This is a genomic window from Nocardioides exalbidus, assembly GCF_900105585.1.
Lineage (GTDB): Bacteria > Actinomycetota > Actinomycetes > Propionibacteriales > Nocardioidaceae > Nocardioides > Nocardioides exalbidus.
In genome coordinates this window covers 3,444,482-3,671,336 of record NZ_FNRT01000002.1, presented here as the reverse complement: position 1 = coordinate 3,671,336, position 226,855 = coordinate 3,444,482, and the positions used below count along the sequence as shown (strand labels likewise).

The 226,855-nt window shown below is 71.9% G+C and carries 217 protein-coding genes, 4 tRNA genes and 2 pseudogenes (2 of these 223 cut by a window edge); 83 read left to right on the top strand and 140 right to left on the bottom strand.

Translation table 11 applies throughout. From position 1 onward, the window contains the following. The 19 genes from fmt to BLV76_RS17805 all read right to left on the bottom strand — a co-directional run. Positions 1-267: the beginning of a methionyl-tRNA formyltransferase gene (fmt, locus tag BLV76_RS17895; protein WP_090972912.1), read on the bottom strand. Its footprint begins 666 nt before the window's first position; 267 of the gene's 933 nt are visible here — the first part of the coding sequence; its start codon is at positions 265-267; the stop codon falls past the left edge of the window. Positions 268-280: 13 nt separating this feature from the next. After that, on the bottom strand, positions 281-826 hold the full coding sequence (gene def / locus BLV76_RS17890; RefSeq protein ID WP_090970801.1) for a peptide deformylase: 546 nt from the start codon (positions 824-826) through the stop codon (positions 281-283). A gap of 48 nt (positions 827-874) precedes the next feature. Next, positions 875-2,884, bottom strand: a complete 2,010-nt coding sequence (locus tag BLV76_RS17885; protein ID WP_090970799.1) for a primosomal protein N' — start codon at positions 2,882-2,884, stop codon at positions 875-877. Positions 2,885-3,009: 125 nt separating this feature from the next. After that, positions 3,010-4,212 carry a methionine adenosyltransferase gene (gene metK, locus BLV76_RS17880; RefSeq protein WP_090970798.1) on the bottom strand — a complete coding sequence of 401 codons (1,203 nt, stop codon included), beginning with the start codon at positions 4,210-4,212 and terminating at the stop codon, positions 3,010-3,012. A gap of 70 nt (positions 4,213-4,282) precedes the next feature. Beyond that, positions 4,283-5,500, bottom strand: coding sequence for a bifunctional phosphopantothenoylcysteine decarboxylase/phosphopantothenate--cysteine ligase CoaBC (gene coaBC / locus BLV76_RS17875; RefSeq protein WP_090970796.1), 1,218 nt, complete (start codon positions 5,498-5,500; stop codon positions 4,283-4,285). Positions 5,501-5,513: 13 nt separating this feature from the next. Further along, on the bottom strand, positions 5,514-5,822 hold the full coding sequence (gene rpoZ / locus BLV76_RS17870; RefSeq protein ID WP_090970793.1) for a DNA-directed RNA polymerase subunit omega: 309 nt from the start codon (positions 5,820-5,822) through the stop codon (positions 5,514-5,516). Positions 5,823-5,837: 15 nt separating this feature from the next. Continuing rightward, positions 5,838-6,455, bottom strand: coding sequence for a guanylate kinase (gmk, locus tag BLV76_RS17865; RefSeq protein ID WP_090970791.1), 618 nt, complete (start codon positions 6,453-6,455; stop codon positions 5,838-5,840). After that, positions 6,452-6,775: an integration host factor, actinobacterial type gene (gene mihF / locus BLV76_RS17860; RefSeq protein WP_090970789.1), complete on the bottom strand. Its 324-nt coding sequence runs from the start codon at positions 6,773-6,775 to the stop codon at positions 6,452-6,454. The genes gmk and mihF overlap by 4 nt, the downstream gene beginning before the upstream one ends. A gap of 131 nt (positions 6,776-6,906) precedes the next feature. Continuing rightward, the gene (locus tag BLV76_RS17855) at positions 6,907-7,866 is read right to left on the bottom strand and encodes a Gmad2 immunoglobulin-like domain-containing protein (protein ID WP_090970786.1); all 960 of its coding nucleotides are present in this window, start codon (positions 7,864-7,866) and stop codon (positions 6,907-6,909) included. A gap of 133 nt (positions 7,867-7,999) precedes the next feature. After that, complete coding sequence (locus BLV76_RS17850; RefSeq protein WP_090970784.1) at positions 8,000-8,434, bottom strand: hypothetical protein; 435 nt, start codon at positions 8,432-8,434, stop codon at positions 8,000-8,002. Continuing rightward, a complete protein-coding gene (gene pyrF, locus BLV76_RS17845) occupies positions 8,431-9,255 on the bottom strand; it encodes an orotidine-5'-phosphate decarboxylase (RefSeq protein WP_090970782.1) in 825 nt (274 codons plus the stop codon). Before pyrF ends, BLV76_RS17850 begins: the two co-directional genes overlap by 4 nt. After that, positions 9,252-10,091: a nitronate monooxygenase gene (locus BLV76_RS17840; protein WP_139306620.1), complete on the bottom strand. Its 840-nt coding sequence runs from the start codon at positions 10,089-10,091 to the stop codon at positions 9,252-9,254. The genes pyrF and BLV76_RS17840 overlap by 4 nt, the downstream gene beginning before the upstream one ends. Positions 10,092-10,099: 8 nt before the next feature. Next, positions 10,100-10,903: an iron-sulfur cluster-binding protein gene (locus tag BLV76_RS17835; protein WP_090970778.1), complete on the bottom strand. Its 804-nt coding sequence runs from the start codon at positions 10,901-10,903 to the stop codon at positions 10,100-10,102. Further along, the gene (locus BLV76_RS17830; protein ID WP_090970776.1) at positions 10,896-11,969 is read right to left on the bottom strand and encodes a quinone-dependent dihydroorotate dehydrogenase; all 1,074 of its coding nucleotides are present in this window, start codon (positions 11,967-11,969) and stop codon (positions 10,896-10,898) included. Before BLV76_RS17830 ends, BLV76_RS17835 begins: the two co-directional genes overlap by 8 nt. Then, the gene (gene carB, locus BLV76_RS17825) at positions 11,966-15,292 is read right to left on the bottom strand and encodes a carbamoyl-phosphate synthase large subunit (RefSeq protein WP_090970774.1); all 3,327 of its coding nucleotides are present in this window, start codon (positions 15,290-15,292) and stop codon (positions 11,966-11,968) included. Before carB ends, BLV76_RS17830 begins: the two co-directional genes overlap by 4 nt. Beyond that, positions 15,292-16,446, bottom strand: coding sequence for a glutamine-hydrolyzing carbamoyl-phosphate synthase small subunit (gene carA, locus BLV76_RS17820; protein WP_090970772.1), 1,155 nt, complete (start codon positions 16,444-16,446; stop codon positions 15,292-15,294). The genes carB and carA overlap by 1 nt, the downstream gene beginning before the upstream one ends. 107 nt (positions 16,447-16,553) lie before the next feature. Further along, positions 16,554-18,191, bottom strand: a complete 1,638-nt coding sequence (locus tag BLV76_RS17815) for an ABC-F family ATP-binding cassette domain-containing protein (RefSeq protein WP_090970770.1) — start codon at positions 18,189-18,191, stop codon at positions 16,554-16,556. A 168-nt stretch (positions 18,192-18,359) separates the two neighbouring features. Further along, on the bottom strand, positions 18,360-19,550 hold the full coding sequence (locus BLV76_RS22915) for a helix-turn-helix transcriptional regulator (RefSeq protein WP_217630384.1): 1,191 nt from the start codon (positions 19,548-19,550) through the stop codon (positions 18,360-18,362). A 46-nt stretch (positions 19,551-19,596) separates the two neighbouring features. Next, positions 19,597-20,298, bottom strand: coding sequence for a hypothetical protein (locus tag BLV76_RS17805; RefSeq protein WP_090970766.1), 702 nt, complete (start codon positions 20,296-20,298; stop codon positions 19,597-19,599). 96 nt (positions 20,299-20,394) lie between these two features. On the opposite strand from BLV76_RS17805, the gene BLV76_RS17800 reads away from it, so the two are divergent. Then, the gene (locus tag BLV76_RS17800; RefSeq protein ID WP_139306619.1) at positions 20,395-21,114 is read left to right on the top strand and encodes a DUF3060 domain-containing protein; all 720 of its coding nucleotides are present in this window, start codon (positions 20,395-20,397) and stop codon (positions 21,112-21,114) included. On the opposite strand, the gene BLV76_RS17795 is transcribed toward BLV76_RS17800, so the two are convergent. After that, on the bottom strand, positions 21,115-21,510 hold the full coding sequence (locus tag BLV76_RS17795; RefSeq protein ID WP_090970762.1) for a VOC family protein: 396 nt from the start codon (positions 21,508-21,510) through the stop codon (positions 21,115-21,117). Positions 21,511-21,553: 43 nt separating this feature from the next. On the opposite strand from BLV76_RS17795, the gene BLV76_RS17790 reads away from it, so the two are divergent. Next, the gene (locus tag BLV76_RS17790) at positions 21,554-22,291 is read left to right on the top strand and encodes a VOC family protein (protein WP_090970759.1); all 738 of its coding nucleotides are present in this window, start codon (positions 21,554-21,556) and stop codon (positions 22,289-22,291) included. 8 nt (positions 22,292-22,299) lie between these two features. Here the strand turns inward: BLV76_RS17790 and BLV76_RS17785 are convergent, their stop codons facing one another. Genes BLV76_RS17785 through pyrR form a run of 3 tightly spaced genes read right to left on the bottom strand, consistent with a single transcriptional unit; the run spans position 22,300 to position 25,072 of the window. Further along, positions 22,300-23,568 carry a dihydroorotase gene (locus BLV76_RS17785; RefSeq protein WP_090970757.1) on the bottom strand — a complete coding sequence of 423 codons (1,269 nt, stop codon included), beginning with the start codon at positions 23,566-23,568 and terminating at the stop codon, positions 22,300-22,302. Beyond that, on the bottom strand, positions 23,568-24,506 hold the full coding sequence (locus tag BLV76_RS17780) for an aspartate carbamoyltransferase catalytic subunit (protein ID WP_090970755.1): 939 nt from the start codon (positions 24,504-24,506) through the stop codon (positions 23,568-23,570). Before BLV76_RS17780 ends, BLV76_RS17785 begins: the two co-directional genes overlap by 1 nt. Continuing rightward, complete coding sequence (gene pyrR / locus BLV76_RS17775; protein ID WP_090970753.1) at positions 24,503-25,072, bottom strand: bifunctional pyr operon transcriptional regulator/uracil phosphoribosyltransferase PyrR; 570 nt, start codon at positions 25,070-25,072, stop codon at positions 24,503-24,505. The genes BLV76_RS17780 and pyrR overlap by 4 nt, the downstream gene beginning before the upstream one ends. A gap of 150 nt (positions 25,073-25,222) precedes the next feature. Here pyrR and BLV76_RS17770 point away from each other — a divergent pair, with 150 nt between their 5' ends. After that, positions 25,223-25,798, top strand: a complete 576-nt coding sequence (locus tag BLV76_RS17770) for a class I SAM-dependent methyltransferase (RefSeq protein ID WP_175539730.1) — start codon at positions 25,223-25,225, stop codon at positions 25,796-25,798. Positions 25,799-25,802: 4 nt separating this feature from the next. Here the strand turns inward: BLV76_RS17770 and BLV76_RS17765 are convergent, their stop codons facing one another. Beyond that, on the bottom strand, positions 25,803-27,083 hold the full coding sequence (locus BLV76_RS17765; protein ID WP_090970748.1) for an acetyl-CoA C-acetyltransferase: 1,281 nt from the start codon (positions 27,081-27,083) through the stop codon (positions 25,803-25,805). Between the two features lie 142 nt (positions 27,084-27,225). Here BLV76_RS17765 and BLV76_RS17760 point away from each other — a divergent pair, with 142 nt between their 5' ends. Together BLV76_RS17760 and BLV76_RS17755 are read left to right on the top strand one after the other, a co-directional pair. Continuing rightward, positions 27,226-28,560 carry a 3-oxoacyl-ACP reductase gene (locus tag BLV76_RS17760; RefSeq protein ID WP_090970746.1) on the top strand — a complete coding sequence of 445 codons (1,335 nt, stop codon included), beginning with the start codon at positions 27,226-27,228 and terminating at the stop codon, positions 28,558-28,560. After that, positions 28,560-29,447, top strand: a complete 888-nt coding sequence (locus BLV76_RS17755; RefSeq protein ID WP_090970744.1) for a MaoC/PaaZ C-terminal domain-containing protein — start codon at positions 28,560-28,562, stop codon at positions 29,445-29,447. Before BLV76_RS17760 ends, BLV76_RS17755 begins: the two co-directional genes overlap by 1 nt. Positions 29,448-29,457: 10 nt before the next feature. Here the strand turns inward: BLV76_RS17755 and BLV76_RS17750 are convergent, their stop codons facing one another. Together BLV76_RS17750 and BLV76_RS17745 are read right to left on the bottom strand one after the other, a co-directional pair. Beyond that, on the bottom strand, positions 29,458-30,327 hold the full coding sequence (locus tag BLV76_RS17750; protein ID WP_090970742.1) for an acyl-CoA thioesterase: 870 nt from the start codon (positions 30,325-30,327) through the stop codon (positions 29,458-29,460). Then, positions 30,327-31,271, bottom strand: coding sequence for a PAC2 family protein (locus tag BLV76_RS17745; RefSeq protein WP_090970740.1), 945 nt, complete (start codon positions 31,269-31,271; stop codon positions 30,327-30,329). Before BLV76_RS17745 ends, BLV76_RS17750 begins: the two co-directional genes overlap by 1 nt. 119 nt (positions 31,272-31,390) lie before the next feature. On the opposite strand from BLV76_RS17745, the gene BLV76_RS17740 reads away from it, so the two are divergent. Next, positions 31,391-32,611 (top strand): thiolase family protein, encoded by a 1,221-nt coding sequence (locus BLV76_RS17740; RefSeq protein ID WP_090970738.1) that lies wholly within the window; start codon positions 31,391-31,393, stop codon positions 32,609-32,611. Next, the gene (locus BLV76_RS17735) at positions 32,608-34,680 is read left to right on the top strand and encodes a 3-hydroxyacyl-CoA dehydrogenase NAD-binding domain-containing protein (RefSeq protein WP_090970736.1); all 2,073 of its coding nucleotides are present in this window, start codon (positions 32,608-32,610) and stop codon (positions 34,678-34,680) included. Before BLV76_RS17740 ends, BLV76_RS17735 begins: the two co-directional genes overlap by 4 nt. 160 nt (positions 34,681-34,840) lie before the next feature. On the opposite strand, the gene BLV76_RS17730 is transcribed toward BLV76_RS17735, so the two are convergent. Then, a complete protein-coding gene (locus BLV76_RS17730) occupies positions 34,841-36,328 on the bottom strand; it encodes an amino acid permease (protein ID WP_090970734.1) in 1,488 nt (495 codons plus the stop codon). A gap of 128 nt (positions 36,329-36,456) precedes the next feature. Here BLV76_RS17730 and BLV76_RS17725 point away from each other — a divergent pair, with 128 nt between their 5' ends. Further along, on the top strand, positions 36,457-37,005 hold the full coding sequence (locus BLV76_RS17725) for a SigE family RNA polymerase sigma factor (RefSeq protein WP_090970732.1): 549 nt from the start codon (positions 36,457-36,459) through the stop codon (positions 37,003-37,005). Next, positions 37,002-38,069 (top strand): hypothetical protein, encoded by a 1,068-nt coding sequence (locus BLV76_RS17720; RefSeq protein WP_090970730.1) that lies wholly within the window; start codon positions 37,002-37,004, stop codon positions 38,067-38,069. The genes BLV76_RS17725 and BLV76_RS17720 overlap by 4 nt, the downstream gene beginning before the upstream one ends. A gap of 10 nt (positions 38,070-38,079) precedes the next feature. Here BLV76_RS17720 and dxs read toward each other — a convergent pair whose 3' ends face one another. From dxs to BLV76_RS17650, 13 genes are all read right to left on the bottom strand, one after another. Next, entirely contained in the window at positions 38,080-39,984 is a 1,905-nt protein-coding gene (gene dxs / locus BLV76_RS17715; protein WP_090970729.1) for a 1-deoxy-D-xylulose-5-phosphate synthase, read from the bottom strand. A gap of 16 nt (positions 39,985-40,000) precedes the next feature. Beyond that, positions 40,001-40,942, bottom strand: a complete 942-nt coding sequence (locus BLV76_RS17710; RefSeq protein ID WP_090970727.1) for an SMP-30/gluconolactonase/LRE family protein — start codon at positions 40,940-40,942, stop codon at positions 40,001-40,003. Further along, positions 40,939-41,811, bottom strand: a complete 873-nt coding sequence (locus BLV76_RS23200; protein WP_245734738.1) for an NUDIX domain-containing protein — start codon at positions 41,809-41,811, stop codon at positions 40,939-40,941. Before BLV76_RS23200 ends, BLV76_RS17710 begins: the two co-directional genes overlap by 4 nt. 20 nt (positions 41,812-41,831) lie before the next feature. Next, positions 41,832-42,248 carry a hypothetical protein gene (locus BLV76_RS17695; RefSeq protein ID WP_217630383.1) on the bottom strand — a complete coding sequence of 139 codons (417 nt, stop codon included), beginning with the start codon at positions 42,246-42,248 and terminating at the stop codon, positions 41,832-41,834. Between the two features lie 31 nt (positions 42,249-42,279). Then, positions 42,280-42,873, bottom strand: coding sequence for a GNAT family N-acetyltransferase (locus BLV76_RS17690; RefSeq protein WP_175539729.1), 594 nt, complete (start codon positions 42,871-42,873; stop codon positions 42,280-42,282). Positions 42,874-42,883: 10 nt separating this feature from the next. Next, the gene (locus BLV76_RS22910; RefSeq protein ID WP_217630382.1) at positions 42,884-43,408 is read right to left on the bottom strand and encodes a hypothetical protein; all 525 of its coding nucleotides are present in this window, start codon (positions 43,406-43,408) and stop codon (positions 42,884-42,886) included. A gap of 12 nt (positions 43,409-43,420) precedes the next feature. Next, complete coding sequence (locus tag BLV76_RS17680) at positions 43,421-43,825, bottom strand: YjbQ family protein (RefSeq protein ID WP_090970723.1); 405 nt, start codon at positions 43,823-43,825, stop codon at positions 43,421-43,423. A gap of 3 nt (positions 43,826-43,828) precedes the next feature. Next, positions 43,829-44,128 (bottom strand): thiamine-binding protein, encoded by a 300-nt coding sequence (locus BLV76_RS17675; protein ID WP_090970721.1) that lies wholly within the window; start codon positions 44,126-44,128, stop codon positions 43,829-43,831. Positions 44,129-44,144: 16 nt separating this feature from the next. Then, on the bottom strand, positions 44,145-44,861 hold the full coding sequence (locus tag BLV76_RS17670; protein WP_090970719.1) for a thioredoxin-like domain-containing protein: 717 nt from the start codon (positions 44,859-44,861) through the stop codon (positions 44,145-44,147). 191 nt (positions 44,862-45,052) lie between these two features. Beyond that, a complete protein-coding gene (gene acnA, locus BLV76_RS17665; RefSeq protein WP_090972904.1) occupies positions 45,053-47,746 on the bottom strand; it encodes an aconitate hydratase AcnA in 2,694 nt (897 codons plus the stop codon). A 163-nt stretch (positions 47,747-47,909) separates the two neighbouring features. Further along, positions 47,910-48,260 (bottom strand): hypothetical protein, encoded by a 351-nt coding sequence (locus tag BLV76_RS17660; RefSeq protein ID WP_090970718.1) that lies wholly within the window; start codon positions 48,258-48,260, stop codon positions 47,910-47,912. A gap of 21 nt (positions 48,261-48,281) precedes the next feature. After that, complete coding sequence (locus BLV76_RS17655; RefSeq protein ID WP_090970716.1) at positions 48,282-49,478, bottom strand: class I SAM-dependent RNA methyltransferase; 1,197 nt, start codon at positions 49,476-49,478, stop codon at positions 48,282-48,284. Continuing rightward, the gene (locus BLV76_RS17650; protein ID WP_245734736.1) at positions 49,475-51,523 is read right to left on the bottom strand and encodes an APC family permease; all 2,049 of its coding nucleotides are present in this window, start codon (positions 51,521-51,523) and stop codon (positions 49,475-49,477) included. Before BLV76_RS17650 ends, BLV76_RS17655 begins: the two co-directional genes overlap by 4 nt. Before the next feature lie 56 nt (positions 51,524-51,579). On the opposite strand from BLV76_RS17650, the gene BLV76_RS17645 reads away from it, so the two are divergent. Then, on the top strand, positions 51,580-52,242 hold the full coding sequence (locus BLV76_RS17645; RefSeq protein WP_090970712.1) for a potassium channel family protein: 663 nt from the start codon (positions 51,580-51,582) through the stop codon (positions 52,240-52,242). Positions 52,243-52,302: 60 nt separating this feature from the next. Continuing rightward, positions 52,303-52,974, top strand: coding sequence for a potassium channel family protein (locus BLV76_RS17640; protein ID WP_090970710.1), 672 nt, complete (start codon positions 52,303-52,305; stop codon positions 52,972-52,974). Positions 52,975-52,977: 3 nt separating this feature from the next. Here the strand turns inward: BLV76_RS17640 and BLV76_RS17635 are convergent, their stop codons facing one another. From BLV76_RS17635 to dut, 4 genes are read right to left on the bottom strand one after another with little or no spacing between them, the layout of a single operon-like run. After that, positions 52,978-53,724: a DUF3159 domain-containing protein gene (locus BLV76_RS17635; RefSeq protein ID WP_245734735.1), complete on the bottom strand. Its 747-nt coding sequence runs from the start codon at positions 53,722-53,724 to the stop codon at positions 52,978-52,980. Beyond that, positions 53,721-54,089, bottom strand: a complete 369-nt coding sequence (locus BLV76_RS17630) for an OB-fold nucleic acid binding domain-containing protein (RefSeq protein WP_090970709.1) — start codon at positions 54,087-54,089, stop codon at positions 53,721-53,723. Before BLV76_RS17630 ends, BLV76_RS17635 begins: the two co-directional genes overlap by 4 nt. A 5-nt stretch (positions 54,090-54,094) precedes the next feature. Then, positions 54,095-54,718 carry a DUF3710 domain-containing protein gene (locus BLV76_RS17625; protein WP_090970707.1) on the bottom strand — a complete coding sequence of 208 codons (624 nt, stop codon included), beginning with the start codon at positions 54,716-54,718 and terminating at the stop codon, positions 54,095-54,097. 28 nt (positions 54,719-54,746) lie between these two features. Beyond that, entirely contained in the window at positions 54,747-55,229 is a 483-nt protein-coding gene (dut, locus tag BLV76_RS17620; protein WP_090970704.1) for a dUTP diphosphatase, read from the bottom strand. Positions 55,230-55,256: 27 nt separating this feature from the next. On the opposite strand from dut, the gene BLV76_RS17615 reads away from it, so the two are divergent. The 3 genes from BLV76_RS17615 to BLV76_RS17605 all read left to right on the top strand — a co-directional run bounded on the left by BLV76_RS17615 (position 55,257) and on the right by BLV76_RS17605 (position 57,067). Next, on the top strand, positions 55,257-55,709 hold the full coding sequence (locus BLV76_RS17615; RefSeq protein ID WP_245734734.1) for a DUF3093 domain-containing protein: 453 nt from the start codon (positions 55,257-55,259) through the stop codon (positions 55,707-55,709). 22 nt (positions 55,710-55,731) lie between these two features. After that, the gene (locus BLV76_RS17610) at positions 55,732-56,067 is read left to right on the top strand and encodes a DUF4235 domain-containing protein (RefSeq protein WP_090972898.1); all 336 of its coding nucleotides are present in this window, start codon (positions 55,732-55,734) and stop codon (positions 56,065-56,067) included. 340 nt (positions 56,068-56,407) lie between these two features. Beyond that, positions 56,408-57,067, top strand: coding sequence for a helix-turn-helix domain-containing protein (locus tag BLV76_RS17605; RefSeq protein ID WP_139306618.1), 660 nt, complete (start codon positions 56,408-56,410; stop codon positions 57,065-57,067). 82 nt (positions 57,068-57,149) lie between these two features. Here BLV76_RS17605 and BLV76_RS17600 read toward each other — a convergent pair whose 3' ends face one another. The 3 genes from BLV76_RS17600 to BLV76_RS17590 form a co-directional block, all read right to left on the bottom strand. Beyond that, the gene (locus tag BLV76_RS17600) at positions 57,150-57,440 is read right to left on the bottom strand and encodes a DUF4193 domain-containing protein (RefSeq protein WP_056600397.1); all 291 of its coding nucleotides are present in this window, start codon (positions 57,438-57,440) and stop codon (positions 57,150-57,152) included. Positions 57,441-57,640: 200 nt separating this feature from the next. Continuing rightward, positions 57,641-58,456 (bottom strand): inositol monophosphatase family protein, encoded by an 816-nt coding sequence (locus BLV76_RS17595; protein ID WP_245734733.1) that lies wholly within the window; start codon positions 58,454-58,456, stop codon positions 57,641-57,643. Beyond that, complete coding sequence (locus BLV76_RS17590; protein WP_090970698.1) at positions 58,453-59,568, bottom strand: ferrochelatase; 1,116 nt, start codon at positions 59,566-59,568, stop codon at positions 58,453-58,455. Before BLV76_RS17590 ends, BLV76_RS17595 begins: the two co-directional genes overlap by 4 nt. 43 nt (positions 59,569-59,611) lie before the next feature. On the opposite strand from BLV76_RS17590, the gene BLV76_RS17585 reads away from it, so the two are divergent. Further along, positions 59,612-60,934, top strand: coding sequence for a D-arabinono-1,4-lactone oxidase (locus BLV76_RS17585; RefSeq protein WP_090970696.1), 1,323 nt, complete (start codon positions 59,612-59,614; stop codon positions 60,932-60,934). A 115-nt stretch (positions 60,935-61,049) separates the two neighbouring features. Next, entirely contained in the window at positions 61,050-62,315 is a 1,266-nt protein-coding gene (locus BLV76_RS17580; protein WP_090970694.1) for a glycosyl hydrolase family 18 protein, read from the top strand. A 63-nt stretch (positions 62,316-62,378) separates the two neighbouring features. Here BLV76_RS17580 and BLV76_RS17575 read toward each other — a convergent pair whose 3' ends face one another. Continuing rightward, positions 62,379-63,014: a trimeric intracellular cation channel family protein gene (locus tag BLV76_RS17575; protein ID WP_090970692.1), complete on the bottom strand. Its 636-nt coding sequence runs from the start codon at positions 63,012-63,014 to the stop codon at positions 62,379-62,381. A gap of 137 nt (positions 63,015-63,151) precedes the next feature. On the opposite strand from BLV76_RS17575, the gene sepH reads away from it, so the two are divergent. Together sepH and BLV76_RS17565 are read left to right on the top strand one after the other, a co-directional pair. After that, positions 63,152-64,135, top strand: a complete 984-nt coding sequence (gene sepH, locus BLV76_RS17570; RefSeq protein WP_090970690.1) for a septation protein SepH — start codon at positions 63,152-63,154, stop codon at positions 64,133-64,135. After that, positions 64,132-64,965 carry an MOSC domain-containing protein gene (locus tag BLV76_RS17565; RefSeq protein WP_090970688.1) on the top strand — a complete coding sequence of 278 codons (834 nt, stop codon included), beginning with the start codon at positions 64,132-64,134 and terminating at the stop codon, positions 64,963-64,965. The genes sepH and BLV76_RS17565 overlap by 4 nt, the downstream gene beginning before the upstream one ends. Before the next feature lie 3 nt (positions 64,966-64,968). Here BLV76_RS17565 and BLV76_RS17560 read toward each other — a convergent pair whose 3' ends face one another. Further along, positions 64,969-65,784 carry a sulfurtransferase gene (locus tag BLV76_RS17560; protein ID WP_090970686.1) on the bottom strand — a complete coding sequence of 272 codons (816 nt, stop codon included), beginning with the start codon at positions 65,782-65,784 and terminating at the stop codon, positions 64,969-64,971. A 35-nt stretch (positions 65,785-65,819) separates the two neighbouring features. Between BLV76_RS17560 and BLV76_RS17555 the strand changes: the two genes are divergently transcribed. Continuing rightward, complete coding sequence (locus BLV76_RS17555) at positions 65,820-66,281, top strand: hypothetical protein (RefSeq protein ID WP_090970684.1); 462 nt, start codon at positions 65,820-65,822, stop codon at positions 66,279-66,281. A gap of 26 nt (positions 66,282-66,307) precedes the next feature. Then, positions 66,308-66,961 (top strand): thymidine kinase, encoded by a 654-nt coding sequence (locus BLV76_RS17550; RefSeq protein ID WP_090970683.1) that lies wholly within the window; start codon positions 66,308-66,310, stop codon positions 66,959-66,961. A gap of 65 nt (positions 66,962-67,026) precedes the next feature. Here the strand turns inward: BLV76_RS17550 and BLV76_RS17545 are convergent, their stop codons facing one another. From BLV76_RS17545 to BLV76_RS17535, 3 genes are all read right to left on the bottom strand, one after another. Next, positions 67,027-68,163: an alkaline phosphatase family protein gene (locus BLV76_RS17545; protein ID WP_090970681.1), complete on the bottom strand. Its 1,137-nt coding sequence runs from the start codon at positions 68,161-68,163 to the stop codon at positions 67,027-67,029. After that, positions 68,160-68,741 carry a DUF5998 family protein gene (locus BLV76_RS17540; RefSeq protein WP_090970679.1) on the bottom strand — a complete coding sequence of 194 codons (582 nt, stop codon included), beginning with the start codon at positions 68,739-68,741 and terminating at the stop codon, positions 68,160-68,162. The genes BLV76_RS17545 and BLV76_RS17540 overlap by 4 nt, the downstream gene beginning before the upstream one ends. A gap of 77 nt (positions 68,742-68,818) precedes the next feature. After that, positions 68,819-71,539, bottom strand: a complete 2,721-nt coding sequence (locus tag BLV76_RS17535; RefSeq protein WP_245734732.1) for a bifunctional acetate--CoA ligase family protein/GNAT family N-acetyltransferase — start codon at positions 71,537-71,539, stop codon at positions 68,819-68,821. A gap of 132 nt (positions 71,540-71,671) precedes the next feature. Between BLV76_RS17535 and BLV76_RS17530 the strand changes: the two genes are divergently transcribed. From BLV76_RS17530 to BLV76_RS17515, 4 genes are read left to right on the top strand one after another with little or no spacing between them, the layout of a single operon-like run. After that, a complete protein-coding gene (locus BLV76_RS17530) occupies positions 71,672-74,215 on the top strand; it encodes a DNA gyrase/topoisomerase IV subunit A (protein WP_090970677.1) in 2,544 nt (847 codons plus the stop codon). A 4-nt stretch (positions 74,216-74,219) separates the two neighbouring features. Next, positions 74,220-74,942: an LppX_LprAFG lipoprotein gene (locus BLV76_RS17525; protein WP_139306617.1), complete on the top strand. Its 723-nt coding sequence runs from the start codon at positions 74,220-74,222 to the stop codon at positions 74,940-74,942. Continuing rightward, positions 74,939-76,672 (top strand): MFS transporter, encoded by a 1,734-nt coding sequence (locus tag BLV76_RS17520; protein WP_090970672.1) that lies wholly within the window; start codon positions 74,939-74,941, stop codon positions 76,670-76,672. The genes BLV76_RS17525 and BLV76_RS17520 overlap by 4 nt, the downstream gene beginning before the upstream one ends. A 43-nt stretch (positions 76,673-76,715) precedes the next feature. Next, positions 76,716-77,210 carry a beta-class carbonic anhydrase gene (locus tag BLV76_RS17515; protein WP_217630381.1) on the top strand — a complete coding sequence of 165 codons (495 nt, stop codon included), beginning with the start codon at positions 76,716-76,718 and terminating at the stop codon, positions 77,208-77,210. Positions 77,211-77,213: 3 nt separating this feature from the next. Here BLV76_RS17515 and BLV76_RS17510 read toward each other — a convergent pair whose 3' ends face one another. After that, positions 77,214-79,286, bottom strand: coding sequence for a DNA gyrase/topoisomerase IV subunit B (locus BLV76_RS17510; protein ID WP_090970668.1), 2,073 nt, complete (start codon positions 79,284-79,286; stop codon positions 77,214-77,216). Between the two features lie 294 nt (positions 79,287-79,580). Between BLV76_RS17510 and BLV76_RS17505 the strand changes: the two genes are divergently transcribed. Continuing rightward, positions 79,581-79,835 (top strand): DUF7455 domain-containing protein, encoded by a 255-nt coding sequence (locus tag BLV76_RS17505; RefSeq protein ID WP_217630380.1) that lies wholly within the window; start codon positions 79,581-79,583, stop codon positions 79,833-79,835. An 85-nt stretch (positions 79,836-79,920) separates the two neighbouring features. On the opposite strand, the gene BLV76_RS17500 is transcribed toward BLV76_RS17505, so the two are convergent. Then, positions 79,921-80,469: a TetR/AcrR family transcriptional regulator gene (locus BLV76_RS17500; protein ID WP_090970664.1), complete on the bottom strand. Its 549-nt coding sequence runs from the start codon at positions 80,467-80,469 to the stop codon at positions 79,921-79,923. Between the two features lie 110 nt (positions 80,470-80,579). Between BLV76_RS17500 and BLV76_RS17495 the strand changes: the two genes are divergently transcribed. From BLV76_RS17495 to BLV76_RS17485, 3 genes are all read left to right on the top strand, one after another. Then, positions 80,580-82,058, top strand: coding sequence for an MFS transporter (locus BLV76_RS17495; RefSeq protein WP_245734731.1), 1,479 nt, complete (start codon positions 80,580-80,582; stop codon positions 82,056-82,058). A 68-nt stretch (positions 82,059-82,126) separates the two neighbouring features. Continuing rightward, entirely contained in the window at positions 82,127-82,603 is a 477-nt protein-coding gene (locus tag BLV76_RS17490; protein WP_090970662.1) for a DUF456 domain-containing protein, read from the top strand. Positions 82,604-82,613: 10 nt separating this feature from the next. Next, complete coding sequence (locus BLV76_RS17485; RefSeq protein ID WP_090970660.1) at positions 82,614-83,441, top strand: DMT family transporter; 828 nt, start codon at positions 82,614-82,616, stop codon at positions 83,439-83,441. A gap of 18 nt (positions 83,442-83,459) precedes the next feature. Here the strand turns inward: BLV76_RS17485 and BLV76_RS17480 are convergent, their stop codons facing one another. Further along, complete coding sequence (locus BLV76_RS17480) at positions 83,460-84,005, bottom strand: hypothetical protein (RefSeq protein WP_090970659.1); 546 nt, start codon at positions 84,003-84,005, stop codon at positions 83,460-83,462. A gap of 83 nt (positions 84,006-84,088) precedes the next feature. Between BLV76_RS17480 and BLV76_RS17475 the strand changes: the two genes are divergently transcribed. After that, entirely contained in the window at positions 84,089-85,240 is a 1,152-nt protein-coding gene (locus BLV76_RS17475) for a CapA family protein (RefSeq protein ID WP_090970657.1), read from the top strand. Here BLV76_RS17475 and BLV76_RS17470 read toward each other — a convergent pair. After that, positions 85,237-86,292 carry a M28 family metallopeptidase gene (locus tag BLV76_RS17470; RefSeq protein ID WP_090972892.1) on the bottom strand — a complete coding sequence of 352 codons (1,056 nt, stop codon included), beginning with the start codon at positions 86,290-86,292 and terminating at the stop codon, positions 85,237-85,239. The two genes, BLV76_RS17475 and BLV76_RS17470, sit on opposite strands and share 4 nt — an antisense overlap. 82 nt (positions 86,293-86,374) lie before the next feature. Here BLV76_RS17470 and BLV76_RS17465 point away from each other — a divergent pair, with 82 nt between their 5' ends. From BLV76_RS17465 to BLV76_RS17450, 4 genes are read left to right on the top strand one after another with little or no spacing between them, the layout of a single operon-like run. Continuing rightward, complete coding sequence (locus tag BLV76_RS17465) at positions 86,375-87,403, top strand: ABC transporter substrate-binding protein (RefSeq protein WP_175539728.1); 1,029 nt, start codon at positions 86,375-86,377, stop codon at positions 87,401-87,403. Between the two features lie 11 nt (positions 87,404-87,414). Then, the gene (locus BLV76_RS17460) at positions 87,415-88,437 is read left to right on the top strand and encodes a FecCD family ABC transporter permease (RefSeq protein ID WP_175539727.1); all 1,023 of its coding nucleotides are present in this window, start codon (positions 87,415-87,417) and stop codon (positions 88,435-88,437) included. Continuing rightward, positions 88,434-89,510 (top strand): FecCD family ABC transporter permease, encoded by a 1,077-nt coding sequence (locus tag BLV76_RS17455; RefSeq protein WP_245734730.1) that lies wholly within the window; start codon positions 88,434-88,436, stop codon positions 89,508-89,510. The genes BLV76_RS17460 and BLV76_RS17455 overlap by 4 nt, the downstream gene beginning before the upstream one ends. After that, positions 89,507-90,280, top strand: coding sequence for an ABC transporter ATP-binding protein (locus BLV76_RS17450; protein ID WP_090970652.1), 774 nt, complete (start codon positions 89,507-89,509; stop codon positions 90,278-90,280). Before BLV76_RS17455 ends, BLV76_RS17450 begins: the two co-directional genes overlap by 4 nt. Positions 90,281-90,308: 28 nt before the next feature. On the opposite strand, the gene BLV76_RS17445 is transcribed toward BLV76_RS17450, so the two are convergent. The 5 genes from BLV76_RS17445 to BLV76_RS17425 form a co-directional block, all read right to left on the bottom strand. Continuing rightward, positions 90,309-90,923, bottom strand: a complete 615-nt coding sequence (locus BLV76_RS17445; protein WP_090970650.1) for a TetR/AcrR family transcriptional regulator — start codon at positions 90,921-90,923, stop codon at positions 90,309-90,311. Between the two features lie 7 nt (positions 90,924-90,930). Beyond that, positions 90,931-92,226, bottom strand: a complete 1,296-nt coding sequence (locus BLV76_RS17440; RefSeq protein ID WP_217630379.1) for an SGNH/GDSL hydrolase family protein — start codon at positions 92,224-92,226, stop codon at positions 90,931-90,933. Between the two features lie 146 nt (positions 92,227-92,372). Next, the gene (locus BLV76_RS17435) at positions 92,373-93,863 is read right to left on the bottom strand and encodes an RNA polymerase sigma factor (RefSeq protein WP_090970647.1); all 1,491 of its coding nucleotides are present in this window, start codon (positions 93,861-93,863) and stop codon (positions 92,373-92,375) included. 117 nt (positions 93,864-93,980) lie between these two features. Beyond that, the gene (locus tag BLV76_RS17430; protein ID WP_090970645.1) at positions 93,981-94,562 is read right to left on the bottom strand and encodes an HhH-GPD-type base excision DNA repair protein; all 582 of its coding nucleotides are present in this window, start codon (positions 94,560-94,562) and stop codon (positions 93,981-93,983) included. Positions 94,563-94,605: 43 nt separating this feature from the next. Beyond that, positions 94,606-95,007: a universal stress protein gene (locus tag BLV76_RS17425; protein ID WP_090970643.1), complete on the bottom strand. Its 402-nt coding sequence runs from the start codon at positions 95,005-95,007 to the stop codon at positions 94,606-94,608. A 126-nt stretch (positions 95,008-95,133) separates the two neighbouring features. Here BLV76_RS17425 and BLV76_RS17420 point away from each other — a divergent pair, with 126 nt between their 5' ends. Continuing rightward, positions 95,134-95,619, top strand: a complete 486-nt coding sequence (locus BLV76_RS17420; RefSeq protein WP_245734729.1) for a hypothetical protein — start codon at positions 95,134-95,136, stop codon at positions 95,617-95,619. A gap of 19 nt (positions 95,620-95,638) precedes the next feature. On the opposite strand, the gene BLV76_RS17415 is transcribed toward BLV76_RS17420, so the two are convergent. Both BLV76_RS17415 and BLV76_RS17410 read right to left on the bottom strand, forming a co-directional pair. Then, complete coding sequence (locus tag BLV76_RS17415; RefSeq protein WP_090970641.1) at positions 95,639-97,102, bottom strand: glutamate-cysteine ligase family protein; 1,464 nt, start codon at positions 97,100-97,102, stop codon at positions 95,639-95,641. 72 nt (positions 97,103-97,174) lie between these two features. Continuing rightward, positions 97,175-98,131, bottom strand: coding sequence for a DUF4192 domain-containing protein (locus BLV76_RS17410; protein WP_090970639.1), 957 nt, complete (start codon positions 98,129-98,131; stop codon positions 97,175-97,177). Positions 98,132-98,270: 139 nt separating this feature from the next. Between BLV76_RS17410 and BLV76_RS17405 the strand changes: the two genes are divergently transcribed. Then, positions 98,271-99,575: a DNA polymerase IV gene (locus BLV76_RS17405; RefSeq protein WP_090972888.1), complete on the top strand. Its 1,305-nt coding sequence runs from the start codon at positions 98,271-98,273 to the stop codon at positions 99,573-99,575. 4 nt (positions 99,576-99,579) lie between these two features. Here the strand turns inward: BLV76_RS17405 and BLV76_RS22905 are convergent, their stop codons facing one another. The 3 genes from BLV76_RS22905 to BLV76_RS17390 all read right to left on the bottom strand — a co-directional run bounded on the left by BLV76_RS22905 (position 99,580) and on the right by BLV76_RS17390 (position 102,129). After that, the gene (locus tag BLV76_RS22905) at positions 99,580-100,425 is read right to left on the bottom strand and encodes a 5-oxoprolinase subunit C family protein (RefSeq protein WP_090970637.1); all 846 of its coding nucleotides are present in this window, start codon (positions 100,423-100,425) and stop codon (positions 99,580-99,582) included. Further along, positions 100,422-101,015 (bottom strand): 5-oxoprolinase subunit B family protein, encoded by a 594-nt coding sequence (locus BLV76_RS22900; RefSeq protein ID WP_090972886.1) that lies wholly within the window; start codon positions 101,013-101,015, stop codon positions 100,422-100,424. Before BLV76_RS22900 ends, BLV76_RS22905 begins: the two co-directional genes overlap by 4 nt. Before the next feature lie 397 nt (positions 101,016-101,412). Beyond that, positions 101,413-102,129 (bottom strand): LamB/YcsF family protein, encoded by a 717-nt coding sequence (locus BLV76_RS17390; RefSeq protein ID WP_090970635.1) that lies wholly within the window; start codon positions 102,127-102,129, stop codon positions 101,413-101,415. A 186-nt stretch (positions 102,130-102,315) separates the two neighbouring features. On the opposite strand from BLV76_RS17390, the gene BLV76_RS17385 reads away from it, so the two are divergent. Next, positions 102,316-103,278, top strand: a complete 963-nt coding sequence (locus tag BLV76_RS17385) for a sigma-70 family RNA polymerase sigma factor (RefSeq protein WP_090970633.1) — start codon at positions 102,316-102,318, stop codon at positions 103,276-103,278. Between the two features lie 18 nt (positions 103,279-103,296). Here BLV76_RS17385 and BLV76_RS17380 read toward each other — a convergent pair whose 3' ends face one another. The 3 genes from BLV76_RS17380 to BLV76_RS17370 all read right to left on the bottom strand — a co-directional run bounded on the left by BLV76_RS17380 (position 103,297) and on the right by BLV76_RS17370 (position 105,684). Next, a complete protein-coding gene (locus tag BLV76_RS17380) occupies positions 103,297-104,598 on the bottom strand; it encodes a glycoside hydrolase family 3 protein (RefSeq protein WP_090970631.1) in 1,302 nt (433 codons plus the stop codon). A gap of 61 nt (positions 104,599-104,659) precedes the next feature. Next, complete coding sequence (gene coaE / locus BLV76_RS17375) at positions 104,660-105,253, bottom strand: dephospho-CoA kinase (protein ID WP_090970629.1); 594 nt, start codon at positions 105,251-105,253, stop codon at positions 104,660-104,662. Then, positions 105,250-105,684: a MarR family winged helix-turn-helix transcriptional regulator gene (locus BLV76_RS17370; RefSeq protein WP_090970627.1), complete on the bottom strand. Its 435-nt coding sequence runs from the start codon at positions 105,682-105,684 to the stop codon at positions 105,250-105,252. Before BLV76_RS17370 ends, coaE begins: the two co-directional genes overlap by 4 nt. A 101-nt stretch (positions 105,685-105,785) precedes the next feature. On the opposite strand from BLV76_RS17370, the gene BLV76_RS17365 reads away from it, so the two are divergent. After that, on the top strand, positions 105,786-107,648 hold the full coding sequence (locus BLV76_RS17365; RefSeq protein ID WP_090970624.1) for an ABC transporter ATP-binding protein: 1,863 nt from the start codon (positions 105,786-105,788) through the stop codon (positions 107,646-107,648). Between the two features lies 1 nt (position 107,649). Here the strand turns inward: BLV76_RS17365 and BLV76_RS17360 are convergent, their stop codons facing one another. Then, positions 107,650-108,927, bottom strand: a complete 1,278-nt coding sequence (locus tag BLV76_RS17360; protein WP_090970622.1) for an aspartate aminotransferase type Ic — start codon at positions 108,925-108,927, stop codon at positions 107,650-107,652. A 31-nt stretch (positions 108,928-108,958) separates the two neighbouring features. After that, positions 108,959-109,909 carry a GlxA family transcriptional regulator gene (locus BLV76_RS17355; protein ID WP_090970620.1) on the bottom strand — a complete coding sequence of 317 codons (951 nt, stop codon included), beginning with the start codon at positions 109,907-109,909 and terminating at the stop codon, positions 108,959-108,961. Between the two features lie 93 nt (positions 109,910-110,002). Between BLV76_RS17355 and BLV76_RS22665 the strand changes: the two genes are divergently transcribed. Continuing rightward, positions 110,003-110,161, top strand: a complete 159-nt coding sequence (locus BLV76_RS22665; protein ID WP_175539725.1) for a hypothetical protein — start codon at positions 110,003-110,005, stop codon at positions 110,159-110,161. A 2-nt stretch (positions 110,162-110,163) separates the two neighbouring features. On the opposite strand, the gene BLV76_RS17350 is transcribed toward BLV76_RS22665, so the two are convergent. Both BLV76_RS17350 and rpsA read right to left on the bottom strand, forming a co-directional pair. Further along, complete coding sequence (locus BLV76_RS17350; RefSeq protein ID WP_090970618.1) at positions 110,164-112,116, bottom strand: CASTOR/POLLUX-related putative ion channel; 1,953 nt, start codon at positions 112,114-112,116, stop codon at positions 110,164-110,166. A 142-nt stretch (positions 112,117-112,258) separates the two neighbouring features. Next, positions 112,259-113,740 carry a 30S ribosomal protein S1 gene (gene rpsA, locus BLV76_RS17345; RefSeq protein ID WP_090970616.1) on the bottom strand — a complete coding sequence of 494 codons (1,482 nt, stop codon included), beginning with the start codon at positions 113,738-113,740 and terminating at the stop codon, positions 112,259-112,261. A gap of 378 nt (positions 113,741-114,118) precedes the next feature. Here rpsA and BLV76_RS17340 point away from each other — a divergent pair, with 378 nt between their 5' ends. Continuing rightward, positions 114,119-118,873 (top strand): Ig-like domain-containing protein, encoded by a 4,755-nt coding sequence (locus tag BLV76_RS17340; protein ID WP_090970614.1) that lies wholly within the window; start codon positions 114,119-114,121, stop codon positions 118,871-118,873. Here BLV76_RS17340 and BLV76_RS17335 read toward each other — a convergent pair. Beyond that, positions 118,870-119,766, bottom strand: coding sequence for a phosphotransferase family protein (locus BLV76_RS17335; protein WP_245734728.1), 897 nt, complete (start codon positions 119,764-119,766; stop codon positions 118,870-118,872). The genes BLV76_RS17340 and BLV76_RS17335 overlap by 4 nt on opposite strands. 156 nt (positions 119,767-119,922) lie before the next feature. On the opposite strand from BLV76_RS17335, the gene BLV76_RS17330 reads away from it, so the two are divergent. Both BLV76_RS17330 and BLV76_RS17325 read left to right on the top strand, forming a co-directional pair. Then, positions 119,923-121,881 (top strand): Ig-like domain-containing protein, encoded by a 1,959-nt coding sequence (locus BLV76_RS17330; RefSeq protein ID WP_090970612.1) that lies wholly within the window; start codon positions 119,923-119,925, stop codon positions 121,879-121,881. Between the two features lie 108 nt (positions 121,882-121,989). Beyond that, positions 121,990-122,808 (top strand): class I SAM-dependent methyltransferase, encoded by an 819-nt coding sequence (locus BLV76_RS17325; RefSeq protein ID WP_090970610.1) that lies wholly within the window; start codon positions 121,990-121,992, stop codon positions 122,806-122,808. Here BLV76_RS17325 and BLV76_RS17320 read toward each other — a convergent pair. From BLV76_RS17320 to BLV76_RS17295, 6 genes and pseudogenes are all read right to left on the bottom strand, one after another. Further along, complete coding sequence (locus BLV76_RS17320) at positions 122,746-124,971, bottom strand: transglutaminaseTgpA domain-containing protein (RefSeq protein WP_090970609.1); 2,226 nt, start codon at positions 124,969-124,971, stop codon at positions 122,746-122,748. The two genes, BLV76_RS17325 and BLV76_RS17320, sit on opposite strands and share 63 nt — an antisense overlap. Next, positions 124,968-126,140 (bottom strand): DUF58 domain-containing protein, encoded by a 1,173-nt coding sequence (locus BLV76_RS17315; RefSeq protein ID WP_139306616.1) that lies wholly within the window; start codon positions 126,138-126,140, stop codon positions 124,968-124,970. The genes BLV76_RS17320 and BLV76_RS17315 overlap by 4 nt, the downstream gene beginning before the upstream one ends. A 17-nt stretch (positions 126,141-126,157) precedes the next feature. Beyond that, positions 126,158-127,135, bottom strand: a complete 978-nt coding sequence (locus BLV76_RS17310) for an AAA family ATPase (protein ID WP_090970605.1) — start codon at positions 127,133-127,135, stop codon at positions 126,158-126,160. Beyond that, positions 127,132-128,015: pseudogene (locus tag BLV76_RS23195) on the bottom strand (PorA family protein). The gene BLV76_RS17310 and the pseudogene BLV76_RS23195 overlap by 4 nt, the downstream one beginning before the upstream one ends. Before the next feature lie 68 nt (positions 128,016-128,083). Continuing rightward, entirely contained in the window at positions 128,084-129,241 is a 1,158-nt protein-coding gene (locus BLV76_RS17300; protein WP_090970601.1) for a hypothetical protein, read from the bottom strand. Between the two features lie 5 nt (positions 129,242-129,246). Continuing rightward, positions 129,247-130,413: an acyltransferase family protein gene (locus BLV76_RS17295; protein WP_175539723.1), complete on the bottom strand. Its 1,167-nt coding sequence runs from the start codon at positions 130,411-130,413 to the stop codon at positions 129,247-129,249. A 152-nt stretch (positions 130,414-130,565) separates the two neighbouring features. Between BLV76_RS17295 and BLV76_RS17290 the strand changes: the two genes are divergently transcribed. Further along, a complete protein-coding gene (locus BLV76_RS17290; RefSeq protein ID WP_090970597.1) occupies positions 130,566-131,699 on the top strand; it encodes an acyltransferase family protein in 1,134 nt (377 codons plus the stop codon). Here the strand turns inward: BLV76_RS17290 and BLV76_RS17285 are convergent, their stop codons facing one another. After that, positions 131,700-132,551: a 2OG-Fe(II) oxygenase gene (locus tag BLV76_RS17285; protein WP_175539722.1), complete on the bottom strand. Its 852-nt coding sequence runs from the start codon at positions 132,549-132,551 to the stop codon at positions 131,700-131,702. It lies immediately after the preceding gene. Between the two features lie 178 nt (positions 132,552-132,729). Here BLV76_RS17285 and BLV76_RS17280 point away from each other — a divergent pair, with 178 nt between their 5' ends. The 4 genes from BLV76_RS17280 (at position 132,730) to BLV76_RS17270 (ending at position 137,320) form a co-directional block, all read left to right on the top strand. Further along, a complete protein-coding gene (locus tag BLV76_RS17280) occupies positions 132,730-133,815 on the top strand; it encodes a glycosyltransferase (RefSeq protein WP_217630377.1) in 1,086 nt (361 codons plus the stop codon). Beyond that, entirely contained in the window at positions 133,779-134,201 is a 423-nt protein-coding gene (locus BLV76_RS22895; RefSeq protein WP_217630376.1) for a methyltransferase domain-containing protein, read from the top strand. Before BLV76_RS17280 ends, BLV76_RS22895 begins: the two co-directional genes overlap by 37 nt. 71 nt (positions 134,202-134,272) lie before the next feature. Beyond that, a complete protein-coding gene (locus BLV76_RS17275; RefSeq protein WP_139306615.1) occupies positions 134,273-136,216 on the top strand; it encodes a hypothetical protein in 1,944 nt (647 codons plus the stop codon). Next, complete coding sequence (locus BLV76_RS17270) at positions 136,217-137,320, top strand: glycosyltransferase family 4 protein (RefSeq protein WP_090970592.1); 1,104 nt, start codon at positions 136,217-136,219, stop codon at positions 137,318-137,320. Here the strand turns inward: BLV76_RS17270 and BLV76_RS22655 are convergent. After that, positions 137,308-137,481 carry a hypothetical protein gene (locus BLV76_RS22655; RefSeq protein ID WP_175539721.1) on the bottom strand — a complete coding sequence of 58 codons (174 nt, stop codon included), beginning with the start codon at positions 137,479-137,481 and terminating at the stop codon, positions 137,308-137,310. The two genes, BLV76_RS17270 and BLV76_RS22655, sit on opposite strands and share 13 nt — an antisense overlap. A 41-nt stretch (positions 137,482-137,522) precedes the next feature. Beyond that, a complete protein-coding gene (locus BLV76_RS17265; RefSeq protein WP_139306614.1) occupies positions 137,523-139,274 on the bottom strand; it encodes an MmpA family trehalose lipid delivery protein in 1,752 nt (583 codons plus the stop codon). 23 nt (positions 139,275-139,297) lie between these two features. Between BLV76_RS17265 and BLV76_RS17260 the strand changes: the two genes are divergently transcribed. From BLV76_RS17260 to BLV76_RS17250, 3 genes are read left to right on the top strand one after another with little or no spacing between them, the layout of a single operon-like run. After that, the gene (locus BLV76_RS17260; protein WP_217630375.1) at positions 139,298-140,005 is read left to right on the top strand and encodes a class I SAM-dependent methyltransferase; all 708 of its coding nucleotides are present in this window, start codon (positions 139,298-139,300) and stop codon (positions 140,003-140,005) included. Positions 140,006-140,051: 46 nt separating this feature from the next. Further along, positions 140,052-141,299, top strand: a complete 1,248-nt coding sequence (locus BLV76_RS17255; RefSeq protein WP_245734726.1) for an oligosaccharide flippase family protein — start codon at positions 140,052-140,054, stop codon at positions 141,297-141,299. Further along, on the top strand, positions 141,296-142,567 hold the full coding sequence (locus tag BLV76_RS17250) for a lipopolysaccharide biosynthesis protein (protein WP_090970588.1): 1,272 nt from the start codon (positions 141,296-141,298) through the stop codon (positions 142,565-142,567). Before BLV76_RS17255 ends, BLV76_RS17250 begins: the two co-directional genes overlap by 4 nt. Here BLV76_RS17250 and polA read toward each other — a convergent pair. Next, on the bottom strand, positions 142,526-145,228 hold the full coding sequence (gene polA, locus BLV76_RS17245) for a DNA polymerase I (protein WP_090970586.1): 2,703 nt from the start codon (positions 145,226-145,228) through the stop codon (positions 142,526-142,528). The two genes, BLV76_RS17250 and polA, sit on opposite strands and share 42 nt — an antisense overlap. A 41-nt stretch (positions 145,229-145,269) precedes the next feature. Here polA and BLV76_RS17240 point away from each other — a divergent pair, with 41 nt between their 5' ends. Continuing rightward, positions 145,270-145,707, top strand: coding sequence for a hotdog fold thioesterase (locus BLV76_RS17240; RefSeq protein ID WP_090970584.1), 438 nt, complete (start codon positions 145,270-145,272; stop codon positions 145,705-145,707). Between the two features lie 16 nt (positions 145,708-145,723). Here the strand turns inward: BLV76_RS17240 and BLV76_RS17235 are convergent, their stop codons facing one another. From BLV76_RS17235 to BLV76_RS17205, 7 genes are all read right to left on the bottom strand, one after another. Continuing rightward, positions 145,724-146,278, bottom strand: a complete 555-nt coding sequence (locus tag BLV76_RS17235; RefSeq protein ID WP_175539720.1) for a GNAT family N-acetyltransferase — start codon at positions 146,276-146,278, stop codon at positions 145,724-145,726. 117 nt (positions 146,279-146,395) lie between these two features. Beyond that, positions 146,396-147,094, bottom strand: a complete 699-nt coding sequence (locus BLV76_RS17230; RefSeq protein WP_245734725.1) for an ABC transporter ATP-binding protein — start codon at positions 147,092-147,094, stop codon at positions 146,396-146,398. Between the two features lies 1 nt (position 147,095). Beyond that, positions 147,096-148,043 (bottom strand): ABC transporter ATP-binding protein, encoded by a 948-nt coding sequence (locus tag BLV76_RS17225; protein ID WP_090970579.1) that lies wholly within the window; start codon positions 148,041-148,043, stop codon positions 147,096-147,098. After that, a complete protein-coding gene (locus BLV76_RS17220) occupies positions 148,036-149,175 on the bottom strand; it encodes a branched-chain amino acid ABC transporter permease (RefSeq protein ID WP_090970578.1) in 1,140 nt (379 codons plus the stop codon). Before BLV76_RS17220 ends, BLV76_RS17225 begins: the two co-directional genes overlap by 8 nt. Continuing rightward, positions 149,172-150,143 carry a branched-chain amino acid ABC transporter permease gene (locus tag BLV76_RS17215; RefSeq protein WP_090970576.1) on the bottom strand — a complete coding sequence of 324 codons (972 nt, stop codon included), beginning with the start codon at positions 150,141-150,143 and terminating at the stop codon, positions 149,172-149,174. The genes BLV76_RS17220 and BLV76_RS17215 overlap by 4 nt, the downstream gene beginning before the upstream one ends. A gap of 100 nt (positions 150,144-150,243) precedes the next feature. Beyond that, a complete protein-coding gene (locus BLV76_RS17210; protein ID WP_090970574.1) occupies positions 150,244-151,395 on the bottom strand; it encodes a branched-chain amino acid ABC transporter substrate-binding protein in 1,152 nt (383 codons plus the stop codon). A gap of 252 nt (positions 151,396-151,647) precedes the next feature. Beyond that, positions 151,648-152,280 (bottom strand): ANTAR domain-containing response regulator, encoded by a 633-nt coding sequence (locus tag BLV76_RS17205; protein ID WP_090970572.1) that lies wholly within the window; start codon positions 152,278-152,280, stop codon positions 151,648-151,650. Positions 152,281-152,317: 37 nt separating this feature from the next. Here BLV76_RS17205 and BLV76_RS17200 point away from each other — a divergent pair. Both BLV76_RS17200 and BLV76_RS17195 read left to right on the top strand, forming a co-directional pair. After that, a tRNA-Leu gene (locus BLV76_RS17200) sits at positions 152,318-152,400 on the top strand. A gap of 38 nt (positions 152,401-152,438) precedes the next feature. Next, positions 152,439-153,218 carry a transcriptional regulator gene (locus tag BLV76_RS17195; RefSeq protein ID WP_090970570.1) on the top strand — a complete coding sequence of 260 codons (780 nt, stop codon included), beginning with the start codon at positions 152,439-152,441 and terminating at the stop codon, positions 153,216-153,218. Positions 153,219-153,221: 3 nt separating this feature from the next. On the opposite strand, the gene pyk is transcribed toward BLV76_RS17195, so the two are convergent. From pyk to BLV76_RS17135, 12 genes are all read right to left on the bottom strand, one after another. Beyond that, positions 153,222-154,667: a pyruvate kinase gene (pyk, locus tag BLV76_RS17190; protein WP_090972878.1), complete on the bottom strand. Its 1,446-nt coding sequence runs from the start codon at positions 154,665-154,667 to the stop codon at positions 153,222-153,224. Positions 154,668-154,775: 108 nt separating this feature from the next. Then, positions 154,776-156,251 carry a glutamate synthase subunit beta gene (locus BLV76_RS17185; RefSeq protein ID WP_090970569.1) on the bottom strand — a complete coding sequence of 492 codons (1,476 nt, stop codon included), beginning with the start codon at positions 156,249-156,251 and terminating at the stop codon, positions 154,776-154,778. Further along, on the bottom strand, positions 156,244-160,794 hold the full coding sequence (gene gltB, locus BLV76_RS17180) for a glutamate synthase large subunit (RefSeq protein ID WP_090970567.1): 4,551 nt from the start codon (positions 160,792-160,794) through the stop codon (positions 156,244-156,246). The genes BLV76_RS17185 and gltB overlap by 8 nt, the downstream gene beginning before the upstream one ends. Positions 160,795-160,936: 142 nt before the next feature. After that, a complete protein-coding gene (gene lgt / locus BLV76_RS17175) occupies positions 160,937-161,839 on the bottom strand; it encodes a prolipoprotein diacylglyceryl transferase (protein WP_245734724.1) in 903 nt (300 codons plus the stop codon). Next, positions 161,839-162,444 (bottom strand): SCO family protein, encoded by a 606-nt coding sequence (locus BLV76_RS17170; RefSeq protein WP_139306613.1) that lies wholly within the window; start codon positions 162,442-162,444, stop codon positions 161,839-161,841. Before BLV76_RS17170 ends, lgt begins: the two co-directional genes overlap by 1 nt. Further along, complete coding sequence (trpA, locus tag BLV76_RS17165) at positions 162,431-163,237, bottom strand: tryptophan synthase subunit alpha (RefSeq protein ID WP_090970563.1); 807 nt, start codon at positions 163,235-163,237, stop codon at positions 162,431-162,433. The genes BLV76_RS17170 and trpA overlap by 14 nt, the downstream gene beginning before the upstream one ends. Beyond that, on the bottom strand, positions 163,234-164,526 hold the full coding sequence (gene trpB / locus BLV76_RS17160) for a tryptophan synthase subunit beta (RefSeq protein WP_217630374.1): 1,293 nt from the start codon (positions 164,524-164,526) through the stop codon (positions 163,234-163,236). Before trpB ends, trpA begins: the two co-directional genes overlap by 4 nt. Next, a complete protein-coding gene (gene trpC, locus BLV76_RS17155; RefSeq protein ID WP_090970561.1) occupies positions 164,523-165,320 on the bottom strand; it encodes an indole-3-glycerol phosphate synthase TrpC in 798 nt (265 codons plus the stop codon). The genes trpB and trpC overlap by 4 nt, the downstream gene beginning before the upstream one ends. A gap of 43 nt (positions 165,321-165,363) precedes the next feature. Then, positions 165,364-165,564, bottom strand: a complete 201-nt coding sequence (locus BLV76_RS17150) for an HGxxPAAW family protein (RefSeq protein ID WP_090970559.1) — start codon at positions 165,562-165,564, stop codon at positions 165,364-165,366. A gap of 66 nt (positions 165,565-165,630) precedes the next feature. Next, positions 165,631-166,248 (bottom strand): Trp biosynthesis-associated membrane protein, encoded by a 618-nt coding sequence (locus BLV76_RS17145; RefSeq protein ID WP_090970557.1) that lies wholly within the window; start codon positions 166,246-166,248, stop codon positions 165,631-165,633. After that, positions 166,241-166,603: a phosphoribosyl-AMP cyclohydrolase gene (hisI, locus tag BLV76_RS17140; RefSeq protein ID WP_090970555.1), complete on the bottom strand. Its 363-nt coding sequence runs from the start codon at positions 166,601-166,603 to the stop codon at positions 166,241-166,243. The genes BLV76_RS17145 and hisI overlap by 8 nt, the downstream gene beginning before the upstream one ends. After that, positions 166,600-167,430, bottom strand: a complete 831-nt coding sequence (locus BLV76_RS17135) for an aminotransferase class IV (RefSeq protein WP_090970553.1) — start codon at positions 167,428-167,430, stop codon at positions 166,600-166,602. Before BLV76_RS17135 ends, hisI begins: the two co-directional genes overlap by 4 nt. A gap of 149 nt (positions 167,431-167,579) precedes the next feature. On the opposite strand from BLV76_RS17135, the gene BLV76_RS17130 reads away from it, so the two are divergent. The 3 genes from BLV76_RS17130 (at position 167,580) to BLV76_RS17120 (ending at position 167,855) form a co-directional block, all read left to right on the top strand. Further along, a tRNA-Gly gene (locus BLV76_RS17130) sits at positions 167,580-167,652 on the top strand. A gap of 38 nt (positions 167,653-167,690) precedes the next feature. After that, positions 167,691-167,761: transfer RNA gene (locus tag BLV76_RS17125), tRNA-Cys, on the top strand. Positions 167,762-167,780: 19 nt separating this feature from the next. Beyond that, a tRNA-Val gene (locus tag BLV76_RS17120) sits at positions 167,781-167,855 on the top strand. A gap of 231 nt (positions 167,856-168,086) precedes the next feature. Here BLV76_RS17120 and BLV76_RS17115 read toward each other — a convergent pair. Together BLV76_RS17115 and BLV76_RS17110 are read right to left on the bottom strand one after the other, a co-directional pair. Next, positions 168,087-168,713, bottom strand: a complete 627-nt coding sequence (locus BLV76_RS17115) for a sulfotransferase family 2 domain-containing protein (protein ID WP_281246170.1) — start codon at positions 168,711-168,713, stop codon at positions 168,087-168,089. 41 nt (positions 168,714-168,754) lie between these two features. Beyond that, on the bottom strand, positions 168,755-169,381 hold the full coding sequence (locus tag BLV76_RS17110; RefSeq protein ID WP_175539718.1) for a sulfotransferase family 2 domain-containing protein: 627 nt from the start codon (positions 169,379-169,381) through the stop codon (positions 168,755-168,757). Between the two features lie 61 nt (positions 169,382-169,442). Between BLV76_RS17110 and BLV76_RS17105 the strand changes: the two genes are divergently transcribed. Beyond that, on the top strand, positions 169,443-170,477 hold the full coding sequence (locus BLV76_RS17105) for a glycosyltransferase family 61 protein (RefSeq protein WP_175539717.1): 1,035 nt from the start codon (positions 169,443-169,445) through the stop codon (positions 170,475-170,477). Between the two features lie 30 nt (positions 170,478-170,507). Here BLV76_RS17105 and BLV76_RS17100 read toward each other — a convergent pair whose 3' ends face one another. Both BLV76_RS17100 and BLV76_RS17095 read right to left on the bottom strand, forming a co-directional pair. After that, positions 170,508-171,503, bottom strand: coding sequence for a potassium channel family protein (locus BLV76_RS17100; protein WP_090972871.1), 996 nt, complete (start codon positions 171,501-171,503; stop codon positions 170,508-170,510). A gap of 95 nt (positions 171,504-171,598) precedes the next feature. After that, a complete protein-coding gene (locus tag BLV76_RS17095) occupies positions 171,599-172,564 on the bottom strand; it encodes a YihY/virulence factor BrkB family protein (RefSeq protein WP_090970547.1) in 966 nt (321 codons plus the stop codon). Positions 172,565-172,626: 62 nt separating this feature from the next. Between BLV76_RS17095 and BLV76_RS17090 the strand changes: the two genes are divergently transcribed. Both BLV76_RS17090 and BLV76_RS22650 read left to right on the top strand, forming a co-directional pair. Beyond that, the gene (locus BLV76_RS17090; protein WP_090970545.1) at positions 172,627-174,288 is read left to right on the top strand and encodes an acyl-CoA dehydrogenase family protein; all 1,662 of its coding nucleotides are present in this window, start codon (positions 172,627-172,629) and stop codon (positions 174,286-174,288) included. Between the two features lie 119 nt (positions 174,289-174,407). Further along, positions 174,408-174,725 (top strand): hypothetical protein, encoded by a 318-nt coding sequence (locus BLV76_RS22650; RefSeq protein ID WP_090970544.1) that lies wholly within the window; start codon positions 174,408-174,410, stop codon positions 174,723-174,725. 46 nt (positions 174,726-174,771) lie between these two features. Here the strand turns inward: BLV76_RS22650 and pgm are convergent, their stop codons facing one another. Next, positions 174,772-176,415, bottom strand: coding sequence for a phosphoglucomutase (alpha-D-glucose-1,6-bisphosphate-dependent) (gene pgm, locus BLV76_RS17080; RefSeq protein ID WP_090972869.1), 1,644 nt, complete (start codon positions 176,413-176,415; stop codon positions 174,772-174,774). A 115-nt stretch (positions 176,416-176,530) separates the two neighbouring features. On the opposite strand from pgm, the gene BLV76_RS17075 reads away from it, so the two are divergent. The 4 genes from BLV76_RS17075 to BLV76_RS17060 are packed head-to-tail and all read left to right on the top strand — an operon-like array spanning position 176,531 to position 178,871. Continuing rightward, the gene (locus BLV76_RS17075; protein ID WP_090970542.1) at positions 176,531-176,887 is read left to right on the top strand and encodes a YciI family protein; all 357 of its coding nucleotides are present in this window, start codon (positions 176,531-176,533) and stop codon (positions 176,885-176,887) included. Then, positions 176,884-177,243: a YciI family protein gene (locus tag BLV76_RS17070; protein WP_090970541.1), complete on the top strand. Its 360-nt coding sequence runs from the start codon at positions 176,884-176,886 to the stop codon at positions 177,241-177,243. Before BLV76_RS17075 ends, BLV76_RS17070 begins: the two co-directional genes overlap by 4 nt. 42 nt (positions 177,244-177,285) lie before the next feature. Then, positions 177,286-177,642 carry a YciI family protein gene (locus BLV76_RS17065; RefSeq protein WP_090970540.1) on the top strand — a complete coding sequence of 119 codons (357 nt, stop codon included), beginning with the start codon at positions 177,286-177,288 and terminating at the stop codon, positions 177,640-177,642. Between the two features lie 47 nt (positions 177,643-177,689). Continuing rightward, positions 177,690-178,871: an RNA polymerase sigma factor gene (locus BLV76_RS17060; protein WP_245734722.1), complete on the top strand. Its 1,182-nt coding sequence runs from the start codon at positions 177,690-177,692 to the stop codon at positions 178,869-178,871. A gap of 66 nt (positions 178,872-178,937) precedes the next feature. On the opposite strand, the gene glgC is transcribed toward BLV76_RS17060, so the two are convergent. Continuing rightward, a complete protein-coding gene (glgC, locus tag BLV76_RS17055; RefSeq protein ID WP_090970537.1) occupies positions 178,938-180,191 on the bottom strand; it encodes a glucose-1-phosphate adenylyltransferase in 1,254 nt (417 codons plus the stop codon). 73 nt (positions 180,192-180,264) lie between these two features. Between glgC and glgA the strand changes: the two genes are divergently transcribed. Continuing rightward, the gene (glgA, locus tag BLV76_RS17050) at positions 180,265-181,452 is read left to right on the top strand and encodes a glycogen synthase (RefSeq protein ID WP_090970535.1); all 1,188 of its coding nucleotides are present in this window, start codon (positions 180,265-180,267) and stop codon (positions 181,450-181,452) included. Positions 181,453-181,594: 142 nt separating this feature from the next. Here the strand turns inward: glgA and BLV76_RS17045 are convergent, their stop codons facing one another. Beyond that, positions 181,595-182,965, bottom strand: coding sequence for a cation:dicarboxylate symporter family transporter (locus BLV76_RS17045; protein WP_090970534.1), 1,371 nt, complete (start codon positions 182,963-182,965; stop codon positions 181,595-181,597). 161 nt (positions 182,966-183,126) lie between these two features. Between BLV76_RS17045 and BLV76_RS17040 the strand changes: the two genes are divergently transcribed. Next, positions 183,127-184,722, top strand: coding sequence for a sensor histidine kinase (locus tag BLV76_RS17040; protein ID WP_245734721.1), 1,596 nt, complete (start codon positions 183,127-183,129; stop codon positions 184,720-184,722). Then, positions 184,719-185,420: a response regulator gene (locus BLV76_RS17035; protein ID WP_090970530.1), complete on the top strand. Its 702-nt coding sequence runs from the start codon at positions 184,719-184,721 to the stop codon at positions 185,418-185,420. The genes BLV76_RS17040 and BLV76_RS17035 overlap by 4 nt, the downstream gene beginning before the upstream one ends. Here the strand turns inward: BLV76_RS17035 and BLV76_RS17030 are convergent. Further along, positions 185,413-186,849: a glycine hydroxymethyltransferase gene (locus BLV76_RS17030; RefSeq protein ID WP_090970528.1), complete on the bottom strand. Its 1,437-nt coding sequence runs from the start codon at positions 186,847-186,849 to the stop codon at positions 185,413-185,415. The genes BLV76_RS17035 and BLV76_RS17030 overlap by 8 nt on opposite strands. 364 nt (positions 186,850-187,213) lie before the next feature. On the opposite strand from BLV76_RS17030, the gene BLV76_RS17025 reads away from it, so the two are divergent. From BLV76_RS17025 to BLV76_RS17010, 4 genes are all read left to right on the top strand, one after another. Beyond that, positions 187,214-188,932 carry a nitrite/sulfite reductase gene (locus tag BLV76_RS17025; protein WP_090970526.1) on the top strand — a complete coding sequence of 573 codons (1,719 nt, stop codon included), beginning with the start codon at positions 187,214-187,216 and terminating at the stop codon, positions 188,930-188,932. Then, on the top strand, positions 188,929-189,087 hold the full coding sequence (locus tag BLV76_RS17020) for an eL43 family ribosomal protein (protein ID WP_090970524.1): 159 nt from the start codon (positions 188,929-188,931) through the stop codon (positions 189,085-189,087). The genes BLV76_RS17025 and BLV76_RS17020 overlap by 4 nt, the downstream gene beginning before the upstream one ends. Continuing rightward, entirely contained in the window at positions 189,084-189,827 is a 744-nt protein-coding gene (locus BLV76_RS17015) for a phosphoadenylyl-sulfate reductase (RefSeq protein ID WP_090970522.1), read from the top strand. The genes BLV76_RS17020 and BLV76_RS17015 overlap by 4 nt, the downstream gene beginning before the upstream one ends. An 88-nt stretch (positions 189,828-189,915) precedes the next feature. Continuing rightward, positions 189,916-190,659, top strand: a complete 744-nt coding sequence (locus BLV76_RS17010; RefSeq protein ID WP_090970521.1) for a sirohydrochlorin chelatase — start codon at positions 189,916-189,918, stop codon at positions 190,657-190,659. Here BLV76_RS17010 and BLV76_RS23470 read toward each other — a convergent pair whose 3' ends face one another. From BLV76_RS23470 to BLV76_RS17000, 3 genes and pseudogenes are all read right to left on the bottom strand, one after another. Further along, entirely contained in the window at positions 190,660-190,767 is a 108-nt protein-coding gene (locus BLV76_RS23470) for a DNA alkylation repair protein (protein WP_217630500.1), read from the bottom strand. Between the two features lie 109 nt (positions 190,768-190,876). Beyond that, positions 190,877-191,275, bottom strand: a pseudogene (locus tag BLV76_RS23465) (DNA alkylation repair protein); the annotation flags it as partial. 97 nt (positions 191,276-191,372) lie between these two features. Beyond that, positions 191,373-192,455, bottom strand: coding sequence for a class I SAM-dependent methyltransferase (locus tag BLV76_RS17000; protein WP_175539716.1), 1,083 nt, complete (start codon positions 192,453-192,455; stop codon positions 191,373-191,375). 115 nt (positions 192,456-192,570) lie between these two features. Here BLV76_RS17000 and BLV76_RS16995 point away from each other — a divergent pair, with 115 nt between their 5' ends. Both BLV76_RS16995 and BLV76_RS23185 read left to right on the top strand, forming a co-directional pair. Continuing rightward, on the top strand, positions 192,571-194,430 hold the full coding sequence (locus BLV76_RS16995) for an alpha/beta hydrolase (RefSeq protein WP_245734719.1): 1,860 nt from the start codon (positions 192,571-192,573) through the stop codon (positions 194,428-194,430). Then, a complete protein-coding gene (locus BLV76_RS23185; RefSeq protein ID WP_245734718.1) occupies positions 194,358-194,684 on the top strand; it encodes a glycosyltransferase in 327 nt (108 codons plus the stop codon). Before BLV76_RS16995 ends, BLV76_RS23185 begins: the two co-directional genes overlap by 73 nt. Here BLV76_RS23185 and BLV76_RS16990 read toward each other — a convergent pair. From BLV76_RS16990 to BLV76_RS23175, 12 genes are all read right to left on the bottom strand, one after another. Continuing rightward, complete coding sequence (locus BLV76_RS16990; protein ID WP_090970519.1) at positions 194,621-197,830, bottom strand: ATP-binding protein; 3,210 nt, start codon at positions 197,828-197,830, stop codon at positions 194,621-194,623. The genes BLV76_RS23185 and BLV76_RS16990 overlap by 64 nt on opposite strands. Before the next feature lie 25 nt (positions 197,831-197,855). Beyond that, entirely contained in the window at positions 197,856-198,227 is a 372-nt protein-coding gene (locus BLV76_RS16985) for a DUF3037 domain-containing protein (protein ID WP_090970517.1), read from the bottom strand. Further along, on the bottom strand, positions 198,178-199,026 hold the full coding sequence (locus tag BLV76_RS16980; RefSeq protein ID WP_245734717.1) for a HipA family kinase: 849 nt from the start codon (positions 199,024-199,026) through the stop codon (positions 198,178-198,180). Before BLV76_RS16980 ends, BLV76_RS16985 begins: the two co-directional genes overlap by 50 nt. Beyond that, entirely contained in the window at positions 199,023-199,877 is an 855-nt protein-coding gene (locus BLV76_RS16975) for a PPK2 family polyphosphate kinase (protein ID WP_090970515.1), read from the bottom strand. Before BLV76_RS16975 ends, BLV76_RS16980 begins: the two co-directional genes overlap by 4 nt. A gap of 24 nt (positions 199,878-199,901) precedes the next feature. Beyond that, on the bottom strand, positions 199,902-200,600 hold the full coding sequence (locus BLV76_RS16970; protein WP_245734716.1) for a GNAT family N-acetyltransferase: 699 nt from the start codon (positions 200,598-200,600) through the stop codon (positions 199,902-199,904). Positions 200,601-200,610: 10 nt separating this feature from the next. Next, on the bottom strand, positions 200,611-201,099 hold the full coding sequence (locus BLV76_RS16965; protein ID WP_090970514.1) for a phosphoribosyltransferase: 489 nt from the start codon (positions 201,097-201,099) through the stop codon (positions 200,611-200,613). 15 nt (positions 201,100-201,114) lie between these two features. After that, positions 201,115-201,831, bottom strand: a complete 717-nt coding sequence (locus BLV76_RS16960; protein WP_090970512.1) for a regulatory protein RecX — start codon at positions 201,829-201,831, stop codon at positions 201,115-201,117. Further along, complete coding sequence (gene recA / locus BLV76_RS16955) at positions 201,831-202,883, bottom strand: recombinase RecA (protein WP_090970510.1); 1,053 nt, start codon at positions 202,881-202,883, stop codon at positions 201,831-201,833. Before recA ends, BLV76_RS16960 begins: the two co-directional genes overlap by 1 nt. 129 nt (positions 202,884-203,012) lie before the next feature. Further along, the gene (locus tag BLV76_RS16950; RefSeq protein ID WP_090970508.1) at positions 203,013-204,290 is read right to left on the bottom strand and encodes an MFS transporter; all 1,278 of its coding nucleotides are present in this window, start codon (positions 204,288-204,290) and stop codon (positions 203,013-203,015) included. A gap of 7 nt (positions 204,291-204,297) precedes the next feature. Further along, positions 204,298-204,492, bottom strand: a complete 195-nt coding sequence (locus tag BLV76_RS16945) for a DUF3046 domain-containing protein (RefSeq protein WP_090970506.1) — start codon at positions 204,490-204,492, stop codon at positions 204,298-204,300. Further along, the gene (locus tag BLV76_RS23180; protein ID WP_090972863.1) at positions 204,489-205,106 is read right to left on the bottom strand and encodes a class I SAM-dependent methyltransferase; all 618 of its coding nucleotides are present in this window, start codon (positions 205,104-205,106) and stop codon (positions 204,489-204,491) included. Before BLV76_RS23180 ends, BLV76_RS16945 begins: the two co-directional genes overlap by 4 nt. Next, a complete protein-coding gene (locus BLV76_RS23175) occupies positions 205,103-205,657 on the bottom strand; it encodes a DinB family protein (protein ID WP_090970504.1) in 555 nt (184 codons plus the stop codon). The genes BLV76_RS23180 and BLV76_RS23175 overlap by 4 nt, the downstream gene beginning before the upstream one ends. 43 nt (positions 205,658-205,700) lie before the next feature. Here BLV76_RS23175 and BLV76_RS16930 point away from each other — a divergent pair, with 43 nt between their 5' ends. Next, the gene (locus BLV76_RS16930; RefSeq protein WP_175539715.1) at positions 205,701-206,180 is read left to right on the top strand and encodes a GNAT family N-acetyltransferase; all 480 of its coding nucleotides are present in this window, start codon (positions 205,701-205,703) and stop codon (positions 206,178-206,180) included. A gap of 19 nt (positions 206,181-206,199) precedes the next feature. Further along, complete coding sequence (locus BLV76_RS16925; RefSeq protein WP_090970500.1) at positions 206,200-207,171, top strand: YihY/virulence factor BrkB family protein; 972 nt, start codon at positions 206,200-206,202, stop codon at positions 207,169-207,171. 9 nt (positions 207,172-207,180) lie between these two features. On the opposite strand, the gene BLV76_RS16920 is transcribed toward BLV76_RS16925, so the two are convergent. From BLV76_RS16920 to BLV76_RS16905, 4 genes are read right to left on the bottom strand one after another with little or no spacing between them, the layout of a single operon-like run. Further along, positions 207,181-208,797 carry an AMP-binding protein gene (locus BLV76_RS16920; RefSeq protein ID WP_090970498.1) on the bottom strand — a complete coding sequence of 539 codons (1,617 nt, stop codon included), beginning with the start codon at positions 208,795-208,797 and terminating at the stop codon, positions 207,181-207,183. A 44-nt stretch (positions 208,798-208,841) separates the two neighbouring features. Continuing rightward, positions 208,842-209,648 (bottom strand): ABC transporter permease, encoded by an 807-nt coding sequence (locus BLV76_RS16915; protein WP_090970496.1) that lies wholly within the window; start codon positions 209,646-209,648, stop codon positions 208,842-208,844. A gap of 1 nt (position 209,649) precedes the next feature. Further along, positions 209,650-210,462: an ABC transporter permease gene (locus BLV76_RS16910; RefSeq protein ID WP_090970494.1), complete on the bottom strand. Its 813-nt coding sequence runs from the start codon at positions 210,460-210,462 to the stop codon at positions 209,650-209,652. Continuing rightward, positions 210,462-211,388, bottom strand: a complete 927-nt coding sequence (locus BLV76_RS16905) for an ABC transporter ATP-binding protein (protein WP_425433733.1) — start codon at positions 211,386-211,388, stop codon at positions 210,462-210,464. Before BLV76_RS16905 ends, BLV76_RS16910 begins: the two co-directional genes overlap by 1 nt. A 123-nt stretch (positions 211,389-211,511) precedes the next feature. Here BLV76_RS16905 and BLV76_RS16900 point away from each other — a divergent pair, with 123 nt between their 5' ends. Next, positions 211,512-212,222 (top strand): YqjF family protein, encoded by a 711-nt coding sequence (locus tag BLV76_RS16900; RefSeq protein WP_090972861.1) that lies wholly within the window; start codon positions 211,512-211,514, stop codon positions 212,220-212,222. Between the two features lie 15 nt (positions 212,223-212,237). On the opposite strand, the gene BLV76_RS16895 is transcribed toward BLV76_RS16900, so the two are convergent. From BLV76_RS16895 to BLV76_RS16880, 4 genes are read right to left on the bottom strand one after another with little or no spacing between them, the layout of a single operon-like run. Further along, the gene (locus BLV76_RS16895; protein ID WP_217630373.1) at positions 212,238-213,128 is read right to left on the bottom strand and encodes a homocysteine S-methyltransferase family protein; all 891 of its coding nucleotides are present in this window, start codon (positions 213,126-213,128) and stop codon (positions 212,238-212,240) included. After that, a complete protein-coding gene (locus tag BLV76_RS16890; protein ID WP_090970489.1) occupies positions 213,125-213,418 on the bottom strand; it encodes a virulence factor in 294 nt (97 codons plus the stop codon). Before BLV76_RS16890 ends, BLV76_RS16895 begins: the two co-directional genes overlap by 4 nt. Before the next feature lie 14 nt (positions 213,419-213,432). Then, positions 213,433-214,584 carry a PQQ-dependent sugar dehydrogenase gene (locus tag BLV76_RS16885; protein ID WP_245734715.1) on the bottom strand — a complete coding sequence of 384 codons (1,152 nt, stop codon included), beginning with the start codon at positions 214,582-214,584 and terminating at the stop codon, positions 213,433-213,435. Positions 214,585-214,619: 35 nt separating this feature from the next. Then, positions 214,620-215,840, bottom strand: coding sequence for a D-arabinono-1,4-lactone oxidase (locus BLV76_RS16880; RefSeq protein ID WP_090970486.1), 1,221 nt, complete (start codon positions 215,838-215,840; stop codon positions 214,620-214,622). A 119-nt stretch (positions 215,841-215,959) separates the two neighbouring features. Here BLV76_RS16880 and BLV76_RS16875 point away from each other — a divergent pair, with 119 nt between their 5' ends. The 4 genes from BLV76_RS16875 to BLV76_RS16860 are packed head-to-tail and all read left to right on the top strand — an operon-like array spanning position 215,960 to position 219,174. Next, positions 215,960-216,334: a YciI family protein gene (locus BLV76_RS16875; RefSeq protein ID WP_090972856.1), complete on the top strand. Its 375-nt coding sequence runs from the start codon at positions 215,960-215,962 to the stop codon at positions 216,332-216,334. A gap of 32 nt (positions 216,335-216,366) precedes the next feature. Then, a complete protein-coding gene (locus tag BLV76_RS16870; RefSeq protein WP_217630372.1) occupies positions 216,367-217,644 on the top strand; it encodes an RNA polymerase sigma factor in 1,278 nt (425 codons plus the stop codon). Positions 217,645-217,651: 7 nt separating this feature from the next. Next, positions 217,652-218,476, top strand: a complete 825-nt coding sequence (locus tag BLV76_RS16865; protein WP_090970484.1) for an SCO6745 family protein — start codon at positions 217,652-217,654, stop codon at positions 218,474-218,476. An 11-nt stretch (positions 218,477-218,487) separates the two neighbouring features. After that, entirely contained in the window at positions 218,488-219,174 is a 687-nt protein-coding gene (locus BLV76_RS16860) for a hypothetical protein (RefSeq protein WP_090970482.1), read from the top strand. Here the strand turns inward: BLV76_RS16860 and BLV76_RS23375 are convergent. Further along, positions 219,120-220,007 carry a LysR family transcriptional regulator gene (locus tag BLV76_RS23375; RefSeq protein WP_175539714.1) on the bottom strand — a complete coding sequence of 296 codons (888 nt, stop codon included), beginning with the start codon at positions 220,005-220,007 and terminating at the stop codon, positions 219,120-219,122. The two genes, BLV76_RS16860 and BLV76_RS23375, sit on opposite strands and share 55 nt — an antisense overlap. A 70-nt stretch (positions 220,008-220,077) precedes the next feature. Between BLV76_RS23375 and BLV76_RS16850 the strand changes: the two genes are divergently transcribed. Continuing rightward, positions 220,078-220,815, top strand: coding sequence for an SDR family oxidoreductase (locus BLV76_RS16850; protein ID WP_090970480.1), 738 nt, complete (start codon positions 220,078-220,080; stop codon positions 220,813-220,815). Between the two features lie 35 nt (positions 220,816-220,850). Here the strand turns inward: BLV76_RS16850 and BLV76_RS16845 are convergent, their stop codons facing one another. Further along, the gene (locus BLV76_RS16845) at positions 220,851-221,630 is read right to left on the bottom strand and encodes an SDR family oxidoreductase (protein ID WP_245734713.1); all 780 of its coding nucleotides are present in this window, start codon (positions 221,628-221,630) and stop codon (positions 220,851-220,853) included. 43 nt (positions 221,631-221,673) lie between these two features. Next, positions 221,674-222,027, bottom strand: a complete 354-nt coding sequence (locus BLV76_RS16840) for a hypothetical protein (RefSeq protein ID WP_090970477.1) — start codon at positions 222,025-222,027, stop codon at positions 221,674-221,676. A 109-nt stretch (positions 222,028-222,136) separates the two neighbouring features. Here BLV76_RS16840 and BLV76_RS16835 point away from each other — a divergent pair, with 109 nt between their 5' ends. Then, positions 222,137-222,928, top strand: coding sequence for a MerR family transcriptional regulator (locus BLV76_RS16835; RefSeq protein WP_090970475.1), 792 nt, complete (start codon positions 222,137-222,139; stop codon positions 222,926-222,928). 6 nt (positions 222,929-222,934) lie between these two features. Here BLV76_RS16835 and BLV76_RS16830 read toward each other — a convergent pair whose 3' ends face one another. The 3 genes from BLV76_RS16830 to BLV76_RS16820 form a co-directional block, all read right to left on the bottom strand. Continuing rightward, positions 222,935-223,921 carry an aldo/keto reductase gene (locus tag BLV76_RS16830; protein WP_090970473.1) on the bottom strand — a complete coding sequence of 329 codons (987 nt, stop codon included), beginning with the start codon at positions 223,919-223,921 and terminating at the stop codon, positions 222,935-222,937. Between the two features lie 79 nt (positions 223,922-224,000). Beyond that, positions 224,001-224,609, bottom strand: coding sequence for a flavin reductase family protein (locus tag BLV76_RS16825; RefSeq protein WP_090970470.1), 609 nt, complete (start codon positions 224,607-224,609; stop codon positions 224,001-224,003). A gap of 202 nt (positions 224,610-224,811) precedes the next feature. Next, the gene (locus BLV76_RS16820; protein ID WP_090970468.1) at positions 224,812-225,363 is read right to left on the bottom strand and encodes a hypothetical protein; all 552 of its coding nucleotides are present in this window, start codon (positions 225,361-225,363) and stop codon (positions 224,812-224,814) included. A gap of 261 nt (positions 225,364-225,624) precedes the next feature. Here BLV76_RS16820 and BLV76_RS22220 point away from each other — a divergent pair, with 261 nt between their 5' ends. The 3 genes from BLV76_RS22220 to BLV76_RS16810 all read left to right on the top strand — a co-directional run. Beyond that, on the top strand, positions 225,625-226,005 hold the full coding sequence (locus BLV76_RS22220) for a hypothetical protein (RefSeq protein ID WP_139306611.1): 381 nt from the start codon (positions 225,625-225,627) through the stop codon (positions 226,003-226,005). 75 nt (positions 226,006-226,080) lie between these two features. Beyond that, positions 226,081-226,455: a DUF2256 and DUF3253 domain-containing protein gene (locus BLV76_RS16815; protein ID WP_090970466.1), complete on the top strand. Its 375-nt coding sequence runs from the start codon at positions 226,081-226,083 to the stop codon at positions 226,453-226,455. A gap of 104 nt (positions 226,456-226,559) precedes the next feature. Further along, positions 226,560-226,855, top strand: the 5' end (the start) of a protein-coding gene (locus BLV76_RS16810) for an HNH endonuclease (protein WP_139306610.1). Its footprint extends 1,057 nt past the window's final position; the window shows 296 of its 1,353 coding nt (coding positions 1-296); the start codon lies at positions 226,560-226,562; its stop codon lies beyond the right edge, outside the window.

The following is a 226,855-nucleotide window of genomic DNA, read 5'->3' as shown; positions in this document are numbered from 1 at the left end:
CGCGCCGTAGGCGACGACGGGGCACGCGTCGGGCCGCAGGTCCGCGAGGGACGCCTGGAAGCCGGCGTCGCGCGGGTGCTCGGGCTTGAGGACCGGTACGCCGATCTCCTCCGCCCGCAGCGCGACGGGACTGGCGACCAGCTTGCGGCCGCGACCGCTGGGGGCATCGGGACGGGTCACGACCCCGACCAGCTCGTGGCGGCTCGCGGCGATCGCGTCGAGCGCGGGCACGGCGACCTCGGGGGTGCCGGCGAAGACGACCCGCATCACCATCCTCCCGTCATCGGCCGAGGCCGAAGGTGCTGTGCGGGCTGACCCGGACGGTCGGCTTCTCGAGCCCGAACCACTCGGACTCGCGGATCTCCTTCATCGCCGCCTTGCGGGCGTCGGTGTCGAGCTTGTCGATGAAGAGGATGCCGTCGAGGTGGTCGGTCTCGTGCTGCATCGCACGCGCGAGCAGCTCGGAGGCCTCGATGCGTTGCGGCTCCCCGTGCATGTCGAACCCGGTCGCGATGACCGACAGCGCCCGCAGGCAGTCGTAGGTCAGCTCGGGCAGGGACAGGCAGCCCTCGGCACCGTCCTGGGTCTCGTCGGAGAGCGTGAGCGACGGGTTCACCAGGTGGCCCACCTCGCCGTGGACGTTCCACGTGAAGACCCGCAGGCCGACTCCGATCTGCGGGGCCGCCAGCCCGGCTCCCGGGGCGGCGAGCATCGTGTCCGTGAGGTCGGTGACGATCTGGCGCAGCTCACGATCGAAGCTGTCGACCTCGACCGCGCGCTGGCGCAGCACGGGATCCCCGAACAGGCGGATGGGCTGGACGGCCACGGAACTCCTCAGGCTGGGTGCGGCGGACACCCAAGTCTAGGGAGCCGGTCAGATGCTCAGCGGATCGACCTGCACCCGGACGGGCTCGAGCTTGCGGGCCGATCGGACCCGCTGCATGGCGCCGAGGGCTGCGGACAGCTCGTCGCCGTGGCGCCGCGGCACGCGGAGCACGACCCGGTGCTCGTCGGCCACCGCCACCGGCCCGAGCACCTCCGTGCCCTCCGGCGGGTCGAGGAGGTTCAGCACGTCGTCGAGCGCCCCGATGTCACCGGTCACGGTGGCGATGCGAGCAGCGGGTGGGAGATGGGCCTGGGCGCGCTCGGCGACCTCGCGGCGGGCGAACCCGGCGGGGTCCCAGCGCACGAGTGCCTGGAGCGCCGGGTGCGACGGCTCGCCGACGGCGACCACGTGACCGCCGGGCCGCACGAGCGCAGCCGCGTTGAGCCAGCGGCGCAGCGCCTCCTCGTCGGCGCGGAGGTCCTCGCGGGCCAGGGTCAGCCACGTGTCGAGGACGACGACCGCCGCGTAGCCCTCCGTGGCGACCGGCTCGGCCCCGACGGTGGCCACCACGATGTCGGGGGCGGCGCCGACCTGCTCGACCACCCGCTCGCCGCTCGAGCTCCGGACGGTGGTGCCGGGGAACATCCGCCCCAGCTCCTCAGCCGTGCGCGCCTCGCCCCGCACCGGGGCACGCAGCCCGCGACCCCCGCAGGTGGGGCACGACCAGGCGCCCTCGACGTGGCCGCACCAGCGGCAGTGGGGCGGGACGGTGGGGCCGTCGACCGCGAGCGGGCCGGTGCACGCCGTGCACCGGGCGGGCGACCGGCAGGTGTCGCACGCCAGGGACGCGGCGTAGCCCGCGCGCGGCGTCTGCACCAGCACCGGCCCGCTCCCCAGGCCGCTCCTGATCGCGTCGTAGGCCGCGCGCGGCACCCGGGTGCCGACCTGGCGGTCCTCGGCGGGCACGGCCTCGACCCGGACCCTGCGACGCAGCACGTCACGCGGTGTGACGAGCTCGTGGGCCCACCCGGTCGCGAGGAGCTGGTGCGCCTCGGGCGTCCGGGCGACCCCCGCGACCAGTGCAGCCGTGCCCTGCTGCTCGGCACGGGCGACGAGCACCTCGCGGGTGTGGGGGTAGGGCGCCCGCGGCTCCGCGTGGAGGTCGTCGCCGTCGTCCCAGATCACCACCAGGCCGAGGTCGTGGACCGGCGCGAAGGCCGCCGACCGGGTGCCCACGACGATCCGCCGCGCGCCGCGCGCCACGGCGAGGAAGTCGCGGTAGCGCCTCGAGGGACCGCCGTCGGCCGTGAGGCAGACGTGGTGGCCCTCACCCAGCAGGGCGAGCAGCGCGGCGTCGACCCGGGTGACGTCGCGGCGGTCAGGCACGCAGACCAGCACCCCGCGCCCGGCGGCGTACGCCGACGCCACCGCGTCGGCGACCATCGCCGGCCAGTCGTCGGCGGGCGCGGCCGACCAGACCGCCCGGGGCGAGTCCCCGTCGGCCAGCCGGCGGAGGAAGGCGCCCGCGTGCTCGACCTCGCCCCACGTCGTGGGCGCGCGACCGGCGAACGCGGGGGCCGGCGTCGACGCGGCCTTCTCGGCCGTGGCGTGGCGGGGCGGCACGGCGAGGCGCAGCACGTCGGACCGGGCACCGGCATAGGTGCGGGCGAGCGTCCCGCTGAGCGCGGCGACCTCCGGCGAGAGCACCGGCTCCGGGCTGACGACCCGGCGCAGTGGCTGCAGCTGCCCGGTGTGGTCGGTCTCGCTCGCCCGCCCGACGACGAACCCGTCGACGTCCTGGCCGGCGAAGCGCACCTTGACCCGTGCCCCGGGGACGGCGGACTCGGCCATCGCCTGGGGGACGGCGTAGTCGAACGGGCGGTCGAGGTGGGCGAGCGGGATGTCCACCAGCACCCGGGCCACCGGGTCTGTGGCGGCGGGCTCCCACGACGCCGCGGTGCGCCGCCGGGTGGCGGCCGCCTTCGCCCTGGCGTCGTCCACCGCGGCGCGAAGCCCCGGAAGCATGTCTGCCTCCCGGGCCTCGCGGTCGCTGCTCATGGGCCGCATTCAACCAGCGGCCACCGACGGGCCGTCAGCCGATCCGTGCTCGCCGCGATCCCTGACCGGGACGCACGTGAGCCCCCACCGAAGTGGGGGCTCACGGGTGATCTGGTGCAGCGGGCTCAGATGCCGGCGGCGGCCTTGAGCTTGTCGGCGCGGTCCGTCGACTCCCAGGTGAACTCGGGGAGCTCGCGGCCGAAGTGGCCGTAGGCCGACGTCGCGGCGTAGATCGGGCGGAGCAGGTCGAGGTCGCGGATGATCGCGGCCGGGCGGAGGTCGAAGACCTCGAGCACGGCGGCCTGGATCTTCTCGTCGTCCACGACGCCGGTGCCGAAGGTCTCGATGAAGACGCCGACCGGGGCGGCCTTGCCGATGGCGTAGGCGACCTGGGCCTCGCAGCGGCGGGCGAGGCCGGCGGCGACGACGTTCTTCGCGACCCAGCGCATGGCGTAGGCGGCGGAGCGGTCGACCTTCGACGGGTCCTTGCCGGAGAAGGCGCCGCCACCGTGGCGGGCCATGCCGCCGTAGGTGTCGACGATGATCTTGCGGCCGGTCAGGCCGGCGTCGCCCATCGGACCGCCGATCACGAAGGTGCCCGTCGGGTTGACGAGCATCCGGTAGCCCTCGGACGGGATGTCGAACGTGGCGAGCACCGGGTCGATGACGTGCTGCTTGATGTCGGCCTCGAGGGTGGCGTGCTCGATCTCGGCGTCGTGCTGGGTCGAGAGCACGACGGTGTCGATGCGCAGCGGCCGGTCGTCCTCGTCGTACTCGATCGTGACCTGGGTCTTGCCGTCGGGGCGGAGGTAGGCGAGCGTCCCGTCCTTGCGGACCTCGGTCAGCCGCTGCGCGAGGCGCTGGGCGATGGTGATCGGCAGCGGCATCAGCTCGGGGGTGTCGTCGCAGGCGTAGCCGAACATCAGGCCCTGGTCGCCGGCGCCGCGCTTGTCGAGCTCGTCGTCGGAGGAGCCGACGCGGGACTCGTGACCGGCGTCCACGCCCGCGGCGATGTCGCTGGACTGGGCGCCGATCGCGACCTGGACGCCGCACGTGGTGCCGTCGAAACCCTTCTCCGAGGAGTCGTAGCCGATGTCGAGGATGGCCTTGCGCACGATGTCGGCGACCGGCGCGTAGGCGGTCGTGCGCACCTCGCCGGCGACCACGACGAGGCCGGTGGTCAGCAGCGTCTCGACCGCGACGCGCAGGTTCTCCCGGTCGGAGTCCTCGGTCATCAGGTAGTCGAGGACGGAGTCGCTGATCCGGTCGGCGATCTTGTCGGGGTGTCCCTCGGTCACGGACTCGGAGGTGAACAGGCGTCCAGCCACAATGCTCTCAATTCTTGAGTGGAACGGTTGGGTACAACGTACCGGCGGACCAGCATCCGGGACACGCGTCTCAGTCGGCGAATCGCCGGAGGACCTCGTCCCAGATGACGTGCGCAAGTGCGGTCTTGCTGCCGCGCGGAACCTCGACGGCCGCGCCGTCGGCGGCGAGGACCACGGCCTCGTTGTCGGCGCTGCCGAAGACCGCTCCCCCACTGACGTCGTTGACGACGAGCAGGTCGCAGGCCTTGCGGGCGAGCTTGGCCCGGCCGAGCTCGAGCACCGAACCGGTGGCGTCACCGGTCTCCGCGGCGAACCCGACGATGACGGCGTCCTCGCGGGCCCGGTCGTGGGAGATCTCGGCGAGGATGTCGGGGTTCTGCTCGAGCTCGATGGCCGGCGCCGAGCCGTCGTCGGCCTTCTTGATCTTGGCGTCGCTGACCGCGGTGGGGCGGAAGTCCGCCGGCGCGGCGGCCATCACGACCGCGTCGGCGGTGGCGGTCGCGGCCACCACGGCGTCGCGCAGCTGCTGCGTCGTCTCGACACGTACGACGCTGACGCCGGCCGGGTCGGGCAACGTCACGTTGGCGCTGACCAGGGTCACGTGCGCGCCGCGCGAGGCCGCGGCCCGGGCAAGGGCGTAGCCCTGGAGGCCGGAGGAGCGGTTGCCGAGGAACCGCACCGGGTCGAGGTACTCCCGGGTGCCGCCCGCGGACACGACGACCTTGCGGCCGGCGAGGTCCTGCGAGGCGTCGGCACCCCGGTCGAGGACGCCGAGGACGAGCTCGAAGATCTCGGCCGGGTCGGGCAGCCGGCCCTTGCCGGTGTCGGCCCCGGTGAGCCGGCCGTCGGCCGGCTCGAGCACGACCGCGCCGCGGCGACGCAGCGTGGCCACGTTGGCCTGGGTGGCCGGGTGCTCCCACATCTCGGTGTGCATCGCCGGCGCGAAGACCACGGGGCAGCGGGCGGTGAGGAGCGTGTTGGTGAGCAGGTCGTCCGCGAGGCCGTGCGCGGCCTTCGCGAGCAGGTCGGCGGTCGCCGGGGCGACCACGACGACGTCGGCGGACTGGCCGATGCGGACGTGCGGCACCTCGTGCACGCGCGTCCACACCTCGGTCGCCACCGGCTTGCCGGACAGCGCCGACCAGGTCGGCGCGCCGACGAACTCGAGCGCCGAGGCCGTGGGCACGACGGTGACGTCGTGCCCCGACTCGGTGAAGCGCCGGAGCAGCTCGCAGACCTTGTAGGCCGCGATCCCCCCGGAGACGCCCAGGACGACCCTGACGGTCATCGAGAGCCTCGTGTCACTCCGTGGCGTCGGCAGCGGCCTCGGCGGCAGCGGCCTCGGCGGCGGGGTCGATGTCCTCGCAGGTGAGCAGGTCGTCGTTGATCTCGCGGAGCGCGATCGACAGCGGCTTCTCCTGCACGTGGGTGTCGACGAGCGGACCGACGTACTCCAGCAGGCCCTCGCCGAGCTGCGAGTAGTAGGCGTTGATCTGGCGCGCGCGCTGGGCGCTGTAGAGCACCAGCTTGTACTTGCTGTCGGTCTTGCTGAGCAGGTCGTCGATCGAGGGGTTGGTGACGCCCTCGGCGGCGATGGTGGGAGAAGCCACGGTGCAGGTGCCTCGCTAGTCAGATGGGGGCTGGACGGGAGAAGCGGGTCCAACCATCAAGGCTACCAACTCGTCGGCTGCAGCGTGAACTTCGTGGTTGACGATGGTGACGTCGAACTCGCTCTCGGCGGCGAGCTCGGCGCGCGCCGTCTCGAGCCGGCGCTCGCGCTCGGCCTCGGTCTCGGTGCCGCGACCGACGAGGCGGCGGACGAGCTCGTCCCACGTGGGCGGGGCGAGGAAGACGAACAGTGCCTCGGGCATGGTCTCGCGCACCTGGCGCGCACCCTGGAGGTCGATCTCGAGCATCGCCGGGTGGCCGGAGGCCAGTGCGAGGTCGACCGGTCCGCGAGGCGTGCCGTAGCGGGCGGCCTTGTGGACGACCGCCCACTCGAGGAGGTCACCCTTCTCGACCATGGCGTCGAACTCCGCGTCGGAGACGAACCAGTAGTGGACGCCGTTCTCCTCGCCGGGTCGCGGCGCACGGGTCGTCGCCGACACCGAGAGCCAGACCTCGGGATGGGTCTCGCGGACCGCGGCGGCGACGGTGCCCTTGCCGACGGCGGTGGGGCCGGCGAGCACGATCAGGCGCGACCGACGGGTGGGGTTGACTGCGGCGGTGGGGCTGTCGGTCACGACGCGTCGGGGCCGAACTCACGCTCGAGCGCGGCGACCTGCTTCACGCCGAGGCCGCGCACGCGGCGGCTCTCGGCGATGCCGAGGCGCTCCATCACCTGGCGCGCGCGCACGCGGCCGAGGCCCGGGACGGACTGGAGCAGCTCGACGACGCGCATCTTGCCGATGACCTCGTTGGTCTGGCCCTCGCGCAGCACGTCGAGGATCGAGCCGCCGGAGTTCTTCAGCCGGTTCTTCACCTCGGCCCGCTCGCGTCGGGAGGCCGCAGCCTTGTCGAGGGCTGCCTGGCGCTGCTCGGGCGTCAGAGGGGGCAAGGCCACGAAAGATGTCCTTCAGGGTGGGTCCGGCGGAGGTTCGGCTCAATCTAGCCAGATCGCCTGTGGGCAGGCAATCGCGCCCGCCAGATGCGCTCGGGGAGGTGACGTGCGTGACAGCGCCGGCCCCACCGGCCTCACTCGACGACGATCGTGCGGGTGTCGACCTCCGGCCCGTCGCTGCCGTTCGCGATCCCGACCGGGTCGTCCGTGCGCGCCTCGACGACGTACGTACCCGGCTCCCACCCGGTCGTGTCCAGCTCGTAGCGCCACGGCCAGAGCCGCCCGCAGCACTGCTCGGCGCCGGTGCCGTCCTCGAGCACCACCTCACCGCCCGTCGTCACGACGCGGATTCCCACCGTGGCCTCGAACGACTCGGCCAGGCCCGACACCACGACCCGGCCGCGGACGCTCGCGCCCTCCGGGGGATCCAGAACGACGACCTTGCCCAGCACCCCCGACTGGTCGGCCGCGAGGTAGGTGTCGCCCGGACCGGTCGCGGGCACGCCCAGCAGGTCGGTCACGGGCTCGCCACGAGGCCCGACGTGGAACCTGACCGGGGCCACGGTGCCGCCCACCGACTGCAGCGTCCACACCACCTGCTGGATGGCGAGGTGGGCCGCCCGCATCGACGTGCCCGGGGGTCGCCGCGTGCTGCGGACGTCGGGGAGCCGGACGTCGTAGAAGCCCTCGTCCCCGTCCCACCACAGCCTCACCGCGACGGGTGCACCGCCGCCCCAGAGCGACCTGTGGTCCGGATCGGCCGGGGCACCCACCGTCGCGGCGCGAGCCGCACGCAGCAGGTCGCGCCTGCCGGCGAAGGGCGACCGCTCGGCGGCGAGCAGCAGCTCCCCCGTGCGCGCCCGGCGCCCGGCGAACCAGACCAGTCCACGCAGGTCCGACGGCAGCCGGGCGGCGGCCGATGACGCGGCCGTGCCGTCGGGCGGCACGGCGCTCGACGTGTCGGTCGGCGTCTCCGGCGCGGCCGACGACGACCCGGCCGACGACGACCCGGCCGACGGCCGTTCGGGCTGGGTGGCCCCCTTCTCCGAAGATCCGCACCCGGTGAGGACCACGACCAGCACCAGACCCAGCACCAGACCCGGCAGTCGACCCCGTGGCCGTGGCGGGCGCGGTGCGGAGGTTGCGACGGCGACGCGGTCCCGGTCGGTGCTCATGGTGGTGGGACGCGCCAGGAGACAGCCCGGTTGACCCGGCCGACCGTCTCGCTCACCGCGAGAGCGGCGTCCCGCACACGTCGAGCGCCTGCTGCTCCACGGCCGCCATCGCCTCGACGGTCCGCTCCGAGCCCACGGCACGGGCGGCTGCCTCGATCTCGTCGCGGGCGTCCTGGTCGAGCCCGGCGGGAGGCTGCTCCGCGCTGTAGGTCGACGGGTCGACGTCGTGGGCGGCGAGCACCTGCTGGAGCTCGTGCAACGGGTCGACCACGTCGGCCCAGTCGTCGGCGATGTCGCGAGGCGCCTTCCCCGCGAGGTCGTCGTAGGCGTCGAGCGCGTCGAAGAGCGCACCCGTGTCGTCGGAGGCGGCGATCTCCGTCAGCTCGGCCTGGTGGTCCTCGACGGCGCTGCAGTAGCCGTCCTGGGGGTCGCCCGAGCAGCCGGTCAGCAGGCAGGCCGCCAGCGCGCCGGCGACGAGCAGCCTCACGCGCCGAGCTCGTGGACGGCGTCGTTGCCCCGGCGCGCGGCGTCACGCAGCGTGGTGACGTCGGGTCCGGCCCGCAGCACCTCGCGCGACGAGCTCGGGAGCGCCCACCGGGCGGCGCTGCCGAAGATCCGCAGCATGTCGGCGGTGGTGCCGCCCTGGGCGCCGTAGCCCGGCACGAGCAGCGGCCCGTTGAAGTCCAGGTCCTCGGCGGTCTCGCCGATCGTGGCGCCGACGACGGCGCCGAACGACCCGACCGGTGCGGCGCCCGCGTTGGCGTGGCGGAGGTGGTCGAGGATCGTCCCGGCCACCGTGCGCTCGCCGTCGCGGGCGTGCTGGACCTCCGGGCCCTCCTTGTTGGAGGTCAGCGCGAGCACGAAGAGCCCCGCACCGTGGGCCCGGCAGGCGTCGACCATCGGGTCGAGGGAGCCGAACCCGAGGTACGGGCTGGCGGTCAGCGCGTCCGAGGCCAGCGGCGAGGTGGGGTCGAGGTAGGCGTCGGCGTAGGCCTGGCTCGTCGAGCCGATGTCGCCGCGCTTCGCGTCCATCAGCACGAGCGCGCCTGCGGCACGCGACTCGGTGACGACCCGCTCGAGGACGGCGATGCCACGGCTGCCGAAGCGCTCGTAGAACGCACTCTGCGGCTTCACCACGCTGACCACCGGCGCGACCGCCTCGACGACGGTGAGGGCGAAGCGCTCCAGCGAGGCGACGTCGTCGGCGAGCCCCCACTCCTCGAGGAGGGCGGCGTGCGGGTCGATGCCGACGCAGAACCGGCCGCGCTCCTCGATCGCGTGGGCGAGGCGGGTGCCGAAGGTGGTCATGCGGTCTCCTCTGGGGTGTCGGCTGAGGGAGGGGTCGAGAGGGAGGCCCGGAGCCGGGCGACGGTGGTCGGGTCGTGGAGCAGGGCGGTGCCGACCTGGACGGCGGACGCACCGGCGTCGAGGTAGGCCCGGGCGGAGGTCACGTCGTGGACGCCGCCGCAGCCGATCGTGGGCACGGCGGGAAGGGCGTCACGGACCGTCGCGACGCAGCGCAGCGCGATCGTGGCGATCGCCGGGCCGCTCAGCCCGCCCGGCCGACCGTCGGCGAAGGCGGCCGGGACGGCGTTGCCGACGACGATGGCCGTGGCTCCCGCCTCGTGGCAGGCCCGGGCGCCCTCGACGATCCGCGAGACGTCCGGGCGCAGCTTCGCGAGCAGCGGTCGGTCGGCCGGGAACTCGCGCCGGACGGCGGCCACGACGCTCGCGGCGTGGTAGGGCTCGCGGACCTCGAAGAGGCCGGCGCCTGCCTCGTCGGGTGCCCCGACGTTGACCTCGAGGCCGGCCACCCCGGGTGCCGTGCTGAGCCGGCCCGCGAGCTCGGCGTACTCCCCCATCGTCGCGCCCGCGATGGACACGTGGACGCGGACGCCGGCGCGCACCAGCCACGGGAGCTCGGTGGCGAGGAAGTGCCCGAGCCCGGGGTTGGGCAGGCCGACGGCGTTGACCAGGCCTCCGGGGACCTCGGCGACCCGCGGGCCGGGGCCGCCGGGTCGAGGGTCGAGGGTGAGCGAGCGGGTGACGAGGTCGAGACCTGCGAGCCCGGCGTGACCGGAGAACGGCTCGAGCTCGCGCCCGGTGCCGCCGCAACCGGCGGCGACCATGACGGGTCCCGGCACCTGTGCGCTCACAGCGACGCCCACCTGACGCGGTCGCCCCGGACGACCGGGCCCTCGGTGCAGGCGCGCACGACCCGGTCGACGCCGTCCTCGCCCACGACGGGGAGCGGGCAGCCGTGGCAGAGACCGGTGCCGCACGGAGTCGGCGACTCGACGGCGACCTGGCTCCAGGCGCCGGCCGACTCGGCGGCTGCGGCGACCGCGTGGAGGACGTGGTGCGGACCGGCGGCGTAGACGACGTCGGCGTCGCTCCGGCCGACCAGGTCGCCCACGTGGTCGGCGACGGTGCCGCGCACCCCGACCGAGCCGTCGGCGGTGAGGACCGTGACCGCGCGTGCGGAGCGCCGCGCCTCGAGTGCGGAGAGCAGGTGCGCCTCATCGGGTGCGGACACGGCGAGCGACACTGAGCAGCCGCGCTCGCGGAGCCGTTCGGCGAGCGGGAAGAGCGGTGCCGCGGCGTACCCCTCGCCCACGAGCAGGCACGACACGGCGTCCTTCGGCAGCGCGAACGGCCGCCCCAGCGGACCGGTGATCGCGACCTTCGCACCCACCGGCTGCGCCGCCAGCCACGCGGTGCCGCTCCCCCGCGTCTCCATCACGACGTCGAGGGTGGGTCCGAACGCGCTGCTCGCGCGGACCCGGTGCACCCAGAAGGCGCGCCGGGCGACGTGCCCGTCGGCGGTGAGGGCCACGAAGTTGCCGGCCCGGAAGCGCTCCGGCACGCCCGGTGCGGTCAGCGTGAGGTGCCGGTAGCCGCCGACCCGCTTGGTGGCGACCACCTCACCCTGCACGTGCACCGGGCCGTCAGGCATCCGTGGCGTGCCCCGTGACGACTGCCGACGCGGGGCCCGACGCGAGTCCGGTGACGATCCTCCGCGGCCACAGCGGACCCTCGTAGACGAATGCGGTGTAGCCCTGCAGCAGGTCGGCACCGGCGGCGAGCCGGCGGCGGGCGTCGTCGACGGAGGTGATGCCGCCGACCCCGACCAGGGTGAGGTCGGCACCGACCCGGTCCCGCAGCAGGCGTACGACGTCCTCCGACCGCTGGGTGAGCGGCTGTCCGCTGAGCCCTCCCGCGCCGATCGCCTCGACCTCGGCCGACGGGCTGGCGAGCCCCTCGCGGCTGATGGTGGTGTTGGTGGCGATGATCCCGTCGAGCCCGCTCGCCAGGGCGAGGTCGGCCACGGCGAGCACGTCGTCGTTGCTGAGGTCGGGGGCGATCTTGACCAGCAGCGGCACCCGGTGGTCGGGCCGCACCTGGTCGGCCCGACGGCGTACGGCAGCGAGGATCGGCTCGAGCTTCTCCACGGCCTGGAGGTTGCGCAGGCCGGGCGTGTTGGGCGAGGAGACGTTGACGACGAGGTAGTCCGCGTAGGGCGCGAGCAGGCCGGCGGACTTCTCGTAGTCGCGGGCAGCCTCGTCCTCGGGCACGACCTTGGACTTGCCGATGTTCACCCCGAGCAGGGTCGTCCCGCCGCCTGCGCGCCAGGCGGCGAGCCGCTTCGCCACGACCTCGGAGCCGTGGTTGTTGAAGCCCATGCGGTTGACGATCGCCCGGTCGGCCTTGAGCCGGAAGAGCCGCGGCTGGGGGTTCCCCGGCTGCGCCTCCCCCGTCACCGTCCCGATCTCGACGTGCCCGAAGCCGAGGGCGGCGAGCCCGTCGATGCCGACGGCGTTCTTGTCGAAGCCGGCGGCCAGCCCGAGCGGGTGCGGGAAGGTCAGCCCGAGCGCCCGCACCGGGGCGGACGGCAGCCGCACGGCCCGCCCGGTGAGCGGGGCCGCCGCCCGGATCGTCCGGAACGCGGCATGGTGGATCCGCTCCGGGTCGATCCGGGTGAGTGCCTGCTCGAAGAGGAGGTCGTAGGCCCGCACGGTCACGCGTTCCGGTTGTCGGCAGCCAGCTTCGCCCAGTCCTGCAGCGACCGCACGCCGATGTCGCCGCGGCGCATCGCCTCGAGCCCCTGCACGGCCGCGCCGAGGCCCTGGATCGTGGTGATGCAGGGGATGTCGGTGAGCACCGCCGCCGTGCGGATCTCGTAGCCGTCGGCGCGCGGGGACCCGCCGCTGGTGGCGCCGTGGGGCGTGTTGATCACCAGGTCGACCTCGCGGTCGAGGATCCGGCCCACGATCGTCGGCTCGCCGTCGGGGCCCTCGCCCTCGGACTGCTTGCGGACCACGGTGGACTCGACGCCGTTGCGGCGCAGCACCTCGGCCGTGCCGGCGGTCGCGAGGATCTCGAAGCCCATGTCGGCGATCTGCTTGACCGGGAAGATCATGTGCCGCTTGTCGCGGTTGGCGACCGACACGAAGACCTTGCCCGAGAGCGGCAGCGAGCCGTAGGCCCCCGCCTGCGCCTTGGCGAACGCGGTGCCGAAGACGGCGTCGAAGCCCATCACCTCACCGGTCGAGCGCATCTCCGGGCCGAGCAGCGCGTCGACGGTGCGGCCGTCGACGGTCTTGAAGCGGTCGAACGGCATGACCGCCTCCTTGACCGCGATCGGCGAGCCGTCGGGCAGGTGCCCGCCGTCGCCCGTCGCCGGCAGCACGCCGGCCGCGCGGAGCTCGGCGATCGACTCACCGAGCATCACCCGCGCCGCCGCCTTCGCCAGCGGGGTCGCGGTCGCCTTGGAGACGAACGGCACCGTGCGCGACGCGCGCGGGTTGGCCTCGAGGACGTAGAGCACGTCGGAGGCCAGCGCGAACTGGATGTTGAGCAGGCCGCGCACGCCGAGCCCGCGGGCGATCGCCTCGGTCGAGCGGCGGATCCGCTCGATCTCCTCACGACCGAGGGTGATCGGCGGCAGCGCGCAGGAGGAGTCGCCGGAGTGGATGCCGGCCTCCTCGATGTGCTCCATCACGCCGCCGAGGAAGAGCTCCTCACCGTCGAACAGGGCGTCGACGTCGATCTCGACCGCGTCGTCGAGGAACCGGTCGACGAGCACCGGCTGGCGCTCGTTGATCAGCCCGTTGGCGACGTACTTCTCGAGGTAGGCCTCCAGCGCCGCGTCGTCGTAGACGATCTCCATCCCGCGCCCGCCGAGGACGTAGGACGGCCGGACGAGGACCGGGTAGCCGATCTCGTGGGCGATCCGCTGCGCCTGGGGGTACGACGTCGCGGTGCCGTGCTTGGGCGCCGGCAGGCCGGCGTCGGCGAGGACGCGACCGAAGGCGCCGCGCTCCTCGGCGAGGTGGATCGCCTCGGGCGTGGTGCCGACGATCGGCACGCCGGCATCGGCGAGGCCCTGCGCGAGGCCGAGCGGCGTCTGGCCGCCGAGCTGGCACACGACACCGGCGACGGGGCCGGCCTGCTGCTCGGCGTGGACGATCTCGAGGACGTCCTCCAGCGTGAGCGGCTCGAAGTAGAGCCGGTCGGAGGTGTCGTAGTCGGTGCTCACCGTCTCCGGGTTGCAGTTGACCATGATCGTCTCGTAGCCGGCCTCGGCGAGCGCGAGCGAGGCGTGCACGCAGCTGTAGTCGAACTCGATGCCCTGGCCGATGCGGTTGGGCCCGGAGCCGAGGATGATCACGGCCTCCTTGCCCTCGGCGCGCGGCTGGACCTCGGTCTCCTCGTCGTAGGACGAGTAGTGGTAGGGCGTCTGGGCGGCGAACTCGGCCGCACAGGTGTCGACGGTCTTGTAGACCGGCCGGATGCCGAGGGCGTGGCGGACGCCGCGGACGACGTCGGCGGACAGGCCGCGGATCTTGCCGATCTGCTCGTCGGAGAAGCCGTGGCGCTTGGCCAGGCGGAGCAGGTCGGGGGTGAGCTCGACCGCGTCGATCACCTGGACGGCGACCTCGTTGATCAGCGCGAGCTGGTCGAGGAACCACGGGTCGATCTTCGTGGCGTCGAAGACCTCCTCGGGCGTGGCACCGGCCCGGATGGCGTCCATGACCTTCTTCAGGCGACCGTCGTGCGGCACGGCGACCTCCGCGAGGAGCGCGTCCTTGTCGAGGTCGACGTGCTCCTTGTGCCAGTCGAACGGCGCGTGCTTGCTCTCGAGCGAGCGCAGCGCCTTCTGCAGCGCCTCGGTGAAGTTGCGACCGATCGCCATCGCCTCGCCGACCGACTTCATGTGCGTGGTCAGCGTCGGGTCGGCCTCGGGGAACTTCTCGAACGCGAAGCGCGGCACCTTGACCACGACGTAGTCGAGCGAGGGCTCGAACGACGCCGGGGTCTCGCGGGTGATGTCGTTCTGGATCTCGTCGAGCGTGTAGCCGATGGCGACCTTGGCGGCGATCTTGGCGATCGGGAAGCCGGTGGCCTTCGAGGCGAGCGCCGACGAGCGGGAGACGCGCGGGTTCATCTCGATGACGATCAGCCGGCCGTCGGCCGGGTTGACGGCGTACTGGATGTTGCAGCCGCCGGTGTCGACGCCGACCGCGCGGATGATGTCGATCGCGAGGTCGCGCATCTTCTGGTACTCGCGGTCGGTCAGGGTCATCGCGGGCGCGACGGTGATCGAGTCACCGGTGTGCACGCCCATCGGGTCGAGGTTCTCGATCGAGCAGACGATGACACTGTTGTCCTTGCGATCCCGCATGACCTCGAGCTCGTACTCCTTCCAGCCGAGGATCGACTCCTCCAGGAGCACCTCGGTGGTCGGGCTCGCGGCGAGGCCGGCGCCGCCGATGCGGCGCAGGTCGGCCTCGTCGTAGGCCATGCCGGAGCCGGTGCCGCCCATGGTGAAGGACGGGCGCACGACCATCGGGTAGCCGAGCTCGTCGGCTGCGCCGAGCAGGTCGTCCATCGAGTGGCAGATGACGCTGCGGGCCGACTCGCCGCCGAGCTGCTCGACGATCTTCTTGAACTGCTGGCGGTTCTCGCCGCGCTCGATCGCGTCGATGGACGCGCCGATGAGCTCCACGCCGTACTTCTCGAGGACCCCGGCCTTGTCGAGGGCCATCGCGCAGTTGAGCGCGGTCTGGCCGCCGAGGGTCGCGAGGAGCGCGTCGGGGCGCTCCTTGGCGATGACCTTCTCGACGTAGTCGGGCGTGATCGGCTCGACGTAGGTCGCGTCGGCGAACTCGGGGTCGGTCATGATCGTGGCCGGGTTGGAGTTGACCAGGATGACCCGCAGGCCCTCCTCGCGCAGCACCCGGCACGCCTGGGTGCCGGAGTAGTCGAACTCGCAGGCCTGGCCGATGATGATCGGCCCGGAGCCGATGACCAGGACGCTCTGGATGTCGGTGCGCTTGGGCATCAGAGGGTGCCTCCCATCAGGTCGCTGAATCGGTCGAAGAGGTACGCCGCGTCGTGCGGGCCGGCGGCCGCCTCGGGGTGGTACTGCACGGAGAAGGACTTCAGCGCACCCGCGGCGTCGCGGAGCTCGAGACCCTCGACGACGTCGTCGTTGAGGCAGACGTGGCTGACCGCCACCTCGCCGAACTCGGTGGTCGTGGTGCCCTCGAGGGGCGCGTCGACCGCGAACCCGTGGTTGTGCGCGGTGACCTCGACCTTCCCGGTCGTGCGGTCCATCACCGGCTGGTTGATGCCGCGGTGGCCGTACTTCAGCTTGTAGGTGCCGAAACCGAGCGCGCGGCCGAAGAGCTGGTTGCCGAAGCAGATCCCGAAGTAGGGGATGCCGGCGCGCAGCGCGCCCTGGAGCAGCTCGACCTGGCCGGTGGTCGCGGCCGGGTCGCCGGGCCCGTTGGAGAAGAAGAGGCCGTCGGGGCTGACCGCCTGCACGTCCTCGAGGGTCGCCGTGGCGGGCAGGACGTGCACCTCGATGCCACGCTCGCTCATCATCCGCGGGGTGTTGGCCTTGATGCCGAGGTCGAGGGCGGCGACGGTGAACCGCTTCTCGCCCTGGGCGGGGACGACGTAGGCCTCCGGGGTGCTGACCGCCTCGCTGAGGTTCGCACCGGCCATCTCGCCGGACTGCCGCACCCGCGCCAGCAGCTCCTGCGGGTCGGTCTCGGTGCTGGAGATGCCGACGCGCATCGCGCCGCGCTCGCGCAGGTGGCGGGTCAGGGCACGGGTGTCGACGCCGCTGATCCCGACGACGCCCTGGTCGGCGAGGTCGTCGGCGAGCGTGCGCACGCTGCGCCAGCTGCTCGGCACGCGAGCAGGGTCGCGCACGACGTAGCCGGCGACCCAGATCCGCGAGGACTCGGGGTCCTCGTCGTTCATGCCGGTGTTGCCGACGTGCGGGGCCGTCATCACGACGACCTGCCGGTGGTAGCTGGGGTCGGTCAGGGTCTCCTGGTAGCCGGACATGCCGGTCGAGAAGACTGCTTCGCCGAAGGTCTCGCCCTCGGCACCGAACGACTCACCGCGGAAGGTGCGCCCGTCCTCGAGGACCAGCAGTGCTGATCGGGTCGGGGCAGTGGTCAGATTCCTGGCAGGCAGAGCCATGCCGTACCTCCTTCTCCGCCTCACGGGACGGATCGTTAAAGGATGTTCGAGCCGCCGCCGACACTACCAGCGCCGGAGGCCTCCCCCGGCATCGCGTCCACGACACGTCACCACGGCGTGAGCGCGAGCCCCGGGCCCTCCCAGCGGCGCCGCAGCCAGCGGTCGTGGGAGGCCAGCACGACGCCTCCGGGTGCCGTCGCCAGCGCCTCCTCGAGCTCGCCGGCGAGCGCGAGCGACAGGTGGTTGGTCGGCTCGTCGAGCAGCAGGAGGTCGGGCGACGCGGCGATCGCGATCGCCAGCCCGAGCCGCCGGCGCTGGCCGACCGACAGGCTGCCGACGGGCGTGCGGTGGTCCCGCGGGTACAGCAGCCCGAGGTCCCGCAGGCGGGGCGGGTCGGCGAGGTGCGCCACCCCGGCGTCGTACGACGACAGCGCGGAGCGCGACGGGTCGCTCACCTCCGGGTCCTGGGTGAGCTCGCGGACGGTGCGCGCGGACACCTCGACCGAGCCGCGGGTGGCCGTGAGCCTGCCGGAGAGCACGCCGAGGACCGTCGACTTGCCCGAGCCGTTGGGCCCGGTCAGGAGCAGGTGCTCCCCCGCCCCGAGGTCCAGCCGAGCGAGGCGGGCGCGGCCCGCGACCTCGAGGTCGCGGACCTGGAGCAGCCGTCCGGACGCCGGCGCCGTCAGGTCGCCCCGGAACACCAGCGGTGCGGGAGGCTTGCGGACCTGCTCGCGCTCGGCGACCTCGAGCCGGCGCTGGGCGTCCTTCTTGCGCCGGGCGAGCGCCTGGTCGACCCGGCTGCCCTTGAAGGCGTAGATGAACTTGTCGCCGTCGGTCGGACCCCGGTCGTGCGCGATCGATCCGGTCCCGATCCGGGTGGCGTCGCGCAGCCGGCCGATCTCCTCCTGCTGCGCGAGGTAGGTCTCCTCCCAGCGCCGCCGGGCATCGGCGCGGGCGGCCTCGTAGTCGCTCCACCCGCCCCCGAACCGTCGGCCGCCCTGGCCGTCGGTGCCGAGCTCGCCGGCGTCGAGGTCGACCAGGTCGGTGCACACGTCGTCGAGCAGCACGCGGTCGTGGCTGGCGAGCAGCACGACGCCGGGGAGCTCGCGGAGGAATCCGGTGAGGACGTCGATCGCGTCGTCGTCGAGGTGGTTGGTGGGCTCGTCGAGCAGCAGGCACGTGGGTCGCGTGGTCATGATCGTGGCGAGAGCGAGCCGGGTGCGCTGTCCTCCCGAGAGCGTGCCGACCCGGCGGGAGGGATCGATGCCGTCGAGTCCGAGCCGGGCTGCCGCCACCTCGGCGCGGCGGTCGGCGTCCCACGCGTCGTGGGCGACCGCGAGCTCGAGTGCGCCGGCGTAGGCCGCGTCACCGTCCGGCGTGCCGAGGGCGGCGGCGAGGCGCTCGACGTCCGCGACCGCGTCCCGCAGCGGGGCGAGCGTCCGGGCGAGCACGTCGGCGATGCTCGCCCGGTCGGGGAACGGCGCCTCCTGCCCGAGGAGCACGAGGTCGTCGGGCGCCACGATGGAGCCCGAGACCCGGGCCCGCGACGGCAGCCGTCCGGCGACCGCGCGCAGGAGCGTCGACTTGCCGACGCCGTTCTCGCCGACGAGGCCGATGCGGCGACCGGGCTGCGCGACGAGGTCGACGCCGGCCAGGACGGTGCGGTCGGGATAGGTGACCGACAGGCCGGTGACTGTCAGCGGTGCGCGCGAGCCGGCAGTGGGTGCAGAAGAGGGTGATGGCATGCGGACGTCCTCGGGAGTCGAGAGGGACTCGCCGGGCTGAGGGCGCACCTGGGAAGGAGGCGGTGCGCCGCCGCGGACGCGAGTCGGGTCAGTCCTGGATCCACATGATGCCAACCAGCCTAGACGCCGCCCTGCGCCCGGCCAACCGAATTCCGAGGGACTGCGCGGTCAGGCCTCGGCCGCGCGGTCGGAGTCCTGGTGCTGCCACCACGTCGCCGCTGCCCGCACCCGACGGTTCGACCCGCCGTGGTCGCCGAGGTCGAGCTTGTCGAAGATCGAGCGCAGGTGCTGCTCGACGGTCCGCTCGCTGAGGAAGAGCTCGCCCGCGATCGCCGCGTTGGTGGCGCCGCCGGCCATCGCGGCCAGGACGTCGTTCTCCCGCGGGCTGAGGCCGGGGACGCCGGTGGTCACGGGACGGGGCGCCGGGGCGTGCGACCAGTGCTCGTAGCGGGCGAGCCCGACGGCGGTGGCCGCGAGGACGCCGACAGTGATGACGGCGACCGCGACGATGCCGAGGGTGAGCTGGGCCTCGACGGTCGGGCCGGCGATGCCCACGCCCAGCAGCACGACCGTGGCCGCGGCCCAGGTGAAGGCGATGACCCGCACGGCAGGACGGTCGGGCGACGACGAGGCCCAGGCGACGAGGGCCGCGAGCAGGCCGATCGCGACGGTGTACGCCACGCTGCCGGCGGTCGGGTCGACGTCACCGGGGTTGCGCAGCACCGCGAGGGCGTAGCAGCAGACGACCAGGCACGGCGCGCACGACGTCACGGCTGCTGCGCGGGCCAGCCGCCCACGGTCCACGACCGAGGCCCGCCTGGCCCGGAGCGCGACCGCGACGGTGGCGGCGACGAGCGCGAGGTTCCACGCGGCGAGCAGCACCTCGGCGACGTACGGCACCACGTGGGTCCATGCCTCGGGCGCGGCGGTCTCGATGCCCGCGAACGGCACGACGGGGCGCACGAGGAACGCGCCGGCGAGGGTGGCGACCGCGGTGCCCGCTGCGAGGACGCGTGCCCAGCGCTCGAGGCCGGCCAGCGACAGCCCCACGACGGCCAGCAGGGCGTTGACCGGCACCCAGCCGACCGACCAGAGGCCGGCCGCGACAGGCGTCGGGGTGGAGCTCGCCCACGCGCCGAGGAGCAGGAGCGCCACCAGGGCGGCCGCCAGGCCCACCAGCCAGCCACGGAGAGGGGCCTGGCAGCGACCGGCGAGCCACGTGACCGCGCCGGACGCGAGGGCCAGCGCGAGCACCGAGACCGGGTGGGTGACGAACGTGCGCTCGCCACCGAGCCACAGGACGAGGTTCGCGCCCACTCCCCCTGCGGCCAGCAGCACGACCAGCCACCGCCACGACACGGCAGCAGTATGCCCATCGCCGAGCGGTGCCGGGGCCAACCTCCGCTCAACCACGACGCGCCACCCGCCGCAGCCCGGCCCAGCCGAGACCGATCCAGACGACGCGCTGGACCAGGCTCAGGGCCGGCACCAGCGGGTGGTGGAAGGGCACCGCGAACTGGGCGACGACGAGTGCGAGCACCAGCGCCGGCACCCACCACCGCAGCCCGCCGGAGAGCGCCGCCCCGACGACGGCGAGCAGCACCCCGAGCGCCACCGCCGCCATCGAGCCGAGGACGTAGGGCAGGAACGCGTCGAAGTGGTCGTTGTAGGCCGCGAAGAGGGCGCGCCCCTCCTGCTCGCCGACCACCGCGGGGTCCGCGGCCCAGGCGAAGGGCAGCACCTCGGCCGTGATGACCAGGGCGAAGACGAGCCCGCCCAGCAGGTGCAGCACGCAGCCGACCATCGAGGCGACCATCGAGGCACCTGTGGCGCGGCCGGCCCCGAGGACGGCGAGGAACACCGTCGCGGTCACCGTCCCGAGCGCGTAGGCCGGTCCCCCGACGAGGACGTTCATCGGCCAGTACGCCGACCCGAGGGGCGCGATGTCGTCGTAGCGGATCACGCCGTCGAACGGCGGCTCCCACATCGTGAAGGCCACGACGGCGACCTGCGAGAGGACGAGCAGCGCGAAGGCCACCCGGGCCGCGGGCACCAGGTCGGGGCCGGGCGACCGGACCGGGGCGGGCGGGGCATCGATCATCGTCATGGCAGCCACGGTGGTCCCCCGACCGGTTCGCCGGGATCCGTGCCAGCACGCAACCTGCAGGTTTCCGCCGTGGGAGGGCAGGGCACCATGGCCGACATGCACTCCATGACGCCTGCCCTGTCCCGTGCCGCTGCGAGTCTCGCCGGCGCCCTCACCGTCACCGTCGTCTCCGGCGCCGCCCTGATCGCCGTCTCCGCCCCGGCACACGCCGACACCGTCGTCCTGGACTGCGCCGGTGGGCCCGTGACCATCCCGTCCACGCTCGACGACGTCACGCTCACCGGGACCTGCACCGACGTGCGGATCGACGCCTCCAACATCACGGTCGTGCTGCCGGCCGCGACGTCGCTCACGGTGACCGGCGCCAACCTCGAGGTCACCGCCACGGGTGACGTTGGCACCGTCGACCTGGCCGGCGGGAACAACTCCCTGTCGGCGCCCACCGCCGGTGACGTGGTCATCCGCGACGGCAACAACGAGGCGACCTTCTCCGGCGGCGTCGCCACCGCGACGCTCACCGGCGGCAACAACACCGTCAAGGCGTCGTCCGCGACCACCGTCCTGCTCAAGGGCGGCAACCAGGCGGCTAAGGTCGGCACGGCCGGCCCGGTCACGATCAAGGGCAGCAACGCGACCTACAAGGGCACCAAGGCCTCGAAGCTCGTGATCCGCGGCGCGAACAACGGCGTCAAGGTGACGAAGCTGCCCGTGCTCAGGATCGTCGGGGCCAACAACACCGTGGCCGTCGAGAAGGGCAGCACCAAGGTCAGCATCAAGGGCGCGAACAACCGCGTCCGCGTCAACAAGCGCGCCTGATCAGGCCACGAAGACGCAGAAGACGTGGCCCTCGGGGCTGGCGTAGGCGCGCAGCGGCTCGTCCGGGTCGTCGGTCCGGTCGAACCGCAGCTCGCCTCCCAGCGCCAGCACGCGCTCGTGCGTCGCCTCGAGCGACTCGCGCGTCGGCACCGTGGTGTCGAGGTGGGATACGGACGGATGACCCGGCTCCGGCCACCGGCTCCCCGGCAGGGCGTCGACCTCCTGGATCGCCAGGCACCGTCGGCCGTCGGCGTGGGTGAGCACCAGCCAGTCCGACGTACCGCTCTCGTCACCCGGGCGGTAGACGAGTCCGAGCAGCTCGCGCCAGAACCCGGCCTCCCGTCGCACGTCGACCGCGTCGAGGACCGTGTGCAGCAGCTGCGGGACGTCGCTCACCCTGCGACTGTACGACGACCGGGTCCCGCGCCATGATCACGTCATGACTGCCCCGACCGGCTGGATCCAGGTCTTCCTCGACACCCCCGCCGACCGGTTCGAGGGTGCCGTCGCGTTCTGGTCGGACGTCACGGGCTGGCTGCCGTCGGAGCGGCGCGGCGAGGACGGCCAGTTCCTCACCCTTCAGCCCCCGGCGGGTCCGGCGTACCTCAAGATGCAGGCGGTCCCCGGCGCACCGGGTCTCCACCTCGACCTCGACCACTCCGACCGCGCCGCGGCGATCGAGCACGCTCGGGGCCTCGGCGCGACGACCGCCTGGGTCTACGAGGACGTCGAGGTGATGCGCTCCCCCGGCGGCTTCACGTTCTGCCAGACGCTGCTCGACGCGGGCCTCGGGACGGAGCTGGTCCGCGACGGCGCCACGATCCTCGACCAGGTCTGCCTCGACGTGCCGCAGTCGCACTGGGAGCAGGAGACCGCGTTCTGGCGCGACCTCACCGGGCGCGAGCTGCAGGAGGCCACGGCGCCCGGCTTCGCCCGGCTCGTCACACCCGGCCAGGTGCGGATCCTGCTCCAGCGGCTCGACGAGGTCGACGGCGCGGTCCGGGCCCACCCCGACCTCGCCACCACCGACCGCGCGGGCGACACCGACCGGCACGTCGGCCTCGGCGCCGACGTCGTGGGCGTGCACGCGTTCTGGACCGTGCTGACCGCGCCCGGCGGGCAGGTCTACTGCCTCACCGACCGCGACCCGTCGACGGGAGTCGTGGCGCCCCGCTGACGCCGGGCTCAGGCCAGCACGCCGTCGCGCACGGTCACCCGGCCGCCGTAGACCGTGTGCACGACGCGGGCGCCGAGCTCGCGGCCGTGCCACGGGTTGTTGCGCGACAGCGAGGCCGAGGCCTCGCGGTCGACGGTGACCGTGGCGTCGGGATCGACGAGCACGACGTGGGCGGGCGACCCGGGTGCGAGCGCCTGCCCCTGGTCGGCGAGACCGGCGATCCGGGCCGGCGTCACCGACATGACTCGTGCGACGTCGGCCCACGAGAGGTCCGGCACCGCGGTGCGGACGACGCCGAGCGCGGTCTCGAGGCCGAGCATCCCGAAGGCCGCGTCGACGAACGCGTGCTCCTTGTCGTGGCGCGCGTGCGGGGCGTGGTCGGTCGCGACGGCGTCGATGGTGCCGTCGGCCAGCGCGGCGCGGAGTGCCTCGACGTCCTCCTGCGGGCGCAGCGGCGGGTTGACCTTGAAGGTCGGGTCGTAGCCGGTGAGCAGGTCGGTCGTGAGCAGCAGGTGGTGCGGCGTCACCTCGGCGGTCACCGAGATCCCCTGGGCCTTCGCCCAGCGGACGACCTCGACCGAGCCGGCCGTCGAGACGTGGGCGACGTGGACCCGCGAGCCGGTGTGGCGCGCGAGCATCACGTCGCGCGCGACGATCACCTCCTCCGCGATGCCGGGCCAGCCGGGCAGGCCGAGGCGACCGGACAGCTCGCCCTCGTGGCAGCACGCCGCCGGGCCTGCGAGCGCCGGATCCTGGGAGTGCTGCGACACGACGCCCCCGAAGGCCTTGACGTACTCGAGCGCACGGCGCATCACGCGGGCGTCGTGGACGCACCTGCCGTCGTCGGAGAAGACCGTGACCCCGGCGCGCGAGCGGTTCATGAGGCCGAGCTCGGCGAGCTCCTCGCCACCGAGCCCACGCGTCACGGCACCGACCGGCTGCACGTGGACCAGGCCGGCCTCACGGCCGAGCTCCCAGACGCGGGTCGCGGCCTCGGCGGTGTCGGTGACGGGGCTCGTGTTCGCCATCGCCAGGACGGCGGTGTAGCCACCGAGCGCGGCAGCCTGCGAGCCGGTCAGGATCGTCTCGGCGTCCTCACGACCCGGCTCGCGGAGGTGGGTGTGCAGGTCGACGAGCCCGGGCAGGGCGACCAGGCCCTCGGCGTCGATGGTCGCGGCACCGGCCGGCGCGGAGTCGACGAGGACCCCGGCGTCGTCGACGTACAGGTCAGCGCTGGTCTCGCCGAGCAGCGAGGCGCCCTTGATCACGAGCGACATCAGGCGTTCTCTCCTTGCAGGTCTCCGGCGAGCAGGTGGTAGAGCACGGCCATCCGGATCGCGAGGCCGCTGGAGACCTGCTCCAGGACGACCGACTGCGCGGCGTCGGCGGCGTCGGCGGCGATCTCCAGGCCGCGGTTCATCGGGCCGGGATGGCAGATCGGGACGTCCGGCTTCAACAGCGCGAGGCGGTCGCGGGTGAGCCCGTAGCCGACGGTGTACTCCCGCGCGCTCGGGAAGAAGGCGCCCGACATCCGCTCGCGCTGGACGCGCAGCATCATCACCGCGTCGGCGGTGGGCAGCACGGCGTCGATGTCGTACGACGTCTCGAACCCGGCCGCGGCCGACCACGCGCCGACGCCGCTGGGCATCAGCGTCGGCGGCGCCACGACCGTCACTCGCGCGCCGAGGCGCGTCAGGCACTGGATGTTGGAGCGGAAGACCCGGCTGTGGGTGAGGTCGCCGATGATGGCGACGTGGCGGCCCTCGAGGGAGCCGAGCCGGCGCTGCAGCGTGTAGGCGTCGAGGAGCGCCTGCGTCGGGTGCTCGTGCATCCCGTCGCCGGCGTTGACCACCGACGCGTCGACCCACTCGCTGACCTGGAGCGCCGCGCCGCTGGCGGGGTGGCGGATCACGAGGCCGTCGACGCCCATCGCGCACACCGTCAGGACGGTGTCGCGCAGGCTCTCGCCCTTGGACGTGCTCGACCCCTTCGCGCTGACGTTGATGACGTCGGCGGAGAGCCACTTGCCCGCGATCTCGAAGGACGAGCGGGTGCGCGTGGAGTCCTCGAAGAACATGTTGACGACCGTGCGACCGCGCAGCGCCGGCAGCTTCTTGACCTCGCGGTTCTGCACGTCGTGCATGTCGGCGGCGGTCTCGAAGAGCTGGTGGATCTCGTCGGTGGTGAGGTCGTCGATGGAGAGCAGGTGCTTCACGAGATGGTCACCTCGTCGCTGCCGTCGACCTCGCTGAGCCGGACGCTGACGCGCTCGGCCAGGGCGCTCGGGAGGTTCTTGCCGACGTGGTCGGCGCGGATCGGGAGCTCGCGGTGACCGCGGTCGACCAGCACCGCGAGGCGTACGGCGCTCGGGCGGCCGAGGTCGGCGAGGGCGTCGAGCGCGGCCCGGATCGTGCGGCCCGAGAACAGGACGTCATCCACGAGGACGACGACCTTCTTGTCGATCCCACCGGGCGGCAGCGCGGTCTTGTGCGCGCGCCGCGTCGGCTGCGAGCGCAGGTCGTCGCGATACATCGTCACGTCGAGCTCACCCACCGCGACGGGGGCGCCCTCGACGGTCGCGATCCGCTCGGCGATGCGCCTCGCGAGGGGTACGCCGCGGGTGTGCAGGCCGAGCAGCACCAGGTCGGTGGCGCCCTTGTTGCGCTCGAGCAGCTCGTGCGAGATCCGGGTCAGCGCCCGGGAGATGTCACGGGCGTCGAGGACGGTGCGGTCGGCCCTCGTGCTGTCGGTGCCGGGGTCTGCTTCTTCGGGGGCAGGCATCTGCGCGCCGGACCTCCTTCTCCGCCTCACGGGACGGCTCGTTAAAGGATGTCGATCGGGTCCGACCCTAGCAGCGGGCGGGCGGCGGGGTGGTCCGGAGTAGCGTCGGTGGGGATCGGTACTTTCCGGTCCGCAGGTCAGGAACTCCACATGGGCATCGGCTACGCCGCCGCATATCGCGCGCACCTCACCCCCTGGGAGAAGGCGAGCCGGCGGCAGCGGCCCGTCCTCGAGGTCCTCCTCGACCGCGAGGAGGCCGATCGGCCCGACCGCACGCGTCGGGCCCTCGACCTCGGCTGTGGGCGGGGCGCCCACACCGCGCTGCTCGTCGAGCGCGGGTGGGACGCGATGGGGGTCGACTCCGTGCGCCAGGCCGTCGACGTGGCGGTGCGGCGCAACGGCCTCGACGACGCCCGGTTCGTGGTCGGGGACGTGCGACACCTCGTGCACTCCGGCGTGGGCGTGGGCTTCGACCTGTTCCTCGACGTCGGGTGCTTCCAGAGCCTCGACACCGCGGGCCGCGCGATGATGGCCGACAACGTCACGGCCCTCGCCGCGCCCGCTGCCACGGTCCTCGTGCACACCAGTGCCACCCGCGCGCGGCCCGGGTGGGGCCCCCAGGCCTCGCTCGAGGACCTCCAGCGGTCCTACCTCGGCTGGGACGTGGCACAGGTCGCCGACGCGCGCACCGTCGCCGGGACCTGGTTCCGCCTCACCCGCGGCTGAGCGGTCAGCGCTCCAGGATCGCGACCACGCCCTGGCCGCCGGCCGCGCAGATGGAGACCAGCGCACGTCCACGGCCCTTGTTCGCGAGCAGCTTGGCCGCGACCGGGACGATCCGGCCGCCCGTCGCCGCGAACGGGTGGGCGGCGGCCAGCGAGGAGCCGGTGACGTTCAGCTTGTCGCGGTCGACCTCACCGAGCGGCGCGTCGAGACCGAGGCGCTCCTTGCAGAAGACCGGGTCCTCCCAGGCGGCCAGCGTCGAGAGCACCTGCGAGGCGAACGCCTCGTGGATCTCGTAGAAGTCGAAGTCCTGGAGGGTGAGGCCGTTGCGCGCCAGCATCCGCGGGACGGCGTACGCCGGTGCCATCAGCAGGCCCTCGTGGCCGTTGACGTAGTCGACGGCGGACGTCTCGGCGTCGACGAGGTGGGCCAGCACCGGGAGGCCGCGCTCCTCGGCCCACTCGTCGCTCGAGAGCAGCACCGCGGAGGCGCCGTCGGACAGCGGCGTGCTGTTGCCCGCCGTCATGGTGGCCGCCGAGCCCTTGCCGAAGACCGGCTTGAGCGTGGCGAGCTTCTCGACCGAGGAGTCCGGGCGCATGTTGTTGTCGCGCTCGACCCCGCGGAAGGGCGTGACCAGGTCGTCCTGGAAGCCCTCGTCGTAGGACCGGGCGAGGTTGTGGTGCGAGCGGACGGCGAGCTCGTCCTGGGCCTCGCGGGTGATCCGCCACTCGAGCGCGGTGAGGGCGGCGTGCTCCCCCATCGACATGCGGGTGCGGGGCTCGCCGTTCTGCGGGATGTCGAGCCCGATGTCGCCGGGGCGGATCGCGCCGAGGGCCTTGAGCCGGCTCGCGGTGTCCTTGGCGGCGTTGACCCTCATCAGCTTCCTGCGCAGCTTGTCGCTGATCGCGACGGGCGCGTCAGAAGTGGTGTCGGTGCCGCCCGCGACACCGGCGTCGATCACGCCGAGCGCGATCTTGTTGGCGACCTGGATCGCGGCCTGCAGCCCGGTGCCGCAGGCCTGCTGGATGTCGGTGGCCGGCGTCTCCGGGGCCAGCTTCGAGCCCAGCACCGACTCACGCGTCAGGTTGAAGTCACGCGAGTGCTTGAGCACGGCGCCGGCCTCGACCTCGCCGAGGCGCTCCCCGCGCAGGTCGAAGCGGTCCACCAGCCCGTCGATCGCCGCGGTGAGCATCTCCTGGTTGGAGACGCCCGCGTAGACCGTGTTGGAGCGGGCGAACGGGATGCGGTTGCCGCCGACGACTGCGACGGGCCGGGTGGTGGGCTGCATGTTCCTATCCTTGCCTGTGGAGGGCCTCCCGCCAACGGGGTGAGGGGCTCGTCACGAAGAGTGGACCCAGAGTGTAAACCTGAGTTACATAGTGCCGTCCGTCCGAGATCCACAGCCCCGACCACAGAGGGACCTGCCACCCATGAGCGATCGTTACCAGGGCTTCGTGTCCACCCCCGTCGGCCAGCTGTTCGTGAAGAACCTCGGCCTGCCCAACCCCACTACCCTCGAGCGCTGGACGGGCGGGGGGACGCTCGTCGACGGGCTCGTCGTGCTCGGCGGCGACGGTCGGCTCGGCGACGTGCTGCCGACGACCCTCGACGGCCTCGGCATCGCCTCGGCGACCGGGCTCGAGGAGGGCGCACGCGCGAAGGCGCTCGTCTTCGACGCCACCGGCATCACCGACACGACCGGGCTCGTCGCGCTGCGGGAGTTCTTCACCCCGCTCCTGCGTCGCCTGGAGACCTGCCCGCGCGTCGTGGTCATCGGCACGCCGCCGGAGACGACCACCGGCGCCGAGCGGATCGCGCAGCGCGCGCTCGAGGGCTTCACCCGCTCGCTCGGCAAGGAGATCGGCCGCGGCGGCACGGTGCAGCTGGTCTACGTCGCCCCTGCCGCCGACGGCGCGATCGACTCGACGCTCGCGTTCCTCCTCTCCCCCAAGTCGGCCTACGTCTCGGGGCAGGTCGTGCGCATCGGCGCCCACGGCTCCACCGCGACCGACCACGTCGCCGACTGGTCGCAGCCGCTCGCCGGCAAGGTCGCCCTCGTGACCGGGGCGAGTCGAGGCATCGGCGCGGAGATCGCACGCGTCCTGCACCGCGACGGCGCGACGGTCGTCGGCGTCGACGTGCCGCAGGCAGCCAGCGAGCTGCAGGACCTCATGGCCGAGCTCGACGGCGACCACCTCGTCCTCGACATCACCAACAAGGACGCCCCGCAGCGCATCGCCCACCACCTGCGCGAGCGCCACGGTGGCGTCGACGTCGTCGTGCACAACGCCGGCATCATCCGCGACAAGAAGCTCGCCAACATGGCCGAGGACCGCTGGAGCAGCGTCATCGCAGTCAACCTCACCGCCCCCGAGCTGATCAGCCGCGAGCTCCTCGACTCCGGGGTGGTCAACGACGGCGGCCGGATCATCGGTGTCGCGTCGATCGCCGGCATCGCGGGCAACGTCGGCCAGACCAACTACGCGACCTCCAAGGCCGGGGTCATCGGCCTGGTCGAGAGCCTGCGCGACGAGCTCGACCGCGGCATCACCGTGAATGCCGTGGCGCCGGGCTTCATCATCACGCAGATGACGGCGGCCGTACCGTTCGCGACCCGCGAGGTCGGCCAGCGCCTCAACGCGATGTCGCAGGGCGGGCTGCCGGTCGACGTCGCCGAGACCATCGCCTGGTTCGCCAGCACCGGCTCGGGCGCCGTCAACGGCAACGTGGTGCGCGTGTGCGGCCAGATGATGCTGGGCGCCTGATGCCCGGCACCAAGCTCCTCACCGGCGAGCCCGGCGACCTGACGACCCTGGTCCGGGCGGCGCTGCCCGTCGTGCCCGGCGTCAACCGGCTGCCCGGCGTGCGCAAGGGCCCGGCCTCGGCCTTCGACGGCCTCGCCTACGCCCGCGAGGCCGTCGGGGTCGAGCGCGCCCGCGTGGAGGCGTACGCCGGTGTGTGCGGCTTCCCCCGCAAGGACGTCGTACCCCTCACGTATCCGCACCTGCGCGCCTTCCCGCTCCACATGGCGATCATGAGCGACCCGGCGTTCCCCTACCCCGCCATCGGGATGGTGCACGTGGAGAACGTGATCACCGCGCACCGCGCGATCGGCGTCGGCGAGCGCCTCGACGTCACCACAGCGGTCGGCGAGCCCCGGCCGCACGCCCGCGGCGTCCTGCTCGACTTCGTCACCACCGTCTCGGCCGCCGCGGGCGGGGACACGGCGTGGGAGTCCACGTCGACGTACCTCCGGCGGGGACGGACCGTCGACGGCGACCCGGCGCCCGGCCTCGAGGTCCTCGACCCGCCGACCGGCGGCGTCCGGTGGCGGCTGCCCGCCGACCTCGGGCGGACCTACGCCGCCGTGTCGGGCGACGCCAACCCGATCCACCTCTACCCGCTGACGGCTAGGGCGCTGGGCTTCCGCCGCCAGATCGCGCACGGCATGTGGACGCTCGCGCGCTCGGTCGCCGCCATCGAGAACCGGCTTCCCGACGCGGTGACCGTGGAGGTCGCCTTCAAGAAGCCGGTGTTCCTCCCCGGAACGGTGTCCTACGCAGCGCGGCAGGACGACACGGGCTGGACCTTCGCGATGACCAGCCCGAAGGACGGCTCGCCCCACCTGCTGGGTCGTACGACGCCCGCCTGAGGCAGCGCGCCTACCTGCCGCGTCCGTCGTGGAGCCGGATGAGGCCCTCCTGGGCGACCGTCGCGACCAGGTCGCCGTCCTGGGAGAAGACGCGGGCGAGCGCGAGCCCGCGACCCCCGCCGGCGAACGGCGAGAACTGGTCGTAGAGCCACCACTCGTCGGCTCGGAACGGCTTGTGGAACCAGATCGTGTGGTCGAGCGAGGCGGGCACGAGCCGCGGCGACCCGAGCGTCACCCCGTGCGGGACGAGCGAGGCGCCGAGCAGCGTGAGGTCGCTGGCGTAGGTGAACGCCGCCTCCTGGAGCGTCGGGTCGTCGGAGAGCCGACCGGCGACGCGCGCCCAGATGCGGGCCTGGGCGGGGTGGTCCGGGTCGGCCGGCAGTCCCTGGCCGCTGACGCCGACGTAGCGCAGGTCGAGCGCCGACCACTCGCGCTCCCAGTCCTCGCCCTGCTCCCTGCCCTGTGCGCGCACCAGGTCGACCAGGGGCACCGCCTGCTCGGGCGGGACCACGTCGGGCATCCGGTCCTGGTGCTCGAAGCCGTCCTCGGGCACCTGGAAGTTGGCGGTGAGGTAGTAGATCGGGCGGCCGTGCTGGCGTGCCGAGACCCGTCGGGTGACGAACGAGCGGCCGTCACGGATGCGCTCGACGTCGTAGACGATCGGGACCGTGGTGTCGCCCGGGCGCAGGAAGTAGGAGTGCAGCGAGTGCAGGACGTAGCCGTCGTCGACGCTGCGGGTGGCCGCGACCACGGCCTGCCCGGCGACCTGCCCGCCGAAGACCCGCTGGCGCTCGGTCCTCGCCTGGGCCCCGCGGTAGAGGTCGACCTCGAGGCGCTCGAGGTCGAGGAGCTCGGCGAGCTCCCCGGCGCTGCCCGCCATCAGCGCTCCTCCCAGCCCGGGTCGTCGCCGTCGTTCTTCGACTGGTCGTCGAGGTCGGCGAGGAACGCCTCGAAGGCGCTGCCGATCTCCTCGCCCGTCGGGAGCGGCTCGTCGCCGGCCAGGAGGGACGAGCCGGCGGCCTCGGCCTCGCGGAAGGAGTCGTACTGCTGCTCCAGTCCGCGCACCACGTCGCCGACCTCGTCGTGGGAGGAGAGGTAGCGGTCGACCTCGGTCTCGGTGATCTCCGCGGACTCGCGCAGGTCGCCGAGGTCGATGGTGAGGTGCCCGCCGATCTCGAGGTGCTCGAGCAGGACGAGCGCGGCCTGGGGGTACTCCATCTGCGCGAGGTAGTGCGGGATGTGGGCGACGAAGCCGAGGGCGTCGAGGCCCCACTCGCCCAGCCGGATCTCGAGCAGCGCCTGCGCGCTCGCCGGGACGCGGAGCTCGCCCTGCCACGGGCTCTCGCCGGGGACGAGGTCGGGCCGGTTGGCGTGGGGCGTGATCGCGATCGGGCGGGTGTGCGGGACGGCCATCGGCACGGCGCCGAGGCTCACCACCCGGGCCACGCCGAAGTGGTCGACGACCTCGCGGACCGCGCGGGCGAAGGCCTCCCAGCGGATGTCGGGCTCGGGTCCGGTGAGCAGGAGGAAGGGCGTGCCTCCGGTGTCGCGGAGCGCCCGGACGACCAGGCGGGGCGCCTCGTAGTCGACGTAGTGGTCGCGGACGAAGGTCACGGGAGGCCGGCGCGCGCGGTAGTCGTGGAGCGCGTCGACGTCGAAGGTCGCGACGACCTTGCCGTCGGAGAGCTCGGCGAGGTGCGAGGCGGCGAGCTCCGCAGACTTGCCCGCGTCGAGGAATCCGGTGAGCACGCAGACCATCGTCAGGTCACCGGCGTCGGCCAGCACCTCGGCGTCGTCGACGATGTGCACGAGTCTGTCGGCCATGGGCCAAGCCTATTCGCAGGTGCCGCGTGACCGGGCACACACCCACCCCGGTGGTCATCGCTTGTTACTCATGGGTAGCCTGAGCTGACCCTGTCACCCGAGAACCGTGGGAGTACACCGTGCCCCGTCCCCAGCGTGAGGTCGTCTTCGTCGACGGCGTGCGCACCCCGTTCGGCAAGGCCAAGGGCCAGTACGCCGAGACGCGCGCCGACGACCTCGTCATCAAGTCCATCCGCGAGCTGATGCGGCGCAACCCGTCGCTGCCGCCCGAGCGGGTCGACGAGGTCGCGATCGCGGCCACCACCCAGATCGGCGACCAGGGCCTGACCCTCGGCCGCACCGCCGCCCTCCTCGCGGGGCTGCCGCAGAGCGTCCCCGGCTACTCCATCGACCGCATGTGCGCGGGCGCGATGACCGCGGTGACCAGCACCGCGTCGGGCATCGCCTTCGGGGCCTACGACGTCGCCATCGCCGGCGGTGTCGAGCACATGGGTCGCCACCCGATGGGCGAGGGCGTCGACCCCAACCCGCGGATCCTGTCGGAGCGGATCGTGAACCCGGACGCCCTCGTCATGGGCAAGACCGCGGAGAACCTCCACGACCGCTACCCCACGATCACCCGGCAGCGCGTGGACGCGTACGCCGTGCGCAGCCAGCAGAAGACCAAGGCCGCCTACGACGCCGGCAAGATCCAGCCCGACCTGGTGCCCGTCGCGACCCGCTCCGCCGAGGCCGGCTGGGGCCTGGCCACGCTCGACGAGCCGATGCGCCCCGAGACGACCATGGAGTCGCTCGCCGGGCTCAAGACGCCGTTCCGCTCGCACGGCAACGTGACCGCGGGCAACGCCGCCGGCATCAACGACGGCGCGACCGCCGCGCTCCTCGCCGACGAGGAGACCGCACGCGAGCTCGGCCTGCCCGTCAAGATGCGCCTGGTGACCTACTCCTTCGTCGGCGTCGAGCCCGAGGTGATGGGCGCCGGCCCGATCCCGGCGACCGAGAAGGCGCTGAGGCTCGCCGGCCTGACGATCGACGACATCGACGCGTTCGAGGTCAACGAGGCGTTCGCCGTGCAGGTGCTCGCCTTCCTCGAGCACTTCGGCATCGCCGACGACGACGAGCGGGTGAACCCCTACGGCGGCGCGATCGCGATGGGGCACCCCCTCGCGTCGTCCGGCGTACGCCTCATGAACCAGCTGGCGCGCCAGTTCGAGGAGCGCCCCGAGGTCCGCTACGGCCTCACCACCATGTGCATCGGCATCGGCATGGGCGGGACCGTGATCTGGGAGAACCCCCACTGGACCGGCAGCACCTCCGAGTCGACGGGAGACGACAAGTGACTGACATCTTCGAGCGGGCGCGGGGCATCGTCTCCGACGCCGAGCGCGTCACGCAGGCCCACCTGCGCAAGGTGACCCTGCCGGGCGTGACCTTCGGCCTGATCACCCTCGACAACGGCGAGGACCACACCAAGCCCAACACGTTCGGCCCGGGCTCGCTGCTCGCGCTCAACGAGGCGATCGATGCCGCGCTGGCCGACGACTCGGTCGACGCGATCGCGGTGACCGGCAAGCCGTTCATCCTGGCGGCCGGCGCCGACCTCATGTCCATCCAGGGTGGCGGCCCCGACGCCGTCCGCATCGTCGGCGAGCTCGGCCACGCGACCTTCCGCAAGCTCCAGGACGGCGGCAAGACGTCGTTCGGCTTCATCAACGGCCTGGCCCTCGGCGGCGGCCTCGAGGTCGCGCTGCACTGCACCTACCGCACCGTCATGGACTCCGCGCCGGCCCTCGGCTTGCCCGAGGTCATGCTCGGCCTCGTGCCCGGCTGGGGCGGCGCCTACCTCGTGCCCAACCTCGTCGGTGCCGACAAGGCGGTGACGCTGATCCTCGAGAACCCGCTCAACCAGGGCAAGACGCTCGGCGGTCAGGCGGCGTACGACTTCGGGCTGGCCGACGCGGTCTTCAACGGCGCGGACTTCCTGGAGCAGTCTCTGCTCTGGGCGGCCTCCGTCGTGCGCGGCGAGACCACCGTGACCCGCCCCGACGTCGACCGTGGGGAGGCGTGGGACGCCGCGATCGAGCGGGCCCGGGGCATCGTCGAGGCCAGGACGGGCGGCGCCTCCCCGGCGGCCGCCAAGGCCGTCGAGCTGATCGCCGCGGCGCGCGACACCGACCGTGACGCCGGCTTCGCGGCCGAGGACGACGCCCTCGAGGCGATGTCGCAGACCGCCGAGCTGCTCGCCTCGCTCTACTCGTTCGACCTGGTGCAGAAGCGCGCCAAGCGACCGGCCGGCGCGCCCGACAAGTCGCTCGCACGGCCGGTGACCAAGGTGGGCATCGTGGGTGCCGGCCTGATGGCCAGCCAGCTCGCGCTGCTCTTCGTACGCCGCCTCGAGGTGCCCGTCGTGCTCACTGACCTCGACCAGGAGCGGGCCGACAAGGGTGTGGGCTACGTCCACGCCGAGATCGACAAGCTGCTCGCCAAGGGCCGGATCAGCCAGGACAAGGCCAACCGCCACAAGGCCCTCGTGTCCGGCGAGACCGACAAGCAGGTCGCCTTCGGCGACGCCGACTTCGTCATCGAGGCCGTCTTCGAGGAGATGTCGGTCAAGAAGACCGTCTTCGCCGACGTGGAGAAGGTCGTCTCGCCCGAGTGCGTGCTGGCGACGAACACCTCGTCGCTCTCGATCACCGAGATGGCGTCCGACCTCGAGCACCCCGAGCGGGTCGTCGGGTTCCACTTCTTCAACCCGGTCGCGGTGATGCCGCTGCTGGAGATCGTCCGCGGCGAGGCGACCGACGACGCCACCCTGGCGACGGCGTTCGCGACGGGCAGGACGCTGAAGAAGACCACGATCCTGGTCAACGACAGCCCGTCCTTCATCGTCAACCGGTTGCTCGGCCGCTTCATGAGCGAGGTCGGCCGCATCGTCGACGAGGGCACCCCGGTCTCCGTCGCCGACGGCGCGTTCGCCGGCATCGCTCCGATGCCGCCGTTCGTCCTGCTGTCGCTGGTCGGCCCCGCCATCGCGCTGCACAACAACGAGACGCTGAAGGGTGCGTTCCCCGACCGCTTCTACGTCTCCCCCGCGCTCGAGCGGATCGTCGCGGCCCGCAAGGCGTCCTACTACGGCCCCGACGGAGCCCTCGACCCCGCGGTCGAGGAGCTGCTCGTCGTGCCCGAGTCGCCGGTGGTGCTCACCTCTGAAGAGGTCCGGGAGAAGACCCTCGCCGGCCTCGCCGAGGAGGCGCGCCTGATGCTCGACGAGGGCGTCGTCGCCGCGCCGCAGGACATCGACCTGGCGATGATCACCGGTGCCGGGTTCTCGTTCTGGAACGGTGGCCTGACCTTCATGCTCGACGTGAAGGGGATCTCTGAGAAGGCGACGGGCAAGCGCTTCCACTGAGCACACCGAGCACCTTGGGGCGGTGCCCCAGCCACATTCCGTACGTCCCGAATGTGGCTGGGGCACCGCCCCTCGGCGTGTCGGCGTACGACGCGCCCGTGGGCGGTGACCAGGCCACATTCCCCGGGCGCGGAATGTGGCTCACTCACCGCTCGGGGCCTCAGTCACGCCGGGAGTAGTCCTTCGCCGGCTCGCCGGCACCCTGACCGACGCGGCTGTGCCGGTAGCCGTAGCCGAAGTAGATGGCGAAGCCGAGGGCCATCCAGACGAGGAACCGCAGCCACGTCTCGGCGGTGAGGTTCAGCATCAGGAAGAGGCAGATCGCCGCGGACAGCCACGGCAGGAACGGCGAGAACGGCACGCGGAACGACCGCTCGAGGTCGGGACGGTTCTTCCGCAGGATCGGCACGGCGATGGAGACGAGGGCGAATGCCGACAGGGTCCCGATGTTGACCATCTCCTCGAGCTTGCCGATCGGGGTGAGCGACGCGACGAGCGCGACGACCAGGCCGATGGCGAGGGTGATCCGGACGGGCGTGCCCGTCCTGGGGTGCACGTGGGCGAGCGCGGTGGGCATCAGCCCGTCGCGGCTCATCGCGAAGAACACGCGCACGGCACCGATCATCAGCGTCATCACGACCGTCGTCAGGCCGGCGACCGCACCTGCGGAGATGAGGGTGGCGTAGCCGTCCTTGCCCTGGTCGATGAACGCGGTCGCGAGCGCCGCGTCGGGGTTGATGTCGTCGTACTTCACCATCCCGGTGATCACCAGCGCCACGGCGACGTAGAGGATCGTGCAGATGACCAGCGAGGCGATGATGCCCCGCGGCAGGTCCTTCTGCGGGTTGCGCGCCTCCTCGGCCGTCGTTGCGACGACGTCGAAGCCGATGTAGGCGAAGAACACGAGCGAGGCGGCGAACAGGATGCCGGCGACGCCGTAGACCCCCGGGGCACCGAAGACGGTCTGGATCAGCGGGGTGTGCAGCCAGCCCTCGCCGGTCGTGCCCGGAGCGCTGGCGGGGACGAAGGGCTTGTAGTTGTCGGTGTCGATGAACTGGATGCCCGCGACGATGACGAAGAGCACGATGAAGAGCTTGAGCGCGACCAGCACGAGGTTGACCCGCAACGACTCCTTGATGCCGAAGGCGACCAGCACGGTCAGGATCGCGACCAGCAGGAACGCCGGCAGGTCGAAGGTGTCGCCGTAGCCGAGGCTCTCGGGCCAGCCCAGCCCGATCTCGCCGAGGAACGTCTCGAAGTACGACGACCAGCCCTGCGCCACGACGGACGCGCCGAGCATCAGCTCGAGGATCAGGTCCCAGCCGATGATCCACGCGATCATCTCGCCGAGGGTCGCGTAGGAGAACGTGTACGCCGACCCGGAGACCGGGACCGTCGAGGCGAACTCGGCGTAGCAGAGGGCCGCCAGGCCGCAGCAGATTGCGGCGATGACGAAGGAGAACACCACGCCGGGCCCGGCGTAGGCCTGCGCCACCCGACCGGTCAGCGTGAAGATGCCGGCGCCGATGATGACGCCGATGCCGAACACGGTGAGGTCGAGGGCGGAGAGGTTCTTCTTGAGCTTGAACTCGGGGTCTTCGGTGTCGGCCATGGACAGCTCGACGGACTTGGTGCGCCAGATGCTCATCCCAGCAACGTAGACCCGAGATGCCTCCTCCGTCACTCAGGCCACGCGTGTTGCGGACGCGGACGAACCATTCGGGGTGGTGGGATCGTCGGTAGTGGTGACCCGCTCCCGAGAAGTCAGGACCACCGATGCCACGACGCGACCAGGCGGCGTTCGCCGAGTTCGTCGCTGACCGCTCCGCCTCGCTGCACCGCACGGCGTACCTCCTGGTCGGCGACCGGGGCCTGGCCCAGGACCTGCTCCAGGAGGCGCTCACCAAGACGTACGTCGCGTGGCCGCGGCTGCGCGACCCCGGCAAGGCCGAGGCCTACACCCGCAAGGCGCTCACCACGACCGCGATCACGTGGTACCGCCGCCGCAGCTGGGGCGAGCGGCCCGTCGACTCCGTGCCCGACTCCGTGGCCGACCGCCCCGCCGACGGGCTCGCCGACGACGTCGCGACCCGTGACCTGCTCTGGCAGGCGCTCCAGGGGCTCCCGCCCCGCCAGCGCGCAGCCATCGTGCTCCGCTACTACGAGGACCTGACCGAGGCGCAGACGGCGGACGTCATGGGCTGCGCCGTGGGCACCGTCAAGAGCCAGGTGTCCGCCGGCCTCCGCACGCTCCGCACCCGCCTCGGCGACAGGGTCACCGACTCCGACCTCGTCCCCCTCGACCTCCTGGAGGTGACCCGATGACCGGGCTGCTGACCGACCTGATGCACGAGCGCGCCGACCGCCTCGACCGACCCGAGGTCGACCTCGCCGCCATCACCCGCGACGGCGACCGGGTCGTACGACGCCGGCGCACCGCCGTCGTCGGCGGCGTGGCCGCGGCCTCCGTCCTCGCCGTCGTCACCGGCGCCGCGCTGTTCGGCGGTGGCCGCTCTGCGGACAGCGACGTCGCCTCGACCGGTCCGGTCGGCCAGGTCGACCTGCTGAGCTGGACGAGCGGACGGGTGCTGCACACCGGGAGCGGCGCGACGGTCGAGCTCGACGCGGACGTCCGGGCATGGGTCTGGGTGGGCGACTCGGTCGTCTACACCGACTCGTCCGACCGGGTCCACCTCTGGCAGGGCGGCACGGAGCGCGTCATCGGCAGGGCGATGCCGCAGGGCGACCTCGCCGAGCTGGTCACCGACAGCACGTTCGTGGCGTGGGTCGACACCGACCGCCGACTGGTCCGCTACGACCTCTCCGACGGCACGCTCGTCCAGGCACCGTCGATGCCGGGCAACAGGCTCCGGGTCACCGCGATCGACGGGGCGACGGTGTACGCCGCCGACTCCGACGGGGTCTACGCCTGGCAGCCGTCCGACCCGGGTGCCTACCGGACCCTCGGCACCGACCCCCGGAGCGTCGTCCTGGACGCCGAGAACGGCACCCTCGTGCGCACGGCGCCCGGCAGGACCGTGGTGCTCGAGCGGGACGGTGACACGCTCCTCGTCGCGGCACGCGAGTTCGCCGACCTCTCACCCGACGCCGGGCTGCTGTCCGTGGAGGACGGCGATCGCGGAGTGGTCGTCGACACCGACAGCGGCCTCGAGAGGGCGCTCGACCACGGACACGAGTGGGCGATCGGCTACGAGTGGCTCGACCCGACGACGATGGCCGTGCTGGCCTTCGACGGGATCGACGACGAGGACTCCATGGACGGCTACCTGCTGACCTGCGACGCAGTCTCCGGTGCCTGCGCCGAGGGAGAGCACCTGGGTGCGCTCGGCCAGTGGCAGCTGCCGACGGGAATCCACTTCGGCCCCTGAGCGCCGCCCGTCAGGCCGGGTGGTCGACCTCGACCAGCGACAGCCCGCGGTCGAGGGCGGCCACGTCGGCCACGATCTCGCGGGCGAGGGTCGGGGCGTCGAGGCCGATGCGGGCCAGGATCGCGTCGCGCTTGGCGTGGTCGAGGAACTCCTGCGGGATGCCGTGCAGCCGGAACGGCGTCCGGACACCGGCGTCGTTGAGCGTCTGCAGGAGCACCGCCCCGCACCCGCCGACGCGGCCGTTGTCCTCGACGCTGACCACGAGCCGGTGCTCGGCGGCGAGGGCGACGATGGCGGGGTCGACCGGCTTGACCCAGCGGGGGTCGACGACCGTGACGCCGATGCCCTGGTCGGTGAGGCGGGAGGCCACCTCGACGGCGGTCGTCGCCATCGAGCCGACGGCGACCAGCAGCACGTCCTGCTCGCCCTCGCGGACCAGGACGTCGGCCCGGCCGGCGCGGTCGATCGCGGGGACGTCGGCGGGCGGCGGCCCCTTCGGGAAGCGCACCACCGTCGGCCGGTCCTCGACCAGCACGGCCTCGTCGAGGAGCTCGCGGAGGCGGGTGACGTCGCGGGGCGCGGCGAGCTCGAGGCCCGGCACGACCTGCAGGATCGACATGTCCCACATGCCGTTGTGGCTGGCGCCGTCGTCACCGGTGACCCCGGAGCGGTCGAGGACGAACGTCACCCCGCACCGGTGCAGCGCGACGTCCATCAGCACCTGGTCGAAGGCGCGGTTGAGGAAGGTGGCGTAGACCGCGAAGACCGGGTGCAGCCCGCCCATCGCCAGGCCTGCGGCGGACGTGACGGCGTGCTGCTCGGCGATGCCGACGTCGAAGGTGCGCTCGGGGTACTTCTGGGCGAAGGCGTCGAGCCCGACCGGGTGCATCATCGCCGCGGTCACGGCGACGACGTCGTCGCGGCGGGCGCCGACCTCGAGGATCGCCTCGGAGAAGTGGTCGGTCCAGATCTTGCCCTTGGGCTTCTCCGCACCGGTCTGCACGTCGAACGGCCCGGGCGCGTGGAACTGGTCGGCCTCGTGGCGCAGCGCGGGGTCGTAGCCCTGACCCTTGCGGGTGATCGCGTGGACGATGACGGGGCCGTCGAAGCGCTTGGCGTTGGCCAGTGCCTGCTCCATCGCGGCGCGGTCGTGGCCGTCGACCGGGCCGACGTACTTCAGGCCGAGGTCCTCGAAGAGGCCCTGGGGCGCAAGGGCGTCCTTCATGCCCTTCTTGACCGCGTGGAGCGCGTCGTAGGCCGCGTGGCCGACACCGGGGACAGCGTTGAGGCGCTTCTTGACCAGGTCGAGGACCTGCTCGTAGCGCGGGTTGGTGCGCAGCGCGGTGAGCGCGGTCGCGAGGCCGCCGATCGTCGGGGTGTAGGAGCGCTCGTTGTCGTTGACGACGATGACGAGGCGGCTGTCCTTCGCGATCGCGATGTTGTTGAGGGCCTCCCACGCCATGCCGCCGGTGAGCGCGCCGTCGCCGATGACGGCGACGACGTGCCGGTCCTCGCCGCGGATTGCGTAGGCCTTGGCCAGCCCGTCGGCGTAGGACAGCGAGGTCGAGGCGTGCGAGTTCTCCACGATGTCGTGCTCGGACTCGGCCTGGCTCGGGTAGCCGCTGACGCCGCCCTCCTTGCGGAGCGTGCCGAAGTCGGCGTGCCGTCCGGTCACGAGCTTGTGGACGTAGGACTGGTGGCCGGTGTCGAAGACGACGCGGTCGCGCGGGGAGTCGAAGACGCGGTGGATCGCGAGCGTCAGCTCGACGACGCCGAGGTTGGGCCCGAGGTGCCCGGAGTTGGTCGCGACGGTGCGGATCATCAGGTCGCGGATCTCGGCGGCCAGCTGGTCGAGCTGGTCGGCCGAGAGTCCGTGGAGGTCGCTCGGCGACGCGATCGAGTCGAGGAGTGCCATAGCGCCCGAGTCTATTTCATGGCAGGTCGAGGACGGCCACCGCCGGCTCGTGGAGGCTGCCCATCCACACCCGGCCGTCGTGCTCCCGGACGCCGGTCACCATGTGGTAGCCCGGCCCCTGCCCGGGCTGGGGCAGGTCGAGGTCGTGCACCAGCCGGCCGTCGTCGTCGTACGCCTGCACGCGGATGGTCACCTTCGGCTTCGGCTGGAACGCCTCGGGGATCTTCGTGACCGCCCGGCGGAGCACCATCGGGGCGGTGCCGAGCCGCTCGACGAGCGGGTCGACCGGGCTCGCGATCGTGACCCACACCAGCCCGTCGCTGCCACGGCTGATGTTGTCGGGGTAGCCCGGTAGGTCGGTGACGAGGTGGTCGCGCTCGCCCGCGCGCGACCCGGTCAGCCAGAGGCGTACGACGGTGCGGCCGCGGCACTCGGCGACGGCGACGTAGGACTCGTCGGCGGCCAGCGCGACGCCGTTGGAGAACCGGAGCCCCTCCAGCACGACGGTCACGGTGCCGTCGGGGTCACGACGCAGGACGCGGCCGGTGTGGGTGTCCTGGACGAAGTCGTCCTTCCACGCGAAGACGCCGAAGTGGAGGGAGGAGTCGCTGAACCAGATCGTGCCGTCGGCGGCGACGGCCGCGTTGTTGCAGAACGCCATCGGCGTGCCGTCGACCTCCCCGACGACCACCTCGACGGCGCCCGAGCCGACCGAGACCCTCAGCACGCCACGCTGGGCGTCGCAGACCAGGAGGTCGCCGCCCGGCAGGATCTCGATGCCGAGCGGCCGGCCACCGGTGTCGGCGACCCGCCGGGTGCTGCCCGTCACCGGGTCGAGCGCCCAGATCGCACCGTCCTCGGTGCCGGTGTAGACGAGGCCGTCGGGCCCGACGACGACGTCCTCGGCCCCGGGTCCGGGAACGGGGTGCACGGTGAAGGATCCTCGGGAGTCGGTCATGGCGCCATGCTGGCGTAGAGATCACTGCGGAGGAAGGCCGGGACGATTCCCTCGCCGCCCTTGGTCAGCCGCAGCCCGCCGACGGTGGCGGGGTCGACGAAGACGATCTGCCGACCCTCCCTGCAGTCGATGTCGGCGTCGGCGAGGTCGACCGCGGCGGTGTAGACCCACATCCGGTCCCAGGTGCCGTAGGAGGCGCGGTGGTCGGTGGCGAACACCCCGACCTCGTGCACGTCCGCGGCGTCGAGGCGGACGCCGGTCTCCTCCTCGAGCTCGCGCAGCGCACCCTCCAGAGGTTCCTCGCCTGGCTCGAGGTGGCCACCGGACAGGCCCCAGCAGTCGGGGTCGATGCGGGGGTTCGAGTCGCGCTCCTGGAGCAGGATCCAGCCGCGGCGGTCGACGAGGACGACACCGGCGAACCCGCGGGCGTCGGGCGGTGGTGCGGGCGTGTGGTCGACCGCCCAGGCTCGTACGGCGTCGAGCGCGATCGCGGTCGAGTCGACGATCGCCAGGCCCCCGACGGTCGCCGGGTCGACGAAGACGATCTGCCGGCCCTCCTGGCAGTCGACGTCGTCGTCGCCGAGCTCGGTGGGCGCGACGAAGACGTGGTAGCGGAACCGGCCGTGCGGCGACTCGACCTCGTGCTCGCCGAGGTCGTCGACGTCCTCCACCACGATGCCGGTCTCCTCCGCCAGCTCGCGCAGCGCGCCCTGCCGGGCCGTCTCGCCGGCCTCGATGCCGCCACCCGGGAAGCACCAGGTGTCGGGCCACACGGGCGCGTGCTCGTCACGCTCCTGCATGAGGAACCAGCCCCGCGGGTCCACGAGGGTGAGGCAGACGTAGTCGGTGCGGACGGTCGGATCGGACATCCGGCGACCCTAGCCACGGCCTACATGCGGACCCGGTAGCGACGCCCGCGGAGCGCGTCCTCGACGAGCCCGACCTCGCGGCGTACGCCGAGCAGCCGCGCGTCCTCCAGCCGGAAGGTCTGCACCGCGGCCTCGACGACCGCCTGCTCGGCTACGTCCTTGAGGTCGCCGCGGATCTCGCTGAGCCCGCGACGGGTCGCCAGCTGCTGGGCCTCGACGTGCAGCACGGCGAAGCGCGCGAGGACGACGACGTGCCGCCTCAGCCCGGAGAACCGCCGGTAGTCGGGCGGGCACAGGTCGAGCAGCCAGCTGGCGGCCGTGACCTCCCAGTCGGGGGCGTCCGGAGGGCGCACCTGGCGCGGCCAGCCGGGTGGCGCGACCCCCGCGTGGCCCAGCGGCGGCGTCGGCCGCTTGCGGGGCTGCGGGGACGGGAACACCTCCCCAGCCTATCGAACACGTGTTCGATCGTCAGGTGATGCCCAGGGCCTTCTCGACCTCGGCGAGGTCGGGGTCGCGGAGCCCCGTCGAGTCGTGGCGCCACCAGACGTCCGGGTAGACGACGCGACCGCTCAGCCAGTCGGGCCGCTCGCCGAGGAGCACCACCTGGAGGGCGGGCGCGGGGACCCGGAGCGACGGCGGCTCGAAGCCGTGGCGCGCGCCCGGCTCGAAGCCGCGGGCGCCGTAGTAGGCCGGGCTCCCCTCGAGGAAGAGCGCCGGGCGGCCCACGCCTCGCGCCGCGTCGATCGCCGCGGCGACCAGTGCCGTGCCGATCCCTCGGCCCTGGTGCGCCGGCGCGACGCTGAGCGGCGACAGCATGCCGGCGTCCACGAGCTCGCGGCGCGCGTCCACCCAGCAGTGGCTGATCCCGACGTGGCCGACGACCTCGCCGACGAGCACCGCGACCCGCTCGGCGAGGAGGAGGTCGCCGGAGCGCACCTCGGCCCAGAGATCGGCGACCTGCGCCCCGCGCGCGGCGTCGTCGGCACCGAAGGCCGCGGACACCACGGCGAGCACGGCATCGGCATCGTGTGGCCCTGCGGGGCGGATCTCGACGTCGGTCACGGGTGTCACGCTATCCACCGACGCGCTCGCGCAGCCCGGCCGCGAGGCCGCTGATCGTGAGGGCGTCGAAGAACCCACCGGCGTACCTCGCCAGCCGGCGCCGCCTCACCGGTCCGAGCCGCAGCCGGAGGTGCACCCGCGTGCCGCGACCGTGCTGGGCGAGGTGCAGGCACCAGGTGAGCTCGGTGCGTCCGCGGCGCGAGGTGTAGAGCAGGAGCGAGGGCCGCTCGATGGCTGCGAGGGTGAATGTCGCGTCGGTACCGCCCCAGTCGGGGATGACGTCGCCGACGTGGTGCTCGAGGAGGCGCGGCTCGATCCGCCTCAGGGCACGCCGGGAGGGCGGCACGAATCGCTCGACGCGGGCCGGGAGGTACCACCCGGCGCGGCGCTTGCCGAGCTGGACCAGCCACGGCCACACCTCGTCAGGTGCGGCGTCGAGGTCGAAGGCGCGGTCCATCACGACGTCGGCGGCCACGAGGTCGTCCCCCGGCAGCGCGGTCTCGCGCTCGGCCTGCGTCGGCGCCGCCCAGTCCACCTGAGGCGCCCGTCATCCCGCCAGGAACGACCAGCGCACCTCGCGCCGGGCGTTGTCGACGTTGAGGTCCACCAGGCAGATGCTCTGCCACGTCCCGAGGGCGAGCCTGCCCCCGAGGACCGGCACCGAGCAGGACGGCGGCACGATCGCCGGCATCACGTGCGAGCGACCGTGGCCGGGCGAGCCGTGCCGGTGCCGCCAGCGGTCGTCGGCGGGCAGGAGGTCCGCGAGTGCCGCGAGCAGGTCGTCGTCGGACCCGGCGCCGGTCTCGATGATCGCGAGACCTGCCGTCGCGTGCGGCACGAACACGTGGAGGAGGCCGTCCCCCTCGCCGCTCACGAAGTCGGCCGCGTCGCGGGTGAGGTCGAGGACGACCTCGTCCCCGCCGGTGCGGTAGGTGCGGGTCTCGCTGCGCACGGCTCAGTCCGCCAGCGCGTCGTTGATCCGCTGGACCTTGGCGGCCAGCTGGCCGTCGTACCCGGGTCGGATGTCGGCCTTCAGCACCAGTCCGACGCGCGGGGAGACCGCCGCGACGACGTCGACGGCCTGCTTGACCACGGCCATCACCTCGTCCCACTCCCCCTCGATGTTGGTGAACATCGCGTTCGTCTCGTGGGGCAGCCCCGACTCGCGCACGACGCGGACGGCGGCCGCGACCGCCTCGGTGACCGACCCCGTCGGGTCGCTGGACGTGGGCGAGATGGAGAACGCGACGATCATGCGACCACGCTAGCGCTCAGGCGTTGGTGCCCTCGCCGGGGAGCGCGCCCTGCGGGTCCGGCGTACCTCCCTCGCAGGACACGCCGAACTCGGGCGCGGTGTGGCCGTCGCCGTACTCCTCGATGAAGAGCGGGAGCCGCCGGTCGCCGGCACCGTCGAGCTGGAGCTGGGCTCCCCACACCGTGACCACGACCGGTGAGGGCAGGCCGTCGCGCGGGGACATGATGCCGTTGTCGGGCAGCAGCGCGGCCAGCGCATCGACGTCCCCGGCCGGGAGGTCGGGGTCGTAGGTGATCCAGGTGGTGCCGTGCTCGAGGTCGTGGACGGCGTTCTCCTCGCGGACCGGCTCGTCGTAGACGCCGCACGCGAGCCAGATCGGCGCGTGCGCCCCGCCGACCGGCGGGTCCTGGGGGTAGTCGACGTCGTCCGTCGTGTGGGTGCGGTCCGTGACGTCCCACGTCTGCACGAGGCTCAGGTCGAGCGCGCGCTGCGCCTCTTCCTCGCCCCGCAGTGCCTGGTCGATCAGCGGCGCGACGAGCGCTGCGCCGAGCACGAGCGCCGCGCCGGCGGTCGCGAGCACCAGCGGAAGCCGGGAGCGGTCGGCGGGTGCCTGCTCGACCACCTCGGCGTCGCCGACCGGCCCTGGCACGGGGGCGGGCACGGGGGTGGGCTCGAGGTCTGGATCGACCGGCGGCTCCAGCTCGACCTGCTCGGGCCGCTCGTCGTCGTTCACGGCGTCAGGCTACCGACGCCCTCCCCGCCCGGCAGCGCCGCCCGGAGCCGCGCCAGGCCGCCGATGAATCTCGACAGTGGAGCCCGCGGCCCGACCTACCGGCACCTGGCTCCACTGTCGGCACCCCGAGACGACGACGACCGCGTCCGGGAGGTCCCGGACGCGGTCGCGTCGTCAACAGGTGCGTGCGGTCAGCCGCGCAGGAGGTTGCGCAGGACGTACTGCATGATCCCGCCGTTGCGGTAGTAGTTCGCCTCGCCGGGGGTGTCGATGCGCACCACGGCCTCGAACTCGCTGGTCTCGCCGAACGACTGGTCGGTGCCGGGAGCCGGCTCGACCTTGACGGTGACCATCTTGGGCGTGGTGCCGTCGTTGAGCGCGGTGATGCCGGAGATCGAGATGATCTCGGCACCGGTGAGGCCCAGGTCGTCGGCGGTCTTGCCCGCGGGGAACTGCAGCGGGATGACGCCCATGCCGATGAGGTTCGAGCGGTGGATGCGCTCGTAGGACTCGGCGATGACGGCCTTGACGCCGAGCAGTGCGGTGCCCTTGGCGGCCCAGTCGCGCGAGGAGCCGGAACCGTACTCCTTGCCGGCCAGGACGACCAGCGGCGTGCCGGCGGCCTGGTAGTTGGCGCTGGCCTCGAAGACGCTGGTGACGTCACCGTCGGTCGTGGTGAAGTCGCGCGTCACGCCACCCTCGGTGCCGGGCGCGATCTGGTTGCGCAGGCGGATGTTGGCGAACGTGCCGCGGATCATGACCTCGTGGTTGCCACGGCGCGAGCCGTAGGAGTTGAAGTCACGCTGGTCGACGCCGTGCTCGGCGAGGTAACGGCCCGCGGGGCTGTCCTTCTTGATCGCACCGGCCGGGCTGATGTGGTCGGTGGTGACCGAGTCGCCCAGCTTGAGCAGGACGCGCGCCGCCGTGATGTCGGTGACCGGCTCCGGCTCGTGGGGCATGCCGTCGAAGTAGGGCGCACGACGGACGTAGGTGCTGTTCTCGTCCCACTCGAACGTGTTGCCCTCGGGGGTCGGGAGAGACTGCCAGCGCTCGTCGCCGGCGAAGACGTCCTGGTAGGAGTCGTTGAACATCTCCGAGTTGATCGCCTGGGCGATCGTGGTCTCGATCTCGGAGGGGCTCGGCCAGATGTCCTTGAGGAAGACGTCGTTGCCGTCCTGGTCCTGGCCCAGCGCGTCGTTGAACAGGTCGAGGTCCATCGACCCGGCCAGCGCGTAAGCCACCACCAGCGGCGGGGACGCGAGGTAGTTCATCTTGATGTCGGGGTTGATCCGACCCTCGAAGTTGCGGTTGCCCGAGAGCACCGAGGTGACCGCGAGGTCCGCCTCGTTGACCGCGGCGCTGACCTCGGGGATGAGCGGGCCGGAGTTGCCGATGCAGGTCGTGCAGCCGTAGCCGACGAGGTTGAAGCCGAGCTTGTCGAGGTACGGCGTCAGGTCGGCGCGGTCGTAGTAGTCCGAGACGACCTTCGAGCCGGGCGCGAGCGTGGTCTTGACCCACGGCTTGCGGGACAGGCCCTTGTCGACGGCGTTCTTGGCGAGCAGCGCCGCGCCGATCATGACGCTCGGGTTCGAGGTGTTGGTGCAGGAGGTGATGGCGGCGATCGTGACGGCGCCGTGGCCGATCTCGAACTCCTGGCCGTCGAGGCTGACGGTCGCCTTCGCGTCCTTGTCCTCGGTGTAGTCGGCGAGCGCCTTCTGGAAGCTCTCCTGGGCCTTGGTGACCTCGACGCGGTCCTGCGGACGCTTCGGGCCGGCGAGGGAGGGCACCACGGTCGACACGTCGAGCTCGAGCTGCTCGCTGTAGCGCGGCTCGGCGCTCGGGTCGTGCCAGAGGCCCTGCTCCTTGGCGTAGGCCTCGACGAGCGCGAGCTGCTCCTCCGAGCGGCCGGTGAGCCGGAGGTAGTCGACGGTCTGCTCGTCGATCGGGAAGACCGCGATGGTCGAGCCGAACTCCGGGCTCATGTTGCCGATCGTCGCGCGGTTGGCCAGCGGCAGCGCCGAGACGCCCTCGCCGTAGAACTCGACGAACTTGCCGACCACGCCGTGCTCGCGGAGCATCTCGGTGATCGTCAGCACGAGGTCCGTGGCGGTCGAGCCCTCGGGCAGCTCGCCCGACAGCTTGAAGCCCACGACGCGCGGGATGAGCATGGAGACCGGCTGGCCGAGCATCGCGGCCTCGGCCTCGATGCCGCCGACGCCCCAGCCGACCACGCCGATGCCGTTGACCATCGTGGTGTGGGAGTCGGTGCCGACGCAGGTGTCGGGGTAGGCCACGCCGTCGCGGACCATCACGACGCGCGCGAGGTGCTCGATGTTGACCTGGTGGACGATGCCGGTGCCGGGCGGGACGACCTTGAAGTCGTCGAAGGCGCCCTGGCCCCAGCGCAGGAACTGGTAGCGCTCGCGGTTGCGCTCGTACTCGATCTCGACGTTGCGCTCGAAGGCGGCGGGCGTGCCGAAGACGTCGGCGATGACGGAGTGGTCGATGACCATCTCGGCCGGCGCGAGCGGGTTGATCCTGGTGGCGTCGCCGCCGAGCTCGGCCATGGCCTCGCGCATGGTGGCGAGGTCGACGACGCAGGGGACGCCGGTGAAGTCCTGCATGATCACGCGGGCGGGCGTGAACTGGATCTCCTGGTCGGGCGCGGCGCTCGCGTCCCAGCCGGCGATGGCCTTGATGTGGTCGGCCGTGATGTCGGCGCCGTCCTCGGTGCGGAGCAGGTTTTCCAGCAGCACCTTGAGCGAGAAGGGCAGGCTCTCGACGTCGAGGCCCTCACCCTTCACCGCGTCGAGGCGGTAGATCTCGTAGGACTGTCCGTCGACGTCCAGGGTGCCCTTGGCACCGAAGCTGTCCTGACTGGCCATCAGCCACATCTCCTCGGGAGTTCAGGGGGTTCGCGACCATCCTGCCGTCGCGGCCCGAGCGGCGGAAAGGAAGGCGAACCTAACTTGGGGTGGTACTTGTTATCTCGATGTCAAGATACATGACGTCAAGGAGTGATTCCAGCGGAACACGCGGGGCCGCCGCTCAGCCGCTCACCTCGTCGAGGCGCTGCAGCAGGTCGTGGGCCGCGAGCTCGACGTCCTTGTGCCGCCACTCGGCCGCCCGGTAGACGCAGGCGATCAGCCCGCTCCGGTGCACGCGGCGCAGGTCGCCGTACACGAACGCGTGCCGGGCCTTGGTCTCGTCGTTCGCACCCTCGGTGAGCCCGAGGAACCACGAGCCGTAGTCCTCCCAGGAGTGCTTCTCGAGGTAGGCGTTCTCGGCCTCGGCGTTCGGTTGGACCTCGCCCCAGTCGCTGTCGAGGACGTACTGCCTCGTCTTGATCAGCTTCCGCGCGTGGGCGACGGCTGCCGTGTTCACCGCGTAGGTGGCCATGCCACCCACACTCCCCTGCCCTCAGGCGCGGGACAAGAGGGCGACGCACTCCACGTGGTGGGTCATGGGGAAGAGGTCGAAGGCGCGGACGGCGGTGAGCTCGTAGCCGTGCTCGGCGAAGATCGCCACGTCGCGGCCGAGCGCGGCGGGGTCACAGGCGACGTACGCCACCGCGCGCGGGCGGCGGTCGACGACCTGCTCGACGACGGCGCGCCTGGCGCCCTCGCGGGGCGGGTCGAGGACGACGAGGTCGAAGGGCTCGTCGTAGCCCTCGCGCAGCACCTGGTCGGTCGGCCCGCACTCCACCACCGCCGGCTTCAGCGCGGCGAGGTTGCCGCGTGCGTGCTGGCAGGCCGTGCGGTCGGCCTCGACGGCAACGACGCGAGCACCGGTCGCGGCCCCCACGAACCGCGCGAACAGCCCGACACCGGCATACAGGTCGAGGGCGCGTTCCCCCGGCGCCGGCTGGAGCAGGTCGAGGACCGTCTCGACCAGGACCCGCGGTGCCTCGGGGTGGACCTGCCAGAACCCGTCGCCCGCGACCGTGAAGGAGTGGCTCTGGCCCGCCGCGTCGACCGTGTGGGTGACCGGCTCTCGTGACGGGCGCTGGACGCCCTCCTCGGGCCGCGCGTCGCCGGGTCGCGCCTCCTCGGCGGCGATCAGGCAGTCGTCGACGGGAACCAGCGCGTGGGAGCGGTGGGCGCGCATCGCCGGACGACCGTCCGGGAGCGCGGCGTAACGCTGGCGGGTGCGCCAGCGCAGGCCGTCGTCCGGCCTGCCGGGCACCGGGACACCTTCGACCTGCAGCCCCTCGACCAGGGGCGACGACGCCTCGAGGCGGCCGAGCCGGACCAGCTGCTCGCGGACGACGGACGTCTTGAGGTTGCGCTGGGCAGGGACGGCGACGTGCTGGAAGTCGCAGCCGCCGCACATCCCCGGCCCCGACAGCGGGCAGGGCGGGACGACGCGGTCCGGCGACGGCGTACGGACCTCCACGGCGTCACCGCGCCAGAACCGGTCGCCGTCGGTGCCCTCCGTGATCTCGAGGACGACCCGCTCGCCGGGCAGCGCGTGGCGGACGAACACGACGCGGGCCTCCGGCTCCGGGAGGCGTACGACGCAGTGGCCGCCGTGGGCGACCGGACCGACCTCGGCCTCGAAGCGCTCGCCGACGCGGGAGCGCCCCCGGGCCCTGCGCGGGCGGTTGGTGCGGGTCACGAGTCACCGGGTCGGCGGGTGCCACGGAGGGACGCCCGCCCCCGCCGCAGGTCGCCGGCCAGGACCCGGCCCTCGTTGGCCCTCTCCCGCTCCTGGGCGGCCTGCGAGGACCGCAGCTGGTAGGGCACGGAGATCACCATGACGCCGGGCGTGAAGAGCAGGCGGCCCTTGAGCCGCAGCGCGGTCTGGTTGTGGAGCAGCTGCTCCCACCAGCGGCCGACGACGTACTCCGGGATGTAGACCGCGACGACGCCACGCGGGTTGGCGTTGCGGATCTCCTGGGTGTACTCGACGATCGGCCGCACGACCTCGCGGTAGGGCGAGTGCAGCACCTTGAGCGGGATGTCGAGGTGCCGGTCGTCCCACTCCTCGAGGAGCCGGTTGGTGGCCTTGGCGTCGATGCTGACGTAGATCGCCTCGAGCACGTTGGGGCGCGTGGCCCGAGCGAACGCGAGGGCACGCAGGGTCGGCTTGTGGAGCTTGGACGCCAGCACGATGGCGTGGACGCGGGTCGGCATGACCTTGTCCTGCTCGTCGGCCGCGAGCTCGAGCTCGACGCGCGCGTAGTGGCGCCCGATGGCCTTCATGAGCATGAAGAAGAAGGCCATCGCCAGGATCGTGATCCAGGCGCCGTGGATGAACTTCGTGATCAGCACGATGACCAGGACGACCGCGGTCATGCCCAGGCCGAAGGTGTTGATCGCGCGCGAGCGGAGCATCCGGCGCCGGACCGCGGGGTCCTTCTCGGTCTTCAGGTGGCGCGTCCAGTGCCGGATCATGCCGAGCTGGCTGAGGTTGAAGGAGACGAAGACACCGACGATGTAGAGCTGGATCAGCTTGGTGGTCTCGGCGTCGAAGGCCCAGATCAGCAGGATCGACATGGCGGCGAGGAAGACGATGCCGTTGCTGTAGGCCAGCCGGTCACCGCGGGAGCCGAGCGAGCGGGGTGCGAGGCCGTCCTGGGCGAGGATGGAGCCGAGCACCGGGAAGCCGTTGAACGCGGTGTTCGCGGCCAGCACCAGGATGATGCCGGTGACCGTGAGCACGAAGTAGAAGCCCGGCGAGAAGTGGTCGAACACGCCGGCGGCGATCTGGGCGATCACCGGGTGCTGCTCGTAGCTGTCGGGCACGGCCCCGCCCGCCGCCGTGCGCAGCCGGTCGAGCTCGTGCGGGTCGACGTACCTGATCGCCATCTGCTTGGCGAGCACGATCACGCTCATCATCATCGAGATGGCGATCAGCCCGAGCAGGAGCAGCGTCGTGGCCGCGTTGCGACTCTTGGGCTTGCGGAAGGCGGGGACGCCGTTGCTGATCGCCTCGACGCCGGTCAGGGCAGCACAGCCCGAGGAGAACGCGCGGGCGAGCAGGAACATCAGCCCGACCTGGGTCAGCGGCCCCTCCCAGCCGGGCTGCGGCTCGATGACGAGGTCGGCGCTCTCCGCCTGCGGCAGGTCACCGGCGAGCAGGCGGATCAGGCCGAACGCGCACATGCCGAGGATGGCGAACATGAAGAGGTAGGTCGGGACGGCGAAGAACGACCCGGACTCCCGCACGCCGCGCAGGTTCACCGCTGTCAGGAGGACGACGGCGACGATCGCCACGGTCGCCTCGTGCCCGATCAACGGGTTGATCGCGCCGGCGGCGTACTGCGCGGCCGAGGAGATCGACACCGCGACGGTGAGGACGTAGTCGACGAGCAGCGCGCTCGCGACGGTCACGCCCGCGTTGCGGCCGAGGTTGACGGTGGCGACCTCGTAGTCGCCGCCGCCGGAGGGATAGGCGTGCACGGTCTGCCGGTAGCTGGCGACCACGGTGAGCATGACGAGCGCGACGGCGATGCCGATCTTCCACGACCAGACGTAGGTCGAGGCGCCCGCGACGGCCAGCATGATGAAGACCTCGTCGGGTGCGTACGCCACCGACGACAGCGCATCGCTGGCGAAGACCGGGAGGGCGATCCGCTTGGGCAGGAGGGTCTCGCCGAGCTGGCTGCTGCGGAGCTTGCGCCCCAGCAGGATCCGCTTCGAGACATCGCCGACACTCACAGGCGGGAAGCCTAGACCCGCCCACCCCATATTCCACGCTGGGATACGGTTCTGGCGTGCACGTCGTGATCATGGGTTGTGGCCGCGTCGGTTCGACGCTTGCCCGCAGCCTCGAGGACCGCAACCACACCGTGTCGATCATCGACAGCGAGCCCGACTCGTTCCGTCGCCTGGGCCCTGAGTTCAACGGCGACAAGATCACCGGCTACGGATTCGACCAGCAGGTGCTGGAGAAGGCAGGGATCCGCCGGGCCGACGCGTTCGCCGCGGTGTCGAGCGGTGACAACTCCAACATCATCGCGGCGCGCGTCGCGCGCGAGACGTTCGGCCTCCAGCAGGTCGTCGCCCGCATCTACGACCCCGGCCGCGCCGAGGTCTACCAGCGCCTCGGCATCACCACCGTCGCGACGGTCAAGTGGACCTCCGACCAGATCCTGCGCCGGATCCTGCCCGCCGGGGCCGAGCCCGACTTCCGCGACCCGTCGGGCACCATCCGGGTCGACCACGTGCCGATCCCGGAGGCCTGGATCGGCAACCGCACGGTCGAGTTCCAGATGCAGTCGCGCTGCCGCATCGCATGGATCGACCGGCTGGGCGAGGGCATGCTCCCGACCCGCGAGTCCGTGCTCCAGGAGGGCGACATGCTCCACCTGGTGATGCGCGAGGAGCACGCGGCGCACGCCTACTCCGTGCTCGAGGCCGGCCCGGAAGCCGACTGAGACCCCGACCAGAGCCTCACCCGAGACCGAGCCGAAGACTGAGCCAGGAGCACTGCACACATGCGCGTCGCCATCGCCGGAGCCGGAGCCGTGGGTCGTTCGATCGCCCGCGAGCTGATCGAGAACGGCCACCAGGTCCTGCTCATCGACAAGAGCCCCTCGTCGATCCGCCCCGAGCGCGTCCCCAACGCCGAGTGGCTGCTCGCCGACTCGTGCGAGCTGTCCTCCCTCGCCGAGGCCCAGCTCGGCAAGTGCGACGTGGTCATCGCCGCCACCGGTGACGACAAGGCCAACCTGGTCACCTCGCTGCTCGCCAAGACCGAGTTCGGCGTTCCGCGCACGGTCGGCCGGGTCAACCACCCCAACAACGAGTGGCTCTTCACCGAGGCCTGGGGCGTCGACGTCAACGTGTCGACCCCGCGCATCATGTCCGCGCTGGTCGAGGAGGCCGTCTCGATCGGCGACCTGGTCCGGCTGTTCACGTTCCGTCAGGGCAACGCCAACCTCGTCGAGATCACGCTGTCGCCCGACTCCCCCTTCGTCGGCACGCCGGCCGGGCTGGTGCCGTTCCCCGAGAACTGCGCGCTCGTCACGATCCTGCGCGACGGGCAGGTCTACACGCCCGAGGCCGAGCAGCCGCTCGAGTCCGGCGACGAGCTGCTCTTCGTGGTGCCTGCCGAGGTCGAGACCGAGCTCGAGCAGCTGCTCTCGCCCGGTCACCACCCGGGCTGAGGCCTAGCTCGTGGTCGCCTCGGCGGCCACCGGGGTCCGGTTGCGCGACAGCAGCCAGACCATCGCGCCGAGCGCGGCGAGCTGCAGCGGCCAGCCGAGCACGATCTTGAGCACGCCGAGCGCGGCGACGGCAGTGTCGGCGTCCATCCCGCCGTTGCTCCCGGCGAGCCAGATCGGCGCCTGGATCGCGACCCGCAGGAGGCACGGGACGACGAGGAGCCAGGTCAGCCGGCTGCACAGCCTCACGACCTGCTTGTCGGAGTGCCAGGCCGTCGGGTCGCCGGTGATGCTGCCGACCATGAACCCCACCAGCGGCCAGCCGATGAGGCACGTGAAGGCCAGCACCACGGCGTACCCGCCGTTGTAGAGCAGGCCGGGCAGGAAGTAGGCCAGCGCCTGGTCCTGCTCGGAGCCGCCGGACGCGGCGGAGCGGTGGACGAAGTACCAGCCGATGCCGATGCCGAAGAGCGCGTTGAGGACGAACTGGACCGTCGAGCGCTGGACCAGCCGGATCGCGAGGAGCACGAGGGCGGCGCCGATGCTGACGTAGAGCGCGAGCTGCAGGTCGCGCATCGAGAGCCAGGTCGCCGTGAACAGGATCGTCGGGACGGCGGCCTCCGCCATGCCCCGGCGTCCGCCGAGCGCCTTCGAGAGCTGCTGGCGCACGACGGCCTCGACGGTGTCGGTGCCGGCGACGGGCTTCTGCTCGGTCGCGTCGGCGACCTCGCTGGCGTCCTTCTCCCCCGTCACGGGCGCAGCTCGTAGCGGGGGTTGAACATGAGGGGTACGTCGCCCTGCCGGCCGATGCAGCCCGACACGGTCACGTTGCGGCCGGGGTCGACGCCCGTGATGCGGCGGCGGCCCAGCCACACCACCGTGATCACGCCGGAGCCGTCGTCGAGCTCGGCCTCGAGGGCGGGCACGCCGCCGCGCGGGCGGAGCGTGACGGTGCGGAGCACCCCGCCGACGGTCACCTGCTCACGCTCGGGGGCGTCGGCGATGGAGAGGGTCTCGCCCTCAGTCGATCTGTGGGTCTCGCGGAGGTCGCGCTGGAGCTGGTCGGAGCTGTCGGCCCACTTGGACAGCGCCTGGCGCAGGCGGCTCTTCTCGGCCACGGCCCTCACCTCACCCGGCGGGCGTCGTCCGGCAGGCGCACGGGCAGCGGCTCGCCGACCGGCATCGCTCCCTCACCACGGCGTACGACGACCTGCGCGAGCGCGTCCTCCCACTCGGTCGTCTCCTCCGGCTCGAGTGCCGGACGGCCGAGGAACGAGGCGCGGAGCATCCAGCGGTCGCCATTGATCCCCAGGATCCGGGAGGGCTGGACGGCTGCGGTGCCGTCGGGGCGGGTCACGGGCATCTGGCACACGAGCTCGGTCCCCCAGCGGCCCTCCCGCTCGGTGGCCTGGCCCCCGCGGCGGACCATGTCCTCGGCGATCTGGGGCCGGACGTCGGACCAGAGGTCGCCGTTGCGCGGGGCGGCGAAGGCCTGGAACTCCAGGGCCCCGTCGGAGCCGGCCAGCATCACGGAGCGGACCTGGCCGCTCTGCTCGTCGACCTGGAGGCGGAGCTCGCGGTCGGCGATGGCCGGGACGAGCACCGAGCCGAGGTCGGCGCGGTCGATGCCGTCGCCGTCGACCTGGGAGAAGTCGAACGGACCCGTCGAAGGATCGACCGGCTCGACGGCCTCGGTGGACGCCTCCTCGGTCGGGGCGGTGGCCTCTGCCTTGCGGCGGAACTTCACGACAGCATCTCCTTGTCAGCGAACCGGCTCACGGACGCGCACCGGTACCCGTAGAACCGTAGCCCCCGTCACCGCGCACCGACTCCGGCAGCACCCCCACCTCGACGAACCGGGCGCGCTCGAACCGCTGGATCACCAGCTGGGCGATCCGGTCGCCTCGCTGCAGCGCCACGGTCTCCGCGGGGTCGTGGTTGATGAGCATGACCTTGATCTCGCCCCGGTAGCCGGCGTCGACCGTGCCGGGCGTGTTCACGATGGAGAGCCCGTGACGTGCCGCGAGCCCGGAGCGGGGGTGCACGAGCGCGACGTAGCCGTCAGGAAGCGCGATCGAGAGACCGGTCGGCACGAGCGCCCGCTCGCCGGGAGCGAGGCTGACGTCGATCGTGGTGTGCAGGTCGGCTCCGGCGTCGCCCGGGTGGGCGTAGGTGGGGAGCGGCAGGTCCGGGTCGAGGCGGACGACGTCGATGTCGAGATCGACTCGTCGCCCAGGGTCGAGGTCGTGGTCGGGCACGAGGAGTGAATCTATAGGCTCTGCGCCGTGGACTACGCCGAACGCCTCACCGTTCCGCTGCGCTGGTGGGTGCAGGGAATGATGCTGGTGGCGTCCGTCTGGCTGGCCGTGCTGGTCGCCACCCCCGACAACGAGATCATCGCCTGGCTGGTCACGGCCGCGGCCTTCGCGGCCATGGTGACGCTGTTCGTGCGCTACGGCGGCGCCCGCGTGTCCGTCGACCGGACCACCTTCCGGGCCGGTCGGGCACAGATCGCCCTGGAGTACCTCGGCACCGCGACCGCCCTCGACGCGGACGGCGTACGACGCCAGGCCGGCGTGGACGCCGACGCCCGGGCGTACCTCCTCCTGCGGCCCTACCTCAAGCGCGGCGTCATGGTCGAGATCACCGACCCCGCCGACCCCGCGCCGTACTGGCTGGTCAGCTGCCGTCGCCCCGACCTGCTCGTCTCAGCCCTAGAGGCGGCCCGGACCAGCTGAGGCGCTGGGTAGGGTGGTCGTCATGGCCAAGAAGAGCTCCGCGGATTCGAACAGCAAGGTCTACTCGGCGTTGTCGCTGGTGGCCGCCCTCGGCGCCGCGAGCGTGGTCAAGAAGGCGCTGAACACCTCCTGGCGTGCCGCGACCGGCAAGAACCCGCCCGCCAACCCCGCCGACCCCGACGTGAGCATCGGCGAGGCGATCATGTGGGCCACCCTCAGCGGCACGCTGATCGGTGTCGCCCGCATGCTGGCCACCCGCCGTGCCGCGCACTACTACGCCCGCTCGACCGGCCACCTCCCCGGACAGCTCAAGAAGGACGGCCAGGACGCCTCCCGGGCGCCCGCCCCCGAGTCCTGAGCGGTCCTCGGCCCGCCGCTGCCGGCCCGGGCCCGTCGAGCCCCACCGCGCGCCCTTGCCGATGAGTCTCTGAGCGACTCACGGCCTCTTCGCCCTGTCTCCATCCCCCGCGCCCTCCGCACTTGCCCGTGAGTCTCTGAGCGACTCACGGGCAAGCGTGCGGAAGGAGGGCCGTGGAGGAGCCCGAGCCGGCCCTTCGCGGGACCGTTCCGGGCCACCAACCGTCCACAGGGCGCCGTTGCAAGCCGCTCGCACCGCAGCTGTGGAGAACGCGGCGCCACTGTCGCCGGGCTGCTTTGTCATGGGTCGTACGACGACCACGACGAGGCAGGAGCGACAGGTGAACGACACCCACGGCGATCATCCGGGCAAGGACGACGAGGCGACCGCGGCAGGGCCGGATCCCGCGACGTGGGACTCGATGGCCTGCTGGACCGAGGCGGAGCGCGAGTACTGGTTCCTGGGGCCGCGCTCCGGCGGCATGCCCGGCATGGTGCGACGGATCAGGCGGATCCTCGACGTCTCCCAGCGCGGGCTCGCAGCGCTGCTGGGGGTGTCGCAGTCGGTGGTCGCCCGCTGGGAGACGGGACGGACGTGCCCGCGGGTGCGCGTCGTCGAGCGCATGCTCGGGATGGCGCGGCTCCGGGCGACGGTGCACGACGAGGACACCGGCGAGCAGGTCGGTCCGATGCGCGCCGACTGCGCGCGGAAGCACGGCGGGAGTCGCTTCCCGGCCCACACCGACCTCCGGGCCACCGGCTGGTGGGTCCCCCGCGCCGAACGCTCGATGACGACCGTGGCCTACTTCACGATCAGGGACCGGTCACGTCGGCGACGCGACCCCTCGATCCGCTACCGCACCGGCCTGGCCAAGGCCTGGGAGAGGCGGACGTGGGGCGTGCCGGACGACCACCCGGCCCTCCACCAGCTCGCCGCCGAGGCCGAGCACCTCGACGAGCTGCGGGAGGCACGACGGCTGGCCCGGCAGCGAGCGGCCTGACAGCCGCGTCAGGGCCCGGGCGCGACACAGCGCCCGCCCCCGCGCGGAGGACGAGCGCTGTCGCGTTCGAGGTGGTGCAGTCTCAGATGCAGTCGCGGCAGATGAGCTTCTTCTCATCGGCCAGCTGCGACCGGTGGTGCACCAGGAAGCAGCTCATGCACGTGAACTCGTCGTCCTGCCGCGGCATGACCTCGACGGCAAGCTCTTCGTGCGAGAGGTCCGCGCCGGGGAGCTCGAAGGACTCGGCCGCCTCGGTCTCGTCCTCGTCGACCTTGCCCGAGTTCTTGTCGTGGCGGCGGGCCTTGAGCTCCTCGATGCTCTCCTCGCTCTGGTCCTCCTCGGACTTGCGCGGTGCGTCGTAATCGGTAGCCATCGAATCCCTCTCCCCATGCTGTGGCTCGCTCTCGCCGGATCGCGGCGGGGACGAGACCAGTTGTGCTCGTCGTCGGCGCCAGATTGTGCACCATGAACCGCCTCCGTGGTGAGCCGGTCCGCGACGTGTCGCATGAACAGTGGGGGCCGTCTCACTATTCCCCCGTGCGGACGACGGATCCGACCACCTGTTCGGGCGACTCAGCGCGCGAGGAAGCCGGTCTCCTGGAGCACCTCCACGAAGGCGTCCCACCCGTCGGCGGGAGTCGCCACGACGACGCTCCGCTCGGGCCACCCGTCGAGGTCCATCGTGCCGGGGAGCACGTCGAAACGGCCCCCCGCCTCGCGCAGGACGACCGCCGCGGCGGACCAGTCCCAGGGCATCGGCCCCTCCTCGACGTACGCGTCCCCCGACCCGTCCGCGACGTGGCAGATGTCGAGCGAGCTCGAGCCGATCCGCCGGATGTCGCGCACACGCGGCAGGAGCGAGGCCAGGCAGGCCGACTGGTGCGCGCGCACCTCCGGCCGGTAGCCGAAGCCGGTGTGGACCAGTCGCTGCCCCACCGGCGGGCTGGGCTTCACCGAGATCGGCTTGCCGTCCCGCGTCGCACCGTGCCCGACGGCCGCGGCGTAGACCACGTCGACCCCGATGCCGACGACGGCTCCAGCCACGAGCTCGCCGTCGACCTCGGCAGCCACCGAGACCGAGCAGTCGCGCAGGCCGTAGAGATAGTTGACCGTGCCGTCGATCGGGTCGACGATCCAGCGCACGCCACTGGTGCCCGCGTGGTCGTCCCCCTCCTCGCCGAGGATCGAGTCGTCGGGACGCAGCTCGAGCAGGCGGGTGCGCAGCAGCTCCTCGACGGCCCGGTCGGCTCGGGTGACGACGTCGGTCGCGCTCGACTTGGTGTCGGCCACGTCGACGCCCTCGTCGCGCATCCGGCGGGCCAGCGTCGCGGCCTCGCGCCCGACCGTGAGCGCGACGTCGCGGAGCTCGGCCCACACGGAGGCGCTCACGAGTCCATCCCGCACAGTGCCGGCCGGGGACCCTTGGGGTTCGGGCAGCAGCCCACCCCGCAGCGGTCGGGACCGGCCATCATCGAGCCCAGCGCCGGACGTACGGGCGACTCACCTCGCTCCGCCGCCGCTCGCTCGAGGACCAGCTCGCGCACCATCGCCACGAACCTCTCGTCGACCCCCGCCGTCGCGGCGCGGACAGCCTGGATGCCGAGGCGCGACGCGGTCGCCATGGCCTCCGTGTCGAGGTCGTAGATGACCTCCATGTGGTCCGACACGAAGCCGATCGGGACCATCACCACCTGGTCGACCCCATCGGTCGCGAGCTCCTCGAGGTGGTCGTTGACGTCGGGCTCGAGCCACGGCGTCGACGGCGCACCCGAGCGCGAGCAGTAGACGAGGTCGTGGCGGTGCACCCGCCCGGTCGCCTCGCGCACCCGCCGCGCCACCTCCTCGACCGCGCTGCGGTGCTGGGTGACGTACGCCGGTCGCGGCTGGCCGGCCGGGTCCTCCGAGCCGCTGGTGTCGTTCATCTCGGTCGGGATCGAGTGCGTCACGAACACCAGCCGCGCCGAGTCCCCGCCACCCGGGAGCGTCGCCAGCGACGAGAGCACCGCGTCGACCGCGGGCTCGATGAAGCCCGGGTGGTTGTAGTACTGCCGGAGCCGGTCGAGCACCGGCGCCCCGGGCGTCTCCGCGACCGCGTCGGCGAGGTTCTCGCGGTACTGCCGGCACGACGACCACGACGAGTACGCCGACGTCGTGAAGACCGCGGCGCGCTCGACGCCGTCCGCCGTCATCTCGGCCAGCGTGTCCGCGAGGTACGGGTCCCAGTTGCGGTTGCCGAAGTAGATCGGCAGGTCGATCCCGTGCTCGGCGAAGTCCTTCTCCAGCGCCGCGATCAACGCCCGGTTCTGGTCGTTGATCGGGCTCTTGCCACCGAACAGGAAGTAGTGCTCCCCCACCTGTGCGAGGCGCTCGCGCGGGATCCCCCTCCCCCGCGTCACGTTCTCCAGGAACGGGACCACGTCGTCGGGCTTCTCGGGTCCCCCGAAGGAGAGGACGAGGAGGGCGTCGTAGGGCAGGACGTCGGGGGGACCCGCGGGATTCATGTCGCCAGCGTAGACACGGCCCACGATCCTCTAGCGTGCGGGCATGAGCACCCCCGTGCAGGGACACCGATGGCGCAACTGGTCCGGCCTCGAGGAGGCCGTGCCCCGTCACGTCGAGACCCCGACGTCGGTCGACGCGGTCGTCGACGTCGTACGCCGCACCCGCGAGCGCGGCGCAACGGTAAAGATGACCGGGACCGGTCACAGCTTCACCGGGATCGCCGCACCCGAGCACACGCTGCTCCGCCCGGAGGGCCTGTCCGGGATCCTCCACGTCGACCGCGAAGCCATGACGGTGACCGCCCGCGCGGGCACCCCGCTGAAGGAGCTGAACCTCGCGCTCGAGGGACTGGGCCTGAGCCTGCACAACATGGGCGACATCGCCGAGCAGACCCTCGCCGGGGCGACGTCGACCGGCACGCACGGCACCGGTGGGACCGCGGCCGGCCTCGCCGCCCAGCTCGCCGGGCTCGAGCTGGTCACCGGGACCGGCGAGGTCGTGCGCGCCTCGGCGACCGAGAACCCCGACGTCCTCGAGCTCGCCCGGGTCGGCCTGGGCGCCCTCGGTATCCTCACCAGCCTGACCTTCCACGTGGAGCCGCTCTTCGTGATCGAGGCCCACGAGCAGCCGATGACGTGGGACGAGGCGCTGGGGTCGTACGACGAGATGGTGGCGGCCGCCCACCACGTCGACATGTACTGGTTCCCCCACACCGACCGGCTCATGGTCAAGCAGAACGTGCGCACCGACCTCGACCCGGGCGAGCAGGAGCCGCCCTCGGCACTCGCGGCCTGGTGGGAGGACGACTTCGTCTCCAACACCGTCTTCGGCGGCCTGTGCCGGGTCGGGTCGCTCGCCCCGGGTCTCGTCCCGCGGATCAACCGGGTCGCCGGGCGGGCGCTCTCCGAGCGCCGCTACAGCGACCTCGCGCACCGGGTCTTCGTGACGCCGCGCCGGGTCCGCTTCCGGGAGATGGAGTACGCCGTCCCGCGCGAGGTCGGCCTCGACGTGCTCCGCGAGTGCCGCCGGGTGATCGAGTCGAGCGACTGGCGGATCGCCTTCCCGATCGAGATCCGCACCGCGCCCGCCGACGACATCGCGATGTCGACCGCCCACGGCCGCGACAGCTTCTACCTGGCCTTCCACGTGCCGCAGGACACCGACCACGTGGCGTACTTCGGCGGCCTCGAGCCGATCCTGCGCGAGGCGGGTGGGCGCCCGCACTGGGGGAAGGTCCACACGCGCACGGCCGCGGACCTGGCGCCGGCGTACGCCCGCTTCGACGACTTCCTGGCGCTGCGCGACCGGCTCGACCCGGACCGGCTCTTCGCCAACGCCTACCTCCGTCGCGTGCTGGGCGACTGACCGGGCACCGCCTCCCGGGCCCTTCACGTGGCGGCCGATCCGCAGTACGGTCGAGGTGCTTGTTTTGTTACCTCAATGAACTAACTCCGTCTCGGAAGCACCACCAGGAGCCCTCATGAGCCATCACGCACCCACCCGTCCCCTGCGCGCGGCCGTGACCGCCGTCGCCGCCACGCTGACCGTGGCAGCCGGCGCCCTCACGGCCCTCGGCGGTCCGTCCCAGGCCGCCGACACCGCAGCACCCACCGCGGCCGCCGCGCTGCCCGATCACGTCCTCACCGGCTACTGGCACAACTTCGACAACGGCTCGGGCGTGATGCGCCTGCGCGACGTGCCACAGCAGTACGACATCGTCGCCGTCGCGTTCGCCGACGCCGTCACGACCCGGGCGGGGGCCATCGACTTCACCCTCGACCCGGCGCTGGGCTCCGCCCTCGGCGGCTACGACGAGGCCGCCTTCAAGGCCGACATCGCCACGCTGCACGCCCAGGGTCGGCAGGTGATCATCTCCGTCGGCGGCCAGAACGGCACCGTCCACCTCGACGACGCCGCCGCCGGTCAGGCCTTCGCCGAGTCGACCGTCGCCCTGATGGACGAGTTCGGCTTCGACGGCGTCGACATCGACCTCGAGAACGCGCCCAACCTCGAGCACATGACCGAGGCCCTGCGTGCGATCGACGCGGCCGAGCCCGGCTACACGCTCACCATGGCACCGGAGACGATCTACGTGCAGCCCGGCGGTTCCTACCTCGCGCTGATCGACCAGGTCGCCGACCTGATCACGGTCGTCAACACGCAGTACTACAACTCCGGGAGCATGCTCGGCCGCGACGGCAAGGTCTACAGCGCCGGCACCGTCGACTTCCAGACCGCGCTCGCCGACATCCTGCTCGACGGCCACCTCCGCGCCGACCAGGTCGGCCTCGGGCTGCCGGCGACGTCCCAGGCGGCCGGCAGCGGCTACGTCGCCCCCGACGTGGTCAACCAGGCCCTCGACTGCCTGGCCACCGGCCAGCGCTGCGGCAGCTACATCCCCGCCGACACCTACCCGACGATCCGCGGCGCGATGACGTGGTCGATCAACTGGGACGCCACCAACGGCTACGCCTTCGCCACGACAGTCGGCGGGCACCTCGACTCGCTGGGCGACGGTGGTGGGGTCACCACGCCGCCCACCACTCCCCCGACCACCGACCCGACCGACCCGCCGACCACGCCGGCCGGGTGCGACGGCGTACCGGCCTGGACCGCCGCGACGGCGTACAACGGCGGCGCCGTCGTGTCCTACGCCGGCCACCGCTGGCAGGCGCGGTGGTGGACGCAGGGCGAAACCCCGAAGGTGCAGGACTGGTACGTCTGGACCGACCAGGGCGCCTGCTGACGCCGGCACCGGGTGCGCGCCTTGCCCGTGAGTCTCTGGGAGACTCACGGGCAAGGGCGCAGGTCAGACGCTCGCCGGCCCCCTGGGCAGCGGTGCCCGCCAGCCGCGCACGAGCCCGAGCAGGCGCCAGCCGAGGCAGGTGGTTGCCCCGGCGACCACGACGACGATGAACGGCAGGTCGCTGCGGTCGAGCAGCACCGCCACCGCCGCGCCCGCGAGCGCCGGGGTGGCGTAGAGGACGCCCTCGAAGATCACCGGTACGCGACCGGCGAGGACGTCGCGGATGACGCCGCCGCCGATGCCGGTGACCATGCCGAGGAGGGCGGCCGGGAGCGGGCCGAGGCCGTAGTCGACGGCCTTGAGCGCGCCGGTGACGCAGAAGAGCGCGAGCCCGCAGGCGTCGAACAGCGTGACGAAGCGCTCGACGCGACCGATGGCCGGGTGGAGGAAGAACGTCAGCACTCCCGCGGTGACCGGCACGAGCAGGTAGCGCCAGTCGGCGAGCGCGGCCGGCGGGGTGGCGCCGATGAGCACGTCGCGGATGAAGCCGCCGCCGAGACCGGTCACCCCGGCGAGCACGGTGGCAGCGAAGAGGTCGAGGTTCTTGCGCACGGCGACGAGCGCGCCGGTCACCGCGAAGACGAAGATGCCGACGAGGTCGAGCACGACGAGCGTGGTGGCGTAGTCGGTGTCGAGCACCAGCCGAGATTAGGCCCACTCGATCGACCCTCGTCACACGGCGCGCGTACCCGGACGGCACGGTCCGCTGGCGTAGGGTCGTCCGAACGGATGACACCCTCGTCCGGCCCCACCACACAGGCAGGAGCCCGCCGTCCATGGCCAAGCTGACGTTCACCGGACGCAGCGGGGACGGCAAGCGCCTGCTGCTGGTGGACGAGTCGGGCCAGGAGCACACCCTGGCCATCGACACGAAGCTCCGCCGCGCCCTCACCGGCGCTCCCGACACCACCGGCCACCCGAACGGCCAGTTGGAGATCCCGATGGAATCAAGCCTGCGCCCCCGAGACATCCAGACGCGCATCCGCGCGGGCGAGTCGCCCGAGGCGGTGGCCCACGCCGCCGGCACGTCGGTCGAGAAGATCATGCCGTTCGCCGCCCCCGTGCTGGCCGAGCGCGCCCACGTCGCCGAGCGTGCCCAGCTCGCGTCCGTGCGTCGCCGCGCGACCGAGTCCGGCGCCCGCACGCTCGGTGAGGCCGTCACCGCGCACCTGCGCGCGCACAACGTCGACCCGAGCTCCGTCGAGTGGGACGCGTGGCGCCGCGAGGACGGCCGCTGGACCCTCACCGGGCTGTACGACGTCGCCGGCCGGCTCGGCACGGCGACCTTCTCCCACGACCCGCGCGGCAACTTCGTCACCGTCGACGACGAGGACGCGCGCTGGCTCGTCGGCGACGCGACCCCCGCCGCCGCCTCCGAGGCGCCCGCCGAGCCGGCGGCGTTCGACGACCTCGCCGTGGCCCGCCAGCGTCGGCTGAGCGCGGTCGAGGAGGACGTCCCCCTCGGCGACGACGCCCTCGAGATGGTCGGTGACGCCGAGGTCGACACCGCCGCGGACGCGGACGAGGTGTCCGCCACCGAGACCACGATGGAGCTCACGGGTGCCGACCTCGGCACCGAGCAGCCCGTCGAGGCCTACCTCGACGACGATGCTGCCGCGGAGCCCGCAGCGCCCGCCGAGGCCGAGCAGGAGCCGGCCACCGAGGCCCCCGAGCCGCGCCGCCCGGCCAAGAAGCGTGGCCGCGCCTCCGTGCCGAGCTGGGACGAGATCATGTTCGGCGGAGGGCCGAGCGAGCGGTGAGGTTGCTCCAGCTCAACGTCCACCCCCTCAAGTCCGGCGCCATCCGATCGGTCGACTCCGCCACCGTGCTGCCGCGCGGCCTGGCCGACGACCGGTCGTGGATGCTCGTCGACGCCGAGGGCCGGCTGGTCTCGGCGCGCGAGGTCCACGACACCTTCCGGATCGTCGCGGACACCCCGACCACCGACCAGTCCGTCGCCCGTGACCTGAGGCTCCGCGCGGCCGGCCTCGACGACCTCGACCTCGACGTGCCCGACGGCGAGCCCGTCGCCGTACGCCTGCACTCGCAGGACCTCTTCGGCGTCCCTGCTCCCGACGCGGACGACTGGCTCGCGGCGGCGCTGGGCCGGGACGACGTACGCCTGGTCTGGTGCCACGAGCCCGAGCGGCGCCACCTGCAGCCGGAGTTCTCGCGACCCGAGGACTTCACGGCCTACGCGGACTCCTTCCCGGTGACGGTGGCGACGCTCGCCTCGCTGCGCCAGCTCAACGACTGGATCACCGAGCGCGCCCTCGAGCTCGGCGAGGAAGTGCCCGAGCCGCTGCCGATCGAGCGGTTCCGCGCCAACCTCGTCCTCGACGGCGACGAGCCCTTCGCGGAGGACCACTGGACCTCGCTCGAGGTGGGCGGCGTGCGGTTCCGGGTCGCGAAGCCGACCGGCCGCTGCGTGATGACGACGATCAACCTCAAGACGCTGGAGACCGCGAAGGAGCCGATCCGCTCGCTCGCCCGGCACCGGCTCGTGGGCGGCAAGACGCTGTTCGCGGCCCACCTCGTGCCGGAGACCCGCGGACGGATCAGCGTCGGCGACGACGTCTGGGCCGACTGAGCCTCAGCCCGTCTCGACCGGGCGGGCGGGATCCGTGATCCAGCCGCTCCAGCTGCCGGGGTAGAGCGCGGCCTCGATCCCGGCGACCCGCATCGCGAGGAGGTCGTGGGCGGCGGTGACGCCCGATCCGCAGTAGGCCGCGACCGAACCGGCGGCGTCGGCGCCGACCCGGCCGTACGTCGCCCGGAGCTCGTCGGCGCTGCGGAACCGTCCGCGCTCGTCGAGGTTGTCGGTGGTCGGCACGTTGACCGCCCCCGGGATGTGGCCCGCGACCGCGTCGACGGGCTCCGTCTCGCCCCGGAACCGCTCGGGCGCCCGCGCGTCGATCAGCACGTCGACGTCGCGGACCGCGCCGGCCTCGACCACCGCGGCGCCCTTGTCCGCCGCGACCGCGAAGTCGCCGGGCGCAGGACTCGTCTCCCCCGCCTCCGCACCGTGGCCGTCCTCGAGCCAGGCCGTCCAGCCGCCGTCGAGGACCCGCACGTCCGGGTGGCCGTGGTGGCGCAGCAGCCACCACGCGCGAGCGGCGGCCCGGCCCTGCCAGTCGTCGTAGACCACGACGGGACGGTCGAGGCGGACGCCGACGCGGCGCATCGCCGCCTCGAAGTCGGCCTCGGCGGGTAGCGGGTGCCGTCCACCATCGCCGGGCGCGGCGGCCAGGTCGCGGTCGAGGTCGACGTACGCCGCCCCGGGGACGTGACCGGCGACGAAGACCTCGTGGCCGGGAGGGCCGCCCATCTGGTAGCGGACGTCCAGCACGGTGACTCCACCGAGCACCTCGGCCAGCTCGTCGGGACTGATGAGGGGGCCGTCGGTCATGGAAGCAGCCTGCCACGTCGTGGGAGGCTGCCGGCATGGAGTACGACTGGGCGCGAGGCGACGTCATCCAGGCCGACGGCGTCGAGGTGGCACGCGCCTCCCGCTCGTGGTTCCGCGAGCGCGCAGAGGTCGAGATCGGGCCGGAGGTCTGGGAGTTCAGGTCCAACGGTTGGGGCGGCAGCGAGCTCACCGCGAGCCTGGCGGGGACGGTCCACTACGGCGCCCGGCGATCAGGGTTCCTCACCTCCCGTTGGACCATCTCGGTCGGGGACGAGCTCGACCTGAGGACTGCCGGGTTGTTCTCCTCGCGCCTGACCCTGTCCCGTGCCGGCACACCCATCGGTGAGGTGACGCGGTCCGGAATCTTCACCGGGCGGCCACGACTGACGGTGTCCGAGCCGCTCGACACGCGCGCCGGGTGCTTCGTGCTCTGGGTGTCCTACGTGGAGCTCAACCGCCAGTCGAGCGACGGCGGCGCGGCCGCCGCGGCGACCTGACCGGTCTGTGGCAGGATCGCCGCGACATGGCTGAACTGCACTTCTTCACGGGCACGATGGACTCCGGCAAGTCGACGCTGGCGCTCCAGACCAACCACAACCACGCCGCCCGGGGACGCGTCGGCCGGATCTTCACGACCCACGACCGGGCCGGGGCGGCGGTGCTGTCCAGCCGGCTCGGGCTGACCCACGACGCCCTCGAGGTCGACGCGGACTTCGACTTCTGGAAGTACGTCGTCGACACCCTGACCCGTGGCGGCCGGATCGACTACCTGATCTGCGACGAGGCCCAGTTCTACGCGCCCGAGCAGATCGACCAGCTCGCCAAGGTCGTCGACGAGCTCCAGATCGACGTCTTCGCCTTCGGCATCCTCACCGACTTCCGCACCGCGCTCTTCCCGGGCAGCGCCCGGCTCGTCGAGCTCGCCGACCGGATGAACGTCCTCCAGGTCGAGGCACTCTGCTGGTGCGGCAAGCGGGCCACCCACAACGCCCGCACCGAGAACGGCGCGATGGTCGTCGAGGGCGAGGTGATCGTCGTCGGCGACGTCGACCAGGCCGACGAGCCGCCCGCCGACGTGGCGTACGAGGTCCTCTGCCGCCAGCACCACCGTCGTCGCCTCACCGCGGCGCGCGCCAAGGCCGTCAGCCTGGCCCCCGAGCCGCTGCCCTTCGGCTGACGCGCTCTCCTTGCCGATGAGTCTCCAGGAGACTCACGGGCAAGTCGGCCGATCAGCCGACCCGCTCAGCCGACCAGGATCGGGATCAGCATCTCCGCTGGCGTGAGCGAGCCGTGGAGCCCGACGAGGGTGTCCTCGTAGGCGAAGTCGCGGGTCGAGACCACCGCCGTGTCGCCGTGGCAGGCGACGACCACGTCCCCGAGGCGCGGCAGCACGCCGGGGTCGACCGCGCCGAACCAGCCGGTCGAGATGGCCTCCTCGCGCGTCAGCACCGTCGCCCGGTCGCCGAGGACCGACCGCCAGGTGGCGGCGACGTCGTCCACCGCGCCGGCCGAGCAGTAGAGGTGCCGGAACCTCGCCTCGCCACCGATCAGCGCCACCCCGTCGCGCAGGCCGTCGGTCTCGTCGACGTCGACCCGCGAGCCACGCGGGCTGTCGACCATCCCGTGGTCGGCCACCACCAGCAGCCGGGTCGAGGACGGCAGCGCGTCGCGCATCTGCTCGGCCTCCGCGTCGACCATCGCGAGCTGCTGCAGCCACTGGGTCGAGGCCACGCCGAACTTGTGCCCGGTCCAGTCGAGGTCGGAGTCGTAGACGTAGGTCAGCGAGGGCTCGTGGGCGGACGCCGAGACGGTGGCGGCGATCCGCTCCCCCACGCGGTCGGCGCCGACGTAGGTCGCCCCGCGCTGGGACGCGACCGTCAGGCCGGTGCCGTCGAAGTCACGCTTGTTGACCGAGGTGACGTGCACGCCCGCGTGGGCGAGCCTCCCCAGGGCCGTCGGGTGCGGCTGCCACTCCAGGGGGTCGATCCCCTTGTCCCACCACAGGTGGTTGAGCAACCGGTCCGTGCCCGGGATCCGGGCCGTGAAGCCCACCAGCCCGTGCGTGCCCGGCGGCAGGCCGGTGCCGAGCGAGGTGAGCGAGGTGGCCGTCGTCGAGGGCACGCCCGCGGTGCCGGTGGCGCCGTCGACGAGCAGGGAGGAGAGGTACGGCGCCGCGTGGGCGTAGCGCGCCAGCAGCTCGGCCCCCATCCCGTCGACGAGGAACACGACGTAGGAGGGAGCCGGCGGGAGCTCGAGGCCGACCGGGTGGCCGTCGAGGGCCACGCCGAGCGCGCGGCCGACGGACGGCACGACGTCGGCGAGCGACCGGTCGCCGTACGCCGGCGCCGTGAAGGCCCCCGGCGTCCCGGGAGGCGTCATCCCCGGGTGCGCGCGGAGAGCGCCTCGGCGAACGCGAGCAGGCCGGCGACCGAGTCGGCGCCCTCGGCGGCGGCCGAGACCCGCAACGTGTAGTCGTCGCCGGCCAGCGTGCCGGTGTAGCCGTGGTCGGCGTCGCAGCTGGGGTCGGAGCAGCCGGCGGGCTCGAGGTCGATCCGGCCGACACCGCCCCACCCGATCGTCAGCACGGCCTCGGCGGGAGGCGCGACACCCTTGGTCGGGTTGGCCACCATGCGGGTCACGACCACGGTGCGGATCGACGTGAGCGTGACCGCCTCGGTCGTCGTGGAGGTGTAGGGCTCCGGGAGCAGGTCGTCGCCGGGGTGCTCGTCGGTGTGCGCGATCACGAGCCGCGTCGGGGTGAGGAGCAGCGCGGTCAGGTGGCGGCGTACCTCTTCGTGGTCGAACGTCGTCTCGTGGTGCACGAAGTAGGACAGGACCTCCTCGCCGCCGGCAGCCGAGAAGACGCCGTCGGCGACGACCTCGGGGTAGTAGCCGGTGCGGTGGATCGCCTTGCGGAGGTCGTGGGAGACGTCCGCGTCACGGATGGAGCGGGGCATGACGGCAGTCTGTCACGCCCCGCCGCGGCAGTTCAGTCGGCCGGAGCCCAATCGGCCGGAGCCCAGTCGGCCGGGGCTCAATCGGGGAGGGTGTCCCCGGGCATCGTGCTCAGCCGCCGCACGAACCAGTCCGAGCGCGGGTCCTTCACCGGCTCCACGCGGATGTGGGCACCCAGCACCGTGGCGCTGTCCGCGCCGGCCAGCACCAGCGGCAGCTGGAGGGCCCGCACCTGGGGCAGGTCGTGCTGGAGCTGGGAGACCTGGCGGACCAGCCGCTCGATCTCGGCGACGTCGACGATCTCGCTGCCGCGGTAGCCGAAGAGGAGCGGCGAGGCCTTGATCTCGCGGATCATGTCCTGCGCGTCGTGGTCCGCCAGCGGCGGGATCCGGTAGGTCCGGTCGCCCAGCAGCTCGGTGAGCGGCCCGCTGACACCGAACGAGAGGACGGGCCCGAAGAGCGGGTCCTCCATCGTGTTGATGGTGACCGGGATGCCGGGCGGCGCGTTGCGCTGGACCACGAAGCCGGCCCGGTCGGGGTCGGTGATCAGGTGGTTGAGGGAGGCCCAGGCGCCGGCCATGTCCTCGGGACCGTCGATGTTGCGCCAGACGTGGGCCAGGTCGGGGCGGTCGCGCAGGTGGTCGGCGGTCGCCTTGAGGACGACGTCCCAGCCGAGCGCCTCGGCGGCGGTGGTGGCCTCGTCGAGGGTCTCGACGGCGTAGGTGTCCCACAGGTCGATGCCGTAGGCGCCGAGGAGCCGGTGCTGCTCGACGAAGTCCAGGTCGCGGCCCTCGGGGTGGTTCATCAGCAGCTCGTTGACCAGGTGGCGCGCGTCGTCGCGGTCGTTGCCCACCAGCTCGCCGACGCTCGTCTGCGGCACCCGCACCCACACGGCGTACTCCACGACCCGGGCGAGGGCGCGGACGGCGGCCTCGACGGCGGGGTACGACGGCACGGACCCGCGGCCGGCGCTGGAGCCGGCCACGTCGGGGACCCGCAGCAGCTCCGGGACGCCCTCGGTGCCGAGGAAGGTCGACACGATGGGCTTGTCGGACTGCTCACCGACCGCGGCCAGCACGTTGGCGACCTGCTCACGCGCGCCGGCGACGTTGAGCGGCGGGATGAAGATCGCCACGACCGCGTCGACCTCGGGGTCGTCGATCGCGGCGTCGAGGGCGTCCTCGAAGTCCTCGGCGGTCGCCTCGGCGCCCAGCGCCTCCTGGCGGTTGACCACGAGCCCGACCGAGTTGGCGGCGTCGGCGGCGAGCAGGCCGAGTGCGTCGGAGTTGCCGACGATCGCGACGCGGCGCCCGCGCGGCAGCGGCTGGTGGGCGAGGAGCTGGGCGACGTCGAACATCTCCTCCAGCGACTCGACCTGGATGATCCCGGCCTGGCGGAACATCGCGTCGACCGCCTCGGGCGGGGCGCCGATCTTGCGGACGGCGTGGCCCATCGGGACGCCCTGCGAGCTGCGCCCGGACCGGACGGCCACGATCGGCTTGCGGCGGCTGACCCGGCGGGCGATGCGGGAGAACTTGCGCGGGTTGCCGATCGACTCGAGGTAGAGCAGCACGACCTCGGTGGCGTCGTCCTCCTCCCAGTACTGCAGGAGGTCGTTGCCCGAGACGTCGGCGCGGTTGCCGGCGCTGACGAAGGTGGTGAGGCCGAGGCCGCGGTTCTGGACCTTCTCGAGGATCGCCGAGCCGAGCGCGCCGGACTGGCAGAAGAAGCCGGCACGGCCGCGGGGCGGCATGACCGACGACAGCGACGCGTTGAGCTGGACGTCGGGGTCGGTGTTGATGATGCCGAGGGCGTTGGGGCCGATCAGCCGCAGGCCGTAGGACCGCGAGAGGCCGACCAGCCGGCGCTGGCGCATCCGGCCCTCCTCCCCGGTCTCGGCGAAGCCCGAGGAGATGACGACGAGGCCGTGGACGCCCTTCGCGGCGCAGTCGAGCACGACGTCCTGCACCGACTCGGCCGGCACGGCGACGATCGCGACGTCGACCTCGCCGGGGATCTCCCCGACGGTCTTCCAGGCCGGCATGCCCGAGACCGAGTCGGCGCTCGGGTTGACGACGTGGATCCGGCCGGTGAAGTTGCCCAGCACGAGGTGGCGCACGAGGGCGCGGCCGATGGTGTCCTGGCGGCGGCTGGCGCCGATGATCGCGACCGACTTCGGCGAGAAGAAGCGCTCGATCGAGGCGTACTCCGCGCGGTGCTCGCGCTGCTCCATCACGCCGATGGCGGTGTCGGTCGGGTCGATCCGGAACACCAGCTCCATCACGCCGTCCTCGAAGGCGCTCTTCACCTGGTAGCCGGCGTCCCTGAACGTGTGGATCATCGCCTGGTTGTCCGGCAGCACCTCGGCGACGAACTCCTCGACGCCACGCTCGCGACCGGCCTGGGCGAGGTGCTCGAGCAGCAGCTGGCCGATCCCGCGGCCCTGGTGCCGGTCCTCGACGAGGAAGGCGACCTCGGCGTGGCCGGGGCGGATCGTGTCGAAGCGGCCGACGGCGATCATGTGGCCGGCGACGAGCAGGATCAGCGCGACCCGGTCGCGGTGGTCGACCTGGGTGAACCGGTCGAGGTCGCGCTCGGACAGCTCCGGCATGGGCGAGAAGAAGCGGTAGTACTTCGACTGGTCCGAGACGCGGGCGTAGAAGTCGACCAGCAGCGCCCGGTCCTCGGGCTGCATCGGGCGGATGTGCGCGGTGCGACCGTCGCGCAGCAGCACGTCCGCCTCCCAGTGGCGGGGCGGCGGAGTCGTGGCCACCTCGACAGTGGCGTCCGCTTCGGTCACGGCTGCAATCTATCGGCAAGGATCAGCCACGGTGCGCATACCTCGGCAACGCCCGGCGGACACCGAAGGTCACGGGCCGTCCCCGGCGTGCCCCCGGCTCCTCCGGCAGCCCGGGCAGGGACAATGACGCCCATGGCACGACGTACGACGAAGCAGCCCCTCCCGGACGACTTCGAGGAGCACATCCTCGACACCGACATCCGCGACGAGATGCAGTCGTCGTTCCTGGAGTACGCCTACTCCGTCATCTACTCCCGGGCCCTGCCCGACGCCCGCGACGGCCTCAAGCCGGTCCAGCGCCGCATCCTCTACACGATGGACGACATGTCGCTGCGGCCCGACCGCGGGCACGTGAAGAGCGCCCGCGTCGTCGGCGAGGTCATGGGCCGGCTCCATCCCCACGGCGACGGCGCGATCTACGACGCACTGGTCCGGATGGCGCAGTCGTGGTCGATGCGCCTGCCGACCGTCGACGGCCACGGCAACTTCGGCTCGCCCGACGACTCCCCCGCCGCGATGCGCTACACCGAGTGCCGGATGGCGCCGGCCGCGGTGGCGATGACGGCCTCGATCGACGAGGACACCGTCGACTTCAAGCCCAACTACGACTCGCGGGAGATGGAGCCGGTCGTCCTGCCGGCCGCGATCCCGCACCTGCTCGTCAACGGCTCGGCCGGCATCGCGGTCGGCATGGCCACCAACATCGCCCCGCACAACCTCGTCGAGGTCGTCCAGGCGCTCAAGCACCTCATCACGCACCCGAAGGCCACGACCGACGACCTCATGCGGTTCGTCCCCGGCCCCGACCTGCCCACGGGCGGCAAGATCGTCGGGCTCGACGGCATCAAGGACGCCTACGAGTCCGGTCGCGGCACGTTCAGGATGCGCGCCACGGCCCGCGTCGAGTCGGTCACCGCGCGCCGCAAGGGCATCGTCGTGACCGAGCTCCCCTACGGCGTCGGCACCGAGCGGGTGATGGAGCAGATCAAGAAGCTCGTGCTCGCCAAGAAGCTGCAGGGCATCGCCGACATCAAGGACCTCAGCGACCGCGAGCACGGGCTGCGCCTGGTGATCGAGGTCAAGAACGGCTTCGTGCCCGAGGCGATCCTCGAGCAGCTCTACCGCCAGACCGCGCTCGAGGACTCCTTCGGCATCAACGCCGTCGCCCTGGTCGACGGCCAGCCGCGCACGCTGGGCCTCAAGCAGATGCTCGAGGTCTTCCTCGGCCACCGCTTCGAGGTCGTCCGCCGCCGCTCCACGCACCGTCGCAAGAAGGCCGCGGACCGCCTCCACCTCGTCGACGGCCTGCTCGTCGCGATCCTCGACATCGACGAGGTCATCCAGGTCATCCGCGGCTCCGACAACGCCGCCGCGGCCAAGGAGCGGCTGATCTCGGTCTTCGACCTCTCCGAGGTGCAGGCCGACTACATCCTCGACATGCCGCTGCGCCGGCTCACCAAGTTCTCCAAGATCGAGCTGGAGAAGGAGAAGTCCGAGCTCGAGCGCACGATCGAGTACCTCGACGCGATCCTCGCCGACGAGAAGCTGCTCCGGAAGGTGGTCTCCGACGAGCTCACCGAGGTCGCCAAGGAGCACGGCACCCCGCGCCGCACCGTGCTGCTCGCGTCCGCCGGCACCACCGTCACCGCCGCGAGCGCCACGCCCCTCGAGGTCGCCGACGACCCGTGCTTCGCGCTGCTGTCGTCCAGCGGCCTCCTCGCCCGTACGACGTCCGCGTCCGCGCCCGGGCACGGCGAGGGCCGCGCCAACCACGACGTGGTGACGAGCGCCGTCCGGACGACCGCCCGGGGCGAGGTGGGCGTGCTCACCAACCGCGGCCGCCTGCTGAAGGTCGGCGTCCTCGACATGCCCGAGCTCCCCGACTCCGCCAACGACCCCAACCTCCAGGGCGGCCTGCCGCTCAGCGAGGTCCTCTCGCTCGACAACGGCGAGCGCGCCCTCGCGCTGACCTCGCTCCCGACCGACGGCCCCGGCCTCGCTCTCGGCACCCGCGACGGCATCGTCAAGCGGGTCAACCCCGAGGTCCTGGGCCGCGACGAGTGGGAGGTCATCGGCCTCAAGGACGGCGACGAGGTCGTCGGGGCCGTGGAGCTCACGACCGGCGAGGAGGAGCTCTGCTTCATCTCGACCGACGCCCAGCTCCTCCACTTCGGGGCCTCCGGCGTGCGCCCGCAGGGCCGCGCCGGCGGCGGCATGGCCGGCATCAAGCTCGGCGCCGGCCAGACGGTCGCCTTCTTCGGTGCGTTCGACCCGGCCGACGCCGTCGTCGTCACCGCGTCCGGCTCGTCCACCGCCCTGCCCGGCACGGAGGCCGGTGCGGTGAAGGTGACGCCGTTCAGCGAGTACCCCGGCAAGGGCCGCGCCACCGGTGGCGTCCGCAGCCACCGCTTCCTCAAGGGCGAGGACACGCTCGTCGCCGCCTGGGCCGGGCCCGGTCCGGCCCGCGCCTCGGCGTCGAGCGGCGCGCCCATCGACCTCCCCGCGGCCGACGGGCGACGGGACGGCTCCGGCGTACCCGCCCCGCAGCCGATCGCCGCCATCGCCTCCCCGGTCGCCGCCCAGGTCGCCACCCAGGCTGCCAACCAGGCCGGGGGCAGCGCCGCGGCCCCGTCCGTCGAGGAGCCCGGTGACGCGACCCTCCCTGTGGAAGGCTGACGCCATGTCCCGCCGCCTGCACACCCGACAGAGGGGCCTCGCCGTGGCCACCTCCGCACTCCTGCTCGCCCTCCCGACGCTGGCCGCCTGCTCCGGCAGCGACTCGCCGGCCGAGGAGGGGAAGTCGCCCGAGGACGTGCTCGCCGAGGCGTCGGCCACGCTGGCCGGGACGACCGGCGTCGAGCTGACGCTGGCGACGGGAGCCCTCCCCGATGGCGTCTCGGGCATCGCCAACGCGACCGGCACGATCACCGACGCGCCGGCCTTCGAGGGCACCATCTCGGTGGTCTTCGCCGGCCAGAACGTCGACGTGCCCGTCATCGCCGTCGACGACACGGTCTATGCCCAGCTGCCGTTCACGCCGGGCTGGAACAAGGTCAACCCCCAGGAGTACGGCGCCCCCGACCCGTCCCAGCTCATCGGCGAGGACGGGTTCCCGGGCCTGCTGACGCTCACCGAGTCGCCCGAGGTCGGCGAGAGCGTGCGCGGCGGCGCGGACAACAAGGAGGTCCTCACGACCTACTCGGGCACCGTCCCCGGTGACGCGATGGACGCGGTGATCCCGTCCTCGGCCGGGGACTCGTTCGACGTGGAGTGGCAGGTCACCGACGACGGCGAGCTCCGCAAGGCCACCATGACGGGTGTCTTCTACCCCCACACCGACCCGATGACCTACACCGTCGACTTCGCCGACTACGGCACCGAGAAGGACATCACCGCCCCGTGAGCCAGCGCCTGCTGCTCGCCCTCGCGGCGGTCGCGGTCGCCTTCGCCGCCGCCGACACCTACGTCGTCGTGCTGGCGCTGCCCGACATGATGACCGGCGTCGGGGTGCCGATCGACCAGCTCCAGCGGGCCGCGCCGATCGTCAGCGGCTTCCTCCTGGGCTACGTCGCGATGCTCCCCCTCATCGGCCGGATCGCCGACCTCCGCGGCCGGGTCCCGGTGCTGGTGATGGCCCTCGTGCTGTTCGCGCTCGGGTCGCTCGTGACCACGCTCGCCTACGACATGCCGAGCATCGTCGCCGGCCGATTCCTCCAGGGCGTCGGCGGCGGCGGGCTGGTGCCGGCCACCCTCGCGCTGGTGGCCGACCTCTACCCCGTCGAGCGGCGCGGCGTGCCGCTGGGCGTCGTCTCCGCGGTCCAGGAGATCGGGTCGGTCCTCGGGCCGCTCTTCGGTGCCGCGGTGCTCGCCGTCTCCGACTGGCGCGCGATCTTCGCGATCAACCTCGCCGTCGGGCTGGTGCTCGCCGCCGCCATCCGGGCCGTGGCCCCCCGCGGCTCCGCGCGGCGGCGCAGGATCCCCGACCTCGTCGGCATGCTCCTCGCGCTGGTCGCCCTCGTCGCCGGCGGCATCGTGTTCGTCCGGCCGCCGGGGCTGATGCGCGACCTCACGTGGGGCCAGCTCTTCATCCCGTTCGCGGGCGACGGCCGGTGGCTCACCCCGATCGGCGCGACCGCGATCGCTGCGCTCGTGCTGCTCCTCGCGTGGAGCTGGTTCGCGCCCCGGCCGCTGCTCGACCTGCGCGGCTGGGGTCGCGTGCTCGTCGACGCCGACCTGGTCGGCGCGCTGCTCCTCGCGCTCGCCCTCGGTGGCGTGATCCTGGCCTTCGCCACGGCCGATCCCAAGATCGAGGTGTTCTCCCCGCGCGGTCGCTGGTACCTCCTCGGCGCGTTCGTCGCGGCGGTGGCCTTCACCTGGCACGTACGCCGCGCCGCCACCCCGCTCGTGCCCCGCGGCGCCCTGCGTCGTACGCCGGCGTGGGGCGCGTTGCTGGTCAGCTTCTTCGTGGGTGCCGCGCTGATCGCCGCGCTCATCGACATCCCGCTCTTCGCCCGCACCACCGTCTACCCCGACGACCAGCTGCCCGCGGCCCTCGTCCTGGTGCGCTTCCTGCTCGCCCTGCCGGTGGGTGCCGTGCTGGGCGGCTACCTCATCCGCGCCGTCTCCCCCGGCGTCGTCACGGCGGTCGGGATGCTGATGGCGGCGGCCGGCTTCGTGCTGATGACCCGGTGGGGACTGACCACGATCGAGGAGCCGGTCGCCAACGTCGCACTGGTCGTCGGCGGCCTCGGTTTCGGCCTGGCCCTCGCGCCGGTCAACGCGGCCCTGCTCGCCTCGACCGACGACGACTCCCACGGCGTCGCCAGCGCCTTCGTGGTCGTCGCCCGGATGGTCGGGATGCTCGTCGGCATCTCGGCCCTCACCACGATCGGCCTGCGCCGCTACTACTCCGAGCAGCTCGCGATCCCGCCGGTGCAGGAAGTCTGCGACGGCAAGAGCCGCTGCAAGGAGTTCTCCGACCTCCTCCGGGTCGCCGGGATCGCGCAGGAGCACGCCGTCTTCTGGGGAGCCGCCGGGTGCGCGGTCGTCGCCGCCGTCCTCGCGCTCGTGCTCTTCCGCCAGGTGGGCCCGACCCGGCTCAGCGTGCGCGACGCGATGGGATCCGCTGGCTGAGCGGAGCCTCCTGCGGCCACCCGGAGGCGCTAGCCTGCGTCCCGTGAGCGACTTCGACGACCTCCTCCAGGCCAACCGCGAGTTCGCGGACTCCTTCGACCTCGGCGGCTTCGACGGCAAGGCGCACGCCGGTGTCGGCCTGATCACCTGCATGGACTCGCGCATCGACCCCCTGCGCATGCTCGGCCTGAAGTACGGCGACGCGAAGATCTTCCGCAACCCCGGCGGCCGGGTCACCCCCCAGGCGCTCGAGGCGCTCGTGCTCGGCGTGCACCTGCTCAACGTCCAGCGGATCCTCGTGGTCCCCCACACCCGCTGCGCCATGGCCTCGGCCTCCGAGGCCGAGCTCCGCGTGCGGGTCGGCGAGTCCGCCGGGGTCGACGCCAGCTGGGCGTCGTTCGGCGTCGTGACCGACCAGCTCGACCAGCTGCGCCAGGACGTCGCCAAGGTCCGCACGCACCCGCTCATCGGCGACCGCGTCAAGGTCGGTGGCTTCGTCTACGACGTCGACACCGGGCTCATGACCCAGCACGTGTGACAGCTAGGCGTCCAGGGACTCCACGTCGACCTCGTAGGCCCCCTGGACGATGAACTCCTTGCGGGGAGCGACGTCGGAGCCCATCAGCAGGTCGAAGACGCGCGCAGCCTCGTCGACGTCGTCGATCGTCAGCTTGCGGAGCGTGCGGTGGCGCGGGTCCATCGTGGTCTCGGCCAGCTGGTCGGCGTCCATCTCGCCGAGGCCCTTGTAGCGCTGGACCGGCTCCTTCCAGCGCACGTTCTTCCGCTTCAGGTCGGCGAGCCGGCGCTGCAGCTCGGCGTCGGAGTAGGTGTAGATGTACTTGTCCATCCCCTTCTTCGGGTTGGACAGCTCGATGCGGTGCAGCGGCGGGACGGCCGAGTAGAGCCGCCCGTCGCGCACGAGCTCGGGCATGTACTTGAAGAACAGCGTCGCGAGCAGGCAGCGGATGTGGGCGCCGTCGGAGTCGGCGTCGGCCATCAGGATGATCCGGCCGTAGCGCGCCGCCTCGAGGTCGAACGTACGTCCCGAGCCGGCCCCGACGACCTGGATGATCGAGGCGCACTCGGTGTTCTTCAGCATGTCGCCGACGGTGGCCTTCTGGACGTTGAGGATCTTGCCGCGGATCGGCAGCAGCGCCTGGAACTCGCTGCTCCGCGCCGCCTTCGCGGTCCCCATGGCCGAGTCGCCCTCGACGATGAAGAGCTCGGTGCGCTCGGTGTCGGTGCTGCGGCAGTCGAAGAGCTTGGCCGGCAGCGCGGACGACTCGAGCGCGTTCTTGCGGCGCTGGTTCTCCTTGTGCTGGCGGGCCGCGAGCCGGGTCTTGGACGCGCCGGCGACCTTCTCCATCAGCAGCTTGGCCTGCGCCTTCTCGAGCCGCTTGGTCGAGGTCAGGAACGCCTTGAGCTCGCCGGCCACGACCTTGCGCACCACGCCGCGGGCGGCCGGGGTGCCGAGAATCTCCTTGGTCTGGCCCTCGAACTGCGGCTCGGCCAGGCGCACGGTCACGACCGCGGTGAGGCCCTCGAGCACGTCGTCCTTGATGACGTCGGTGTCGGCGGCCTTGAGCACCTTGGCGCCGCGCATGGCGTCGTTGAAGGTCTTGGTCAGCGCTGCCTCGAAGCCGCCGACGTGGGTCCCGCCCTTCGGCGTCGCGATCACGTTGACGAACGAGCGCACCTCGGTGTCGTAGGCCGTGTCCCACCGCACCGCGACGTCGACGGTCAGCTCGCGCTCGACCTCCTGGGGGGTCATGTGGCCCTTGTCGTCGAGCAGCGGCACGGTCTCGGTGAAGGTGTCGGTGCCCTGGAGCCGCAGGATGTCGGTGACCGGCTCGCCGTGGGAGAGGAACTCGACGAACTCGGCGATGCCGCCGTCGTGGCGGAACTTCTCCTCGACCATCTCGGTCGAGCGCTGGTCGCGGATGACGAGCTCGAGGCCCGGGACGATGTAGGACGTCTGGCGGGCGCGGCCGATCAGGCCGTCCATCTCGAAGCGGGCGTCCTTGGTGAAGATCTGGCGGTCGGGCCAGAAGCGGATCCGGGTGCCGGTCCTTCCCTTGGCGACGCGCTTGCCCTTGCGGGTGAGGCCGGACTGCGGGGTGAACGGGGCGGTCGGGCCGTCGCCGTCGAAGACGCCGGGCACGCCGCGCTGGAACGAGAGACCCTGCTGGGTCGGCGCACGGTCGACGTCGATGTCCATCCGCGACGAGAGGGCGTTGACGACCGACAGGCCGACACCGTGGAGGCCACCGGTCGCGACGTAGGACCCGCCGCCGAACTTGCCGCCCGCGTGCAGCTTGGTCGCCACGACCTCGACGCCGGAGAGTCCTGTCTTGGGCTCCTTGTCGGTCGGGATGCCGCGCCCGTCGTCGTAGACCTCGACCGAGCCGTCGTCGTGCAGCGTCACCTCCACGCGGTGCGCGACGCCGGCCAGGGCCTCGTCCACGCCGTTGTCGATGATCTCCCACAGGCAGTGCATCAGGCCGCGTGTGTCGGTGGAGCCGATGTACATGCCCGGCCGCTTGCGGACCGCGTCGAGGCCCTCGAGGACCAGCAGGTGCGCTGCGTTGTAGGTGTTGTCTGCGGGTGCTGCCACGGAGGTCCTGTCGTACGTGAAATCTGCCGGGGTCGGGTGCTACGAACCACTCTCGTGGAACGCCTCGACACTACCTGCGACACGCCGTACGACGACGGAGGCACGCCTGCCTCGGGTCGGGCTGCGGCCGGTCTAGCGTGGGCGTCCTCGACGGGTGCTGCTCGGCAACAGTTCGTCCACGGATGCGGACAACACCAGCGAGGACGAGTGTGACGTGATTGACTTGAGGAGTTCTCGAGCTTGAAACGCCAGCGGGGAATCTTTGCCCCACTGGCTACGTTGGGCCAGACACCGATGAACAGAAATGAGGCTGACGTGACCACTGCCACCGCACCCACCCAGGCCGTCCTGACGGCCGGTGACCGCTGCGACCGCTGCGGCGCCCAGGCCTACCTCCGCGTGGAGCTCCAGTCGGGTGGTGAGCTGCTCTTCTGCGCCCACCACGCCCGCGAGCACGGCGAGAAGCTTCGCGAGGTCGCGGCGACCGTCCACGACGAGACCCACAAGCTCGAGACCCCGACCACCCCGGTCGCGGACGACGAGGCCTGAGCAGCACCCCGCACCCCTACTTCCAGCAACGGCCCCGGAGTGATCTCCGGGGCCGTTCTGCGTGCGCGGGGCGAGCGAGGCCTGCTCAGCGGGCCATCCCGGCGGCGAGGACCTTCAGGAGCGGCTCGATCTCGCTCACCGGCTGCTCGGCGCCGTCGGCCACCGTGGCCACGCCGCCCACCAGGCGGCACACGTCCTCGGGGGTGATGCCCTCGCGCAGGACGCCCTCCTCGTGGAGGCGGTCGGTGACGCGGCTGGTCGCGTCGCGCAGCACCTTGCACTTGGGCGCGATGGGCGAGTCGGGCTGCACCATCGCGGCGGTGATCTTGGCCGCACCACCCTTGTGGAGGCTGATCAGCTCGGCGTAGGTCAGCAACCACTGGTCGAGCAGCTCGCGCGGCGGGCCCTCGAAGGCGAGGACCTTCTCGGTGGCCTCCTCGACCCGGTCGACCCACACCTGCATGACCGCGTTGACCAGGTCCTCGCGCGACGGGAAGTGCCGGTAGAGGGTGCCGGCCCCGACGCCCGCGCGCTTGGCGACGAGGTCGAGCGAGGCGTTGTAGCCCTGCTCCCGGAAGACCTCGCGGGCGCTCTCCACGATCAGGTCGCGGTTGCGCTTGGCATCGGCTCGCACGGTCACTCCTCTTGCTAAACGGAGACAGTCTCCGTATTGTTCTCGAAAGCGGAGAACTTCTCCGCCTACAGTACACCGGCCCCACGGGGTCAGAACAGGACCGATCCACCGTGACCATCCGTTCCCGCTCCGCCGCCTCGTCCACGGCACTGCCCGACGAGCTGCCGCCCGACGCCACCCGTGTCGCCACCGGCATCGCCATCGTCCTGGTCGCCCAGCTCATGCTCGTGCTGGACGCGACCGTCGTGAACGTCGCGCTCCCCCGCATCGACGCCGACCTCGGCTTCGGTCCCGCCGCGCTGTCGTGGGTGCTCAACGCCTACGCCCTCGCGTTCGGCGGCCTGCTGCTCCTCGGCGGCCGGCTCGGCGACGTCCGCGGCCGTCGTCGCCTCTTCCTCGTCGGCCTCGGCGTCTTCACCTTCGCCTCCCTCCTGGGCGGCCTCGCCCAGTCACCCACCCAGCTCGTGCTCGCCCGCGCGGCCCAGGGCATCGGTGCCGCGATGGCTGCACCCAGCGTGCTGGCCCTGCTGACCACCAACGCCCCCGACGAGGCCGCTCGCAACCGCGCACTCGCGCTGTTCGGAGCAGTCTCGTCCGGTGGCGCCTCCATCGGCCTGGTGCTCGGCGGGCTCCTCACCGACGTCGCCTCGTGGCGCTGGACGCTCTTCATCAACGTCCCGATCGGCCTCGCCGTGCTGCTCCTCACCCCGCGCTTCGTCCACGAGACCCCGCGTCGCGAGGGCCGCTTCGACGTGGTCGGAGCGCTCACGTCGACCGTCGGCGCCGTCTCGGTCGTCTGGGCACTCGTCGGTGCGCCCGAGCACGGCTGGCTCTCCGCCCGCACGCTCGGCATGCTCCTCGTCGGCGCGCTGAGCCTCGCCCTGCTCGTCCGCACCGAGCGCCGCCACCCGCACCCGCTCATCCGGCCCAGCCTCCTCGCCGACCGGCGTCGGGTCGCTGCCCTGGTCGTCATGGGCTTCGTGATCGCGGGCCAGCTCTCGATGTTCTTCCTCACCGTGCAGTACACCCAGCGCGCCCTCGGCATGGGACCGCTCGCGACCGGCTTCGCGTTCCTGCCGTTCAGCATCGGGATCTTCACGATGTCGCGACTCACGCCATCGCTGCTCGCCCGCCACGGCGCGGGCCGGCTGATCCCGGTCGGCGCGGCGCTGCTGCTCACCGGCTTCGTCCTGCTGAGCCGGGTCAGCGAGTCCTCGACTTACGTCGCCGGCGTCCTGCCCTCGATGATCCTGTCCGGCATCGGTGGTGCCCTGGTCTTCATGCCGGTCACCGCCACCGTGCTGTCCGGCGTGGAGCACGAGCACGCGGGCTCCGCCTCGGGCCTGCTCCAGACCGTGCAGCAGCTCGGCGCGGCCGTGGGCGTCGCGATCGTCGCGTCGGTCTACGCGGTCGGCGCGGAGCCCGAGAGCTTCGTCCCCGGGGCGCGCGCGGCCTACCTCACGAGCGCGACGTTCGCCGCGATCGCCCTCGTGGTCGCGCTCGCGACGCTGGCCCGGATCCGTCGCGGCGCAGCGCCGGCTCCCGAGGTCGAGGACGAGCGGGTGCCCGTGCCCGACCTGGCCGCCTGAGTCAGCTGCCTGATCTCGCGGCCTGGCCGAGCAGGCGGTGCCGGCCGGGACGTCGATAGGTTCACCTCGTGACCACACTCGACGTCCTGGTCGGCATCGCCATCGCCATCGGCATCGCCGGCATCATCGTGCCGGTGCTGCCGGGCACGCTGCTCGTCCTGGGCGCGATCCTGGTGTGGGCCGTCCAGGTCGGGACGACGACCGGCTGGGTGGTGTTCGCCGTCGCGACCGTGCTGCTCGCGGCGGGCACCGTGGTGAAGTACCTCGTCCCGGGGCGGCGGCTCAAGGCCTCCGGCGTCCCGAACCGCACGCTCCTCGTCGGCGCGCTGCTCGCCTTCGTCGGCTTCTTCGTGGTTCCGGTCGTCGGCATGTTCATCGGCTTCGTGCTCGGCGTCTACGTCGCCGAGCGCGCCCGCGTCGGCGGTGCGCAGGCGTGGCCCTCCACCGTGGGCGCGCTGAAGGCGGTCGGCGTCTCGATCCTCATCGAGCTCGTGGCCGCCTTCCTGGCCGCGGTGACCTGGGCCGTCGGCGTGGCGACCACCTGATGGCCGGCTGATGGCAGTCCTGCTCTCCCTCGTGGCCGCGCTCGCCTACGGGCTCTCGGACTTCGTCGGCGGCCTCACCTCGCGCCGTACGTCGGCCTGGCCGGTCGCCTTCGTGGGCACCGCGTCGTCGTTCGTGGGCGCCGTCGTCCTGGTCCTGCTCACCGGGGGCGACCCGACCGCGGCCGACCTCTGGTGGGGTGCGCTCGCGGGCGTCGGGTCGGGCGCGGGCGGCGCGTTCCTCTACCGCGGCCTGGCGGCCGGCCGGATGGGTGTCGTCGCGCCGATCTCGGCCGTGGGCGCGGCGCTGCTGCCGGTCGCCGTCGGGGTCGCGACCGGCGAGCGACCCGCGCTCCTCGTGTGGCTGGGGATCCTGGCGGCGGTGCCGGGCATCTGGCTGGTGAGCCGCGAGCCCGGCGGCTCCGGTGACCTCGCGGCCGGGATCGTCGACGGCGTGCTGGCAGGTCTCGGCTTCGGCCTGCTCTTCGCGGCGATGGGCCAGGTGCCCGAGTCCGCCGGCTTCGCCCCGCTCGCGGTCGCGCAGGCGGTCGGGACGGTCTGCGTGGCCGTGACGGCGACAGCGCTCGGCGGCCGCTGGGTCCCGGGCGAGCGGTCGCAGGCGTGGGGTGTCGTCGCGGGCCTGCTCGCGACGGCGGCCGCGGTCGCCTTCCTCCTCGCCACCCAGACCGGGCTGCTCACCATCGCCTCGGTGGTCACCTCGCTCTACCCCGCGATCACGATCGCCCTCGCAGCCGCCCTGCTGCGTGAGCGGATCCACGGCCCGCAGGGGCTCGGGCTGCTCCTGTGCGGCGTGGCCGTGTCGCTCGTCGCTGCTGCCTGAGCAGGTGCGGAGGCGGCGTCAGGCCGGGAGGCCGGACACGATCGGCAGGCTCCAGCGGTGCCGCTTGGGCGCCCAGTCGACGACCGGGTGCGACCCGTCGGCACGGTCGCCCATCTTCACCGACACCCGCACGGACGTGGCGTCGTCGAAGCACTCGCGGCTGATCACGGCACGGAAGACGTCGTTGCCCCACTTCGGACGGGCGTGGTAGTCACAGCTGACCCGCTCGTCGATCGCGTGCCAGCCCTTCGCCTCGGTGAGGACGTAGTCGGTGCCGTCACCGAGGCCGCTGCTGAGGACGTACTCGGCCCCCTTCGCGTCGGGGTCGGTGTCGATGAACACCGAGACCCCTGCCGCGCTCGACCGCATCAGCTCCGCGAACCGCACCTTCACCAGCAGCTTGGCGTTGCCGTAGTCGGCCTCGAGCCCGGTGATGTCGGTCAGCGAGGCGCTGGCGTCGGCCGGGTCGTCGATGCTGTAGACCTCCGCGTGCGCCGCCGGGGCTGCGACCAGGGCAGCCAGCGCGATCGTCGCGCCGACGGTGAGTGCGGTCCGAGATCTCATGGGGTCGAGTGTCGCACCCTGCACCCCCACCGCTCCACCCACGTAGGGGCGATCCCCTCCACGTCCGGTGGCACGATGGCAGCATGAGGGGGGTCGCCAGGTCGCGGGCACGACGCCCGATCCGGGCTGCGCTCCTCCTCGCGGGCCTCCTGACCACCTCCGCCTGCTCCGCGCCGGACGAGCCCGCCGCCACCGCGCCCCGCAGCGAGGCGCCGACCACGACCGCCACGCCCTCCACGGCTCCGTCGGAGGAGCCGGCCGCCGCGTCTCCGCCCCGGCCGATGACCATCGCCCTCGCCGGGGACGTCCACTTCGAGGGCGCGCTGCGCGAGCGCCTGCGTGCACCCGCGAGCGCGCTCACACCGGCCTCGACGGCGCTCCGGGCGGCCGACCTGGCCATCGTCAACCTGGAGACCTCGATCGGCTCCGGTGGTGCTCCCGACCCGGCCAAGCGGTTCACGTTCTCCGCCGGGCCCGCCGCCCTCACCGCGCTGGCCGCGGCCGGGGTCGACGTCGCCACGATGGCCAACAACCACGCCCTCGACCACGGTCGCGACCGGCTCCCGAGCACGTTCCGCGCGATCTCCGCCGCGCGGCGTGCCGACCCGTCGCTCGAGGTCATCGGCATCGGCCAGGACGCCGATGAGGCCTTCCGGCCGGCCGTCATCGAGGTCGACGGCACGAGTGTCGCCACGGTCACGGCCTCCCTCGCCGACCAGGACCCGACCGCCGACCCGACCGGCGCGTGGGCCGCCACGGACGCCTCCGCCGGGATCGCCGACGCCATCGACCCGGCGCGCCTGCTGGCAGCCGTGCGACGGGCCGACCGCGCGGCGGACGTCGTGGTGGCCTACCTCCACTGGGGCGTCCAGGGCGACAGGTGCCCGAGCGAGGACCAGCGCACCCTCGCCCGCCGGCTGGTCGGAGCCGGTGCCGACGTCGTCGCGGGCACCCACGCCCACCGGCTCCAGGGCGACGGCCGCCTCGGCCCGGGCTACGTGGCCTACGGCCTGGGCAACTTCGCGTGGTACTCCCCCGGACCCACCGGGGTCCTCACCCTCACCGTGCGCCCACCGGCCGAGTCCGCCGGCCGGGCCCGCGTCACCGCCTCGCAGTGGTGGCCAGCGGAGATCGGCGCGGACGGTCTCGCCTCGCAGGTGCGCGGGTCGGCTGCCGACGCCTTCGACGCGGAGCGTGCCGCGCTCCGCACCTGCGCCGGGCTCGGCGGGGGCTAGGCCCTCGGCGCGAGCCACGCCAGCACGACCCGGCCCACCCGCTCGAGCTGGGCCCGCTCGACGACGGACGGCACGTCTCCCGGGGAGTGGTAGCCCGCGTAGGGCGTGGAGCCGAGCCGGGCCGCCGGCAGCCCCGCCCGCACGAACGACCAGTGGTCGCTGCTCCTCTCGCGGACCTCGGCCACGGTCGGCACGCCCGCACCGCGCGCGGCGGCGAGGAGCGCCCGGTGGACCGGGTCGGGCTCCGACGCCGACTCCCTCGCCGACCCGACGGGCACCACGCTGCCCACGCCGACGCGGTCCAGCGAGACCATCCCCCGCACGGCCCCGCGCTCGGCTCGCGTGAGGGAGGCGACGTAGTGCCGCGAGCCGAAGTGGTGCAGCGCGTCGCCTGCTCCGCGCGGCTCCTCGGCACCGAAGGCGACGAGGACGACCGGGAGGCGCGTACGCCGCTCCGCGATCGCCTCGGCGACCGCGAGCAGCACACCGACGCCCGACGCGTTGTCCTCCGCACCGGGCGCCCCCGACACCGTGTCGAGGTGGGCGCCGACGACCAGGTGCGGTTCCGCGGCGTCGAAGCCGGGTGGCGCGGCGACCACGTTGGCGGACCGGCCGGCCGCGAGCGACGCACCCTGCCACGACACCCCGGCAGGTACGTCGACGCGCTGGCGGGAGACGTCGTACCCCAGTGCCGTGAAGCGGTCGTCGACCCACGCGACGGCCTCGCGGAACGCCGGGCTGGTCCCCTCACGAGGGCCGATGCGGCCCGCGAGGTGCCGGACCACGGCCGGGGCCGTCGCCGCGTCGAGGTCGTCGGGAGCGACCGGCTCTGCCGTCGGCGGCGGGCTGGGCGTCGACGTCTGCGACGGGGTCGCACTCGGGGACCGACTCGGGGGTGACGAGGACGACGACGGCTGTGACGACAGCGCGCCGGGCGACGGCACCGGTGCTCCGTCGTCGGTGCAGCCGCCGACTGCCAGCAGGGCGGGCGTCAGGGCGAGCGCGAGGCGCTGCCGTCCGGACCTCGGGTCGGACGTCGGCCGGCGGCTCATGCGTCCACACTGCCAGCCACTTCCTGATCGCGTCCGTTTTGAGGTTAGCCTTCCCTTACTCCTGTCCGGAAAGGGACGACACATGACCAGCAGATTCCGCGCCGCGGCCCTCGTCGCCGCCTCGCTCGCCCTCCCCCTCAGCGCCTGCGCCGACCCCTCGGAGGCCGAGCCCGAGACCGCCGCCGATGCGCCGAGCGGTCCCTGGAGCTTCACCGACGGCTCCGGCGAGGAGGTCGCGCTCGACGAGACCCCGACCCGGATCATCGCCCACGGCGCCGCAGCCCGGGCGCTGATGTCGTTCGGGATCAGGCCCGTCGCCATCTACGCCGACGAGTCGGTCGAGACCGACCCCAACCTGCGCGACCTCGACCTCGACGGCATCGAGATCCTGGGCGAGGAGTGGGGCAAGATCGACGTCGAGAAGGCCGCCTCGCTGCGCCCCGACCTCATCGTCGCCGACTGGTGGCCCGCCGAGGAAGCGCACTCGGGTGTCGAGGAGGGCGTCGAGGCCAAGAGCAAGAAGATCGCCGAGCTCGCGCCGATGGTCGGCGCGACGCAGGGCGACTCGATCCTCACCCTCGCCGAGACCTACGAGGACCTCGCCGAGAGCCTCGGCGCCGACGTCGACGACCCCGCGATCGCCGCCGACAAGGAGCGCTTCGAGGAGGTGCGCGCGGAGTTCGAGGAGGTCGCGACGTCCCGCGACGACCTCAGCGTCTACGCGATGTCGCCCTACGAGGACCAGGTCTACGTCGCGAACCCGGAGTACGCCCCCGAGCTGCTCGACTTCATCGCGTGGGGCCTCGACCTGAAGGCGCCCGACTCCCCCGACGCCGACTTCCCCTACTGGGAGACGCTGAGCATGGAGAACGCGGACAAGTACCAGCCCGACCTGATCCTCTGGGACGACCGCGATGACCTCGACAACGTCGGCGAGCTCAACGCCGACTACGGCAGGACCCAGCCGACCTGGTTCTCCGTCAAGGCCGCCGAGGCCGGCGCGGTGGCGTCGTGGCCGGCGTTCTGGCTGCACACCTACGGTGACTACGCCACGCAGCTCGAGGAGCTCACCGACGCGATCCGCGACGCCGACGGCGCCGTCGGCGACTGAAGGGCCCGGGAGTGTCGACCGACTCCTCACGGCGGGCCCCGCTCCTCGGAGCGGGGCTCGTCGGGCTCCTCGTCCTGATCGTCGTGCTGGCGTTCGTCAGCCTGACGCAGGGGTCGCGCGACATCGCGTTCGCGGACGCCATGCACGCCCTGCTGACCCTCCGGTCGGGCGACACCATGGACGGCACGGTGACCCTGGAGCTGCGGGTGCCCCGCACCATCCTCGGTGTCGTCGTCGGAGCTGCGCTCGGCCTGTCCGGCGCCGTGCTCCAGGGCGTCACCCGCAACCCGCTCGCCGACCCGGGCATCATGGGCATCACCTCCGGAGCCGCACTCTTCGTGGTCGTCGCGATCGCCTGGCTCGGCATCACCGACGTCCAGGGCTACGTGTGGTTCGGCATGGCCGGAGCCCTCGTCGCCACCGTGGTCGTCTACACGATCGCCTCCTTCGGCCGCGAAGGGGCGACCCCGGTCAAGCTCGCGCTCGCCGGCGTGGCCGTCACCGCGGGCTTCGGGTCGGTGACGAGCGCGGTGATGGTGACCCGCACGGACGTGCTCGACCAGATCCGGTTCTGGCAGGTCGGGTCGCTGGCGGGTCGCTACGAGCCCGTCGTGCTCGGTGTCGCGCCGTTCCTCGCGGTCGGCATCGTCGCGGCGCTCGCCTGCGGTCGTACCCTCAACGGACTCGCGCTCGGCGAGGACACCGCGCGCGGCCTGGGCATCGACGTACGACGCGCCCGCTGGGCGACCTTCGCCGTGGTGACGCTGCTCGCCGGCGCGGCCACGGCGGCATGCGGTCCGATCGTCTTCGTGGGACTGGTCATCCCCCACGTCGCGCGCTTCGTGTGCGGGCCGGACTACCGATGGATCCTCCCCTACTCCCTCGCCCTCGGCCCGATCGTCCTGCTCGTCGCCGACATCGTGGGCCGCGTGATCGCCCGTCCCGGCGAGGTCCAGGTCGGCGTGCTCCTGTGCGTGCTGGGCGCGCCCGTCTTCATCGCGGTCGTGCGATGGGGAAGGCTGGCCGAGCTGTGAGCGCGCACACCGACACCCCCACGCGCCAGCAGGCCGGGCAGCCCTCGACCCTCGACGCCCTGCGTGCCGTACGACGATCACGCTGGCGCCGCGGCCTGCTGGTCACCGCCGCCCTCGGCCTGCTCGCCCTCGGCCTGTTCGTCGTGACCCTGGTCGTCGGGAGCTTCCGGCTCAGCCTCGCCGAGGTGTTCGGCTCGGTCACCCACCTCGTCGACGACGCCGCGGTGGACTTCATCGTGCGCGACCTCCGGCTGCCGGTCGCGGTGTCCGCACTGTGCGTCGGTGCGGCCCTCGGCGCCTCCGGCACGATCTTCCAGCAGCTGCTGCGCAACCCCCTCGCCTCGCCCGACTTCGTGGGCGTCTCGGCGGGCGCCTCGGTCGCCGCGGTTGCGGGGATCGTGCTCTTCAACGCCAGCAGCCTCACCACCTGCCTGCTGGCGCTGGGCGGAGCCGTCGCCGGCTCGCTGATGATGTACCTCCTCGCCTGGCGCGACGGCGTCAGCGGCTACCGCTTCATCCTGATCGGCATCGGGGTGGCCGCGACCTTCGAGGGGATCACCGGCTACCTCCTGACCCGGGCCACCGTCTTCGACGCCCGCGAGGCGATCCACTGGCTCACCGGCACGGTCGGACGCGCGGACGACGCGCAGCAGTACACCCTCGCCGCGGCACTCGTCGTGCTCCTCCCGATCGCCGTGGCACTCCAGCGCCAGCTGCGCCTGCTCGAGCTCGGCGACGACACTGCTCGCGGGCTCGGCGGCCGCACCGAGCTCGCCAAGGTCGGTCTGATCGGCCTCGCGGTGCTCCTCGTCGCGCTCGCCACCGCTGTCGCCGGCCCGATCGCGTTCGTCGCGCTCGTCGCTGGACCTGTTGCGCAGCGGCTGCTCGGGCCCGCCGCGGGCGGCGTTCTCCCAGCCGCGCTGGTCGGCGCCGCGCTCCTGCTCGGCGCTGACCTCGTCGCGACCCAGCTCCTGCCGGTGGCCCTGCCCACCGGTGTCGTCACCGGCGCGCTCGGCGCGCCCTACCTCGTGTGGCTGCTCGCCACCGCCAACCGGGAAGGACAGGGCGGATGACCAGGCTCGCCGCGACAGGACTCACCCTCGGCTACGACGACCGCGTCGTCGTCGACGCGCTCGACGTCGAGATCCTCGAGGGCCGGGTGACCACCATCGTCGGCGCCAACGCCTGCGGGAAGTCGACCCTGCTGCGCGGGCTGGCCCGCCTGCTGAAGCCGCGCGCGGGCACGGTGCTCCTCGACGACCGCCCGCTCGACGTCCTCTCCACGCTCGAGGTCGCCCAGGTGCTCGGGGTGCTCCCCCAGACCCCCGTGGCACCCGACGGCATCACGGTCGGCGACCTCGTGGGGCGCGGCCGGCACCCGCACCAGGGCTGGTTCCGTCGCTGGACGGAGGCGGACGAGACGGCGGTGGCCGACGCGCTCGATGCGACCGGCACCGAGGACCTCGTCGCCCGGCCGCTGCGCGAGCTCTCCGGCGGCCAGCGCCAGCGCGTGTGGGTGGCGATGGCCCTGGCCCAGCAGACCGACGTGCTGCTGCTCGACGAGCCGACGACCTACCTCGACCTCAACCACCAGGTCGAGCTGCTGCGCCTGCTCCGCGAGCTCAACCACCGCAGCGGCAAGACGATCGTCGTCGTGCTCCACGAGCTCAACCTCGCCGCGCGCTTCTCCGACCACATGGTCGCCATGGCCGACGGCCGCATCGTCGCGCAGGGAGCGCCCGGCGAGGTCGTGACCGCCGACCTCGTCCGCGACGTCTTCGGGCTCGACTGTCTCGTCGTGCCGGACCCGGTCGCCGGAAGCCCGCTCGTCGTGCCGCTCTGACCGTCCGACCCCTCTGACCGTCCGACTGCTAAGCCAGACGGGCGGCGAGGTAGGCCCCCAGCATGACCTCGACCTCGGCGAGCGTCACCTGCCGCGCCGGATCACCGGCCGGGTGCCGGGCGAGCGTGTGGCGCACCGTCTCGATGCAGAGGTCGACGGCGCGGCGCAGGTCGTCGTCCGGGGTGCGGACGCCGGCGCCGCGCAGCGCCGCCGCGAACAGGTCGACCAGGTGCTCGCGCACGTGGTGTGCCGGGGAGTCGCCCCGCTCGGGGGCGAGCTCCTCGGTGAGCCGGTAGTAGCCCGGGTGCCGCTCCTGGAGGTCGGCGGCCCGCCGCACGAGCTCGGCGAGCACACCGTCCAGGTCGGCCACCGACGTGACGGCGCCCAGCGCGTCGGCGTACGCCGGGGTCACCGCGTCGAGGTAGCGCGCGGCGAGCGCGTCCGCGATCGCCTCCTTGTCACGGAAGAAGCGGTAGAGCGCGCCGACCGACAGCCCGGCGCGCGCCGCGATGCGGGTGGTGCTCGCACCGGCCAGGCCCCGCTCGCCGATCTCGTGGTCGGCGGCCAGCAGGATCGCCTCGACGGTCTCGTGCGAGCGCACCTGCTGCGGGTCGCGCCGGGCCGTGCTCGTGGGGCTGCTCATCGGCAGCTCATGACGTGCTGATCGTCCCGTCGGGCGCGCGCGTGCACCGCACCGTCGGCGCCCCTGCGGCCCATGCGCCCGAGAGGCACCGGCCCAGGGCCTGGTGGCCCGCGACGTTGGGGTGCCACGACTCCTGGCACGTCTGGTAGTAGTCAGAGCAGGTGTCGGTGACGCGCTTGATGTCGAACTTGTCGAAGGGTCCGAAGCTCGTCACGTGCACCCCGCTGGGGCCGTCCATCACGCGCAGCGGTGTCGCGAGTGCGTTGGCAGGACTGCCCGGGCTCTCGCAGAGCCGGGCGCCGTCGAAGGCGTGCTGCACGTCGAGGTAGGTGATGTCCGCGTCGGGACGCTCGGCCTGCAGGGTCGCGGCCGCACCGCCGACGATGGTCCCGAGGTTCTGGCTGAACCGGTGGGCCGGGCCCAGCGAGTCGACGTCGGCGGGGCAGCCCGCGGCGTACCTCTCGTCGACCAGCGCGCGGTACTTGTCGCGGGTGTCGCGGCGGCCGTCCTCCTCGAGGTACTGCTCGGCGTAGGCCTCGGGCAGCGGGTTGGTGTAGTCCTGCAGCACGATCCGGTGCTCACCGTCGGCGTCCACCTCGTCGAGCACGTCGAGCACCTGGCGGACGGCTGCCGTGGTCTCGGCCCGCGCGGCGTCGATCTGCGCGCCGGTGGCGAAGTCGGCGTCGGAGCAGGCCTGCTCGTTGAGCTCGGTCCCGGTGACCCAGTTGATGAAGTGGATCCACACCTCCCACCAGCCGGTGTAGCCGTCGGCGACGAAGCGCCCCGCGCACTCGGCGGCGACACCGCCGAAGGTGAACTGGCTGTTGTTCGACCCGAGGCCCAGCAGCACGAGGTCGACGTCGGACGTCTGGGCGACCTGCCGGAGCTGGTCGATCTGAGCGGCGACCGTACGACCCGCCGGACGCGCGCTGGACGCGCTGGCCATGTCGGCGGGCTGCGCGCCGGAGCAGGCCAGGTTGACCCGCTGGGCGATCCCCGGGAGGTCGGCCACCTGGATCGAGGCGTTGGCCGAGCGGTGGCAGAAGAACGGGTTGGAGTTGTCGGCCGCCCAGCCCGGGAAGCCCTGCGAGACGCCGGACTGGTCGGTCACCGCGACGTAGCCGCCGGCTCCCTCGCCGCTGATGAAGCTGTCACCCATCGCGACGGCCGTCGGCGGGAGGGGATCGGCCTGGGCCGGGGCCGCCTGGGCCGGGGCCGCCAGGGTCAGGGCCGCGGTGGCGGTCGTGGTCAGGAGCAGTGCGCCGGCCAGTGCCGCCGGTGCACGCATGAGTCGTCCGAGCATGAGCAGAGCCTCCCGAGAAGGAAACGCGAAAGAGTATTCGCGTTTCGACCCTCCACCCGGACACGCCGCCGCGTCAAGGCCCCCGGGACGGCGAGCAGCGCCGCCCCGGCCGGGACGGCGCTGCTCGTCGGATGATGCTGGCGGACTCAGTCCAGGTAGTCGCGCAGGACCTGCGAGCGGCTCGGGTGCCGCAGCTTCGACATGGTCTTCGACTCGATCTGGCGGATCCGCTCGCGGGTCACGCCGTAGACCTTGCCGATCTCGTCGAGCGTCTTGGGCTGGCCGTCGGTCAGGCCGAAGCGCATCGAGACCACGCCGGCCTCGCGCTCGGACAGGGTGTCGAGCACCGCGTGCAGCTGCTCCTGGAGCAGGGTGAACGACACGGCATCCGCCGGGACGATCGCCTCGGAGTCCTCGATCAGGTCACCGAACTCGGAGTCGCCGTCCTCACCGAGGGGCGTGTGCAGCGAGATCGGCTCGCGGCCGTACTTCTGGACCTCGATGACCTTCTCGGGGGTCATGTCGAGCTCCTTGGCCAGCTCCTCCGGGGTGGGCTCGCGGCCCAGGTCCTGGAGCATCTGGCGCTGGACGCGCGCGAGCTTGTTGATGACCTCGACCATGTGCACCGGGATGCGGATGGTGCGCGCCTGGTCGGCCATGGCGCGGGTGATGGCCTGGCGGATCCACCACGTCGCGTAGGTCGAGAACTTGTAGCCCTTGGTGTAGTCGAACTTCTCGACCGCACGGATCAGGCCGAGGTTGCCCTCCTGGATCAGGTCGAGGAAGAGCATGCCGCGACCGGTGTAGCGCTTGGCCAGCGACACGACGAGTCGGAGGTTGGCCTCGAGGAGGTGGTTCTTGGCGCGACGGCCGTCCTCGGCGATCCACTCGTACTCCTCGAGCATCTTCGGGCTGATGCGACCGCCCTTGCCGAGCTTCTCCTCCGAGAACAGGCCGGCCTCGATCCGCTTGGCGAGCTCGACCTCCATCTCGGCGTTGAGCAGCGGGACCTTGCCGATCTGCTTGAGGTAGTCCTTGACCGGGTCGGCCGTGGCACCGGCCACCATGACCTGCTGCTCGGGCTCGTCGGTCTCGTCGGCGGCGGAGACAGTGAAGGCCTGCTTCTCGTCCTCCTTGATCGACGGGTCGGCGACGACGTCCTTCTCGAACTGGTCGTCGGGGATGTCGGGCAGGACCTTCTTGCCGTCGGGACCGACGGCCGGCGCCTCGACCTCGCCGAGGTCGACGGGCTCCTCGGCGGCCTTCTTGGCCGCCGTCTTCTTCGCCGGGGCGGCCTTCTTCGCCGCCGCCTTCTTGGCGGGCGCCTCGGCGGCGGAGGCGGCAGCCTTCTTGGCCGGGGCCTTCTTGGCGGTCGACGCAGTGGTCGTGCGCTTGGTGGTCGCGGCAACGGCCCGCAGGGCCGTGGCGTCGATCTGCACCGAGATCCCGAGCTCGCTCAGGTGGCCGAGGAGCGCCTTCAGGTGCTTCGGCTCGACGCCTGCCTCGTCACTGGCACGGCGTACGTCCTCGGGGGACACGGTGCCGGTGGGGGTCGCGCTGGTAACCAGAGCGGCGATGGAGGGGTGCGAGAGCACCCCTGCTGGGAGCAACTTGCGTGCGTGTGAAGACACGAACACCTCTCGTCAAGCAACTTCGGGGCGCGGCAAGGCCCGGTGTCGTCAAGAGCCGCACCGTCATTCTGCCACGGTGGTCCCCATGCCCGGGCACCCGGTGGGTGAAGCACCCCGTGTCGGCTACGCAGGCGGCGTCGGCGCAGCGGCCTTCGCCGCGGCCTTCTTCGCCTTCTTGAAGTCGCGCACCTTCTGCAGCGAGTCGGCGTCGACGACGTCGGCGACCGAGCGGTGTCCCTCGAGGGCGTAGTCGCCCACGACGGCCTCCCAGCCCTCAGGACGTACGTCGAGCTGCTTGGCCAGCAGCGCCACGAAGATCTGGGCCTTCTGCTTGCCGAAGCCGGGCAGCGCCATCACCCGCTTCAGCAGGTCCTTGCCGTCCGCGGCCTCGGTCCACAGCCGCGAGGCGTCGCCGCCGTAGGTCTCCTCGACGATCCGGGCGACCTCCTGGAGCCGCGCGGCCATCGAGCCCGGGAACCGGTGGATCGCCGGCGGGGTGGACGCCATCGCCGCGAACGACTCGGGGTCGGCCGCCGCGATCGCGTCGGGCTCGAACGTGCCCATCCGGTCGAGCACCTTCGCCGGGCCGCGGAACGCGTGCTCCATCGGGTACTGCTGGTCGAGCATCATGCCGATCAGCAGCGCGAAGGCGGAGTCGTCGAGGACCTTGTCGGCGGCCGGGTCGCCGGTGATCTGGAAGCCCATGCCGGACATCCTCCCCGATGCGGGGCCGCCCGGACCAGTGGGACTACTGGGCCTTGACGGCCAGGACGGGGCAGGGGGCGTCGAGCAGCACGCGCTGCGCGTTGCTGCCGAGGATCAGCTTGCCGACGGGCGAGCGGCGCCGCAGGCCGATGACGAGGAGCTCGGCGTTGTTGGCCTCGGCGATGCTGATCAGGTCCTCGGCGGGCTCGAAGCCGCGCACCAGCTGGCGGATGTCGTGCTCCACGCCGGAGGACTCGAGGGTGGTGCGGATCGACGCCATCTCGTCCTCGGCGGCCCGCGCGGCCGGCCCGTCGAACTCCTGCCCACCGCGGTGCGAGTTCACCACCACGAGCTTGCTGCCCCGCAGCTTCGCCTCGTTGATGCCGGCGGCGAGGGCTGCTTCGCCCTCGGGCTTGGGGACGTATCCGACGACGACGGTGCCCATGGTGTCTCCTCTCGACGCCGCTGGCGCTTCTCCGCGCGGCTTGCTGGAACCGTAACGGAAACGCACGCCCTTGGGCAGCCTGTGGACACGCCTGGTGAGGGGTCGCGGCTGCGGCAGGGTGGTCGGGTGCCTCCTGCCGCGACGTCCCGGCCGTCGCTGCACCCTGCCCTGCAGGCACCGATCGACCGCTACACCCACGTGGTGCTGCGCCACGCCGTGCTCGACCTCCTGGAGGCGGACTCCCGGCGCCGGTTCCCGAGCGTGCTGCACGCGGGCGTGCCCGGTCGCTGCACGACCCACCCGGTCGAGCCCGGCCCGGCCGGCGCGCGGCTCGACGCGGAGGTCGACGCGGGGCTCGACGCGGGGCTCCGCGCCGACGTCGTGCTGGCCCTGCTCCGGCGGGCCTCCGTGCTCACGACGCGGCCGGTCGTCTGGCTCACCCGTCCGGGCGAGCTCACCCCGCACGACACCGACCTCCGGTGGGTCGGTCCGACGGCCTGGGCGGCCTCCGCACTCGGCTTGCCGGTCGGGCTGGTGGTGGTCACCCGCCGCGGGTGGTTCGACCCGGTGAGCGACGTACGACGGGAGTGGCGGCGGCTACGCCGGCACTGACCGTGCGACCCCCGGGGCGTCAGTCCCAGAGGTGCACCGGCTCGTTGCTGTGCATCCGCTCTCGGTAGTCGAGCAGGGCACCGCGCAGCGCGTCGAAGCGATCCGCTCCCCCGCGCTGGCGCACGCGCTCCACGAACCAGGCCGCGCCGCTGGTCTCCTGCAGGCAGCGCTGCTCGATGATCCCGAGGTAGCGGTCGCTCTCCTCCGCCGGCACGCCCCACGAGTCGAGGCCCGAGCGCGCCATCGGCAGGAGCCGGCGCACGACGAGCTCGGTGGCGCGCACCTGGCCGATGCCCGGCCAGTAGACCTGCGCGTCGACCCCGAGCTGAGCCGCGACGTGGAAGTTCTCCTCGGCGGCCGAGAAGGACATCTGCGACCACAGCGGGCGCTCGCTCTCGGCGAGGTAGCGGACCAGTCCGAACCAGAGGGCCGCGTTGGCGATCGTGTCGGCGACCGTCGGGCCGGCGGCGAGCAGCCGGTTCTCGACGCGGAGGTGCGGCACGCCCTGGGAGATGTCGTAGACCGGTCGGTTCCAGCGGTAGACGGTGCCGTTGTGCAGCCGCAGCTCGTGGAGCTTTGGGGTGCCGCCGGACTCCAGGACCTCGAGCGGGTCCTCCTCGTCGGTGACGGGCAACAGCGCCGGGAAGTAGCGGACGTTCTCCTCGAAGAGGTCGAACACCGTGGTGATCCACCGCTCGCCGAACCACACGCGGGGGCGCACGCCCTGCGCCTTGAGCTCCTCGCTGCGGGTGTCGGTCGCCTGCTCGAACAGCGGGATCCGGGTCTCGCGCCACAGCTCCTTGCCGAGCAGGTAGGGCGAGTTGGCGGACACTGCCACCTGGATGCCCGCGATGGCCTGCGCGGCGTTCCAGTAGGCGGCGAACTGGTCGGGCGAGGTCTGCACGTGGAACTGGGTGCTGGTGCAGGCGGCCTCCGGGACGATCGAGTCGGCGGTGGTGGTGAGCCGCTCGCGACCGGAGATCGCGATGGTGATGTCCTCGCCGCGGGCGGCGAGGATCTGCTCCGACAGCAGCTTGTAGCGGGGGTTGGCGCTGAGCGACTCGAGGGTCATGTGTCCCTCCGCGAGCGTCGGCAGGATCCCGATCATCACCTGGTGGGCGCCGACCTTCGCGGCCTTCTCCTCGGCGTCGTTGAGCGAGCGGCGCAGGCTGTCCTCGAACGTCGAGAGACCGCCCTCGCGCAGCTTGGCCGGGGCGAGGTTGATCTCGATGTTGAACTGGCCGAGCTCGGTCTGGAAGTCGGGGTCGGCGATGGCCTCGAGCACCTCGGCGTTCTTCAGTGCCGGGTCGCCCACCTCGTCGATGAGGTTGAGCTCCATCTCCAGGCCCGTCATCGGGTCGTCGGTGTCGAAGGCTGCCTCGCGCAGCATCCGCGCGAAGACGTCGAGGTTGCGGCGCACCTTCTCGCGGTGGCGCGTCCGGTCGGCCCGGCTGAACTCCTGCTGCGCGACCTCTTCTCCCATGTCGGCACCCTAGAGGCGCCGGTGCGCGACGGGGAACAGCCCGCGAGTCGCGTCTCACCCGCGGGGAGGTCCTCATGCGGCCGGGTCGCCGCTCGTCGTGAGCCGCGGGCGCAGGACGTCCCACTGTGCCGGGGACGTCGCGCTGTCGAGCAGCTGGGCCACGAGGTCGGCCAGCGGGTGGGAGGGCTCGGCCTCGTGGCACCGGTCGATCGCGCACCAGGCCAGCGCGCCGTCGCCGAGGAGCCACGCGCAGAAGCCGAGGACGGCCGCGGCTCCGGCGACGTGGGTGGTGGGCAGGCGACGGACGGCGTCGGACCACAGCTCGACGGCGCCCCTGGCCTCGGGTCGTCCCAGCCAGACCCAGGCCTCGTCGCGCAGGTGGCCCGAGCGGAGCGAGACCGCGACGGCGGCGAGCTCGGCGTCGGAGAACCGGCTGCCGGTCCCGAGGTGGCGCCGGACCAGTGCGGCGAGCCCGCATGCCGGGAGGGCCGTCGCGCCGGCCAGCGCAGGCGCGGCTCGGTCGACGCCGTCCGCATCGGTCGCGATGGTGGCGCGCAGCGCCTCCCGGCTGGGATGGGTGACGCGTCCGTCGAGAACGCCCTGCGCGGTGAACGGGTGGGAGTCGAGCGAGAACGGCACACCCTGGTAGGCCGCCAGCGGCGCTCCCGGGAGCACGGCGTACCAGTGCTGGTCGTGGACCCGGAGCACGTCGCGCACCCGGACGCCCGCGGCCGTCAGCTCCTCGTGCAGCGACCACGCCGCCTCGTCTGCCACCGTCGTGTCGTCGTCGTAGACCACCACGACGACCTCTCGCACCCCGTGCCGGAGGACCGGCCGCAGCAGGGCCTCGACGACGTCGTCGACGTCGTCGGGGTCCTGCGGCAGCGTGACCCGCGCGTTCATCCCGTCGGGTGGGCCGATGCTGACCAGCACGACCGAGCGCTCGGGCACGAAGCCGAGCGCGAGGGGCACGAAGGCGGCGAGGTCCTCGGGGGTGCGGGCGCTGAGTCGCAGTGAAGTGGGTTCCATGACCGGGACGCTTTCCGCGGCCACCGACGGTCCACGCCTGCGCGCCGGCGGGCCTGTGGAGGACGACCTCCGGGTGCGACCTGTGGACGGAAAGTGGCCCACGACCGGGAGTGTCGGTGCCTCGTGATGGGGTGGGGTGGTGCGCACCACCGCGTCGATCCTGCACCTGGACCTGGACGCCTTCTTCGCCGCCGTCGAGCAGCGCGACAAGCCGTCGCTGCGCGGCAAGCCGGTGATCGTCGGCGGGACGGGCGGCCGGGGCGTGGTGTCGACCGCGTCCTACGAGGCCAGGAAGTACGGCGTGGGCTCGGCGATGTCGGGACGTGAGGCCCGGGCGCGGTGCCCGCACGCGGCGTTCCTCAGCGGGAGGTTCCACGCCTACCGCGCGACGAGCAAGGAGGTCATGCGGGTGCTGCGCGACCTCTCGCCCCTGGTCGAGCCGCTCTCGCTCGACGAGGCCTTCGTCGACCTCGCCGCCGCCGGGCTGCCGGACCTCGACGTGGCCACGGTCAGCGAGGTCGGCGAGCAGCTGCGCGAACGGGTGCACGAGGTGACCGGCGGGCTTACCGCGACCGTCGGGATCGCGTCGTCGAAGTTCCTCGCCAAGGTCGCCAGCGAGCTCGACAAGCCCGACGGGATGACCGTGGTGCCGCCGGGGACCGAGCTCGACCTCCTGCGCCCGATGAACGTCACCGTCATCCCGGGCGTCGGCCCCGCGACCACCGAGCGCCTGCGCCGGGCCGGCATCCACACGATCGCCGAGCTCGAGCTGGTCAGCCAGGAGGAGCTCGTCCGGCTGCTCGGCCAGGCCCACGGCGCCGGGCTGTGGCACCTCGCCCGCGCGCAGGACCACCGTCCCGTCCTCCCCGAGCGTGAGACGAAGTCGATCAGCGTGGAGGGCACCTACGACACCGACCTCACCGACCGGCGGCTCATGGAGGGGCTGCTCACGCGCCAGGCCCGTGAGGTCGGCACCCGGATGCGCAAGAACGGCTACTCCGGACGCACCGTCACGATCAAGGTGCGCCTCTACGACTTCACCACGCTGAGCCGGTCGAGCACGCTGCCGAGCCCGACCGACGACGGCGGCACGATCGGCCGGGTGGCCCGCTCGCTCCTCGGCGACCTCGACACCACCGGCGGCGTGCGCCTCCTCGGGGTCGGCGTCTCCGGCCTCGCCGACTGGGTGCAGGAGGACCTCTTCGGCGAGGAGCCGGACGACGACGGGGCCGACGAGGTCGTGCTCCCCGAGCCGCCACGGCGCACGTGGCCGCCGGGCGCCGACGTCGTCCACGACGAGATGGGCGCGGGGTGGGTGTGGGGATCGGGGTCCGGTGTCGTGACCGTCCGCTTCGAGACCGCCGAGACCGGTCCGGGACCGGTGCGCAGCTACAAGGCCGACGACCCGGCGCTGCACCGCTACGAGCCTCCCGCCGACGACTGACGCCTCAGACGACCCGCAGCTCGACCTCGTCGCCGGGCCGCAGCTGGGCGCAGAGGTCGAGGTCGTCGTCCTCGACCACGGCCACGACGGGGTAGCCACCGGTCGTCGGGTGGTCGGCCAGGAACACGACCGGCTGTCCCGAGGGCGGCAGCTGGACCCCACCGAGGACGATGCCCTCGCTCGGCAGCTCACCGTCCCGCCGGACCACGGGTGGGCCGTCGAGCCGGAGACCGATCCGGTCGCTGTCCGCCGCGACGGCGTACGTCGCCCTGTCGAGGGCGGCCCAGGCCGCATCGTCCAGCCAGTCGGCACGCGGGCCCCGCGCCAGCCGCACCACCCGCTCCCGCCGGCGTACGACGACCACGTCGGGCGGCTCCGGCAGCACACCCGGCACCCCGAGGTCCAGCACCTGCCCGGCGGCCAGCCGGGGCGGCCCCACCCAGGCGAGGGTGTCGGTGGAGCGGGAGCCCAGCACAGGCGGTTCGTCGACGCCGCCGGCGAACGCGACGTAGGACCTCACGCCCGAGGTGGCCGGCCCGACCGTGACCAGGCTCCCGGCCGGCGCCGTGACGGGGGCACTGTGGGCCACCGCCCGCCCGCCGACGGCGACGTCGCAGGCCGCACCGGTGACCGCGAGGGTCACGGCCCGGTGGACGAGCAGCGTGGTGCCGCCCATCGTCGTCTCCACCACGGCGTCGTCGACCCCTCCCCCGACCAGCCGGCGGGCGAGCGCCGCCGCACCGCGGTCGAGCGCACCCGCCCGCGGCACGCCGAGGTGCGCCCAGCCCCGGCGCCCGAGGTCCTGCAGGGTCGAGAGCGGGCCCGGGTCGACGACCTCGAGAGCGCTCACCCGGCTGCCTCGAACCGCACGCGGGTGCCGGGCGCGAGGAGCGCCGGCTGGGGCCGGTCGACGTCCCAGAGGACGACGTCGGTGGTGCCGAGGACGAGCCACCCTCCGGGCGACGCGGTCGGGTAGATGCCGCACCAGGTGTCGGCCAGGGCCACCGAGCCCGGGGCGACCCGGGCGCGCGGGGAGTCCAACCGCGGGACGGACCTCTCGGCGGGCAGCCCGGAGAGGTAGGAGAAGCCCGGTGCGAACCCGCTGAACACCGCGCGGAACTCCCAGGAGGTGTGGGCCCGCACGACCTCGTCGGCGGAGCAGCCCCAGTGCGCGGCCACGGTCTCGAGGTCCGGCCCGGCATAGGTCACCGGGACCCGCACGAGGGGTCCGGGCACGGGGTCCGACGACGGCGACCAGGACGACAGCGACCCGCCGAGGGAGGCTACGTCCACCCCGTCGAACAGGACGGTCGCGGCGGCGGGCACGATCTCGACGGCAGCCACGCCCTGCGCCCGTGCCCAGGTCGCGAGCGAGGCGGCCGCCACGGCGTCCTCGACCTCGGCCAGGCAGGCGCGCGGGCCGACCGGGACGAGGTTCACGACCGCCATTGTTCACCTGCACGGCCCCCGGGTGGAGTTGCGGGCACCCGGGAGGTCTTGGCATGGTCGTGGGCGAAATGGGTGAGGGGCTCCCGACGGTATGAGCGTCAGGAGCCCCTCGTTTCGGTCGGGTTGGTGACGTCCGACCCACCGCACCGGCTTCCCTGTCCCCGCCGACCCCGTCACCGGGCCTGCGCGGCGAGCGAGCTCGCCGGGTGGAACTGTTCGTCCGATTCGATCCCCGGTCCCGCCGAAGCGGTCTCGGTAAGGAGAGTTCTATGTGGCGCGGGCCACACCCCGCAAGGGGTTCGGGCGACAAACTCCCGGTCCCACAGGGTTCCCCACAGAAGTCGTCCGGTTGTCCACCGGCGCGACCCGTCCCTCCACAGCCGAGGCCTCAGGATGTGGAGGACCAGCACGACCGGACCGTCAGGCCCGCGGCCTGCAGCGAACGTCGCACCGCCCGGGCGGTCTCCACCGCGCCCGGCGAGTCGCCGTGCACGCACACCGAGTCGACGGAGGCGGCCAGGTCGACGGCGCGTGCCGCGACCTCGCCCGGGTCGGTGACGAGCGCACCGGGCTCGTCGCGGGGCAGCAGGCCGCCGTCGGGCGTGTAGCCACGGTCCGGGAATCCCTCGAGGCGGGTACCACGCCCGTCCGGGGCGGCGAGGGCGAGGAGCAGCGAGCCCGGCATGCCCAGCACCGGCAGGGTGCCGGAGCCGTCGAGGACCGCCCGCGCCTGGACCTCGTCGGCGGTGACGCGGTGGTAGAGCGCCCCGTGGGGCTTCAGGTAGGCCACCGCCCCGCCCTCCGACGCGGCGATCGCCGACAGCACCCCCACCTGCTCGGCCACCTGCTCCCGGAGCACGTCGGGGGCGACCTCGAGGGCGACCCGGCCGAAGTTCTCCCGGTCTGCGTAGGACACCTGTGCACCGAGCGCGACGCCGCGACGCACGGCCTCCGCACACACCGCCCGCATCACCGATTCGTTGCCGGCATGGAAGCCGCACGCGACGTTGGCGCTGGTCACCACCTCGAGCAGCCCGGCGTCGTCCGTGACCTCCTCCCCCAGGTCGGCGTTGAGGTCCACATGACGAGGACGCGAGGAGCGCATGATCCCAGTCTCCCCGGGCACCCCCTGAGAAGTCCCTGAGAGTTCCTGATTCGTGCAACTCCGGGGGGCACTGGCTCGTCAGTGCAGGTGAAGGCACCGAACATCCGATCGGGAACACCGCATCGAACAGAGGTGTTGGACAAGGTGTGCGGCACGGGGTGGTCGCACGAGACGTTGGAGGATCACATGAGCACTGCACAGGCCAAGCGCACGACCACCACTCGCGAGATCGAGGGACGCGACAGCGTCGGCCTCTACCTCGACGAGATCGCTCGCACCCCGCTCCTCGACGCCGAGACCGAGGTCGAGCTCTCCAAGACCATCGAGGCGGGCCTGCTCGCCCAGCACCTCCTCGACACCGGTCGGGTCGGCCGCAAGAAGGGCGGCGCCCCGATGAGCGCCAGCGAGGCCGAGCTCGAGTGGCTCGCCGAGCAGGGCCAGCTCGCCGTCGACCGCTTCATCGAGGCCAACCTGCGCCTCGTGGTGTCGATCGCCCGCAAGTACGGCCGCTCCCAGATGCCGATGCTCGACCTGATCCAGGAGGGCAACACCGGCCTCATCCGGGCGGTCGAGAAGTTCGACTACACCAAGGGCTACAAGTTCTCGACCTACGCCACCTGGTGGGTCCGCCAGGCGATCACGCGTGGCATCGCGCAGCAGGCCCGCGTCGTCCGGCTCCCCGTGCACGTCGTGGAGGAGCTGAACCAGGTCGGCAGCGCCCGCCGCACGCTCGAGCGCCAGCTCGGCCGCGACCCGGAGCCGCAGGAGATCGCCACCGAGCTCGGCATGGACCTCGACCGCGTCCTCGACCTGATGAGCTGGGGTCGCGACCACGTCTCGCTCGACACGCCGGTGGACGAGGACGGTGACACCTCGCTGGGCGACCTGATGGCCCAGGAGACCGCTCCCGGACCCGACCTCAACTTCCTCGACGCCGAGGCCAAGCAGCGCCTCGAGGACCTGGTCGGGATCCTCGACGACCGCTCCGCGGACATCGTCCGGGCCCGCTACGGCCTGGCCGACGGTCGCCAGCACAAGCTCGCCGACATCGGTGCCCGTCACGGCATCTCCGCCGAGCGTGTGCGGCAGCTCGAGCGCGAGGCGCTCCAGAAGCTGCGTCGCGCGGGCGACCCGGACCTCGCTGCCTGAGCGGGGTCAAGCCCGACCTCAGTACGCCGCGGACTCCAGGTCCGCGCTCGCGGCCTGTGCCTTCTCGACCACGTCGAGGGGCACAGGCCGTTGTGCTGCCACCCGGGCCTGCCACATCTGGACCGCCACGACCCGGGCGGCGGCCTCCTCGACGCGCTCGCGCGAGATCTCCCCGCTGGTGATGGCGTCGACGATGATCTGGTGCGTCGTGGCGTTGTCGACCGGCATCAGCAGCAGGTCGGCGCCCGCCTCGAGGGCCTGGAGCGCCGGCTTCGGGCGGCCGGCGACGGCACCCATGCCGAGCGAGTCGGTGATGGTCACGCCCTCGAAGCCGAGGTCGTCGCGCAGCATCGAGTAGACCGGCGGCGCCATGCTCGCCGGGATGCCGGGGGCGATCGCGGTGAGGTCGAGGTGGCTGAGCATCACCGCCGGAGCCGCGTGCTTGATCGCCGACTCGAACGGCGGGAGGTCGTGCTCCTCGATCTCGGCCACCGTCGAGTCCACCACCGGGAGAGTGTCGTGACTGTCCTGGGTCGCCGTGCCGTGGCCCGGGAAGTGCTTGACGGTGGAGACGATGCCCGCGTCGTCATAGCCCTTGATCGCGGCGCCCACGGCCTGCGAGGCGACCGCGGGGTCCATCGACGGCGAGCGCGCGCCGATCGTCGGGTCGGCCGCGCCGATCGTGACGTCCGCGACCGGGGCGAAGACCCAGGTGAAGCCGAGGTCGCGCAGCTCGAGGCCCGTCGCGAGCGCCGCGGCCCGGGTGACACGGCGGCCGAGCCGCGCGTCGGACTGCACCGCGAGGCCTGCGGACTGGAAGTGCGGGAAGTCGGTGGCGATCCCGCGCAGGTGGGAGACGTAGCCGCCCTCCTGGTCGACGCCGATCACCGGCGGGAAGTCACGCCCGTCGGCGGCCGAGGCGTCGGCGATCGCCTGCGTGGTCGCGAGCACCTGGTCGCGGTCGGTCACGTTGTCGGCGGTGACCGACATCCCCGCGAGGTGGAGGTCCTTCACCATCTGGGCCGGGACCGACGGGTCCGTGCCGTGGTAGCGCCCGACGATGACCTGCCCGGCGAGCCGGTCGGGGGTCCAGGTGCTGACCAGCTCCTGCGCCTCCTCCAGCTCACCGACGGTCGGGCCCCACGAGGTCGGGGTGTCGGGGTCGACGGGCGTCCCGGTGGCCGTCGGACTGCTGCTCGGGGTGCCCGGCGAGGTGCTGCTCGAGGAGCCCGCCGGCGTCGCGTCGGGGCTCGAGCCGAGGCTCGCGCAGCCGCCTGCCAGGAGGACCGCTGCCGCTGCCACGGCCAGCCGAGGGGCCATGCGGGGACGGTTCGGGAGCACGCCGGGAGGCTACCCGCCGCGGCCTGACGATCGGGAAACGTCAGGCGCGCGCCGCGAGCTCGGCGTGGATCTCCGCGACCCGGGCCCGCAGCTGGTCGAGCGTGCCGGTGTTGTCGACGACGTGCGTGGCGATCGCCAGCCGCTGCTCGCGCGTGGCCTGGGCGGCGATCCGGCTTACCGCGTCCTCACGGGTCCAGCCGCGGTCGCCGAGCATGCGGGCGAGCTGCACGTCGGGCGGCACGTCCACCACGACCACCGCGTCGAACCCGCCGGCGCGACCGCCCTCGGCGAGCAGCGGGATGTCGTGCACGACCACGGCGTCCGCCGGGGCCTCGGCCTCGAGCCGGGCGCTCCGCTGGTGCACGAGCGGGTGGATGATCGCCTCGAGCCGCTTGCGGGCGCCGGCGTCGCCGAACACGAGCCGTCCCATCGCGGGCCGGTCGAGGTCACCCTCGGGCGTCAGCAGCCCGGCCCCGAACTCCTCGACGACGGCAGCGAGGCCGGACGTGCCGCGCGCGACCACCTCGCGGGCGATGAGGTCGGCGTCGACCACGACCGCCCCCAGCTCGGCGAGCATCGCCGACACCGTGCTCTTGCCCGAGGCGACGCCCCCGGTCAGGCCGACACGGATCACAGGTCCTCCCCCACGACGACGGTCAGGATCTCGTGGAGCGTACGACGCTGGTCGGGGGTGAGCACGTCGAGGACCTCCTCGGACGCCCGGCGCCGTACGACGTCCACCTGGGCGACCAGGTCACGTCCGGTCTCCGTCAGCGCGAGGAGCGACGCCCGGCGGTCGGTCGGGTCGGGCGCGCGCTCGACCCAGCCGCGCTCCACCAGCGCGTCGGCCACCTCGGTCGCCGACCGCGGCGCGATGTGCAGCTCGTCGGCGAGGACCGACGGGCGCATCCCGTCAGCACGCGAGCCCAGCACCCGTAGCGCGCGGGACTGCGACGGGGTGACGCCCCACGACGCCAGCGCCTCGAGGTGGGCGCCCCGGACGCGGCGCGCGACCGCCATCACCAGGTCACCGGTCTGCGCCTGCGCGCGGTCGGGATCGTCCATGGGAATACATCCTGCCAGAGTGCCGTTGTTACCTCATGGTGAGGTTACCTCACTTACATTGACTGCACAGGATTGAACTTCCACAGAGAGGAGCTGGTCTCATGGCTGACCACGCACACTCCACCCCAGCACCCCGCCAGGAGGGCCGCGGCTCGCGCGCCGGTCGTCCCGACCCCGCCGACCTCCGCCAGCTGGCGGACTCCCCCGTCTCCCTGCGCCGCATCGCCCGCCTCTTCGCGCCACACCGGGCCACGCTCGGCATCGTCGTCGCGCTGATCGTGCTGAGCTCGGCCGTCGGCCTCGCCCAGCCGTTCCTGGTGCGCCACGTCATCGACGACGCGCTCCCGCGCCAGGACGTCCGGCTGCTCCTGCTCCTCGTCGGCGCGATGCTCGGCGTCGCGGTCGCCACCGCCGTCATCGGCGTCGTGCAGACCTGGCTGTCCACCGCCGTCGGCCAGCGCGTCATGCACCGCCTGCGCAGCGACCTGTTCGCGCACCTGCAGCGACAGTCCCTCGGCTTCTTCACCCGCACCCGCGGCGGCGAGGTGCAGTCGCGCCTGGTCAACGACATCGGCAGCATGCAGGGCGTCGTGACCCAGACGGCCACCTCGATCGCGGCGAACCTCACCGTCGTGGTCGGCACCGCCGTCGCGATGGTCGCCCTGAGCTGGCGGCTCGCGCTGATCTCGCTCGTCGTCCTCCCGCCGGCCGTGCTGCTCACGCACCAGGTCGCCCGGATGCGCCACCAGGTCACCGGCGAGCGCCAGCGCCGCCTCGCCGACCTGCACGTCCAGATCGAGGAGGGGCTCTCGGTCAGCGGCGTGCTGCTCACCAAGACCCTCGGTGCCTCCCCGCGGCTGACCGCGAAGTTCGAGGAGACCTCCGCCGACCTGGTGGGCCTGGAGATCCGCTCCCGCCTCGCCGGTCGCTGGCGGATGGCCACGATGAACGTCGTCTTCGCCGCCGTCCCCGCCGCAATCTACCTCGCGGCCGGCTTCCCTGCGACGTCGGGTGGAATGACCATCGGCACGCTGGTGGCCTTCATCGCCCTCCAGGGCAACCTGTTCCGCCCGCTCATGGGGCTGCTCAACGTGGGCGTCGACCTCACCGCGTCGATGGCGCTGTTCAGCCGGATCTTCGAGTTCTCCGACCTCCCCGTCGAGATCGCCGAGCCCGACTCCCCCACGCGGCTCGACCGGGCGAGCGCCCGCGGCGACGTGCGGTTCGAGGCGGTCGGCTTCGCCTACGACGCCGACCGCCCGGTGCTGGTCGACATCGACCTGCACGTCCCGGCCGGCACCACGTTGGCGCTCGTCGGCGAGACGGGCAGCGGAAAGTCGACCCTCGCCTCCCTCGTCCCGCGCCTGCACGACGTGACCTCGGGAGGGGTCAGCATCGACGGGGTCGACGTACGACAGCTGGCGTCGGCGGATCTCTCCGACCTGGTCGGCGTGGTCACCCAGGAGACCTACCTGATGCACGCCAGCGTGCGCGACAACCTGCGCCACGCGCGGCCCGACGCCACGTACGCCGAGATCGAGCAGGCCTGCCGCGACGCGCGTATCCACGACCTCATCAGCTCGCTGCCCGACGGCTACGACACCCTCGTCGGCTCGCGCGGCCACCGGTTCTCCGGGGGCGAGCAGCAGCGCCTCGCCATCGCCCGCACGCTCCTGCGCGACCCGGCCGTGCTCGTCCTCGACGAGGCCACCAGTGCCCTCGACAACGAGACCGAGCGATCGATCCTCGCGACGTTCGACGACCTCGCCCGCAGCCGTACGACGATCACGATCGCGCACCGGCTCTCGACCGTGCGCAACGCCGACCAGATCGCGGTGCTGGGCGAGGGCCGGGTGGTCGAGCTCGGCACCCACGAGGAGCTGCTGCTCCTCGGCGGGCGCTACGCCGACCTGGTCCGCGGCGGCCTCGGGGCCGATCCCGCCCCGGCGATGTCGGCGGCCTGAGTCAGGCGGTCGCCTTCTCGGCGGCCGCAAGCAGCACGCACGTGGCGACGACCTCCATCGCCTCGGTGACCTCGGCGACCGGCGGCATCGTCGGCGCGAGCCGGATGTTGGTGTCGTCGGGGTCCTGCTTGTAGGGGTACGACGACCCGGCCGGGGTCAGCGCGACGCCGACCGCCTTGGCCAGCTCGACCACCCGCGTCGCCGTGCCGGGCACGACGTCGAGGTTGACGAAGTAACCGCCGGCCGGGGTGTTCCACGTCGCCACGTCACGGCCGCCGAGGCGCTCGGTGAGCACCCGGTCGACCTCGGCGAACTTCGGCGCGATGATCTCGCGGTGCTTGGCCATGTGGTCGCGCACGCCCTGCGCGGACCCGAAGAACTCGGCGTGGCGCAGGTGATTGACCTTGTCCGGTCCGATCGAGCCGTTGCCGAGGTGCCCGAGGTACCACCCGACGTTGGCCGTCGAGGCCGCCAGGAAGGCCACCCCGGCGCCGGCGTAGGAGATCTTCGACGTCGAGGCGAACATGAGCGGCCGGTGCGGGTGGCCGGCGGCTGAGGCCAGGGTGAGGATGTCGGCGCTCTTGGCCTCCTCCTCGGTGAGGTGGTGCAGCGCGTAGGCGTTGTCCCAGAAGATCTTGAAGTCGGGGGCGGCGGTCGGCATCGCGGCCAGCCGCGCGGCCACGTCCTGGCTGACGATCGAGCCGGACGGGTTGGCGTAGGTCGGGACGATCCAGATGCCCTTGCAGCTCGGGTCGTCGGCGACGAGCGCGGCGACCGCGTCGACGTCGGGACCGTCGTCGTTCATCGGCACGGTGACCATCTCGATGCCCAGGCTCTCGAGCAGCGTGAAGTGGCGGTCGTAGCCAGGGACCGGGCACACGAAGCGGACCTTCTCCTCGTGGCCCCACGGGCGCTCGGAGTCCACGCCGCCGAAGAGGGTCAGGTAGAAGAGGCAGTCGCGCATCATCGTGAGGCTGGAGCTGCCGCCGGCGACGACCTGCTCGGGCTCGACCCACAGCAGCTCGGCGAACATCTCACGCAGGTCGGCCAGGCCCTCGAGCCCGCCGTAGTTGCGGACGTCCACGCCCTTCGAGTCCTTCGTCGACGTCGGCAGCCGGAGCAGGTCGTCCGCGAGGTCGAGCTGCTGGGCCGACGGCTTGCCACGCGTGAGGTCCAGCTTGAGCCCGCGCGTCCTCAGCTCCTCGTAGGCCGCACGCTGCTCCTCGAGCAGGGTGGCGAGGTCGTCGGCGGACAGGTCGGCCAGCGGGGTCGCGTTCACGCCCCCAAGGCTACCGAGGGCCGGGCCCGGTTCAGGCGGGTGTCCGGAACGTGCGCCGGTACTCCTGCGGGCTCACGCCGCGCGAGCGCCCGAAGTGGTGGCGCAGGGTCGCGGCGTTGCCGAAGCCGACCTCACCGGCCACCCAGTCGATGGAGTGGTCGGTCTGCTCCAGCAGCTCCTGCGCGGCCCGCACGCGCTCGCCGAGGATCCAGCTGTAGGGCGTCGTGCCGGTCTCCTCCTTGAAGCGCCGCGCGAAGGTGCGCCCCGACATGTGCACCTGCCGGGCGAGCGTCTCGACGTCGAGCTCCTCGGCGAGGTTGGCGCCGATCCAGGCCAGCAGCGGCGCCAGCGCCTCCGACTCGCACACGGGCACCGGTCGTGCGATGAACTGCGCCTGCCCACCGTCGCGGTGCGGAGGTACGACCATCCGCCGCGCCGTGGTGGCGGCGACCTTCGCCCCGAACTGCTGGCGCATGACGTGCAGGGCGGCGTCGAGCGCTGCCGCCGATCCGGCACCGGTCACGATCGTGCCGTCCTGGACGTAGAGCACGTCACGGTCCACGGTCGCCTCGGGGTAGCGCTCGGCCAGCTCGGTGGCGTAGCGCCAGTGGGTGGTGCAGCGGCGTCCGTCGAGCAGCCCGGCCTCGCCCAGCATGAACGTGGCCGAGCAGTGGGCGAAGAGCATCGCGCCACGGGCGTGCGTGGCGCGCAGCAGCTCGGAGACCTCGGGTGCGGAGCCGGTGCTCCCGGTCTTCGGCACCAGGCACACGAGGTCGGCGTCCGCAGCCTCCTCGAGGCCGTGCTCGACGACGAGGTCGAACCCCGCGCGTCCCCTGAGGCGACCGGGGGTCGGCGTGACGACGACGAAGTCGAAGACCGGGTTGTCGTCATCGGGGTGGTAGGGCTCGGCCCACACCTCGCACAGCGCACCGAGGCCGAACGGCTCGGGCTGCTCCTGGACGACGACCGCCACCTTCTTCATGGGAGCAGCCTGCACCACGCGTGGCAGTAAATCAATGGAGACTGTCATTCCTGCCACTGGTGGCGGGAATCAGATGGGCGAATGATTACTGCCATGAACACCATCATCGCCCTCCTGGTCCTGACCGCCCTCGTCTCGCTGCTGGTCAGCTACGCCCGCCACGACCGGTTCGCCGGCCCCGCCTCCACCAGCCACCCCCGCGACGAGCTCGGCCCCGTCGAGGAGCGCCGCCACCTGGTTCCCCGCCCCTGACCTCAGCTGTCGGCGAGCACGACGACCCGGTCACCGGGGCGTACGTCGAACACGTGCGACTTGGCCGGGTTGACCACCACGCCGGCACCGGGGTCCTCGTCGGCCAGCGCGGCGGACTTCACGCCCAGCGCCGTCTCGCCCCGGGCCGCCGCGCCGGCGACGACCGTGGCGTAGGTGACCTGGCGGCCGGGCTGGACGTACCACTCCGCGGGTCGCAGGTAGATCTCGCTCCCCTCGTCGCCGAGCAGCTGCTCGAAGACCGCCTCGAGCCTGCGGTCCTCCGAGAGCTGGGTGATCAGCAGGCTCACGATCTCACCGCTGACGACGACGTCGTCGACGTGCGCGACCTGGGCCAGCACCCGGTTGCGGTCATCGAGCATCTCGCTGACCACCGGTGTCGCCGAGTCGAGGTTCTTGAGGATGTCGCGCACGTGGAGCAGCGTCACGAGGGTGCGGGCGTCCGCGGCCTGCACCCCGAGGTGGTCGGAGTAGCAGAGCACGATCACCTGGTCGAGCCCGTCGACGACGTACGTCTCCAGCGTGGCGCGATCGGTCGTCGAGGCCGGCACCACGGTCACCTCGATGTTGTCGAGGGCGGGGACCTCGGGAGTGCCGAACGACGTGAGGATCGTGAGCGTGGAGCCGCGCGCGGCGTAGTGATCGAGCTCGCGCACGACGATCGGCGCGCGCTCGTTCCAGCCGACCAGCACCGCCTGCGTGGCTGCCTCCTCGACGCCGGCGACGGTGCCCAGCGCGTCGAGGTCGGGCCGCGTGGCGGAGCGGGACTCGGTCTCCAGCGAGGCATCGTCCTCGGCGACGACCACGAGGGTCCGGTTGCCGACGAGGGTGTCGCCGGCCGGGTTGAGGGTCGGCACGCCGTCCTCGATCATCCCGATCACCGACGCCTTCTCGAAGGCGAGCAGCGTCTCGGCGTAGGTCAGGGCACCGAGGTCGTGGTGCTCGAGGAAGTAGATCTCGTCGCCGTCGTAGTCGAACAGCTCGGTGTAGACCGCCGCGGCGCCGGACTGGCGCGAGGTCTGGACGACCAGCTTGGCCACCGTCTCCCGGATGTCGAGCAGGACCGTGCGGTCGGTGCCGACGAGCCGCGCGACCTCGAGGTTGGAGGGGTTGCGGATCTCGGCCACGATCGTGGGGCCGTCGTTGCCACCGTGGGTGAGCGCGAGCAGCGTCTTGATCACCTCGCTGTCGGGGTCCTCGGAGTCCGGTGCGAGCAGGATCACCGAGCGGGCCGTGGTGTGGCTGCTGAGCGCCAGGTCGTCGATGTCCATCGGTGAGCCCGAACGGCACACCACCCGGGTGCCGCGCAGGTCGGGCACCTTGGCCTTGACCTCGTCCTCCATCTCGACCTTGTCGCGGTCGGCGAGGATCACGACCACCGGCTTGTGCCGGCTCTCGTTGGCGAGCGTGAGCTCGGAGATGATCGTGTAGATCGAGTCGGACCATCCGAGGATCACGGTGTGGTCGCGCTCGAGGACGATCGACCGGCCGCGCCGCAGGTCGGCGAGCTTCGTGTCGATGCCAGCGGCGATGACGCCGATCAGCGCGCTGACGATGAACAGGCCGGCGATGGTCAGCACCAGCATGGTCACCACGAAGCGCCACGAGGTCGGGTCGTCACCGCCGATCGTGCCCGGGTCGAGGGCGTGGAGCAGGCTGTAGAACATCTCGTGCAGGAAGTCGTCCGGGACCCCGTCGGCCGGCGGCCGCAGGCCCAGCAGCGAGACGAAGAGCGAGAATACGACGATCAGCACGAGCGTGGCCACGCTCAGCCAGGCGATCAGGGCGGGTGTCCCCCGCGACATGCTGTTGTCGAACCAGTAGCGGAGCCGGTCCCCCATCCGGGATCCCTCGCTCGCGGCCGGGCGGGTGCCCCCTCCCTCGCGGGCCATCGCCTTCGCCGTGCGCAGGCGCATCTGCTGCCCGGTGCGTGCCATCGCGGCCGCCTCTCGTTCGTGCCGGCTCGGTCCGGCGGACCATGCTCCCGCACCACCGGGCCTCCGCGTGCGGAAATGGCACGACGGCCCGCCGGGAGGTCCCGGCGGGCCGTCGTGCTGGTGCTACTGGTGGATCAGCGGATCAGTTGGAGCCGCCGGTCAGCTTCTCGCGGAGCGCCTGCAGCGCCTCGTCGGAAGCGAGCGAGCCGCCGGTGTCGCCACCGGTCTCGGCCGCGTCGTCGCCGCCGGAGGAGTAGGACGTGGCCTCGCCGGCCTCGACCTCGGCCTGCTTGGCCTCCTCCTGCTGCTTGACGTGCGCCTCCCAGCGGGCGTGCGCCTTGGCGTACTGGTCCTCCCAGACCGCACGCTGCTCGTCGAAGCCCTCGAGCCACTCGCCCGTCTCGGGGTCGAAGCCCTCGGGGTAGACGTAGTTGCCCTGCTCGTCGTAGGTCGCGGTCATGCCGTAGAGGGTCGGGTCGAACTCCTCCACGTCGGCGGCCGCAGCGGTCTCGTTGGCCTGCTTGAGCGACAGCGAGATCCGGCGACGCTCGAGGTCGATGTCGATGATCTTGACCATGACGTCGTCGTTGACCTGGACGACCTGCTCCGGGATCTCCACGTGGCGCTCGGCCAGCTCGGAGATGTGCACGAGGCCCTCGATGCCCTCCTCGACGCGGACGAACGAACCGAAGGGCACCAGCTTGGTGACCTTGCCCGGGACGATCTGGCCGATCTGGTGGGTGCGGGCGAAGTGCTGCCACGGGTCCTCCTGCGTCGCCTTCAGCGACAGGGAGACACGCTCGCGGTCCATGTCCACGTCGAGGACCTCGACGGTGACCTCGTCGCCCACGGCGACGACCTCGGACGGGTGGTCGATGTGCTTCCACGACAGCTCGGAGACGTGCACGAGGCCGTCGACGCCGCCGAGGTCCACGAACGCACCGAAGTTGACGATCGAGGAGACGACACCCTTGCGGATCTGGCCCTTCTGGAGCTGGGTCAGGAAGCCGTGGCGGACCTCGGACTGGGTCTGCTCGAGCCAGGCACGGCGCGACAGGACCACGTTGTTGCGGTTCTTGTCGAGCTCGATGATCTTCGCCTCGAGCGTCTGGCCGACGTAGGGCTGCAGGTCGCGGACGCGACGCATCTCGACGAGCGAGGCCGGCAGGAAGCCGCGGAGACCGATGTCGAGGATGAGGCCGCCCTTGACGACCTCGATGACGGTGCCCTCGACGACGCCGTCCTCCTCCTTGACCTGCTCGATGGTGCCCCAGGCGCGCTCGTACTGGGCGCGCTTCTTGGACAGGATCAGGCGACCTTCCTTGTCCTCCTTCTGGAGGACGAGGGCCTCGACCTTGTCGCCCACGGAAACGACCTCGTTGGGGTCGACGTCGTGCTTGATGGACAGCTCGCGCGAGGGGATGACGCCCTCGGTCTTGTAGCCGATGTCGAGGAGGACCTCGTCGCGGTCCACCTTGACGATGGTGCCGTCGACGATGTCGCCGTCGTTGAAGTACTTGATCGTCGCGTCGATCGCCGCGAGGAAGTCCTCTTCGGACCCGATGTCGTTGACGGCCACCTGGGGCGCGTCGTAGTCCGGAAGAGTGGAGAGGGTGCTCGTCATATGGAAGGAATTTCCTTGGATGGATGGAGTCGTGCGGACGCACGCAGACATCCGTTTCACTGGCCGTCGGTGGTGACTGGTCACCGCCGAGGACTCGGCGAGCCCGGGTTCGCTCGGTATGGAAGCCGGGCAGAGGTCTGGCGCAACAAGGAACTTTACGCGTGATCGAGCGCTGACGTCCAACCGGCGACGCACGCTCAGCGCTTCGCCGTCGGACGCTCCGGCCTCGAGCTCGTCCGAGCCCGGTTCCCGCGCCGCTCGAGAAGATTGGCGTTGAAGTCTCGTTACTCATTTGTTGGTATGTCGTTACTGGGTACAGGGGGGCAGCGCGATCCGCGTCAGCGCCTGACCAGATGGGCTTCCAGGGGGATAACGACCATGCCGCACCACTCACTCCGCCGACTGCTGTCCGCGACCACCACGCTCGCCCTCGTGCCGGTCATGGCGCTGGCGTTGACGTCGACGCCGGCATCGGCGGCGCCGTTGCCGGCCGCCTACTCGGCGAACGCCCACGGCGACGTGGTCGGGCTCGACGTCAACCTGCTCACGCTCGACCTGGCCGGCGTCGCCGTCGGCCACAGCCGCAGCACCGCGACCAGCACCGCGACGACGGGTGGGAGCACGGCGACCTCCGCCAACCTCGACGGCAACCTCGCCGGGACCGGCCTCGCCCTGGGCCAGCAGGTGTCGACCGCTCCGCCGAGCGTGAACCCGGACCCGCAGGACCTCCTGGGCGTGAACCTCGCGCCGGTGATCAACGTCGGCACGATCCGGGGCGACACCGAGGCGACGTACTCCAGCAACCCCGCCACGTGCGCCCCGGCAGACGCCACCGGCGTCCGCGTCCTCTCCGACGCCCAGACCCAGCTCGCCGGCCTCACCCTCGCCTCGCTGCCCATCCTCGGCACCGTCGCAGACGTCAGCGCCTCCCAGGCGCGGACCCGGACGTTCCTCGAGGATCCCGGCACGGGACGCTCCAGCGTCGTGTCGCGCACGACCACCAGCATCGGTGACATCTCCCTGCTCGGCGGCACCGTGGGCATCAAGGTCGCCCGCCCGGTCGTGCTGGAGGCCCGGTCCAACGGCACCACCGGAACGGCGTCCTACACGAACCCGCCGTCGGTCTCCGTCACCGCGAACGGCACGACCGTCAACATCCTTCCCGGGGGCAGCCGACAGATCAACCTCGGCGTCCTCGGCGCGCTGGCCAACCTCACGGTCTCCGTGCGCGCCGCGCAGAACACCTCGTCGGGCGCGACGGGTGCGGCATCGACCGACGCCTTCCTCAGCATCGACCTCAACGTGCTCGGTGGCCTCGGGCGCCCGGCCGCCGACGTCAACCTCGACCTCGCGCCCATGTCGGTGCAGGCCACTGCTCCCCAGGGCGGCGTCGAGTGCCCCGTCATCGACACCACGGCGCCCGGCGCCCCCGTCATCACCTCCCCGGCCGGCGGCTCCACCACCAACGACACGACGCCGACGTTCTCCGGCACCGCCGAGCCCGGCTCGACCGTCGTGGTCAGGAACGCCGGCGGCACCCAGGTCTGCACCGCGACCACCGGATCCGGCGGCAGCTGGACCTGCACGCCCGCCTCCCCGCTCCCCGCGGGCCAGGCCACCTACAGCGCCACCGCCACCGACGCCGCCGGCAACACCTCCCCCGCGACCAACGTCACCTTCACCATCGACACCGCGACGACGATCGACCTCGTCGAGCCGGCCAGCGGCTCCACGACCAACGACGTCACCCCGCTGGTCGCCGGAACGGGCGAGGCGGGTGCCTCCGTCGTCGTCCGGGAGGGCGCGACCCAGGTCTGCACCGCGACCGTCGCGGCGAACGGCAGCTGGTCGTGCACCCCCGGAAGCGCGTTGTCGGCGGGCTCGCACACCCTGACGGCCACCGCCACCGACGCGGCCGGCAACACGGCGACCGACACGACCACCTTCACCATCGACCCCGGTGGTGACGACACCACTCCGCCCGGCGCCCCGGTCATCACCTCCCCCGCCAACGGCTCCACCACCGACGACGCGACGCCCACGTTCTCCGGCATCGCCGAGCCCGGCTCGACCGTCGTGGTCAGGAACGCCGGCGGCACCCAGGTCTGCACCGCGACCACCGGGACCGGTGGCAGCTGGACCTGCACGCCCGCCTCCCCGCTCCCCGACGGCGAGGCCACCTACACCGCCACCGCCACGGACGCGGCCGGCAACACCTCACCCGAGGCGAGCGTCCGATTCACCGTGGACACCACCGCCCCGACCGTCCCGGTGATCACGACACCGGCGCAGGACTCGGTCACGAACGACACCACGCCGGAGTTCACCGGCACCGCAGAACCCGGCTCGACGGTCGTCGTCAGGAACGCCGGCGGCAACCAGGTCTGCACCGACACGACCAGTGCCGGCGGCAGCTGGAGCTGCACCCCGACGAGCCCGCTCCCCGTCGGCCGGGCCACCTACACCGCCACGGCCAGGGACGCGGCCGGGAACACCTCGCCCGCGGCCGACGTCACCTTCACCATCGACACCGCCGCGCCCACCGCGCCGGTGATCACGGCACCCGCCGGGGGCTCCACCACCACCGACTCGACGCCGCCGTTCTCCGGCAACGCCGAGGCCTTCTCGACCGTCGTGGTCGAGGACTCCGACGGCAACGAGGTCTGCACCGCCGTCACCGGTGCCGGTGGCAGCTGGAGCTGCACGCCCGCCGCGCCGCGACCCGACGGCGAGGCGACCTACACCGCCACGGCCACGGACGCGGCCGGCAACACCTCCCCCGACGCAGCGGTCACCTTCACGATCGACACCTTCACCACGATCGACGTCGTGGCACCGCCGAACGGGTCCACCACGAGCGACACGACCCCGGAGCTCTCCGGCAACGCCGAGCCCGGCTCGACCGTGGTGGTCGAGGACTCCGACGGCAACGAGGTCTGCACCGCCACCGCGGGCCCCGGCGGCATCTGGCGCTGCACGCCCGCGACTCCGCTCCCCGAGGGCGAGGACACCTACACGGCCACCGCGACCGATGCGGTCGGCAACACCGCGACGGCGACGACGACGTTCACGATCGACACCGAGAGCGTCGACACCACGCCCCCCGGCGCCCCGGTCATCAGTGCCCCGGTCGACGACACCGTCATCGACGACGCCACTCCGGAGTTCTCCGGCACGGCTGAGCCGGGGTCGACGGTCGTGGTCGAGGACTCCGACGGCGCCGAGGTCTGCCGGGCCGTCACCGGTGCGGGCGGTCAGTGGAGCTGCACCCCCGCCCAGCAGCTGCCCGACGGTGAGGACACCTTCACCGCCACGGCGACGGACGCGGCCGGCAACACCTCAGCCGGGACCGACGTCACCTTCACCATCGACACCGCCGCGCCCACCGCGCCGGTGATCACGGCACCCGCCGGGGGCTCCACGACCACCGACTCGACGCCGCCGTTCTCCGGCACCGCCGAGGCCTTGTCGACCGTCGTGGTCGAGGACTCCGACGGCAACGAGGTCTGCACCGCCGTCACCGGTGCCGGTGGCAGCTGGAGCTGCACCCCCGACGAGCCGCTGCCCGGCGGCCAGCACACCTACACCGCAGCGGCCACGGACGCGGCCGGCAACACCTCGCCCGACGCGACCGTGACGTTCACGGTCGACACCACGGCGCCCGGCGCCCCCGTCATCACCTCCCCGGCAGCGGGCTCGGTCACGAACGACACCACGCCGACGTTCTCCGGCACCGCCGAGCCCGGATCCACCGTCGTGGTCAGGAACGCCGGCGGCACCCAGGTCTGCACCGCGACCACCGGAGCGGGCGGCAGCTGGACCTGCACGCCCGCCTCCCCGCTCCCCGCGGGCCAGGCCACCTACAGCGCCACCGCCACCGACGCCGGCGGCAACACCTCGCCCGCGGCCGACGTCACCTTCACGATCGACGCCACCGCGCCCACCGCGCCGGTCATCACGGCACCGGCCGGCGGCTCCACGACGACCGACCCGACGCCGCCGTTCTCCGGCACCGCCGAGCCCGGATCCACCGTCGTGGTCGAGGACCCCAGCGGCAACGAGGTCTGCACCGCCGTCACCGGCCCCGGGGGGAGCTGGACGTGCACCCCGACCACCCCGCTGCCCGGCGGTGAGGCCACCTACACCGCCACCGCCACCGACGCGGCCGGCAACACCTCACCCGCGACGAGCGTCACCTTCACCATCGACGCGGCCGGTGGCAGCGTGGCTCCCCCGGTCATCAGCTCGCCTGCGGCGGGCGCAACGGTGCAGGCCACCACGCCCGACTTCTCCGGGACGGGCCAGCCCGGGCTGACGGTCACCGTGCGCGAGGGCTCGACGGTGCTCTGCACGGCCACGGTGGGCAGCAACGGCCAGTGGTCGTGCTCGTCGGGCGCGGTCCTGCAGCCGGGCCCCCACACGGTCTCGGCGACCCAGGCCGGACCTGCCGGCCAGAGCCAGGCCTCCACGGTGACGTTCACGGTGGCAGGTGCGCCCACGCCGAACCCGAACCCGACACCGACCGACCCGGACGGCGACGGCCTGACCAACACCCAGGAGGCCCAGCTGGGCACCGACCCGAACAAGGCCGACACCGACGGCGACGGCCTCACCGACGGCCGGGAGGTGCAGCTCGGCACCGACCCGACCCGGGCCGACACCGACAAGGACGGCCTGACCGACGGCCAGGAGGTGCTGGGCGTCACGATCCGCCAGGCGTTCGAGGTCTGCGGCCGGAAGACGCTGCGGTCGATCACCGTGACGACCGACCCGTTGCGCGCCGACACCGACCGCGACGGGCTGAAGGACGGCGCCGAGGTCCGGGGCGTGAAGATCAAGCAGAAGGTCAGGACGAGCACGGGCACCTACAAGATCGGCAAGGTCCGGACCAACCCGACCAAGAAGGACTCCGACCGCGACGGCCTCACCGACAAGGCCGAGATCACCGGATCGAAGAACAAGAAGTTCGGGAAGGCGAAGACCGACCCGGCCACCTGCGACACCGACCGCGGCGGCGTGTCCGACGGCGCCGAGGTCAAGGCCGGAGCCAACCCGGCCGACTCCAGGTCGACGCCGAAGCGACCGGGGCGCCGCACGACGGCCTCGGACCTCCCGGCCCGGCAGGCGGGCTAGAAGGGCCAGGCATGGAGGTCGCCGCTGTCGGCGACAGCTCGGACCAGGACCGCAGCACGGTCCGCCACCGGGTTGTCGCCGGCGCGCGCCGCCAGGTCGACCAGCGCCCACAGGTCGGCCGCGCGGGCACCGTCGAGGAGGTCCTCGGCGGTGCCGCCGCGCAGCCCGGTCCATGCGGCCAGCACCCCCTCCACGTAGGCCGGGTGCCGCTCGAAGCGCAGGAGGTTGCCGACGTCGGTCCACGGGTGACCGGCGTGCGCGAACTCCCAGTCCAGCACGGCCGTGACGACCAGGGACCCCGGACCGACGAGCACGTTCTTGGGATTGAGGTCGCTGTGCACCAGGCTCGCCCGGCCCACCGTGTCGAGGAGGTCCTGGGCGTCGCGCGCCACCTCCGCCAGCGCCCCCCGCTCCTCGGACGACCAGCCCGCGAGCCTGTGGTCCGCCCACTCGGGAAGGTCGACGTCGGGGAGGTCGCCGAGCGCGAGCTCCGCGTCGAGGAACGTGCCCGGGCGTCGGACCGGCATCCCCGCGAGCGTGGCCGCGACGGTGCCCATGGACCCACCGAGGCGGCGCAACCCGTCCGCGTCCTCCTCGCCCTCGAGCCGCCCGACGACGACGTCGCCCCGCTCCCCCGGCAGCCACCCGGTCACCAGCAGGCCCGGCTCGCCGGTGCCGGGGCGCGGTCGTCGTACCTCGAGCACGTCGGGCACCGGAAGCAGGCCGCGCACGAGGTGGAGCACCGCCTGGTCGACCTCGGGTGCCTCCGGCCCGCGCGGGTCGTCGGGCGGGTAGAGGCGTACGACGACGCGCTCCCCGCCGGCCTCCCCGAGGAACGTGCGACCCGACCACCCACCCGCCAGCGGGGTCAGGGAGCTGCCTGCGTCATCCACCCGCAGATCGTGGCACAGCAAAATCTTCAGTCTTTTCGGAGAAAGGCGCGTTACCTGCGCGTGGTCCGTTCGTTTGTTGTATTTGTTCTGTTGTAACCGTTGTGTAGATCTCTCGTGGATCTACCGACCGACTTCACTCCGAGGGGGAGCTTCGAGATGCACACCCACCACCCGAGCCGATTCGGGACCCGGCTCACGCAGGCGGCGGTCGCCCTGACCGTCGTCGTCCCGGGCACGGTCCTGGGACTGTCCCAGTCGGCCTCCGCCGCACCGTTGCCCGCGACCTACGCGGCCAACGCACACTCCGACATCCTCAGCCTCGGCGCGACCGTGGCCGGGCAGTCGCTCGCCACGCTCGCCGTCGGCCACAGCCAGGGCTCGGTGGCGAGCTCCGCCGCCGGTGCCGGCGGCGCCAACGCCAGCTCGTCGAACCTCGACGCCACCCTGGGCGGCACGCCCGTCCCGGTCGACTCCGCGACCGCGTCGGTGTCCACCAACGCCGGGGTCGACGACCCCGCTGCACGCGTGCTCGTGCCGGTCCCGGCCGCGCCGGTCGCCTCGATCGGAGCCATCACGGGTGACGTCGAGGCCCGCTGGGGCGGCGCCAACGCCTGCGCGACGCCGGTCGTCTCGGGCACCCGCACCCTGTCGGCGGCCACGACGACCCTCGCGGGCGCCTCGGTCGGCCAGCTGGGCCTGCCCGCCCCGCTCAACGTGACGGTCGCGCAGGTCGGGGCCTCCTCGACCACGAGCGGCACCTACCTCGTCGACGACGGCATCGGCGGCTCCGACGTCGTCTCGAGCACCACGACGCAGGTCGGACAGGTCAACCTCCTCAACGGCGCCGCCGTGATCGACGTGTCCAACCCGGTCGTGCTCCAGGCCCGCTCCGACGGGACCACCGGCACCTCGGGCTTCGCCTCCACCCCCACGATCGTCGCGACGATCGGTGGCAACGCGATCCCGATCCCGGTGAACAACCAGCCGCAGTCGCTCGCGCTGCCCGGTGTTCTCGGCCCGCTCGTGAGCCTCACGGTCACGGCGTTCACGCCGACCTTCGCCAACTCGGGTGCGACCGGCTCGGCCACGATGGACGCGCTGCTCAGCATCGACCTGAAGGTCCTCAACCTCCCCGCGCCCATCGGCACGACCGTGGCTGACGTCTCGCTCGACATCGCCCCGATGGCGGCCAACGCGGTCGCCCCCGCCGGTGGCGTGGACTGCAACGGCACCCAGCAGGGCTCGCTGGCCCCGCCGGACATCACCTCGCCGGCGCAGAACGCCCGCGTCACCGACTCCACGCCGCTGATCTCCGGCACCGGCGCGCCCGGCGCGACGGTGACCGTCCGCGAGGGCACGCGCGTCCTGTGCACCGCCGTGGTCCCCTCCAACGGTCGCTGGAGCTGCTCCTCGACCGTGGTGCTGGCCAACGGCTCGCACACGGTCACGGCCACGCAGTCGGCCAACGGCACGACCAGCGCCGCTGACTCTGCGACCTTCACCATCGCCGCCGATCCCGGCGACCTCGACGGCGACGGCCTGCCCAACGACGAGGAGACCGACCGCGGCACCGACCCCAACAACCCCGACACCGACGGTGACGGCCTCACCGACGGCGAGGAGGTCAACCGCTACGGGACCGACCCGCTGAAGAAGGACACCGACAAGGACGGCCTGACCGACGGCCAGGAGGTCAAGGGAGTCACGGTCAAGCAGCGCATCTACGTCTGCGGCAAGAAGAAGGTGCCCTCCTCGTTCACGGTGCGCACCAACCCGCTGAAGAAGGACACCGACAAGGACGGCATCTCCGACGGCAAGGAGGTGAAGGGCACCAAGATCAAGCAGAAGGTCCGGGTCTCGAAGGGCAAGACCATCAAGATCGGCAAGGTCCGCACCAACCCGAGGCGCAAGGACTCCGACCGTGACGGCCTCACCGACAAGGTCGAGATGACCGGCAAGGCGAACAAGAAGTACGGCAAGGCCAAGACCGACCCGACCCGGTGCGACACCGACCGGGGCGGCGTCTCCGACGGCGCCGAGATCAAGGCGGGCTCCAACCCGTCCGACAGCCGCTCGACACCCAAGAAGCCCAACGGCGGCCGCAAGAAGGGCTGACCCAGGCAGGTTCCCCCCTGAAAATAGGTGCCGACGCGCCGGACCACCCACCCGGCGCGTCGGCACCGCTACGTCCGGACCCCGCGGAGGGTCCTCTAGGCTCCCGACGTGGAGGATCACCTGCCCCAGTCGGTGCGCGTCGAGCGCCGGCCGGTCTCCGAACGGGAGTCGCGCGCGGCCAACGGGCCCGACTGGGACCGCTACGCCGACGAGTACCAGGCCACCCACGGCGCCTTCCTGGGCGACGCCGGCTTCGTGTGGGGTCCCGAGGGCCACACCGAGGACGAGCTGGCGATCCTGGGCGACGTCAGCGACCGCGACGTGCTCGAGGTGGGCAGCGGCGCCGGCCAGTGCTCGCGCTGGGTCCGGATCCACGGCGGACGCGGCTTCGGCCTCGACCTGTCCCACCGCCAGCTCCAGCACTCCCGCCGGCTCGACGGGGAGACCGGCATCGGGGTCCCGTCGGTGCGCGGCACGGCGACCGACCTGCCCTTCGCCGGCGCGAGCTTCGACATCGTCTTCTGCTCCTTCGGCGCGCTGCAGTTCGTCAGCGACATCGACGACGCCCTCGCGGAGGTACGACGGGTGCTGCGGCCCGGCGGCCGCTTCGCCTTCTCGATCACCCATCCGACGCGGTGGATGTTCCCCGACGACCCGGGCGAGCCCGGACTGACCGCGACCCAGTCCTACTGGGACCGCACGCCCTACGTCGAGGTCGACGACGCCTCGGGCGTCGTGTCCTACGTCGAGCACCACCGCACCCTCGGCGACTGGGTCAGGCTGCTGGCCCGCCACCACTTCGTCCTGGCCGACCTCGTCGAGCCCGAGTGGCCCGAGGACCACGACCGCGTATGGGGCGGGTGGTCACGCACCCGCGGGGTGCTGACGCCGGGAACGGCGATCTTTGTGGCGCACCTGGCGGCGTGAGCGACCGCCCGTGCGTCCTCGCGCCCAGCCGGCGACGAGCGACGCGGGGTTGAACGGTGCCCACAGGCGGTGCCGGGCGTCGGCCGACGCCAGCACCTCCTCGCGCAGCGCCTGGCACTCCTGCCAGAAGGCCCAGCCCTCCTCGTCCGGGCCGACGCCCGGCGCGAAGACCGCCGCGTCCGCGCGTCGCGCCAGGTCGAGCCCCACCCCCAGCCCGCCTGCCTGGGACACCCGGCCCCACGACTCCGGCACCGGCGTGCCCCGGTCGCGGGCCGCGTCGAGCACCTCCTGCCAGCCGTTGACGTGGAGCCTCGACCACGACGACGTACGACGCCGGCGCGCGCGACGTACGCGCTTGGCGATCACCACGCCGAGCAGGAGCACGGACCCGAGGAGCACCGCACCCACGGCCAGGCCGAGCGCCCAGGTGGCGGGCGAGTCCTTCTCCCCGAGGTCGGCGTCCTCGTCGAGGCCGAGGAAGGTGCCCTTGGGGAACGTGAAGTCCTTGTCGAACTTCAGCTCGCGCACCACGAAGGCCTTGGTGTCCTCCTTGTCGACGTCGTCGCCGCTGGCGTCGTGGACGCCCGTGTAGCGGTCGGGTCCGAGCGTGCGCCACGTGCCGTCGGCGAGCTGGAGCTCCACCCAGGACGTCACGTCGTCGTGCGTCACGACGCCGTTGGCGCGAGGCTCGGCGCCGACGACGACCCGCGCCGGCACTCCCAGCCGGGACGCGCTGAGCGCCATCAGGGCGGAGTACTGGAACGGCGTGCCGACCATGTCGTCGGAGCCGAGCATCCGGATCCCGAGGTCGACCGGCCGCTGGGACGAGGTGCCGGTGAGCCGGACGGCTCCGTTGAGGCGCAGGTAGCGCGCCAGCAGCAGCGTGCGTGCGAGCGGCGGCAGGTCCTCGCGGGCGAAGGGCCGGAGGTATTCGTCGAGGAACGCTCCCTCGGGCTGGCGCTGCTCGTCGTCCGCCTCGCGCGTCGGGTCCGTGCGCGACAGCGGACCGTCGGTGAGCACGGACGTGAAGGTGTAGTCGTCGCGGGGATCGACGCCGCCCACGACGAGAGCGCTCGACGTCGCCTGGTTGTAGCGGACGTCGTCGAGCTGTGAGCGGCCGTCGGTGTAGTCCAGGTCGATCCTGGTGAGCTCGCCGAGCATCGGGAGCCAGTCGCCGGTGTAGCCCGGGCGCAGCTGGATCCGGACGTCGACGGTCGGGCCGTCATGGAGGGGCGCGACCTCGCGGCCGATCCGCTTGAAGGTGCCGTAGCCGTCCGTGCCCGGTGACTCGGTGGCCGGGATCCACGCGGTCCCGTCGTAGTGGTCGAGGGCGGCGAACCGGATCCGGCGCCCCTCGGGCACCCCGGTCGCCTTGAACAGCTGGTCGGTGCCGCCGGACCGGCGTGGCACGACCGAGTCGGCCGCGGCCGAGACAGCCAGCGTGTTGTCGTCGCCGCGCAGCAGGACGCGGTCGACCTCGTTGTCGTCGGGCACCAGGAAGGTGACCACCGCCGAGACGAGGGCGACGGTCAGCACCGCCGTGAGTGCGGCGGGCACCGAGCCGCGGGCACGGCCGACCAGCGACTCGCGGCGGCGGGCCCGGGCCGCCGCCCACGCCACCACGACGATCGCGAAGGCGATGCCGCGAGGGACGAGCAGCGACGGGACCAGCACGCCCAGTGGGATGGTCGCCGCCAGCGCCAGCACGAGGGGCGCGACCGGCGCGAGCGCGCTGCGCGTGGCAACGGCGAGCCAGGCGGCGGGCACCGCCGCGAGGAAGCCCACGAGGAACGGCACCAGCATCACCTGGCCGCTCGTCTCCACCGGTGGCACGCTGCTGACCAGCGTGACGGGGGCGCCGACGACCTCGCCCAGGACGCGGTTCATCGTCTCCAGCGTCGGCACGATCCAGGGCCCCGGACGCTGCAGGCCCACCAGGGCGCCGAGAGGCGCGAACAGGCCGACGGCCAGGAGGGCGTACCACCACACGCCCTCGTGCCACTCCCGAGCCAGGAGGGCCAGCCCGAGCATCAGCGCGACGGGCACGAGCCCGGCCACGAGGTAGCCGCGGTCGGCGAACGTGTCGTCGAGGATCGACAGGGTCAGCGCCATCAGGAGCAGCACGACGGCGACGTCGACGAGCGCCGCGCGCGTGCGGCTCATCGCATCCCCCGGGCGAGCAGGTCCTGCAGGTGGGCCAGGTCCGGGATGGAGATCTCGCGCAACGCACCGTTGTCGCGCAGGCGCGCGTCGTCCTCGCTGTCGGCGCGTACGACGATCCAGTCGGCGCCGCGGCCGAAGCGCTGGGCGGCCGCGTCGAGCTGCACCAGGGCGCGGGCCGCACCTGTCACCTGCACCACCAGGCCGGTGCCGCTGACCTGGCCCGCCGCCTCGGCGGCGTGGGCGAGGTAGTCGTCGGCGCCGGCGTCGAACCGGCACGCCGCGTCGGTCATCTCCACGGCCTGTCGCCCGCGGGCGACGTGCTCACCGCAGCGCAGGTAGGTGTCGAAGTCGTCGCGCACGGCGCGGAGCGCGATGGACGTCGCCACGGACACGGCGAGCTCGAAGTCGCGCAGCCGCGGGTAGGCGCCTCGCGCGCAGTCGACCAGCACGGTCACGTGCCCGCGCCGGGTCTCGTGGTACTGCCGGACGAGCAGCTCTCCCGCCTTGGCCGACGAGCGCCAGTGCACGTGCCGCAGGTCGTCGCCGGGGACGTACTCGCGCAGCGCGTGGAAGGCGAGGTCGCTCATCGACAGCTGCTGGCTGGTCGCGCCGTCGAGGTCGTTGGTCAGCCCGCCGGCGAAGACGGACAGGTCCGTGACCCGCGGCGAGACCAGCAGCTCGACCGAGCCGCCGGTCTCGAAGCGACGCGCGACCAGGCCGACCGGGTCGGTCTTCTCGTAGGTGACGGGGCCGACGCGGTGGACGCCGCGGGGCAGCGACGGCAGCGGGACCGTCTCGGTGTGGTGCGCGAACGGACCGAGGAACGGCAGACGGAGGGCGACCGTGCGGTGACCGACCGGGACCTCGACCTTCGGGAACAGCATCGGCGCGGCGCCCGCGTGCACCTCGAGGGTGGCCTGGGGCGCCGGGCTGCCCTCGACCATCCGCTGCGGACGCAGGGCGAGGTCTGCGACGGGGGTGCCGGGCAGGACCTGCCACAGCAGGCCCAGCAGCAGCAGCCCGAAGGCGACGACGCCGAGCTGGGTGAACTCCTGCCAGTTGAGCCGGATCGCCAGGGCCGTCACGACCACGGCGAGCACCAGCACCCCGCGTCCGAGCGGGGTCAGGATCCGCACCGGAGCCAGGACGCCGGCGACGAGGCGGGACACGCCTCCCGGCACTGCGATCACGCCCGGTCGCGCGGCACCGGGACCTGTGCCAACAGGCCGTCGATGACCTCGTCGGGCGTGACCCCGCCGAACGCAGCACCCGACGCCATCAGCAGCCGGTGGCCCAGGACGGGGTGGGCCAGGGTGGCGACGTCCTCGGGCACGACGTGGCCACGTCCCTCGGACAGCGCCCAGGCCTTCGACGCGCGGATCCAGGCGAGCGCGCCACGCGTGGACAGGCCGATGCGCACGTCGGCCACCTCGCGCGACGCCTCGGCGAGCCGGCGCACGTAGGAGATGATCGCGCCGTCGACGTGCACCAGGTCGGCGACCTGGCCCATCTGGGTGATCTCGGCCGCGCCCACCACGGGCGTGAGGCCGGCCGCGCGGTCGCGCACCTGCGACTGTGCCAGCAGCGCCTCGGTGGACTCCGCGTCGGGGTGGCCGACGTGCGTGCGCATCAGGAAGCGGTCGAGCTGGGCCTCGGGCAGCTGGTAGGTGCCTGCCTGCTCGATCGGGTTCTGGGTGGCGATCACCATGAACGGGTGCCCGACCTCGTGGGTGCGCCCGTCGACGGTGACGTGGCCCTCCTCCATCACCTCGAGCAGCGCCGACTGCGTCTTGGGCGAGGCGCGGTTGATCTCGTCGGCCAGCACGACGCTGTGGAAGATCGGCCCCGGGTGGAACGTGAACCGGCCGCTGGCCTGCTCGTAGACCGTGACGCCGGTGACGTCGGACGGCAGCAGGTCAGGCGTGAACTGGATCCGGGCGAACGAGCAGTCGAGCGACTTCGCCAGGGCCCTCGCCATCATCGTCTTGCCGGTGCCGGGCAGGTCCTCGAGCAGCAGGTGCCCGCCCGAGACCAGGCACGTCAGCGCCAGCCGGACGACCTGTCTCTTGCCGAGCACCGCCGACTCGACGTTGTCCACCACGCGCGCGAACGTGTCGGCGTACCACCGGACGTCGTCGGCGTGGACGGTGGCGGGCTGGCTCACGCCGAGCGGCGGCGCATCAGCTGCAGCGCGATGCCGATCAGGAGCGCCGGGATGCCCACGATCCAGCCGACCAGCGGGACCGTGCCGGTGACCAGGTCGAGCTTGCTCGAGTTGCTCGCGGCATCGTCGGCGTTGCTCTTCACCTGGCCGTCAGTGAAGCCGAAGTCCAGGGCAAGGAAGGTGTTGCCGTCAGAGTCGAGGCGCTGCTGCTGCTCGAACTGGTTGACGATCGAGCCGGTGGTCGGGTCGATCCAGAACGTCTTGTCCGTGGAGTAGGTGCCCTGCACGCCCGACGAGATCTCGATCGGCACGTCGCTGACGACGCTCTTGTAGACGTAGAGCTCGTGACCCTCGTAGTCCTGGGTGCCCTCGTAGGTGGCGTCGACGGCCTCGGCCGCGTAGCCGTCCCAGTACTTGTAGGTCTTCTTCTCGGCCTCGAACGGCCACTTGTTGACCAGGCCCGACTTCTCCTCCGCGCTCGGGGGAGGTACTTCGGGTCGTCGATCGCCTCGGCCGTGCGGCGGTTGGTGGCGAAGGTGTCGGTGCTCGCTGAGATGAGCCGCTCCTGTGGGTCGCTCGCACTCACGCACTCGGTGATCTCGTCCTCATCCTTGACCAGGCAGCTGGAGTTCTGGAAGACGACCACGTCTGCGTCCGAACGCTCGGAGTCGGCGTGCGTGACGCTGAACGCGCGGACCGGGAACGACGACGTTCCGCCGGTCCCGTCTGCCAGTTCGGCCGTGCCGCTGAGAAGGGTCAGGCTGTCCGTGCCCAACGGAGTCTTCATCAGTTGCCCCGGCGCCCAGAACTGCGCGATCACCGCGACCGTGAGCAAGAAGCCACCCAGGGCCGAAAGCCCGATGCCGAATACCCTACGCATGTGACGTACCTCCCACTGGCCTGAAATCGGAGTGACTGTAGCAGCAAAGTGACTCGTCGGTAGCCCATCTAGACGACAGGCTTCGATGAGTCCTTCAGGAGCACCTCGTGGGGCCCTCCAGCTCCACGCCTACTGGCCAGTACGGCAAGGCGATCTACGACGAGCGCGCGAGTCATCGTCGCCACTCCGGCGAGGACCGTCGCGGCGACGACAACTCTGAGCCAGGGTTCGACATCGTTGGTCCGGACCTGAATCTCGACGACGACTGCCTGAGCCCACACGAGTACTCCGGGCCAGCTCGACGCAGCTGCGACGACGCGCGGATGACTGGCAACGTGAACGGCAAGCAACGAGCGATCTGGCGTGCAGCGCGCAGCCATGCACGCAATGGCTGCGAGAAGTCCCGTTGTCGGAGCGAGCAGCGCCACTCTGGCGTCATTGGTGAAGAAGTTGCCGGCGATGATCGAGCCCCCGGCGGACAGCAGGGCAGCGGAGTACACCGAGCCAGCCCACACCTCACCCCTCGACCTCAGATGTGGTGCGACGAGTGCGGCCAAGATGCCGAGCGCGAAAGCGTCAACGAGCCCCCAGGTGTGAAGCGAAGCCTCGAACCAGTCCCCGTCGATGGTGCGCAACGCGCGCCACGTGGCGCTCCCGATCACCAATACGCCAAGAAGCACGAGGCGAGCTCGATGCCATCGTGCGAGCAGCGCGAGCACGACGCAGCCTCCGAGCCACATCTGCACGAGTGCACTGATGATCCACAAGCCGGCAAGGCTGTCCGGTGCTGCGACCGGGTTGTCCACGATCCACAGATTCCAGTACGAACCCACGATCGGGCGGAGCAGGACGGGCTCCGCAACTGCGCCGGGACGGGTTCCGCTGTCCGTGGCACCGAGGATCAGTACCGCGCCTGTTACCACCGTAACGAGCAGACTGGCCACGATGACTGGACCGAGCACCGCGCGCGCCACCGCATACACGCCCTGCCCACGTACATCCAGGAGTCGAACCGCACACGTGTACCCGGCACACACCGCGAGCACGGTCGCGCCGACTCTCCCGCTGGTGAAGAGGATGTTGATCGGCTCGAGCCACCAGAGAGCTCGGAGGTCCCACAGACGCCAGACCTGCGCCAGGACGACGAGTCCCGTGCCGACGCCGAAGAGCATCATCACCAACGGTGAACCGCCGACCTCACTGAGCCGGTTGCCCTGGCGATTCATGGGTGTCATGACGGAGTCACCGCACCGGGTACGTGCCCCGGCACGTGCTCGTTCGACGATCGTGCCGGCATGCGCAAGGACTGAGACGACGCGAGGAACCTGCGGGTGGGTTCTTCCACCAGTCGCTCAAGAACGATCACGATCGCCACCAAGATCGCCAGTCCGGTGATGGTGCGGATAGGCCATGCCCAGCCTGCGGTGTGGCGTGCCAGCACGACGAAGACCGGGAGGTGCCATACATAGATCGTCAGGGACGACTTGCCGAGAACGCGCAAAGAGCCGTAGGACAGGAACCTCGATACTCGAGTGGGTCGGTCAAGATTCCAGATGGCTAGTACGAGTGCCGCCGCCACGACCATGAACGCGACGGACCACACTCCCAAGAATGCAAGCTCAGGCAGTTCGGACAGCACCAGCTTAAGACCGACAAGGGCGGCGGCGCACCACGCGACAACACCCGGCCACCGCCCCCAACGCGCGGTGTACGGCAGGAGCAACGCCGCCGACACGCCCCAGACGACTGCATCCACACGCGTGGAAGTGAGGGTCGACGCGACGATCCACCCCTCACGCTCGATGACTACCTGGCGCCAGGCGAAGCAGGCGAGGGCAAGAATGATGAGAGATCCGATAAGGGCCGGTCGCCAGCGAAGGAACAGGAGCAGAACGAGGGGGAGTACGAGGTAAGCCTGCTGCTGAACGCTGAGGTACCAGAGGTGACCGACCTCCGGCCGCGTGCCGAGAAGGTCGTCGCTCCCCCACAGGTTGAACGTGTAGGTCATCAGGTGGGTGACGTTCTCGACAAGGTTGCGCGTCGTGCCACGGTACGAGTCGTCAAAGAGGTCGAGCGCCACCAGCACGCCACACAGGGGGACAATCTGCACGCCGAGGCGTATCAACCGCCGCACGTAGAAGCGGACCGGGTCGAGGCGGTCGTCGTCGTACTCCCTCACCAGGTTGCGGGTGACGATGAAGGCGCCCACGACAAAGAACACCGTGACCGCGCCGCCCGTGAGCAAGCCCTCCAGGACTGGGACGTCATAGACGGGGCCGCGCGGCCAGAGCTTTCCAACAGCGTGGTTGAGGACGACAGTGATGATGACGAGACCACGAAGCCCGTCGAGTGCAGCGACCCGGCTGCCCGTCGTCTGATCTGCGGGTCGAGCACCCATCCTTGGAACCATCCCCCTGACGGCGATCGGTCGAGACCTACCAAGCCGCCTCGCCTCGCGGCACCCTAGCAAGATGCGGTCCGGTCCTCGGGGTGCTGCATGAAATAGGCCTGGCACTGTGACTGTGCAACGGCCCTCATTACAGTGCCGCCATGGCACGCGCGACGACACATGGCGGCGATCCTGGGGTCGACGCACCGTCGGGAGGGTATCCAGCCGCCCACATCCCGGCGGTCGACGGACTGCGTGGCGTAGCCATCCTGCTGGTGGCGCTGTCGCACGGCTGGCTGCTCTGGCCCACAGATCATCTCGACGACCATCGCCTTCTCTTCGCCCCGTTCACCAGCGGAAACGTCGCCGTCAGCGTCTTCTTCGCCATCACCGCCTTCATGGCGACCCGCGCATCCCTGGATGATCTCAGCGCTGGCCGGCGGAGGGCTGTCCCACGGCGTATCGCCCACCGTTGGGTACGGATCCACACACAGGTGTTCGCACTCCTCGCCGCTGTGCTCGTGTGGAGCCTCGTGGTCGTGCCTGATGACTATCAGGACTACGACACCGGAACCTCCGTGCTTCGCATCGCCACGTCCTCGTGGAACTGGTTCCTCATCAGTGACCCCATGATCGCGCGGTCCGACCTGGGCCACCTCTGGTACCTCTCGGTGGACATGCAGCTGCTGATCGTGCTGGGTCTCGTCGTGTGGATCGCACACCGTCATCGAGTCCTACTCGCCACAGGTCTTGCCGCAGGTGGGACGCTCGCTGGGATCTGGCGAGCACACGAGTTCGACGCCCAGAGCCCTTACCAGGCGCTGCTGATGACCACCACCCGGATGGACAGTTTCCTGTGGGGTGCTGCCGCTGGCGCGCTGTGGGTCTGGGCCAGACCGCACGCATCCCGCTTCAGATGGCCGGGCACAGTGGCACTCATCGCAATGGTTCCTGTCGCCGTGTGGGCGTCGGACGTGCGGACCTACGCCGGATGGGGTGGCCTAGTCGTGGACGTGCTGGTCGTGGTGGTACTCCTCAGTGTCACGACCAACGAAGACCTGCCACTCGTCGGAGGCCTGCTTCGCGCACGACCACTCCGAGTGGTGGGTGCCATCTCGCTCGGCCTGTACGTGTGGCACTACCCGGTGTTCTGGGCAGTGGCCGTTCAGACACCGGACTGGGCGTGGCCGGCCAGAACTGTCGTCGCAGTCGGCCTGACGGTGGCAGCGGCCGAGCTCACGCGGCGTAGACTCGAGCAACCACTGACCCACTGGCTTCGCCGCGGCTCGGAGTAGCTACTTCCTCCGGCTGAGTTTCGAGAGTGTTGCGAGCACCCGGTGAGCGGCGTCATCGGAGATGCCCAGCCGGCGCTTGACCCGGTCGTAGACGTCGAGGACAGTCCGGTCAGCGGCGATCGCAGCCTTCCGGGTCCGGGTCTCCTCTGGGCGAGCCTGGTAGTTGGTGGCCTTGCGAACCGTGGACTCCTCCTCGGTGAAGTAGTACATCGCCAGCGAGCGACGCGCCATGTCGGGAGGGCAGGTGAGCCCGTCCGGGTGGCCGTGGAACGAGTCGCCGGAGGTGGTGAAGACCAGCATCCGGTTGCCCGCCGGCGTGACCGTGCCTTGGCACGCCGTCATCTGCGGGTCCCACAGCTCGAGCTTGCCGCCCCAGTCGTCGTGCCACTCCTCGTTGAGGTAGAGCAGGATGTTGATCCGCCGCGCCCAGTTCTCGTGGGTGTGGTGCGTGGAGAAGTCCGCGTGGATGTTGAGGTGGCCGCCCCGCTTGGTCATGTGCAGGCCGCCCCCGTCCATCGTGTAGTCGGGGATCAGGTTCGAGATCCCGGTCAGCTCCTCGAGGTAGGCGACGAACTCCGGGGAGCAGAACTCCTGGGCCACGGCCTGGAGCGAGTCGGCCCACGTGTCGGGCTGAGTGTTGGAGTACTTGGTCTCGTTGACGTGCGCGTAGGCCTTCCAGAACGCGTCGTCGATCCCGGGGAAGCCGGCCACCGCCGACGCGAACGCCGGCTGGTGCAGCACGTCGTCGAGGACGATGTGCGGGAAGGGCTGGGCACCGCCGTAGGCCCCCGTGGCACGGGGCAGGTCGGCGGTCAGGCGCGTCATGTTGACGAGCTGCAGGGCGGTCTCCATGGCGGGCATCATGCCATCTGGAGTGACCCTCACGAGCCACTCCGCGACATCCTGCCGGGGCGCTCGTCAACTCCCCGGCGAACTGCGCCCGCGGATGCTACTGGCGGGTTACACTCGGCCGGTTCATGAGGCGTCCGTCACGTGCGGGGTGGTTCCCGGTGCTCTGGAGGAGAGATCGATGTCAGCAGCCGAGGTGCTCAGCGACGCTCAACCGGCTCACGACCGTGGGCCGCGGGTCGGTGTCCTGGTCGTCGCCTACAACGCGGCCTCGACGCTGGAGCGCACGCTGTCCCGGCTCCCGGAGTCCTTCGCCCGCTCGGTCGACCACGTGATGGTCTGCGACGACGCGAGCCAGGACGACACCTACGAGATCGGGCTGCGGTTCCGTGACACCGCGTCGTTCCCGATCACCGTCGTCAAGCACGCGCGCAACCTCGGCTACGGAGGCAACCAGAAGGCCGGCTACCGATGGGCCGTCGAGCACGGCCTCGACGTGGTCGTCCTCCTGCACGGCGACGGGCAGTACGCACCCGAGTGCGTCGAGGACCTGGTCACCCCGTTGGTCCGGGGTGAGGCCGACGCGGTGTTCGGCTCGCGCATGCTCGAGAAGGGCGGGGCGATGGCCGGGGGCATGCCGGCCTACAAGTACGCCGGCAACAAGATCCTCACCGGTCTCCAGAACGCCCTCACCGGTCAGCACCTCTCCGAGTGGCACTCGGGCTATCGCGCCTACCGCACCGACGCCCTCACCGACCTCGACCTCGCGTCGTACTCGGACGACTTCGACTTCGACACCGAGATCATCCTTGGCCTGATCCGCGCCGGGAAGCGCATCGCCGAGGTGCCGATCCCCACCTACTACGGTGACGAGATCTGCTACGTCAACGGCATGAAGTACGCCCGCGACGTGACGGCAGATGTCGTGCGGCACTGGGCGAGTGAGCGCGGCTTCGGCGGTGGCGTGGCCTCCACCGAGACCGATCTCTACGCGCTCAAGGCCACGGGATCGCACGGGGTGCTGATCGAGTGGCTGCAGTCGCGCGAGCCCTCCCGCGTCCTTGACGCCGGGTGCTTCGACGGCCGCTTCGCCGACCTCGCGCGTCGTGCCGGCCACCACGTGACCGGCCTCGACCGGCTCAAGCACGACGGCGTCGCGGACCGCGTCGACTCGTTCATCGAGGCAGACCTCAACCAGCCCCTTCCCCCACCATCGGCGCAGACTACGACGTGGTCGTTGCTGGCGACATCCTCGAGCACGTCGTAGAGCCGCAGCAGCTCCTCGAGGACCTGGTCTCCAAGCTGGTGCCCGGCGGCGAGATCCTCGTCTCGGTCCCGAACTTCGGTCACTGGTACCCCCGCGGCCGCATCGCCATCGGCAAGTTCGACTACGACCAGCGCGGACCGCTCGACCGCGGCCACGTCCGGTTCTTCACCCGCACCACCATCGAGCGGCTCTTCGCCGACTGCGATCTACGGGTCCTCGAGCACCGTGTCGTCGGCACGCCGTTCGAGTCCGTCGTCGACGGTCCTCAGCCTGCGCCGACTCGCAAGCATCTGGTGCGCGGCGTCACCCGCGTGGACCGGGCGATGGTGAGGGCTTGGCCGCGACTCTTCGGCTACCAGTTCCTGTATCGACTGGAACGCGCCTGATGCATCTTCTTCAACCCCGTCGGATCGCCACAGCGACCGGCGTGGGAGCGGGGGCGTGGGCTCTAGTGTCCGTGTTGCTCGATTTTTCCGGCAACCTCACCCGCACTGCGCACTCCTTGGGATACGCGTCCAACTTCTTCGACATCCAGGCGCGTTCGCTGCTGGACGGCAAGTTGTCCGTGCCGCGCGGAAGCTTGGGAATCGAGGGTTTCGTCGAACGCGGCCAGGAGTACATGTACTTCGGTCCGTTCCCTGCTCTGCTCCGGATCCCAGTCATGTTGACGACCGATGAGTTCGACGGCCGGCTGACATTGGTGTCCATGGCGCTCGCTTTCGCGGTCTATGCGCTGATGGCGACCAAGCTGATCTGGCTCGTCCGCGATGTCGTCCGAGAAGGCGTCCGGGTCACCCGCATCGAAGCTGCAGCCATGAGCGTTCTCATCGCTGCGACGCTCGGCGGGACCTCGCTCACCTTCAACGCGTCCTTACCGTGGGTCTACCACGAGGTCTACGCCTGGTCCGTGGCGCTGATCACGGGTTCTCTCTACTGGCTGGTGCGCCTCTTGCAGCAGCAGTCGATACGTTCGACATCGTGGTTCGTCGCCTTCACTGTGTGCACTGTTCTGACGCGAGCCACAGGCGGATGGGCCATGTGCCTGGGCGCTGCGATGGCTGGGCTGTGGCTCTACCTCGGCCGGTCGGGCGCGGACCGTCGACGCGAGGGGCTGATGCTTGTCGGCTTCGCGGCCGCCGCGCTGTCCATCGGCGCACTCGTCAATTGGATGAAGTTCCGACACCCCTTCTTGTTCCCCCTCGAGGACCAGGTGTGGACCCGTTTCAGCCCTCAGCGCCGGGAGGCACTGGCAGTCAACGGCGGCAGCATCACCGGACCGCAGTTCTTCCTCACCTCGCTCGTGAACTATTTCCGTCCGGACGGAATCCGATTCGTCGAGTACTTCCCGTGGATCACGCTTCCGGCCGATCCTGCCCGAGCGTACGGCGGCGCGTTCATCGACCAGAGCTATCGCACGGGCAGCATCACGGCCTTCATGCCCTTGCACTTCCTGGCGACATGCGTCGCTACCGTGACGTTGGTCCGCCCGCAACCACGGGAAGTGAGGAAGCTGCGGATCCCGTTCGCGGCTTCGATACTCGTCACCGCCGGAGTCATGGCCTACGGCTACCTCGCATACCGGTACACGTGCGAGTTCGTCCCTGCGCTTGTGCTGGGTGCTGCTATCGGAGTTCCCACAACCGTGGGCTGGCTGGACCGGCGCTCGAAGGTGCTCCGCCGCGGCGTCCTTGCCATGGGTGTGGCCCTGGCCGCGTTTGCGATTGCCGCCAACATGCTGACGGGCTACGCGACGGCTGCGATGACTGCGGGCGGCTCCTCTCTCAACTCCTACTTGGAGCTGCAGAGACGATTGACACCTGCAGCCGAACGACCTGCCGTCATCTACGCATCGAACCTCCCAGACAACGGCGCCACGGACTCGCTCCTCATCGTCGGGGACTGCGAGTCGCTCTACGTGAACTCCGGCGACTTCGATCGCGAGTGGAGACCGGTCGAACACCGAGCTCTCGTCATCGATGTGTCGTTCTCGCCTAAGTTCAGCGAAGGCACCGTCAATCTGGTCGACGTCGGAACCGATCGTTCCATACGTCTCGAGACCACCGACGACGGCTTCGCACGAGTCGTGATCGTCGACAAGGGTGAGCCCTACGCGGGGCCCTACGTGGAGATGGCTCCTGGCCAGCACCTCGACGTCGGAGTGGGCGTGAAGGGGGAGTTCGGCTATGGCGAGGTGTCGTCCGAGCCGGGAGGTTTCGTGGGATATGTCCGCGCGTTCAGCCTGGACGGCGACGGCATCGCGCAACCGGAGACACCCGTGCCTGCCTTCACCGGCGCTTCGATGACCACAGACTTCGGCATTGTGGCCACCGGCCAGCAGGGGCTGGCACTCCCGTTGTGCCGCAGCATCGCCCGGAGCGCGGGCTTGGACACCTCCTCCTAGATGCGCATCGCTTTCCTGTCCTGGCGGGACACCACCCACCCCGACGGCGGGGGCTCGGAGGTGTTCGTCGAGTCGGTCGGGCGCGAGCTGGCCCGACGCGGCCACGAGGTGACGCTGCTCTGCGCGCGGCACCCCGGGTCGGCGGCGCGCGAGGACCTCGACGGCGTACGGCTGCGGCGGGTGGGCGGTCGACTGACGGTCTACCTGTGGGGGCTGGCCTGGCTGGTGCGCCACCGCCGCGACGTCGACGTCGTCGTCGACGTGGTCAACGGGCTCCCCTTCGCCTCTCCGCTCGTCCGCCGCCGTGGCGTGGTGGCGCTCGTGCACCACGTGCACGCCGAGCAGTGGCGGATCATCTACCCGGGCCCGGGAGGTCGCGTCGGCTGGTTCGTCGAGAGCCGCGTCGTCCCGCTGCTCTACCGTCGACGCCCGTTCCTCACGGTGTCGGACGCGTCCGCCCGCGACCTGGCCCGGATCGGCATCGACCCCGCGACGATCACGGTCGTGCGCAACGGGCTCGACCATGTGCCCGACGACCCGATCGCCGCGACGTCCCCGACACCTCGGCTCGTCGTGCTGTCTCGACTGGTCCCGCACAAGCAGATCGAGCACGCCTTCGAGGTCGTGCGACGACTGGCCACCGAGCTGCCCGACCTCCACCTCGACGTCGTCGGTGACGGCTGGTGGCGCGAGGAGCTCGTGGCGGCTGCGTCAGGGGCCGGCGTCGCGGACCGGGTCACGTTCCACGGCCACGTGAGCGCGCAGCGCCGTGACGAGCTGGTCGCCGCGGCGTGGCTGATGGTAATGCCGTCGGTGAAGGAGGGCTGGTGCCTGGCCGTCACCGAGTCGGCGGCGCAGGGCACCCCGAGCGTGGCCTACGCGAGCGCGGGCGGGGTGACCGAGTCGATCACCGACGGCGAGACCGGCGTGCTGGTCGACGACCTCGACGGTCTCGTGGGGGCCGTACGCCGGCTCCTCACCGACCACGGCACCCGGGACCGGCTCGCCGCAGCCGCACATGACAAGGCCCGGACGCTCACCTGGGAAGCATGCGCGGTCCGGGCCGAATCGGTGATCCGATCGGTCGGCGATCAGTCGCCGTAGACGAGGATCTCCTGGCTGGCCGGGTTGGTGTCGGGGCCCTGGGTCTGGCTGTAGACCAGTCCACCGAGGGCGCTGCCCCCGAGGATGCCGCCCACCACGACGGGGAGCACGACCGAGGTCAGCACGCTGCCGATGGTCGAACCGGTGCCGGTGTCACTCACGTGTGTCTCCCTCTGACGAAGTTACCGGTCGTTAGGTTACATCAGCGAGTGGCGCTCGTCTCGTTCCGGCGGTCCCCGGATCCCGGAGATTTCCCGGCCGCGGCGGCCCTGATGCCGACGGCCCCGGCGGTGACCAGCAGCGCGAGCAGGTGCGCGCCCCACACCGCGAGCTCGCGTGGGCCCGGACCGGACCGTGGCGGGACCGCCGTCCCCGGCACCCGGTAGAGGGCGGCGTACTCCCCCTCGACGACGGGCTCGAGCCCGGACAGGTCGAGCTGGTTGGCCTCCCGGTCGTCGGGGTAGACCACCACCCAGGCGACGCCCAGCGCCGGCAGCACCTCGGCCGGCGGACCCTCCTCGAGGGCCGCCCCGACCTCGGCGGCCAGGGTGCTCTCCCCCGGCACCAGCACCTGCCCGACCTGCAGCGAGTCGCTGGTGACGACGTCCGCGTCGAACATCCGGACCGCCGGGTCCGACGCCGTCTGGCCGGGACGGGTCCAGTCGTAGACGCGGTAGGCGCGCCACGGGAGCGTCACCACGACGCCCGGCTCGCCCGCGAGCCGGTCGGCCACGCGGGTGAGGTCCACGGGGAACCGCACGGGTGACACGGTCGGCCACGTCTGCAGGGTGGCGTCCGGCAGCACCACCACCGGGAGCGCCGCGAGCACGAGGGCCGCGACGGGGCGTACGTCGCCCACGGGCAGGACCCGCCACAGGCGGGCGGCGGCCGCGCCGAAGGCGACCGACACCAGCACCGCGGCAGGGGCGAGGAGCTTCTGCGTGTCGCGGAGCAGCCCGGCGCCGGGGATCGTGTCGACCAGGTCGACGAGGAGCTCCTGCCCCCAGCCGGTCGCGGCGGCGAAGGCGACCGCGCCCGGCAGCCCGGCGAGGACGACCCAGCGCGCGGTGTCGCCGTTCCCCCACAGCCGGCGGAGCGCGGGGAGCCCTGCCACCAGCGCGGCCACGACGATCGCCGCGGCGACCAGGGCCAGCCACGTCGTGCGCGACACCGGCTCGGAGTAGCCGTCCCAGATCCCTCCGAGCCCGAGCATCGCGACGAGCGGTCCGAACGGCGCGTTCGTGTCCGGCGCGAAGACCGCGACTCCGGAGGCGTCGGAGACCGTGCCACCCGGCCCGGTGAGCGCGGCCGCCACCCAGGGCGCCTGCAGGGCGAGGCCTACCACGAGCGCGGGGACGGTCCGGCGCAGGCGTGGAGCGGTGGCGACGACCAGCGCGAAGACTGCGAGGAGCCCGCCGGTGGGCGTGAGCGAGGCGAGTGCCGACCACGCGATCGCCGCCGCCAGGTCGACGGGGCGCCCGTCGCGTCGCCAGCGCGTCGCGGCTGAGACCAGCCAGGGCAGGGCGGTGCAGGCGAGCAGCAGGGCCCACTGCCCCAGCGCGAGCCGCTCGACGACGAACGCGTTCCAGACCGCGAAGCCCGACCCGGTCACCTGCGCGACCCGTCCCAGCGGGGCGAGCAGGCGGGCGACGCCCCACCCGAGCACCGCCAGCAGGAGCGGCAGCACGACCCGGGCCAGCACTCCCCCGTCGACGACATGGGTCAGGGCCGCGACGACCGAGTCGAGCGGCACCGCCCGCGGGGCGACCTCGCCGAGACCCCACGTCGCGTCGTTGAACGGCTGGCGCGGGACGAAGACGAGGTCCCGGGCCAGGGGGTGGCCGGGGCGGACGAGCAGCGGCGCCACCAGCACGACGGCGAGCGCGGGTGACCACAGCAGGACCAGCCAGTCCTGCCAGTCCCGTCGACGCTGCGGGATCGGCGTCGGCACCACCGCGCCAGCCTATGCTGTGCCGCGTGCCAGAGCCGGACGTACCGCACCTCGACTTCGACGACGCGTGGCGGGTGGCCGGCACCGTCGGCGGGTGGCTCACCGAGGCGCAGGCCCGGGCGCTGTACGACGCCTCCCGCCAGGTCGCACCGGCGACGGTCGTCGAGATCGGCAGCCACCTCGGCCGGTCGACGATCGTGCTCGCCGCCTCGGGCGCCGCGGTCACCGCGATCGACCCGTTCCCGGACGACTGGCGCTACGGCCGGCCCGACACCGAGCAGCGGCTCCGCTCCCACCTCGCGCAGGCCGGGGTCGCCGACCGGGTGGACCTCCGGGTCGCGACCAGCCGGGCGGTCCGCGAGGGCTGGAACGCCCCGGTACGCCTGGTCTACGTCGACGCCAAGCACGACATGTGGTCGTGCCTGGACGACATGCGGTGGAGCGACTTCCTCACCGAGGGCGACACCTTCTTCGTCCACGACGCCTTCTCCTCGCTCGGCGTCACGCTCGCCGTCCTGCGCGACGCCGTGACCACCCGCCGGCACACCTACGTCGGTCGCACGGGTTCGCTCGCCCGGTTCGAGGTGGGCAGGCCCTCGGTCGCCCAACGGCTGCGGGTGCTCCGCGAGATGCCGTGGTTCGCGCGCAACCTCGTCGTGAAGGTGCTGCTCCGGCTCCGCCTCCGGCCGGTCGCCCGGCTGCTGCGCCACGACGACACGGCCGACCCCTATTGATGCCCCGTCCGGGAGCCGCCGCGTCGGGGAACCTAGGATCACGCAGGTGACGGAGCCGAGCAGCGTGCGCAGCGGCAGGCGCACCTTCGAGGGCAGCTCCGTCGCGGTGGCGACGAGCATCATGAACGTCGCGACCTACGGCTTCACGATCCTGGCCGCCCGGATCATCGGTCCCAGCCAGTACGGCGCGTTCGCGGCCTGCCTCAGCCTGCTGATCGTCGTCCAGACCGTCGCACTCGGCCTGCAGACCACCGCCGCCCGCCGCATCGCCGTCGACCGCGAGCACGTCGCCACCATCGAGCGGGCGATCCTGTCCCTGTCGCTGAAGGTGTCGCTGGCCGTCGGGCTCCTGATGTGCCTGCTCATCCCGGTGATCGACGCGCTGCTCAACCTCGACAGCCTGGTGACGGCCACGGTCGTCGCCCTCGCCTGCGTGCCGCTGACCCTCGCCGGCGGCCAGGCCGGCATCCTGCAGGGCGAGCGGCGCTGGGGTGCGCTGTCCCTGTTCTACCTCGCCAGCGGTGTGCCACGGCTGCTCGTCGGCACCGTGATGATCCTCTGGCGGCCCGACTCGACCAGCGCCGTCATCGGTGTCGGCCTCGGCTTCCTCTTCCCGCTGCTCGTCGGGTGGTGGGTGCTGCGCCATCGTCGTACCCCCGACGTCGCGGCGGCCCACCACACCGCACGCTCGATGCTCGCCGAGAGCGCCGGCAACACCCAGGCCCTCTTCGCCTACTTCGCGCTGTCGAGCGTCGACATCATCCTCGCCCGCCAGGTCCTCGACGGGCACGACGCCGGCCTCTACGCCGCGGGCCTCATCATGGCCAAGGTGATGCTGTTCCTCCCCCAGTTCGTCGTGGTCGTCGCCTTCCCCGACATGGCCACGCCGGCCAACCGCACCCGCGCGCTGGTGACGAGCCTCGGGGCCGTGGCCGCGATCGGCTGCGTCGCGACCATCGCCGCGAAGGTCCTCTCCGGGATCGCGATGATCTTCGTCGGCGGCGCGGAGTTCGGCGAGGTCGAGGACCTGCTGTGGCTCTTCGCGCTGCTCGGCACGGTCCTCGCGATGCTCCAGCTCCAGGTGTACGCCGTCCTCGCACGGCAGTCGCGCCGGGCGGTCGTGCTGCTGTGGGTCGCGCTCGCGGTGGTCGTGGTCGTCGGCCTGCAGGCCACGTCCGTGGCGGGCCTGGTCACGTCGGTCGTCGTCGTCGACGTGGTGCTGCTCGTCGTCCTCACCATCGCGAGCATCCGTATGCCTGACGAACCCGCACCGCAGGCGCAGCCCACGCCATGAGCGTGCTCGCGTCCGTGCGCCGCTTCCTCGGTGGGGGCGGCGGGATCGTCGTCGGCACCGCGGTCATGAACGCGTGCACCTTCGGCTTCACCATCGTCGCGGCCGGCATCCTCGGCACGGCCGACTACGGCGCCTTCTTCGCGCTGCTCAACCTCCTGATGGTGATCTCGGTCGTCAACATGGGCCTCCAGGCCACGGCCGCGCGGCGGATCGTCGCCGAGCCCGCATCCGTCGGTGCCATCGAGCACGTCATCCTGCGGGTCGCCTATGGCACCGCACTGGCCGTCGGCGGTGCACTCGTGGTGCTGTCCCCCGCCGTGGTCTGGCTGCTCCAGCTCGACTCCCTGGTGCCCGCGCTGGTGCTCGCCGCACTGGCCGCGCCGACCACCGTGATGGGTGCGCACGTCGGCATCCTCCAGGGCGAGAAGCGGTGGGCCGAGCTGTCCTGGCTCTACGTGCTGGCGGGCATCCCCCGCATCGCGGGTCTCGTGCTCCTGTGGGTCTGGCCGGACGAGAGCGTGGCGCTCTTCGGGAGCGGCCTGGGCTACGTCGCTCCAGCGTTCTACGGGTGGTGGGTGCTGCGCCGCCCGCGCACGGACGAGGACGCCGCGGGTTCGGTGGCCGCGCCCGACGGTCGCTCGGTGCTGCGTGAGTCCCTAAACAGCGCGCAGGCCCTGCTGGCCTTCTTCGCGCTGGCCAACGTCGACATCGTGGTCGCCCGGCACGTGCTGAGCGACCACGCCTCCGGCCTCTACGCCGTCGGCCTCCTGGTCGCGAAGATCATGCTCTACCTGCCGCAGTTCGTCGTGATCGTGATGTTCCCGTCGCTGGCGACCTCCCACGAGCGCCGCCGCGCGGTCGTCCGCGGCACCACCGCCATCGTCGGGCTCGGAGCCGCGTGCACGCTCGGCGTGGTCCTGCTCGCCGGCGTCGCCGCCGACCTGCTCCACAGCGAGAAGCTCGCCGCCGTCGAGGACCACCTGTGGCTGTTCGCGGTCCTGGGCACGCTCCTGTCGATCACCCAGCTGCTGGTGTACGCCACCCTCGCCCGCCGGGGCCGGCGCTCGATCGTGCTGGTCTGGGTGGCGCTCGTCGTGTGCGTCGTCGCGGGATCACGGACCACCGGCCCGACCCAGCTCCTGGCGGTGATGATCACCGTCGCCACGGTCCTGACCGGGGCACTCGTGGTGACCAGCCTCCGCGCGGACGTGCCCGCGGACGCCGGATCAGTGGGCGGCGTCGTGCCAGCTGCGCCCGGTGCCGATTGACACGTCGAGCGGAACGGCCAGGTCGGCCGCGCGTCCCATCTCGGTGCGCACCAGCTCGGCGAGCGCGTCGCCCTCTCCCGGCGCGACCTCGAACACGAGCTCGTCGTGGACCTGGAGCAGCATCCGCGACCTGAGGCCCTGGGCGACGAGCGCACGCTCGACGCCGAGCATCGCGACCTTCACCAGGTCGGCGGCCGAGCCCTGGATCGGCGCGTTGAGCGCCATCCGCTCGGCGGTCTCGCGGCGCTGGCGGTTGTCGCTGGTCAGGTCGGGCAGGTAGCGCCGGCGGCCGAGGATCGTCTCGGTGAAGCTCGACCGGCGGGCCTCGTCGACGATCCCACCGAGGTAGTCGCGCACTCCTCCGAAGGTCTCGAAGTACTCCTCCATCAGCCCGGCCGCCTCGCTCGTGCTGATGCGCAGCTGCTGGGAGAGCCCGAAGGCGGAGAGACCGTAGGCGAGGCCGTAGTTCATCGCCTTGATCTTCGCGCGCTGCTCGATGCTCACGTCGGCGGCGTCGACGCCGAACACCCGCGCGGCTGTGATGGAGTGGAAGTCCTGCCCGGAGCGGAACGCCTCGATGAGGAGCGCGTCCTCCGAGAGGTGCGCCATGATCCGCATCTCGACCTGGCTGTAGTCGGCGGTCATCAGCGACTCGTTGCCCTCGCCCACGACGAAGGCCTCGCGGATGCGGCGGCCCGCCTCGGTGCGGATCGGGATGTTCTGCAGGTTGGGGTCGGTGCTGGAGAGGCGGCCGGTCGCCGCGATGATCTGGTTGTAGGTCGTGTGGATGCGGCCGTCGGAGGCCACCGTCTTGAGCAGGCCCTCGACCGTCTGGCGCAGCCGGATGACGTCGCGGTGGCGCAGGAGGTGCTGCAGGAACGGGTGCTCGGTCTTCTCGAAGAGCTGCTGCAGCGCGTCGGCGTCGGTGGTGTAGCCGGTCTTGGTGCGCTTGGTCTTCGGCATGTCGAGCTCCTCGAACAGCACGACCTGGAGCTGCTTCGGCGAGCCGAGGTTGATCTCCTTGCCGATCACGTCGTAGGCGTCGTTGGCCGCTGTGCGGACCTGCTCGCCGAACTCGGACTCGAGGCCCTCGAGGTAGTCGGTGTCGACCGCGATGCCGACCTGCTCCATCCGCACGAGCGTCCCGATGAGGGGCAGCTCGACGTCGCGGAGCAGCTGGGTGCCGCCGTGCTCCTCCACCGCGAGGTCGAGGGAGTCGGCGAGGTCGAGCACGGCGCGTGCGGTGAGCATCGCGGTGTCGCTGGCCGTCGTGTCGTCGAGGGCGTCGAGGGTCAACTGCTCGGCGTCGCTGGAGTCCTGGCGGAGCTCGCGCTTGAGATAGCGCAGGGCGAGGTCGGCCAGCGCGTAGGAGCGTTGGTCGGGCTGGACCAGGTAGGCGGCCAACGCCGTGTCGACCTCGAGCCCGGCGAGCTCCCAGCCGCGGGCGGCGAGGGCGAGGCTCGGGCCGTTGGCGTCGTGGAGGGCCTTCGGGCGGTCGGCGTCGGCCAGCCACGCGGCGACGGCCGCGTCGTCGGCCGGGCCCAGGTCGGTCGCGTCGATCCACGCCGCCTGACCGTCACCGGTCGCCACGGCCAGCGAGTGCACCTCCCCGGTGCCCGCGCGCCAGGTGCCCTGCACGGCCACACCGACACGGGTGCCGGCGGGCGCGTGCTCCTCGAGCCACGCGGCAGCCTCGCCGTCGGCGAGGCGGCGGCCGTCGAGCTCGAAGCCCGACTCGGCCTCCACCGTGTCGACGGGCTCCGGGTCGATGGTGTCGAGCAGGCGCGTGCGGAGCTCGCCGCGGAACTCGAGCTCGTCGAGCAGCTCGAGGCCGGCGGTGCGGTCCCACGGCTGACGGCCGAGGTCGGCCGGGGCGAGGTCGAGCGACAGGTCGCGCACGAGCGCGTTGAGCTGTCGGTTGCGGATGACGTCGCCGAGGTGCTCGCGCAGCGCCTCGCCCTTCTTGCCGGTGATCTCGTCGGCGCGGGCGATCACGTTGTCGAGGCCGTCGTACTGGTTGATCCAGCGGGCGGCGAAGCCGGGGCCGACGCCGGGGACGCCCGGCAGGTTGTCGGAGGTCTCCCCCACGATCGCGGCGAGCTCGGGATAGCGGTGCGGGGGCACGCCGTACTTCTCCTCCACGGCGGCCGGCGTGAGGCGGGCGAGGTTGCTCACGCCCTGCATCGGGTAGAGCACGGTGGAGCTGTCGGTGACCAGCTGGATGGAGTCACGGTCTCCGGTGAGGATCAGCACCTCCATCCCCGCGGCGAGGCCCTCGGTGACGAGCGTGGCGATGATGTCGTCGGCCTCGTAGCCCTCGAGGTCGAGGTGCTTGATGGCCAGCGCGTCGAGCACGCGGCGGATCAGCGGGAGCTGGCTGCCGAACTCGTCGGGGGTCTTGTTGCGCTTGGCCTTGTAGTCGGAGTACTGCTCGAGCCGGAAGGTCTGGCGCGACCGGTCGAAGGCCACGGCGACGTGGGTCGGGACCTCGTCGCGCAGGACGTTGACCAGCATCGAGGTGAAGCCGTAGACCGCGTTGGTGTGCTGGCCGGTGGCGGTCGCGAAGTTCTCCACCGGGAGGGCGTAGAACGCGCGGTAGGCCAGGGAGTGGCCGTCCAGCAGCAGGAGGCGGGGCCGTGTGGTCTCACTCGTCTCGGGCACCCGCCGACTCTATCGGTCGCCACCGACAGCAGAATGGCCGCATGAGCACACCCGAGAGCCTCGCCGACCTCAGCATCGAGGAGTTCCTCGCCTACATGCCGCAGGGCATGGGCCGGCTCAACGAGAAGATGGGCATCGAGCTCGTCGAGATCTCCGCCGAGCGACTCGTCGCCACGATGCCGGTCGAGGGCAACACCCAGCCGTTCGGCCTGCTGCACGGCGGAGCCTCGGTCGTCCTCGCCGAGACGCTCGGGTCCGTCGGCTCGGCGATCCACGCCCATCCCGACAAGATCGCCGTGGGCGTGGACATCAACGCCACGCACCACCGCTCGGCCACGAGCGGGACGGTCACCGCGACCGCGACGGCCGTCCACCTGGGACGCTCGTCGACGTCCTACGAGATCGTCATCACCGACGAGCGCGGCAAGCGCGTCTGCACCTCGCGCATCACGTGCGCACTGGTGCCGATGCCCCAGTAGGGACGAGCGGCAGCCGTCAGCCCGGGACGCGCTCGCGCCGGATCCGCCGGGCCGCGAGGACCCGGTCGATGCGCTGCTTGCTGGTCGCGGCCGGAGTGACCTGGCGCGACTGGGGCAGGCGGGCTCGCACCGCGCTGGTGGTGGCCGCGCGCAGGGTCGCCTGCGGGGCGAACGAGAGCCGGGCCATGAAGCGGTTCGCGTCGCGGGCCTCGGCGGCCGCCGCGGTCTGGACGTGGCTGATGCCGTGCTGCTCGGCGAAGCGGCACGCCACCTCCATCAGTGCGCTCCCGACGCCCTTGCGGCGGAACCGCTGGAAGACGTGGGGCGACACCGCGAGCACGGCGGGCTCGAGGTTGAGCGGGGTGAAGGTCGAGGCCTCGAGGTAGACCGCGCCCGCGACCTCGCCGTCGATCTCGGCGACGGCCACGCACTGGTCCTCGCGAGCGGCCGCCGTCGTGACCACCCGGGTCACGTCGGCGAGCTGCTCGTCGAGACTCCCCTTGCGCAGGATGTCGCACCAGAGGTCACGCAGCTGCGCGACGTCCGACGGTCCCGCTGCGCGTACGGTCACCGGCGTCCGACTCATCGACCCACCACTTCCTCGAGCACCGACAGTGGCCCCCAGCCGACTCGATGCGGCACCACCACCGGGCGAGACTATCGCCCGGTCCCTCATCCCGCCATGCCTTCAGGCGACGCCGAGGTACGCCTCGCGCACCGACGGGTCGTCGAGCAGCTCGGCACCCGAGCCGGTCTTGACGATGTTGCCCGTCTCGAGGACGTAGGCCCGGTCGCTGCGCGAGAGCGCCTGCTTGGCGTTCTGCTCGACGACCAGGATCGTCGTGCCCTGCTGCGAGATCTCGGTGATGATGTCGAAGATCTGCTGGATCAGCATCGGCGCGAGGCCCATCGAGGGCTCGTCGAGCATCAGCAGCTTGGGTCGCGACATCAGCGCGCGGCCGATGGCGAGCATCTGCTGCTCACCGCCCGACATCGTGCCTGCGATCTGCTTCTTGCGCTCGAGGAGGCGCGGGAACAGGCCGAAGACGCGGTCGTAGTCCTCGTCGATGGCCCCCTTGTCCTTGCGGGTGTACGCCCCCATGTTGAGGTTCTCGGTGACCGACATGCCCGGGAAGATCCCGCGGCCCTCGGGGCACAGGACCAGGCCCTTGCGCAGGCGCTGGTCCGCCCGCAGCTTCGTGACGTCCTCTCCGTCGAAGAACACGGTGCCGGCCGCGAGCCCGCGCACGCCGGACAGCGCCCGCATGGTGGAGGTCTTCCCGGCGCCGTTGGCGCCGATCAGGGAGACGACCTCACCCTCGTTGACCTCGACCGTGATCCCGTGGAGGGCCTCGATCTTGCCGTAGTTGAGAACGGCGTCCTTCATCTCAAGCAGCATCGTCGGGCTCTCCCAGGTAGGCGGCGATGACCTTCGGGTTGCGGGCGACCTCGTCGGGCGTGCCCTCGGCGATCTTCTGGCCGAACTCGAGGACGACGATCCGGTCGGTCACGCCGAGGACCAGCTTCATGTCGTGCTCGATGACCAGGACCGTGTGCCCCAGGTCGCGGATCCGGCGGATGAGGCCCATGAGGTCCTCCTTCTCCGCCGGGTTGAAGCCGGCAGCCGGCTCGTCGAGGCAGATCAGCTCCGGCTCGGTGGCCAGGGCACGAGCGATCTCCAGGCGGCGCTGGTAGCCGTAGGGCAGGTTGCGCGCCAGCTCGTGGGCCCGGTCGGCGATGCCGACGAAGCGCAGCAGCTCCATCGAGCGACGGCGACCGGCGCGCTCCTCGAGGGTGTGGCGGCTGATGCCGAACACCTTGGCGAAGCTGCGACGGATGCCGCTCTCGGGCAGCTCCTCCTCCGACGGGCGCACCCGGTACAGGCGGAACAGCACGCCGGGCACGCTCGTCTTGTGGCGGGCGTCGCAGCCCACCATGACGTTCTCCATGGCCGACATCTCCGGGAAGAGCCGGATGTTCTGGAACGTGCGCGCGATGCCGAGGTGGTTGATCTTGTGGGGCTTGGTCCCCGCGATCTCCTTGCCCTTGAACCGGATCTTGCCCTCGGTGGGGGTGTAGACGCCCGTCATCGCGTTGAAGCAGGTCGTCTTGCCCGCGCCGTTGGGGCCGATCAGGCCGAGGATCTCTCCGCGGCGGATCTGGAAGTTGACGTCGTTGAGCGCCACGACACCGCCGAAGCGGAGGGTGACATGGTCGACCTCGAGCAGCACGCTGCCCTCGGGCCCGGACGTCTCGATCTCGATCGCCTCGTGGTTGGAGGTGTCCTTGAGCACCACCTGGTCCTCGACGGCACCTTCGGTCTTGTGGTCAGGCATCTGCTGCCGCCTCCTCCGCCTCGTGGCGTCGATCCTCGAACTCCCTGGCCCTTCTCCTGCTGGGGGCCAGACCCTGCGGTCGCAGGATCATCACGGCCACCAGCGCGACGCCGAACGCGAACGGGCGCCAGTCGACGAACTCGCGGAAGCGCTCGGGGAGGTAGGTGAGCAGGAAGGCACCGAGGAGGGCACCGAAGATGTTGCCCGAGCCTCCGATGACGACCATGGCCACGAAGAGGAACGACAGCTGGACCATGAACGCGTTGGGCTCGACGTACTGCTGCTTCGAGCCGAACAGCAGCCCGGCGAGGCCACCCAGGGTGGCGCCGATGGCGAACGCCCACAGCTTGAACTTGAAGCCGGCGACGCCCATGACGGCAGCGGCGTCCTCGTCCTCGCGGATGGCCAGCCAGGCACGGCCGACACGGCTGTTCTCCAGGCGACGAGCCAGGAAGATGATCAGGATCAGGATCGTCAGGGCCAGCCAGTACCAGCGCTCCGCGTCGATCGTGTTGAAGAACGAGCGACCGTCGATCTCCGGGCCGGGAGGCACCGGGACACCGATGATGCCCGTGGCACCGTTGGTGACGTTGTCCAGGTTGCGCGCGGTGATGCGGATGATCTCGCCGAACCCGAGCGTGACGATCGCGAGGTAGTCACCGCGCAGGCGCAGCGTCGGCGCACCGAGCAGCACGCCGGCGATCAGGGACATCACGATCGCGATCGGGATGCAGATCGCGAACGGGACCGCCCACTCCTCCGAGAACCCGAACTTGCTCTGCATCGCCTGGACGACCGGGGAGTTGGTCGACCCGAACAGGGCGACCGAGTAGGCGCCGAGGGCGTAGAAGCCGACGTAGCCGAGGTCGAGCAGGCCGGCGAGGCCGATCACGACGTTGAGGCCGACCGCCACGATCATGTAGACGACGACGAGGAACAGCACGCTCGCCCAGTCGGAACCGCTCGCGGTGAGGTCGGTGCGGATGTAGGCGAACGGCAGGACGTTGAGGTACGGCAGGTAGAACGCGAAGGCGATCACCAGCAGCATGACGAACCAGCGGACGGGCTTGGGAGCACCGTCCCAGCGGTCGCCGATCCGGAGGCCGCGGTAGGCGGCAGTGATCTGACTCATGCGCGTGCCTTTCCGAGGGACTCACCCAGCAGGCCGGTCGGACGGAACATCAGGACCACGACGAGCACGACGAACGCGTAGACGTTGGTCCAGCTCGAGTCCCACACAGCGGAGGCGTAGACCTCGACGATGCCGAGGAAGAGCCCACCGACGAGGGCGCCACGCAGGTTGCCGATGCCGCCGAGGACCGCGGCCGTGAAGGCCTTCAGCCCGATGATGAAGCCGATGTCGAACTTCGTGATGTCGTACTGGACCGTGTAGAGCAGCGCGGCCACACCGGCCATCGCGCCTCCCAGCACGAACACCAGCATGATGACGCGCTCCTGGTTGACACCCATGAGCGAGGCGGTGTCCGGGTCCTGCGCCACGGCGCGGACGCCGCGGCCGAGCCGGCTCTTGTTCACGAAGGTGTCGAGGGCGAGCATCATCACGATCGCGCCGACGATGATCAGCACGCGCGTGTTGCTCACCGCGAGGTCGACGCCGGGGATCGTGAAGAGGGTCTTGGTCTCCAGCACCGACGGGATGTTGACCGTGACGCGGCCGAAGGGCTGGCCGAAGAAGAACCGCAGCAGCTGGCCGAAGGTCTCCACCAGCACCATCGAGCAGCCGATGCCGGTGATCAGGAAGATGAGCGGCGGAGCGCCCTTCTTGCGGAGCGGTCGGTAGGCGATCCGCTCGACGGCGAGGGCTGTTCCGGCCGAGGCGAGCATGGCCACCAGCAGTGCGAGCACGGTGGCCGCGATGACCATCCCGGCTCCCATTCCGGCCGTCGCACCGATCACGGTGTACGTGCCGAGCACCGCCCAGGTGCCCACCATGAACACCTCGGAGTGTGCGAAGTTGATCAGCTTCATCACGCCGTACACCATCGTGTAGCCGAGCGCGACGAGCGCGTAGATGGATCCGCGGGTGATGCCGTCAAGTGTGTGACGGTCCAACCCGCTGATCAGGGCATCGAAGTCCACTCAGGACCCTCCCAGGTCGTGGCCCGGTTCGGGCCATGGAACGGGGGCGGTCGGGTTGGACCCGACCGCCCCCGCGTGAAACATGAACGATCCGTCAGGATCAGGGGCTGACCTCGACCTCGGGGGTGAGCTTCCCGTCGGTGTTCTTGTAGGCCCAGTAGGAGACCTGGTCGGCCGGAACGTCGCCGTTCTCGTCGAACGCGATGTCCTTGCTCAGGCCCTCACCGGTGTAGTCGTTGACGAACGCCAGGACGTCCTCGCGGGTGCGGGCACCATCGTCGAGCGCGGCCAGGAAGACGCTCATCGCGTCGTAGCCCTCAGCGGCGTAGGCGCCGGGAGCGCCACCGAACTCGTCCTCGAAGTCGGACGCGAACGTGCTGGACTCGTCGATCGGGGCGCAGGGGCACATCACGACGGCACCCTCGCCGGCGTCGCCGACGGCCTTGCCGAAGTCGGCACCGTAGAGGCCGTCACCGCCGATGAACGGAGCGGTGATGCCGGCGTCGCGGATCTGCTTGAGCAGGGGCGCGGCCTCGGCGATGTAGCCGCCGTACATGATCGCGTCGGGCTGGGCCGACTCCATCTTGGAGATGGTGGGCGCGAAGTCGGTCTGGCCGACCTCGGTCTTGTCGCGCTGCACCATCTTGTCGCCGAGGGTCTCCTCGACGCGGTCCGCCAGCGGCTCGCCGTAGGCCTCGGAGTTGTCGACGACGAAGACCTTGGTCGCGCCGACCTCGTCGGTCAGGTACTTGGCGATGGCCGCACCCTGGTAGTCGTCGTAGGGCACGAGACGGTGGAAGACCTCGACCGGGTCCTCCTGGGTGAGGTCGGTCGCGGTGGCGGACTGGCTGATCATGGGGATCCCGCCGTCCTGGTAGATCGACTTGGTCGCGCGGGTCTCACCGGAGAACGCGCCACCGATGACGCCGATGAACGAGTCGTCGCCGGCGATCTGGGTCGCGACGGGCGTGGCCTTGGCCGGGTCACCCTCGGTGTCGAAACGCTCCAGGGTCACGGTGCAGTCGCCACCGTCCCACTGGTCGAGCGCCAGCTGGGCGCCGTCGACCGACGGGATGACGATGCTGGCGTTGGCGCCGGACAGCGCACCCATCGCACCGATCTTGAAGTCGCAGTCGCCGCCGCTGGCGTCGCTGCCGCCACCGCCGGTGTCGGTCGTGCCACACGCGGTCAGCGCAAGGCCGGCCACCGCGGTGAACGCGACTGCCTGCCACGTCTTGGACGAGCGGATCATGGATCCCTCCACAGTTCTATGGGCTGTCCACCTCGGCAGCCTCGTGGCGGGAACCTAACACCATGAATGTGGCCCGGGACACGATTGGGAGGGTCGAGTTGCCTGCCGTTGCCGATTCGTGACCATCCGGTCTGGTCCGGAAACACAACCGAAACGTGGTGCGAGGGCGCGCGAAACAGCGCCCTAACGGGTGGGTTCGGGCCGGAACGGGCAGGATCGGACTTTCGGCGCTCGGTCAGGGGAGCGTCGTGCTCAGGCGCCCTCGGCTCCCCCGAGGCCGGCCACGCCGTGCTCGACGACGCCGTCGGCCACCTGCTTCATCGACAGCCGCAGGTCCATGGCCGTCTTCTGGATCCAGCGGAAGGCGTCGCCCTCGCTCAGGCCCAGCTTCTCCTGCAGCACGCCCTTGGCCCGGTCGACCGACTTGCGGGTGTCGAGCGACTCCTGGAGGTCCGACACCTCGCGCTCGAGGACGGTGATCTCGGCGTACCGGCTCACCGCCATCTCGATCGCGGGGACGAGGTCGCCGCGCTGGAACGGCTTGACGAGGTACGCCATCGCGCCGGCGTCGCGCGCCCGCTTCACCAGGTCGCGCTGGGAGAACGCGGTGAGGATCACGACCGGTGCGATCCGCTCGGCCGCGATCGCCTCGGCGGCCGCGATCCCGTCGAGGACCGGCATCTTCACGTCGAGGATCACCAGGTCGGGCCGGAGGTCGCGCGCGAGCTCGATGGCCTTCTGCCCGTCACCCGCCTGGCCGACGACCTCGTAGCCCTCCTCGCCCAGCATCTCGGCGAGGTCCATCCGGATCAGCGCCTCGTCCTCGGCGATCACGACGCGGCGTACGACGTCCTGGGCGGTGCTGGCGTCCACGGGCTGGGTCACGGCTCCAAGGCTAGTTCCGCTACGGTGTGCCCACCTAGCCGGGTTGGCGGAATGGCAGACGCGGTGGTCTCAAACACCACTGCCCGCAAGGGCGTGTGGGTTCGACTCCCACACCCGGCACGCGTGTCGGTGTCGGTGGCCCCGGGCACGCTGGCGACATGGTCCACGTGCGTCCGCAGTCGACGGTCGACTCGGCCCTGCGGTGCTCCGATGCGGGCATGCGCGATGCCGACAACGCCGAGCTGCACGGCGTCGCGGTGAAGACGATCCGCAGGTGGCGTCGGCTCTACCGACGACGGGGACTGCCTCGGGGTCAGGGACACCTCGCTCCCCCGTGCCCCCGCTGCGACGATGCCGCGCTGTCGGAGCAGGAGTACGCCGAGCTGCTGGGGTGGTACCTCGGGGATGGCCACATCAGCCTCGGGCGGCGAGGCGTGTACAACCTCCACGTCATCAACGACGCCCGTTACGCCGCCCTCAACGCGCACCTGCTGGAGCTGATGGCCACCGTGAAGCCGGGAGGCAGGCCTCACACGAGGCTGGTCCCGGGTGCTGTCGTCACGACGGTGTCGTGGAAGCACTGGCCCTGCTTGATCCCCCAGCACGGCGCCGGCCGCAAGCACGAGCGCACCATCGCGCTCGAGGACTGGCAGCGCGAGGTGGTGGAGGCGCACCCAGCCGACTTCCTCCGTGGCCTCTTCCACTCCGACGGCGCCCGCGTGAACAACTGGGCGTCGCGGGTCGTGGCGGGCGAGAAGCGTCGGTACCACTACCCGCGCTGGCAGTTCAGCAACGCCAGCGAGGACATCATTGGCCTCTGCACCTGGGCACTCGATCTGGTCGAGGTTCCGTGGCGCAGGTCTTCCCAGCGAATGGTGTCGGTGTCCCGACGTGGGGCCGTCGCTCGCCTCGACGAGCTGATCGGCCCCAAGGTCTAGCCGTCAGCTGCGCCGGTAGGCCGGTGCGGCACCGGAGATCGCATCGCCCATCCGGTGGATCCGGAGCGCGTTGGTGGAGCCGGGGATGCCGGGCGGGCTGCCGGCGATGATGACGACGAGGTCGCCCTCCTTCACGCGGCCGATGTGGAGCAGCGACTCGTCGACCTGGCGCACCATCTCGTCGGTGTGCTCGACCTCGGCGCCCTGGAAGGTCTCCACGCCCCACGTCAGCGCGAGCTGCGAACGGGTGCGGGCGGTCGGGGTGAAGGCGAGGACCGGGATGGGGCCGCGATAGCGCGAGAGCCGCTTGGCCGAGTCGCCGCTGACGGTGAAGGCGACGACGTACTTGGCGTTGACGCTCTCGGCCACCTCGGCGGCGGCCTTGGCGATGATGCCGCCGCGGGTGTGCGGCTTCCAGGTCACGGCGGCCATGTGGCTGAGGCCGTGGTCCTCGGTCGACTCGACGATGCGGGCCATGGTCTCGACGGCGATGATGGGGAACTCCCCCACGCTCGTCTCGCCGGAGAGCATCACCGCGTCGGCGCCGTCGAGCACGGCGTTGGCCACGTCGCTCGCCTCGGCGCGGGTCGGCGCGGGCGCGGTGATCATCGACTCCAGCATCTGGGTGGCGACGATGACCGGCTTGGCGTTGCGGCGCGCCTTGTCGATGATGAGCTTCTGGTGGATCGGGACGTCCTCGAGCGGGCACTCCACGCCGAGGTCGCCGCGGGCGACCATGATGCCGTCGAAGGCGTCGACGATCTCGTCGATGTTGGCGATCGCCTGGGGCTTCTCGATCTTCGCGATCACGGGCACGAAGATGTTTTCCTCGCGCATGATCTTGCGCACGTCCTCGGCGTCCTCGGCGCTGCGCACGAAGCTCAGCGCGATGAAGTCGACGCCGAGCCTGAGCGCCCAGCGCAGGTCCTCGGTGTCCTTGTCCGACAGCGCGGGCACCGACACCGCGACGCCGGGCAGGTTGATGCCCTTGTTGTTGGAGACCTTGCCGGGCACGACGACCTCGGTCACCACGTCGGTGTCGTCGACCGACAGCACCTGGAGGCGCACCTTGCCGTCGTCGATGAGCAGCGGGTCGCCCGCCTTCACGTCGCCGGGCAGTCCCTTGTAGGTCGTGCCGCACTGGTCGACGTCGCCCACCACGTCGCGCGTGGTGATGGTGAAGGTGGCACCCCGCTTGAGCTTCACCGGGCCGTCGCCGAAGGTCTCCAGGCGGATCTTCGGACCCTGGAGGTCGGCGAAGATGCCGATGGCCCTGCCGGTCTCGTCGGAGGTCTTCCGCACCAGGCGGTAGACCGCCTCGTGGTCGGCGTACGCGCCGTGGCTCATGTTGAGCCGGGCGACGTCCATGCCGGCGTCGACGAGGGCGCGGATGCCCTCCGGGGTGTTCACTGCAGGCCCGAGGGTGCAGACGATCTTTGCTCTACGCACGTGCTTCACCCTATCGCAGATTGGATCGTTCCAAAGCAGATGGGTTACTGCGCGTCCCGCTGAAACGCCGGGCGGGGGCCTCCCCCACCCGGCGTCGCAGCAGACCGGTCAGACGACCAGCGGACGCTCGTGCGGCTTGATCGGCGCGGGCAGCGTCGTCGAGCCGGTGAGGTGCGCGTCGACGGCGGCAGCGGCGCTGCGGCCCTCGGCGATCGCCCAGACGATGAGCGACTGGCCACGACCCACGTCGCCGGCGACGTAGACGCCCGGGACGGACGAGGCGTACGACGCGTCGCGCTTGACGTTGCCGCGCTCGTCGAGCTCCACGCCGAGCTGCTCGATCAGGCCGGGCTCTCCCCCGGCGAGCTTCTTCTCCGGACCGACGAAGCCCATCGCGAGCAGCACGAGCTGTGCCGGGATCTCGCGCTCGGTGCCCTCCACGGGCTGGAACTTCGCGTCGACCTCGACCAGCCGGAGCGAGGCGACGTTGCCGTCCGCGTCGCCCACGAACTCCTTCGTGGACGTGGCGTAGATCCGGTCGCCGCCCTCCTCGTGCGCGGACGACACGCGGAAGAGCATGGGGTACGTCGGCCACGGCTGGCCGGCGGGTCGCTCCCCGCCGGGCTGGGGCATGATCTCCAGCTGCGTGATCGAGCGGGCGCCCTGCCGGATCGACGTGCCGAGGCAGTCGGCGCCGGTGTCGCCGCCACCGATGATGACGACGTCCTTGTCGGTGGCCAGGATCTGGCCCTCGACCTCCTCGCCCAGCGCGACCCGGTTGGCCTGCGGCAGGAACTCCATGGCCTGGTGGATGCCGCCGAGCTCGCGGCCGGTGGCCGGGAGGTCGCGGGCCTCGGTCGCGCCCATGGCCAGCACGACGGCGTCGTACCGGGCCAGCAGCTGCGGGCCGGTGATGTCGCCACCGACGTTGACGCCGGCGCGGAAGACGGTGCCCTCGCGACGCATCTGGTCCAGGCGCCGGTCGAGGTGCTTCTTCTCCATCTTGAACTCGGGGATGCCGAAGCGCATCAGGCCGCCGATCTTCTCGGCCCGCTCGTAGACCGCGACCGTGTGGCCGGCGCGGGTGAGCTGCTGCGCGGCGGCGAGACCGGCCGGACCGGAGCCGATGACGGCGACGGTCTTGCCCGAGAGCCACTCCGGCGGCTGCGGCCGCACGTAGCCCGAGCCCCAGGCGCGGTCGATGATCGAGACCTCGACGTTCTTGATGGTCACCGGGTCCTGGTTGATGCCCAGCACGCAGGCCGTCTCGCAGGGGGCCGGGCACAGGCGACCGGTGAACTCCGGGAAGTTGTTGGTCGCGTGGAGCCGGTCCATCGCGCCGTCCCAGTCGTCACGCCAGACCAGGTCGTTCCACTCCGGGATGATGTTGCCCAGCGGGCAGCCCTGGTGGCAGAACGGGATGCCGCAGTCCATGCAGCGGCTCGCCTGGGTGTTGATGATCGGCAGCAGCGCGCGGCCGATGCCGTCGGGGTAGACCTCGTCCCAGTCCTGGACGCGCTCGGCGACCTCGCGACGCGAGGCGACCTCGCGACCGCTCTTGAGAAAGCCCTTCGGGTCAGCCATGCAGCACCTCCATGATGCGGGCGTTGGCCTGGTCCTCGTCGAGACCCTCCGAGAGGGCCTCCTCACGAGCCTCCAGCACGCGCTTGAAGTCGCCCGGCATCACCTCGGTGAAGCGGGCGAGGGAGTTGTCCCAGTCGGCGAGCAGCGCCGTGGCGACGGCGGAGCCGGTCTCCTCGGCGTGCGCCTCGACCAGGGTCTTGAGCTCGTCGGCGGCCTTGCCCGTCACGGGCGCGAGCTCGACCAGCTCGGGGTTGACCCGCGCCTCGTCGAGGTCGAGCACGAAGGCGTAGCCGCCCGACATGCCCGCCGCGAAGTTGCGGCCCGTCGGACCCAGCACGACGACGACGCCGCCGGTCATGTACTCGCAGCCGTGGTCGCCCACGCCCTCGACGACCGCGCTGGCACCGGAGTTGCGGACGCAGAAGCGCTCGCCGACCCGGCCGCTCAGGAAGATCTGGCCGGACGTGGCTCCGTAGCCGACGGTGTTGCCGCCGATGACCTGCTCGGAGGCGTCGAACGTCGCGGCCCGGTCCGGGCGCACGACCAGGCGACCGCCCGAGAGTCCCTTGCCGACGTAGTCGTTGGCGTCGCCCTCGAGGCGCAGCGTCACGCCGCGGGGAACGAAGGCGCCGAACGACTGGCCGGCCGAGCCGGTGAGGGTGATGTCGATCGTGCCGTCGGGCAGGCCCTCGCCGCGGTAGCGCTTGGTCACCTCGTGTCCGAGCATCGTGCCGACGGTGCGGTTGACGTTGCGGATCGCGACCTGCGCGCGCACCGGCTCACCGGACTCCAGCGCCGGAGCGGCGATGGCGATGAGCTCGTTGTCGAGCGCCTTGTCGAGGCCGTGGTCCTGGCCCTTGGTGTTGCGCAGGTCCTGGTCCTCGAACTGGCCGAACTCACCGTGGCGCGAGGCCTGGTGGAGGATCGGCGCGAGGTCGAGGCCCGCGGCCTTCCAGTGGTCGACCGCCTGGGCGACGTCCAGCGTGCCGACCTGGCCGACCGCCTCGGCGATGCTGCGGAAGCCCAGCTGGGCGAGCAGCTCGCGCACCTCCTGCGCGATGAACTCGAAGAAGTTCACGACGTAGTCGGCCTGGCCGCTGAAGCGCTCGCGCAGGACGGGGTTCTGCGTGGCGACGCCCACGGGGCAGGTGTCGAGGTGGCAGACCCGCATCATGATGCAGCCGCTGACGACGAGCGGAGCGGTGGCGAAGCCGAACTCCTCGGCGCCGAGCAGCGCCGCGATGATGACGTCGCGACCGGTCTTCAGCTGGCCGTCGGCCTGCACGACGATCCGGTCGCGCAGCCCGTTGAGCAGCAGGGTCTGCTGGGTCTCGGCCAGGCCGAGCTCCCACGGACCGCCGGCGTGCTTGAGCGAGGTGAGCGGCGAGGCGCCGGTGCCGCCGTCGTGGCCGGAGACCAGCACGACGTCGGCGTGCGCCTTGGAGACACCTGCCGCGACCGTGCCGATGCCGACCTCGGACACGAGCTTCACGTGGACGCGTGCCGAGGGGTTGGCGTTCTTGAGGTCGTGGATCAGCTGCGCCAGGTCCTCGATCGAGTAGATGTCGTGGTGCGGCGGCGGGCTGATCAGGCCGACGCCCGGCGTGGAGTGCCGGGTCTTGGCCACCCACGGGTAGACCTTGTGGCCGGGCAGCTGGCCGCCCTCGCCGGGCTTGGCGCCCTGCGCCATCTTGATCTGGATGTCGTCGGCGTTGGTGAGGTACTCCGACGTCACGCCGAACCGGCCCGAGGCGACCTGCTTGATCGACGAGCGGCGCTCGGGGTCGTAGAGGCGGTCGGGGTCCTCGCCGCCCTCGCCGGTGTTGGACTTCGCACCCAGCCGGTTCATCGCGATCGCGAGGGTCTCGTGCGCCTCCTGGCTGATCGAGCCGTAGGACATCGCACCGGTCGAGAAGCGCTTGACGATCTCCGAGACCGGCTCGACCTCGTCGATGTCGATGGGCTCGCGCCCCGACCCGCTGCCGTCCTTGAAGGTGAACAGGCCGCGCAGGGTCATCAGCCGCTCGGACTGCTGGTTGACCCGGTCGGTGTACTGCTTGAAGACGTCGTAGCTGCCGCTGCGGGTGGCGTGCTGCAGCCGGAAGACCGTCTCGGGGTCGAACAGGTGCGGCTCGCCCTCGCGACGCCACTGGTACTCACCGCCGGTGTTGAGCTCGCGGTGCGCCGGCGAGATGCCGCCGCGGGGGTACGCCGTCGCGTGCCGGCGCGCGACCTCCTCGGCGATCGTCCCGAGCTCGATGCCGCCGAGCTTGGACGTCGTACCGGTGAAGTAGCGGTCCATCACCGACTGCGAGAGGCCGACGGCCTCGAAGATCTTCGCGCCGGTGTAGGAGGCGACCGTGGAGACGCCCATCTTCGACATCACCTTGAGCACGCCCTTGCCGAGCGCCTTGATGAGGTTCGCGACGGCCTTCTCGGGCTCCACCTTGACGTAGTAGCCCTCGCGGGCGAGGTCCTCGACCGACTCCATGGCGAGGTAGGGGTTGACCGCGGCCGCGCCGTAGCCGACGAGCAGCGCCACGTGGTGCACCTCGCGGACGTCGCCGGCCTCGACGAGCAGGCCCACCTGGGTGCGGGTCTTCTCGCGGACGAGGTGGTGGTGGATCGCGCCGGTGAGCAGCAGCGACGGGATCGGTGCCAGTTCGGCGGTGGCGTGCCGGTCGGACAGCACGATGATGCGCGCACCGTCGGCGATGGCCGCGGAGACCTCGGCGCTGAGCTCGTCGAGCCTGGCGGCCAGCGCCTCCCCTCCCCCGTCGACCTCGTAGAGGCCGCGGACGATGTGGACCTGGAAGCCCGGCATGTCGCCGTTGCGGTTGATGTGCCGGATCTTGGCCAGGTCGTCGTTGGAGAAGACCGGGAACGGCAGCACGATCTGGCGGCACGAGGCCGGGCTCGGGGCCAGGAGGTTGGCCTCCGGACCGATCGAGCCGCTGAGCGAGGTGACGAGCTCCTCGCGGATCGCGTCGAGCGGCGGGTTCGTCACCTGGGCGAACAGCTGGGCGAAGTAGTCGAACAGCAGCCGCGGCTTGTCGCTCAGCGCGGCGATCGGGGTGTCGGTGCCCATCGAGCCGAGCGCCTCGCCACCGGTGTTGGCCATCGGGCTCAGCAGGACGCGCAGCTCCTCCTCGGTGTAGCCGAAGATCTGCTGGCGACGGGTGACCGAGGCGTGCGTGTGCACGATGTGCTCGAGGTCGTCGATGTCGTCGAGGTGGAGCTGGCCGGCGTGCAGCCACTCGTCGTAGGGCTGCTCGGCGGCGAGCTGGCCCTTGATCTCCTCGTCCTCGATGATGCGGTGCTCCTCGGTGTCGACGAGGAACATGCGGCCCGGCTGGAGCCGGCCCTTGCGCACGACGGTGGCGGGGTCGAGGTCGAGGACGCCGACCTCGGAGGCCAGCACGACGAGGCCGTCGTCGGTCACCCAGTAGCGCGACGGGCGCAGGCCGTTGCGGTCGAGGACCGCGCCGATCTGGGTGCCGTCGGTGAACACGACGCAGGCGGGGCCGTCCCACGGCTCCATCAGCATCGAGTGGAACTCGTAGAACGCACGGCGCTTGTCGTCCATCTCGGCGTGGTTCTCCCACGCCTCCGGGATCATCATCAGCACGGCGTGCGGCAGGGAGCGACCACCGAGGTGGAGCAGCTCGAGGACCTCGTCGAACGACGCCGAGTCCGACGCCTCGGGCGTGCAGATCGGGAAGAGCCGCTCGAGGTCGCCGGGGATCAGGTCGCTCTCGAGGAGAGCCTCACGGGCCCGCATCCAGTTGCGGTTGCCCATCACGGTGTTGATCTCGCCGTTGTGCGCGATGAACCTGAACGGGTGCGCCAGCGGCCAGCTCGGGAACGTGTTGGTGGAGAAGCGCGAGTGCACGACGGCCATCGCGGACGCGACGCGCTCGTCGGTCAGGTCGGGGAAGACCTGGTCGAGCTGGTCGGTGGTGAGCATGCCCTTGTAGGCGAGGGTGCGCGAGGAGAGCGACGGGAAGTAGACGTCCGTCTCCGACTCGGCCCGCTTGCGCAGGCAGAACGCCATCCGCTCGAGGCCCATCCCGCTCACGCGGGCTGCCTTGCCCGCGACGAACACCTGCGCGAACGTCGGCATCACGCTGCGCGCGGTCGCGCCGAGCGTGGAGTCGTCGACGGGGACCTCGCGCCAGCCGAGGACCGTGAGGCCCTCCTCGTCGGCGATCTCCTCGATGCGCTGACGGGTCTTCGCGACCTCGTCGGCGTCACCGGGCAGGAAGGCGGTGCCGACGGCGTACGCGCGGGCGGTCGGCAGCTCGAAGTCGACCACGTCGCGCAGGAACGCGTCCGGGACCTGGAGCAGGATGCCGGCGCCGTCGCCGGAGTTGACCTCGGCGCCGGCGGCGCCGCGGTGGTCGAGGTTGCGCAAGGCGGTGAGCGCCTTGGCCACGATGTCGTGGCTCGCCTCCCCTGTCAGCGTCGCCACCATGGCGACTCCACAGGCGTCCTTCTCGTGGCGAGGGTCGTAGAGACCCTGGCTCGGCGGGAATGCGTGCATGGAGGCATTCTCCCGTCGTCGTCCCGGCGTGCCAGCGCGCGGCGCTGGGCAGGTCACGGGTGGTGGGCGTTACCGCTGGGGACGACGTTGGCCCGAGCAGGACGGAATCTATCACCGGCCGACGCCGGTGGAGACCAACGTGTCAGGCGGTGGACCCGGTGGTCTCGTCCTCGGACATCTCGTCGCTGTCGGGCTCGCGCGTCCGCACGGTCTCCTCGCGGCCCGGGTGCCGCTTCGACGACCACGCGAAGTAGATCGCGGCGGCGACGAACAGCACGATCGAGGTCCACACGTTGAGCCGGAGGCCGAGCACGTTGTTCATCTGGACCTCGTCGATCCGCATGTTCTCGATCCACCCGCGCCCGGCCGTGTAGAGCATCACGTAGAGCGCGACGACCCGGCCGTGGCCGATCTTGTATCGCCGGTCGAGCCAGATCAGGACCGCGAAGGCACCGAGGTTCCAGAGGCACTCGTAGAGGAACGTGGGGTGGTACGTCGCCACGTCGAGGAGGCCGGCCTCACGGTGGTCGACGTCGATCTCGAGGGCCCACGGGAGGTTCGTCGGTCCGCCGTAGAGCTCCTGGTTGAACCAGTTGCCCCACCGGCCCATCGCCTGTGCGACGAGGACGCCGGGTGCCAGCGCGTCGAGGAGCGGTGCCACCTTGATCCCGCGCGTGCGGGCGCCGATCCAGATGCCGACGGCGCCGAGCGCGATCGCGCCCCAGATCCCCAGCCCGCCGCGCCAGACGTAGAGCGCCGTGACCGGGTTCTTGCCCTCCCCGAAGTAGAGCTCCCAGTCGGTGATGACGTGGTAGAGCCGCCCGCCGACCAGGCCGAACGGCACCGCCCAGATCGCGAGGTCGCTGACCTCGCCCGCGATGCCGCCGCGCGCGACCCACCGGCGCTCGCCGATCCAGATGGCGGCGACGATGCCGAGGATGATGCACAGCGCGTAGCCGCGGATCGGCACCGGGCCGAGGTGCCAGACGCCCTGCGAGGGGCTGGGGATCGTCATGAGGGTCATCAGGGGCGACACGGTGTTCATCATCCTTCGTCGAGCAAGGTCGTGACGTCGCGGGCGAGCTGTGCCTGCGACACGTCGTGGTCCCACATCATCGGCGACTCGTCGTCGGCGTCGATGGCGTACACCCGCGTGCCGTGCGTGACGTCGTAGCCGCCGCTGGGCAGCTTGTCGCCCTTCTCGATGCCCACGGCGAGGCTCTTTCCCACCTCGATGATGTCGGGGAGGTCGCCGGTGAGGCCGATGATGCTGGGGTCGAACGCGTCGACGTAGCGGCCCACGACCTCCTCGGTGTCCCGCTGCGGGTCGGTGGTCACGAAGACCACGTCGAGCTCGTCCTTCTGCTCGTCGGTCAGCCGCGCGAGGGTGCCGGCGAGGGTGGCCATCACCTGCCCGCAGATGTCGGGGCAGTTGGTGTAGCCGAAGAAGACCAGGGTGAGCGGCTTGTCGGTGCTGTCGGTGAGGGAGTACGACGTCCCCTCGTCGTCGACCAGCGGGACCGGGGACACGGCGAACGGCGGGTCGAGGACGGTGCCGGTCATCTCGCCGGAGTCCGCGCCCGCACCACCGGCGCACGCGGTGGCGAGGAGCACCACGGAAAGGACGAGCAGGGACCTACTTCTGCGCACGCCGCACGCCTTCGGCCAGGTCGGTGGTCAGGGCACGCAGCGCGGCGAGGCCGGCCGCCTCGTCGCCCGCGTGGTCGAGCAGGCAGCGGACGAAGGCGGAGCCGACGATGACACCGTCGGCGTAGGACGCCACCTCGGCGGCCTGGTCGCCGTTGCTGACGCCGATGCCGACCGCGACCGGCACGTCTCCGCTCGCGCGCACCCGCCCGACGAGCGGGCCGGCGAGGTCGGACGAGGCGTCGCGCGCACCCGTGACCCCCATGACGGCGGCGGCGTAGACGAAGCCGCGGCTCTCGGCGGCGGTCATCGCGATCCGCTCGTCGGTCGAGCTGGGGGCGACGAGGAAGACCTTGTCGAGGTCGTGCGCGTCGGCGGCCGCGATCCACTCGGCGCCGTGGTCGGGGGTGATGTCGGGCGTGATGAGCCCCGCTCCCCCGGCGCTCGCGAGGTCGGCGGCCCACCGCTCGACGCCGTAGCGCTCGATGGGGTTCCAGTAGGTCATCACCAGCGTCGGCACGCCGGTCGCGGCGACCTGCTCCACGACGCGGAGCACGTCGGCGGTGCGGATCCCGCCGTCGAGCGCGGCCTGCGCCGCGGCCTGGATCGTGGGCCCGTCCATCACCGGGTCGCTGTAGGGCAGCCCGATCTCGATCGCGTCGCAGCCGGCCTCGACCATCACCTGCATGGCCCTGGCCGACCCCTCGACGCTCGGGTAGCCCGCCGGGAGGTAGCCGATCAGGGCCGCGCGCCCCTCGGCCCGGGCCTGCGCGAAGGCGGCGCTCGTCGACGTCACTGCTGCGTCACTCCCTCGACCACCTCGAGGTCGGCCTCGGGGCCCTCCTCCGCGTCACCCAGCCCGAACCACTCGATGGCCGTGCCCATGTCCTTGTCGCCGCGTCCGCTGAGGTTCACGATGATCGTCGCGTCGGGGCCCTTCTCCTGGCCCAGCCGCTTCGCGACCTCGATCGCGCCGTGGATCGCGTGCGCCGACTCGATGGCGGGGATGATCCCCTCGGTGCGGCTGAGCAGCGCCATCGCGGCCATCGCCTCGGCGTCGGTGACCGGGGTGTACGTCGCCCGCCCGGTCGCGGCCAGCAGCGAGTGCTGCGGGCCGACGCCGGGGTAGTCGAGACCGGCCGAGATGGAGTGCGACTCGACGGTCTGCCCGTCCTCGTCCTGGAGGACGTAGGTGCGCGCACCGTGCAGCACGCCGGCCTCGCCGGCGTGGATCGTGGCCGCGTGGCGACCCGTCTCCACACCGTCACCGCCGGGCTCGAACCCGTGGATCTCCACGCCCTCGTCCTCGAGGAACGCGGTGAAGATGCCGATCGCGTTGGAACCGCCGCCGACGCACGCCGCGACTGCGTCAGGCAGGACGCCGTACTGCTCGAGGCACTGCGCGCGGGCCTCGTCGCCGATGCCGCGGCAGAAGTCGCGGACCATGCTCGGGAAGGGGTGCGGTCCGGCCGCGGTGCCGAAGAGGTATGCCGTGTGGTCGACGCTGGCGACCCAGTCGCGCAGCGCCTCGTTGATGGCGTCCTTGAGGGTCGCGCTGCCGGACTCGACCGGCACGACCTTGGCGCCGAGGAGCTGCATGCGGGCCACGTTGAGCGCCTGGCGTCGCGTGTCGACGGCCCCCATGTAGACGGTGCAGTCGAGGTCGAAGTAGGCAGCCGCCGTCGCGCTGGCCACACCGTGCTGGCCGGCACCGGTCTCGGCGATCACCCGGCTCTTGCCCATCCGCTTGGTGAGCAGGGCCTGGCCCATCACGTTGCGGATCTTGTGCGCACCGGTGTGGTTGAGGTCCTCGCGCTTGAGCAGCACGCGGGCGCCCACGGCCGCGGAGAACCGCTCGGCGTGGTAGAGCCGGCTCGGGGTGCCGGCGTAGTCGCGCAGGATCCGCTCGAACTCGCCGACGAAGGCCTCGTCGGCCATCGCGTCCTGCCACGCCACCGTCAGCTCGTCGAGGGCGGCCACGAGCGCCTCGGGCATGAAGCGCCCGCCCCACGTGCCGCCGAAGTAGCCGCGGTCGTCCGCGTCGTACCTCCCCGGCTCCTGCTGGGTCTGCTGGGTCTGGGTCACGGTGTCGTCACTCCTGTCATCGCACGGACGGCGGCCTCGGGGTCGCCGTCCTTGACCAGCGCCTCGCCGACCAGCACCACGCCTGCTCCTTCGGAGACGAACCGCTGGACGTCGGGGACGCCGGTGATACCGCTCTCGGCGACCTTGACCACGTCGTCGTGGATCTGGGGCGCGAGGCGGCCGAAGACGCCGGGGTCGACGTCGAGGGTCTTGAGGTTGCGGCTGTTGACGCCGATCAGCTCGGCGTCGAGGGCCAGCGCGCGCTCGGTCTCGGACTCGTCGTGCACCTCGACGAGCACGGTGAGGCCGAGCTCGCCGGCCTCGTCGTGGAGGCGGCGCAGCGTGTCGTCGTCGAGTGCCGCGACGATCAGCAGCGCGAGGTCGGCACCGGCGGCGCGCGCCTCGACGAGCTGGTAGGTCTCGACGATGAAGTCCTTGCGCAGGATGGGGGTGTCGACCGCCGCGCGGACGGTGCGCAGGTCGTCGAGGCTGCCGCCGAAGCGGCGCTCCTCGGTGAGCACGGAGATCGCGGCCGCGCCACCACGGGAGTACGCCGTCGCGAGCGCCGCGGGGTCGGGGATGTCGGCCAGCGCGCCCTTGCTCGGGCTCTTGCGCTTCACCTCGGCGATCACGCTCGAGCCGCGCGCACGGAAGTGCGGCATCGGGTCGCGCGGTGCGGGCGCGTCGGCGAGGTGGGCGAGCAGCTCACCGAGCGGGAGGGCCGCCTCGCGGCGGGCGAGGTCCTCGCGGACGCCGGCGATGATGTCGTCGAGCACGGTCCCGGTCGCAGGCATGCGTCAAGCCTCTCACCCGGGACGTGAGGTCCCGGGCCCGGGATCAGTGCTCGGACGTGGCAAAGCCGAGCTTGGCCAGCACGAGGTAGAGCGGGAAGGCCACCACGGCGATGATGATGCCGATCCAGAGCAGGGTCCTCTGGGTCGGGACCTGGAGGAGGGCAACGCTGCCGACGACGAAGCCGAGCATCGCGACCGACACGGCGGTCCAAGCAGCGGGGGTGTTGCCGTGGCCTGCAGCCATCGTGGGTGCTCCTTCGTCGGATCTTCGGTTGCGCGCCGAAGTCTAGGCCGTGGGACGGGAGGGCGGTCAGGCGGTGGGGTCGCGGCCCTCATCGAGGGCCTTCCAGATGTCGATGTTGTCGGCGGGGAGCCCACCGTCGTCGTGGCCGTCGCCCGCCGCGCCGCCGGTCGGGGCGTCGTACTTGGTGCCCATCTCCGGCCACGACGGCACGAGGCGCACGGCCGCCGCCGTGGCGAGGACGGAGAGCACCGCGCCGACGGCGGCTGCGGCGTACCAGGCCGTGAAGGACGTGCTGGCGGTGTCGCTGCCGGAGAGCTCGACCAGGGTTTCGGCGAGCTTGGTGGGCAGGCTGGAGATCCCCTCGACGACCGTTGCGGCCACCCCCAGCGAGGCGACGAGCGCGAGCACGGCCACCACCCGCCGGAAGCGGCCGCGGGAGACGAGGACGACTCCCCAGCACGCGAGGACGACCAGCGCGAGCGCCAGTGCGAGCGGCGACTCGCTCGAGCTGCCGATCGACCCGCCGGCGATGGCCACCGTGGCCTCGGACCGCGAGTCGAGGTTGCCGCTGCTGCCCACCACCCACGGCTTGCTCCCGGCCACCGCGGCGGCTCCTGCCCCGGCGAGGCCGAGCAGGACGACGGGGCCGAAGGTCCGGCGCGGACCCCTCGTGACCTCAGCCATCGACCCAGTGGACCAGGTCGGCGTCGAAGCACGTGTGGTCGCCGGTGTGGCACGCCGCGCCCACCTGGTCGACCACGAAGAGCAGGGTGTCGCCGTCGCAGTCGAGGCGGACCTCCTTGAGCCACTGGACGTGCCCGGACGTGTCGCCCTTGGCCCAGTACTCGCGACGCGAGCGCGACCAGTACGTCGCCCGGCCACTGGCGATCGTGCGGGCCAGCGCCTCGTCGTCGACCCAGGCCAGCATCAGCACCTCGCCCGAGCCGTGCTGCTGCACCACGACGGGCACGAGGCCTTCCGCGGTGTGGCGCAACCGCTCGGAGATCGCGGGGTCGAGGGAGGAGTCCTGGGTCGTCACGGCTCCATCGTCTCAGCCTCGCGGGCGGCCCAGGTCGTCGCACACCGCTGGGTGTGGGGGCCCGGTGCCGGGAGCTCGCGGTCGTCCCACCGCGAGATCGCCTGCACGTCGCGGGTCGTCGACACGAGGAAGGCCTCGCTCGCGTGGGCCAGCACGTCGGCGAGCGGCTCGTCGACCTCGCGCGCACCGCACCAGTCGATGACGAGCGCGCGGGTGACGCCGGCCAGGCAGCCGCTCGCCAGCGTCGGGGTGCGCAGCTCGCCGTCGACGACGTAGAAGACGTTGGAGCCGGTGCCCTCGCACAGGTTGCCGGCGGTGTTGGCGAACACGGCCTCGGTGCCGCCGCGCTCCTTCGCGTGGGCGAGCGCCACGACGTTCTCGGCGTACGACGTCGTCTTGAGGCCGGCCGTCGCGCCGAGCTCGTTGCGGGTCCACGGGACCGTCACGACGGTCGTCTCGCTCGCCGCGACGTCGATGGCGCTGTAGGCGACCGCCAGGGTCGGCGGACCGCCACCACGGCCCGACCCCATCGGGGCCGGACCGGCGGTCCAGGTGATCCGCAGCCGCCCGATCGGGTCGTGCTCCGCACCGTCGGCGAGCACCGCCGCCACCCCGCGTCGTACGACGTCGAGGTCGGGGGCGGGCAGCCCCAGCCCGGCGGCCGAACGCTCGAGCCGGTCGAGGTGACGACCCAGCGCGAACGGCGTGCCACCGAGGGTCTTGACCGCCTCGAACACACCGTCGCCCACGGTGAACCCGTGGTCGGTGACTGCGACCGCCGCCGCCGTCGGGTCGGACATCAGGTCACCGTTGAGCCACGCGCGCATGCCTTCACTCTAGGGCGTGCCTACGCTCGGAGAACGCGCCGCGAACGCGGTCTGAACACGCGAGGCGGGGGGCCGATTTTGGACCCGCCGAACCCATGTACTACTGTTCCACTCGCACTCAGGGCCGGTGAAACGGCACGGAGATGCAGGCGGACATAGCTCAGTTGGTAGAGCGCAACCTTGCCAAGGTTGAGGTCGCGAGTTCGAGTCTCGTTGTCCGCTCGGAAGGTCTCCCCCGTTCATTTCGGATGAACCTCCACGGTGGGTTGGCCGAGAGGCGAGGCAACGGACTGCAAATCCGTCTACACGGGTTCAAATCCCGTACCCACCTCGCACAGAACTCAAGACACGGGCGATTGGCGCAGCGGTAGCGCGCTTCCTTGACACGGAAGAGGTCACTGGTTCAAACCCAGTATCGCCCACCACACGAGAACAGCCCCCGGTCCGCGGAAGCGGATCGGGGGCTGTTCTGCATGCTGCTTGGAGCATCGAGCGACACTGGACCCACCCCGCTACACCTCGAGTGCGCGAGCCGGTCCGAGGTCAGCATCGGCTACGGCCGCGCAGGGTCCGGCCAGGCGGCATGCCCCCTTCGCTACAGCCTGGCCGGGCCCACCCCGGGCTCAGTCCGGTCCCAGCCCGGTCCCAGCTCGCGCTCAGAACGTGTAGCCGAAGCGGTCGATGTCGGCGGCGTAGACGGTGGAGACCTTCTCGCGCGCCGCGTCGGTGAAGTAGTCGGCGTAGTGCCCGTGGGTCGAGCTGTTGCGCCGCGGCGGAGCCTTCGGCTCGACGCCGAGGCGCTCCTGGACCACGGCGAGGTCGGCGGCGAAGTTCTCGGTGCGGCCGATGAAGTCCACCTCGCGGCCGTGGGCGGCCGAGGTGAGGTAGGCGAGCTGGGGGCGGCCGAGGCGCGGCCACTCCTCGGTGCCGCGCAGGACGAAGTCCTCGAAGTCGGCGTACTCCCCCACCGCTCGCCACATCTCGTTGCCGCGGTTCTTCACCGCCTCGGGCCCGCCCTCGGCGAAGCGGCGGCCCCAGTCCTCGATCATGGTGTACCAGGACACCATCCGGGCCCACGGGTTGCGCACGAAGCCGTAGGACCAGTACGTCGCGAGGTCGGGCTCGGAGTCGAGGATGCGCGCCAGGGGTGCGTGCCGTCCGCGGCGCGGCTCGACCTGCTTGCGGGCGTCGGGGCAGGCCCGCCGCATCACGCCCTCGGCCGACACCCCGCCGGTCTTGGGGACGTGCACGAAGAGAACCCGGTGGGAGTCGCAGACCAGCACACTGGAGGCTATCCCAGCCGAGCGGCCCCGCTTGCACCCCCTCAGGCGTAGCCGAACACCTCGTGGTCGCGGGCGTAAAGCGCCCGCACCCGCGCCGCAACGGCGTCGGTGACCTCCACGTCCCGCGACGACAGGCCGCCCCCGGCACCGCTGTCGAGGGTGTGCGGGACCTCCGTCGGGAGGTGCAGTCCCGAGTGGTCACGCAGGTCGGCCATCGCTGCCTCGAGGCCGTCCTCGAGCCGGTAGACACGTGCCTGCGGGAGCACGAACTCGTGCTGGGGCCGCAGGTGGTTGTCGAGCAGGGACGGGTTGGCGGCGAGCCGGTCGAGCACGTCGTCCGTCCACGCCTCGACGTGGCTCGCGCGGCCGGCCTCCTCGTGCCGCTTGTTGCGCATGACGTACTCCGACCGGAAGCGCAGCAACGGGTCGCGCACGACGAGGAAGACGGCGTCGAAGCGGCCGAGCCGCAGCAGCTCGGTGAGGAGCGGCGCGTGCAGGTGCTGCGGGGAGATCCGGTGCAGCCGGCTCTGGGCCGGGTGCGTGTGGGGAGTGGCGCGGAGGCCGACGTCCCAGCCGGCCCGGATGAACATCCGCTCGACGCTCGTGCCACCGGTCTTCGGGACGTGGACGAAGAGGATGGAACGCCCGTCCCGGGTGAAGATCGGCACGGGCGCCACCCTAGTGGAGCGCCTGCTCACGACGTCCGGCCCGCCCGACATAATCGGGCCCATGTCCGCCAGGAAGAGGATGTGGTCCCGCCGCCCGTCGTGGGCCCCGGCCACGCCTCCCGTCGAGCCGCGCCGTCCGCCCCGACTGCTCACGGTCGACGACGCCTACCTCTCCGAGGTCGCCACCGGCGACCTCGCCACGGTCTACCACCTCGACCAGTGGTTCCGCGGGGCCGTGTACGACGCCGAGGACACGCTGGTGACCGCGTCCCAGAAGCTCCTGGGCAACCCGCGCGGCAAGCGTGTGGCCGCAGACCCGGAGCGCGTGGTCCGCCGCGACGACGCGGACGCGCTGTCCGGCACCTGGCTCTACGGCGGTACCTGGGCTTCGGTCTACGGGCACTTCCTGGTCGAGACGCTCACCTCGCTGTGGCCGACGCTGGACGAGCGCCCGGCAGGACTGGTCTTCCACTCCAGCTTCGGCCGGCACCGCACCTCGGACTGGCAGCAGCGCCTGCTCGAGCTCGCCGGCTGGGGGGACCTGACGATCCACGTGGTCGACCGGGCCCGACCCGCGCACGCCGACCGCCTCGTCGTACCTGGTCGCAGCGTGGCCCTGCACGCGTGGGCGCACCCCGAGGCGCGCGACGTGTGGCAGCGCATCTCCGCCGGGCACGCCGAGCGGGGCGGCCCCGAGCGCGTCTGGATCTCGCGGACCGCGCTCAACGCGGCCCGCCGCGCCGAGGGCCACCGCCGGCCGATCCGGACCACGGCGGAGGAGGACCGGGCGCTCGACGACGCCTTCGCCGACCGCGGCTTCGAGGTCCTTGCGCCCGAGACGCTCACGATCGACGAGCAGCTGGAGCGGGTCGCCCCGGCCCGGGTGATCGCCGGGCTGTCCGGATCAGGACTGCACCAGTCGGCGTTCATGGCACCCGGCGGCCGGGTGCTGGAGGTCGGCGACGGACGCTCGGCCGAGGAGCCGGTGGCGATGCAGGTGGCGATCGACGCAGCGCTGGGCCACGAGCGGGCGTTCGTGCCCGGCGGCACCGGCAGCGAGGACGTCAGGCGGACGCTGCGGCACCTCGGGCTCTGAGGGGTCTCTGGGGGCCTCTGACGGCTCCGCTCAGTCGTCGTCCTCGGCCAGCTCCTCGCCGTGCGTGCCGGGGCGGGGTGCCCAGGGCAGCTCCTTGGCGGGGCGCACGACGATGAGGCGGTCGCCGCGCGCGAGCAGCGAGACCACCGGGTCGAAGTAGCGGTAGACCTTCTCGTCGCGGATCACGGCGATCACCTGGTCGGGCAGCCGCTGCGGCTGCTTGCCGACCTCGTTGACGAGCAGGTCGCGCTCGGCGACCTCGAGGCCCTCCCCGTAGGTCATCAGGTCCTCCATGACCGAGCCGAGCATCGGCGACATCGACGACAGCCCGAGCAGGCGGCCGACGGCGTCGGAGGACGTGATGACCGAGTTGGCGCCGGACTGGCGCATCAGGGGGACGTTCTCCTGCTCGCGCACCGACGCCACGATCCACGCGTCGGGGTTGAGCTGGCGCACGGTCAGCGTGACGAGCACGTTGGAGTCGTCGCGGTCGGTCGTGATGATGACGTGGGTGGCCTTCTCGACGCCGGCCTGGCGCAGCACCCCGCGGCGGGTCGCGTCGCCCGCGATGCCGACGAGCTGGTCGCGGTTGGCCTCCTCCATCGCCACCACTCCCGGGTCGACGACCACGATCGAGGCGCGGTCGTAGCCGTTGCTGACGAGGGTGTCGATCGCGCTGCGGCCCTTGGTGCCGTAGCCGACGACGACGACGTGCTGGTCCATCTTCTTCCTCCACCGGGAGACCCGGAACATCTCGCGTCCCTGGGAGGCGAGGACCTCCAGGGTGGTGCCGATCAGCAGCACCAGGAAGGCGATGCGGGCCGGGGTGATCACGACCGCGTTGATCAGTCGCGCTTGGGCGTCGGCCGGCGCGATGTCGCCGTAGCCGGTCGTGCTGAGCGTGACGGTCGTGTAGTAGAACGCGTCGAGCAGCGTCAGCTGGCGGTCCGGGTGGGCGTTGTCGCGGTAGCCCTCGCGGTCGAAGTAGACCAGGAGCACGGTGCCGACGAGGATCGCCAGCGCCATCAGCACGCGGCGACCGAGCTCCCACCACGGCGACCGCACCCGGTCGGGCAGTGACACCCGGCCCACGCTCGGGTGGTTGGTCGCGGGTTGCACGGTCAGGAGTCTCGCACGCTGATCCGGTCCCGCAGGCGCTGCACCAGCTCGAGGCGGGCGCGCGTCGTGTTCTTCTGCGGGAAGACCGTGTCGAAGGCGGCGTTGACCGCCGCCCCGATCAGCACGGCGAGGGCGAGCAGGTAGAGCCAGAGCAGCACGGCGATGGGGGCGGCGAGGGGGCCGTAGATCGAGCGCGACTCGGCGGCCGTCACCGTCAGCACCCAGCGCAGCAGGGCGGATCCGGCGATCCAGCAGAACAGCGCGAAGGCCGCTCCCGGCAGGTTGAAGCTCCAGCTCGTCCGCACCGGCACGGACACGTGGTAGAGCGTGGCGAGGAAGCAGATCGAGATCAGCAGCACGACCGGCCAGTAGAGGCTGTTGACGAAGTCGAGGCGGTCGGGCAGCAGCTGGTCGACCAGCCCCGGACCCGCCACGACGAGCGGCAGGCTGATCGCCCCGGTGATCATCGCCATCACGTAGAGCACGAAGGACAGCGCGCGGGTCGCCACGATCCCCCGGTGCCCGCCGAGCCCGTGCATGATCGTGATGGTGTCGACGAAGACGTTGAGCGCGCGCGAGCCCGACCACAGCGCGAGGACGAAGCCGATCGAGATCACGTCGTAGCGGCCGCCGTCGAGGACGGTGTCGATGGTGGGCCGGATGATCGTGTTGACGGCGCGCTCGGTCAGGGCCTGGCGGGAGATCTCGAGGACCGCGTTGCGGACGTCCTCGATCTGGGCGGTCGTGAAGCGGTCGCTGACGAAGCCGATCGCACCGGCGAGGGCGAAGACGAGGGGCGGCACGGAGAGCACGGCGAAGAACGCCGCCTCGGCCGCCAGCCCCGTCACCCGGTGGCGCAGGCACGACCCGACAGTGGTGACGACGAGGCGCCAGACGTGCTCGCGCCATCGTCGTACGGCAAGCGCGGTCCGGCTGGGCGCAGGGGTCTCCTCGCTCGCCTCGGCCATGCCTTCAACGCTAGTCGAGCAGGCGCCCACCAGCGGTTTCCCCACGCCTTACGGTGGGGTGCATGAGCGATCTCGTCCCGGGCCTGCGCGCGGCCACCAACCAGCCCCCGCCGCTGGTCGGCCACAACGTCGTCACCGCCGACCTCGCGCTCACGGACGCGCTCGTGCGACACGGCTCGCCGGAGCTGGTCGACGACCTCGCCCCGCTGGGAGAGGAGGCCGGCACCGAGGAGGCCCGCGAGCACGGGATGCTCGCCAACCGCCACCACCCGGAGCTGACGCCCTACGACCGCTTCGGCAACCGGGTCGACGAGGTCGAGTTCCACCCGTCGTGGCACTGGCTGATGGAGCGCGCCGTGGGGCACGGCCTCCAGGCGGCCCCCTGGGAGCAGCAGGAGTCGGGCGCCGAGCACGCACACCTGCGCCGCGCGGCCGGCTTCTTCGCCTGGTCGCAGACCGAGCCCGGGCACGGCTGCCCGATCTCGATGACGTACGCCGCCGTGCCGGCGCTGCGGGCCGACGACGCGATCGCCAAGGAGTGGGCGCCGCTGCTGGCCGCGCGGTCCTACGACCCCGGCGTCCGGGTGCGCTCGGCCAAGACGGGCGCGCTGGCGGGCATGGGCATGACCGAGAAGCAGGGCGGCTCCGACGTGCGCGCCAACGTCACGAGCGCCCGCCCGACGGCCGAGGACGGGTGGTACGCGCTGCACGGCCACAAGTGGTTCACCTCGGCGCCGATGAACGACGTGTTCCTCGTCCTCGCCCAGGCCGACGGCGGGATGACCTGCTTCCTGGTCCCCCGCGTCCTCGACGACGGCACCCGCAACCGGATCGACGTGGTGCGGCTCAAGGACAAGCTCGGCAACCGGTCCAACGCCTCGGGCGAGCTCGAGCTCGACGGCACCCTCGCCCAGCGGCTCGGCGACGAGGGCCGCGGTGTGCGCACGATCATCGAGATGGTCGCCGCGACGCGTCTCGACTGCGTGCTCGGCTCCGCCGCGCTGATGCGCCACGCGCTGGCCGAGGCGTCGTGGCACGTCGCGCACCGCTCGGCCTTCGGCGGGCTGCTCGTCGACAAGCCGCTCATGCAGAACGTCGTCGCCGACCTCGCCGTCGAGTCCGAGGCCGCCACCGCGCTCGCGATGCGGCTGGCCTCGGCGGTCGACCGGCCCGACGACGCCCACGAGGTCGCGCTGCGCCGGATCGCGCTGCCGCTCGCGAAGTTCTGGGTGTGCAAGCGGACGCCCGCGATGGTGGCCGAGGCGCTGGAGTGCCTCGGCGGCAACGGCTACGTCGAGGAGTCCGGGCTGCCCCTCATGTTCCGCGAGTCGCCGCTCAACTCGATCTGGGAGGGCTCGGGCAACGTCAACGCGCTCGACGTGCTGCGGGCGCTGGGGCGCGAGCCCGAGGTGCTGCAGGCCTGGATCAGCGAGGTCGGCGCGGCGCGCGGTGGCGACAGCCGGCTCGATCGGGCCGTCGACGACACCCTCGCCCTCCTGGGCGACTCGATGGGCGACTCCGGTGCGCTCGAGTCGGGCGCGCGGCGGCTCGCCGGCCAGATGGCCGCGTGCCTCCAGGGTTCCCTCCTCGTGCGCTTCGCGCCGGCCGAGGTCGCGGACGCCTTCTGCGGCAGCCGGCTCGGGACGGCGTACGCCGGCACGTTCGGGATGCTGACCAGCGGCTCGCTCCGCGAGGTGGTCCAGCGGGCGACGCCGACCACCTGAGGGGATGTGGCCCACTTGGGCCATGCAGAAATGACCTATCAGTCAGGGAATCACCAACCCGCCCCGCCGCGCGCGACGACCTGCCTAGGGTCGGGCCGACCCCAGGAGGAGGACTCCCTGTGCCCCAGTCCAGCACGCTGTTCACCGTCGGCACCCTGCTGCGCCACGCGCAGGACGCCGCCACCCCGGTGCGGGTGCTCGTCTCGGGGGTCTGGCTCGACGGCGTGATCGTGGGCGCGGACGGGCTCGGCGTGATCCTCGACGACGGCAACAGCCACCAGGTGCTGGTGCGCCTCGACTCGATCGTGGCGGTGAGCTTCTCGCGTGCGGCGATCGACGGTGACGAGGAGCCCGACGACGCCGACGACGCGGCACGCGCGCACTGGGGCGCCGAGCGGACGCCGATCGAGGCCGGCCCGGTCAGCCGCCCCCACTGACCACGAGCCCGATCAGCCCAGCATCCCGATCAACCCAGCACCCCGATCAACCCAGCGCCGCGCTCACGACCTCGCGCGCCTCGGCCTGCACCTCGGCGAGGTGGTCGGGACCGCGGAACGACTCGGCGTAGATCTTGTAGACGTCCTCGGTGCCGCTGGGGCGCGCGGCGAACCACGCCGAGTCGGTGGTGACCTTCAGGCCGCCGATCTTCGCGCCGTTGCCGGGCGCCTCGGTCAGCTTGCCGGTGATCTCCTCCCCCGCCAGCGTGGTCGCGGAGACGTCGTCCGGCGAGAGCGCGCCGAGCTTGGCCTTCTCCTCGCGCGTGGCCGGGGCGTCGATCCGGGCGTACGCCGGGTCGCCGTGCGCCGCGACCAGGTCGGCGTAGTGCTGGCTGGGGGTCTTCCCCGTCGAGGCGAGGATCTCGCTGGCCAGCAGTGCCAGGAGGATGCCGTCCTTGTCGGTCGTCCAGCTCGAGCCGTCGCGGCGCAGGAACGACGCGCCGGCCGACTCCTCGCCGCCGAAGCCGAACGAACCGTCCATCAGGCCGGGCACGAACCACTTGAAGCCGACGGGCACCTCGACGAGGGGCTTGCCGATCGACGCGGCCACCCGGTCGATCATCGAGCTCGACACGAGCGTCTTGCCGATGCGCGCGGTGTCGGGCCAGCCCGGGCGGGCGCCGCCGAAGAGGTAGCCGATCGCGACCGCGAGGAAGTGGTTGGGGTTCATCAGGCCGGCGTCGGGCGTGACGATGCCGTGGCGGTCGGAGTCCGCGTCGTTGCCCGTGGCGATGGCGTAGTCGTCCTTGCGGCTGACCAGCGACGCCATGGCGTAGGGCGAGGAGCAGTCCATCCGGATCTTGCCGTCCCAGTCGAGCGTCATGAAGCGCCACGTCGGGTCGACCAGCGGGTTGACGACCGTCAGGTCGAGGCGGTGCCGCTCGGCGATCTCGCCCCAGTAGGCCACGCTCGCGCCGCCCAGCGGGTCGGCGCCGATCCGCACGCCCGCGTCACGGATCGCGTCGAGGTCGAGCACCGACGGCAGGTCGTCGACGTAGGTCCCAAGGAAGTCGTAGGAGCCGACCTCCGCGCGTGCCTTCGCGAACGCCACCCGCTTCACGCCCTCGATGTTGCCGCGGATCAGCTCGTTGGCGCGCGCCGCGATCACGCTGGTCGCGTCGGAGTCGGCCGGACCGCCGTGGGGAGGGTTGTACTTGAAGCCGCCGTCCTGCGGCGGGTTGTGCGACGGGGTGACCACGATGCCGTCGGCGAGGCCCGCACCGGTCGTACGCCCCTGGTTGGCGCGGATGATCGCGTGGCTGACCGCAGGGGTGGGCGTGAATCCGTCGCGGTCGTCGACCAGCACGGTGACGTCGTTGGCGACGAGCACCTCGAGCGCGGTCGCCCACGCAGGCTCGGAGAGCGCATGGGTGTCGCGGCCGATGAAGAGCGGGCCGTCGTAGCCCTGGTCGCGGCGGTAGTCGCAGATCGCCTGCGTCGTCGCCGCGATGTGGACCTCGTTGAAGGAGGTGTTCAGCGACGTGCCGCGGTGCCCGCTGGTGCCGAAGGCGACCTGCTGCGCGACATCGTCCGGGTCGGGCTGGAGGTCGAAGTAGGCCGTGACGAGGTGGGACACGTCCACCAGGTCCTCGGGGAGGGCGGGCTGTCCGGCTCGTGCGTGGGTGGCCATGGTCACCATCTTGGTGGGTCCGGCAAGCCACGTCGAGAAACCTCCCGGGCAGGTGTCGAATCGGGCAGGCTGGGGCCGTCAGAGGGGTGAGCCCACACCGAGAGGACTGACTGACATGACCGACTACATCGTGCTGCTGTTCGGCGACACCGAGGCGTGGTGGGACACGCCCGGGGAGGAGAAGAAGGCGACCTACGCCGTCCACGAGGAGTTCACCGCCGAGCTCGGCAGGCGCGGCCACGTGGTCACCGGCGGCGCGGAGCTGCCGCGGGCGTCCGAGGCGAGGTCGCTCGCCCCGCACTCGACGACCGTGACCGACGGCCCGTGGACCGAGACCACCGAGCAGCTCGGCGGCTACTACGAGGTGAGCACCGACGACCTCGACGACCTGATGCAGGTCTGCACGATCCTGTCCGCGACGGGCGACGCGGTGCAGGTGCACCGCAAGATCACGGGCGAGGAGGCCTCGTGAGCCGCTTCGTCATCCTCATCGCCTACGGGGAGTCCGACTGGGACGAGGCGAGCGAGGAGACCCGCGACTACTACTTCGCGGCCCACGACGCGTTCTCGGCCTACGTCGGCGAGCACGGCACCGACCACGGGTCGGCGGCCCTGGCCGGGACCGAGCACGCGACGACGGTCCGCCGGGCCGGCCGGGACCGCGACGGCGAGGTCCTGGTGACCACCGGGCCGTTCGCGGAGACCGCCGAGCACGTCGGCGGCTACTACGACGTGGAGCTGCCCGACCTCGACCACGCGATCGAGGCCGCGAGCCTGCTGCCGTCGTCGTACTCCGTCGAGATCCGGCCGACCATCAGCATCACCTGAGCGACCACCCATGGACTTTCCGGACCCACGAAGGAGCCCGACATGAAGTACCTGGTGCTGCTGATCGGCGACGGCGCCGAGAAGCCGTGGCCCGAGCAGACCGAGGACGAGCAGATGGCCGCGATGGCGAAGTTCGGTGAGTTCAGCGCCGCCTGCGAGGCGCGGGCCGGCGTCGAGCTCATCGCCGGGGAGGCGCTCGGCGACTCGAGCGACGCGACCGTCATGCGAACCGTCGGTGGGAAGGTGCAGCTGAGCGACGGCCCCTACGCCGAGGTCATCGAGGGGATGGGCGGCTTCTACCTGCTGGAGGCGCCCGACCTCGACGTGGTCGTCGAGCTTCTGCAGGTGCTGCCGCGCTACGACATCCAGATCAACCCGACCGTGGACGTGACGTCCTGAGCCAGCAGGAGCTCGAGCTCGTCGTGCGGCAGGAGTGGGGCCGTCTCGTGGCCCTGCTCCTGTCGCAGTTCCGTCGGCTCGACCTCGTCGAGGACGCCCTCGGCGACGCCGTCGAGGCGGCCAGCCGCACGTGGCCCGACGACGGCGTGCCCGCCAACCCGGCCGGGTGGCTGATGACCGCCGCCCGTCGCCGGGTGCTCGACCGGCTCCGCACCGAGGACGTCGCCCGGCGCAAGCTGCCGCTCCTCCTCACCGACGCCGAACGCCACCAGGAAGGCGTGTCCACCATGGCCGACAGCGGCACCCTCGTCGAGGACGACGTCCTCCGCCTGGTGCTGATGTGCGCCCACCCGGCGCTGGCGCCCGAGTCGGCCAGCGCGCTCAGCCTGCGGCTCGTGCTGGGCGTCCCGACGCCCGACATCGCGCGGTTGTTCCTGGTGCCCGAGCCGACGATGGCCGCTCGCATCACCCGCGCCAAGAAGCGCATCGTCGGCGCCGGCATCCCCTTCGCCGTGCCCGACGCCTCGGTGCTACCCGATCGGCTCGACGTCGTCGCCCAGACCGCCTATCTCGCCTTCACTGCCGGCTACTCCCCCGGCACCGGTCCCGACCTGCTCCGCGCCGACCTGTCCGGCGAGGCGATCCGGCTGGTCCGCGTGGTGCTCGGCCTGCGTCCCGACGAGCCGTCGCTGGTCGCGCTGCTGGCCCTGGTGCTGCTCCAGCACTCCCGCCGTGACGCACGGGTCCACGACGGCAGGCTGGTGCTCCTCGCCGACCAGGACCGCACCCGCTGGCACCACGACGAGGTCGCCGAGGCGACGCGGCTGCTCCGCAGGCCGAGCCTCGCCGGTCCACTGACCCCGCTCGCGGCGTCCTACGTCGTCCAGGCGCGGATCGCGGCCGAGCACGCCACCGCACCGACGGCCGCCGACACGCGCTGGGACCGCATCGTCGAGCTGTACGACGTCCTGCTCCAGGTCGCGCCGTCTCCCTCCGCGCGGCTCGCGAGGGCGGTCGCGGTCGCCGAGGACCGTGGCACCGCCGTCGGGCTCGACGCGCTCGAGGGACTCGAGATCCCCGACAGCCACCGCCCCGCCGCCGTCCGGGCCGAGCTGCTCGCCCGCGCGGGAGACGTCGACGCGGCGCGGGCGGCGTACGACCAGGCGATCGCGGCGTGCCGCAACGACGTGGAGCGGAGCTTCCTCGAGGGCCGGCGCGCCTCGCTGTAGCCCTCGGGACCCAGCCCTCGGGACCCAGCCCTCGGGACCCAGCCCTCGGGACCCAGCCCTCGGGGCTCAGCCCTCGGGGACGGGCTGCTGCTTGGCGAGCACCGTGAGGCCGTCGTCGACGACGAAGCCGCGGGCCTTGTCGGCCTCGTGGTCGACGCCGATCTGCACGCCCGGCGGGATCACCACGCCCTTGTCGATGATCGCGTTGCGCACGATCGCGCCCTCACCGACCCGCACGCCGTCCATGAGCACGGAGTCGGAGACCTCGGCGCCGTCCTTGACCCACACCGCAGGCGACAGCACGGAGTGGTTGACGGTGCCGCCGCTCACGACCGTGCCGGGCGAGAGGATCGAGTTGAACGTCGAGCCGGGAGCGCCGTTGGCGCCCTCGACCAGCTTGGCCGGCGGGTGCGGGCCGTAACTGGTGTAGATCGGCCAGGCGTTGTTGTAGAGGTTGAAGACCGGGAGCGGCGAGACGAGGTCCATGTGGGCGTCGTAGTAGGAGCGCATCGTGCCGACGTCGCGCCAGTAGCCGCGGTCGCGGTCGGTGGAACCCGGGACCTCGTTGTCCTTGTAGTCGTAGACCGCCGACTCCGACTTGTCGACGAACCACGGCACGATGTCACCGCCCATGTCGTGCTTGGAGCCCTCGATCTCGGCGTCACGGGTCACCGCGTCGCGGAGCGCGTCGGCGGTGAAGACGTAGTTGCCCATGCTCGCCAGCACCTGGTCGGGGGCGTCCGGCAGCCCGACCGGGTCGGTCGGCTTCTCCAGGAAGGCCCGGATCTTCTGCGGCGCGCCCGGGTCGACCTCGATCACGCCGAACTGGTCGGCGAGGCTGATCGGCTGGCGGATCGCGGCGACCGTGCACCCGGCGCCCGAGGCGACGTGGTCGTCGACCATCTGCGCGAAGTCCATCCGGTAGACGTGGTCGGCGCCCACGACGACGACGATGTCGGGCTGCTCGTCGGTGAGCAGGTTGAGCGACTGGTAGATCGCGTCGGCGCTCCCGGCGTACCACCGCTTGCCGACGCGCTGCTGGGCGGGCACCGGGGTGACGTAGTTGCCGAGCAGGTTCGACATCCGCCAGGTGGTGGTGACGTGCCGGTCGAGGCTGTGCGACTTGTACTGCGTCAGCACGACCACCTTGAGGTAGCCGGAGTTGACGACGTTGGACAGCGCGAAGTCGATCAGGCGGTAGATGCCGCCGAACGGCACGGCGGGCTTGGCGCGGTCGGCCGTCAACGGCATCAGCCTCTTGCCCTCTCCTCCCGCCAGGACGACTGCGAGGACCTTCTTGCGGCTCGGCGTGACGGTCATGACATGAAACTAGCCGTCGCCGACCACCCGGGTCGACCTCCCCAGAGGTCTTGATCCGGTCTAGGTTCGGGGCATGCGCATCGACGTCCTGAGCAAGGAGTACCCACCGGAGGTCTACGGCGGCGCGGGGGTGCACGTCGCGGAGCTGGTCCGCGCGCTGCGCGTGGTTCCCGACGTCGACGCCCGGGTCCGCTGCTTCGGGGCGCCGCGCTCGGAGCCCGGCACGACGGCGTACGCCGAGCCGTCCTCGCTCTCCGGCGCCAACGCGGCGATCCGCACGCTCGGCGTCGACCTGGCGATGGTCGACGACTGCGCGGGCGCCGACGTGGTCCACTCGCACACCTGGTACGCCAACATGGCCGGCCACCTCGCGGGGCTGATGCACGGCATCCCGCACGTCGTCAGCGCGCACTCGCTGGAGCCGATGCGGCCGTGGAAGGCCGAGCAGCTTGGCGGCGGCTACGCCCTGTCGAGCTGGGCCGAGCGGACGGCCTACGAGGGAGCCTCCGGGATCATCGCGGTCAGCGCGGCGATGCGCGACGACGTGCTGCGCAGCTATCCGTCCGTCGACGCCGACCGCGTCCACGTCGTGCACAACGGCATCGACACCACCCAGTGGTCGCCGGCGCCGAACCCCGACCGGGTCCGCGAGCTCGGCGTCGACCCCGACCGGCCGAGCGTGATCTTCGTCGGCCGGATCACCCGCCAGAAGGGGCTGCCGCTGTTCCTGCGTGCGGCCGCCGCGCTGCCGCCGGAGGTGCAGCTCGTGCTCTGCGCCGGCGCGCCCGACACCCCGGAGATCGAGGCGGAGGTGCGCGGGCTCGTCGAGGACCTGGCGGCCACCCGCTCGGGTGTCGTCTGGATCGCCGAGATGCTCCACCGCCCCGACGTCGTGGCCCTGCTGACCGCGGCCACCGTCTTCGCCTGCCCGTCGATCTACGAGCCGCTCGGCATCGTGAACCTCGAGGCGATGGCGTGCGAGACCGCCGTCGTCGCGACCGCCACCGGCGGCATCCCCGAGGTCGTCGTGCACGGCGAGACCGGCTGGCTGGTCCCCATCGAGCAGGCCACCGACGGCACCGGCACGCCCCTCGACCCCGAGCAGTACGTCGCCGACCTCGCCGCCGCGCTCACCGACGCGGTCAGCGACCCCGACCGGGCCCGTGCCTTCGGCGAGGCCGGCCGCCGGCGGGCCGAGGAGTCCTTCAGCTGGGGCTCGATCGCCACCCGCACGCTCGACCTCTACCGCTCGCTGGCCTGAGCGTCGTACCTCCCCGTCACCCGCGCTACCGAACAGTGGAGGGGTTCCCAGGGCTCCCGGAGCCCCCGACTGTTCGGTAACCCTGGCGACCACGCAACGGCGCCCCCGGGAACGGGTCCCGGGGGCGCTGCTGGTGGTCGGGTCAGTGGGCCGAGGCGGCCTCGCGCTGGGCGGGCGGGGCACCGTGGTCGTCGTCGACCATCGTCGACTCGTCGAACGGGTCGTCCCCGGCGAGCACCCGGTCGAGCTTCTCGCGGTCCATGGTGCCGGTCCAGTGGCCGACGAGGATCGTGGCGACCGAGTTGCCGGCGAAGTTGGTGACCGCGCGGGCCTCGGACATGAAGCGGTCGATGCCGACGATGAGGCCGACGCCGTCGAGGAGCTCGGGACGGTGGGAGGACAGGCCGCCGGCGAGGGTGGCCAGGCCGGCGCCGGTCACACCGGCGGCACCCTTCGAGGCGATCACCATGAAGAGCAGGAGCGAGACCTGCTCGCCGATCGACAGCGGCTTGTCGAGGGCGTCGGCGATGAAGATCGACGCCATCGTCAGGTAGATCGCGGTGCCGTCGAGGTTGAAGGAGTAACCCGTCGGGACGACGACGCCGACCGTGGTCTTGTCGACTCCCGCGTGGTTCATCTTGGCGATCAGGCGCGGCAGGGCCGACTCCGACGACGACGTCGACACGATCAGGAGGAACTCGCGGCCGAGGTACTTCAGCAGGCTGAGGATGTTCACGCCCGTGGCCAGCTTGAGGATCGCGCCCAGGATGCCGAAGACGAACACGAAGCAGGTGATGTAGAAGGCGACCATGATCGTGAAGAGGCTCTTGAGGGCGTCGACGCCGGTCTCGCCGACGACGGCGGCGATGGCGGCGAAGGCGCCGACCGGGGCGGCCCACATGATCATCGCGAGGACCCGGAAGACGAGGCGCTGGATGTGCCCGATGCCGGTCAGGATCGGCTCGCCCGAGCGGCCCATCGCCTGCAGCGCGAAGCCGACGAGCAGCGCGACGAGCAGCGTCTGGAGCACCTCGCCGGAGGTGAGGGACGACAGGAGCGAGTCCGGGACGATGCCGGTGATGAACTCGGTCGTCGAGCCGTGGCCCTCCGCGGCCTGCTCCTGGCCGATACCGGCGGTCTCCTCGGAGAGGTGGAGGCCCTTGCCCGGGTCGAGCAGGTTGCCGACGACCATGCCGATCGCGAGGGCGACGGTCGACATCGTCAGGAAGTACGCCAGTGCGAGCCCGCCGACCTTGCCGACGCTCGCCGCGCTGCGGACCGAGCCGACCCCCAGGACCAGGGTGCAGAAGATGACCGGCTGGATCATCATCTTGATCAGCGCCACGAACGTGGTGCCGATCCACTTGAGCCCGACCGCGAAGTCCGGGACGACCAGGCCGACGATGGCTCCGAGCACCACCGCGGCGATCACCGCGATGTAGAGGTAGTGGGTGCGGTCGCGCCTGACCTTCGGCGCGTCTCCGTCCGGTACGACGTCGGGGGTGGTGCTCATGCTGTCCTCCTGGGGCTCGGGGCTGGGCTCCGGGTGCCAGCGATCGCCGGCCCGTCCGCCAGACTGTCGGCTCCTGTGACGCCAGTCACCGTTGTGTGCGTTGTGTTCGCCGTCACAGGCGTCCGTCACACGGGGTCCGACGGTGCGGCACAATGCGCCCCATGAGGCGACGCACCGACGGCGAGAGCCCGGTCGCCCGCCAGATCCTGCTCCTGCAGGTCGGTGTCGTGCTCGTCCTGGTGGTGGTCGCGGTGGCCCTCGCGGCCTGGGACTCGCGCCGCGACCTCCGCTCCGCCGCCCGTGACCAGGCCAGCGCCGTCGCGCGCTCGGTGGCCGACTCCCCCTTCGTCCGCGAGGAGGTGCAGTCCGCGGACCCGACGGCGGCGCTGCAGCCGTTCGCGGAGGAGGTCCGCGTCGACACCGACACCGACTTCGTCGTGATCATGGACCGCGACCGGATCCGCTGGACCCACCCCGACACCTCGCAGATCGGCGGCCGCTTCGTCGGCGGTATCGGTGACGCGCTCGACGGACGGGTCTTCACCGAGGAGTACGCCGGCACGCTCGGGCCGTCGGTCCGCGCGGTCGTGCCGGTCGTGGTCGGCGGCCGGGTGGTCGCGCTGGTCGCCGTCGGCATCACCGTCGACCGCATCGACGAGCGCCTCCGCGAGGACCTCCCCGGCATCGCCCTCGCCGCCCTCGCCACGCTCCTCGCCGGGCTGACGGGTGCCTGGCTGATCGCCCGTCGGCTCCGTCGCCAGACCCACGGGATGGGCGAGCGCGAGATCACCCGGATGTACGAGTACTACCGCGCCGTCCTCGGCGCCGTCCGCGAGGGGCTGCTGCTCGTCGACTCCGACCTGCGGGTACAGCTGGTCAACGACGAGGCCGTCCGCCTGCTCGCGCTGCCGACACCCGTCGAGGGCAGGTCCCTGGCCGAGCTCGGTCTCCCGCCCGGCCTGGTCGCCGCGGTCGAGCGACGCTCGGCGGCCGCCGACCAGACCTACGTCATGGGCCAGCAGGTCCTCGTCTTCAGCACCTCACCGGCGTACTGGCGACAGGCCGAGGTCGGCGCCGTCGTCACCGTCCGCGACCGCACCGAGCTCCAGGCCGTGACCGGCGAGCTCGACCTCGTCCGCGGGCTCACCGAGTCGCTGCGCGCGCAGAGCCACGAGGCCGCCAACCGCCTCCACACGATCGTGTCGCTCGTCGAGATGGGCCGGCCCGAGCAGGCCGTCGAGTTCGCCACGTCCGAGCTGCACGTCGCCCAGGGCTTCGCCGACGAGCTCGTCGCCGCTGTCGAGGAGCCGGTGCTCGCCGCACTGCTGCTCGGCAAGACCGCGCAGGCCGCGGAGCGCGGCATCGCGCTCGACCTCGAGGGCGACCTGCCGGCCGACCTGCCCGTCGACTCCCGCGACCTCGTGACCATCGTCGGCAACCTCGTCGACAACGCCTTCGACGCCGTCGCCGGCACCCGTGCGACGCGGCCCCAGCGCGTCCGGGTCGTGCTCCACGGCGACCACGACCACCTGCGCATCGAGGTCGACGACTCCGGTCCGGGGATCCCCGCAGAGGACCGCGGCCACGTCCTCGACCGCGGCTGGTCGAGCAAGGCCGACGAGGGACGCGGCCTGGGGCTCGCGATCGTCACGCAGGTCGTCTCGGGCCACGGCGGCACGCTCGAGGTCACCGACTCGGACCTCGGCGGTGCCCGCTTCGTGCTCGACGTCGCCGTCGACCGGGAGGTGCCGGCGTGAGCGACGTACGGGTCCTGGTGGTCGAGGACGAGGAGGTCGCCGCCGAGGCGCACGCGACCTACGTGGGCCGCGTCCCCGGCTTCGAGCTGGCCGGCGTCGCCCGCTCCGCCGGCGAGGCGTTCCGGCTGCTGCGCCGCGACGACACCATCGAGCTCCTGCTGCTCGACATGCACCTGCCCGACGGCCACGGCCTCGGCCTGCTCCAGCGCGTGCGCGCCGAGGGGCGCCCCGTCGACGTGATCGCGGTGACGTCGGCCCGCGACACCGAGGTCGTGCGTCGCGCGGTCTCGCAGGGCGTGGTGCTCTACCTCCTGAAGCCGTTCACGTTCGCGGCCTTCCGGGGCAAGCTCGAGCAGTACGCCGACTTCCGCACGCGGCTGGAGAGCTCACCCGCCGGCGTGGTGCAGGACGACGTCGACCAGCTCTTCGGCGCGCTGCGCAGCCGGCCCACGGGCGACGCGCTGCCCAAGGGGATGAGCCTGGACTCGCTGCGGTCCGTCGTCGACGCGCTGCGCAGCAGCCCCGAGGGCCTCTCCGCCACCGAGGCCGGAGCGGCCATCGGCGTCTCGCGGGTCACCGCGCGGCGCTACCTCGAGCACCTCGCCGACGAGGGCCGGGTCGCCCGGCAGCCGCGCTACGGCGGCACCGGACGCCCCGAGGTCGGCTACGTGTGGGAGAGCCCCGACCCCGTCAGCTGAGGACGAGACCCGGGTAGAGCGGGTGGGCGTCGAGCATCTCGGCCGACTGCTTCGTGACGCGGTCGGCGACGCCGTCGTTCAGGACGTAGGTCGCCTTGCTGGGCGCGCCGGCCTTGTTGGTGCCGGCCTCGGTGTTGGTCAGCACGTCGACCACGAGCTCGGCCACCGTGTCGAACTCGTCGTGGCCGAAGCCGCGCGAGGTGAGCGCCGGAGTGCCGAACCGGATGCCGGAGGTGTACCAGGCGCCGTTGGGGTCGGAGGGGACCGAGTTGCGGTTCGTGACGACGCCCGCGTCGAGCAGCGCCGACTCGGCCTGGCGGCCGGTGAGGCCGAAGGACGACACGTCGAGCAGCACGATGTGGTTGTCAGTGCCGCCGGTGACGAGCTTCGCGCCGCGGGTCAGGAAGCCCTCGGCGAGCGACTTCGCGTTGTCGGCGACGCGCTGGGCGTAGCCCTGGAACTCCGGCGTGCGGGCCTCGGCGAATGCGACGGCCTTGGCGGCCATCACGTGGCTGAGCGGGCCGCCGAGGACCATCGGGCAGCCGCGGTCGACGCTGGGGGCGTACTCCTCGGTGGCGAGGATGAAGCCGCCGCGGGGGCCGCGGAGCGACTTGTGCGACGTGCTGGTCACGACGTGGGCGTAGGGGACCGGGTTCTCCTCGCCGGTGAACACCTTGCCCGCCACGAGGCCGGCGAAGTGCGCCATGTCGACCATGAGCGTCGCGCCGACCTCGTCGGCGATCTCACGCATCGTGGCGAAGTTGACCCGGCGCGGGTAGGCCGAGTAGCCCGCGACCAGGATGAGCGGCTTGAACTCCTTGGCCTTCGCGCGCAGCGCGTCGTAGTCGAGGAGACCGGTCTCGGGGTCGGTGCCGTACTGGTTCTGGTGGAACATCTTGCCGGAGATGTTCGGCCGGAAGCCGTGGGTGAGGTGGCCACCGGCGTCGAGGCTCATGCCGAGCAGGCGCTGGTTGCCGAGGGAGGCGCGCAGCTTCTCCCAGTCGGCCTCGGACAGGTCGTTCATGTTCTTCACGCCCGCGTCGCTGAGCCACGGGCCCTCGACGCGGTGCGCCAGGATCGACCAGTACGCCACCAGGTTGGCGTCGATGCCCGAGTGCGGCTGCACGTAGGCGTACTCAGCGCCGAACAGCTCGCGCGCGTGCTCGGCGGCGATCGACTCGACGGTGTCGACGTTCTGGCAGCCGGCGTAGAAGCGGTGGCCGATCGTGCCCTCGGCGTACTTGTCGCTGAACCAGGTGCCCATGGTCATCAGCACGGCCGGCGAGGCGTAGTTCTCCGACGCGATCAGCTTGAGCGACGCCCGCTGGTCCGCGAGCTCCTGCCGGGTCGCATCTGCGATCCGGGGCTCCACGGAGGCGATGACCTCGAGGGCCTGGGAGTACGCGCTGCTGATGAGGGAGTCCGTCATGCGGCACAGACTAGGGCCGCGGGGCGGTCTCGGGAACGGCGGCACGCGATCGTGGACGCATCGCCGGGAGTGTGACCTGGACCGCACCCGACCCCTCCGTCCCGCGTCGCCGATCCTTGCCGTCTCACATTCTGGCGCGCCGTCTCAGATAACAAGATTTCGGCTTGTGGAACGGGTGTCCAACCCCTGAGACTTCTTGACATGGTCAACGCTTCCACCCACGCACACCTTGTGGTTCGACGTCACGTCGACCTCATGCGCGTGGGCAGCGCGACCTGTTGGCATCGCTGACGCCGCCCCTCACCCCCCACTCCCGCGCTCAACGTCGCGCGCGGCACCACTCAGCGAACAGGACTCTCCTGACATGCCCGACCTCCGGTTCAAGCCCCAGGCTGCCCAGAACACCGAGATCCCGCGCCCCAAGCGCGCGGAGGGTCAGTGGGCCCTCGGCTACACCGAGCCGCTCAACAAGAACGAGCAGTCCAAGAAGGACGACGACCCGCTCAACGTGCGGGACCGCATCCTCTACACCTACTCGCGCCGCGGCTTCGACTCGATCGACCCCGCCGACCTGCGTGGCCGCTTCCGCTGGATGGGTCTCTACACCCAGCGCGCGCCCGGGTTCGACGGCGGCAAGACCGCCCAGCTCGAGGAGGAGGAGCTCGACGACCGCTTCTTCATGATGCGCGTGCGCACAGACGGCGCGATCCTCGACGGCCCGGCCCTGCGTGCGCTGGGCGAGGTGTCGTCGGCGTACGCCCGCAACACCGCCGACATCACCGACCGCAACAACATCCAGTACCACTGGATCGAGATCGAGAGCGTCCCGGCGATCTGGGAGCGGCTCGAGGCGGTCGGCCTCACCACGCTCGAGGCGTGCGGCGACAGCCCGCGCCCCTTCCTCGGCTCGCCCGTCGCCGGCATCGCCAAGGACGAGATCATCGACGGCTCCGAGGCGCTCGCGGAGATCAAGCGCCGCATCCTCGGCAACCCCGACTTCTCCAACCTGCCGCGCAAGTTCAAGACTGCGCTCACCGGTCACCCGAGCCACGACGTGGCCCCCGAGGTCAACGACGTCGCCTTCGTCGGCACCGTCCACCCCGAGCACGGTCCGGGCTTCGACCTCTGGGTCGGCGGTGGGCTCTCCACCAACCCGATGCTCGCCCACAAGCTCGGTGTGTGGATCCCGCTCGACGAGGTCGCCGACGCCTGGGAGGGCGTGGCCGGCGTCTTCCGCGACTACGGCTACCGCCGCCTGCGCTCCAAGGCCCGCCTGAAGTTCCTGCTCGCCGACTGGGGCAAGGAGAAGTTCCGCGAGGTCCTGGAGAACGAGTACCTCCACCGCGCACTGGTCGACAACCCGTCCCCCGAGTCGCCCGTGCGCCCCGGTGACCACATCGGCATCCACGAGCAGAAGGACGGCAACGCCTACGTCGGCGCCGCCCCGGTCGTGGGCCGCATCGACGGCACCACGCTGTCGGGCCTCGCCGACCTCGTCGAGAAGTACGGCGCCGCGGGCGCCCGCCTGACGGCGTACCAGAAGCTGGTCGTCATCGGCGTGCCGGCCGGCGAGGCCGAGGCCTTCGCCGACGACCTCGAGACGATCGGGCTCACCGCGCGGCCGAGCAACTGGCGCCGCTCGACCATGGCCTGCACCGGCATCGAGTTCTGCAAGCTGGCCATCGTCGACACCAAGGAGCGCGCGCGCTCGCTGGTCTCGGAGCTGGAGAAGCGCTTCCCCGAGCTCGACACCGACATCTCGGTGAACGTCAACGGCTGCCCCAACGCCTGCGCACGCACCCAGGTCGCCGACATCGGCCTCAAGGGCCAGCTCGTCATGGACGCCGACGGCCGGCAGGTCGAGGGCTTCCAGGTGCACCTCGGCGGCGGCCTCGCGCTCGGCGCCAACTTCGGCCGCAAGCTGCGCGCCCACAAGGTCACCAGCGCCGGCCTCGACGACTACGTCACCTCCGTGGTCCAGGCCTACCTCGACGACCGCGAGCCCGGCGAGCGCTTCGCTCCCTGGGTCGCGCGGGCCGACGAGAAGCTCCTCCGCGGCGAGCCCGAGCCGGCTCTCGCATGAGCGAGCGCGCGCAGCCCTTCCACTGCCCCTACTGCGGGGACGAGAACCTGTTCCCCCGCGAGGGTTCGGGCGCGTGGGAGTGCCGCTCGTGCCTGCGCAGCTTCACCGTCCAGATGACCGGGATGATCCCCCACCCAGGAGGGCCCACCGCATGAGTCTCTCCACGCAGGCCGCCCGCGACTTCAAGGGCACGCACACCGCCGGTCGTACGCCGGAGGAGCTGCGCGAGCTGGTCTCCCACGTCGGCGCCGAGCTCGAGCTCGCCCCGGCCGAGGTGATCATCGAGTGGGCCGTCGCCACGTTCGGCGAGCGGTTCGCGATCACCTCGTCGATGGGCGACGCGGTCCTGGCCCACCTGGCCTCCACGGTCGCGCCGGGGATCGACGTGATCTTCCTCGACACCGGCTACCACTTCATCGAGACCATCGGCACGCGCGACGCCGTCGAGGCGACGCTGCCGGTCAACCTGCGCACCGTCAGCACCTCGCTGACGGTCGCCGAGCAGGACGAGCAGTACGGCAAGGACCTCTACAAGACCGATCCCGACCTGTGCTGCGCGCTCCGCAAGGTGAAGCCGCTCAACGACACGCTCAGCCAGTACGACGCCTGGGCCACCGGCCTGCGCCGCGCCGAGACCCACAACCGGGTGATCGCGCCGGTCATCGGCTGGGACGCCCGCAAGGGCAAGGTCAAGGTCTCCCCGCTGGCCCGCTGGAGCGACGAGCAGATCGACACCTACATCGTCGAGAACGGCGTCCTGGTGAACCCGCTCGTCCACGACGGCTATCCCAGCATCGGCTGCTGGCCGTGCACGCGCCGCGTCGCCCCGGGCGACGACCCGCGCAGCGGGCGATGGGCCGGCACCACCAAGACCGAGTGCGGCATCCACGCATGACACTCCACGAGCTTCTCGGAACACGCGACACCGTCGTCGCACCCCCCACCCAGCACCACCGCACGACACATGATCGGAGGCACCCCTGATGGCTGCTCCTGCTCTGGTTGCCCTGGCCCACGGAAGCCGGGACCCGCGTTCCGCCGCGACGATCAAGTCGCTCGTCGCCGAGGTGAAGGGCATGCGCCCCGACCTCCGCGTCGAGACGGCGTTCCTCGACCTCTCCAAGCCGACGTTCGACACGGTCGTCGACCGGCTGGTGAAGGCCGGCTTCGACGAGATCGTCGTCGTGCCCCTCCTGCTCACCGAGGCCTACCACGCCAAGGTCGACGTCCCCGAGGCGATCGCCTCCGCCATGGCCCGCCACGAGGGCGTGCGGATCCAGGCCAGCCGGATCCTCGGCATGGAGGCGGCGTTCCTCGAGGTGCTCGACGTCCGCCTGCGCGACGCGCTCAAGGAGGCCCGCGTCCGTGAGCTCGACGCGCTCGTCCTGGCGGCCGCCGGCTCCTCGGACCCGCTGGCCAACCAGTCGGTCGCGCGCATCGCCCGCACCTGGGGCACCCGCCACAAGCTGCCCGTGACCGCCGCGTTCGCCTCGGCCGCTCCCCCGGCCACCGGTGAGGCCGTGCGCGCGTTCCGCGCCGAGGGCAAGCGCCACGTCGCCGTCGCGTCGTTCTTCCTCGCGCCGGGCCGGCTGCCCGACCGGGCTGGCGAGCTCGCGATCGAGGCCGGCGCCGTCGCGGTCTCCGACCCGCTGGGTGCCCACCCCGCGGTCGCCCGGGCGATCCTGGCTCGCTACGCCGTCGGCGCGGTGGAGCTCGTCCCGGTCTGATCAGAGGTGCTTGAGCGCCTCCCTGCGAGAGAGGCCGCTCAGCCGGTCGGCGTGGGTCTCGACGAAGGTCCGGACCCACGCCGCGTCCGCGCGCGCGTGCTGCCGCAGCGCCCAGCCGAGCGCCTTGCGGACGAAGAACTCCGTGCCGAATCGCCGTGTCGTCGAGGTTGGCCACGAGCACCCGCTCGAGCAGGTCGGTGTCGGTCTCCTCGCCGTGCCGCAGCTGCGCGATCATCGCCGTGCGCCGGACCCACATCGACTCCGCGTCGTCGGCCCACCCGTCCATCACCGGTGTCACGACCGGGCGGTGGTCCAGGAGCACCTGCCCGACGAGGTGGCTGGCGACCTCGTCGACCACGTCCCACCAGGCCCCCGTCCGCACCAGGTGCTCGAGCAGTGGCAGCAGGTCGGGGTCCAGCCAGTAGTGGTACGACCGGTGGCGCAGCAGCGCGATCGCGGCGTACCACTCCTCGCGGTGCGTCACGTCGTCCCAGAGCTCGACGACCGCGTCCTCCCACTGGGCGCGGTCGATGAACCGGTGCTCGGCCAGGATCGGCCGGAGGAGTGCCCTGAGCTCGGGTGCGGAGAGGCCGGCGTAGGGCAGTGACGACTTCATGTAGGCCTGCTGCCGGGCGGCCGTGGCCGGGTCCCCGGCGCCTGCCAGGACCGCCCGCACCGCGCCGACGTACGTCATGCGCGGAGTCTCCCACCCGTCAGGGGCGCGCCTCGTAGACGTGGTTGAACGGCGTCTGGGCGACCTTGCGGAAGCGGGTGAACCCGGCGTCGGTGACGACCTGCCGGATCGCGGCCTCACCGGCCTGCGCACCCAGCGCGTAGCCGCCGGGCTGCGAGACCGCGTTGGGCACGCACAGGAAGGTGGAGAACCCGTAGAAGACCCGCCCGACCGGGTTGAGGTTGTCCGCCACCGAGTCGCCGGCGGCCGGCTCCACGATCATCCAGGTGCCGTCGGGCGCGAGCGAGCCACGCACGTGCCGGGCCGCGCCGAGCGGGTCGCCCATGTCGTGCAGGCAGTCGAAGGTCGTGACCAGGTCCAGGTCGTGCTCGGCGAGCTCCTGCGCGCCGGCGACGTCGAAGCGCACCCGAGCCGCGACGCCCGCGTCCTCCGCCCGCTGCCGCGCCGACTCGATCGAGCCCCGGTGGTAGTCGGACCCCACGAACGTGCTGTGCGGGAAGGCCTCGGCCATCAGCACTGTCGAGGCGCCGTGACCGCAGCCGAGGTCGGCGACGCGCGCGCCACGCTCGAGCCGGGCGGCGACCCCGTCGAGCGCGGGGATCCACTCGGGCAGCAGGTGCATGAGGTATCCCGGGCGGAAGAAGCGCTCGCAGCCGGTGAAGACGTCCTCGTCGTGCTCGTGCCAGCCGTAGCCGGCGCCGGTGCGGAACGCGTGCTCGATCTCCGGCAGCGCCTTGAGCGCGCCCAGTGCGAGCTCGAACGCACCCGGCAGGAACACCGGACCGGACGGGTCGGTCAGCGCGAAGGCCTTCTCGGGCGTCATCGCATAGGTCCCGGTGGCGGCGTCGTGCTCGACGTAGCCGCCGGCGGCCTGCCCGCGCAGCCACTCCTCGACGTAGCGCGGGTCGGTGCCGGTCGCCTCCGCGAGCGACCGGGCGTCACCCGGCTGCTGGGCGAGCGCGCGGTAGAGGCCGAGGCGCTCGCCGAGCAGCACGTTGCCGGCGCCCATCGTCGCGCCGAGGTCGCCGACGAAGGTGCCGACGAACGCCATGAGCGTGTCCATGTCGATCGCGGGTGCGGGCGTTTGTTCGGTGGTGGTCATCTGGGTCTCCCTCTCCGAGGCATCCCGGGTGGATGCTGACCTCGGAGACGATGCGCGGAGGTGGTTGCGCGGCGATTGCAACCGCCCTGCAACCTCCGGGGACGAGGGTGAGGTCATGCGAGCACGGGAGCCGGACAGCGAGGGTCAGGTCGACGTAGACGGCGTGCGCTTGGCGTGGGAGTCCTTCAACGACACGGCAGCGACCACGGTCCTGTTCGTCCCCATCGACACGTGCGTCCACAGCGGGGCCTGGAAGGGACAGGTCCCCTACCTGGCCCAGCACTTCCGGGTCGTCACCGTCGACCCGCCCGGCAACGGCCGGTCGGGGCGCGCGCTCGACCCGGAGGCGTACGCCGACCTCGCGATGGTCGAGCACACCCTGTCGGTGATGGACCACCTCGGCGTGGAGCGGGCCGTCCTCGTCGGCATCTGCGTCAGCGCGTGGCAGGCGCTGCTCACCGCGGCCCTGCACCCCGACCGGGTGCTCGGCGTGGCCGCCGTGGCGCCGTGGGCGCGGGACAGCACCTCGCCCTACCCGGTCCGGCTCGAGGCCGCCCTGCGCTTCGAGGAGGAGCTGGACGACTACTCCGGGTGGATGGGCAACAACCGGCACTACCTGCCCGAGCACTGGCCGGACTACGCCGAGTTCTTCTTCGGCCAGATGCTTCCCGAGCCGCACTCGACCAAGCAGCTCGAGGACGTCGTCGGCTTCACCCGCCAGACCACCGGCGACGTGATCCTGGCCGAGCACGCGGCGTCCCGCTTCCCCGACACCACCGAGGAGGCCGAGGCCCTGCTCCGCGGCATCACCGCGCCCGTGCTCGTCGTGACGGGGACCGCGGACCTGTGCCAGCCACCCGGACGGGCCGAGAGCATCGTGGCGTGGACCGGAGCCGAGCGCCTCGTGCTCGACAGAGCCGGTCACCTGCCGATGGCCCGGCAGCCGGTGCTCGTCAACCGTGCGATCAAGTCGCTGGTGGACCGCGCCGTCGGCGTGCCCGTCGTGCCGCGTCCGCGACGCGACGGCAGGCGTCGCCCACGACTGCTCTACCTCTCCTCCCCCATCGGGCTGGGCCACGTCCGTCGCGACCTCGCGATCGCCGACGCGATGCGGGAGATGCACCCGGACCTCGAGGTGCAGTGGCTCACCCAGTCCCCGGTCGCCGGCTTCCTCGAGCACCGCGGTGAGGTCGTGCATCCCGCGTCGCGGCTGCTGGCCAGCGAGTCCGGACACTTCGAGGCCGAGTGCGGCGAGCACGACCTGCACGCCTTCGACGCCGTGCGCCGGATGGACGAGGTGCTGGTCAACAACTTCATGGTCTTCGACGACCTCGTCGAGCGCGAGCGCTTCGACCTCTGGGTGGGCGACGAGGCGTGGGACCTCGACCACTTCCTCCACGAGCACCCGTCGCTGAAGCGGGCGCCCTTCGTGTGGATGACCGACTTCGTCGGCTGGGTGCCGATGTCCGACGGGGGCGAGCGGGAGGCGTTCCTCACCGCCGACTACAACGCGGAGATGGTCGAGCACGTCGCGGACTCACCCGGGCGCGCGACCGTGCGGTGTTCGTCGGCGACCCGGCCGACGTGGTCGACCTGTCCCTGGGTCCCGGCCTCCCGTCCGCGCGGTCGTGGACGGAGCAGCACTTCGACTTCGCCGGCTACGTCATGGGCAGGCGCCCGGACCCGGCCCGCCGCGACGAGCTGCGCGAGCGGCTCGGCTACGGTCCGGACGACGTGGTGTGCCTCGTCTCCGTCGGTGGCTCGGGAGTGGGCCACCACCTGCTGCGCCGCGCGGTCGCGGCCCACACCCCGACGGCGGCACGGGTGCCGGGCCTGCGGATGGTCGTGGTCGCCGGCCCGCGGATCGACCCGCGCTCGCTCGACCTGCCGGACGGCGTGGAGGTGCACGGCTTCCTCCCGGACCTCGACCTCCACCACGCGGCGTGCGACGTCGCCCTCGTCCAGGGCGGGCTGAGCACGACGATGGAGCTGACGGCGGCCGGGCGCCCGTTCGTCTACGTCCCGCTGGAGCACCACTTCGAGCAGCAGGTGCACGTGCGCCACCGGCTGGAGCGGCACCGGGCGGGCCGGGCACTGGCGTACGCCGACACGACTCCCGAGCGGCTCGCCGACGAGCTGGTCGCCGCGCTCGGGCAGCGCCTCGACTACCTCCCGGTGCCGTCGGACGGCGCGGAGCGCGCGGCCCGGATGGTGCTCGACGTGCTCTGACCCGGCGATCCCGAGGCAGCCTCGACCCGCGCGCGCACCGCCGGCCACAGCTCCGAGGTCGCCGCGCGCAGCGGTGCCACGAGCCGGTCCGCCTCCTCCTCGTCGCCCCGGCGCCGCGCGGCACCCGCGAGCAGGAGGTACGCGTCCGCACCGAGCACCCAGGCCGCACCGGGCGGGCAGTCGACGCGGTCGAGGGCCTCGGTCGCCTCGCGGGTGCTCTCACCGGTCATCGCCGCCAGGGTCGCCGCGCACAGCAGCCGCCCGGGTCGGGCCGTGCCGCTCCGCGCGGCGAGCCCGGCCCGCGCCACGGCGACGGCCTCGTCGTGGTCGCCGGTCTCGACGAGGGTGGCGGCGAGCAGCCCGGCCGCCCACGAGTGCCACCAGGGGTGGTCCACCGCCGACGTCGCCTCGACCGCGGCCCGACCCAGCCTCCGTGCCTCGTCGAGGTCGCCCTCGAGCCGCAGCAGCCACGCCTGGTAGGACGTCAGCCAGCCCGCGTAGGCCGGGAACCCGCTGCGCCGGTTCAGCTCGAGTGCCTCCGCCAGCCGCTCGCGCGCGACGGCCCAGTCGTCGTGCGCGGCGGGGACGAAGGCGGACTCGAACACCACCCACTGGTGCAGCCACGGGTCGGGGTGCTCGGCCAGCAGCGGGTGGATCTGCTCGATCGCGGACGCGAGTCGTGGTGCGTCGCCGAGGTACCACGCCACCGTCTTCGACCCGTCGAGCGCCAGCAGCAGCGCCTCGTGCGAGCCCGCGGCCCGGGCGCGGTCGATGGCCCGCTCGGCGCGGCCACGCGCCTCGCTCAGCTGGAGGCGGCTGGCCTCGAGCACGGACAGGCGGCACGCGAAGTCGGCCTCGGCACGCCGGTCGCCGAGTGTGGCCGCGAGCTGCAGGCCGTCCTCCAGTGCGCCGCCGATCTCGTCGGGCCCGAGCTGGGCACCGATGGCCGCGTCCCCGCCCCGCGCCCGCAGCGCAGCGAGCTCGAGACGTCGCTCGCCACTGGCGCGCGCCCAGGCCAGGGCCGCGTCCACGTCCTGGATGGCGGCCGTCCAGCTCGTGCGGGCCTCGTGCACCCGGGCGCGCACCAGCAGTGCCCGCGCGCGGGTGTCGGCGGCGATCGACGGGACCGCCAGGCAGCGCTCGACGAGGTCGCGGGCGTCCTCGACCGCGGCGCTGAGGAGGGCCGCCTCCCCGGCCAGGAGCCAGCCGCGCGCCGCGCGGGTGTCGTCGCCGACGGCGTGGGCGTGGCCGGCCATCACCTCGGGCCGGTCGGCGGTGAGGTCGGCGGCGCGGCGGTGGTAGGCAGCGGCCACCGCCTCCGGCAGGCCGGCGTACACGCACTCCTGGAGCAGGTCGTTGGCGAACTCGTAGACCGCTCCGCTGCGCGCGAAGAGCCCGGCGAGGACGAGCTCCTCGCCATGCCGGGTCGCGCCGACCTCGGACGTCTCCGTCAGGGCACCGAGCAGGCGCGGGTCGAGCCGCCGCCGGAGGACGGCACCGGCCTCGACCACCGCGCGCGCCCCCGGTCCGAGCCGGTCGACGCGGGCACGCACGCCGGCGGCCAGCGACGCAGGCACACCGACCTCGCCGCCCCGGAGGGCGCGCAGGCTCTCGACGACGCTGAGCGTGTGGCCGGCGGTGCGGGCCATGACCTGCTCCCCGACCGAGGGCAGGCCGGCGGCCACCGCGAGCTCCTCGACCGCGCCGGCCGGGAGCGGCCCGAGCCGGAGCAGGCTCACCCGGTCGCCGAGCCGCTCCGCCACCGACGGGTCCTCGCTGCGGACGGCGCCCACGAGCAGCACCCGCGTGCCGCCGAGCCGGCCGGCCAGGTGGCCGAGCAGGTCGACCGTCGCGGCACCTGCGTCCTGCAGGTCGTCGAGCACGAGCACCACGGGTCGCGTGCCGGAGAGCCGGCGCAGCGCGGCGACCACGGCGTCGTACGTCGCCCGGCGGTGCAGGTCGTGGTCGAGGGGCGGGGCGGGCGACCCCCGGACGACCTGGGCGAGGTCGGGCAGCAGCGCGACCCACGCTGCCTCGTGACCGTGGACGACGGCCAGCAGCGCGTCGGGCCGCAGCCCGGACAGGAGCGGGCGGAGGGCGTCGACGTAGGGCTGCAGGAACAGCGACCTCTCCGCCGGGTGGCAGCGGCCGCGCAGGACCTGGCCGCCGGTGGCCGCGCACGACGCGGCCACCGCCTCGAGCAGCCCGGTCTTGCCGATGCCCCCCTCGCCGACGACCAGCACGACGCCGGCCCGCCCGTCGCCGGCCACCGCCGAGCGCCAGGCGTCCCGCAGCACCACCAGCTCCGGCTCGCGACCGACGAGCGCCGGCGGGTCGGCCGGCCCACGGGGCGCCGCGCTCACCGCGGCCTCCGGCACCGGGTCCACCTCGCGGAGCAGGGCGAGGTGGAGGTCGGCCGTCGCCCGGGACGGGTCCGTGCCGAGCTCGTCGCGCAGTGCGTCGACGAGGGCGTCGTACGCCACCAGCGCTGCGGCGGCGCGGCCGTCCGCGGCGAGGGCCTGCATGTGGTCGCGCGCCGCGCGCTCGTCGAAACGGTCGGCCGCGACGCCGTCGGCGGCGATCGACACCGCCCGTCCGGGGTCGAGGGCCAGCAGCGCGACCACGCGGTGGTGGCGCGCCTCACGGCGGAGGCCGTCTGCCTCGCGCCGCACCTGCAGGACCCAGTCGGCCTCGCCCTCGTCCGCCAGGGCGGGGCCGGGACCGAGCAGGTCGAGGGCGGCGGCCGCGGACGCCTCCGCGAGCGCGTGCTCACCGCTCCCGAGGCGGGTGCCGGCCTCCGCGGCCAGCTGCGAGGCCTCGGTCAGGTCGAGCGTCCAGGTGCCGCCGAGGCGGTAGGAGCCGGGCGTGCCGAGCAGGAGGTCGGGTCCCAGCACCGGCCCCAGCGTGCGCCGCGCCCGGCTCACCAGGGTCGCCACGTTGGCCGCCGGGTCGGCGGGCACCGCCTCCGGCCAGAGCGCCTCCACGAGGCGGTCCGTCGACGCCGCGCCTCCCGAGGCCGCCAGGACCGCGAGGAGCGTGCGAGCCTTCCGGCTGCCCAGGTCCCCGCCCGCGAGCGAGCGTCCGGCGGCCTCCACGACCAGGGCGGAGGACAGCCGGAACCGGACGACCTCGCCGGGCGGGCTCACCCGAGGAGTATCGACCCGACGGGGTCTATCCGACGAGGCGCTCGCGCAGGTGCTCGAGCTGGCGGGCCGGGTCCTCGGTGACGCCGCCGTGGACCGGGCCGGGCTGGAGCACGGTGCTCCGGGGCGCCTTCAGGAAGCCGAACCGCTGCCCGAGCGACTGGCGCGCCGCCTCTCCCCCGCGCTCGTCACCACGGCACACCCAGTCGACGAACCCGAGCGCCTCGCACACCTGGTCGACGTCGATACCGGCGTCGAGGGCGCGCAGCCGGTCGGCGTCGACGTTCCACACCGCATCGAGGAAGTCGGCCGACTGGCAGTGCAGCACCACGCCGACGTTGAGGAACTCCTCACGCTCGGGCCGCGGCACGCACCGGAGCACGACGTACTGGTAGGCCATCCGCCCGCTCACCGGGGGCCTCGCCCTCGTGACCGGGCAGCCACTGGCGGGTGCCGAGGCGCGCGGTGAGGAAGTCGACGTAGGCCGCTCGCAACGCGTCGGGCCCGAGGTCGGACCCGTCGGGTCCCGGCACCGGCTCGAGCCAGACGTCGGGGACGGCGGCGAGCACCTCCTCGAAGGCCTCCCGGTCCAGCGCCGACGAGATCTCCCCGTCGAGCGCGCGGGCGCGCGCGGCGCAGGTCTCGAACACGTGGCCGCCGGCGTCCCAGGGCTGGGCCGCGAACTTCGCCGGGTCGGTGACGCCGCCTCGCCAGCCGTGGTGGAAGTAGAGCGAGGCACCGTGGTCGATGACCCAGAGGTCGCCGTTCCACAGCAGCAGGTTGGGGTTGCGCCACGACCGGTCGACGTTGGCGGTGAAGGCGTCGAGCCAGAGCACGCGGGCGCCCTCGTCGTCGGCGACGGAGACCTGGCCGTCGACGCCGAACGAACCGGGGAGGAAGTCGATGCCGAGGTTGGGCCCGACGCTCGCCCGGATCAGGTCCTGGACCTCCTCGTCCGCCTCGTAGCGGGCGATCTCGGGGTCGAGGTCGAGCACGACGAGCCGGGGCGTGCGCAGGCCGAGCCGGGTCGCCAGCTCGCTGACGATCACCTCGGCGACGAGGACCCTGGCTCCCTGGCCGGCGCCGCGGAACTTGCAGACGTAGGTGCCGAGGTCGTCGGCCTCGACGACCCCCGGCAGGCTGCCGCCCTCGCGCAGGGGTGTGACGTAGCGGGTGACGGAGACGTTCTCGAGGGTCACTGGACCGGGGACTCCTCGGCCAGCCGCTTCTTCTCCGCCTCGACGTCGAAGTCGGCGACGGGCCACTGCGGGTCGAGCTCGCGCAGCGTGTCGAGCAGCAGCTGGGCGACCGCGAGGTTGCGGAACCACTTCTTGTCGGCCGGCACCACGTACCACGGCGCGACGTCGGTGTTCGTCCGCTCGAGCGCGATCTCGTAGGCCTCGCGGTAGGCCGGCCAGGAGGCTCGCTCGTCGAGGTCGCCGGGGTTGTACTTCCAGTGCTTGTCCGGGTTGTCGAGCCGGGCGGCGAGACGCGACTTCTGCTCGTCGGCACCGACGTGGAGCATGCACTTGATGATCGCGACCCCCGAGTCGGCAAGCCGGGCCTCGAAGTCGTTGATCGCTCCGTAGCGACGGTGGATCTCGGCCGGCTCGGCGAGGTCGTGCACGCGCGCGATCAGCACGTCCTCGTAGTGGCTGCGGTCGAACACGCCGATGTAGCCGGCCGGCGGGAGTCCCTTGTCGATCCGCCAGAGGAAGTCGTGGGCGCGCTCCTCGTCCGTCGGCGCCTTGAAGCTGGTGATCCGCACGCCCTGCGGGTCGACCAGGCCGATGGTGTGGCGCAGCACGCCGCCCTTGCCGCTGGTGTCCATCCCCTGGAGGACCAGGAGCACGCGACGCTCGGACCCCACCGTGCGCTGGGCCCAGAGTCGCTCCTGCAGGTCGGCGAGCTCGTCGCCCATCGCGAAGAGCGCTCCCTTGCCGTCGGCCTTCTTGCCGTCGAACCCCGGCTTGGCATCGGTCTCGATCGCGGTGAGGTCGACCGGGCCGGCAGGGAGCCGCAGGGCGTCGGCGATGGGAGAGGTGGTCATGGGGACATCATGACGGAACGACGATCAGCCCAGCACCCGCCGCACCTCGAGGGTGCAGCCCACCATCGTCGCCACCCCGCCGTCGCGCTGCGGCTCGTCGAACCAGGTGCCCCGGGCGAACCCCAGCTTGTCGAGCAGTCGCAGCGAGGCGACGTTGGCGTGGTCGGGGGCCGCGAAGAAACCGCCGGCGTCCGGGAAGCGGGTCGCGGCACGCACCATCCAGGCCCAGAGCACCCGGGTGCCGATGCCCCGGCCCACCCACTCGGGCTCGCCGACCACGTAGTCGAGGCCGACGGCGTCCGGGTCGGGCGTGAGCAGGGCGAAGTCCGGGAAGTCGCGGATGCGGTAGTCCTGCACGAACCCCACCGAGCGCCCGTTGACCTCCGCGACCCACATCCGGATCGGCGTGGTGCCGTCGACGCGAGGGCCGTACGTCGCCGCCACGCGCTCGTCGGTCGGCTCCCCCTCGTGGTGCCACCACCGCTGCACGTGCGGCGCGCGCAGCCAGCGGGCCAGGATCGGCAGGTCACCGCGGGTCATCGCCCGCAACGTGATCGTCAGGTCGGTCTCGACCGCGAACCGCTTGACCTCGCCCGAGAGGTCGACCGCGACGGGCTCGTCACCGGCGAGTCGACGAGCCGCGCACAGCAACGACTCGCCGTCACCGACGGCTCCGGTCAGCTCGTGGTCGCCGGCGCGCACGACGACGGGGATGGGGTGCACGACCCCATTCTCAGTGCGCAAGCCCCTTGCCCACGACCGGCGGCAGCGCCGACCACGGGAAGTCGATCCAGAGGTCGGTCTCGCGCCAGGCGTAGTCGGGCTTGATGACCGAGTGCGGCTTGTCGTAGATGACGACGGTGCGGGCCTCGGCGACGTGGCCCTCGCAGAACTCGTGGACCAGCTCGAGCGTGCGGCCGGTGTCGGCGACGTCGTCGGCGATCAGCACCTTCAACCCGGACAGGTCGACCGCGGCCGGGGTCGGCGGCAGCATGATCGGCACCTCGAGGCGCTCGTCGACGCCGGTGTAGAACTCGACGTTGAGCACCGACAGGTTCTTCACGCCGAGCGCGTAGCCGAGCCCCATCCCGAGGGCGAGTCCGCCGCGGGCGATGGACAGGACCATGTCGGGCTCGTAGCCCGAGTCGGCCACCTGCTGCGCCAGCTCGCGGGTGGCGGTGCCGAACAGCTCGTAGGAGAGGACCTCGCGCTCGTTGCTCACGGGGTCATCCAACCGTCAGTCGTCCGGTGGCGCCATGTCGTCGGTCACGAGACCCTCGTCACCCCCGGCTGCGTCGGACAGGGCCTCGCGCACGACCGAGAAGGCGATGGCCGACGAGTAGCCCTTGCGGGCCAGCAGGCCGGCCAGGCGGCGGGTGGCCACCTGCGGGTCGAGGCCGCGCATCGTGCGCATCTTGCGCTCGACGAGGGCCCGGGCCGCCTCGCGCTGGTCGGTCTCGTCGATCTGCTCGAGCGCCTCGGCGACGTCGTCGTCGGCCACGCCCTTGCGCCGCAGCTCCTGCTTGAGCGCCATCGGCGCCAGCCCGCGGCTGCGGTGCCGGCTCTCCACCCACTGCCGGGCGAACGCCGCGTCGTCGATCAGGCCGACCTCGGTGAACCGGTCGAGGAGACCGGCCGCCAGGTCGTCGGGGACGCCCCGCTTGGCCAGCTTGTCGGCGAGCTCCTGGCGGGTGCGCGCCTGGCCCGTCAGCGTGTCGAGCAGGATCTTGCGGGCGACCGCCTCGGGGTCGGCCTCGACCTCCGCGGCGGCAGCCTCCTGGCGGGCGACGCGGGCGGCCTCGCGCTCCTCCCAGGTCCTGCGGGGACGCTTCTTCTTCGTCCCGCGCGACCTCCGCGGCTCGTCCGGCGTGGGTGGCGTCTCACCCACCCACGCCTGGACACCGAGGCCGACGTCGCCGACCCAGTCGGGGGCCGGGCGACTCTCGCCGGTCATCAGAAGTCGTTGACCCCGATGGGCTCGTCGCTGAGGTCGTCGGCGGGCTTGTCGACGGCCGGCGTGACGCCGAGCTTCTCGAGGATCAGCTTCTCGATCTCGTTGGCGAGGTCGGGGTTGTCCTTGAGGAAGTTGCGCGAGTTCTCCTTGCCCTGGCCGAGCTGGTCGCCCTCGTAGGTGTACCAGGCGCCGGCCTTGCGGATGATGCCCGCCTCGACGCCGACGTCGATCAGGCCACCCTCGCGGGAGATGCCCTTGCCGTACATGATGTCGAACTCGGCCTGCTTGAACGGCGGGGCCACCTTGTTCTTGACGACCTTGACGCGGGTGCGGTTGCCGACCATGTCGGTGCCGTCCTTGAGCGTCTCGATGCGACGCACGTCGAGGCGGACCGAGGAGTAGAACTTCAGCGCGCGACCACCGGTCGTGGTCTCGGGCGAGCCGAACATGACGCCGATCTTCTCGCGCAACTGGTTGATGAAGATGGCGGTGGTGCCGGAGTTGTTGAGCGCACCGGTCATCTTGCGCAGCGCCTGGCTCATCAGCCGGGCCTGGAGGCCGACGTGGCTGTCACCCATCTCGCCCTCGATCTCGGCGCGGGGCACGAGCGCGGCGACGGAGTCGATGACGATCAGGGAGAGCGCGCCCGAGCGGATCAGCATGTCGGCGATCTCGAGCGCCTGCTCACCGGAATCGGGCTGGGAGACCAGGAGCGCGTCGGTGTCGACACCGAGGTTCTTCGCGTAGTCGGGGTCGAGCGCGTGCTCGGCATCGATGAAGGCAACGATGCCGCCGGCCGCCTGGGCGCTGGCCACCGCGTGGAGGGCGACCGTCGTCTTTCCGGAGGACTCCGGACCGTAGATCTCGACCACGCGACCGCGCGGGAGACCACCGAGGCCGAGGGCCACGTCGAGGGCGATCGACCCCGTGGGGATCACCTCGAGCGGGGCACGCGTCTCGTCGCCCAGTCGCATGACCGAGCCCTTGCCGAACTGCTTCTCCACCTGTGCGAGCGCGGCGTCGAGGGCCTTCTCGCGGTCTGCTCCAGCCATGGCTGTGTCCCGTTCTCTCGTCGTTGTGTGCGGTACTTATGCGACGCTAGGGCGAGCCACTGACAGTCCCTGATCAGGACCGCCGACGCTGTGGACAACCTCGCCCCTCGTCGTACCTGTGGAGAGAATCTAGCCCGAACACGTGTTCGATGACGACTGCGACACGCGGGTGAGTCGCCCCGCCACCACGACCACCGCGGCGAGCAGCGAACCGAAGAGCGCGAGCGCGCCGTAGCCGGGTCCGCCGACGATGACGCCGGCGAGCGCACCGCCGCCCGCGGCGGTCAGCGACATCGCCATGTCGGAGGTGCCCTGGACGTCGGTGCGCGACGCGATCGGCGTGCGATCGGCAACCACGGTCGAGGCGGCGACCGTCGCGCAGGACCAGCCGAGCCCGAGCAGGAACAGCCCCACGAGGATCTCCCACGACGAGCCCTGCGGCGACGACCCGCACAGGGCGAGCGACACCATCAGCACCACTCCCCCGGTCACCAGCACCGCCGAACGGCCGAACCGGTCCGTCGCCCAGCCGACGACCGGCGCGAAGGCGAACATGCCGAGCACGTGGATCGAGAACACCAGGCCGATCACCTCGAGGTGCGCGCCGCCGTGCTCCATGTGGAGCGGGGTCATGATCATCACCGTCACCATCGCCGCGTGGGCGCACGCCATCGCCGCCACCGCGAAGCCGACGGCGGGCACCTCCCGGACGACCTCGACGAACCGGACCCACGAGCGCTCGCCGTCCGGCCCCGAGGTCGACGACGGCGTCAGCCCGGCGGTCTCCTGCGCGAGCAGCAGCGGGTCGGGTCGCAGCCGGAACCACACCCACCCCGCGGCGAGCACGAGGACGACGGACCCGATCGCGAAGCCGCCGGTGAGCTCGGGGATGCCGAGCCGCCGGGCGGTGGCGCCGCCCACACCGACGAGGTTGGGGCCGACCACGGCTCCGATCGTGGTCGCCCACACCACGACCGACAGCGCCCGGGCACGGTGCTCCTCGGTGGCGAGGTCGGTGGCGGCGTAGCGCGAGCCGTTGTTGACGGCCGTGGTCGCACCGAGCAGCACGGCACCGATGAGCAGCACGAGCATCGAGTCGACGACGCCGGCCACCACGGCCAGCACGGCACCCGACGACCCGAGGAGGTAGCCGGTGACCAGGCCGACCCGACGCCCGTGGCGACGCATCACCCGGGCGAGGGCGTACGCCGCCGCAGCGGTGCCGAGGACCTGGAAGGTCTGCGCGAGCCCGGCCATCGTCTCGCTGCCGGAGATGTCGCGGGCCAGCAGCGACGCGGTGGTCACGCCGATGGTGACGCCGACGGCGCCGATCGCCTGCGAGACGACGAGCGTGCGGACCGTGCGGCGCTGGACGAGCGCGAGGTCGACGCCCGCCCGCACCGTCATGCCATGCTCATCGCTCGGACTCGGGCAGCTCGAGCTGACGCCACACCGCGGCCCAGACCTGCTTGGGCGGCACCCCCGCGTCGAGGGCCTCCTTGGTCGTCCGGCCGTCGAGGTCGCGCACGACGGTGAGCTCGGCCCAGGTGCGGGAGTAGGCCTTGCCCAGGGCGTGGTCGAGCCGGGCCCAGAACTCGGTGTGCCTCATGGCGCAACCGTGCCACGGACCGCCGACACCCCGAGCCATGCCTCCTGCCGCTCCCGTCCGGTCGAGGACCAGACGTGGACGTCGTCCCAGCCGGCACCCGACGCGGCCGCGCCCAGCGGCCCCGCCCGCCAGTACGTGAAGTGGCGCGGGTTGCGGACCGACCCGTGGGTCGACCAGCCGTCGCCGTCGCCCTCCTTGACCGACATCTGCAGCAGGCCGCCGGGCCGGGTCACCGCTGCCAGCCGGGCCAGCACCGTCGGGAGGTCGGCGCGCGCGACGTGGAGCAGCGACGCGTTGGCCCAGACCGCGTCGTACGGCCCCTCCGGCGAGGAGACGTCGTCGACCAGGGGGTCGAGCAGGTCGGCCTCGTGCCCCTGCTCGCGCAGCAGGGCGACGAAGCCGGGCGTGATGTCGGTCCGCCGGACCGCGAGGCCGAGCTCCTCGAGCAGCAGCGCGTCACGGCCTCCGCCGGACCCGATCTCCAGCACCCGTGCGCCCCCGCCCAGCCGCGCCGCGAGCCCCGCGACCTCGGCGCGCAGCGCAGCCGTCACGGCGGGTGAGGCATCGGCGTACGCCACCGCGTCGAGGTCGTAGGCGCGGACGGTCTCGTTCACGACCTCGTCCACGCCTGCCCCGCGTGCACGTCGTGGAGGTGGTGGACGACGTCGTGCAGGTGGTAGGTCCCGAGCGTCTCGACGGTGAACTCGCTGCCGTTGGACCGCAGGCCGCGCCGTCCCCTGGTCGCCTCCGTGACGGTCGCGTAGGTACCGGCGACGGTGCCGGCCGCCTCGATGAGCTCGACGGCCACGGCCGCCGGGTCCTGGGAGGGGTAGTCGCTCTCGAGCGCGGTCGCGTCCTGGTCCCAGTTGGCGAAGGTCGGCACGTCCTCGTCGAGCATCAGCCGGAGCCGCTGGGCGAAGAGCCGGTGCACGTCGCGGACGTGGCAGCCGTACTCCAGGTCGGACCACACCCCGGGCGCCGGCCGCTGGCGCACGGACGGACGGGCGAGCACCTCCGACCACGTCATCGCGGTGTCGTGGACCAGCGCCGGCAGGTCGCCGATCGCCTGGGCCGCCGGGTCGAAGCCGCACTCCGGGCACGGCCGCTCGAGGACCCAGGTCCAGTCCTTGGTGTCGGGGACCACCCCGTCCGAAGCGGTGCTCATGCCCGTCATCCAACCAGCCGTGCGGCCGGGGACAATGGGTGGAATGGACATCCGCCGCGCACTTCCCGCCGACCTCCCGGCTGTGTCCGACATCTACGCGCGCGAGGCGCGCGAGGGCCACGCGACCTTCGACCACGAGCCTCGGCCCCGTCAGTTCTGGGAGGACAAGCTCGCCGGACCCGACCACTTCCTCGTCGCCGAGCACGACGGCGAGGTGGCCGGCTACTCCACGTCGTCGTCCTACCGGCCGAAGCCGGCGTACGTCCACACGCGGGAGACCACGGTCTACGTCGCGCCCGGGCACCAGGGCCTCGGCACCGGTCGACGGATGTACGAGGCCCTGCTGGCGCTGCTGCGCGCCGACGGGGTCCACGTCGTGGTGGCCGGCGTCGCCCTCCCCAACCCGGGGAGCCAGGGCCTGCACGAGGCGTGCGGGTTCCGGCAGGTCGGCGTGATGAGGGAGGTCGGTCGCAAGTTCGACCGCTGGATCGACCTCGCGTGGTACGAGCTGGTCCTGGACTGAGGTCGCCTAGGGTGCGCCCATGACCACCGCCAGCACCGTCCCGGTGACCACGGAGATGGACGGCGACGAGCTCGACGCCGAGGACGCCTGGCACCTGGTCCGCCGGCACGGCGTGCGGCGGATCCTGCTCGAGTCGGCGGTGCGCTTCCGCTACGGGGACGGCTTCACCAACAGCCGGGCGCTGGCCCTGCAGACCTGCCTGGCCGTGGTGCCCTTCCTCCTCGCCGTGATGGGCCTCGCCTCGGACATCGACGACGAGCGCCCGGCCCGGGTCGTGGCGAGGACCGTCAACGCCATCTCCCCCGCCTCCGGCGGCAACGACGCCGTCGCCCAGGCCGTCAGCAGCGGTTCCGAGGGTGCGGGCGAGCTCGCGCTGGTCCTCGGCCTCGCGCTCGCCCTCGTGTCGATGACCACCGCGATGGCCCAGGTCGAGCGCGGCGGCAACCGCATCTACGGCATCCGTCGCGACCGCCCGGCGCTCGCGAAGTACGGCCGGGCCGCCGTGTTCACGGCGCTCCTGGCCGGCCCGGTCGGCCTGGGTTTCCTCGCCCTGGTGGGCGGCGGGGCGTTCGGGGACGCGATGGTCACGGAGTACGGCTGGACCGAGGGGGCGCACCACACGTGGGACGTGGCGCGCTGGCCGCTGGGCCTGGTCGCCCTCGTCGTGGCGATCGCGGTCCTGTTCGACCACGCACCGCGACGCCGCCAGCCGGCCCTGTCGTGGCTGGCCCTCGGCGCGACCCTCACGGTCGTCGGCAGCATGGTCGCCGCCGCCGCGCTGGCGGCGTACGTCAACCTGAGCGGCTCCTTCACCAGCACCTACGGGCCGCTGGCCGGCGTGTTCGCGCTGCTGCTGTGGAGCCTGCTCTCCTCGATCTCGCTCTTCTACGGCCTGGCCGTGTGTGCGCAGCTGGAGTCGATCCGGGCCGGCGACGACGCGCCCGCCGACGACGACCCGGGGCGTCCGCACGCCCGGGTCGTGAGCGGTTGAGGCCGCTCCTCAGCCGAGCCCGAGCTCCTGCGCCGACACCTCGCGCATCTCGACCTTGCGGACCTTGCCGGTCACCGTCATCGGGAACTCCTCGACGACCATCACGTAGCGCGGGATCTTGTAGTGGGCCAGCCTGCCGGACGCGAACTCGCGGACGGCCTCGGCGTCGAGCGGCGTCGTACCGGCGCGCATCCGCAGCCACGCGCACAGCTCCTCGCCGTACTTCGCGTCCGGGACGCCGACGACCTGCACGTCCTCGATGTCGGGGTGGGTGTAGAGGAACTCCTCGATCTCGCGCGGGTAGATGTTCTCGCCGCCGCGGATGACCATGTCCTTGATGCGGCCGGTGATCCGGACGTAGCCGTCGTCGTCCATCACGCCGAGGTCGCCGGTGTGCATCCAGCCGTCCGGGTCGACGGCCTCGGCGGTCTTCTCCGGGTCCTCCCAGTAGCCGACCATCACCGAGTAGCCGCGGGTGCAGAACTCCCCCGCCTCGCCCCGGGGGACGGTGTCGCCGGTGACCGGGTCGACGACCTTGACCTCGAGGTGCGGCGTGACCCGCCCGACGGTGCCGACCTTGCGCTCGAGCGAGTCGTCGGTGTGGGTCTGCGTGGAGACCGGTGACGTCTCGGTCATGCCGTAGCAGATCGTCATCTCGTCGATCCCCGCGTCGATGAGCTTCTTCATCATCTCCTCGGGGCACGGCGAGCCGGCCATGATCCCGGTGCGCACGGAGGAGAGGTCGTAGGACGCCAGGTCGGGCAGCGCCCACTCGGCGATGAACATCGTCGGCACGCCGTAGAGCGACGTGCACCGCTCCTCCGCCGTCGCCTTCAGCGTCAGGGCCGGGTCGAAGCCCGGCGCCGGGATCACCATCGTGGCGCCGTGCGAGGTGCACGCGAGGTTGCCCATGACCATGCCGAAGCAGTGGTAGAAGGGCACCGGGATGCAGACCCGGTCCTCGGCGGTGTAGCGGCAGACCTCGCCGACGAGGTAGCCGTTGTTGAGGATGTTGCGGTGGCTGAGCGTCGCGCCCTTGGGGAAGCCGGTCGTGCCGGAGGTGTACTGGATGTTGATCGGGTCGGTCGGCTCGAGCGAGGCCGAACGCGTCCGCAGGTCGTCGTCACCGACGCCCTCACCGTCGGCGAGGAGGCCGCCCCAGCTCGCCTCCTCGTCGAGGTGGACGACCCGCTCCAGCGCCGTCGTGTCGCCGGCCGTCTGCTCGACCATCCCGCGGTAGTCGCTCGTCCTGAACGACGTCGCGGCGACGAGCAGCCGCATGCCGCTCTGGTTGGCCACGTAGGAGAACTCGTGCGTCCGGTAGGACGGGTTGACGTTGACCAGGATCGCACCGACCTTCGCCGTCGCGAGCTGCACCAGCGTCCACTCGGCGCTGTTGGGCCCCCAGATGCCGACCCGGTCGCCCTTCGCGATGCCCGCGCCGACCAGTCCGCGCGCGAGCCGGTCGACCTCACGGTCGAGCTCGGCCCAGGTCCAGCGGCGCCCGCTGCTGCACTCCACCAGCGCCTCGCGGTCGGCGTACGCCGCCACGGTGCGCTCCAGGTTGGCGCCGATCGTCTCCTCCAGCAGCGCCGGAGTGGTCTCGCCCTGTGCGTAGGAGCCCATCCCAGCAACCTAGGACGGGATTCTCGGCGTTGGCCAGAGGTTGGTCAGGTGAGCAGCAGCCGGTCCAGGCGACGGCGTACGACGAGCAGGCCGGCGACACCCATCGCCACGAGGTAGACGACCGAGACCGCCGACTCCCAGGTGACCACGCCGGTCGTGAGCTCGCGGCAGAGCACGACGCCGCGGTAGAGCGGGGTGGCCTCGACGACCCACCGCAGGACGCTGCTGCCGAACGCCTCGACGGGGAAGAAGGTTGCGGAGAAGAGGAACAGCGGCATCTGGGCGAGCGTGATCTTGTCGAAGTCCTGCCACGACGTCATCCAGGTGGTCAGCGCCATGCAGACGGCCGAGAAGGCGAACGCGATGAGGATCGCCGCCGGCAGTGCCAGCACGGCCCACCACGAGTCGACCAGCCCCATCGCAAGCATCACCAGGAGGAACGCGGCGGAGTACACCGACCCGCGGATCAGCCCCCACGCGATCTCGCCACGCGCGATGTCGCCGGTGGTGAGCGGCGTGGCGAGCATCTGGTCGTAGAGCTTCTCGTACTTCAGCTTGAAGAAGACGTTGAAGGTCGAGTCGAGGAGAGCGCCGTTGAAGGCCGACGTGGCGAGCATCGCCGGCGCCACGAAGGCGGCGTAGGGCACCTGCTCCCCGTGGAACTCGAAGCTGTCGATGAGCTGGCCGACGCCGATGCCGATCGAGAAGAGGTACAGCACGGGCTCGAGGAAGCCGGTGAGGAAGAGCTTCCACGCCGACTTGTAGACGATGAAGTTGCGCAGCACGAGCAGCCGGGCGGCGTGCGCCGGGGTGAGTGGTGCGGGGATGACCCCCGGGACGAGCGCGGCCACGTCAGACCTCCAGCCGCTTGTCGAGGCCGCGGACCGACCAGAACCACCCGAGCACGCACAGGGCCAGCAGCACGGCGAGGTTGACCGCCGCGAGCGGCCAGTCGACCGTGTCGAGGCAGAACATCCGCGACAGCGAGACGCCGTGCCACAGCGGGGTCAGCCGCGCCACCCACTCGAGGACCGGACCCAGGTTGGAGATCGGGAAGAACGCTCCGGAGAACAACGTCAGCGGCAGGACGCCGAGGCGGAACAGCACGCCGAACCCCTCCTCCGACTTCAGCCGGGCCGAGTAGCCGAAGGCGAGGAGCGAGAAGGCCGTGCCGACCAGCACCTGTGCGAGCCACGCCACGACCGGCCCCCACCAGGTCTCGAAGACGCCGAAGGGCGCGAGCACGAGCATGAACACGCCGCACGCCGTGGCGACGCGGAAGACGACGAACCCGACGAACGCGTTGACCAGGTCGCGCACGGCCAGCGGCGTCGCGAGCTGGGCGAAGAAGGTCTTGTGCCACTTGATGGCACCCATCACGGGGTACGTCGACTCGCTGACCGCGATCGTCATCGCGTGCGCGGCGACCAGGCCGGGGACGATGAAGGCGAGGTAGGAGGTCGCTCCCTCGAGCGTGTCGGGGTCGGCGTCGATGAAGCCGCCGAGCAGCACGCCCATCGCGAGGACGTAGAACAGCGGTGTGGCGAAGGAGCTGATCACTCCCCCGCGCCAGGTGCGCTTGTAGACGGTCAGCCAGTAGTCGTACTGCCGGGCGAAGCCCTGCCACGGTGTCAGCGTCCCGGCAGGCCGGGTCTGGGTCGCCATCAGTCCGCCAGGCTCCGGCCGGTGAGGCGCAGGAAGACGTCCTCGAGGGTCGAGCGTCGCACGAGCGTGGCGATCGGCGTGAGCCCCCGGTCGTGGACGGCCGTCAGCACCTCCTCGCCGTGGTCGCTGTAGACGAGCAGCCGGTCGGGCAGCACCTCGACGCGCTCGCCGAGGTCCTCGACCTTCTCGGCCAGCGCCTCGTGCTCGCCGACGCCGAAGCGCAGCTCGGCCACCTCGCGGGTCGAGTGGGCATCGATGAGCTCGCGGGGCGAGCCCTCGGCGGCGATCAGGCCCTTGTCCATCACGACGAGCCGGTCGCAGAGCTGCTCGGCCTCGTCCATGTAGTGGGTGGTGATGACGAGGGTGACGCCGGCCTGCTTGAGCCGGAAGAGCTGGTCCCACAGGACGTGGCGCGCCTGCGGGTCGAGACCGGTGGTGGGCTCGTCGAGCAGGAGGACGTCGGGGTTGTTGATCAGGCTGCGAGCGATCGTCAGGCGACGCTTCATGCCGCCGGAGAGGTCCTCGACCTTGGCCTTCGCCTTGTCGGTGATCTGGGCGAACTCGAGGAGCTCACGCGCGCGCTCGCGGCAGGTCGCACGGTCGATGCCGAAGTAGCGGCCGTAGATGTAGAGGTTGTCGAAGACGTTGAGCTCGTTGTCGAGCGTGTCCTCCTGCGGGCACACGCCGAGCCGTCCACGGATCGCGGGGCCGTCGGTGGCCGGGTCCATGCCGAGGATCCGCAGCTCGCCGCCCGAGACCGGGCTGACCGAGGCGATCATCCGCATCGTGGAGGACTTGCCGGCGCCGTTGGGACCGAGGAACCCGAAGGCCTCGCCCTTGCGGACCTCGACGTCGATCCCCTTGACCGCCTCGAAGTCACCGAAGGACTTGCGCAGTCCGCGAGCCGAGATCATCGCTTCCGTCACGATCGGGACCCTAGATCAGACAAGGGACATCGGGAAACGGAGGCTCGTGGGCCTTGCCGGCGCTCCTAGGGTGGAGGCGTGGAGGTCCCCGAGGTCGAGCCTCTGTCGCCGGAGGCCCCGGGCATGACGCGGACCGTGGTGATGAGCCAGCACTGGCGCGACCTGACCTTCCTGCACTGGGCCGTCGACCCGGCCGAGGTGGCGCACCGGATGCCGCCCGGGGTGCGGCCCGACACCCTCGACGGGCGCACCTACGTCGGGCTGATCCCCTTCCGCATGGTCGGGGCCGGGGTGGGTCGCGGGCCGGCCATCCCGTGGTTGGGCACCTTCCTCGAGACCAACGTGCGCCTCTACTCGGTCGACCGGACCGGTCGCCGCGGCATCGTGTTCCTCAGCCTGGACACCGATCGCGCTGCCGTCGTGGTCGGAGCGCGAGCGGGCTTCGGCGTGCCCTACCGCTGGGCGCGCATGCGCTACCGCCGGGACGGCGACGTGCATGCGTACGACGCCCGGCTGCGCTGGCCGGGCACGTCCGGGTCGAGCCGCATCGTGGTCCGCGCCGGCCCCGCACGGACGCCCACCGAGCTCGACCACTTCCTCAGCGCCAGGTGGGGACTCCACAGCCGCTGGTGGGGACGCACGCTCTACGTGCCCAACCGCCACGAGCCGTGGCCCGTGCACGACGCGGAGCTGCTGGAGCTCGACGACGGCCTGATGCGCTCGGTGGGCCTGCCGGACCTCGACGCGCGGCCACCGGACCACATCGGCTTCAGCCCCGGCGTGCACACCGAGTTCGGGCTGCCCGGGGACGCACGTCGGCCGCGCGTCGGTTGAGCCCGGTCGCGGCGATCAGGCCGAGGTGAGCTCCGCGCCGATGGCGGCGATGTGCGTCGGCGTCGAGCCGCAGCACCCACCGACGAGGTCGAGGCCGATCCCCGCGAGGCGCGACGCGTGGGCGGCCATGTCGTCGGCCGTGGCGTCGTACTCGAAGTGGTCGCCCACGACCTGCGGGAGCCCCGCGTTGGACTGCGCGACGAGGAGCAGGCCGTCGGGACGGGCGGCCACCATCTCGGCGGCGATGACCTCCATCTCCTCCGGGCCGCGACCGCAGTTGGCGCCGACCGCGTCGGCACCGGCCGCGGCCAGGTGCGTGACGGCGTCGGCCGGACGCACCCCCATCATCGTGCGGAGGTTGGTGTCGAAGCTCATCGTCACCACGACCGGCAGGTCGGGCGCCACCTCGCGGGCGGCGGCGATCGCGGCGTCGGCCTCGCCGAGGTCGCTGAGCGTCTCGACGAGCACCAGGTCGATGCCGCCGGCGACGAGCCCGCGCAGCTGCTCGGCGTAGAACCCCTGCGCCTCCTCCGGCGTCATCGTGCCGAGCGGCGCGAACAGCTCGCCGGTCGGGCCGAGGTCGCCGGCCACGAGCAGGCCGTGCTCGTCGGCCACCGACCGCGCGATCTCCGCCGCGCGCTGGTTGACCTCGTGGAGGCGGTCGCCGAGGCCGTGCATGTCGAGGCGCGGTCGGGTGCCGCCGAACGTGTTGGTGGTGAGGATGCGCGCGCCCGCCTCGGCGTAGGACGCGTGGGCGGCGCGGATGGCGTCGGGGTTCTCCAGGTTCCAGAGCTCGCCGGGGTTGCCGTCCTCGAGGCCGCTGTCCTGCAGGAGGGTGCCCATGCCACCGTCGAGGAGGACGGGCCGGGCGTCGCCGACCAGGGCGGCCAGGCGGTTGGCGCTCACTGGGTGAGCCCGTCGAGGTAGGCGGCGATCTTCTCGGCCGGCCACTGCGCGTCGAGCTCGGCCGCGACCCGGTCGAGCACCTCGGCCGGGGCGCCGTCGGCCTCGGTCCAGGGCGTGCGCTCCCAGCCCTCGAGGTAGTCGGTCGCGCCCGTGTCACCGAGCCGCATCGCGGCCTCGTCGATGGCCTCCTGGAACCTCGCCGCGAGCTGGACCTTCGCGGTCTCCTCGCCCTGCCGGGCGGCCACCATCGAGGGCAGCTCGCGCCACCGCGTCACCTGGAACTCCGTCATGCCCTGAGACTAGGTCAGGCCGGGGTCAGTCGGAGGAGGCGTCCAGCGCCGGCGTCCTCCAGCAACCAGATCGCGCCGTCCGGTCCCTCCTCGACCGCCCGGATCCGCTCACCGAGGTCGAACACCTCGGCCCTCGTCGCGGACGACCCGTCGAGGTCGACGCGCACGAGCGCCTCGCCCGAGAGCGCGCCGAGGAAGGCGTCGCCGGTCCACCCGTCGAAGAGGTCGCCGCCGTAGATCATCAGGCTTCCCGGCGAGATGCTCGGCGTCCACCACGCGGCAGGTGCGGCGTACCCGTCACCCTCCTCGTGGTCGGGGATCTCCCCGCCGCCGTAGTCGCTGCCGTTGGACACCTCGGGCCAGCCGTAGTTGGCACCGGCCTCGACGAGGTTGAGCTCGTCGCCGCCCTCGGGTCCCATCTCGGACGACCAGAGCGTGCCGTCGGGCGCGAACTCCAGGCCCAGCGGGTTGCGGTGCCCCCAGCTCCAGATCTCCGCGGAGACGCCGCCCTCGTCGGCCAGCGGGTTGCCGGGCGCGGGCTCGCCGTCGAGCGTGAGGCGGACGATCGTGCCGAGCGTGTTGGAGGTGTCCTGGGCCGGGGCTCCCTGCTGCCGCTCGCCGGAGGAGACGAAGAGGTGCCGGCCGTCGGGCGAGAAGGCCAGCCGGTGGCTGAAGTGGCCGTCGCCCCCGGTCTTCGGGGTCTGCCGCCAGATCACCTCGAGGTCCTCGAGAGCCGCCTCGTCCTCGCCGGTCACCAGCCGCGCGCGACCGACGGCTGCGCCGGTCCCGCCGTCGCCCTCCTCGACCCAGCTGAGGTAGACGAGTCCGTCCTCGGCGTACGACGGAGCCGGCAGCACGTCGCCCAGACCGCCCTGGCCGGCGACGGCCACCTCGGGCGTGCCGGAGACCTCGATCCGGTTGCCGGTCCCGCCGTCGCGGAGGTGCAGCGTGCCGGTGCGCTCGGTGATGAGCAGGTCGTCGCTGTCGGGCAGGAACGCCATCGCCCACGGGTCGTCGAGCCGGTCGACCTCGACGACCCGGAACGGCCAGGTGTCGTCGTCCTCCGCGGTCGCCGGACCGAGCGCACCCGACCTCGCGGTGTCACCGGAGCAGGCCGTGGTGACGGCGACGAGGAACCCTGCGACGGCCACGGCGACTGGCTTCATGCCGTCCATCGTGCGCGACCCGGCCAAGCCGGGCCTCACGCGAAGAGCGGCCGCAGGTGGTCGTTGAGGAACATCCCCTCCGGGTCGAGCTCGCGCCGGATCGCGATGAAGTCGTCGGCGCGCGGGTAGAGCTCGTGCAGCCGCTCGGGGGTGAGGAAGTGCAGCTTGCCCCAGTGGACCCGGGCGTCGAACCGGGCGAGCAGCGCGTCGACCGAGCGGAGGTAGGCCCAGTAGTCCGTGCCGGGGGTGCCCGAGACCGAGATGACCACGGTGTCGGTGCCGTGCTGCGAGGACAGGAACGCCTCGTCGCGGCCCACGGTGCGCACCTCGAGCGGGTAGATCGAGTCGGGCAGGCTGCGCAGCATCAGCTCGCGCATCGCCTGCAGGGCCTCGGGCGCCTTCTCGATCGCCACGAAGTACTCGAGCTCGTGGAAGTTGGGGTCGTAGACCATCGGGAAGATCCGGTAGCAGCGGTCGACCCGGCGCCCGACGGTGTCGTCGTCGGCGACGTCGGGCCCCACCTCGTCGTACACCTTGACGTAGCACTGGTCCTGCAGCCGCTCGCCGTGGCCGTCGAGGTTGTAGAGCGCCCCCGACTCCTCGGTGGGCAGCCAGAACATCCCGAAGTGGCGGTGCTCGGCGACGAGCTGGTCCCAGTGCTCCATCACGTCGTCCCACGACCGGAGGCTGACGTGCTCGCGGAGCCGGTAGGCGTCGGTGACGGCGAGGTCGAGCTGCGTCACCACGCCGAGCATGCCGACCGAGACCTGGGCGGCATGCAGCAGGTCGGGCTCGTCCTCGCCGATGTCGCGGACCTCGCCGGACGCCGTCACGAGTCGCATCCCGCGCACGACCCCTGAGAGGCTCGTGCAGCGCGTGCCCGACCCGTGCGTGCCGGTCGCGACCGCCCCGGCGATCTGCTGGGTGTCGATGTCGCCCTGGTTGCGCAACGCCAGGCCGACGCGCCACAGCGGCTCGTAGAAGTCGCGGATCCGGGTGCCGGCCAAGGCCGTCGCGCGGCGGGCGACCGGGTCCGTCGCCACGACACCGGTGAGCGCGGACAGGTCGAGCACCGTGCCGCCGGTCTGCACCACCGGCGTGAAGGAGTGACCGGCGCCCGCGACGCGCACGCCCGTCCCGCGCTCGGCGGCCTGCCGGACCAGCGAGGCGACCTCCTCCTCGTCACGCGGCGCCACGATCGACGACGGGGTGAAGGACTGGTTGCCGACCCAGTTGGTCCAGGCTCCGGAGCTCATGGCGCCAGACTGGCGGAAAATTGTTGCGGGGTCGATGTCGAAGCCACGCCGGCCCGGTCGACGTACGTGCGAGACAACGACCACCCACCTGCACCACACACATGTCAGGAGTGAGCACGATGCCGCGTTTCATGGGATTCGTCCGGATGGAGGAGAACATCGGGATGCCGCCGAAGTCGCTGTTCGAGGCGATGGACGTCCACATCGGCGAGCGCGCCGCGGACGGCCGGTTCGTCGACGGCGGTGGCCTCTACGGCACCGAGGACGCGATCAACTTCGTGGTCCGCGACGGCGAGGTCACCCGCGTCGACGGCCCCTACGCCGAGGGCAAGGAGGTCGTCGGCGGCTGGGCGATCATGGAGTACGCCGACCTCGACGCCGCGATCGCCGATCAGCGCGAGTTCGCCGAGCTGCACGCGACGCACTGGCCCGAGGTGACCGTCGTGGCCACGCTGCGCCAGATCTCCGACGGCCCGGACGCGCCGACGGAGTAGCGGGCACGCTGCTGCTCCCTACGCTGGGGCTCGTGCCCGACGACCTCCAGCACGTGATCGCCGCCGCGTGGCGGGCCGAGTCGGCCCGCCTCGTCGGCGCCCTCACCCGCATGACGCGCGACGTCGACCTCGCCGAGGACCTCGCCCAGGACGCGCTGGTCGCCGCGCTCGAGCAGTGGCCGGCCACCGGCGTGCCGGACAACCCGGGCGCCTGGCTGATGACCACCGCCAAGCGTCGCGGGATCGACCACTTCCGGCGCGCCGACACCTACCGGCGCAAGCTCGCCGAGCTCGAGCACGCGAGCGAGGGAGAGGAGGCACTCGTGCCCGACCTCGACGCGCAGGTCGACCACATCGAGGACGACGTCCTCCGGCTGGTCTTCCTGTCCTGCCACCCCTCCCTCACCCCGGACTCGCGGGCCGCCCTCACCCTGCGGCTCGTCGGCGGCCTCACCACGGCCGAGATCGCGCGTGGCTTCCTCACCTCCGAGGCGACGATGGGCACCCGCATCTCGCGGGCCAAGCGGACGCTCGCCGAGGCGCACGCGGACTTCGAGCTGCCCACCGGCGAGGAGCGCACGAAGCGGCTCGACGACGTGATGGCGGTGATCTACCTCGTCTTCAACGAGGGCTACACCGCCACCGCCGGCGACGACTGGATGCGTCCCGACCTCGCCGACGAGGCCACCCGGCTGGCGCGGATGCTGGCCGTGCTGACGCCCGACGAGCCGGAGGTCCTCGGGCTGCAGGCGTTGCTCGAGCTGCAGGGCTCGCGCACGGCCGCGCGCCTCGACGCGGACGGCGTACCCGTGCTGCTGGAGGCGCAGGACCGCACGCTCTGGGACCGGCTGCGGATCCGTCGCGGGCTGTCGGTGCTCGCCCGGGCCGAGGAGATCGCGGCGACCGGCACGCCGGTCGGCACCTACTTCCTCCAGGCCTCGATCGCCGCCGTCCACGCCCGCGCTGCCCGGGCCGAGGACACCGACTGGCGGCGCATCGCGAGGTTGTACGACGTCCTCGCGCAGGCCGCGCCCGGTCCGGTCGTCGAGGTGAACCGGGCCGTCGCCCACGGCCGGGCCTTCGGACCGGCTGCCGGCCTCGCGCTGCTGGGTGACGAGCCGCTCCTGCCGGGGCCGCTGTGGCACAGCGTGCGGGGCGACCTGCTCGAGCGGTCGGGGTGCCACGCGGAGGCGAGCGCGGCCTTCGGCGAGGCCGCGACCCTCACCCGCAACGAGGGCGAGCGGACCGTGCTGGGCCGCCGCGCGGACGAGAACCGAGCGCGTGTCGGATCCGGCGACCCGCGTTCGTAGGACAGGTATGACGACACCAGCGCGCACCATGTTCGAGATGACCGAGCCCATCTGCCTCGTGAACTTCTTCTCCGAGGAGCCCCACGAGGAGATGGCCGCACTCGGCTTCGGCACCTACTGGGACGGCTACTTCGCCGGCCGTTCCGCTCCCCTGGGCCGGGTGCCGGCCGAGGTGGTCGACGCCACCTTCTACAACTTCGGCCCCGGCGAGGTCGCTCGCCACATCCCGTCCGTGTGGGAGACCACGACGCCCGAGGGCGCGCACGCCGCTCGCCAGCGCGGGTGCGTCGCCGCCCTCCGCCGCATCCTGGGCGACCTCGTCGAGACGCCCGGCCTCGCCCGCGCGGCAGACCTGCTCACGCAGGCCGCGACGAGCGCGCCGGTCGAGGGCCGGGCGATGTACGCCGCCCTCCGCAGCCTGCCGGTCCCCGACGAGCCCGTCGCCCGGCTGTGGCACGCCGCGAACATGCTCCGCGAGCACCGCGGCGACGGCCACATCGCGGCGCTGGTCGTCGAGCAGATCGACCGCACCGAGTGCCACGTCCTCCTCGCCATCGACGCCGGGATCCTGCCCGCGGAGTCGTTCGGCCGGATCCACCAGCTGCCGAAGCCCTACCTGGCGACCGTGATGGCCCGGCTCCGTGAGCGCGGCCTCGTCGACGACGCGGGTCTCTTCACCGACGCCGGCCGCGCGACCAAGGACCGGATCGAGTCGATGACCGACGCCCTTGCCGAGGCGCCGTACGCCTCCCTCGGCCCGGCCGACCTCGCAGAGCTCGTCGCGTGCCTGACGCCGATCACGGAGCGCTTGAAGGAGACCGGGTCGCGGTAGGACACTGCCGCATGGGGATCCGGCCGGTCCGAGTCGTGGTGGGCGTGCTGCTGGTCGCGTCCGGCGCGCTGATGTTCGCCGCCTCGCGGCAGCGCTGGGCCTCCGCGTGCCCCTACGGCGGCTCTCCGGACACGCCGGCGTGCGAGGTCCGCCAGGACCACCGCTTCGACGTCGTGGTGCCTTCCGACCCCTGGACCCCGATCGGGACGAGCGCCCAGCAGGCGGGCTGGTCGCTCCTCGTCCTGGCGTCGGCGATGCTGCTGCTGCCGTTCGCGCTCGCGGCCGGTCGGGCAGCGGTCGGCTGGGGGCTCGGGGCCGTCGTGGCGGCCGGCGGCATCGCCGACATCGGTCAGGCGACCCTGCGGTCCGGGCTCGCCGGCCGGCCGATCGCCCCCCTCACGGAGTCGGGATCGCTCCTGTGGTGGTGCCTCGTGCCGACGGTCCTCCTGGTCGGTCTGCTGTGGAAGTCGCGCGGATGGCCACGGGCCGGCGCGGCCTTCGTCCTGCTCGGCTCACCGTTCGTCGCTGCGCTGACCTACGGCATCGGCTCATTCGACGCGGCTCCGTGGTGGGAGGCGTACTCCGGCACGTTCACCGCTCTCGGCGGGCTCTGCCTGCTGGTGGCCGGTGCGCGGCCGGCACGTCAGAGCCGTGAGGCGGTGCGCACCAGTCCCGCCACGCCCGTCGACGTGCTGTGAGGCTGCCACGCGATCACGGTGGTGACCTGCGGCGCGTCCGTGAGGCGTACGACGGCGAGGCCGTCGCGCAGGTTGGCACGGGCCGACTCCGGGAGCACGATCGCCGTGCGACCCAGCCGGACGAGCTGCAGCACCTGGGTGAGGTCGCGCAGCTCCGGGCCCGGACCGTCGGGGTAGGAGCCGTCGAGGTGCGGCCAGCGTGGCACGGGGAGGTCCGGGATCGACGTGGCCTCGGCGACGGTCATCGACTCGCGTGCGGTGAGCGGGTGCCCTGACGGCAGGATCAGCACCTGGTCCTCGACGGCCAGCACGTCGGCGTCGAAGCCGGACAGGTCGTCGAAGGGCCGGTGCAGGATCGCCACGTCCGCCCGTCCGTCGCGCAGCATCGGAGCCTGGTAGCCCGGAGCGCTGAGCACGACCTCGACGTCGACCGCGTCCGGCTCGGCGGCGTACGCATCGAGCAGCTTGGCCATCAGCTCGCTCGAGGCGCCGGCCTTGGCGGTGAGCACCACCCTCGGTCCGCTGACCTCGACGGACCGCCGGGTGCGGCGTTCCGCCGCCTCGACCGCGGCCAGGGCGACCCGGCCCTCGCGCAGGAGGGTCTCGCCGGCGGTGGTGAGCTCCATGCCGCGCGGGGTCCGGACGAAGAGCTCGGCACCCAGGCGTCGCTCGAGCTGCGCGATCGCGCGGGACAGCGGAGGTTGCGCCATGCCGAGCCGCTCGGCCGCACGACCGACGTGCGACTCCTCGGCGACGGCGACGAAGTAGCGCAGCTCGCGGGTCTCCACGTCGCCGAGCGTACGCCGGAGGAACCAGCCCTGACCTGCAGGCATACCTGCCCGGTATCGACGTCCACCTGATCGGTCTTGGAAAGCCGCGGCTCCGCGAGCCCACGATCGAGGCATGACTGATTCCTCCACCAGCAAGAAGATCGCCCTCGTCACCGGCGCCAACAAGGGCATCGGCTACGAGATCGCCGCAGGCCTGTCCCGCCTCGGCTTCCGCGTCGCCGTGGGCGCCCGCGACGAGGGTCGTCGCACGGCCGCCGTCGAGAAGCTGCAGGCCGACGGACACGACGTGTTCGGCGTCGCGCTCGACGTGACGTCCGACGAGAGCGTGGCGGCGGCCGCCGCGGCCATCGAGCAGGAGGCGGGCAGGCTCGACGTGCTCGTCAACAACGCCGCCATCACCGGCGGGATGCCGCAGGAGCCCACGCAGGTGAGCGCCGCCCAGGTGCTCGAGGTGGTCGACACCAACGTCGTCGGCGTCATCCGGGTCACCAACGCCATGCTGCCGATGCTGCGCCGCTCGGCCTCGCCGCGCATCGTCAACGTCTCCAGCACGGTCGGCTCGCTGACGCTCCAGACCGCGCAGGCCGAGGCCGTCGGGCCGATCTCGGCGGCGTACTCCCCCACGAAGTCCTACCTCAACGCCATCACCATCCAGTACGCGAAGGAGCTCGCCGGCACGCCGGTCCTCGTGAACGCCGGCTGCCCGGGCTACGTGTCGACCGACCTCAACAACCACCAGGGATTCCGTACGCCCGAGCAGGGCGCCGCTGTCTTCCTCGAGCTCGCGACGCTCCCCGACGGCGGACCGTCCGGCACCTTCCGCGACGAGACCGGCCTCCAGCCCTGGTGATCCTCCGCGGGTGCCACGGAGGACCACCCCGGGCGTCAGGTGGTGGGGACGGTTCCGCCGTCGATGACGTACTCGGCTCCCACGATGGAGGAGGCCCGGTCGGAGACGAGGAAGCCGACGAGGTCAGCGACCTCCGCGGGTGACGCGAAGCGTCCGAGGGGAACGCCTCCGAGGGAGTCGAAGATCGTCTGCCTCGCCTGGTCGGGCGTCAGGTCGTTGCCCTGGGCGAGCAGGTCGACGAAGTCCTCGTAGGCCTCGGTCTCGATGCCGCCCGGGCTGACGGCGTTCACCCGGACGCCGTGAGGAGCGAGCTGGTTCGCCAGGCCCTTGCTGTAGGTCCGCAGCGCGCCCTTGGCGGCGGCGTAGGGCAGCGTCGCGTCGTGCAGCGGCATCTGGCGCTGGATCGAGGTGACGTGGACGACCGCGCCCGACCCGGCCTCGACCATGGCGGGCAGCAGGGCGCGATCCAGCCGGACCGCACCCAGGAGGTTGAGGTTGAGCTCGGCCATCCACTGCTCCTCCCCTGCGGCGGCGAACCCGCCGGGTGCGGTCGACGAGCCGCCGACCACGTGCACGAGCACGTCGAGCGGACCGTGCTCGGAGATCCTCGCCGCCACGGTCGCGGCGCCGTCGGCGGTCGAGGTGTCGACCTCGATGAAGCGGTCGGGGTGCGGGTAGCCGGCTGGCATCGTCCGGGCGGTGGTCCACACGTCCGCGCCCAGCTCGCGCAACCGGTCCACCACCGCCCTCCCCGCGCCCTTGGACCCGCCTGTGACGAGTGCGCGCCGACCGTCGAGTCGGTCGCGATCTGGCATGGACATGTCGATCCTCCTGGTGATGTCGGTGGGTGTGGTGGCGTCAGACGGTGATGTCGAGCCTGCGGATCACGTCGTCGACGAGGGTGAAGACCATGCGGAGGTCGACCTCGCCGCCGGGGAAGTTCCCCGAGAGGTGCGTGCCGACCTCCCACACGTCGTCGGCGGGCCGGGAGATCGAGCCGAGGGTGGTCTCGACGTCGTAGTCCTTCGCCGACTGGTCGAAGACCGTGAAGGTCTCGTCGCGACCCTCGAGGACCTCGCCGTTGTCGGTGACGACGACGTCCTCGGGCAGGTAGGTCATGGCGGTGGCGAAGTCCTGGGAGACGTGGGCGCGCAGGTAGCTCGCCACGACCTCGGGGAGCTCGTCCCACGCGAATGCAGTCGTGTCGTTCATGGTGTCGTGTCCTTTCAGCGGTGTGGTCATGTCGACCACGTTGCTGCGTCCCCGGACGGCAGGGTCAAGCACGTGACTCTCCCCCGGAGGGAGAGTGCACACTGGCGCCATGCTGGCCATCGGTGAGTTCTCGCGGCTGACGCACCTGAGCGTGAAGACGCTGCGTCGCTACCACGAGGCGGGGCTGCTCGTCCCCGCCGCGGTCGACCAGGCCACCGGGTACCGCTCCTACGACGGGTACCAGATCCCGACCGCGCAGGTGATCCACCGCCTCCGGGAGCTCGACGTCCCCCTCGCGGACGTCCGACGCATCATCGAGTCGGGAGACCCCGACCGCCGTGCCGCGCTCGTGTCCGACCACCTGGCACGCCTGGAGGCCGAGCTGGACCGGACCCGGTCCGCGGTCGTGTCGCTGCGTCGCCTCCTCGACCCCGACCCCGTGCCCCTGAGCGTCGAGCTGAGGGCCGTGCCCGAGACGACCGTGGCCGCGATCGAGGACGACGTGGACAGCGACTCCGTGGCCGCGTGGTTCGCCGGAGCCCTGGCCGAGCTCGACGCCGCCATCGGCACCCGGACCGGACCCCCGGGCGGGGTCTACGACAACTCCCTCTTCGAGGAGGGGCAGGGCCACGTCCTGCTGCACCTGCCGGCAGCCGACCCGCCGCGTCGCGGGCGCGTACGCCCGGTGACCCTGCCGGCGGTGGAGCTGGCTGTCGCGACCCACGTCGGACCGCACGACGACGCCGACATCACCTACGGCGAGCTCGGCTCGTGGGTCGTGGCCAACGCGCTCGCGGTCGCCGGCCCGGTCCGGGAGACCTACCTCGTCGGGCCGGCCGACGACCCCGACCCGGCCACGTGGCGTACCGAGATCGGATGGCCCATCTTCCGGATGACCTAGACCGCGTCAGCGGTCGATCATGCGCTGCATGGCCTCCGGGTAGCGCTCGCCCTGGACCTGCACGGAGCGTGACGCCTCGTCGAGCTCGTCGAGGTCGGCAGCGGTGAGCTCGAGGTCGGCGGAGCCGAGGTTCTCGTCGAGGCGCTCGAGCCTGCGGGTGCCGGGGATGGGCACGATCCATGGCTTCTGCGCGAGCAGCCACCCGAGCGCGACCTGCCCGACGCTGGCGCCGAGCCGGTCGGCGACGACCGTGATCCGGTCCACGAGGGCCAGGTTGGCCGCGAGGGCCTCGCGCTCGAAGCGGGGAAGGTTGGCGCGGATGTCTCCCTCGCCGAACTCGGTGCCTGCGGTCACCTGGCCGGTGAGGAAGCCACGTCCGAGCGGGCTGAAGGGCACGAAGCCGATGCCGAGCTCCTCGAGCGCGGGCAGGATCTCGTCCTCGGGCTCGCGCCAGAAGAGGGAGTACTCGCTCTGCAGCGCGGTGACCGGCTGCACGGCGTGGGCGCGACGGATGGTGCCGACCCCGGCCTCCGACATGCCGAAGTGGCGCACCTTGCCGGCCTCGATGAGCTCCTTCACGGTGCCGGCGACGTCCTCGATCGGGACGTCGGGGTCGACGCGGTGCTGGTAGAGCAGGTCGATGGAGTCCGTACGCAGTCGCCGCAGCGATCCGTCCACGGCGGCGCGGATGCGCTCGGGGCGACTGGTGACGCCGACCTGGTTGCCGTCGGCGTCGAGGTCGAAGCCGAACTTCGTGGCGATCACGACCTGGTCGCGGACCGGCTCGAGCGCCTCGCCGACCAGCTCCTCGTTGTGGAACGGCCCGTAGACCTCGGCGGTGTCGAAGAACGTGACGCCTCGGTCGACGGCGGCCCGGAGGAACGCGATCATCTCGTCGCGGGGCGGGCGGGGGCCGAAGGACTGGCTCATGCCCATGCACCCCAGTCCGGGGGCGGAGACCTCGAGGCCCTGGCTCAGTACGCGTGTGCTCATGCTGGTGCGTCTCCTTCTTGGTGGAATGGTCGGCATGGGTGGACGTCCGGGCGGATCGCCCGGTGAGAACGACGCGCGATCACTGCGGGCGGCGCATGTCGAACCTAGTGCTCGTGTCGATCCCGAAGTAGGCCGTCGGGCCGCCTGCTCGCAGGATCGGCTGTGCCCGGGCGGTGTCGTAGATGCCGTCCACGAGCAGGTCCTCGTCGATGTGCACCCCGACCACCTCACCGACGGTGAACCACGAACCGCTGGCCTCGCCCCCTGCCGTCTGCAGCTCGATGATCTGGGTGACGCGGCACTCGAAGCTGACCGGCGCCGCAGCGACTCGAGGTGCCTCGACCTCCAGCGAGGCCACGGCCTCGAGACCGGCTGCCTCGAACTCGTCGACGTCCTCGGTGGTGGAGGTGGCGTTCATCTGCTCGGCCAGCGACCGGGTGGCGAGGTTCCAGGTGAACTCGCGCGTCGCCTCTGCGTTGGCCACCGTCCCTTTCCAGCCGTTGCTGGAGAATCCCACCAGCGGCGGGGTGTAGTTGAGCGCGTTGAAGAAGCTGTACGGCGCGAGGTTGCGCCGGCCCTGCCCGTCCAGCGTCGCGATCCAACCGATCGGGCGCGGCGCGACGATGGAGTTGAAGGGGTCATGCGGTAGCCGGTGGCCGTCCGCAGGGCGGTAGAAGTGTTCGCTCACCCGTGCATGACATCAGAGGTCCTGGCGCGAGCGGACACGGGCAGCGCCGATGGCACCCTCTCGCCGTCCGGCGCATCTCTCCGCCAACCAGCAGGAGCAGCGCAAGACGCACTCACCCGGCACGTGCAGACGCTCGGGTCGCGGCAGATCCGAGCGGGCGTAGCCGGCCCCCAACGCGGCAGATCCGGATGTTCAGTCCCACCTAGTCGCAGGTGCGCTGCGGAGCTGTGAACGCCCTTGTTGGCGTGGCGCCGGTCGTGGAGCAGTGCAGGCGGTACAGACCTGCCCCGTCCGGTTCGTCGTCCCACATCCGCGTTCGTGGTAACGAACGCCACTGCTCGCGGGTGAGGTCGGGGAGGCTGATCGGTCCTTCCCCGGCTGGGATGTGCGGTCCGAACCTGGGATCGTCGGAGTAGACGGCTTCTCGGGGCGTCTCATCGATTTCGATGCGCTCGACGTCCCAGGTGTAGATGAGAGCCGGCACGTCAGGCACGTGAGCAAGGCTTTTGATGTAGTCGAAGTGGTCGACACCGAGCGAGACAACGCCTCGGAGTATGTCTCCTACTCGGGGCTGGCGACCGTCGGCGATCTCGGCGGTGTGGGTGTTGTAAGCCATCGTTGTACCGAAGTCGAGTACCCAGCAGCCCTTCTGCACGCTGCGCGTCTCGTTGATGTTGTCGAAGACGACACGGGCAGTGACCTCGTAGTCGCCGTAGGAACCGGTGGCGCGCAATTCGAGTCTTCCGTCATCCACGTGTCGGAGAGGGCGGTCGAAGTGGGTGTAGAACTCGAGGGCGAACTCGCGTTGCGTCCGACAACGAAGTCGTCGTAGTTGCCGTCCTGCAGAACCCATCCTGCAATCAGGATGGGAAGCCGCTTGCGCGAGTCAGCTGGCATGTTCACGTGAGCACCATCTCAGGGGTGAGGGACGGTACCGTCCGCACATCGGCAGATCCGGTCGAGCTCATCGCGGCATGTGCGGACGTTGGGAGACCAGACCTGAGATGGTGCAGCCATGGACCCCGTCTTGGGAGAGTCGGTCGCGCCCGTGCTGCGCGACTTGGCTCGCGCGCAAATCCATGCGCCGACATTTGACGACGACGACTGGATCGGCGACCGCGAATACGTGTCTTGCATGATGTGGAGTGCAGACGGAAGCGGCTCGGGATTGTCAGTGCGACGGGCAGCATCCGGCGAAGAACGCATTGCGCAGGCGGCCGACCAGGTGCAGGAGTGGGCCATCGAGGACCAACTGTGGGGTGCCGCACGCACCAACTGGCCTCCATGCCCAAGCCACCCCGCGAGTCACCCATTGCAGGCGAGCGTTGTCGAGTCGAATGCGGTGTGGGTGTGCCCCGTCGATCACTCTGTGGTGGCTCTCATTGGTGAGGCCTAGGAAGACCCATCCGGACATTGGCAGATCCGGACGTCCCCGACAGACGCCACTTGGCCGGACGGGCAGGATGACGAGGTGACACCGCCGGAGAAGACCTGCGCCTCGTGCGGCCGCCGGATCGAGTGGCGTAAGAAGTGGGAGCGGGACTGGGAGCAGGTCCGCTACTGCTCGAGCGCGTGCCGGCGGCGCGGCGTGACTCCCGTCGACCGGGCTCTCGAGGACGCGCTCCTCGAGCTCTCGAGATCGGCAGGGGCACGGACGGTCGACGTGAGCGAGGCCGCGCGTGCGGTCGCGGCATCCACCGGCACCCCGCGTCGCGAGCTGGAGGAGCCGGCCCGTCGTGCGGCGCGACGCCTGGTCGAGCGTGGCGAGGTCACCGTCGTCCAGCGTGGACGGGTCGTGGACCCCTCCACGGCCAAGGGCCCGATGAGCGTCCGCCTCACGAGATGACCTCCGACTTCTGACGGGCGGCACTGAGGCGCTCGCCGGACCCGCTGTCGGTGGCCTCCCCTAGGATTCGAACATGCATTCGACGGGAGGACCAGGAGGTGGAGATGAGCCCGAACGCTGCTGACGAGCCTGTGCCGGCCTGGGCCACCCACGAGCTCCACGCCCTTGCCGACGAGCTCATCCATGCCACCGGGTCCCGCGAGCCGGTCGAGCTGCTCGACCAGCTGGATGCGCTGGAGCGGATCAAGGCCGCGGCTGCGGCTGCCCAGGTCACGGTGACGGCGCTGCTCGCAGCGGCGACGGAGGACGACGAGCCCCACCACGGGCGCCGTCGGCCGTGTCGATCCGCCTCGATCGGCGCGGAGGTCGGCCTCGCCGTCCGGATCAGCCCCTACCAGGG

Excerpts from the sequence above, each read along its gene's own strand:
- BLV76_RS17195 (WP_090970570.1), top strand. The coding sequence starts at position 152,439 with ATGGTCCACGTGCGTCCGCAGTCGACGGTCGACTCGGCCCTGCGGTGC.
- BLV76_RS17320 (WP_090970609.1), bottom strand. The coding sequence starts at position 124,971 with ATGAGCCGCACGCGCGCGGCGCTCGTCGACGTCGCCGTCGTGCTGCTC.
- acnA (WP_090972904.1), bottom strand. The coding sequence starts at position 47,746 with ATGGCCAGTCAGGACAGCTTCGGTGCCAAGGGCACCCTGGACGTCGAC.
- BLV76_RS17755 (WP_090970744.1), top strand. The coding sequence starts at position 28,560 with ATGCCCGGCACCAAGCTCCTCACCGGCGAGCCCGGCGACCTGACGACC.
- dxs (WP_090970729.1), bottom strand. The coding sequence starts at position 39,984 with ATGGCACTCCTCGACTCGATCGCGTCGCCGAGCGACCTCCACGGACTC.
- BLV76_RS17550 (WP_090970683.1), top strand. The coding sequence starts at position 66,308 with ATGGCTGAACTGCACTTCTTCACGGGCACGATGGACTCCGGCAAGTCG.
- BLV76_RS17540 (WP_090970679.1), bottom strand. The coding sequence starts at position 68,741 with ATGCCCCGCTCCATCCGTGACGCGGACGTCTCCCACGACCTCCGCAAG.
- BLV76_RS17505 (WP_217630380.1), top strand. The coding sequence starts at position 79,581 with ATGAACAGAAATGAGGCTGACGTGACCACTGCCACCGCACCCACCCAG.
- BLV76_RS16910 (WP_090970494.1), bottom strand. The coding sequence starts at position 210,462 with ATGGCGACCCAGACCCGGCCTGCCGGGACGCTGACACCGTGGCAGGGC.
- BLV76_RS17450 (WP_090970652.1), top strand. The coding sequence starts at position 89,507 with ATGACCAGGCTCGCCGCGACAGGACTCACCCTCGGCTACGACGACCGC.
- BLV76_RS17770 (WP_175539730.1), top strand. The coding sequence starts at position 25,223 with ATGGGCATCGGCTACGCCGCCGCATATCGCGCGCACCTCACCCCCTGG.
- BLV76_RS17285 (WP_175539722.1), bottom strand. The coding sequence starts at position 132,551 with ATGGAGACCGCCCTGCAGCTCGTCAACATGACGCGCCTGACCGCCGAC.
- pgm (WP_090972869.1), bottom strand. The coding sequence starts at position 176,415 with ATGGCCACCCACGCACGAGCCGGACAGCCCGCCCTCCCCGAGGACCTG.
- BLV76_RS17640 (WP_090970710.1), top strand. The coding sequence starts at position 52,303 with ATGCGCGTCGCCATCGCCGGAGCCGGAGCCGTGGGTCGTTCGATCGCC.
- BLV76_RS16865 (WP_090970484.1), top strand. The coding sequence starts at position 217,652 with ATGACGACACCAGCGCGCACCATGTTCGAGATGACCGAGCCCATCTGC.
- BLV76_RS17580 (WP_090970694.1), top strand. The coding sequence starts at position 61,050 with ATGAGCCATCACGCACCCACCCGTCCCCTGCGCGCGGCCGTGACCGCC.
- BLV76_RS16995 (WP_245734719.1), top strand. The coding sequence starts at position 192,571 with ATGCGAGCACGGGAGCCGGACAGCGAGGGTCAGGTCGACGTAGACGGC.
- sepH (WP_090970690.1), top strand. The coding sequence starts at position 63,152 with ATGGCCAAGCTGACGTTCACCGGACGCAGCGGGGACGGCAAGCGCCTG.
- BLV76_RS17465 (WP_175539728.1), top strand. The coding sequence starts at position 86,375 with ATGACCAGCAGATTCCGCGCCGCGGCCCTCGTCGCCGCCTCGCTCGCC.
- BLV76_RS17430 (WP_090970645.1), bottom strand. The coding sequence starts at position 94,562 with ATGGGCTTCCAGATCACCGGCGACCCGGCCGCCGACAAGGTCCTCGAC.
- BLV76_RS23375 (WP_175539714.1), bottom strand. The coding sequence starts at position 220,007 with ATGCCTGCAGGTCAGGGCTGGTTCCTCCGGCGTACGCTCGGCGACGTG.
- BLV76_RS16930 (WP_175539715.1), top strand. The coding sequence starts at position 205,701 with ATGGACATCCGCCGCGCACTTCCCGCCGACCTCCCGGCTGTGTCCGAC.
- BLV76_RS17330 (WP_090970612.1), top strand. The coding sequence starts at position 119,923 with ATGCACACCCACCACCCGAGCCGATTCGGGACCCGGCTCACGCAGGCG.
- BLV76_RS22220 (WP_139306611.1), top strand. The coding sequence starts at position 225,625 with ATGGACCCCGTCTTGGGAGAGTCGGTCGCGCCCGTGCTGCGCGACTTG.
- pyrR (WP_090970753.1), bottom strand. The coding sequence starts at position 25,072 with ATGCCTGCCCCCGAAGAAGCAGACCCCGGCACCGACAGCACGAGGGCC.
- BLV76_RS17410 (WP_090970639.1), bottom strand. The coding sequence starts at position 98,131 with ATGGAACCCACTTCACTGCGACTCAGCGCCCGCACCCCCGAGGACCTC.
- pyrF (WP_090970782.1), bottom strand. The coding sequence starts at position 9,255 with ATGACCACCTTCGGCACCCGCCTCGCCCACGCGATCGAGGAGCGCGGC.
- recA (WP_090970510.1), bottom strand. The coding sequence starts at position 202,883 with ATGGCTGGAGCAGACCGCGAGAAGGCCCTCGACGCCGCGCTCGCACAG.
- BLV76_RS17415 (WP_090970641.1), bottom strand. The coding sequence starts at position 97,102 with ATGGGAGAAGAGGTCGCGCAGCAGGAGTTCAGCCGGGCCGACCGGACG.
- BLV76_RS17020 (WP_090970524.1), top strand. The coding sequence starts at position 188,929 with ATGAGCGAGCGCGCGCAGCCCTTCCACTGCCCCTACTGCGGGGACGAG.
- BLV76_RS17745 (WP_090970740.1), bottom strand. The coding sequence starts at position 31,271 with ATGGCCGACAGACTCGTGCACATCGTCGACGACGCCGAGGTGCTGGCC.
- BLV76_RS17750 (WP_090970742.1), bottom strand. The coding sequence starts at position 30,327 with ATGGCGGGCAGCGCCGGGGAGCTCGCCGAGCTCCTCGACCTCGAGCGC.
- BLV76_RS17805 (WP_090970766.1), bottom strand. The coding sequence starts at position 20,298 with ATGACGATGATCGATGCCCCGCCCGCCCCGGTCCGGTCGCCCGGCCCC.
- BLV76_RS17885 (WP_090970799.1), bottom strand. The coding sequence starts at position 2,884 with ATGAGCAGCGACCGCGAGGCCCGGGAGGCAGACATGCTTCCGGGGCTT.
- BLV76_RS17530 (WP_090970677.1), top strand. The coding sequence starts at position 71,672 with ATGGCACGACGTACGACGAAGCAGCCCCTCCCGGACGACTTCGAGGAG.
- BLV76_RS17590 (WP_090970698.1), bottom strand. The coding sequence starts at position 59,568 with ATGAATCCCGCGGGTCCCCCCGACGTCCTGCCCTACGACGCCCTCCTC.
- BLV76_RS17015 (WP_090970522.1), top strand. The coding sequence starts at position 189,084 with ATGAGTCTCTCCACGCAGGCCGCCCGCGACTTCAAGGGCACGCACACC.
- BLV76_RS17560 (WP_090970686.1), bottom strand. The coding sequence starts at position 65,784 with ATGACCGACGGCCCCCTCATCAGTCCCGACGAGCTGGCCGAGGTGCTC.
- trpC (WP_090970561.1), bottom strand. The coding sequence starts at position 165,320 with ATGCCTGCGACCGGGACCGTGCTCGACGACATCATCGCCGGCGTCCGC.
- BLV76_RS17095 (WP_090970547.1), bottom strand. The coding sequence starts at position 172,564 with ATGGCCGAGGCGAGCGAGGAGACCCCTGCGCCCAGCCGGACCGCGCTT.
- BLV76_RS17725 (WP_090970732.1), top strand. The coding sequence starts at position 36,457 with ATGCCACGACGCGACCAGGCGGCGTTCGCCGAGTTCGTCGCTGACCGC.
- BLV76_RS17135 (WP_090970553.1), bottom strand. The coding sequence starts at position 167,430 with ATGCGCGCGTGGCTCAACGGTGACCTGATGTCCGACCCGACGGCGGCG.
- BLV76_RS17730 (WP_090970734.1), bottom strand. The coding sequence starts at position 36,328 with ATGAGCATCTGGCGCACCAAGTCCGTCGAGCTGTCCATGGCCGACACC.
- BLV76_RS16920 (WP_090970498.1), bottom strand. The coding sequence starts at position 208,797 with ATGGGCTCCTACGCACAGGGCGAGACCACTCCGGCGCTGCTGGAGGAG.
- BLV76_RS17090 (WP_090970545.1), top strand. The coding sequence starts at position 172,627 with ATGAGCGATCTCGTCCCGGGCCTGCGCGCGGCCACCAACCAGCCCCCG.
- BLV76_RS16860 (WP_090970482.1), top strand. The coding sequence starts at position 218,488 with ATGGGGATCCGGCCGGTCCGAGTCGTGGTGGGCGTGCTGCTGGTCGCG.
- coaBC (WP_090970796.1), bottom strand. The coding sequence starts at position 5,500 with ATGACCGTCAGGGTCGTCCTGGGCGTCTCCGGGGGGATCGCGGCCTAC.
- BLV76_RS17475 (WP_090970657.1), top strand. The coding sequence starts at position 84,089 with ATGAGGGGGGTCGCCAGGTCGCGGGCACGACGCCCGATCCGGGCTGCG.
- BLV76_RS17295 (WP_175539723.1), bottom strand. The coding sequence starts at position 130,413 with ATGGGTGCTCGACCCGCAGATCAGACGACGGGCAGCCGGGTCGCTGCA.
- BLV76_RS17270 (WP_090970592.1), top strand. The coding sequence starts at position 136,217 with ATGCGCATCGCTTTCCTGTCCTGGCGGGACACCACCCACCCCGACGGC.
- BLV76_RS17555 (WP_090970684.1), top strand. The coding sequence starts at position 65,820 with ATGGAGTACGACTGGGCGCGAGGCGACGTCATCCAGGCCGACGGCGTC.
- glgA (WP_090970535.1), top strand. The coding sequence starts at position 180,265 with ATGCGCATCGACGTCCTGAGCAAGGAGTACCCACCGGAGGTCTACGGC.
- rpsA (WP_090970616.1), bottom strand. The coding sequence starts at position 113,740 with ATGACGAGCACCCTCTCCACTCTTCCGGACTACGACGCGCCCCAGGTG.
- BLV76_RS17835 (WP_090970778.1), bottom strand. The coding sequence starts at position 10,903 with ATGCCTGACGGCCCGGTGCACGTGCAGGGTGAGGTGGTCGCCACCAAG.
- BLV76_RS17610 (WP_090972898.1), top strand. The coding sequence starts at position 55,732 with ATGGCCAAGAAGAGCTCCGCGGATTCGAACAGCAAGGTCTACTCGGCG.
- BLV76_RS17025 (WP_090970526.1), top strand. The coding sequence starts at position 187,214 with ATGCCCGACCTCCGGTTCAAGCCCCAGGCTGCCCAGAACACCGAGATC.
- BLV76_RS16840 (WP_090970477.1), bottom strand. The coding sequence starts at position 222,027 with ATGAACGACACGACTGCATTCGCGTGGGACGAGCTCCCCGAGGTCGTG.
- BLV76_RS17470 (WP_090972892.1), bottom strand. The coding sequence starts at position 86,292 with ATGAGCCGCCGGCCGACGTCCGACCCGAGGTCCGGACGGCAGCGCCTC.
- BLV76_RS17800 (WP_139306619.1), top strand. The coding sequence starts at position 20,395 with ATGCACTCCATGACGCCTGCCCTGTCCCGTGCCGCTGCGAGTCTCGCC.
- BLV76_RS17815 (WP_090970770.1), bottom strand. The coding sequence starts at position 18,191 with ATGCCATCACCCTCTTCTGCACCCACTGCCGGCTCGCGCGCACCGCTG.
- BLV76_RS16960 (WP_090970512.1), bottom strand. The coding sequence starts at position 201,831 with ATGACCGGCGAGAGTCGCCCGGCCCCCGACTGGGTCGGCGACGTCGGC.
- lgt (WP_245734724.1), bottom strand. The coding sequence starts at position 161,839 with ATGAACACCGTGTCGCCCCTGATGACCCTCATGACGATCCCCAGCCCC.
- BLV76_RS17010 (WP_090970521.1), top strand. The coding sequence starts at position 189,916 with ATGGCTGCTCCTGCTCTGGTTGCCCTGGCCCACGGAAGCCGGGACCCG.
- BLV76_RS17100 (WP_090972871.1), bottom strand. The coding sequence starts at position 171,503 with ATGGCGCTGGCGATCCTCGTCGGCACCGTGCTCCTGGTCTACTTCGAC.
- BLV76_RS16885 (WP_245734715.1), bottom strand. The coding sequence starts at position 214,584 with ATGAAGCCAGTCGCCGTGGCCGTCGCAGGGTTCCTCGTCGCCGTCACC.
- BLV76_RS17480 (WP_090970659.1), bottom strand. The coding sequence starts at position 84,005 with ATGAGATCTCGGACCGCACTCACCGTCGGCGCGACGATCGCGCTGGCT.
- BLV76_RS17380 (WP_090970631.1), bottom strand. The coding sequence starts at position 104,598 with ATGGCCCCTCGGCTGGCCGTGGCAGCGGCAGCGGTCCTCCTGGCAGGC.
- BLV76_RS17600 (WP_056600397.1), bottom strand. The coding sequence starts at position 57,440 with ATGGCTACCGATTACGACGCACCGCGCAAGTCCGAGGAGGACCAGAGC.
- carB (WP_090970774.1), bottom strand. The coding sequence starts at position 15,292 with ATGCCCAAGCGCACCGACATCCAGAGCGTCCTGGTCATCGGCTCCGGG.
- BLV76_RS17370 (WP_090970627.1), bottom strand. The coding sequence starts at position 105,684 with ATGGACGATCCCGACCGCGCGCAGGCGCAGACCGGTGACCTGGTGATG.
- BLV76_RS17145 (WP_090970557.1), bottom strand. The coding sequence starts at position 166,248 with ATGGCTGAGGTCACGAGGGGTCCGCGCCGGACCTTCGGCCCCGTCGTC.
- BLV76_RS17185 (WP_090970569.1), bottom strand. The coding sequence starts at position 156,251 with ATGGCTGACCCGAAGGGCTTTCTCAAGAGCGGTCGCGAGGTCGCCTCG.
- BLV76_RS16890 (WP_090970489.1), bottom strand. The coding sequence starts at position 213,418 with ATGACGGAGTTCCAGGTGACGCGGTGGCGCGAGCTGCCCTCGATGGTG.
- BLV76_RS17300 (WP_090970601.1), bottom strand. The coding sequence starts at position 129,241 with ATGAATCGCCAGGGCAACCGGCTCAGTGAGGTCGGCGGTTCACCGTTG.
- BLV76_RS17365 (WP_090970624.1), top strand. The coding sequence starts at position 105,786 with ATGGCTGACCACGCACACTCCACCCCAGCACCCCGCCAGGAGGGCCGC.
- BLV76_RS17225 (WP_090970579.1), bottom strand. The coding sequence starts at position 148,043 with ATGCCTGACCACAAGACCGAAGGTGCCGTCGAGGACCAGGTGGTGCTC.
- BLV76_RS17220 (WP_090970578.1), bottom strand. The coding sequence starts at position 149,175 with ATGAGTCAGATCACTGCCGCCTACCGCGGCCTCCGGATCGGCGACCGC.
- gltB (WP_090970567.1), bottom strand. The coding sequence starts at position 160,794 with ATGCACGCATTCCCGCCGAGCCAGGGTCTCTACGACCCTCGCCACGAG.
- BLV76_RS17240 (WP_090970584.1), top strand. The coding sequence starts at position 145,270 with ATGAGCACACCCGAGAGCCTCGCCGACCTCAGCATCGAGGAGTTCCTC.
- BLV76_RS17585 (WP_090970696.1), top strand. The coding sequence starts at position 59,612 with ATGAGCACCCCCGTGCAGGGACACCGATGGCGCAACTGGTCCGGCCTC.
- BLV76_RS17710 (WP_090970727.1), bottom strand. The coding sequence starts at position 40,942 with ATGACCGACTCCCGAGGATCCTTCACCGTGCACCCCGTTCCCGGACCC.
- BLV76_RS17250 (WP_090970588.1), top strand. The coding sequence starts at position 141,296 with ATGAGCGTGCTCGCGTCCGTGCGCCGCTTCCTCGGTGGGGGCGGCGGG.
- BLV76_RS16880 (WP_090970486.1), bottom strand. The coding sequence starts at position 215,840 with ATGAGCTCCGGAGCCTGGACCAACTGGGTCGGCAACCAGTCCTTCACC.
- BLV76_RS16950 (WP_090970508.1), bottom strand. The coding sequence starts at position 204,290 with ATGACGGTGCGGGCGGGCGTCGACCTCGCGCTCGTCCAGCGCCGCACG.
- BLV76_RS17485 (WP_090970660.1), top strand. The coding sequence starts at position 82,614 with ATGGCAGTCCTGCTCTCCCTCGTGGCCGCGCTCGCCTACGGGCTCTCG.
- BLV76_RS16845 (WP_245734713.1), bottom strand. The coding sequence starts at position 221,630 with ATGCCAGATCGCGACCGACTCGACGGTCGGCGCGCACTCGTCACAGGC.
- BLV76_RS16900 (WP_090972861.1), top strand. The coding sequence starts at position 211,512 with ATGACGCGGACCGTGGTGATGAGCCAGCACTGGCGCGACCTGACCTTC.
- BLV76_RS16925 (WP_090970500.1), top strand. The coding sequence starts at position 206,200 with ATGACCACCGCCAGCACCGTCCCGGTGACCACGGAGATGGACGGCGAC.
- BLV76_RS17045 (WP_090970534.1), bottom strand. The coding sequence starts at position 182,965 with ATGAGCACCACCCCCGACGTCGTACCGGACGGAGACGCGCCGAAGGTC.
- BLV76_RS17660 (WP_090970718.1), bottom strand. The coding sequence starts at position 48,260 with ATGGCCACCTACGCGGTGAACACGGCAGCCGTCGCCCACGCGCGGAAG.
- BLV76_RS16875 (WP_090972856.1), top strand. The coding sequence starts at position 215,960 with ATGCCGCGTTTCATGGGATTCGTCCGGATGGAGGAGAACATCGGGATG.
- BLV76_RS17350 (WP_090970618.1), bottom strand. The coding sequence starts at position 112,116 with ATGGCACGCACCGGGCAGCAGATGCGCCTGCGCACGGCGAAGGCGATG.
- BLV76_RS17075 (WP_090970542.1), top strand. The coding sequence starts at position 176,531 with ATGACCGACTACATCGTGCTGCTGTTCGGCGACACCGAGGCGTGGTGG.
- BLV76_RS23200 (WP_245734738.1), bottom strand. The coding sequence starts at position 41,811 with ATGTCCGATCCGACCGTCCGCACCGACTACGTCTGCCTCACCCTCGTG.
- BLV76_RS17445 (WP_090970650.1), bottom strand. The coding sequence starts at position 90,923 with ATGAGCAGCCCCACGAGCACGGCCCGGCGCGACCCGCAGCAGGTGCGC.
- BLV76_RS16975 (WP_090970515.1), bottom strand. The coding sequence starts at position 199,877 with ATGACCACCTCTCCCATCGCCGACGCCCTGCGGCTCCCTGCCGGCCCG.
- BLV76_RS16945 (WP_090970506.1), bottom strand. The coding sequence starts at position 204,492 with ATGAGGCACACCGAGTTCTGGGCCCGGCTCGACCACGCCCTGGGCAAG.
- BLV76_RS17355 (WP_090970620.1), bottom strand. The coding sequence starts at position 109,909 with ATGAAGAAGGTGGCGGTCGTCGTCCAGGAGCAGCCCGAGCCGTTCGGC.
- BLV76_RS17030 (WP_090970528.1), bottom strand. The coding sequence starts at position 186,849 with ATGACGGACTCCCTCATCAGCAGCGCGTACTCCCAGGCCCTCGAGGTC.
- BLV76_RS17785 (WP_090970757.1), bottom strand. The coding sequence starts at position 23,568 with ATGTCGCTCGTGATCAAGGGCGCCTCGCTGCTCGGCGAGACCAGCGCT.
- BLV76_RS17425 (WP_090970643.1), bottom strand. The coding sequence starts at position 95,007 with ATGGGCACCGTCGTCGTCGGATACGTCCCCAAGCCCGAGGGCGAAGCA.
- BLV76_RS22665 (WP_175539725.1), top strand. The coding sequence starts at position 110,003 with ATGAACACCATCATCGCCCTCCTGGTCCTGACCGCCCTCGTCTCGCTG.
- glgC (WP_090970537.1), bottom strand. The coding sequence starts at position 180,191 with ATGACCGTCACGCCGAGCCGCAAGAAGGTCCTCGCAGTCGTCCTGGCG.
- BLV76_RS16830 (WP_090970473.1), bottom strand. The coding sequence starts at position 223,921 with ATGAGCACACGCGTACTGAGCCAGGGCCTCGAGGTCTCCGCCCCCGGA.
- BLV76_RS17150 (WP_090970559.1), bottom strand. The coding sequence starts at position 165,564 with ATGGCTGCAGGCCACGGCAACACCCCCGCTGCTTGGACCGCCGTGTCG.
- BLV76_RS17765 (WP_090970748.1), bottom strand. The coding sequence starts at position 27,083 with ATGCAGCCCACCACCCGGCCCGTCGCAGTCGTCGGCGGCAACCGCATC.
- BLV76_RS17065 (WP_090970540.1), top strand. The coding sequence starts at position 177,286 with ATGAAGTACCTGGTGCTGCTGATCGGCGACGGCGCCGAGAAGCCGTGG.
- BLV76_RS16835 (WP_090970475.1), top strand. The coding sequence starts at position 222,137 with ATGCTGGCCATCGGTGAGTTCTCGCGGCTGACGCACCTGAGCGTGAAG.
- BLV76_RS16985 (WP_090970517.1), bottom strand. The coding sequence starts at position 198,227 with ATGGCCTACCAGTACGTCGTGCTCCGGTGCGTGCCGCGGCCCGAGCGT.
- BLV76_RS17760 (WP_090970746.1), top strand. The coding sequence starts at position 27,226 with ATGAGCGATCGTTACCAGGGCTTCGTGTCCACCCCCGTCGGCCAGCTG.
- BLV76_RS17230 (WP_245734725.1), bottom strand. The coding sequence starts at position 147,094 with ATGAAGGACGCCGTTCTCAACTACGGCAAGATCGAGGCCCTCCACGGG.
- BLV76_RS17545 (WP_090970681.1), bottom strand. The coding sequence starts at position 68,163 with ATGACGCCTCCCGGGACGCCGGGGGCCTTCACGGCGCCGGCGTACGGC.
- BLV76_RS17040 (WP_245734721.1), top strand. The coding sequence starts at position 183,127 with ATGAGGCGACGCACCGACGGCGAGAGCCCGGTCGCCCGCCAGATCCTG.
- BLV76_RS17525 (WP_139306617.1), top strand. The coding sequence starts at position 74,220 with ATGTCCCGCCGCCTGCACACCCGACAGAGGGGCCTCGCCGTGGCCACC.
- BLV76_RS17440 (WP_217630379.1), bottom strand. The coding sequence starts at position 92,226 with ATGCTCGGACGACTCATGCGTGCACCGGCGGCACTGGCCGGCGCACTG.
- BLV76_RS17000 (WP_175539716.1), bottom strand. The coding sequence starts at position 192,455 with ATGACCACCACCGAACAAACGCCCGCACCCGCGATCGACATGGACACG.
- BLV76_RS17675 (WP_090970721.1), bottom strand. The coding sequence starts at position 44,128 with ATGATCGTCGCGTTCTCCATCTCGCCCACGTCCAGCGACCCGACGGGG.
- BLV76_RS23175 (WP_090970504.1), bottom strand. The coding sequence starts at position 205,657 with ATGAGCACCGCTTCGGACGGGGTGGTCCCCGACACCAAGGACTGGACC.
- BLV76_RS17340 (WP_090970614.1), top strand. The coding sequence starts at position 114,119 with ATGCCGCACCACTCACTCCGCCGACTGCTGTCCGCGACCACCACGCTC.
- BLV76_RS17385 (WP_090970633.1), top strand. The coding sequence starts at position 102,316 with ATGAGCACTGCACAGGCCAAGCGCACGACCACCACTCGCGAGATCGAG.
- BLV76_RS17280 (WP_217630377.1), top strand. The coding sequence starts at position 132,730 with ATGTCAGCAGCCGAGGTGCTCAGCGACGCTCAACCGGCTCACGACCGT.
- BLV76_RS17390 (WP_090970635.1), bottom strand. The coding sequence starts at position 102,129 with ATGCGCTCCTCGCGTCCTCGTCATGTGGACCTCAACGCCGACCTGGGG.
- BLV76_RS17790 (WP_090970759.1), top strand. The coding sequence starts at position 21,554 with ATGACTGCCCCGACCGGCTGGATCCAGGTCTTCCTCGACACCCCCGCC.
- BLV76_RS17105 (WP_175539717.1), top strand. The coding sequence starts at position 169,443 with ATGTCCGCCAGGAAGAGGATGTGGTCCCGCCGCCCGTCGTGGGCCCCG.
- BLV76_RS17210 (WP_090970574.1), bottom strand. The coding sequence starts at position 151,395 with ATGATCCGCTCGTCCAAGACGTGGCAGGCAGTCGCGTTCACCGCGGTG.
- BLV76_RS17720 (WP_090970730.1), top strand. The coding sequence starts at position 37,002 with ATGACCGGGCTGCTGACCGACCTGATGCACGAGCGCGCCGACCGCCTC.
- BLV76_RS17290 (WP_090970597.1), top strand. The coding sequence starts at position 130,566 with ATGGCACGCGCGACGACACATGGCGGCGATCCTGGGGTCGACGCACCG.
- BLV76_RS16850 (WP_090970480.1), top strand. The coding sequence starts at position 220,078 with ATGACTGATTCCTCCACCAGCAAGAAGATCGCCCTCGTCACCGGCGCC.
- carA (WP_090970772.1), bottom strand. The coding sequence starts at position 16,446 with ATGGCTCTGCCTGCCAGGAATCTGACCACTGCCCCGACCCGATCAGCA.